Origin of the sequence: Haloplanus natans DSM 17983, from assembly GCF_000427685.1 — an archaeon.
Lineage (GTDB): Archaea > Halobacteriota > Halobacteria > Halobacteriales > Haloferacaceae > Haloplanus > Haloplanus natans.
Genome location: NZ_KE386573.1, coordinates 434332 through 658905 on the forward strand (window position 1 = coordinate 434332; position 224574 = coordinate 658905).

General features: G+C 66.7%; 232 protein-coding genes, 3 tRNA genes, 1 pseudogene and 1 CRISPR repeat array (2 of these 237 cut by a window edge). Of the genes and pseudogenes, 115 read left to right on the top strand and 121 right to left on the bottom strand.

Annotated features, from left to right (window positions below; genetic code table 11):
* Together HALNA_RS04625 and HALNA_RS04630 are read left to right on the top strand one after the other, a co-directional pair.
* Positions 1-1265 carry the 3' portion of a type IV secretory system conjugative DNA transfer family protein gene (locus tag HALNA_RS04625; protein ID WP_049935217.1) on the top strand. Its footprint begins 2401 nt before the window's first position, so 1265 of the gene's 3666 nt are visible here — the last part of the coding sequence; its start codon lies off the left edge, out of view; the stop codon is at positions 1263-1265.
* A gap of 688 nt (positions 1266-1953) precedes the next feature.
* A complete protein-coding gene (locus HALNA_RS04630) occupies positions 1954-3150 on the top strand; it encodes a Hint domain-containing protein (protein WP_049935218.1) in 1197 nt (398 codons plus the stop codon).
* A 150-nt stretch (positions 3151-3300) separates the two neighbouring features.
* Here HALNA_RS04630 and HALNA_RS04635 read toward each other — a convergent pair whose 3' ends face one another.
* From HALNA_RS04635 to HALNA_RS04670, 8 genes are all read right to left on the bottom strand, one after another.
* On the bottom strand, positions 3301-3546 hold the full coding sequence (locus HALNA_RS04635; RefSeq protein WP_157573448.1) for a hypothetical protein: 246 nt from the start codon (positions 3544-3546) through the stop codon (positions 3301-3303).
* Positions 3547-3802: 256 nt separating this feature from the next.
* Positions 3803-4804, bottom strand: a complete 1002-nt coding sequence (locus HALNA_RS04640; RefSeq protein ID WP_049935221.1) for a lysylphosphatidylglycerol synthase domain-containing protein — start codon at positions 4802-4804, stop codon at positions 3803-3805.
* A 245-nt stretch (positions 4805-5049) separates the two neighbouring features.
* Positions 5050-5259 carry a hypothetical protein gene (locus tag HALNA_RS04645; protein WP_049935222.1) on the bottom strand — a complete coding sequence of 70 codons (210 nt, stop codon included), beginning with the start codon at positions 5257-5259 and terminating at the stop codon, positions 5050-5052.
* A gap of 83 nt (positions 5260-5342) precedes the next feature.
* A complete protein-coding gene (locus HALNA_RS04650; RefSeq protein WP_049935223.1) occupies positions 5343-5612 on the bottom strand; it encodes a hypothetical protein in 270 nt (89 codons plus the stop codon).
* Between the two features lie 284 nt (positions 5613-5896).
* Positions 5897-7189 carry an MFS transporter gene (locus HALNA_RS04655; RefSeq protein WP_049935224.1) on the bottom strand — a complete coding sequence of 431 codons (1293 nt, stop codon included), beginning with the start codon at positions 7187-7189 and terminating at the stop codon, positions 5897-5899.
* Positions 7190-7349: 160 nt separating this feature from the next.
* Positions 7350-7937 (bottom strand): VWA domain-containing protein, encoded by a 588-nt coding sequence (locus HALNA_RS21070; RefSeq protein WP_049935225.1) that lies wholly within the window; start codon positions 7935-7937, stop codon positions 7350-7352.
* Between the two features lie 371 nt (positions 7938-8308).
* On the bottom strand, positions 8309-9472 hold the full coding sequence (locus HALNA_RS04665) for an ATP-binding protein (protein ID WP_049935227.1): 1164 nt from the start codon (positions 9470-9472) through the stop codon (positions 8309-8311).
* A 74-nt stretch (positions 9473-9546) separates the two neighbouring features.
* On the bottom strand, positions 9547-10755 hold the full coding sequence (locus HALNA_RS04670) for a sensor histidine kinase (RefSeq protein ID WP_049935228.1): 1209 nt from the start codon (positions 10753-10755) through the stop codon (positions 9547-9549).
* Positions 10756-10860: 105 nt separating this feature from the next.
* On the opposite strand from HALNA_RS04670, the gene HALNA_RS04675 reads away from it, so the two are divergent.
* Together HALNA_RS04675 and HALNA_RS04680 are read left to right on the top strand one after the other, a co-directional pair.
* A complete protein-coding gene (locus HALNA_RS04675; RefSeq protein WP_049935229.1) occupies positions 10861-11412 on the top strand; it encodes a DUF1684 domain-containing protein in 552 nt (183 codons plus the stop codon).
* Positions 11413-11443: 31 nt separating this feature from the next.
* Positions 11444-11830, top strand: a complete 387-nt coding sequence (locus HALNA_RS04680; RefSeq protein WP_049935230.1) for a cupin domain-containing protein — start codon at positions 11444-11446, stop codon at positions 11828-11830.
* A 44-nt stretch (positions 11831-11874) separates the two neighbouring features.
* Here the strand turns inward: HALNA_RS04680 and HALNA_RS04685 are convergent, their stop codons facing one another.
* The gene (locus tag HALNA_RS04685) at positions 11875-13395 is read right to left on the bottom strand and encodes a DUF4397 domain-containing protein (protein WP_084509902.1); all 1521 of its coding nucleotides are present in this window, start codon (positions 13393-13395) and stop codon (positions 11875-11877) included.
* A gap of 342 nt (positions 13396-13737) precedes the next feature.
* On the opposite strand from HALNA_RS04685, the gene HALNA_RS04690 reads away from it, so the two are divergent.
* The 4 genes from HALNA_RS04690 (at position 13738) to HALNA_RS04705 (ending at position 17089) form a co-directional block, all read left to right on the top strand.
* On the top strand, positions 13738-14016 hold the full coding sequence (locus HALNA_RS04690) for an ArsR/SmtB family transcription factor (protein ID WP_049935231.1): 279 nt from the start codon (positions 13738-13740) through the stop codon (positions 14014-14016).
* Between the two features lie 40 nt (positions 14017-14056).
* Complete coding sequence (locus tag HALNA_RS04695) at positions 14057-14338, top strand: hypothetical protein (protein ID WP_049937962.1); 282 nt, start codon at positions 14057-14059, stop codon at positions 14336-14338.
* 173 nt (positions 14339-14511) lie between these two features.
* Positions 14512-16038, top strand: a complete 1527-nt coding sequence (locus HALNA_RS04700; protein ID WP_049935232.1) for an amidase — start codon at positions 14512-14514, stop codon at positions 16036-16038.
* Positions 16039-16132: 94 nt separating this feature from the next.
* Positions 16133-17089 carry a dienelactone hydrolase family protein gene (locus HALNA_RS04705; protein WP_049935233.1) on the top strand — a complete coding sequence of 319 codons (957 nt, stop codon included), beginning with the start codon at positions 16133-16135 and terminating at the stop codon, positions 17087-17089.
* Here the strand turns inward: HALNA_RS04705 and HALNA_RS04710 are convergent.
* The 3 genes from HALNA_RS04710 to HALNA_RS04720 all read right to left on the bottom strand — a co-directional run bounded on the left by HALNA_RS04710 (position 17086) and on the right by HALNA_RS04720 (position 21859).
* On the bottom strand, positions 17086-17724 hold the full coding sequence (locus HALNA_RS04710) for an alpha/beta hydrolase (protein ID WP_394324592.1): 639 nt from the start codon (positions 17722-17724) through the stop codon (positions 17086-17088). The genes HALNA_RS04705 and HALNA_RS04710 overlap by 4 nt on opposite strands.
* Before the next feature lie 103 nt (positions 17725-17827).
* A complete protein-coding gene (locus HALNA_RS04715; RefSeq protein ID WP_049935234.1) occupies positions 17828-20131 on the bottom strand; it encodes a PAS domain S-box protein in 2304 nt (767 codons plus the stop codon).
* A 60-nt stretch (positions 20132-20191) separates the two neighbouring features.
* A complete protein-coding gene (locus tag HALNA_RS04720) occupies positions 20192-21859 on the bottom strand; it encodes a potassium channel family protein (RefSeq protein WP_049935235.1) in 1668 nt (555 codons plus the stop codon).
* Between the two features lie 112 nt (positions 21860-21971).
* Between HALNA_RS04720 and HALNA_RS04725 the strand changes: the two genes are divergently transcribed.
* A complete protein-coding gene (locus HALNA_RS04725; protein ID WP_049935236.1) occupies positions 21972-22466 on the top strand; it encodes a hypothetical protein in 495 nt (164 codons plus the stop codon).
* On the opposite strand, the gene HALNA_RS04730 is transcribed toward HALNA_RS04725, so the two are convergent.
* Positions 22463-23518, bottom strand: a complete 1056-nt coding sequence (locus HALNA_RS04730; RefSeq protein WP_049935237.1) for an isocitrate/isopropylmalate dehydrogenase family protein — start codon at positions 23516-23518, stop codon at positions 22463-22465. The genes HALNA_RS04725 and HALNA_RS04730 overlap by 4 nt on opposite strands.
* Before the next feature lie 74 nt (positions 23519-23592).
* Positions 23593-24732 (bottom strand): MBL fold metallo-hydrolase, encoded by a 1140-nt coding sequence (locus HALNA_RS04735; protein WP_049935238.1) that lies wholly within the window; start codon positions 24730-24732, stop codon positions 23593-23595.
* Between the two features lie 93 nt (positions 24733-24825).
* Between HALNA_RS04735 and HALNA_RS04740 the strand changes: the two genes are divergently transcribed.
* A complete protein-coding gene (locus tag HALNA_RS04740; RefSeq protein ID WP_049935239.1) occupies positions 24826-25461 on the top strand; it encodes a hypothetical protein in 636 nt (211 codons plus the stop codon).
* Here the strand turns inward: HALNA_RS04740 and HALNA_RS04745 are convergent.
* Positions 25458-25961: an MOSC domain-containing protein gene (locus HALNA_RS04745; protein ID WP_049935240.1), complete on the bottom strand. Its 504-nt coding sequence runs from the start codon at positions 25959-25961 to the stop codon at positions 25458-25460. The two genes, HALNA_RS04740 and HALNA_RS04745, sit on opposite strands and share 4 nt — an antisense overlap.
* A 142-nt stretch (positions 25962-26103) precedes the next feature.
* Between HALNA_RS04745 and HALNA_RS04750 the strand changes: the two genes are divergently transcribed.
* Positions 26104-27204 (top strand): NADH dehydrogenase, encoded by a 1101-nt coding sequence (locus HALNA_RS04750; RefSeq protein WP_049935241.1) that lies wholly within the window; start codon positions 26104-26106, stop codon positions 27202-27204.
* A 10-nt stretch (positions 27205-27214) separates the two neighbouring features.
* On the opposite strand, the gene HALNA_RS04755 is transcribed toward HALNA_RS04750, so the two are convergent.
* On the bottom strand, positions 27215-28078 hold the full coding sequence (locus tag HALNA_RS04755; protein ID WP_084509903.1) for an aldo/keto reductase: 864 nt from the start codon (positions 28076-28078) through the stop codon (positions 27215-27217).
* A 79-nt stretch (positions 28079-28157) separates the two neighbouring features.
* On the opposite strand from HALNA_RS04755, the gene HALNA_RS04760 reads away from it, so the two are divergent.
* The 7 genes from HALNA_RS04760 to HALNA_RS04790 all read left to right on the top strand — a co-directional run bounded on the left by HALNA_RS04760 (position 28158) and on the right by HALNA_RS04790 (position 34594).
* Complete coding sequence (locus tag HALNA_RS04760) at positions 28158-29576, top strand: carotenoid oxygenase family protein (RefSeq protein ID WP_049935242.1); 1419 nt, start codon at positions 28158-28160, stop codon at positions 29574-29576.
* Between the two features lie 57 nt (positions 29577-29633).
* Complete coding sequence (locus tag HALNA_RS04765) at positions 29634-31127, top strand: FAD-binding domain-containing protein (protein WP_049935243.1); 1494 nt, start codon at positions 29634-29636, stop codon at positions 31125-31127.
* Between the two features lie 43 nt (positions 31128-31170).
* Positions 31171-31461 carry a hypothetical protein gene (locus HALNA_RS04770; RefSeq protein ID WP_211225992.1) on the top strand — a complete coding sequence of 97 codons (291 nt, stop codon included), beginning with the start codon at positions 31171-31173 and terminating at the stop codon, positions 31459-31461.
* A 42-nt stretch (positions 31462-31503) separates the two neighbouring features.
* Positions 31504-32910 (top strand): cryptochrome/photolyase family protein, encoded by a 1407-nt coding sequence (locus HALNA_RS04775; protein ID WP_049935244.1) that lies wholly within the window; start codon positions 31504-31506, stop codon positions 32908-32910.
* Between the two features lie 45 nt (positions 32911-32955).
* Positions 32956-33180, top strand: a complete 225-nt coding sequence (locus HALNA_RS04780) for a hypothetical protein (RefSeq protein WP_049935245.1) — start codon at positions 32956-32958, stop codon at positions 33178-33180.
* A gap of 166 nt (positions 33181-33346) precedes the next feature.
* Positions 33347-33883 carry a halocyanin domain-containing protein gene (locus tag HALNA_RS04785; RefSeq protein ID WP_049937966.1) on the top strand — a complete coding sequence of 179 codons (537 nt, stop codon included), beginning with the start codon at positions 33347-33349 and terminating at the stop codon, positions 33881-33883.
* A gap of 75 nt (positions 33884-33958) precedes the next feature.
* On the top strand, positions 33959-34594 hold the full coding sequence (locus HALNA_RS04790) for a DsbA family oxidoreductase (RefSeq protein WP_049935246.1): 636 nt from the start codon (positions 33959-33961) through the stop codon (positions 34592-34594).
* Between the two features lie 180 nt (positions 34595-34774).
* Here the strand turns inward: HALNA_RS04790 and HALNA_RS04795 are convergent, their stop codons facing one another.
* A complete protein-coding gene (locus HALNA_RS04795) occupies positions 34775-35077 on the bottom strand; it encodes a metallophosphoesterase family protein (protein ID WP_049935247.1) in 303 nt (100 codons plus the stop codon).
* A gap of 91 nt (positions 35078-35168) precedes the next feature.
* Here HALNA_RS04795 and HALNA_RS04800 point away from each other — a divergent pair, with 91 nt between their 5' ends.
* Both HALNA_RS04800 and HALNA_RS04805 read left to right on the top strand, forming a co-directional pair.
* Positions 35169-36245: a S1C family serine protease gene (locus HALNA_RS04800; RefSeq protein ID WP_049935248.1), complete on the top strand. Its 1077-nt coding sequence runs from the start codon at positions 35169-35171 to the stop codon at positions 36243-36245.
* 102 nt (positions 36246-36347) lie between these two features.
* Positions 36348-37970 (top strand): hypothetical protein, encoded by a 1623-nt coding sequence (locus HALNA_RS04805; RefSeq protein ID WP_049935249.1) that lies wholly within the window; start codon positions 36348-36350, stop codon positions 37968-37970.
* Positions 37971-37974: 4 nt separating this feature from the next.
* Here HALNA_RS04805 and HALNA_RS04810 read toward each other — a convergent pair whose 3' ends face one another.
* Entirely contained in the window at positions 37975-38139 is a 165-nt protein-coding gene (locus HALNA_RS04810; RefSeq protein ID WP_245575996.1) for a hypothetical protein, read from the bottom strand.
* An 81-nt stretch (positions 38140-38220) separates the two neighbouring features.
* Positions 38221-38448, bottom strand: a complete 228-nt coding sequence (locus tag HALNA_RS04815; protein WP_049935251.1) for a DUF2249 domain-containing protein — start codon at positions 38446-38448, stop codon at positions 38221-38223.
* A 104-nt stretch (positions 38449-38552) separates the two neighbouring features.
* On the opposite strand from HALNA_RS04815, the gene HALNA_RS04820 reads away from it, so the two are divergent.
* The 3 genes from HALNA_RS04820 to HALNA_RS04830 all read left to right on the top strand — a co-directional run bounded on the left by HALNA_RS04820 (position 38553) and on the right by HALNA_RS04830 (position 40328).
* A complete protein-coding gene (locus HALNA_RS04820; RefSeq protein ID WP_049935252.1) occupies positions 38553-39032 on the top strand; it encodes a molybdopterin-dependent oxidoreductase in 480 nt (159 codons plus the stop codon).
* 68 nt (positions 39033-39100) lie between these two features.
* Entirely contained in the window at positions 39101-39355 is a 255-nt protein-coding gene (locus tag HALNA_RS04825) for a zinc ribbon domain-containing protein (protein ID WP_049935253.1), read from the top strand.
* A 64-nt stretch (positions 39356-39419) separates the two neighbouring features.
* Positions 39420-40328, top strand: coding sequence for a DUF7504 family protein (locus tag HALNA_RS04830; RefSeq protein WP_049935254.1), 909 nt, complete (start codon positions 39420-39422; stop codon positions 40326-40328).
* A 6-nt stretch (positions 40329-40334) separates the two neighbouring features.
* Here the strand turns inward: HALNA_RS04830 and HALNA_RS04835 are convergent, their stop codons facing one another.
* From HALNA_RS04835 to HALNA_RS20485, 4 genes are all read right to left on the bottom strand, one after another.
* Positions 40335-40655, bottom strand: coding sequence for a HalOD1 output domain-containing protein (locus HALNA_RS04835; protein ID WP_049935255.1), 321 nt, complete (start codon positions 40653-40655; stop codon positions 40335-40337).
* Between the two features lie 331 nt (positions 40656-40986).
* Positions 40987-41523, bottom strand: coding sequence for a hypothetical protein (locus HALNA_RS04840; RefSeq protein ID WP_049935257.1), 537 nt, complete (start codon positions 41521-41523; stop codon positions 40987-40989).
* Complete coding sequence (locus tag HALNA_RS04845) at positions 41520-42293, bottom strand: nucleotide-binding protein (protein WP_049935258.1); 774 nt, start codon at positions 42291-42293, stop codon at positions 41520-41522. The genes HALNA_RS04840 and HALNA_RS04845 overlap by 4 nt, the downstream gene beginning before the upstream one ends.
* Before the next feature lie 378 nt (positions 42294-42671).
* Positions 42672-43106, bottom strand: a complete 435-nt coding sequence (locus HALNA_RS20485) for a hypothetical protein (RefSeq protein WP_049935259.1) — start codon at positions 43104-43106, stop codon at positions 42672-42674.
* Between HALNA_RS20485 and HALNA_RS04855 the strand changes: the two genes are divergently transcribed.
* A complete protein-coding gene (locus HALNA_RS04855; protein ID WP_049935261.1) occupies positions 43094-43795 on the top strand; it encodes a hypothetical protein in 702 nt (233 codons plus the stop codon). The two genes, HALNA_RS20485 and HALNA_RS04855, sit on opposite strands and share 13 nt — an antisense overlap.
* On the opposite strand, the gene HALNA_RS04860 is transcribed toward HALNA_RS04855, so the two are convergent.
* The 10 genes from HALNA_RS04860 to HALNA_RS04905 form a co-directional block, all read right to left on the bottom strand.
* On the bottom strand, positions 43785-45149 hold the full coding sequence (locus HALNA_RS04860; protein ID WP_049935262.1) for a hypothetical protein: 1365 nt from the start codon (positions 45147-45149) through the stop codon (positions 43785-43787). The two genes, HALNA_RS04855 and HALNA_RS04860, sit on opposite strands and share 11 nt — an antisense overlap.
* A 43-nt stretch (positions 45150-45192) precedes the next feature.
* Positions 45193-46524, bottom strand: coding sequence for a hypothetical protein (locus HALNA_RS04865; protein WP_049935264.1), 1332 nt, complete (start codon positions 46522-46524; stop codon positions 45193-45195).
* 72 nt (positions 46525-46596) lie between these two features.
* The gene (locus HALNA_RS04870; protein ID WP_049935265.1) at positions 46597-47262 is read right to left on the bottom strand and encodes a cob(I)yrinic acid a,c-diamide adenosyltransferase; all 666 of its coding nucleotides are present in this window, start codon (positions 47260-47262) and stop codon (positions 46597-46599) included.
* A 26-nt stretch (positions 47263-47288) separates the two neighbouring features.
* Entirely contained in the window at positions 47289-47975 is a 687-nt protein-coding gene (locus HALNA_RS04875; protein ID WP_049937967.1) for an adenosylcobinamide amidohydrolase, read from the bottom strand.
* Positions 47976-47980: 5 nt separating this feature from the next.
* Positions 47981-48985, bottom strand: a complete 1005-nt coding sequence (locus tag HALNA_RS04880; protein ID WP_049935266.1) for a threonine-phosphate decarboxylase — start codon at positions 48983-48985, stop codon at positions 47981-47983.
* Complete coding sequence (locus HALNA_RS04885) at positions 48975-50006, bottom strand: nicotinate-nucleotide--dimethylbenzimidazole phosphoribosyltransferase (protein WP_049935268.1); 1032 nt, start codon at positions 50004-50006, stop codon at positions 48975-48977. Before HALNA_RS04885 ends, HALNA_RS04880 begins: the two co-directional genes overlap by 11 nt.
* Positions 50003-50542, bottom strand: a complete 540-nt coding sequence (locus HALNA_RS04890; protein WP_049937968.1) for an NTP transferase domain-containing protein — start codon at positions 50540-50542, stop codon at positions 50003-50005. Before HALNA_RS04890 ends, HALNA_RS04885 begins: the two co-directional genes overlap by 4 nt.
* Positions 50542-51288, bottom strand: coding sequence for an adenosylcobinamide-GDP ribazoletransferase (cobS, locus tag HALNA_RS04895; protein WP_049935269.1), 747 nt, complete (start codon positions 51286-51288; stop codon positions 50542-50544). The genes HALNA_RS04890 and cobS overlap by 1 nt, the downstream gene beginning before the upstream one ends.
* Complete coding sequence (locus HALNA_RS04900) at positions 51282-52271, bottom strand: CobD/CbiB family cobalamin biosynthesis protein (protein WP_049935270.1); 990 nt, start codon at positions 52269-52271, stop codon at positions 51282-51284. The genes cobS and HALNA_RS04900 overlap by 7 nt, the downstream gene beginning before the upstream one ends.
* Positions 52262-52888, bottom strand: a complete 627-nt coding sequence (locus HALNA_RS04905; RefSeq protein WP_049935272.1) for an HAD family hydrolase — start codon at positions 52886-52888, stop codon at positions 52262-52264. The genes HALNA_RS04900 and HALNA_RS04905 overlap by 10 nt, the downstream gene beginning before the upstream one ends.
* 139 nt (positions 52889-53027) lie before the next feature.
* Here HALNA_RS04905 and HALNA_RS04910 point away from each other — a divergent pair, with 139 nt between their 5' ends.
* The 4 genes from HALNA_RS04910 (at position 53028) to ftsZ (ending at position 55920) form a co-directional block, all read left to right on the top strand.
* Positions 53028-53756 carry a hypothetical protein gene (locus HALNA_RS04910; RefSeq protein WP_245575997.1) on the top strand — a complete coding sequence of 243 codons (729 nt, stop codon included), beginning with the start codon at positions 53028-53030 and terminating at the stop codon, positions 53754-53756.
* Between the two features lie 92 nt (positions 53757-53848).
* Complete coding sequence (locus HALNA_RS04915) at positions 53849-54373, top strand: double zinc ribbon domain-containing protein (protein ID WP_049935274.1); 525 nt, start codon at positions 53849-53851, stop codon at positions 54371-54373.
* A gap of 192 nt (positions 54374-54565) precedes the next feature.
* Complete coding sequence (locus HALNA_RS04920) at positions 54566-54748, top strand: ribbon-helix-helix domain-containing protein (RefSeq protein ID WP_049935276.1); 183 nt, start codon at positions 54566-54568, stop codon at positions 54746-54748.
* Positions 54749-54750: 2 nt separating this feature from the next.
* Positions 54751-55920: a cell division protein FtsZ gene (gene ftsZ / locus HALNA_RS04925; protein ID WP_049935277.1), complete on the top strand. Its 1170-nt coding sequence runs from the start codon at positions 54751-54753 to the stop codon at positions 55918-55920.
* Between the two features lie 45 nt (positions 55921-55965).
* On the opposite strand, the gene ncsA is transcribed toward ftsZ, so the two are convergent.
* Positions 55966-56931, bottom strand: a complete 966-nt coding sequence (gene ncsA / locus HALNA_RS04930) for a tRNA 2-thiolation protein NcsA (protein ID WP_049935278.1) — start codon at positions 56929-56931, stop codon at positions 55966-55968.
* A 78-nt stretch (positions 56932-57009) separates the two neighbouring features.
* Here ncsA and HALNA_RS04935 point away from each other — a divergent pair, with 78 nt between their 5' ends.
* Complete coding sequence (locus HALNA_RS04935; protein ID WP_049935279.1) at positions 57010-57669, top strand: DUF7095 family protein; 660 nt, start codon at positions 57010-57012, stop codon at positions 57667-57669.
* A gap of 226 nt (positions 57670-57895) precedes the next feature.
* Here the strand turns inward: HALNA_RS04935 and HALNA_RS04940 are convergent, their stop codons facing one another.
* The 3 genes from HALNA_RS04940 to HALNA_RS04950 are packed head-to-tail and all read right to left on the bottom strand — an operon-like array spanning position 57896 to position 60867.
* Positions 57896-58711 (bottom strand): class I SAM-dependent methyltransferase, encoded by an 816-nt coding sequence (locus HALNA_RS04940; RefSeq protein ID WP_049935280.1) that lies wholly within the window; start codon positions 58709-58711, stop codon positions 57896-57898.
* 29 nt (positions 58712-58740) lie between these two features.
* Complete coding sequence (locus HALNA_RS04945) at positions 58741-59997, bottom strand: endonuclease/exonuclease/phosphatase family protein (protein ID WP_049935281.1); 1257 nt, start codon at positions 59995-59997, stop codon at positions 58741-58743.
* Positions 59998-60036: 39 nt separating this feature from the next.
* Positions 60037-60867, bottom strand: a complete 831-nt coding sequence (locus HALNA_RS04950; protein WP_049935282.1) for a deoxyribonuclease IV — start codon at positions 60865-60867, stop codon at positions 60037-60039.
* 137 nt (positions 60868-61004) lie between these two features.
* Between HALNA_RS04950 and HALNA_RS04955 the strand changes: the two genes are divergently transcribed.
* Positions 61005-61532 carry a redoxin domain-containing protein gene (locus HALNA_RS04955; RefSeq protein WP_049935283.1) on the top strand — a complete coding sequence of 176 codons (528 nt, stop codon included), beginning with the start codon at positions 61005-61007 and terminating at the stop codon, positions 61530-61532.
* On the opposite strand, the gene HALNA_RS04960 is transcribed toward HALNA_RS04955, so the two are convergent.
* Positions 61529-62362: a lipoate--protein ligase family protein gene (locus tag HALNA_RS04960; protein WP_049935285.1), complete on the bottom strand. Its 834-nt coding sequence runs from the start codon at positions 62360-62362 to the stop codon at positions 61529-61531. The genes HALNA_RS04955 and HALNA_RS04960 overlap by 4 nt on opposite strands.
* 79 nt (positions 62363-62441) lie before the next feature.
* On the opposite strand from HALNA_RS04960, the gene HALNA_RS04965 reads away from it, so the two are divergent.
* Positions 62442-63680, top strand: coding sequence for a Zn-dependent hydrolase (locus HALNA_RS04965; protein ID WP_049935286.1), 1239 nt, complete (start codon positions 62442-62444; stop codon positions 63678-63680).
* A 98-nt stretch (positions 63681-63778) separates the two neighbouring features.
* On the opposite strand, the gene HALNA_RS04970 is transcribed toward HALNA_RS04965, so the two are convergent.
* Positions 63779-64747: a hypothetical protein gene (locus HALNA_RS04970; RefSeq protein ID WP_049935287.1), complete on the bottom strand. Its 969-nt coding sequence runs from the start codon at positions 64745-64747 to the stop codon at positions 63779-63781.
* A gap of 158 nt (positions 64748-64905) precedes the next feature.
* Between HALNA_RS04970 and HALNA_RS04975 the strand changes: the two genes are divergently transcribed.
* From HALNA_RS04975 to HALNA_RS05000, 6 genes are all read left to right on the top strand, one after another.
* The gene (locus tag HALNA_RS04975) at positions 64906-66135 is read left to right on the top strand and encodes a substrate-binding domain-containing protein (protein ID WP_049935288.1); all 1230 of its coding nucleotides are present in this window, start codon (positions 64906-64908) and stop codon (positions 66133-66135) included.
* 91 nt (positions 66136-66226) lie between these two features.
* Positions 66227-67354, top strand: coding sequence for a phosphate ABC transporter permease subunit PstC (pstC, locus tag HALNA_RS04980; RefSeq protein ID WP_049935289.1), 1128 nt, complete (start codon positions 66227-66229; stop codon positions 67352-67354).
* Complete coding sequence (gene pstA, locus HALNA_RS04985) at positions 67354-68967, top strand: phosphate ABC transporter permease PstA (RefSeq protein WP_049935290.1); 1614 nt, start codon at positions 67354-67356, stop codon at positions 68965-68967. Before pstC ends, pstA begins: the two co-directional genes overlap by 1 nt.
* 2 nt (positions 68968-68969) lie before the next feature.
* Positions 68970-69899 (top strand): phosphate ABC transporter ATP-binding protein PstB, encoded by a 930-nt coding sequence (pstB, locus tag HALNA_RS04990; RefSeq protein WP_049935292.1) that lies wholly within the window; start codon positions 68970-68972, stop codon positions 69897-69899.
* A gap of 2 nt (positions 69900-69901) precedes the next feature.
* Entirely contained in the window at positions 69902-70576 is a 675-nt protein-coding gene (gene phoU, locus HALNA_RS04995; RefSeq protein WP_049935293.1) for a phosphate signaling complex protein PhoU, read from the top strand.
* Between the two features lies 1 nt (position 70577).
* Positions 70578-71612: a phosphate signaling complex PhoU family protein gene (locus tag HALNA_RS05000; protein WP_049935294.1), complete on the top strand. Its 1035-nt coding sequence runs from the start codon at positions 70578-70580 to the stop codon at positions 71610-71612.
* A 95-nt stretch (positions 71613-71707) separates the two neighbouring features.
* On the opposite strand, the gene HALNA_RS05005 is transcribed toward HALNA_RS05000, so the two are convergent.
* Entirely contained in the window at positions 71708-72124 is a 417-nt protein-coding gene (locus HALNA_RS05005; RefSeq protein WP_049935295.1) for a CBS domain-containing protein, read from the bottom strand.
* A gap of 79 nt (positions 72125-72203) precedes the next feature.
* Here HALNA_RS05005 and HALNA_RS05010 point away from each other — a divergent pair, with 79 nt between their 5' ends.
* A complete protein-coding gene (locus tag HALNA_RS05010; protein ID WP_049935296.1) occupies positions 72204-72935 on the top strand; it encodes an NAD(P)/FAD-dependent oxidoreductase in 732 nt (243 codons plus the stop codon).
* Positions 72936-73174: 239 nt separating this feature from the next.
* Here HALNA_RS05010 and HALNA_RS05015 read toward each other — a convergent pair whose 3' ends face one another.
* From HALNA_RS05015 to brz, 3 genes are all read right to left on the bottom strand, one after another.
* Positions 73175-73423 (bottom strand): hypothetical protein, encoded by a 249-nt coding sequence (locus tag HALNA_RS05015; protein ID WP_049935297.1) that lies wholly within the window; start codon positions 73421-73423, stop codon positions 73175-73177.
* Between the two features lie 86 nt (positions 73424-73509).
* The gene (locus tag HALNA_RS05020; protein WP_157573449.1) at positions 73510-74280 is read right to left on the bottom strand and encodes a bacteriorhodopsin; all 771 of its coding nucleotides are present in this window, start codon (positions 74278-74280) and stop codon (positions 73510-73512) included.
* Positions 74281-74493: 213 nt separating this feature from the next.
* Positions 74494-74676 carry a transcriptional regulator Brz gene (gene brz, locus HALNA_RS21585; protein ID WP_084509905.1) on the bottom strand — a complete coding sequence of 61 codons (183 nt, stop codon included), beginning with the start codon at positions 74674-74676 and terminating at the stop codon, positions 74494-74496.
* Between the two features lie 223 nt (positions 74677-74899).
* Between brz and HALNA_RS05025 the strand changes: the two genes are divergently transcribed.
* The gene (locus tag HALNA_RS05025; protein WP_049937971.1) at positions 74900-76936 is read left to right on the top strand and encodes a bacterio-opsin activator domain-containing protein; all 2037 of its coding nucleotides are present in this window, start codon (positions 74900-74902) and stop codon (positions 76934-76936) included.
* Positions 76937-77039: 103 nt separating this feature from the next.
* On the opposite strand, the gene HALNA_RS05030 is transcribed toward HALNA_RS05025, so the two are convergent.
* On the bottom strand, positions 77040-77468 hold the full coding sequence (locus HALNA_RS05030) for an SRPBCC family protein (RefSeq protein WP_049935298.1): 429 nt from the start codon (positions 77466-77468) through the stop codon (positions 77040-77042).
* A 162-nt stretch (positions 77469-77630) separates the two neighbouring features.
* Between HALNA_RS05030 and HALNA_RS05035 the strand changes: the two genes are divergently transcribed.
* The 9 genes from HALNA_RS05035 (at position 77631) to HALNA_RS05065 (ending at position 86376) form a co-directional block, all read left to right on the top strand.
* Positions 77631-79676, top strand: a complete 2046-nt coding sequence (locus HALNA_RS05035) for an AAA family ATPase (RefSeq protein ID WP_049937972.1) — start codon at positions 77631-77633, stop codon at positions 79674-79676.
* A 48-nt stretch (positions 79677-79724) separates the two neighbouring features.
* Entirely contained in the window at positions 79725-79892 is a 168-nt protein-coding gene (locus tag HALNA_RS20495; RefSeq protein ID WP_169719011.1) for a hypothetical protein, read from the top strand.
* 54 nt (positions 79893-79946) lie between these two features.
* Positions 79947-80102, top strand: coding sequence for a hypothetical protein (locus tag HALNA_RS20500; RefSeq protein ID WP_169719012.1), 156 nt, complete (start codon positions 79947-79949; stop codon positions 80100-80102).
* 42 nt (positions 80103-80144) lie between these two features.
* Positions 80145-80477: a hypothetical protein gene (locus tag HALNA_RS05040; protein WP_049935299.1), complete on the top strand. Its 333-nt coding sequence runs from the start codon at positions 80145-80147 to the stop codon at positions 80475-80477.
* Positions 80478-80579: 102 nt separating this feature from the next.
* Entirely contained in the window at positions 80580-81539 is a 960-nt protein-coding gene (locus HALNA_RS05045; protein ID WP_049935301.1) for a phytoene/squalene synthase family protein, read from the top strand.
* Between the two features lie 209 nt (positions 81540-81748).
* On the top strand, positions 81749-84070 hold the full coding sequence (locus HALNA_RS05050) for a heavy metal translocating P-type ATPase (protein WP_049935302.1): 2322 nt from the start codon (positions 81749-81751) through the stop codon (positions 84068-84070).
* 71 nt (positions 84071-84141) lie between these two features.
* Entirely contained in the window at positions 84142-85056 is a 915-nt protein-coding gene (locus HALNA_RS05055) for a serine/threonine-protein kinase RIO2 (RefSeq protein WP_049935303.1), read from the top strand.
* A 126-nt stretch (positions 85057-85182) separates the two neighbouring features.
* On the top strand, positions 85183-85773 hold the full coding sequence (locus HALNA_RS05060; RefSeq protein WP_049935304.1) for a 50S ribosomal protein L15e: 591 nt from the start codon (positions 85183-85185) through the stop codon (positions 85771-85773).
* A 231-nt stretch (positions 85774-86004) separates the two neighbouring features.
* Positions 86005-86376, top strand: a complete 372-nt coding sequence (locus HALNA_RS05065) for a MarR family transcriptional regulator (protein ID WP_049935305.1) — start codon at positions 86005-86007, stop codon at positions 86374-86376.
* Positions 86377-86580: 204 nt separating this feature from the next.
* On the opposite strand, the gene HALNA_RS05070 is transcribed toward HALNA_RS05065, so the two are convergent.
* A complete protein-coding gene (locus HALNA_RS05070) occupies positions 86581-87573 on the bottom strand; it encodes a hypothetical protein (protein ID WP_049935306.1) in 993 nt (330 codons plus the stop codon).
* A gap of 339 nt (positions 87574-87912) precedes the next feature.
* Between HALNA_RS05070 and HALNA_RS05075 the strand changes: the two genes are divergently transcribed.
* A complete protein-coding gene (locus tag HALNA_RS05075; RefSeq protein WP_049935307.1) occupies positions 87913-89346 on the top strand; it encodes an MAC/perforin domain-containing protein in 1434 nt (477 codons plus the stop codon).
* A 263-nt stretch (positions 89347-89609) separates the two neighbouring features.
* Here HALNA_RS05075 and HALNA_RS05080 read toward each other — a convergent pair whose 3' ends face one another.
* Genes HALNA_RS05080 through nrdR form a run of 3 tightly spaced genes read right to left on the bottom strand, consistent with a single transcriptional unit; the run spans position 89610 to position 93574 of the window.
* Positions 89610-90602, bottom strand: coding sequence for a ribonucleotide-diphosphate reductase subunit beta (locus HALNA_RS05080; RefSeq protein ID WP_049935308.1), 993 nt, complete (start codon positions 90600-90602; stop codon positions 89610-89612).
* Between the two features lie 33 nt (positions 90603-90635).
* Positions 90636-93074: a ribonucleoside-diphosphate reductase subunit alpha gene (locus HALNA_RS05085; RefSeq protein ID WP_049935309.1), complete on the bottom strand. Its 2439-nt coding sequence runs from the start codon at positions 93072-93074 to the stop codon at positions 90636-90638.
* An 11-nt stretch (positions 93075-93085) separates the two neighbouring features.
* Positions 93086-93574, bottom strand: a complete 489-nt coding sequence (gene nrdR, locus HALNA_RS05090; RefSeq protein WP_049935310.1) for a transcriptional regulator NrdR — start codon at positions 93572-93574, stop codon at positions 93086-93088.
* Between the two features lie 458 nt (positions 93575-94032).
* Between nrdR and HALNA_RS05095 the strand changes: the two genes are divergently transcribed.
* From HALNA_RS05095 to HALNA_RS05110, 4 genes are read left to right on the top strand one after another with little or no spacing between them, the layout of a single operon-like run.
* Positions 94033-94347: a hypothetical protein gene (locus tag HALNA_RS05095; protein ID WP_049935311.1), complete on the top strand. Its 315-nt coding sequence runs from the start codon at positions 94033-94035 to the stop codon at positions 94345-94347.
* 5 nt (positions 94348-94352) lie between these two features.
* Positions 94353-95222, top strand: a complete 870-nt coding sequence (locus HALNA_RS05100; RefSeq protein ID WP_049937973.1) for an FAD:protein FMN transferase — start codon at positions 94353-94355, stop codon at positions 95220-95222.
* A gap of 16 nt (positions 95223-95238) precedes the next feature.
* A complete protein-coding gene (locus tag HALNA_RS05105; RefSeq protein WP_245575998.1) occupies positions 95239-95493 on the top strand; it encodes a hypothetical protein in 255 nt (84 codons plus the stop codon).
* The gene (locus HALNA_RS05110) at positions 95493-96044 is read left to right on the top strand and encodes a hypothetical protein (protein ID WP_049935313.1); all 552 of its coding nucleotides are present in this window, start codon (positions 95493-95495) and stop codon (positions 96042-96044) included. Before HALNA_RS05105 ends, HALNA_RS05110 begins: the two co-directional genes overlap by 1 nt.
* 70 nt (positions 96045-96114) lie before the next feature.
* On the opposite strand, the gene HALNA_RS05115 is transcribed toward HALNA_RS05110, so the two are convergent.
* The 3 genes from HALNA_RS05115 to HALNA_RS05125 all read right to left on the bottom strand — a co-directional run bounded on the left by HALNA_RS05115 (position 96115) and on the right by HALNA_RS05125 (position 97354).
* Positions 96115-96636, bottom strand: a complete 522-nt coding sequence (locus tag HALNA_RS05115; protein ID WP_049935314.1) for a winged helix-turn-helix transcriptional regulator — start codon at positions 96634-96636, stop codon at positions 96115-96117.
* Positions 96637-96639: 3 nt separating this feature from the next.
* Positions 96640-96927 carry a hypothetical protein gene (locus HALNA_RS05120; RefSeq protein ID WP_049935315.1) on the bottom strand — a complete coding sequence of 96 codons (288 nt, stop codon included), beginning with the start codon at positions 96925-96927 and terminating at the stop codon, positions 96640-96642.
* 241 nt (positions 96928-97168) lie between these two features.
* Positions 97169-97354, bottom strand: coding sequence for a DUF7333 family protein (locus tag HALNA_RS05125; protein WP_049935317.1), 186 nt, complete (start codon positions 97352-97354; stop codon positions 97169-97171).
* A gap of 431 nt (positions 97355-97785) precedes the next feature.
* On the opposite strand from HALNA_RS05125, the gene HALNA_RS05130 reads away from it, so the two are divergent.
* A complete protein-coding gene (locus HALNA_RS05130) occupies positions 97786-99648 on the top strand; it encodes an aldehyde ferredoxin oxidoreductase family protein (RefSeq protein WP_049935318.1) in 1863 nt (620 codons plus the stop codon).
* A 192-nt stretch (positions 99649-99840) separates the two neighbouring features.
* Here HALNA_RS05130 and HALNA_RS05135 read toward each other — a convergent pair whose 3' ends face one another.
* On the bottom strand, positions 99841-100626 hold the full coding sequence (locus tag HALNA_RS05135; protein WP_394324587.1) for a TrmB family transcriptional regulator: 786 nt from the start codon (positions 100624-100626) through the stop codon (positions 99841-99843).
* A gap of 405 nt (positions 100627-101031) precedes the next feature.
* Here HALNA_RS05135 and HALNA_RS05140 point away from each other — a divergent pair, with 405 nt between their 5' ends.
* Positions 101032-101829 (top strand): TrmB family transcriptional regulator, encoded by a 798-nt coding sequence (locus tag HALNA_RS05140; RefSeq protein WP_049935319.1) that lies wholly within the window; start codon positions 101032-101034, stop codon positions 101827-101829.
* Between the two features lie 44 nt (positions 101830-101873).
* Here the strand turns inward: HALNA_RS05140 and HALNA_RS05145 are convergent, their stop codons facing one another.
* The 3 genes from HALNA_RS05145 to HALNA_RS05155 all read right to left on the bottom strand — a co-directional run bounded on the left by HALNA_RS05145 (position 101874) and on the right by HALNA_RS05155 (position 104080).
* Complete coding sequence (locus HALNA_RS05145; protein ID WP_049935320.1) at positions 101874-102209, bottom strand: DUF7344 domain-containing protein; 336 nt, start codon at positions 102207-102209, stop codon at positions 101874-101876.
* Positions 102210-102701: 492 nt separating this feature from the next.
* Positions 102702-102977 (bottom strand): hypothetical protein, encoded by a 276-nt coding sequence (locus tag HALNA_RS05150; RefSeq protein ID WP_049935321.1) that lies wholly within the window; start codon positions 102975-102977, stop codon positions 102702-102704.
* A 2-nt stretch (positions 102978-102979) separates the two neighbouring features.
* Positions 102980-104080: an SPFH domain-containing protein gene (locus HALNA_RS05155; RefSeq protein ID WP_049935322.1), complete on the bottom strand. Its 1101-nt coding sequence runs from the start codon at positions 104078-104080 to the stop codon at positions 102980-102982.
* A 308-nt stretch (positions 104081-104388) separates the two neighbouring features.
* Between HALNA_RS05155 and HALNA_RS05160 the strand changes: the two genes are divergently transcribed.
* Entirely contained in the window at positions 104389-104862 is a 474-nt protein-coding gene (locus tag HALNA_RS05160; RefSeq protein WP_049935324.1) for a hypothetical protein, read from the top strand.
* A 242-nt stretch (positions 104863-105104) separates the two neighbouring features.
* On the opposite strand, the gene HALNA_RS05165 is transcribed toward HALNA_RS05160, so the two are convergent.
* From HALNA_RS05165 to HALNA_RS05190, 6 genes are all read right to left on the bottom strand, one after another.
* Entirely contained in the window at positions 105105-105545 is a 441-nt protein-coding gene (locus tag HALNA_RS05165) for a hypothetical protein (RefSeq protein WP_049935325.1), read from the bottom strand.
* Between the two features lie 39 nt (positions 105546-105584).
* Entirely contained in the window at positions 105585-106355 is a 771-nt protein-coding gene (locus HALNA_RS05170) for a hypothetical protein (RefSeq protein WP_049935326.1), read from the bottom strand.
* Between the two features lie 56 nt (positions 106356-106411).
* On the bottom strand, positions 106412-109114 hold the full coding sequence (locus tag HALNA_RS05175) for an alkaline phosphatase PhoX (protein WP_049935327.1): 2703 nt from the start codon (positions 109112-109114) through the stop codon (positions 106412-106414).
* 232 nt (positions 109115-109346) lie between these two features.
* Complete coding sequence (locus HALNA_RS05180; protein WP_049935328.1) at positions 109347-109802, bottom strand: arsenate reductase/protein-tyrosine-phosphatase family protein; 456 nt, start codon at positions 109800-109802, stop codon at positions 109347-109349.
* Positions 109803-109863: 61 nt separating this feature from the next.
* The gene (arsB, locus tag HALNA_RS05185) at positions 109864-111027 is read right to left on the bottom strand and encodes an ACR3 family arsenite efflux transporter (RefSeq protein WP_049935329.1); all 1164 of its coding nucleotides are present in this window, start codon (positions 111025-111027) and stop codon (positions 109864-109866) included.
* Complete coding sequence (locus HALNA_RS05190) at positions 111020-111421, bottom strand: ArsR/SmtB family transcription factor (RefSeq protein ID WP_049935330.1); 402 nt, start codon at positions 111419-111421, stop codon at positions 111020-111022. The genes arsB and HALNA_RS05190 overlap by 8 nt, the downstream gene beginning before the upstream one ends.
* A 362-nt stretch (positions 111422-111783) precedes the next feature.
* On the opposite strand from HALNA_RS05190, the gene ubaA reads away from it, so the two are divergent.
* Positions 111784-112596, top strand: coding sequence for an SAMP-activating enzyme E1 (gene ubaA, locus HALNA_RS05195; protein ID WP_049935331.1), 813 nt, complete (start codon positions 111784-111786; stop codon positions 112594-112596).
* A 41-nt stretch (positions 112597-112637) separates the two neighbouring features.
* Positions 112638-112710 (top strand) — tRNA-Pro (locus HALNA_RS05200).
* Between the two features lie 112 nt (positions 112711-112822).
* On the opposite strand, the gene HALNA_RS19820 is transcribed toward HALNA_RS05200, so the two are convergent.
* Complete coding sequence (locus HALNA_RS19820; RefSeq protein WP_157573450.1) at positions 112823-113149, bottom strand: hypothetical protein; 327 nt, start codon at positions 113147-113149, stop codon at positions 112823-112825.
* 29 nt (positions 113150-113178) lie between these two features.
* Here HALNA_RS19820 and HALNA_RS05205 point away from each other — a divergent pair, with 29 nt between their 5' ends.
* From HALNA_RS05205 to HALNA_RS05215, 4 genes are all read left to right on the top strand, one after another.
* On the top strand, positions 113179-113439 hold the full coding sequence (locus HALNA_RS05205; RefSeq protein ID WP_049935333.1) for a hypothetical protein: 261 nt from the start codon (positions 113179-113181) through the stop codon (positions 113437-113439).
* Between the two features lie 339 nt (positions 113440-113778).
* Entirely contained in the window at positions 113779-114219 is a 441-nt protein-coding gene (locus tag HALNA_RS05210; RefSeq protein ID WP_049935334.1) for a hypothetical protein, read from the top strand.
* Complete coding sequence (locus HALNA_RS19825) at positions 114216-114473, top strand: hypothetical protein (protein WP_157573451.1); 258 nt, start codon at positions 114216-114218, stop codon at positions 114471-114473. Before HALNA_RS05210 ends, HALNA_RS19825 begins: the two co-directional genes overlap by 4 nt.
* Complete coding sequence (locus HALNA_RS05215; RefSeq protein WP_049935335.1) at positions 114470-116161, top strand: DUF7845 domain-containing protein; 1692 nt, start codon at positions 114470-114472, stop codon at positions 116159-116161. The genes HALNA_RS19825 and HALNA_RS05215 overlap by 4 nt, the downstream gene beginning before the upstream one ends.
* A 511-nt stretch (positions 116162-116672) precedes the next feature.
* Here the strand turns inward: HALNA_RS05215 and HALNA_RS05225 are convergent.
* From HALNA_RS05225 to HALNA_RS05280, 12 genes are all read right to left on the bottom strand, one after another.
* Positions 116673-117125: a hypothetical protein gene (locus HALNA_RS05225; protein WP_169719013.1), complete on the bottom strand. Its 453-nt coding sequence runs from the start codon at positions 117123-117125 to the stop codon at positions 116673-116675.
* Positions 117116-117385, bottom strand: coding sequence for a hypothetical protein (locus HALNA_RS05230; protein WP_157573452.1), 270 nt, complete (start codon positions 117383-117385; stop codon positions 117116-117118). The genes HALNA_RS05225 and HALNA_RS05230 overlap by 10 nt, the downstream gene beginning before the upstream one ends.
* 26 nt (positions 117386-117411) lie before the next feature.
* On the bottom strand, positions 117412-120048 hold the full coding sequence (locus HALNA_RS05235) for a serine-rich family protein (protein WP_049935339.1): 2637 nt from the start codon (positions 120046-120048) through the stop codon (positions 117412-117414).
* A gap of 175 nt (positions 120049-120223) precedes the next feature.
* Positions 120224-121555 (bottom strand): hypothetical protein, encoded by a 1332-nt coding sequence (locus HALNA_RS05240; protein WP_049935340.1) that lies wholly within the window; start codon positions 121553-121555, stop codon positions 120224-120226.
* A complete protein-coding gene (locus tag HALNA_RS05245; protein WP_157573453.1) occupies positions 121552-122484 on the bottom strand; it encodes a hypothetical protein in 933 nt (310 codons plus the stop codon). Before HALNA_RS05245 ends, HALNA_RS05240 begins: the two co-directional genes overlap by 4 nt.
* A complete protein-coding gene (locus HALNA_RS05250) occupies positions 122471-124255 on the bottom strand; it encodes a hypothetical protein (protein ID WP_157573454.1) in 1785 nt (594 codons plus the stop codon). The genes HALNA_RS05245 and HALNA_RS05250 overlap by 14 nt, the downstream gene beginning before the upstream one ends.
* The gene (locus HALNA_RS05255) at positions 124252-124683 is read right to left on the bottom strand and encodes a hypothetical protein (RefSeq protein ID WP_049935342.1); all 432 of its coding nucleotides are present in this window, start codon (positions 124681-124683) and stop codon (positions 124252-124254) included. The genes HALNA_RS05250 and HALNA_RS05255 overlap by 4 nt, the downstream gene beginning before the upstream one ends.
* Before the next feature lie 21 nt (positions 124684-124704).
* A complete protein-coding gene (locus tag HALNA_RS05260; protein WP_049935343.1) occupies positions 124705-124929 on the bottom strand; it encodes a hypothetical protein in 225 nt (74 codons plus the stop codon).
* 29 nt (positions 124930-124958) lie between these two features.
* Positions 124959-125423, bottom strand: coding sequence for a hypothetical protein (locus HALNA_RS05265; protein ID WP_049935344.1), 465 nt, complete (start codon positions 125421-125423; stop codon positions 124959-124961).
* The gene (locus tag HALNA_RS05270) at positions 125423-125821 is read right to left on the bottom strand and encodes a hypothetical protein (protein WP_049935345.1); all 399 of its coding nucleotides are present in this window, start codon (positions 125819-125821) and stop codon (positions 125423-125425) included. The genes HALNA_RS05265 and HALNA_RS05270 overlap by 1 nt, the downstream gene beginning before the upstream one ends.
* A 1-nt stretch (position 125822) precedes the next feature.
* Positions 125823-126260 (bottom strand): hypothetical protein, encoded by a 438-nt coding sequence (locus tag HALNA_RS05275; RefSeq protein ID WP_049935346.1) that lies wholly within the window; start codon positions 126258-126260, stop codon positions 125823-125825.
* 3 nt (positions 126261-126263) lie between these two features.
* Entirely contained in the window at positions 126264-127730 is a 1467-nt protein-coding gene (locus HALNA_RS05280) for a hypothetical protein (protein WP_157573455.1), read from the bottom strand.
* 269 nt (positions 127731-127999) lie between these two features.
* Here HALNA_RS05280 and HALNA_RS05285 point away from each other — a divergent pair, with 269 nt between their 5' ends.
* Positions 128000-128203 carry a hypothetical protein gene (locus HALNA_RS05285; protein WP_049935348.1) on the top strand — a complete coding sequence of 68 codons (204 nt, stop codon included), beginning with the start codon at positions 128000-128002 and terminating at the stop codon, positions 128201-128203.
* Positions 128204-128809: 606 nt separating this feature from the next.
* Here HALNA_RS05285 and csg read toward each other — a convergent pair.
* Together csg and HALNA_RS21590 are read right to left on the bottom strand one after the other, a co-directional pair.
* The gene (gene csg / locus HALNA_RS05290) at positions 128810-131287 is read right to left on the bottom strand and encodes an HVO_2072 family ArtA-dependent S-layer glycoprotein (RefSeq protein ID WP_049935349.1); all 2478 of its coding nucleotides are present in this window, start codon (positions 131285-131287) and stop codon (positions 128810-128812) included.
* 375 nt (positions 131288-131662) lie between these two features.
* Positions 131663-131758, bottom strand: a pseudogene (locus HALNA_RS21590) (surface glycoprotein); the annotation flags it as partial.
* Between the two features lie 390 nt (positions 131759-132148).
* On the opposite strand from HALNA_RS21590, the gene HALNA_RS19830 reads away from it, so the two are divergent.
* Entirely contained in the window at positions 132149-133555 is a 1407-nt protein-coding gene (locus tag HALNA_RS19830) for a hypothetical protein (protein ID WP_157573456.1), read from the top strand.
* A gap of 25 nt (positions 133556-133580) precedes the next feature.
* Here HALNA_RS19830 and HALNA_RS05295 read toward each other — a convergent pair whose 3' ends face one another.
* Positions 133581-133919: a hypothetical protein gene (locus HALNA_RS05295; protein WP_049935350.1), complete on the bottom strand. Its 339-nt coding sequence runs from the start codon at positions 133917-133919 to the stop codon at positions 133581-133583.
* 1 nt (position 133920) lies between these two features.
* Positions 133921-134190, bottom strand: a complete 270-nt coding sequence (locus HALNA_RS05300; protein ID WP_245575999.1) for a type IV toxin-antitoxin system AbiEi family antitoxin domain-containing protein — start codon at positions 134188-134190, stop codon at positions 133921-133923.
* Positions 134191-134604: 414 nt separating this feature from the next.
* Here HALNA_RS05300 and HALNA_RS05305 point away from each other — a divergent pair, with 414 nt between their 5' ends.
* From HALNA_RS05305 to HALNA_RS05330, 6 genes are all read left to right on the top strand, one after another.
* Complete coding sequence (locus HALNA_RS05305; protein WP_049935352.1) at positions 134605-134928, top strand: hypothetical protein; 324 nt, start codon at positions 134605-134607, stop codon at positions 134926-134928.
* Positions 134925-135113: a hypothetical protein gene (locus HALNA_RS05310; protein WP_049935353.1), complete on the top strand. Its 189-nt coding sequence runs from the start codon at positions 134925-134927 to the stop codon at positions 135111-135113. The genes HALNA_RS05305 and HALNA_RS05310 overlap by 4 nt, the downstream gene beginning before the upstream one ends.
* A complete protein-coding gene (locus tag HALNA_RS05315; protein WP_049935354.1) occupies positions 135110-136168 on the top strand; it encodes a tyrosine-type recombinase/integrase in 1059 nt (352 codons plus the stop codon). The genes HALNA_RS05310 and HALNA_RS05315 overlap by 4 nt, the downstream gene beginning before the upstream one ends.
* A 572-nt stretch (positions 136169-136740) precedes the next feature.
* A CRISPR array of direct repeats spans positions 136741-138210; the repeat unit is 30 nt; unit sequence GTTACAGACGGACCCTTGTGGGGTTGAAGC.
* A 115-nt stretch (positions 138211-138325) separates the two neighbouring features.
* Positions 138326-138517, top strand: a complete 192-nt coding sequence (locus HALNA_RS05320) for a hypothetical protein (RefSeq protein ID WP_157573457.1) — start codon at positions 138326-138328, stop codon at positions 138515-138517.
* A gap of 40 nt (positions 138518-138557) precedes the next feature.
* Positions 138558-139118 (top strand): hypothetical protein, encoded by a 561-nt coding sequence (locus HALNA_RS05325; protein WP_049935357.1) that lies wholly within the window; start codon positions 138558-138560, stop codon positions 139116-139118.
* A gap of 33 nt (positions 139119-139151) precedes the next feature.
* The gene (locus tag HALNA_RS05330; protein WP_049935358.1) at positions 139152-139964 is read left to right on the top strand and encodes an alpha/beta fold hydrolase; all 813 of its coding nucleotides are present in this window, start codon (positions 139152-139154) and stop codon (positions 139962-139964) included.
* Here the strand turns inward: HALNA_RS05330 and HALNA_RS05335 are convergent, their stop codons facing one another.
* On the bottom strand, positions 139965-140600 hold the full coding sequence (locus tag HALNA_RS05335; RefSeq protein WP_157573458.1) for a hypothetical protein: 636 nt from the start codon (positions 140598-140600) through the stop codon (positions 139965-139967).
* Positions 140601-140699: 99 nt separating this feature from the next.
* On the opposite strand from HALNA_RS05335, the gene HALNA_RS05340 reads away from it, so the two are divergent.
* The 3 genes from HALNA_RS05340 to HALNA_RS05350 all read left to right on the top strand — a co-directional run bounded on the left by HALNA_RS05340 (position 140700) and on the right by HALNA_RS05350 (position 143997).
* A complete protein-coding gene (locus tag HALNA_RS05340) occupies positions 140700-141725 on the top strand; it encodes a phosphotransferase family protein (protein ID WP_049935361.1) in 1026 nt (341 codons plus the stop codon).
* Complete coding sequence (eno, locus tag HALNA_RS05345) at positions 141722-143008, top strand: phosphopyruvate hydratase (RefSeq protein WP_049935362.1); 1287 nt, start codon at positions 141722-141724, stop codon at positions 143006-143008. Before HALNA_RS05340 ends, eno begins: the two co-directional genes overlap by 4 nt.
* 215 nt (positions 143009-143223) lie before the next feature.
* A complete protein-coding gene (locus HALNA_RS05350; protein WP_049935364.1) occupies positions 143224-143997 on the top strand; it encodes an HFX_2341 family transcriptional regulator domain-containing protein in 774 nt (257 codons plus the stop codon).
* On the opposite strand, the gene HALNA_RS05355 is transcribed toward HALNA_RS05350, so the two are convergent.
* Positions 143994-144341, bottom strand: a complete 348-nt coding sequence (locus tag HALNA_RS05355; protein ID WP_049935365.1) for a hypothetical protein — start codon at positions 144339-144341, stop codon at positions 143994-143996. The two genes, HALNA_RS05350 and HALNA_RS05355, sit on opposite strands and share 4 nt — an antisense overlap.
* Positions 144342-144364: 23 nt before the next feature.
* Positions 144365-146029, bottom strand: coding sequence for a histidine kinase N-terminal 7TM domain-containing protein (locus HALNA_RS05360; protein ID WP_049935366.1), 1665 nt, complete (start codon positions 146027-146029; stop codon positions 144365-144367).
* A 156-nt stretch (positions 146030-146185) separates the two neighbouring features.
* Here HALNA_RS05360 and HALNA_RS05365 point away from each other — a divergent pair, with 156 nt between their 5' ends.
* From HALNA_RS05365 to HALNA_RS05385, 4 genes are all read left to right on the top strand, one after another.
* Positions 146186-146380 carry a cold-shock protein gene (locus HALNA_RS05365; RefSeq protein ID WP_049935367.1) on the top strand — a complete coding sequence of 65 codons (195 nt, stop codon included), beginning with the start codon at positions 146186-146188 and terminating at the stop codon, positions 146378-146380.
* 139 nt (positions 146381-146519) lie between these two features.
* Positions 146520-148088, top strand: a complete 1569-nt coding sequence (locus HALNA_RS05370) for a hypothetical protein (RefSeq protein WP_049935369.1) — start codon at positions 146520-146522, stop codon at positions 148086-148088.
* Positions 148089-148178: 90 nt separating this feature from the next.
* Positions 148179-148712: a DUF7504 family protein gene (locus HALNA_RS21760; protein WP_449404878.1), complete on the top strand. Its 534-nt coding sequence runs from the start codon at positions 148179-148181 to the stop codon at positions 148710-148712.
* A 61-nt stretch (positions 148713-148773) separates the two neighbouring features.
* Positions 148774-149532, top strand: coding sequence for an SDR family NAD(P)-dependent oxidoreductase (locus tag HALNA_RS05385; protein WP_049935373.1), 759 nt, complete (start codon positions 148774-148776; stop codon positions 149530-149532).
* Positions 149533-149580: 48 nt separating this feature from the next.
* Here HALNA_RS05385 and HALNA_RS05390 read toward each other — a convergent pair whose 3' ends face one another.
* Both HALNA_RS05390 and HALNA_RS05395 read right to left on the bottom strand, forming a co-directional pair.
* Positions 149581-149820, bottom strand: a complete 240-nt coding sequence (locus HALNA_RS05390; protein WP_049935374.1) for a hypothetical protein — start codon at positions 149818-149820, stop codon at positions 149581-149583.
* Positions 149817-150644, bottom strand: a complete 828-nt coding sequence (locus HALNA_RS05395) for a M48 family metallopeptidase (protein WP_049935375.1) — start codon at positions 150642-150644, stop codon at positions 149817-149819. Before HALNA_RS05395 ends, HALNA_RS05390 begins: the two co-directional genes overlap by 4 nt.
* 92 nt (positions 150645-150736) lie before the next feature.
* Between HALNA_RS05395 and HALNA_RS05400 the strand changes: the two genes are divergently transcribed.
* From HALNA_RS05400 to HALNA_RS05410, 3 genes are read left to right on the top strand one after another with little or no spacing between them, the layout of a single operon-like run.
* Positions 150737-151036: a DUF7518 family protein gene (locus tag HALNA_RS05400; protein ID WP_049935376.1), complete on the top strand. Its 300-nt coding sequence runs from the start codon at positions 150737-150739 to the stop codon at positions 151034-151036.
* A gap of 18 nt (positions 151037-151054) precedes the next feature.
* The gene (smc, locus tag HALNA_RS05405) at positions 151055-154630 is read left to right on the top strand and encodes a chromosome segregation protein SMC (RefSeq protein ID WP_049935377.1); all 3576 of its coding nucleotides are present in this window, start codon (positions 151055-151057) and stop codon (positions 154628-154630) included.
* Positions 154623-155456 carry a segregation and condensation protein A gene (locus HALNA_RS05410; protein WP_084509913.1) on the top strand — a complete coding sequence of 278 codons (834 nt, stop codon included), beginning with the start codon at positions 154623-154625 and terminating at the stop codon, positions 155454-155456. Before smc ends, HALNA_RS05410 begins: the two co-directional genes overlap by 8 nt.
* Positions 155457-155514: 58 nt before the next feature.
* Here HALNA_RS05410 and HALNA_RS05415 read toward each other — a convergent pair whose 3' ends face one another.
* The 3 genes from HALNA_RS05415 to HALNA_RS05425 all read right to left on the bottom strand — a co-directional run bounded on the left by HALNA_RS05415 (position 155515) and on the right by HALNA_RS05425 (position 157800).
* Positions 155515-155751, bottom strand: a complete 237-nt coding sequence (locus HALNA_RS05415) for a hypothetical protein (protein WP_049935378.1) — start codon at positions 155749-155751, stop codon at positions 155515-155517.
* Positions 155752-156093: 342 nt separating this feature from the next.
* Positions 156094-157053 (bottom strand): AEC family transporter, encoded by a 960-nt coding sequence (locus HALNA_RS05420; RefSeq protein WP_049935379.1) that lies wholly within the window; start codon positions 157051-157053, stop codon positions 156094-156096.
* A 54-nt stretch (positions 157054-157107) separates the two neighbouring features.
* Positions 157108-157800: a phosphoribosyltransferase gene (locus tag HALNA_RS05425; RefSeq protein ID WP_049935380.1), complete on the bottom strand. Its 693-nt coding sequence runs from the start codon at positions 157798-157800 to the stop codon at positions 157108-157110.
* A gap of 88 nt (positions 157801-157888) precedes the next feature.
* Between HALNA_RS05425 and HALNA_RS05430 the strand changes: the two genes are divergently transcribed.
* The 4 genes from HALNA_RS05430 to HALNA_RS05445 all read left to right on the top strand — a co-directional run bounded on the left by HALNA_RS05430 (position 157889) and on the right by HALNA_RS05445 (position 162900).
* Complete coding sequence (locus HALNA_RS05430) at positions 157889-158791, top strand: PhzF family phenazine biosynthesis protein (protein WP_049935381.1); 903 nt, start codon at positions 157889-157891, stop codon at positions 158789-158791.
* A 136-nt stretch (positions 158792-158927) separates the two neighbouring features.
* Positions 158928-161204, top strand: a complete 2277-nt coding sequence (gene ppsA / locus HALNA_RS05435; RefSeq protein WP_049935382.1) for a phosphoenolpyruvate synthase — start codon at positions 158928-158930, stop codon at positions 161202-161204.
* Between the two features lie 44 nt (positions 161205-161248).
* Positions 161249-162304: a tyrosine decarboxylase MfnA gene (gene mfnA, locus HALNA_RS05440; protein ID WP_049935383.1), complete on the top strand. Its 1056-nt coding sequence runs from the start codon at positions 161249-161251 to the stop codon at positions 162302-162304.
* 53 nt (positions 162305-162357) lie between these two features.
* Positions 162358-162900: a YqaA family protein gene (locus tag HALNA_RS05445; RefSeq protein ID WP_245576051.1), complete on the top strand. Its 543-nt coding sequence runs from the start codon at positions 162358-162360 to the stop codon at positions 162898-162900.
* Here the strand turns inward: HALNA_RS05445 and HALNA_RS05450 are convergent.
* Positions 162886-163860: a glutathione S-transferase family protein gene (locus HALNA_RS05450; RefSeq protein ID WP_049935385.1), complete on the bottom strand. Its 975-nt coding sequence runs from the start codon at positions 163858-163860 to the stop codon at positions 162886-162888. The two genes, HALNA_RS05445 and HALNA_RS05450, sit on opposite strands and share 15 nt — an antisense overlap.
* 108 nt (positions 163861-163968) lie before the next feature.
* Between HALNA_RS05450 and HALNA_RS05455 the strand changes: the two genes are divergently transcribed.
* Both HALNA_RS05455 and HALNA_RS05460 read left to right on the top strand, forming a co-directional pair.
* Positions 163969-164895, top strand: a complete 927-nt coding sequence (locus HALNA_RS05455) for a sulfide-dependent adenosine diphosphate thiazole synthase (RefSeq protein ID WP_049935386.1) — start codon at positions 163969-163971, stop codon at positions 164893-164895.
* 6 nt (positions 164896-164901) lie between these two features.
* Positions 164902-165663, top strand: a complete 762-nt coding sequence (locus HALNA_RS05460) for a DUF7001 family protein (RefSeq protein ID WP_049935387.1) — start codon at positions 164902-164904, stop codon at positions 165661-165663.
* A 21-nt stretch (positions 165664-165684) separates the two neighbouring features.
* On the opposite strand, the gene HALNA_RS05465 is transcribed toward HALNA_RS05460, so the two are convergent.
* The 3 genes from HALNA_RS05465 to dcd are packed head-to-tail and all read right to left on the bottom strand — an operon-like array spanning position 165685 to position 167866.
* A complete protein-coding gene (locus HALNA_RS05465) occupies positions 165685-166365 on the bottom strand; it encodes a class I SAM-dependent methyltransferase (RefSeq protein ID WP_049935388.1) in 681 nt (226 codons plus the stop codon).
* On the bottom strand, positions 166362-167288 hold the full coding sequence (locus HALNA_RS05470; RefSeq protein ID WP_049935389.1) for a thiamine-phosphate synthase family protein: 927 nt from the start codon (positions 167286-167288) through the stop codon (positions 166362-166364). Before HALNA_RS05470 ends, HALNA_RS05465 begins: the two co-directional genes overlap by 4 nt.
* Entirely contained in the window at positions 167285-167866 is a 582-nt protein-coding gene (dcd, locus tag HALNA_RS05475; protein ID WP_049935391.1) for a dCTP deaminase, read from the bottom strand. Before dcd ends, HALNA_RS05470 begins: the two co-directional genes overlap by 4 nt.
* Positions 167867-168016: 150 nt before the next feature.
* Here dcd and citZ point away from each other — a divergent pair, with 150 nt between their 5' ends.
* The 6 genes from citZ (at position 168017) to HALNA_RS05505 (ending at position 171918) form a co-directional block, all read left to right on the top strand.
* Positions 168017-169150, top strand: a complete 1134-nt coding sequence (gene citZ / locus HALNA_RS05480) for a citrate synthase (RefSeq protein WP_049935392.1) — start codon at positions 168017-168019, stop codon at positions 169148-169150.
* A 14-nt stretch (positions 169151-169164) separates the two neighbouring features.
* Entirely contained in the window at positions 169165-169557 is a 393-nt protein-coding gene (locus HALNA_RS05485; RefSeq protein WP_049935393.1) for a gamma-glutamylcyclotransferase family protein, read from the top strand.
* Positions 169558-169798: 241 nt separating this feature from the next.
* Complete coding sequence (ilvA, locus tag HALNA_RS05490; protein WP_049935394.1) at positions 169799-171028, top strand: threonine ammonia-lyase; 1230 nt, start codon at positions 169799-169801, stop codon at positions 171026-171028.
* A gap of 131 nt (positions 171029-171159) precedes the next feature.
* The gene (locus HALNA_RS05495) at positions 171160-171540 is read left to right on the top strand and encodes a Rid family detoxifying hydrolase (protein WP_049935396.1); all 381 of its coding nucleotides are present in this window, start codon (positions 171160-171162) and stop codon (positions 171538-171540) included.
* 70 nt (positions 171541-171610) lie between these two features.
* Entirely contained in the window at positions 171611-171811 is a 201-nt protein-coding gene (locus HALNA_RS05500; protein ID WP_049935397.1) for a hypothetical protein, read from the top strand.
* Between the two features lie 26 nt (positions 171812-171837).
* Positions 171838-171918, top strand: a tRNA-Ser gene (locus tag HALNA_RS05505).
* Between the two features lie 33 nt (positions 171919-171951).
* On the opposite strand, the gene HALNA_RS05510 is transcribed toward HALNA_RS05505, so the two are convergent.
* On the bottom strand, positions 171952-172152 hold the full coding sequence (locus tag HALNA_RS05510) for a hypothetical protein (RefSeq protein ID WP_049935399.1): 201 nt from the start codon (positions 172150-172152) through the stop codon (positions 171952-171954).
* A gap of 195 nt (positions 172153-172347) precedes the next feature.
* Between HALNA_RS05510 and HALNA_RS20505 the strand changes: the two genes are divergently transcribed.
* The 5 genes from HALNA_RS20505 to HALNA_RS05530 all read left to right on the top strand — a co-directional run bounded on the left by HALNA_RS20505 (position 172348) and on the right by HALNA_RS05530 (position 176986).
* Positions 172348-172485 (top strand): hypothetical protein, encoded by a 138-nt coding sequence (locus HALNA_RS20505; RefSeq protein WP_169719015.1) that lies wholly within the window; start codon positions 172348-172350, stop codon positions 172483-172485.
* A gap of 103 nt (positions 172486-172588) precedes the next feature.
* Complete coding sequence (locus tag HALNA_RS05515; protein WP_049935401.1) at positions 172589-172984, top strand: DUF7383 domain-containing protein; 396 nt, start codon at positions 172589-172591, stop codon at positions 172982-172984.
* A gap of 329 nt (positions 172985-173313) precedes the next feature.
* On the top strand, positions 173314-174945 hold the full coding sequence (gene thsB / locus HALNA_RS05520) for a thermosome subunit beta (RefSeq protein ID WP_049935402.1): 1632 nt from the start codon (positions 173314-173316) through the stop codon (positions 174943-174945).
* 80 nt (positions 174946-175025) lie between these two features.
* Positions 175026-175955 (top strand): hypothetical protein, encoded by a 930-nt coding sequence (locus HALNA_RS05525; RefSeq protein ID WP_157573460.1) that lies wholly within the window; start codon positions 175026-175028, stop codon positions 175953-175955.
* 44 nt (positions 175956-175999) lie between these two features.
* Entirely contained in the window at positions 176000-176986 is a 987-nt protein-coding gene (locus HALNA_RS05530; protein ID WP_049935405.1) for an ornithine cyclodeaminase family protein, read from the top strand.
* Here the strand turns inward: HALNA_RS05530 and HALNA_RS05535 are convergent.
* The 3 genes from HALNA_RS05535 to leuS all read right to left on the bottom strand — a co-directional run bounded on the left by HALNA_RS05535 (position 176972) and on the right by leuS (position 181315).
* Positions 176972-178066: an alpha/beta hydrolase family protein gene (locus tag HALNA_RS05535; protein WP_049935406.1), complete on the bottom strand. Its 1095-nt coding sequence runs from the start codon at positions 178064-178066 to the stop codon at positions 176972-176974. The two genes, HALNA_RS05530 and HALNA_RS05535, sit on opposite strands and share 15 nt — an antisense overlap.
* A gap of 99 nt (positions 178067-178165) precedes the next feature.
* Entirely contained in the window at positions 178166-178393 is a 228-nt protein-coding gene (locus HALNA_RS05540; protein ID WP_049935407.1) for a DUF7535 family protein, read from the bottom strand.
* 45 nt (positions 178394-178438) lie between these two features.
* On the bottom strand, positions 178439-181315 hold the full coding sequence (leuS, locus tag HALNA_RS05545) for a leucine--tRNA ligase (protein WP_049935408.1): 2877 nt from the start codon (positions 181313-181315) through the stop codon (positions 178439-178441).
* Positions 181316-181488: 173 nt separating this feature from the next.
* On the opposite strand from leuS, the gene HALNA_RS05550 reads away from it, so the two are divergent.
* Entirely contained in the window at positions 181489-182931 is a 1443-nt protein-coding gene (locus HALNA_RS05550) for an ATP-binding protein (RefSeq protein WP_049935409.1), read from the top strand.
* A gap of 7 nt (positions 182932-182938) precedes the next feature.
* Here the strand turns inward: HALNA_RS05550 and HALNA_RS05555 are convergent, their stop codons facing one another.
* The 4 genes from HALNA_RS05555 to hisH all read right to left on the bottom strand — a co-directional run bounded on the left by HALNA_RS05555 (position 182939) and on the right by hisH (position 186657).
* Complete coding sequence (locus tag HALNA_RS05555; protein WP_049935410.1) at positions 182939-183370, bottom strand: Hsp20/alpha crystallin family protein; 432 nt, start codon at positions 183368-183370, stop codon at positions 182939-182941.
* 186 nt (positions 183371-183556) lie between these two features.
* Positions 183557-184366 (bottom strand): prephenate dehydratase, encoded by an 810-nt coding sequence (pheA, locus tag HALNA_RS05560; RefSeq protein ID WP_049935411.1) that lies wholly within the window; start codon positions 184364-184366, stop codon positions 183557-183559.
* 116 nt (positions 184367-184482) lie between these two features.
* Entirely contained in the window at positions 184483-185904 is a 1422-nt protein-coding gene (locus tag HALNA_RS05565) for a sensor histidine kinase (RefSeq protein WP_049935412.1), read from the bottom strand.
* A gap of 45 nt (positions 185905-185949) precedes the next feature.
* Positions 185950-186657, bottom strand: a complete 708-nt coding sequence (gene hisH / locus HALNA_RS05570) for an imidazole glycerol phosphate synthase subunit HisH (RefSeq protein ID WP_049935413.1) — start codon at positions 186655-186657, stop codon at positions 185950-185952.
* Between the two features lie 214 nt (positions 186658-186871).
* Between hisH and HALNA_RS05575 the strand changes: the two genes are divergently transcribed.
* A complete protein-coding gene (locus tag HALNA_RS05575; protein ID WP_049935414.1) occupies positions 186872-188731 on the top strand; it encodes a PAS domain-containing protein in 1860 nt (619 codons plus the stop codon).
* Between the two features lie 257 nt (positions 188732-188988).
* On the opposite strand, the gene HALNA_RS05580 is transcribed toward HALNA_RS05575, so the two are convergent.
* The 3 genes from HALNA_RS05580 to HALNA_RS05590 are packed head-to-tail and all read right to left on the bottom strand — an operon-like array spanning position 188989 to position 190417.
* Positions 188989-189588, bottom strand: a complete 600-nt coding sequence (locus HALNA_RS05580; RefSeq protein ID WP_049935415.1) for a uracil-DNA glycosylase — start codon at positions 189586-189588, stop codon at positions 188989-188991.
* 24 nt (positions 189589-189612) lie between these two features.
* The gene (locus HALNA_RS05585) at positions 189613-190191 is read right to left on the bottom strand and encodes an endonuclease dU (RefSeq protein WP_049935416.1); all 579 of its coding nucleotides are present in this window, start codon (positions 190189-190191) and stop codon (positions 189613-189615) included.
* Positions 190192-190240: 49 nt separating this feature from the next.
* On the bottom strand, positions 190241-190417 hold the full coding sequence (locus HALNA_RS05590) for a DUF5786 family protein (protein ID WP_049935418.1): 177 nt from the start codon (positions 190415-190417) through the stop codon (positions 190241-190243).
* Between the two features lie 142 nt (positions 190418-190559).
* Between HALNA_RS05590 and HALNA_RS05595 the strand changes: the two genes are divergently transcribed.
* Positions 190560-191177 carry an MBL fold metallo-hydrolase gene (locus tag HALNA_RS05595; protein WP_049935420.1) on the top strand — a complete coding sequence of 206 codons (618 nt, stop codon included), beginning with the start codon at positions 190560-190562 and terminating at the stop codon, positions 191175-191177.
* Between the two features lie 3 nt (positions 191178-191180).
* Here the strand turns inward: HALNA_RS05595 and HALNA_RS05600 are convergent, their stop codons facing one another.
* A complete protein-coding gene (locus HALNA_RS05600) occupies positions 191181-191330 on the bottom strand; it encodes a 50S ribosomal protein L40e (RefSeq protein WP_049935421.1) in 150 nt (49 codons plus the stop codon).
* Positions 191331-191421: 91 nt separating this feature from the next.
* Between HALNA_RS05600 and HALNA_RS05605 the strand changes: the two genes are divergently transcribed.
* Both HALNA_RS05605 and HALNA_RS05610 read left to right on the top strand, forming a co-directional pair.
* Positions 191422-191877 (top strand): TRAM domain-containing protein, encoded by a 456-nt coding sequence (locus HALNA_RS05605; protein ID WP_049935422.1) that lies wholly within the window; start codon positions 191422-191424, stop codon positions 191875-191877.
* A 78-nt stretch (positions 191878-191955) separates the two neighbouring features.
* Positions 191956-192420, top strand: a complete 465-nt coding sequence (locus tag HALNA_RS05610) for a Tfx family DNA-binding protein (RefSeq protein ID WP_049935424.1) — start codon at positions 191956-191958, stop codon at positions 192418-192420.
* Here HALNA_RS05610 and HALNA_RS05615 read toward each other — a convergent pair whose 3' ends face one another.
* Together HALNA_RS05615 and HALNA_RS05620 are read right to left on the bottom strand one after the other, a co-directional pair.
* Entirely contained in the window at positions 192421-193428 is a 1008-nt protein-coding gene (locus tag HALNA_RS05615; protein ID WP_049935425.1) for a mannose-1-phosphate guanylyltransferase, read from the bottom strand. It abuts the gene before it with no gap.
* 118 nt (positions 193429-193546) lie between these two features.
* Positions 193547-193819, bottom strand: a complete 273-nt coding sequence (locus HALNA_RS05620; protein ID WP_049935426.1) for a DUF7091 family protein — start codon at positions 193817-193819, stop codon at positions 193547-193549.
* A gap of 154 nt (positions 193820-193973) precedes the next feature.
* Here HALNA_RS05620 and HALNA_RS05625 point away from each other — a divergent pair, with 154 nt between their 5' ends.
* From HALNA_RS05625 to HALNA_RS05635, 3 genes are all read left to right on the top strand, one after another.
* The gene (locus tag HALNA_RS05625) at positions 193974-194903 is read left to right on the top strand and encodes a replication factor A (RefSeq protein ID WP_049937976.1); all 930 of its coding nucleotides are present in this window, start codon (positions 193974-193976) and stop codon (positions 194901-194903) included.
* A gap of 1 nt (position 194904) precedes the next feature.
* Positions 194905-195537, top strand: a complete 633-nt coding sequence (locus tag HALNA_RS05630) for an RPA family protein (protein ID WP_049935429.1) — start codon at positions 194905-194907, stop codon at positions 195535-195537.
* 63 nt (positions 195538-195600) lie between these two features.
* Positions 195601-195999: a ribbon-helix-helix protein, CopG family gene (locus tag HALNA_RS05635; RefSeq protein ID WP_049935430.1), complete on the top strand. Its 399-nt coding sequence runs from the start codon at positions 195601-195603 to the stop codon at positions 195997-195999.
* Positions 196000-196032: 33 nt separating this feature from the next.
* Here the strand turns inward: HALNA_RS05635 and HALNA_RS05640 are convergent, their stop codons facing one another.
* The gene (locus HALNA_RS05640; protein WP_049935431.1) at positions 196033-196488 is read right to left on the bottom strand and encodes a DUF5814 domain-containing protein; all 456 of its coding nucleotides are present in this window, start codon (positions 196486-196488) and stop codon (positions 196033-196035) included.
* A gap of 111 nt (positions 196489-196599) precedes the next feature.
* Here HALNA_RS05640 and HALNA_RS05645 point away from each other — a divergent pair.
* Positions 196600-196671: transfer RNA gene (locus tag HALNA_RS05645), tRNA-His, on the top strand.
* A gap of 177 nt (positions 196672-196848) precedes the next feature.
* Positions 196849-197928: an AI-2E family transporter gene (locus HALNA_RS05650; RefSeq protein WP_049935432.1), complete on the top strand. Its 1080-nt coding sequence runs from the start codon at positions 196849-196851 to the stop codon at positions 197926-197928.
* A 14-nt stretch (positions 197929-197942) separates the two neighbouring features.
* Here HALNA_RS05650 and HALNA_RS20830 read toward each other — a convergent pair whose 3' ends face one another.
* From HALNA_RS20830 to HALNA_RS05670, 4 genes are all read right to left on the bottom strand, one after another.
* Positions 197943-200594 carry a PAS domain S-box protein gene (locus HALNA_RS20830; RefSeq protein WP_049935433.1) on the bottom strand — a complete coding sequence of 884 codons (2652 nt, stop codon included), beginning with the start codon at positions 200592-200594 and terminating at the stop codon, positions 197943-197945.
* Positions 200595-200689: 95 nt separating this feature from the next.
* Positions 200690-201877, bottom strand: coding sequence for a M50 family metallopeptidase (locus HALNA_RS05660; protein ID WP_049935434.1), 1188 nt, complete (start codon positions 201875-201877; stop codon positions 200690-200692).
* 75 nt (positions 201878-201952) lie between these two features.
* Entirely contained in the window at positions 201953-203635 is a 1683-nt protein-coding gene (locus HALNA_RS05665; RefSeq protein WP_049935435.1) for a choice-of-anchor I family protein, read from the bottom strand.
* Positions 203636-203760: 125 nt separating this feature from the next.
* Entirely contained in the window at positions 203761-204174 is a 414-nt protein-coding gene (locus HALNA_RS05670) for a VOC family protein (protein WP_049935436.1), read from the bottom strand.
* 100 nt (positions 204175-204274) lie between these two features.
* On the opposite strand from HALNA_RS05670, the gene HALNA_RS05675 reads away from it, so the two are divergent.
* Together HALNA_RS05675 and HALNA_RS05680 are read left to right on the top strand one after the other, a co-directional pair.
* Positions 204275-204652 (top strand): cupin domain-containing protein, encoded by a 378-nt coding sequence (locus tag HALNA_RS05675; protein WP_049935437.1) that lies wholly within the window; start codon positions 204275-204277, stop codon positions 204650-204652.
* Between the two features lie 58 nt (positions 204653-204710).
* Complete coding sequence (locus HALNA_RS05680; RefSeq protein WP_049935439.1) at positions 204711-206765, top strand: DEAD/DEAH box helicase; 2055 nt, start codon at positions 204711-204713, stop codon at positions 206763-206765.
* Positions 206766-206793: 28 nt separating this feature from the next.
* Here the strand turns inward: HALNA_RS05680 and HALNA_RS05685 are convergent, their stop codons facing one another.
* A complete protein-coding gene (locus tag HALNA_RS05685; protein WP_049935441.1) occupies positions 206794-207198 on the bottom strand; it encodes an acyl-CoA thioesterase in 405 nt (134 codons plus the stop codon).
* Positions 207199-207228: 30 nt separating this feature from the next.
* Positions 207229-207795, bottom strand: a complete 567-nt coding sequence (locus tag HALNA_RS05690) for an SIMPL domain-containing protein (protein ID WP_049935442.1) — start codon at positions 207793-207795, stop codon at positions 207229-207231.
* Between the two features lie 107 nt (positions 207796-207902).
* On the opposite strand from HALNA_RS05690, the gene HALNA_RS05695 reads away from it, so the two are divergent.
* Positions 207903-208844, top strand: coding sequence for a 3-hydroxyacyl-CoA dehydrogenase family protein (locus HALNA_RS05695; RefSeq protein ID WP_049935443.1), 942 nt, complete (start codon positions 207903-207905; stop codon positions 208842-208844).
* Here HALNA_RS05695 and HALNA_RS05700 read toward each other — a convergent pair.
* The 6 genes from HALNA_RS05700 to HALNA_RS05725 all read right to left on the bottom strand — a co-directional run bounded on the left by HALNA_RS05700 (position 208841) and on the right by HALNA_RS05725 (position 215127).
* Positions 208841-209059 carry a DUF7511 domain-containing protein gene (locus tag HALNA_RS05700; protein WP_211225994.1) on the bottom strand — a complete coding sequence of 73 codons (219 nt, stop codon included), beginning with the start codon at positions 209057-209059 and terminating at the stop codon, positions 208841-208843. The two genes, HALNA_RS05695 and HALNA_RS05700, sit on opposite strands and share 4 nt — an antisense overlap.
* A gap of 131 nt (positions 209060-209190) precedes the next feature.
* Positions 209191-209631, bottom strand: coding sequence for a MaoC family dehydratase (locus HALNA_RS05705; protein ID WP_049935444.1), 441 nt, complete (start codon positions 209629-209631; stop codon positions 209191-209193).
* Between the two features lie 39 nt (positions 209632-209670).
* Positions 209671-210852 carry an MFS transporter gene (locus HALNA_RS05710; protein ID WP_049935445.1) on the bottom strand — a complete coding sequence of 394 codons (1182 nt, stop codon included), beginning with the start codon at positions 210850-210852 and terminating at the stop codon, positions 209671-209673.
* A gap of 109 nt (positions 210853-210961) precedes the next feature.
* On the bottom strand, positions 210962-212710 hold the full coding sequence (locus HALNA_RS05715; protein ID WP_049935446.1) for an acyl-CoA carboxylase subunit beta: 1749 nt from the start codon (positions 212708-212710) through the stop codon (positions 210962-210964).
* Positions 212710-213876, bottom strand: a complete 1167-nt coding sequence (locus HALNA_RS05720) for an acyl-CoA dehydrogenase family protein (RefSeq protein WP_049935448.1) — start codon at positions 213874-213876, stop codon at positions 212710-212712. The genes HALNA_RS05715 and HALNA_RS05720 overlap by 1 nt, the downstream gene beginning before the upstream one ends.
* 207 nt (positions 213877-214083) lie before the next feature.
* A complete protein-coding gene (locus HALNA_RS05725) occupies positions 214084-215127 on the bottom strand; it encodes a pentapeptide repeat-containing protein (RefSeq protein ID WP_049935449.1) in 1044 nt (347 codons plus the stop codon).
* Positions 215128-216013: 886 nt separating this feature from the next.
* On the opposite strand from HALNA_RS05725, the gene HALNA_RS05730 reads away from it, so the two are divergent.
* Together HALNA_RS05730 and HALNA_RS05735 are read left to right on the top strand one after the other, a co-directional pair.
* Complete coding sequence (locus HALNA_RS05730; RefSeq protein ID WP_245576001.1) at positions 216014-216970, top strand: ABC transporter permease; 957 nt, start codon at positions 216014-216016, stop codon at positions 216968-216970.
* Positions 216967-217776: an ABC transporter permease gene (locus tag HALNA_RS05735; protein WP_084509914.1), complete on the top strand. Its 810-nt coding sequence runs from the start codon at positions 216967-216969 to the stop codon at positions 217774-217776. Before HALNA_RS05730 ends, HALNA_RS05735 begins: the two co-directional genes overlap by 4 nt.
* 158 nt (positions 217777-217934) lie before the next feature.
* Here HALNA_RS05735 and HALNA_RS05740 read toward each other — a convergent pair whose 3' ends face one another.
* From HALNA_RS05740 to HALNA_RS05755, 4 genes are read right to left on the bottom strand one after another with little or no spacing between them, the layout of a single operon-like run.
* On the bottom strand, positions 217935-218834 hold the full coding sequence (locus tag HALNA_RS05740; protein WP_049935450.1) for a carbohydrate kinase family protein: 900 nt from the start codon (positions 218832-218834) through the stop codon (positions 217935-217937).
* Positions 218835-218892: 58 nt separating this feature from the next.
* Positions 218893-221100 carry an LUD domain-containing protein gene (locus tag HALNA_RS05745; protein WP_049935452.1) on the bottom strand — a complete coding sequence of 736 codons (2208 nt, stop codon included), beginning with the start codon at positions 221098-221100 and terminating at the stop codon, positions 218893-218895.
* On the bottom strand, positions 221097-221606 hold the full coding sequence (locus tag HALNA_RS05750) for an LUD domain-containing protein (protein ID WP_049935453.1): 510 nt from the start codon (positions 221604-221606) through the stop codon (positions 221097-221099). Before HALNA_RS05750 ends, HALNA_RS05745 begins: the two co-directional genes overlap by 4 nt.
* Positions 221607-221640: 34 nt before the next feature.
* Positions 221641-221892, bottom strand: a complete 252-nt coding sequence (locus HALNA_RS05755) for a hypothetical protein (RefSeq protein WP_049935455.1) — start codon at positions 221890-221892, stop codon at positions 221641-221643.
* Positions 221893-221984: 92 nt separating this feature from the next.
* Here HALNA_RS05755 and HALNA_RS05760 point away from each other — a divergent pair, with 92 nt between their 5' ends.
* The 3 genes from HALNA_RS05760 to HALNA_RS05770 form a co-directional block, all read left to right on the top strand.
* The gene (locus HALNA_RS05760; protein WP_049935457.1) at positions 221985-223232 is read left to right on the top strand and encodes a M20 family metallo-hydrolase; all 1248 of its coding nucleotides are present in this window, start codon (positions 221985-221987) and stop codon (positions 223230-223232) included.
* Between the two features lie 62 nt (positions 223233-223294).
* Positions 223295-223738 (top strand): RidA family protein, encoded by a 444-nt coding sequence (locus tag HALNA_RS05765; protein WP_049935458.1) that lies wholly within the window; start codon positions 223295-223297, stop codon positions 223736-223738.
* A 142-nt stretch (positions 223739-223880) separates the two neighbouring features.
* Positions 223881-224574: the 5' portion of a pyridoxal phosphate-dependent aminotransferase gene (locus tag HALNA_RS05770; RefSeq protein ID WP_049935459.1), read on the top strand. The gene runs 467 nt beyond the window's last position; the window shows 694 of its 1161 coding nt (coding positions 1-694); it begins with the start codon at positions 223881-223883; its stop codon lies beyond the right edge, outside the window.

Here is a 224574-nt window from a genome sequence, read left to right on the forward strand (position 1 = left end):
CCGAGCGTATGGCGACCGACGAGCTGCCGGCCCAGGACGTGGCGAATCGCCTTCGGGGTCTGCAGCGTGGCCAGTGGCTTGCGAGTCTTCCCGCGGCGTTCGATGCACCGGCGCCCGCTCCGTTCCAACTGCAGTCCGCGCGGCCGCCTGCGGGGCATCCGGCTGCCGAGGCGTCCGTCAAGCCGGCCGTCACCGACGTCATTGCCGACGTGGAACGCCGGACGCGTGAGCGGGCGGGCGTCACACTGGTTGACCCCGAACCCGCCGCCGACGCTGACGGTGACGCGGCGACCGATCCCGACCGCCGTGTCGACTCCGCCCTCCCCCACACGATGCGGCTCCCGTCGTGGGTGGAGTACGACGGCGACATCCACGCCCTCCGCTGTGAGACCTGTGACAATCGCTACGATCCCACGAGCGAGGGGATGGCGCGAGCGATTGCCTGCTGTCACGATCCCGATGCCGTCAACCGTGACGATATCCCTATCTGCGAGTTGAATCTGAAGCTCACGCCCGAGGAGCGCGCGGACAGCGAGTGGTCCGACGCGCAGCTCATGTTCCTGCAGGCGGTGTACAACGCGCAGCAGTTACGGTACGAGCCCCCAGGCTACGATCTGCTGCGTGACTCGATGCTTCGCTTGCAGGAGTACGTCGGTATCGATCGCGACGCAGTCGACGAACTCCTCGAGACGGACCTCCTGCGCCACGATACGGATCACCCGCACCGCCTCTATTCGGTCTCGCCCGCGGGCCGCGACGTCATCGGCGAGCACTACCGGCAGGGCGTCGATTACGGCCATGGGCAGGGCGATTTGGAGGAGTCGAGTCAGCACGTCTTCGCTGTCGAGGTGGGGCGGCGCTGGCTCGAACAGGCGTACGTGGACGATCCCGAGTCACCCGTCGTCGAGGTGGTGCCGTACTACGATCTGGATGGGAATCACCGCCTCGATATTGCGGGGGTCGACGAGGCGGGCGAGATTCGGGTGGCTGTGGAGGCCGAGCGCGTGAATCACGATCTTCGGGAGGCGGTGCCGGCCGATTACGATAAGATCGCGGCCTGTGATGTGGATGCGGCGATCTGGATCGTGATGACCCAGCGTGCGGGCCACGACGTGCTCCAGGCGCTCAACGACCCGCCGGATGGCGAGCCGCGTGTCGCGAAGACGTACGCGGAGACGACGCCGCCCCAGCAGTTCCGCATCGACACGCCGGGGGTGACGGCGATGTATCCGGCTGAGTGGTTGCGGGAGCGACTCGGGGAGTGATGTGCTGTGGGGTGGCGGCGCGCGAGGGGCGTGGTTCGCGGGGTCGTGGCACGGTCGCCGTGGAACTGGTTTGCGGTGGGGCCCGGTTCGGTATCGTGTTCATAATCGGGGGGACTGGGTCAGCGGGGTGGAGACGGTCGTTCGGTGGGCCAGCGGTCGTCGCGGAATGGTCATAATTGGCCTGTACGCCCGCAAGAGATGGGTGTCCCTGGGCTCTCCGGCTGTCACGTTTGGAGGCCCCCGTTGGTGCGCCGATTTCCTCACTCCACGCTCCAACCGCGCTCTCAGTCGCGTTCGGCCGCGTCGTGATCGCTCGTAGGGCCAACTCCACGGGGACGTGCCCCTCATTCACCAGCTAACCGCCAGACGGCTTCCGATTATGACGATTCCAATAGCCCATCGATCGGGCCCCGCGCTGTCGCTATCTTCTCCCCTTGTGTCGCATTGGCCCCGTATTCGGGCCGTACGCAGACGATTTGCACCGGTGGTTCGCTCGGGCCTCTGGACCCTAGTTCGTTCGTTGTCGGTGGGACTCGTTGTCCTTGCGGGCGGCGAGACCAATTATGACGATATCCCTCCCCCCGAATTCCCGTTCATAACCAGGCTAAGACGCTCAAATCCGATTATGAAGACGTGATCTGTCCTAACCGAATCTTCATACCCGAAACCGGGGCCACAGTGCGTAGCCATGCGCCACGACCGAGCTGCATCTGCAACCCGCGGCCTCACTGGCGAGACTGAGGTCATGACTACCGATGGCCTTGCTCGTGTTGCGACACTCGCTCCCGGTACTGACGTTTACACGCTGGATCTCGACACGGGACTGGCGACGACGACGGCCATCCGCTCAGTTGAACGACGGGTCGTCGACACCCTCGTTGCGATTGAGACGCGACGGGCCGACCTTCGAGTCGCAGCCAGCCACCCGATCCCGTTCACCACGCGCGATATGTCTCGCCCGCGTCTCGTCCGTGCCGGGGCAGTGGACGGTCGGGCGGCGTACCTATTCGTCAACGACTGGCGACGCCCGCCGCTCCCGGAACCGGCCCAGGTCGACATCACCGACTGGCTCACCGAGTACGAACTGTGCGCGACGTTTGAGGCGCACGGTCACACAGTTCGGGCGGCGTTGCCGGCAGGGTGTAACCCCATCCGTCGAAATGGGACCGTCGGCTACTGCTTCGATCCACCCACGTTCAAGCGGTATCAGGCGACTATCGAGCGGCTCGCCGACCACGTCGCGATTCACGCTGGGCCGAATCATCATCGCCGCCCGTACCGCTTCGCTGCTGACGACTTTCTCCGATTGCTCGGGTGGTACATCACCGAAGGCAGTGTGTACTGGCCCGAGACGAGCCAGACAGCGCAGGTGGCGATTGCGCAAGAAACGCCGTCGCATCGACGGGCAATCGCGTCCCTGTTCGAGCGACTGGGGATCACCGTCAATCAGAACGACCAACGGTTCGCGTTCGGGTCGGTCGTCTTCGGCCGACTCTTGGAGCGGCTCTGTGGAGGGACCAGCCACACCAAACGGCTCCCGCCGTTCATCTGGGAGTGGTCACAGGCCTCCCAACGGCTCCTCCTCGACGTGCTCCTCAAGGGAGACGGCGATGCCCGTGGCACCTACTACACGGCGAGTCCGCAGTTGGCACACGATCTGCTCCGCCTCTGTATTGAGTGCGGAGTCAAACCTCGGTATACACGTCGGGGGGAGATGTGGCGAGTGTACGTCCGGAATGTGAACGACGGGTTTCGCCCGGAGCAACATGTGCGTCGGTTCCACCGTCCGTGGACCGTCTACGAGCTCACGCTCGAGGATGGCGCTGTCGTGATGGCGGGGCGCAACGGCCGATTGCAGTGGGTTGGTACTGGCGGCGCCTGGTAAGTCGCCGCTCAAACTATGCCGGCTGAGGCGGCTATCGTGACGGTCGTGATCCGCGGAGTTCGTGGCGCGGTGGCGGACGACGCCACCACTGCGCCGCGCTCACCGTGACCGTATCCGCGCCATCGTCGACGCCGGAGCAAGCCGGGCTCCCTACTCGAGTTCGGGGTCGTCTACGCCGTTCGCGTCCCCCGCTACCGCGTCCATGACGAGACTGGCGATCCCGGAGGCAGCGAGGCCGATGCCGACCGCCCGGAGCTGTCGGAGATACGCCGGCTTCGCCCGGAGTTCACTCGCGTTCTCGAAGTTCGTGCCGAGCAGCAGTTTGAACAGCGTCACGCCGAGTTGCGGGACGAGTGCGGGACGAGTGCGGTGAGCAGTCCCTGCGCGATGGCCCACAGTGCACCGATCTTGCGGCAGTTCTCGCCGTCCATAGTGTGTGGATTCGACCCGAGTACCGTTGGGCCTTGCTCCCTACATGTCGGGGTCATCAAGCGGCGGCGTGATCTCGCAGCGACCGACGCGGGGTCGAGAGCGTGTCTGACGGCGAGGGCCGATGCCCTTCGTCAGACGGGTCGGTGTGAGCCAGTGCCGGTGGCTCGTCAGGACGGGTCGGCGAACCACGAGTAACTGCGGCCCCGCGTGGCCGACCCCGCTACGCCCCCGGCCGCCAGCCGCGGAGCAACGCGGCACACAGCCCGCCGACCGCGAGGCCGAACGACAGGCTCGCGGTCCGGAACAGCAGGACGGCGGTGGCCACCGAAACGCTCGGCGCGCCCGTCGTGACGACGAGTGCGCCGCCGAGGAGGAGGTCGTACGCCCCGAGGCTCGCCGGAACGGGGACGACCGTCGCGGCCTGCGGGAGCGGGACGACGACGAGGATCGGGAGGACGGCGACGGAGGCGCCGAGTGCGGTCAGGAGCGTCCACAGCGCGATGGCGACGAGGAGCTGTTCGACGACGCCGCCGAGGACGATCAGGACGACGAGTGTCGGTCGACCCCCGAACTCCGCGACCCGCGTCCGGAACCGATCGACGGCGGCGACGACCCGCTCGCGATCGGCCGTGATCGACGGCACGACCGTGGAGACGGCGGCGGCGAGGGGTGTCAGCGCCGCGACCGACAGGCGGGCGAGGGAGTTGCCGAGGACGACGGCGATAACGCCGACGCCGACCACCACGACGACGGCGGCGACGAGTGTCCGCAGGACGCCCCCGGCGTCGCCACGGAGCACGGCGATGCCGACGGTGCTCGACAGCAGGATCTGCCCGGCCGCCTTCACGTACTTCGCCACGCCGCGAACGCCGAGTGCCTCGCTGTACGCGGTGTCGGTCGCGACGCCGATGAACCGCGCCATGATCGGCTCGGAGCTCGCGGCGCCCGCCGGGCTCACGATGTCGAAGAAGTCGCCGGCGAGGGCGAACTGGACGCTCCGGAGCGAGTCGAGTCCGGTCCCGAGAGGGCGCACGGACGCCCAGACGCCGATGCCGTCGGCCACGCCCTCGGCGACCACGAGGAGCGCCAGTACGCCGAGAACTCCCGGTGCAACGGTCCGCGCCCGGCCGACGATGTCGCCGACGCCCGCGTACCACGCGTACAGGAGCACGGCGCCCCCACCGAGCGCGACGCCGAGGAGGAACCGCAGCCGCGTGTGCATGTGGCGAAGACGAGGTGAAACCGGAATGAATCTACCGTCTCGCGGATACGCGAGGCGGTTCACCGATCGGTGGCTCCGACCGTCGGCGCTCCCCGTTCGAGGCGCTGGCCACTCGGATACCGGGGGACCCGTCCCGTCGGCATCGCCCCGGCGTCGACGGGCCGGACGAGGTCGCCGTGGAGGCGGTTCGGGAGTCCGGTGGCCGTACGTCGAAATGGGTGAGCCCCCGACCTCGCGACGGGCGATCACCGTGGGGGTGGCGTCGGCGTGTCCGTCGCCGTTTTCGGCCCGCCGGTCGTCGCCCCGTGTTCCCCCTGACCCTTCTCGTTGCCCAGCGCGGCTGCCACGGCGTGGAGGCCCATCGCTCCCACCACGGCGCCCGCCCCGGCGACGAACATCCGTCGGCGGAGGCTGACCGCCCCCGCTTCGTGTGACTCGCCAGTCGCGTCGGACATACAACTAGTCTCGCGACCGACCGCGACGTGAGCGTTTATATTACGTGTCCATAGCGACCGGTAGGGGTACCACGGGAACGTACTCACGCCGTCGGTCTCACGATCCGTGGCGACCGGTCGGCCGGTCCCGGGACGCGTACCGCGCTGACTCGATCGGATATGTGCGAACTGTCGCCACGGATACTCCAAAGGGCGGGCCTTCGGGTGGAGATGCGCTGGCTCTCCAGGTCCGATCCCGCGGTTGCCGACCCCTCGCCCGGTCGAACGGCGGGGAGTTGCGCCAGCGCTTCGACGGGGACGGATCGCTCACTGCCGTCGATGGCGAGTTGGAGCCCCATCGTGGCGGTGACCACGCGATATCGTCGGCCCGTTCGGCGTAGACTGATAGGGATTATCGGAAGTCATCAGAGATTCTCGCCGGGACGGTCCGGCGAGAATCTATGGACAGTTACGATAACCCCTATGATACACAGCTGTCGGCTCCATCCCACGGATGACGCCGTGGGCGTTCGCCTCGACACCCCGTCACTGGTCTCCGGCCGGTATCGCCCGTCTCGTAGTGTTTATTGTAAGTCACTACCGGTGGGTAGCCAAGACGGTCCAGCGATCCACCGGTAACCAGTTACAGTAAACACTATCAGTCGGTCGTCGCCGCGGCCGGCGTAGAGGCGGCCGATGGCTCGTGGACCTGCGTGTACACCAGGAACAGCCCGACCACGCCGGCGGCCGTCGCCACGACGAAGGGGACGGCGAAGCCGAACCCGACGAGAATCCCGGAGAGGAGCGTCCCGAAGGCGATGCCGAGTCCGAAGCCCATCGTCAGCAGGGAGAGGGTGGAGCCGGACTGCCCCTCAGTCGCGAGGTCGCCCGCCAGCGCGAGCGACGGGGCGAAGACGGCGGCGACGGCGGCCCCCTGCAGGAATCGGAGGGCGATCATCGACAGCGAAGTGGTCACGAACCCCTGAAGCAGCGTCGCCGGGAGCAGGAGGACAAAGCCCCCGAGCAGGAACGGCCGGCGACCGAAGCGGTCGCTAAGCCGGCCGATCGGGAGCTGAAAGAGGACGTTCGCCAGGACCGCGGCGCCGAACTGCACGGAAAAGAGGAGGTCGCCCTGGCCGAGTCGTTCGTTGATCGTGTTGGCCAGCGGGGCGAAGATGGCGAAGCTCATCGCCATCACGACGGTCACGAGCGCGAGCGCAAACACCGGATCGAGGCCAGGGCCGTCGCGGTTTCGGACGGCTACCGACAGGTCGTCGCCCGCCTGTGCCGCGAGTTGCTCGGGGTCGTCGATGAGCAGCGTCACTAGCCCGAAACTGACGGCGGCGGCCACGACGGCCACCAGAAAGGCGGCGTCGAACCCCGAGAGCGTCACGCCGCGGAGGGCGTAGGGTCCGAACTCGACGATCACGCCGGCGACGAGGGGGCCGGTCCCGAACCCGAGCAGTCGGAACGTGTTGAACAGCCCGAAGTTCCCCCCGCGTTCCCCCTCCGCGGAGTACTCGTTGACCAGCGCGACGGTCATGGGAACGGTGAAGGCGGCGCCGACACCCTGGAGTCCTCGCAACACGAGTACCGAGACGTAATCCGCCAGGAACAGGAACCCGAGGCTGCCGAGGGCCACGAGCGCCAGGCCAAAGAGGAGATACACCTTCCGTCTGCCGGTCCGGTCGGAGAGCCGGCCCGTGAACGGCTGGCCGAGACTGTTCAGGAAGCCGAACAGGGAGAGCACCACCCCGATCAGGAGGGCTTCGGTCAACCGGAAGGAGACGGGACCGACGGCGACGGCGCTCCCGATGAACCCCGGCAGCGCGACGGCCCGCCCGATATACAGGGGGAGCACGACGACCAGAAACGAGTTGGCGACCGAGTCGACCATCCGCGCCAACGCCAGGGTTACCACCCGCGAATCCAGGTCGAGAGCCAACGCCATCGATCATACGACAGGACGGGACGGAGTTATGCTTCGCGTTTTCGACGCTCCTTCCCTCGTATCCGAACGCTCTCGATACTGTGAGAACTATACTCGTGGGGCCGACAAAGGGCACGGTTTCGGGTGGAGAGCCACCCACTCGGGATACGCCGGAGCGACCCTACCGCACCGACTCGATCACCCGCGCGACGGTCCGGGTTCGGTCCGCCGGCCGTATCTCGGCCATCGACACGTACTCGCCGTCCGCTTCGGCGGCCATCGACCGACACACGTCGGTGCCGGTGGTGCCGCGGTCGAGGTCCAGGACGACGAGGTCGATCCCCGACGCGCCGAGCCGTCGGGCGAGGCGGTTGGTTTCGACGACCGGATCGTCCTCGATCCCCACCGTCGGCCGGCCGTCGGTGAGGACGACGACGACGGCCGGCAGGTCGGGAATCGCCGTCCGCTCGCGGTCGACGAGTCGACGGGCGGCGAGCAACCCGGCCGGGAGTGGCGTCCGGTTGCCGACCGGGACATCCTCGAGCCGGCGGGCCGCCACGTCGGGATCGTCCGTCGGCGGCACGACCACGTCGGCCCGCTCGTCGTGGAACGCGACGACTGCGACGTAGTCGTCGTGGCGGTTCGCCCGCCGGAGCACGCCCGTCGCGAGCGCCGTCGCCCTCCGGATGTCGCCGTGGGCGCGCATGCTCATCGACGAGTCGACGACGAAGGTGACGAGTGCCGGCGCCTCGCCGCTCCGGCGCTTCACCCGAAGGTCGCGCTCGGTGATGTCGGTCCCCCCGCGGCCGACCGTCGATCGAAGCGTCGCGTCGACGGCGATGTCGGCCGGGCGGTCGGTCGACTGCGCGCGCCGCGAGCCGACGTACCGCCCCGCCGATGGCCCGTCCGAGCCGATCGTCTCGGTGCCGATGCGGGCCGTCCCGCCGTCGAGTGGGGCGACGACGGGATCCGAGTCGGCCCCGTCGATGGTCGCCGTCCCGGCCGTCGCGTCGCCGATGGGGTCGAGTCGCGGGCGCTCGGGCGCACGGCCGTCACCCGTCGTCCCGTCCTCGCGTCCGCGACCCGGATCGTTCCCGCCGGTGCCGTCGCTCTCCGCGTCCGGCTCCCCGCCGCCGGCCGTCAGAAAAAATCCCGGAGCCTCCGGATCGCCCGGTCGATCGCGTCGTCGTCGCGCCGGTCCTCGCTCCCGCCACGTCGGCCACGCTCGGGCGCTGCTTCGGAGTCGCCCGTGGCCGGGTCGTCGTTCGAGCGGTCGTCGGTCACGCTGTCGGCCGTCGACGTGTCGTCGAGGTGGTCGGCGGCGAGTCGATCCACCGACACCTCGTCGTCGAAGGGGTCGCTGGGGATGCGGTGGGGGAGCGCAAACGCCGCCGCCCGCCGCACGTCCGCGTCCTCGACCGCGGTCCGGCCGTCGAGTGCGGCTATCGCTCGCGCACACCGTGCGGTCGTGATGTCGCCGCGATTTCCTTCGACGCCGGCCGCGATGCAGAGTTCGGCGATGGTTCGACGGCGCTCGTCGTCCAGCGTGATGTCGTCGTAGCGGTCGCGGGCCGTCACGATCCGCTCCCCGAGTCGGCGTTCCGCGTCCCGATACCGTTCGCGAACCGCGTCCGGGTCGCGTTCGAACGCCTCGGCCACCTCGACGATCGACGCCCGCGTCTCGGGATCGGTCGGCGCCTCCGCGTCCACCTGGAGGCCGAAGCGGTCCAGAAACTGGGGCCGGAGCCGCCCCTCCTCGGGGTTCATCGTTCCCACGAGGACGAACTCGGCCGGGTGCGTGATCGTGAGCCCCTCGCGTTCGATCCGGTTGACGCCGCTCGCGGCCGCATCCAGCAACAGGTCGACGAGGTGGTCATCGAGAAGGTTCACCTCGTCGACGTAGAGCACCCCGCGGTTCGCCCGGGCGAGCAACCCCGGATCGAGCGCGCTGACTCCTTCGTTCAGCGCCTGCTCGAAGTCGAGCGAGCCGAGGAGGCGATCCTCGGTCGCGCCGAGTGGCAGGTCGACGACGGGCGTCGGTACCCGCTCCGTTTCGGTCGCCGTCCGCTCGCGACACGCCGCGCACTGCCGTGCCGGGTCGTCCGGCGGGCAATTGAAGCGACAGTCCGCGACGACACGAATCTCCGGGAGCACGCGTTCGAGCCCCCGAACCGCGGAGCTCTTGCCGGTGCCCCGTTCGCCCCGGATCAGGACACCGCCGATGTCACGGTTGACCGCGTTCAACAGCAACGCCGATTTCAGGTCCTCCTGCCCGACGATTGCGGGGAAGGGGAGTCGGTCCATGTGTCACGATACCTCGACTCGTCCGCAGGAGTGCGTGCGTATATCGGTTCGGGTCGCCGCGAGTGCCGCCCGTCTCACCGTGACGGCGCGAGTTCCCCGTTCTCCGCGGCCGATGGCGTCGACTCGGGGACCGAGGCGCCCGTGGGCGGCTCATCCGCCCGCGGCAGGGTTACGGTCACGACGGCGCCGCCGTCGTCGGCGTTCCCGATGTCGACTCGCCCGTCGTAGGCGTCGACGATCCACCGGACGAGCCAGAGGCCGACGCCGTCGCTGTGCTGGAGTGCCGTCTCGGTCGCCCGGGCGTCGGCGTGAACCGCGAGTTCGGCGTCGGTAAAGCCCGGCCCGTCGTCCTCGATTCGGAGCCGGACGGCGTCGCCGCCATCGGTCGGCTGGACCGTCACCCGAAGCCAGGGACCGCCGTCGGCTTCCGACTCACTGCCAGTGGACCCGTGCTCGACGGCGTCACCGGTCCCCGTCCGGTTGCTCGTCGAGCCGTGCTCGACGGCGTTCCTGAGCAGGTTGTCGACGACCGACGAGAGGAGTTCGTTCGCCGCCACGTGCGTCTCGTCGATATCGGTTTCGACGGTCACCGAGTCGGTCGACTGTCGAAGTTCGTCGATCCGGTCACGAACGAGCGCGCCGAAATTCACGGGCACCGTCTCGACCATCGATTCGAGGTCGTCGAGCCGTTTCGCCGCGTCGCTCAGGCGCTCGATGTGCGCGAGGTGATCGCGGATCACGTCGGCGGACTGGAGCGGCGTCGACCCGTCCGTCACGACGAGTTTGAGGTGGCCGCGAATGAGGTTGAGGCTGGTCCGGATGTCGTGGCGGAACAGCCGGAGGAAGACGGTGTTGCGCTGGTTGAGCGTCCGAGTCCGCTCGTGTTCGGCCCGAAGTTCGAGAAGGGACCCGACCAGGACGCCGACGACGCCACCGGCGGCGATGTCGACGATGACGACGCTCCGCCAGCCGATCCCGCGGAGCAGCGACGGCGCGAGTAACACGACGACGACGGCGAGAAGGGTCGGGACGCCGAGTCCGAGTGTCGACCACCCGGCGACGCGCCAGACCCGTTCGTCGTCGAGTGTGCTCCGTGCCAGGCCGACGCCGGTGACGAGGAAGCTCCCGGCGATCATGATCCCCATGCTGAGGCCGAGCAGTGACCGCGACTCCATCGCGGTCCCGGAGCCGAACGGCCGGAGCACCCCCACGCTGAAGACGCCGAACAGCACGACACCGACGGCGACGAGGTAACTCACGCCGAGGTCACCCTTCGAGACCATTCCACCATCCTCGTCGACCGTTCACATAAACGGATTGATTGGATTATCAGCCGTGATTCTCCCCGGGATCGTCGGACTGAAATCGTTCGCCGCCGTAGCCGTCCCGTGACCGAGACGCCCCCCGACTACGCCGAGCGGTTGCGCGAGAATCGCGCCGAGAAGGACCGGCTGTTCGCCGAGGAGCGTGGTTCGCCCGTGCCGCCCGAGCGACGCGAGGAGTTCGACGGGCTCGACTACTTCGACCCCGATCCGGACTACCGCGTCACGGCGACCGTGACCGTCCACGACGACCCCGAACCGGTCGACATGGACACCAGCGACGACCGGACCGTCCGCTACCTGCGGGTCGTCACGTTCTCGTTCGATCTCGGCGGCGAGGCGCACACCCTCCGGGGCTACCGACAGGAAGGTGGCGACGACGCCGTCTTCGTTCCGTTCCGCGACAAGACGACGGGGCAGCAAACCTACCGTGGCGGCCGCTACATGGAGCTCACACCCGACCGCGAACTCGCGGACGGCGACCGCGTCACGCTCGATTTCAACCTGGCGTACACGCCGTTCTGTGCCTTCAGCGACGCCTTCTCCTGTCCGCTCCCGCCCGAGGAGAACTGGCTGGAGACGACGGTGCCGGCGGGGGAGCGGGTGCCCGGCCTGTAGGATTATATGGCTCGGCCGGCGAAACGGATGCATGAGCGACACACGGCAGTCCCCCGAGCCGACCCTGAAACGCGCCGCCGACGCCAACTACGAGGAGCTATCGAAAGCGGACGGCGTGCGCAAGGCGGTCATCCTCGACGAGTCCGACGGCGCGCCCACCTTCCGGATGCGTCGCTACCGTCTCGACCCCGGCGCCGAGGTGCCCAAACACACCAACGCGGTCGAACACGAGGTCCACACCGTCGACGGCGAGTACGTCGTCGGCATCGAAGACGAGGAGCACACGGTCCGCGAGGGCGACTCCCTGCTCATCCCCGCCGGCACCGTCCACTGGTTCAGAAACGAGAGCGAGTCGGAGAGCTCGTTCGTCTGTATGGTGCCGAACGGCGACGCGGGGATCGACCTCGTCGACGAGTGAGACGATAAACCGTACGAGCGGGGCCGTCGGACACCGAACGAGGGTTAGCGGCCGAGCAGTCCCCCGCTCGGGGCGCCCATCGACATCCCGTTACCGCCCGACCCGTCCATCGACCCGCCGGTGTCCTGGCTCACCAGCAGGTCGAAGGCGGTGTCGGCCGGTTCGTCGTCGGGCGAGAGATAGCCCGCGGCGAAGGCGGTGTAGACGCCGCCACCGGTCAGGCTCACGTCGAACTCGGCGACCACGTCACCGTCGTTCGAGTCGGTGTCGCCCCGGACTTGGAGGGTGTAGTCGCCGGCGGGGACGGTTACGTAGCCAGATTCGCCGAAGGCGACGCCGTCGAACAGCGCGTCGCCGTTCGACGCTAGCGTCACGTCGACGGCGGGGGCGTCGGGCGAGGCGTGGACCAGACGCACGCGGGCCATGTCGTCGCCCGGATCGCTGTTGTCGTCCGTCAACACGAGTGGTTCGAAGGGCTGATCGGCCATGTCGCCCACTTCGCCGACGGCGGCGACGGTGTAGGCCGTCCCGCTTTCGACGGGGACGGCGCCCTCGAAGACGGTCGTTCCCGACTGGCCGGCCGGGGTGATGCGAACCTGTCGCTCGCCGGCGGGCACCTCCAGATAGTCGCTGACGGCGCCGAAGGCCACGTCTTCGAGGACGGCGCTGCCGTCGGCGTAGATGTCGACGTTCGGGGCGTTCGGGGACATATGCGCCACCCGGAGGCTGGCCGGGTCCGGGCTCTCCATCATCCCGCCCCCGGTGTCGTTGGCGACGATGAGGTCGAAGGCGGTGTCGGCCGGTTCGTCGTCGGGCGAGAGATAGCCCGCGGCGAAGCCGGTGTACACCTGCCCGCCGTCGAGGCTCACGTCGAACTCGGCGACCACGTCGCCGTCGTTCGAGTCGGTGTCGCCCCGGATTTGGAGGGTGTAGTCGCCGGCGGGGACGGTTACGTAGCCAGATTCGCCGAAGGCAACGCCGTCGAAGAGTACGTCGCCGTTCGACGCTAGCGTCACGTCGACGGCGGGGGCGTCGGGCGAGGCGTGGACCAGACGCACCCGGGCCATGTCACCGCCCGGATCGCTGTTGTCGTCTTCCAGAACCAGGGGCTCGAACGGTTGGTCGGCCATGTCGCCCACTTCGCCGACGGCGGCGACGGTGTAGGCCGTCCCGCTTTCGACGGGGACGGCGCCCTCGAAGACGGTCGTTCCGGACTGGCCGGCCGGCGTGATGCGGAGTTGGCGCTCGCCGGCGGGCACCTCCAGATAGTCGCTGACGGCGCCGAAGGCCACGTCTTCGAGGACGGCGCTGCCGTCGGCGTAGACGTCGACGTTCGGGGCGTTCGGGGACATATGCGCCACCCGGAGGCTGGCCGATCCGCTCGGCGTCTCGGTTGCGGTTTCGGTCGGCGTCTCGGTCGGCGTCGCCGTCTCGGTGGCCGTCGCCGTCGGCGTGGACGTGGCGTCGCCGCCACCCTGCCCACCACAGCCGGCGAGGCCGGCGGTCGCGGCGGTTCCGAGTCCGAGAAGTACGCGGCGTCGTGTCGTGTCGGCGGTATCCGTCATCGTACGGTTTGGTTGCGGTGTGACGGACAGTTAACTACTTTCGCAACTCGGACTAGAATCTCTCGTCACTCCGTTGTAAGTCGACTCGACGACTCGATACATTCCGTCGCAGTCGCCCGATCACACCACACTCCTTTCAGCATCCATACCGGTTGAATTTGCAGTTAACGGTACACAATGATTAAACGGTTCATGGCCGAATAGGTCGGTGTGAGCCAAGACGCCCGGTCGATCGAGGCCGCCCCGCGGCGCAGTCGGTCGCGACATCGTCGCGATCCCCCCTCGTCGGGCGTCGATGGAGACCGGTGCGTTATTTGTGGCTGCCACGGAATCCTCGGAGGTATGGAGGTGGTGCTCTGGCAGGTCCTCGCGGCGACCCGTGGGGGGCCGAACCGCGCCCGTATCCTCCGCGAACTCGACGAACGCCCCCGCAACGCCAACCGCCTCGCCGACGACCTCGACTTGGCGTACAACACCGTCCGTCACCACCTCGATGTCCTCGAAGAACACGACATCGTCACGAGTGGCGACGAGAACTACGGCACCGTCTACCTGCCGAGCGAGCGAACTCGGAACCACTGGGAGACCGTCGAAGACATCTTCACCAAACTCCAAGGATGATTCGTGAACCCACCGACCCGCCGACCGCCGAGGGGTGCCGATGAGCCTGATGGTCGACGCGGCCCGCGTCGCCGCCAGTATCAACATCGTCCTGTTGCTCGGCCTGCTGAGCATCTGGATCCGTAACTACCGGGAGGTTCCGGGATCGGTCCTGCGTGGGCTCATCCTCTTTGCCGTCTTGCTCCTGGCGGAGAACGCCGTCGCCCTCGCGTTCTACCTCAACGCGCCGGCGATGCCACCCCTCGCCGTCGAGGTCATGATGATGCTTCAGGTGCTGGAGACGGTGGGTATCGCCGTCCTGTTCTACACGAACTGGCAGTGACGGCCGAGGGGGCAGCGCCGGCCCCGCCCGTCCGCGTTCGCCGCCCGGTGGGTTGACGAACCGGTATTTCGAGGTCAAAACATTGGCCGATAGTTTGCACGTAGCCGATACGAGTGCTTGTTTTTCCGCTACAAGTGGCCTTTTGTGTGTTATACGTCCTATATTTGGCCGATATGTCGAACGTCCCACCGAACGTGCGGGCACCGACGCCGGACGAGATCCGCGAGAAGGCGGCGAAACACCACATGACCCTCTCCGACGAGGAGGTGGCCGACTTCTCGGCGGTGATCGCGGAGACGATGGCGGGGTACGAACGCCTGGACGAACTGCCGGAACCGACGCCCGAGCGGGCGTACTCCGACCGGGACCCGGGCTACCGACCGACGTCGGCGGAGGACCCGTTGAACGCGTTCGTTCGGCGGTGCGAGGTGCAGGGAGCGGACGCCGGCCCGTTGTCCGGGTACGAGGTCGGCCTCAAGGACAACGTCGCCCTCGCCGGCGTCGAGATGACCTGTGGCTCGAAACTCTTCGAGGGGTACGTTCCGGAGACCGACGCGACGATCGTCACGCGACTGCTCGACGCCGGCGCGACGATCACCGGGAAGACGAATATGGAGGATATGGCCTTCTCGGGAAGCGGCGAACTGTCCGCGACGGGGCCCGTCCACAACCCGTACGACCCCGAGTACATCGCCGGCGGCTCGTCGAGCGGGTCCGTCGCCGCCGTCGTCGACGGCGACGTCGACGTCGCCATCGGCGGCGACCAGGGTGGTTCGATCCGCATTCCGGCCGCCTGGAGCGGCGGCGTCGGTCACAAGCCCACGCACAGCCTCGTTCCGTACACCGGGATCGCTGGCCTCGGCCGGTCGTTCGACCACGTCGGCCCGATGGCGACGAGCGTCGCCGACTGCGCCCGCGTGCTCGACGTGATCGCCGGGGCCGACGGTCTCGATCCGCGACAGGGAGCGGTGCCGACCGAACCGTATCTCGACGCTCTCGACGAATCGCCGGAGGTGACCGTCGGCGTCCTCGAAGAGGGGTTCGAGCACGATGCCAGCGAAGCGGCAGTCGACTCGACTGTCCGGGACGCACTCGACGCCTTCGCCGAGGCCGGTGCCGAAGTGACGACAGTCTCGGTACCGATGCATCTCGACGGTATGCCGATCTGGAACGGTATCGCCACCGAGGCGACCGCGGCAACGGTCGACGCCGACGGCATCGGCCACTACGGCAACGGCCGGTACGACACGCAGTTCATGGACGCGTTCGGCCGTGCACGCCGCGCTGCCGCCGACGACTACCTCACGACGCTGAAACTGACGCTCGTGCTCGGACAGTATCTCGCCGACGAATACCGGGGTCACTACTACGCGAAGGCACAGAACCTGAGCCGGGAACTCGCCGACAGATACGACGAGGTGCTGTCGGAGGTCGACGTACTGGCGATGCCGACGACGCCCCAGACCGCACACGAACACCGCACCGATCTCGATCGGGTGGCCGTGATCGAGCGCGCTCTCTGTATGCTGGCGAATACGGCGCCGTTCGACGTGACCGGCCATCCCGCGCTCTCGGTTCCGGCGGGCACGGCCGACGGACTGCCGGTCGGCCTCATGCTCGTCGGCGAGCGATTCGACGACGCGACGGTGTTGCGCGCGGGCCACGCGTTCGAGCAGCATCACGACTGGGAGGCGTTCTGACGGCGCCGGCCGGGTCGCCACGTCGACGCGCCGTCCGCGCCACGACGCGTCACAGCGAAACGGTTTTCTCCGCCCATTTCCTTCCGAACACGAAATGTCACTCACGCGACTCGGTCCCGTCCTCGTCGCCGCGCTGGTGCTCCTGAGCGGTTGCTCGGGGGTCCTCGGCGGCGACACCGCGACGCCGACGGCGGCGCCGACAGAGACGCCGACGCCCGCACCGACGGGGACGGGGACTCCGACCGCCGAAGCCTCGTACACACAGACCGAGCACATGGGCTGTCAGCCCGGCGCCATCGAGAAGAACGGCACCTGCGAACCCGTCACGACCGGCGGCAACGCCGACATCTTCGGCGCCGAGAACCTCGCGCCCATCACGGCCGAGCGGACGACGATCAACGGCACGCCGGGCTATCTCGCTCGCCCGGCCGCCGAGGGCGAGTACCCATCGGTCGTCATGATCCACGAGTGGTGGGGGCTCAACGGCAACATCGAGCACATGGCGGAGATCCTCGCCGGGCACGGCTACGTCGTCTTCGCGGTCGACCTCTACGACGGCGAGGTGGCGGCGAACTCCTCGGAGGCCGCGCGCCTCTCCGGACAGGTCCGCGAGAACCCCGACGTGGCCGTCTCGAAGATGAGCCGCGCCGTCTCGGGGCTTCGTGACCGCGCCGACACCACGGACCGGGTCGCGAGCCTCGGCTGGTGTTTCGGCGGCGGTCAGAGCCTCCAGTTGAGTCTCAGTGACGCCGACCTGAACGCGACGGTCATCTACTACGGGACGCTCACGACCAACGCGTCGACGCTCCAGCGTATCGACGCACCCGTCCTCGGCGTCTTCGGCTCCGAGGACCAGGTCGTCGGCATCGAGAACGTCCGCGAGTTCAACCGGACGCTCGGCGAACTCGGCGTCGAACGCGAAATCCACGTCTACGAAGGCGCGGGCCACGCCTTCGCCAACCCGAGCGGCGAGAGTTTCCGCCCGGACGCCACGCGTGACGCGTGGTCGAAAACGCTGCGCTTCCTCGACGAGAACCTGAAAGAAGACTAGTCGAGCAGGTTGGCAACCATCGCCGACACGCGCTCCCGTTCGTCCTCGTTGATGGTGTGTCCCATTCCCGGGTAGAGCCGTGTCGTCACGTCGGCGTTCAGCCGCTCGAACACCGTGGCGGACACCTGCACGCGCCCCTCGGGGATGTGTGGATCGATGTCGCTACAGCCGAAAAAGACCGGCGTGTGGTCGAGGTCACCGTCGTAGTCGTCGGGATCGATCGTCTCGCCGATCAGGCCACCCGAGAGGACCACCAGTCCGCCGTACCGACGGGGGTCGCGGGCGACGAACTCGCTTCCGAGACACGCCCCCTGCGAGAAGCCCAGGAGCATGACGCGGTCGGTCGGAATCCCTGCGTCGGTCGCCCGCTCGATGGCGTCCGCGATGGCCTGTAGCCCCGACGTGCGGCCCGGTTCGTTCGCCTCGACCGGCGCGGTGAACGGGCTGGGATACCACGTGTTGTTGCTCGCCTGCGGTGCCAGATAGGCGACGCCGGGATGGTGAAACGACTCCGCCATCCGGACGATGCTCCGCGCCGTCGCGCCGCGGCCGTGAACGAGGACGACGGCCGCCTCGGCCTCGTCGAGGGGCGTCCCCGCCGTCACGAGCGGCTGCCCCTGGTGTGGTCCGTTCACGTGGTGCCTCTCGGTGTCGATAGATGAATCGTCCACGCTCGACCCGAGGGGCGCGACGAATATATATTTTTCATGACACGAGTGTCGCCTGGTTGCACCGGTGTTACCGCTCGTCCGATCGGTCGACGACGGGGAGTTCCACGACGAACACCGACCCCTCGGGCTCGTTGTCCTCGATCCGAACGTCGCCGCCGTAGCGGTCGACCAGCGTCTCGACGAGATAGAGCCCGAGGCCGGTCCCCTCGCTGTCGAGGCCTTTCTCGCCGTCCTCGAAGATGGCGTCTTTGCGGTCGTCGGGGATGCCGGGGCCGTTGTCGGCGATCCGAACGGCTACGGTGTCGTCGGCGACGGCCGCCGAGACGGTCACCTCCCGGACCGGGCCGTCGTTGTGGACGACGGCGTTCGTGAGGAGGTTCTTGAACACCGAACCCAGCATGTCGTCGGCGGGGACCGACACGTCGGGAATCGTCCCCTCGGTCGTCAGGATTGCGTCCGTGTACGCGGCGTCGACTTCGTCGATCCGGTTGGTGACGGCGTGTCTGAGCCCGACCGGCTTCGTCTCCGCCGTGGCGCTGAGCATCACCTTGGCAACCTCGCCGGCCGTCTTGGTGGTCTCGACGGCGTCGCGGCCACTCGACACCACGCGTTCGACGTAGTCACGCCCCTCACCGTCGACGAACTCGCGGAGGATCGTGGCGTAACCGACGACGACCTGCAGGTCGTTGCGGATGTCGTGGCGCACCACCTGATTGAGGATTTCGAGGTTGTCGCGCTGTCCTTCCAGCCGCCGTTCGTACTGTTTGCGTTCGGTGATATCGCGCACGACACAGATGTAGCCGCCGTCGGAGATCGGGGTGAGCGAGAGGTCCTGCGGGAAGGCACTCCCGTCGGCACAGCGGCCCCGCGCCTCCCCCCGCCACTCCTCTCCTCTCTCGATAGCCGGCACGACTTCGGACTCGAACCGGGCGCGCTCGTCGTCGCCGTAGAGCATCCGCCACGTGTTGCCGACGAACGCGTCCGGGTCGTCGTAGCCGTAGATGTCCGCGTGTGCCTGGTTGGCGTAGACGAACTCGCCGTCCTCGTCGAGGATGCCGATGCCGTCGATGGACGCCTCCATCGCCTCGACCTGGTCGAGCACTTTCCGCGCCCGCTTGCGCTCCGTCAGATCGACGTAGAGTGCGTTCGTCCCCACGATGTCGCCCGCCGCGTTCCGCCGCGGCGTCGCCTGCAACAGCGTCTCCAGTCGGTCGCCCTCCAGTGTGCGGAGCGCCCGCTCGGTCGTGACGAACTCGCCGGCCAGTGCCCGCCGGTAGCCATCCCCGTCGAGGAGTTCCCGCGCCGCTTCCTCGGTGTAGACGTCCGTCAGCGGTCGCTCGCGAAGGTCCTCGCGGGACGCGCCCAGCTTGGCCGCGAACTGTCGGTTGCAGTCCTCGATGACCGGGCCGTCGTCCGTATCGCGCGTCAGCGCGACCATCACCGGTGCCTCCTCGAACAGTTGTCGATACTGCGACTCGTACAGTTCCTGTATCCGGACGCGGTGGTGCGCGTGCCCGATGGTCTGACCGAGGTCGGCCAGCAACTCCCGTTCCGGTGCGTCGAACACCCCCGTTCGGTCGGCGTAGACGTTCAACACGCCGTAGAGCGTGTCGTCGTGAACGAGCGGTATCGCGGCGCTGGAGCGATACGACCGTTCGAGGGCCTCCGCCCGCCACGGCTCGTACGCCGGCGCGTCCGGGATGTCCTGGACCACCTCGACGGCGTGGCTGTCGATCGACCGGCCCGTCGGTCCTCGACTCACCCGACTGCCGTCGGCCGCCACGTCGATCGTTTCGAGATAGCCCGCTTCGAACCCGGCGGACGCCCGAGGTGTCACCTGTCCGTCGGTCTCGTCGTACTCGCCGATCCAGGCGAAGGCGTAGGGCTCGGTGTCGACGATGGCCTCACACACCACGTCGTCGATTTCGCCGGCCGTCCGCGCCCGGACGAGCGCCGACTGGATCGTCCTGACGAGGTGGACGACCCGTTCGGCCGGACGGGTCGGCTCCGCGGCGATGGCGTTCGTGACGGCCTCGACCAGCCGATCCCCGTTCTCGCCCGACCGCGGCACGTAATCGGTAGCGCCGGCGCCGATCGCCTCGCTCGCGAGCGCCTCCGACCCGTCCGCCGGATGGAAGACGACGGGCAGGCGCGGGTGGGTCGCCCGCACGCGCCCCAGGAGGTCGAGTCCGTCCCCGTCGGCCAGTGGCGGCGACGCGACGACGCAGTCGACCGACGCCGTCGCTAGCCGATCGAGCGCGCCCGCTACCGTCGCCGTCGTGTGGACCTCGAAGTCGGCCGTCTCGAGGTGGGTCGGCGGCGTTTCGTCCCCACCGCCGTCGACGTACAGTACGTGCCGCCGCCTCGACATGCCTCCCTTTCGAGGCTTTCGTGACTTAAATCATCTCCCCCGACTGCGCGGTCGCCCCGCTCAGACTCCGAACGTCCGCTCGAACTCGGTGGTGGCTTCGTCGGTGCCGGCGATGATCACCTCGTCGCCCGCCTCGAAGGTGAACCCCTCGGGATCGAAGTCGGTGATCGTCTCGTCGTCCCTGACGGCGGCGACGACGGTACAGCCGGTTTCGGTCCGCACCCCCTCGTTGACGATGGTGCTTCCGACCAGCGACCCCGCCGGGAGGCGGACGACGTTGATCTGCTTGTCGTACGCGAGCACCTCCTCGTCCTCGAAGACGGTGGAGGCGAGCATCCGACCGCTGACCGTCGCCAGCGACTGCACGTAGTCGCCGCCGGCGCGGTACAGCTTCTGGACGTCGACCTCCTCGTTCGCCCGGACGACGATGTAGAGGTCCGGGTTCACCTCGCGGGCGATGAGCGTCACGAAGATGGCCGTCGTGTCGTCGGCGACGGTGACGATCAGCGCCGACGCGTCCGCGATGCCCGCGGCGGCGAGCGTCTCGGGGTCGCGGGCGTCCCCGACCACGTCGGCGTCGGCATCCGCCTCGGCGTCGAGGACGGTCACCTCGGCGCGCGAGTCGGCGAGAGCGTCGGCCGCCGCGCGCCCGGAGTCGCCGAACCCCGCGATGACGATTCGCTGTGGGCCGAACTGACGGACGGTCGAGGCCGTCGCCTCCTGTAACGCCTCGACCTGAGCCGACTCGCCGGCGACGAGGAGGCGCGTCCGCGCCGCTAGCCGTTCGCCCATCCCGATCGGCGTCTGGAAGTCCCCGTCGAACCACGCCCCGATCACGTTCACGCCGAACCGCTCGCGCAGGTGCGCCTCGCCGAACGTCGTCCCGTGAAGGGCGCTGTTTTCGGCCACGGTGAGTTCGACGAGTTCGAAGTCGTTGCCGTTCGGCAGGGGGATCGCCGACCCGTCCGCACCCCCGACGCAGGACACCACGTCCGTCGTCACCGTCGTCGGGACCTGGCGCGCCAGACTCGATCCCAGGAGCTGTCGGGGCGAGAGCACCTCGTCAGCCCCCGCGGCCCGGTGGTAGCGGGCGAGCGACGCGTCCTCGACCAGCGTGATCACGCGTACGTCCGGCCGGGCGTCCCGCGCCGAGAGCACGATGCTCGCGTTCGTGTCGTCGGCGGCGTCGGCGACGACGGCCCGCGCCGACTCGATGCCCGCCGCCCGGAGCGTGTCCGTCGACTCGGGGTCGCCGTGGACGACGCGATAGCCGTCCTCGTGGAGGCGTCCCGCCCGCTCCTCGTCCGCCTCGACGAGGACGTACGCCCGCCCCCGGGCGTCGAGTTCCGTGACGAACGCCTCCGTCCGCGGGGTGTGCTCGCAGATGATGACGTGATTTCGCAGGTCGTCGGCCGACTCCGGCGCACTCGGCGTGAGCGCGTCGCGGAGCCACGGCACCGCGAACACGTCGACGGCGGTGAGGATGAGGCCGATGCCGGTGAGTTGCATCGTGATCGCCAGCAGGTTCATCTGGGGCGTCCGCCACGGCGCGTCCTGGCCGTAGCCGGTGGTGGTGAAACTCTGGATCACGATTTCGAGCGACCGATACAGGGGCTGTGGCCGGCCCTCCCAGACCGCCATGCCGACGTTGTAGACGAGCGTGAACAGCAGGGTCGTCGCCACGACCAGCGCGAGATAGTAGACGGTCCGGCGGGTGCGCAACGCCATACGCGGGCTTCGCTCCCTCGACATTTATATTCGGCCGGCTTCGTTGCCGGGGCGACCCTGCCATCACCCTTGGCTCACGGGACTTTTTCACTGCCGCCGCCCATTCGCCGTCATGCTCCGCCGGCTTCGCGAAAACGGCCCCGTCGTCCTCGTCCCCCTCGCCTGGTCGTTCGTCGCCGCCGCCCACTTCGGGTTCGTCGCCCGCCGGACGCTCCTCGTCGCCCACGTCGTGATGGCGACGCTTCTCCTCGCCTTTGCCGTCCTCTCGTGGACCGACATGCGCGCCGGCGCACTGCTCGTCTGGCGGCGGATCATCGTCGCCGGATTCGCCTTCACCGTCGCCGGCGCCGTCGGCCTCGTGTTGTCGTCGACGCCGTTGCTGTGGGTCGCCGCCGTCGGGTGGATGCTTCTCCCCGCCGCGGGGCTGTGGGACACCGGCCGGCGCGGCGCACGCCCCGCCCGCGCCTACTACGCCGGCGGCGCAGTCTCGGCACTCGGCGCCGTCGCCTACGTCGTCGGCCCGAACGGATCGATGGCGACGCTCGCCGGCCTCGCCCTCGTCGGCGTCGGCCAGACGGCGGGCATCGTCGCCGCCGTCATCTATTAGACGAGGCGGTCGCGCAGGTCGTCGGTCACGGCTACCGTCGCCGCCGCCCCGCCGATATCGGCCGTTCGGGGCGCGCCGGCGTCGGCCAACTGTGCCGCGACGCCGTCCCACAGCGCCTCGGCGGCGGCGTCTTCGCCGAGGTGTTCGAACATGAGCGACCCCGAGAGTACGGTCGCGAGGGGGTTGGCGACGCCCTCGCCCATGATATCGAAGGCGCTGCCGTGGACGGGTTCGAACATCGACGGGTAGGTGCCGTCCGGGTCGATGTTCGTCGAGGGAGCGAGGCCGAGACTCCCCATGATGCCGCCGCCGATGTCGGTGAGAATGTCCCCGAAGAGGTTCGACGCCACCAGCACGTCGAACTCGTCCGGCCGGCGAACCATGTCCATGCTCGCGGCGTCGACGAGGAGGCGTTCCACCTCCACGTCGGGGTACTCCTCGCTCACTTCCGCGACCATGTCGTCCCAGAACACCATGCCGTGGGCCTGCGCGTTCGACTTGGTGACGTTCGTCAGGTGGCCCGAGCGCTCGGTCGCCGCCTCGAACGCCGGGCGCAGGAGCTTCTCGGTCCCCTCGCGGGTGAACACCGACGCCTGGACTGCCAGTTCGTTGTCGAAGCCCTGGTGTTCGCGCCCGCCCACGTCGGCGTACTCGCCTTCCGTGTTCTGCCGATAGACCACGAAGTCGATATCGCCGCCCTCGTACCCTCGCAGGGGGCTTTCGACCCCCTCGAAGAGGTACGCGGGGCGCTTACAGACGTGTTGCTGGAACCCTTTGGTGATCGGGAGTCGGAGGCCGCGCAGGGTGACGTGGTCCGGCACCTCGGGGTGGCCAACGGCGCCGAGGAGGATGGCGTCGAACCCCTCCAGCCGGTCCAGGCCGTCGTCGGGCATGAGCGCCCCCTCGTCGAGGTAGCGCTGGCTCCCCCAGTCGAACCACGTCGTCCCCACGTCGACGCCGTAGGCGTCGGCCACGTCGACCAGCAGAGGTTCGACCGCCTCCACCACTTCGTTCCCGATCCCGTCGCCCGGAATCACCGCAACGTCGTACATGGGCGTGGGTGTCGGGGACCGATCATAAAGGGTGCGGCCCACAGAAGGGTCGAAAGACGCCTCGGCGGATCGGTTCACCCACCCGCCGCGCAGTTGTTCGGCCCCAACTCCAGTTCGAACGCCGCGTCGTCGTCGACGGCCTCTCGCCCGCAGTTGATGGCGACGATACGGTCGGCGTTGGCCGGTTCGGCGCCCACGCGGGTCACGCGGTCGACGAACGCCGTGTCGTCCATCCCGAAGACCGGCAGTCGCTCTCGGAGGTCACCGAGGCGGGCCACCTCGGGACCCGTCTCGACGCCCGCGTCGGTGTGTCCCGGCGCGATCAGGGTGTCGTCGGGGAACTCGCGCAGTCCCTCGGTCAGCGTCGCGTACAGCGTCCGCGCCTGCGCGGCGGGGTCGGCGTCTTCTTGCAGATCGGGACGGGCAACGCCGTCGAGAAAGAGGCTGTCGCCCGTGAGGAGCGTCCCGTTCACTTGAATGCCCGTCATCTCCGTCGTGTGACCGGGGAGTGCAACGGCCGAGAGCGTCGCCGTTCCGACCGCGAGTCCGTCGCCGTCGGCTATCGTCTCGAAGTCGTCCCCGTCGGCCACGCCGCGGTCGGTCACCGCCGCCGCCGGAAGGATCGGCGTCGCGCCCGACTCCGCGAGCGCCCGCACGCCGCTCACGTGGTCGGCGTGGACGTGCGTATCGATCGCGTCGGTGAGCGTCGCGCCGGACTCGGCGGCGTCCTCGCGGTAGCGGTCGGCGAACGCCCGTAACGGGTCGATCACCGCCATCTCCCCGTCGGACACGACGGCGTAGCCGAGACAGCCGCTCGCGGGGCGGCGGTACTGGAAGACGGTGGCGCCGTCGACCGTCCCGATCTCGACCCGGTCGTACAGCCGCGCCCACGCCTCCATCCCGCCGGCGAGGTTCCGGGCGTCGACCCCGGCGTCGACGAGTTGAGCGGCCACCTCGGCGCTCGCTTCGCCGCGGGGGCAGACGACGATCACGGGTTCCGCCACGTCGTCGGGCAGGAGGTCGGCCACGTCGCCGGTGACGCCCGCCGCGACGAACTTCACGTAGGGAACGTGGACGGTGGACGGCGCCTCGATCCGCCAGCGCTCCACCTCGGTCCGGTCGCGCACGTCGAGGAGTGTCAGCGGGTCACCGTCGGCGAGGCGGCGCCGGAGGGCGGCCGGAGTGACGCTCCCGGTGTCGGTGTCGGTCGCCATACGATCGCTACGCTCGCGTCGGCGTTAAGGGTAGGGTCGCACAGGGACGGCTACGGCCGGCAGTATAACGACCGCCCCGATCCAAGACGACGTATGGACGGCGACACGCTCGTCGAGACGGTTCGGAATCGAACGGCGACGGAACTCGACCGCCTCGGCTCGGAGAAGGCGCTCGTGGCGACGACCGAGGCGCGACTCGACCGCGAGCGGGTGCTGGCGGCGACGCTCGCCGCCGAACGCCGCGCCGCGGCGACGTTCGTGGCGTGGGCCGACGACGAGGACGACGCCGACGCCCGTGCGGCGTTCGAGCGGGTGGCGGCCCTGGAACGCGACCACGCCGACCGCGTGGCGGCGCTACTGGACGACCCCGACGCCGTCGACGCCGACCCGGACGCCCTGCACGCCCACCTCCGTGATCTGGAGGGGACGCCGGAACGCGTCGCCGCGGGACTGGTCGCCCGTCCCCTAGTGAGTTCGCGTTCGCTCCTTCAGGTGATCAACTTCTTCGTCAACGAGGCCGAGGAGTCGGCCGCGGACACGATCCGCGGGTTCCGATCGGAGACGGACGCCCTCGTCGACGACGGGGCGGCCCTCCTCGACGACTGCTGTGCGGACGGGGACGACTGGGACCGCGCCGTCGACGCCGCGGTCGAGGCGATTACCGTCGCGTACGACGAGTACGCCGATCGGCTCCGCGGGATGGGCGTCGATCCGGCGCCGGTCTGTTAATCCTCCGATCGCAGCCGCGCCACGATTTCGTCGGTCCGGTCGGTCGACCCCAGATCCACCACTTCGTCGCCCACCGCCACGTCGCCAGGGGTGGTCACGGCCGCACAGATGCCGCCCCGACCGTCGCCGAGGGCGCGGGCGACCCCCTGCTGCTCGGCGAGTTCCTCGACGTGGGCACACGGCGGGCGCGGGCGGGTGCCGTTCAACGTCGCCTCGCCGACTCGGAAGCGGTGATCGAGCAAGTCGTGGAGGTCGACGCCCTCGGTGACGAGGTTGCGGCGGTGCTGGCCGGCCGCGAGCGAGAGGCCGAGTTCGTCGTCGATGTGCGCGATATCCTCGCTCGCGATCAGCGTCACTTCGCAGACGTCGAAGGGCGTGTAGTGCCCCCGTCCCTCGCAGTACCGGTCGCCGCGGAGGCCGCCCTCGACGGCCCGGACGCGGTCGACCGACCGCATCGGCTCCGATCCGGCGTCCGCGACGAAGATGTCAGTCACTCCCATGGGATCGCTGAGGTGGCGGCGGACATAACCGTTCGGTCCCCCCGGACGCCGGCGGCGATCGATGTGGCCATTCGTCGAACGACGAACTACAAATCGACAATCTGATATAGTAGCTTGGTAACATAACACACGGTAGTGGCCCATGTCACTCGCACAACTCGGTCGGCTGTCGACTCCGGAGTTCGCCACGACGATTCGGGACGCTGGCGTTGCGGGCGCTGGCGGGGCCGGCTTCCCGACACACGCGAAGTGGCGGCGTCTCGACGATGTCGATCACTTGCTCGTCAACCACCAGGAGAGCGAACCGATCTACTACATGGATCGATGGCTGGGGCGGGAGCGCGCGGGCGCCTTCGCCGCCCTGTTCGAGGCGTTGCTCGATTCGGCGGTCGAGACGGTCGTCGTGGCGCCGAAGCTGAAGGATCGCGACTGGACGCGGCCGCTGGAGGCGGTGACGGACGCGACGGTCTATCTGCCCGATGACCTCCCGGTCGACGCCGACGACGAGTCCGGCGTCGTGTTCGCCTACACCGAGGATCGGTACAAGTACGGCATGGAGAGCGTCCTCCTGAACGTCGTGACGGGGACGGTCGTCGGGGGCGACGACCTCCCGATGGACCGCGGCTGGATCGTCCAGAACACCGAGACGCTCCGAAACGTCTATCGGGCGCTCGACCGGGGGGAGCCGACGACGCGCACGCTCGTCCACGTCGCCGGCAACGTCCCCCGACACCGGTTTCTCGACGTGCCGATCGGCACGCCCGCCGCCGACCTCCTCGACGCGGCCGGCCGACCCCTCGGATCGCTCTCGGACGCCGAGGTGCTCCTGCACGGCGGTCCGGGGTGGTCGTTCCGAACCGACGGCACGCCCGCCGAGTTCCGGGTGTCGAAGCGGACGAACGCCCTCATGGTACTCGACGCGGAGACGGTCGCGGCCAACACTTACGGCGGCGGTCGGATCGACGTGCTCGACGCGTGTGACTGGGCCGGCGACGACCACGAGACGACGCCGACGACGCTCGATCCGGACGGGGTCGGCGTCCCCCTCGTCTCCAACCCGTCGATCGGCCCCGTTTCGCCGGGCGAACCGCTGGTGTCACCCGGCGACCGCGTTCGGCGCCGGGAGCAGGTCGCGGCGCCCGGCGACGGCATCAGCAACGCCCACCACGCCCCCATCGACGGCGTCGTCACCGACGTACACGAGGCGCGGATCGACATCCGATTCGACGTGTGTCCGGTGTAGGCGTCGGTCCTCATACGTCGAACGGGAGGCGCGACCGCGCGAAGCCGGCGAGCGTCCGGAGTTTCGACGGCCGCCGAATCCGCTCCATCTCCGCCTCGGTGAGTTCGAAGTCGAACACGTCGATGTTCGCGGCGAGGTGGCCCCGACTCGTCGCCTTCGGGATGGCACAGACCCCCTCGTGCTGGATCGCCCAGCGAATCGCCACCTGCGCGGGCGTCTTGTCGTAGCGCCGGCCGATCCGACCCAGCATGTCGTCGTCGAGGACACCCCCGTGACACAGGGGGCTGTACGCCGTCAGGAGCACGTCGTTGCGCCGGCAGTACGAGAGCAGGCGGCGCTGGTCCCAGTACGGATGGAACTGCACTTGGTTCGTGAAGATGGGTGCGTCCGACAGCCGCCGGGCTGCGTCCAGCAGGCGAACGTCGAAATTCGAGACGCCGATATTGCGGACCAACCCCGCCTCGACCAGTTCGTTCATCGCGTCGAGCGTCTCCGCGAGCGGCGGCCCGCCGGGCAGTCGCACCGGTGAGAACGGCGGCTTGTCGTTCGGCCAGTGGATGAGCAGACAGTCGAGGTAGTCGGTCCCGAGGCGGTCGAGGCTCTTCCGGACCGACCGACCCACCGCGTCGTGGCGTCGGGCGCTCCCGTCGAGTTTCGTCGTGAGAAAGAGGTCGTCGCGCTCGACCGCGCTCGATTCGATGGCCGCGCCAACCTGCCGTTCGTTGCCGTAGGCCTGTGCGGTGTCGACGTGTCGATACCCCAGGCCGAGCGCCGTCTCGACCGCCCGCCGACAGTCGTCGCCGCGGAGACGCCACGTCCCCAGACCGACCGCGGGCACGTCGACGCCGCCGACGGACACGGACTCCGCCATCATACCGGCACACGGGGCGCGGTCGGCCTAAGGGTGACGGGCCGAATCGAGGATTCATACGCCCCGCCGCCCAACGGCCGCCGTGCCGAAGCCGAACGCGTACGAACTGGGGTTCCGGTCGGTCGAGCGCGAGTTCGACGACCACCCGCTCCCCGTCGAGGGGGCCATCCCCGACTGGCTCTCGGGTCGCCTGCTCCGCAACGGCCCCGGCCGGTTCGAGGTCGGCGGCGAGCGGGCGACCCACTGGTTCGACGGCCTCGCGATGCTCCGTCGCTACGGCTTTGCCGACGGCGCGGTGCGCTATACGAACCGCTTTCTCCGGACCGAGGCGTACGAGGCGGCGACCCGCGGCGAGCGAACGAGCGAGTTCGCCGGTGGCCCAGGGCCGCTCCGCGAGGTCCTCCGGTGGCTCCGGGCGCTCGGCCCGCCCGAATCGACCGACAACGCCAACGTCCACGTCGCCCGCTTCGGCGACCACTCCGTCGCCCAGACCGAGGCGCCCCGCTGGGTCGCGTTCGACCCCGACACGCTCGCGACCCGCGGCGAGTTCCGCTGGACCGACGACCTCACCCTCCACCTGACGACGGCGCATACGTCCGTCGACCCCCGGACCGGCGAGACGGTCGGGTTCGGCCTCGAGTTCGGGCGCCCGCACCGCTATCACGTCTACGCCGTCGACCCCGAGACGGCGGCGCGACGGCGGATCGGCTCGGTTCGTGCCGAGGGGCCGGGCTACGTCCACGACTGCGCGCTCACCCGCGACTACGTCGTCCTCGTCGAGACGCCGCTCCGCATCGACGTGTGGCGGGCGCTCGTGCCCTGGGGCGACGGCCTCCTCGATATGCTTCGCTACGACGACGACCGGGGGACACGACTGATCGTCGTCGACCGTGAGTCCGGGACCCTCGTCGCCGACCCGACCGTTGCCCCCTTTTTCACCTTCCACCACGTCAACGCGTTCCAGCGCGACGACCGACTCGTGATGGACCTCGTCGCCTTCGAGGACGCGAGCATCGTCGACGCGCTCTCCTTCGAGACGCTGGCCGAGGACGCGTTCGCGGCGGCGCCGGAGGGGAGACTCGACCGCTTCCGGTTCGATCCGACGGCGGCCGACCCCGACGTGACGCGGACCCGCCGCTACGACGGCGGCCTCGAACTCCCGACGGTACCGCGGGCGGTCCGCACGCGCCCGTACCGCTACGCCTACGCGCAGGCGACGGACCGGCGGGGCGCGAACGGCCTCGTGAAAGTCGACCTCGATCGGGGGACGGCGACCGAATGGTGGGGACAGGGGGTGTACGTCGAGGAGCCACGGATGGTCGGGCGGCCGGGCGCCGACGCCGAGGACGACGGCGTCGTCCTCGCGCCCGCCCTCGACACCGGCGCCGAGCGGTCCGTCCTCCTCGTCTTCGACGCCGAGACGCTGTCGTTGCTGGCGCGGGCGCCGCTTCCCCACGCCGTCCCCTTCGGGTTCCACGGGCGCTTTTTCGCCGATGGATGAGTGCCCCGTCACGCACCCACCGACGCGGTTTTGTCGATTCCGCCCCGAGCGACGCCGATGGTCGACTCGCCGACGATTGCCGTCTGGCACCGCGACGACCTCCGCCTCCGGGACAACGCCGCCCTCGACGCGGCCGCCGCGGACGGTCACCCCGCACCCGTCTTCGTCGTCGATCCGACCTTCTACCGGAGCGGGATGGCCGCCGACGCCCGTCTGCGCTTCCTCCACGAGTCGCTGACGGCGCTCGACGACCGCTACGCGTCGCTGGGGAGCGGCCTCGTTTTCCGCCACGGCGACCCGGCGGCGGTCCTCGACGCCCTGCCGGTCGACCGGATCTACGTCAACCGGAGCGTCACTGCCCGCTACGGCCGGGAGCGGGACGCGGCGCTGTTCGGCCGCGACGACGTGACGACGTTCGCCGTCGACGGCCTCGACCGGACCGACCGCGGGCGCGACGAGTACGACTGGCAGGCGGGGGCCGAATCGTACTTCGAGTCCGAACCCATCCCCGCGCCGGATGCGCTTCCCCCGAACCCCCTCGCCGACGGGCCGACGGTCGACGACGTGGAGCGGCGCTACGGCGTCTCCCCGACCAAGCGAGCGGTACCGACCGGCGGGCGCGACGCGGCGTGGGAGCGCCTACGCGCGTTCGCCGACCGACTGGATCGCTACCCCGGCGGTATCGCCGACCCCGCGGCGGCCGAGGAGCGGACGAGTCACCTCTCGCCGTATTTCCAGTTCGGCTGTCTCTCGGTCCGGAGCGCGAAACGGTACGTCGACCGCGAGGGGACGGACCCGCGGGGGATACGTCTGTTCGCGAAACGGTGTTACTGGAACCGCCACTACAGCCAGAAACTGGTCGACTGGCCGGGCTGGACCGAGCGCGCGGTCAACCCCGTCTTTCGGGGCCTCTTTCGCGACAGCCACGACCCCGATCTGGTGGCGGCGTGGAAAGCCGGCGAGACGGGGTTCCCGCTGGTCGACGCGAGCATGCGCGCCCTCCGCGAGACGGGGTGGCTGAACTTCCGGATGCGAGCCATGTGTGCCTCCTTTTTCACCTACGTCCTCCAGTGCTGGTGGAAGCCCGGCGCCGACCACTTCTACCGCCACCTGATCGACGGCGATGCAGCCATCAACTACACGCAGTGGCAGTCACAGTCCAACCTCACCGGCGTCCATCCGGTGCGGATCTACGACCCGCGAAAGCAGGTTCGGGAGCACGACCCCGACGGCGAGTTCGTACGCCGGTACGTGCCCGAACTTCGGGACCTGCCGACCGAACACCTCGACCGCCCGGAGCGGACGCCGCTCGCGGTTCAGGCGTCCTCGGGCGTCCGGATCGGCGAGGACTACCCACACCCGGTCGTCGAGTTCGAAGCGCGGCGCGAGGCGGCCAGGCGGCGCTTCGCGCGACTCGCCGACCGCGCCCGCGAGGCGCTGTCCGATCCGGAGATTCGTCGCCGAGCCAGCCTGTCTCGGCGACACGGTCGAAAGACGGCCGACGATAGCGAGACGGACGCGCCGGGACAGCGCCGACTCGACGACTTTTGAGCCGACCGACGGCGTCTTGAGACGCCACGCCGTACGGCACGACGTGCACGGCGAGTTCTCCGGCGACGTGATGGACGTCCTCGAACAGTTGTTCGAGGCGGGGGCGCGGGCGCTCGACGGCGACGCGGCGTCGGACGGAGCGTCGCGAGCCGACACCGCCCGGCAGATACTCACGAGCGCCGAGACGGTGGCGACGAACAAGCTTCCCGAAGGCGAGTTCCGGTCGCGCTTGCTTCACGGCTGTGACCGGGCGCTGTCGACCCTCGACGCCGACCCGGTCGTCGCCGCCGAGCACTGTCGGGCGATGGCCCGCGAAGTCGACGCCCGTCGATAGGGCGGATCGAGCATTTATATCGCCCCGTTCCTACCGCCCCGTATGCGCCTCCACTGGCACCGGACGGACCTCCGGCCGTCGGACAATCTGGCCCTCGTGGCCCCCGACGACGACCCGATCCTCCCGGTGTACGCCTTCGATCCCCGGATTCTCTCCCACGCCGCGCCGCCGCGGGTGGCGTTCGTCATCGACAGCCTCGCCGCGCTCCGTGACTGGTACCGCCAGCGCGAGAGCGACTTGGTCGTCGTCCGCGGCCGCGCGCCAGACGAACTCGCCCGTCTCGCCGAAGCGTCCGACGCCGACAGCGTCTCGTGGGCGCAGGCGTACTCCGGACTCGGCCGCCGGCGCGACGACCGGGTTCGCGAGTGCCTCGACGGGATGGGCGTCGACACCCACGTCGTCCACGACCACCTCCACCACGAACCGGGGTCGATCACGACGAATCAGGGCGACCCCTACTCCGTCTACAGCTACTTCTGGAAGAAGTGGAAGGACCGCGAGAAGCGGGGGTCGGTTCAGGCGCCGGGCGCCGACCGCCTCGCCACGCCGCGGTCGGACACCTCCATCCCGACACTCGAGGACCTTGGCTTCGACCGGCCGGAGGCGGAGATTCCGCCCGGCGGCTACACGGCGGCCCGGCACCGCCTCAACGACTTCTGCTCCGGACCGATCTACGACTACGGTGACGCCCGCGACGACCCGGCGGCCGACGCCACCTCTCGCCTCTCGGCGCATCTGACTCACGGCACGGTCGGGGTGCGGACGCTCCACGACCGGGTGGTGCGTGCCCGCGAGACGGCACCCGACGACGAAGCCCGCGAGGCAGTCGAAACGTTCCGCGGCGAACTCGCGTGGCGGGAGTTCTACCACCACGTCCTCTATTTCAACCCCGAGGTGGTGACGGAGAACTACCGCGACTACGAGAACCCGATCGAGTGGCGCGACGACCCCGAGGCCCTGCAGGCGTGGCGGGACGGCGAGACGGGCTACCCCATCGTCGACGCGGGCATGCGCCAGTTGCGCGCGGAGGCGTACATGCACAACCGCGTGCGGATGATCGTCGCCTCCTTTCTCACGAAGGACCTCCTGCTCGACTGGCGCGAGGGGTACGACTGGTTCCGGCGGAAACTCGTCGACCACAACCCCGCGAACGACAACGGCGGCTGGCAGTGGGCGGCGTCGACGGGCACCGACGCCCAGCCTTACTTCCGCATCTTCAACCCGATGACACAGGGGGAGCGCCACGACCCCGACGCGACCTACATCAAGCGGTACGTCCCCGAACTCAGTGACGTAGCGCCCGACCTGATCCACGACTGGCACGAACTCTCGCCGACCCAGCGGCGACGGACGGCGCCGGAGTACCCCGCACCGATCGTCGACCACGCCGAGCGACGGGAGCAGGCGCTGGCCATGTTCGAGCGGGCACGGGGGGAGGCCGACGACTGACCGACCACCGAGCCTTTTATACGGTGGTGTGTGCGTTGCACACCAATGACCAGCGACGACGAGCCCACCGTCCCGATCGTCTGTACGGCCTGTGACACGACGACGCGGGTCCCCTTGGCGGACGTGGCCGACGCGGTCGACCGGCACAACGAGAACGTCCACGACGGGGAGGATGTCGCCGAAATCGACCCGGCCATCGTCGAGAGCCTCGCCGATCTCGTCGTCGAGGATATGGGTCTCCTCGACGACGACGGCGGGACCTACGACTGATACCGATCATCGGAGGTCGTCACCTGTGGGTCGCCAGAACGGGTCGACGACCCACCGGCACACAGTTACAACTATGACGTGGACGCGTTTCCGGCATCCGGCGACCGACCCGAACACGTTCGAACGAACGCTCCTTTCGGGCCGGTCCGAAGATCGGTGTGGGAAGATGTTCGAATCGAACGAAATCACACGTCGGTCGGTCGTCCTGTCGACGAGCACACTGGCTCTCACGGCACTCGCCGGTTGTAGTGGTGACAGCGGCGGCGAGAACGACGGCAGTGAGAGCCGGAGCGACGGTGGCACGGCCACGGAGACGGAAAGGGACGACGGAAACGGCGGCAGTGGTGGCGGCGGCACCGCCAGTTTCGACGGCTGGATGGAGAACGTCGGCAACTACGACGGCGTCGCCGACGAGACGGGGAGCGGAGCGGTGACCGTCGCCGTCGGCGCGCAGGGCAACGGCGGCGCGTTCGCGTTCGACCCGCCGGCCATCCGGGTGTCGACCGGGACGACCGTCGTCTGGGAGTGGACCGGCGAGGGCGCCCAGCACAACGTCGCCGCGGAGGGTGGTGGCTTCGAGAGCGACCTGTCCTCGGAGGAAGGATACACCTTCGAGCACACGTTCGCCGAGGCGGGGACGTACGAGTACGTCTGCACGCCCCACCGCACCCTCGGAATGAAAGGCGTCGTCGTCGTGGAGTGACGACCGGCGCGGTCGTGCGCTCACACGCCACGGCCGAGTCGGACTCTTTTAGCCCGGCGCGGTACTACACCCGTCATGAGCGAAGTCCAAGCCGGCGAGCGACTCACCGTCTACTCCGACTACGTCTGCCCGTTCTGTTATCTCGGGCGCCAGGCCCTCGACCGATATCAGGGCGAACGCGACGAGCCGTTGGAAATCGACTGGCACCCGTTCGACCTCCGGGCGGGGAAACGGGGTCCGGACGGCGACATCGACCACTCGGTCGACGACGGAAAAGACGAGAACTACTACGCACAGGCCCGCGAGAACGTCCGCCGCCTCCGCGATCGGTACGACGCCGAGATGGCACAGGAGATCGCGACGGACGTGGACTCGCGGCCGGCGCAGGTGATCTCCCTGTACGTGAACGAGACGGAGCCGTACGCCACGTGGCTGGCGTTCGACGAGGCGGTCTTCGAGGCGCTGTGGGTCGAGGGCGACGACATCGGGGACCCCGAAGTCCTCGCCGACTGTGCCGAGGCGGCGGGGCTCGATCCGGGTGTCGTCGACGCGGCCCTCGACGACGAGGCGCTGCACGCCCGAATCGACGACCTGTTCGACACGGCGCGGCGCGATGGCGTCACCGGCGTTCCGACGTTCGCGTACGACGGCCACGCGGCACGAGGTGCAGTGCCGCCGGCACAGTTGCGGCGGCTGGTCGAGGGGGTCTGATACTGTTTATCGTAACTGTGTATCGGTGGTTCGCCAGAACGGGCCGGCGAACCATCGGCGGCGACTTAGGATACTCACTGTGATAGGGGTTATCGGAAGTCATCAGAGATCCTGTCGGGACGGTCCGGCGAGAATCTATGGACAGTTACGATAATCCCTATGAGACGGCGATGCCGTGACTCAGCGCCGTTCGCGCAGGTAGTCGACCGTCTCGCCGACGACGGCTGCCATCCGATACGGCGGATCGAGTTCGACGACGATCGGCCCGCGGTAGCCTCGGTAATACTCGACCGTCTCCCGCCCGTCCTGCATGTCCATCGCCACGTCGCCGGGATGGACGAGGACATCTTCGGTGGTCACCGTCTCGTAGTACCGGTCGAGCAGCGCCGTGTTCATCTCCCCGACGCTACTGAACGGCCGGTCGCAGTAGTCGATGATGTTCGCGTGGCCGAAATGGTGATCCGAGGTGACGTATCGGCCCATACGCTCGGGGCGGTCGGTCGCCCGAAAAGTATTCGCGTGTCGATTCGACGCCACCCCAACCTATTCCCCGCCGCGACCCTCACCTCCGTCGATGACCGATCAGGGACCAAGCCGACGGGGCTTGCTTCGCGCCGGTGCGCTCGCGCTGACGGCGGGACTCGCGGGCTGTGGATCGGCGGCGCCGACTGCCGGCGGGGCGGATACGTCGGCGGCGGACGCGACGACGGCTGGGCCGAGCCCGTACACCCGCGTCTACACGGAGGCCATCGACTCCGTGATGCTCGTCCGAACCGACCAGGGGAGCGGCACGGGATGGGTGTACGACGACACGTTCGTGGTGACCAACGCTCACGTCGTCGGCTCGGCGACGACCGTCGACCTCCGAACCCGCGACGGCCGATGGTACACCGGTGAGGTGGTGGGAACCGACCGCAACAGCGATCTGGCGGTGATCGAAGCCGCCGACCTGCCGGACGCGGCGACCCCGCTCCCGCTCTCGGGGTCGCCGGCGACCATCGGCCAGGAAGTCGTCGCCATCGGCAACCCGTTCGACCTCGACGGCTCGGTCACGACGGGCATCGTCAGCGGGACGGATCGCTCCATCCCGGCACCGACGGGGTTCAGCATCCCCGACGCCATCCAGACGGACGCGGCGGTCAACCCCGGCAACAGCGGCGGGCCGCTGATGGACCTCGGCGGATCGGTGCTCGCCGTCATCAACTCCGGCGGCGGCGACAACATCGCCTTCGGCATCTCCGCGGCGCTGGCCCGCCGGGTGCTCCCCGAACTGATCGAGTCCGGATCGTACGAGCACTCGTTCATGGGTGTCGCCATCGAACCGGTGACGCCGACCGTCGCCGAGGCGAACGGCCTCGACGAGCCACGGGGGCTGCTCGTGACCGATCTGGCGCCGAACGGCCCGGCCGCCGACGTGTTGCAACCGTCCGACGGCGCGGAGACGGTCGACGGCGAGAGCGTCCCCGTCGGCGGCGACGTGTTGCTCGCTATCGAGGGGACGCCGACGGACACGACGGAGGCGCTGGGAAGCTATCTCGCCCTGGAGACACGGCCCGGGGATACGGTGTCGCTGACGATTCTGCGCGACGGGAGCGAGCGGACGGTCGAGTTGGAACTCGGCACGCGACCGACGCGGCCGTCGCCGTCGTAGCCCGACCGTCTGCCGGCCCGACCCACGGCGCGCCGCCGCGTCGCTACGCTCGCTGATAATCGGGCCGGATAACTGATAAGTCGCCCTGCCATCCCCCGATTCATGGACGACCCTGTCGTCGCCATCGCCGTCGCGGTGCTTGTCGCGTGGGCCGGCGCCGCGCCGCCGGTCACCGCGCAGTCGGCCGACGCGCCGACGATCACCGTCGGCGTCGACGCCGAACCGCTCGACAGCGGCGACACGTACCACACGCCGACCGATCCGCTCGTCCGGGTGCAGGTGTCGGCCGATGCGCCCGTCTCGCTGATCGAGGTGCGGATCGACGGCACCACCCGACGGAGCTTCGAGCCGTCGAGCGACGCCGTCGACCGGAGCGTCTTTCTCGACCTGGAGACGGGACCCCACCGGCTCACGGTCGTCGCGGAGGCCAACGGCGTCGCCACGTACGCGGCGACGATAATCAAAGACGACGCGGCGCCGACGGTGACCTACACGGCGCCGTTCGCCCCCGGCGCATCGAGCGACGACCCCGGACGCCCGCCGGCGACCGAACTGACGGTAAACCGGGGCAACGTCTCCGTCGACGGCCGTCTCGACGACCTCTCGTTGGTCGACGCCGTCCGGGTCACCCACACCTACGACTACGAGTTGCCAAACGGCACGGAGCGGCAGGGCCGGCGGTCGTATCTCCTCCCCACGCCCGGCGTCGATTTCCGTCAGTCGCTCTACCTCGTCCCCGGATCGAATCGGATCACGGTGGCCGCCGAAGACGCGGTCGAGAACCGCCGCACCCACGAGTTCACGGTCGCCGTCGACGACGGGACGGCGCCGGATCTGACGGTCACCGACGTGGAGTGGGTGTCGCCGACCCGCCTACACGTCGAGGGACGGGTGACCGACCGCGTGCAGGTGCAGTCCGTCTGGCTGGCGTCCGGGAGCACGTCCGACGAGGCCGTGACCACGGAGAACGGGGTCCCCGGTCGCCACCCGCTCGTCTTCCCGAAATCGACCGCTCCGGACGCCGACCGGCGGTCGGTTCGTCTCGATACGACCGTCTATCACCCGCGGGGCGACGACTACGTCGTCCTCGGCGCGAACGACACCGCCGGCAACGAGCGGACGTGGAACTACTCGCTCTCGACGTTTCTCGCCCCGAACGTCACCGTCGCGGACGGACGGACCGGCTACGTCGACGCCCGGACCGTCGCCGTCGGCGGCCGCGTCGTCGGCGGCCAGGTCCGCGAGGTCAGCGTCGAGACGGTCGACCCCGTGACCGGCCGCATCGTCGACATCCGGCCGGTCGATCTCGGGCCGAACGGCGCCTTCGACACCCGCCTCGGGGGCGCCACCGACGAGACGCTGCTCAGGGTGCGCGTCCGCGACGCCAGCGGCGCCGAACATCTGACGAACGTCACCGTCGCCGCTCCGCTCGAACCGACCGCGACGCCCGCGTCTGACGACGGCGGTAGTACGGAGGGGGGACGCGAGGACTCGACCGGAGTGGGCGCCGACCCGGCGACCGAGGACGCGGAGTCGGCGAGCGACGGCGGCCTCCGGATTCCGGTCGTCGGCGTTGTCGTGCCGACCCCTGACGTGGGCGGCGTGCTCTCGGCGAGCGTCTCCCTCCCGGTTCCGTTCGTCGGGCCGATCGAAATCCCGATGCTGGCCGTGGGCGTGTCGCTCGCCGTCGTCGCCGCCCTCGTCGTGCGGCGACGGGTCGGATGAGACGCTACCGTGGATACCGAATCAGGCCGACGGCGAGCAGACCGGCCGCGAACGAAGCGCCGACCCCGGCCGCCAGTTCCATCGGTGCGGACGAGGCGACGCCCACCGCGACGCCCCCGAACAGCGCGAGTCCCATCGCCCCGAGCAGGTAGTCGACGCGCCGTGGCATCTCTGGCGTCGAACGAACGCGCGAATCGGTCATCGTGGTAATTACATCTAATTAGAAACCGGTGTATCTTTCGGCACGTCGTCACTTCTTGGGGAGCGTTGCCACGAACTCTTCGGGGCCGCGTCGTTCGACCTCGTACCCGTCCTCGTCGAAGGCGTCGCGTTCGGCCCGGAACTCGTAGAAGAGGGGTTGTGGATCGTGGTCGTTGACGATGATCAGTTCCTCGCCGGCATCGAGTTCGTCGAAGGCGTCGTGGATGGTCGTGTGACGCTGGCTCGGCGGCAGGTCGCGGATATCGAGTCGGTCCATAGCCGTACGGGGTGTCCCCACCCGGGAGTCGGTTGGGCCGAACACGTTCGCCTCGAACGTGCTCGGGCGAAGGGTTTTGACCGTTCGCCGCCCGTCTGTCGTGTATGGCCCATTCGACCCCGCCGGCCGACCCCGATCCGGCCCGCTGGACGGTGACGCTCACCGGCGCCGTCGCCAACCCACGGACGGTGCGCGCGAGCGACCTCGCGGCGCTGGAGACGGTGTCCGTCGAGGTGGCGACCGGCTGTGAGGGGGAGACGACCGCCCCCGACCGATGGCGCGGCGTCCGCGTCGGGACGGTCATCGACCGGGCGCGCCCCCGCGCCGACGCCTCGCACGCGCTGGTGCGCTCGGCCGACCCCGAGTTCGCCTGTGGGTTCACCCTCGACCGCCTTCGGGACGCCCTGCTCGCCGTCTCACTCGGTGGCGACCCGATCCCGACCGAGCGAGGCGGTCCCGTTCGCCTCCTCGTCGACGACGCGGACTGCTGGGAGCGCGTGAAGTGGGTCTCACGGATCGACGTGCTCGACGAACCGCCGGGCGACGCCGACACCGCCCGCGAGCAGGTGCCGGCCGACGGCTAGTCCGCCCCCGGCCCGACGACTTGGACCCCGACCACCACACACTTGTCACCGACGTGCCAACGCCGCACATGGTCGGATCGCGGACGGCCACGGCCGTCGCCGGACTCCTCGCGAGCCTCCTGATTAGCGTCGCCGCGTGGTACTACTTCGACACCGTGCTGGTGTTTCTCCTGCTCCCGTTTCTCCCACTTCTGTGGCGATCGAATCGGGAGACGCAGTCGGTTCGGGAGTGCCCGACCTGTGGATTCAGCACACGCGATCCCGGGTTCGACTACTGTCCGCGTGACGGCACGCCGCTCGATCGCCACCGTGACCGATCGTGACCCGACGGTACCGTCCACCGTATCTTTATATCGGCGCCGTGACAACGGGTGAGTAGTAGCCAGCATGGGGGGAGCGAACAGCGGCGAGCCGAGTGAGAGTAGCGACGATAGCCGACCGACTGCGACGCTGCTGTTGGGCGGCGAGACGGCCGAGGTTCTCGACGTGCCCCCCGAGTCGACGAACCTCCTCGTCGTCTCGGCGGCGCGGTCGATGCGGGATGTCGTCGAGGAGTGGCGTCGGCGCACCGGCGCCCTTCCCGACGCGTTCGGGCTGGTCACGTACGCCGAGTTCGAGCGGTCGGCGTCGGCCAGTGCGACCGGCCAGCCGTCGCGCAAACCGCTCCCCGGCGGGAATCTGACGGTTACGTCGATGTCCGATCCGGGCGACCTGCGCCGACTCGGGACGGCCGTCACGCTCTATCTCGACGACTGGGTCGACACCGACCGCGAGACGCTCGTCTACGTCGACGCTCTCGGGCCGTTTATCGACGCGAACGACGCCGAATCGACGTTCCAGTTCCTCCACCTTCTGGTACAGAGCGCCGTCCAGTTGGACGCCAACGTGGTCGTCGGCGTCGATCCGTCGACGACCCCCGACCGCACGCTCAACACGTTCCGGCCCCTGTTCGACCGGGTGGTCGACGCCACGGCAACGGCCGAATTCGACGACGACGAACTCCGTGACCTGCTCGGCAACCGCCGGCGACGGTTCGTCCTCCGGTTGCTCCTCGAACGGTCGACGGTCGAACTCGACCAGCTAGCGGTGCGACTCGCCCGTTGGGAGAACGATACCGACGAACCGACCCGATCCGAGCGTGACCGGGCGTACACCGCCTTGGCGTCCATCCACGTCCCGCGGTTGGCCGAGGCGGGGCTCGTGACGTTCGACCGGACCGCCGAACGGGTGTGCCTCACCGACGACCGGTCGGCCGACCGCCTCCAGCAGTATCTGCCCACCTCCGACGACGAGTGACGGCGATTACTCCGGTGTCGGATCGACGCGAACCTCGCCGCTCCCGTGGATGGTCACCCGACAGCCGGCGAGTTCGAACTCGAGGATTCCGCCTTCGCGGGGCGTGCCGTCGCGTTTGGGGGTGAAGATGCGGTTCAGCGCATCCGGCTGCACGACCGCATTGAGGTTCACCTCCGTCGGCTCCTTGCCCGTCACTTCGAGAACCGCGTGCACGACGGTGACACTCAGTTCGATATCGCTGGTCTCGTAGTAGTTGACGACGTATACGTCGTCTTCGGACCCGCCGTTCGTCGCGTGACGATCCGAATCTGTATGTGAGTTTTGCATATTGGTGCGACTGTGGCTACCCCATCATTCATTTCAACCAATATTAAATATGGGTGTGTTTCGCCCCTCCGGGAACCTGGACAGGAGTATTGATAGAATGACAATATGGGCTCGTGTGGGTCGTCGCGGCGGGGCACCGGCCGTCGCGAACGTGGCCGAGGACCGGTACCGACGGCCACCGATCCGTCTCGTACCGTCCGTCGTCGCTGTTCTCCGGTCGGTCGCATCGGTTCGGAAACCCGGCACCGGCTCGCAACGACCCGTCTCATACTGATTATCGTACGTCGTCATCGGTGGTTCGCCAGAACGGGCCGGCGAACCACCGGTACAATCAGTCGTCGAGCGCGTCCGTCAGTCCCCACTCCTCGGCGCGGGCGCGGGCCTCTTGGCGTGCCTGTTCGCGGATGGCTTCGATCTGTGACTCGTCGGCCAGAAACGCCTCGACGGCGTCGGTGTCGTCGGCACCCAGTCGGTCGTCGGGCGCCGCGTCGCGGGTGCGCGTCACCAGCCCCCTGTCGGCCGAGAGACGCTCCGCCGGCAGGCCGGGCAACACCCGTAGGTCGTCGGCCTCGTGAGCCTCCGCCAACGCCCCCCGGTCGAGTTCGTACAGTTCGGCGCTGTAGGGTCCCGGTCCCGCCACGTCGGCGAGGGCATCGGCGCCGCCCCGGTCGGTGTCTGTGCAGTACGCGAGCACCGGCACTCCGTCCTCGAAGGTGACGACACCGCGCGTCTCGTCGCCGAGCAAAACGGCGTCCTGGGGCTCGAAGACGGCGTAGCCCGTCAGCCCCCGATCGAGGGCGGTCGACAGCGTCTCCCCGGGGTCGTCGACGACGCGTGATCGGACCAGATCGCCGCGTGGGATTCTCATACTTCGTCCGGCACGACCGCGCTCCGGAAGCGGTCGGCCACGTCCCCGCTCGCCCCGTCGCGCACGTCGAGTCGTCTCGCCGCCTCGCGGAACGCCTCGGACGCGGGTGCGTCCGGGGCGTGTGCGAGCAACGGTTCGCCCGCCTGTCTGGCCGCGCGTGCGCTGTTGCTCTCCGGGATCACGCCCAGCGTCTCGCCGCCGAAGTAGCGGTCCGCCTGCTCGGCGATGCGGTCGATCCCCTCGTCGTCACGGACGCGGTTGAACAGCGTTCCCGCCGTCTCCGTCCCGTACGATCGGGCGTACTCCTGGACCTTGAGGCCGTCCGAGAGCGCCGGTATCGTCGGCTGGAGGACGATCACCGTCCGATCCGCGAGCACGACGGGGAGGACCGCGCTTTTCGACCCCAGCGCCGCCGGCGAGTCCAGCAAGAGCACGTCCGTGTCGGCGGCGAGTTCGGCCACCACGTCCCGCAGCCGTTCGGGGTCGGCGGCCCGAAACGCCGCTAGACTCGTCCCGCAGGGGACGACCTTCATCCCGAAGCGGTCGTAGACGGCGTCGGAGACGGCGGCGTCGGCCCCGTCGACCAACAGGTCGTGGAGCGTTACCGCCGCGTCGTCGAGGCCGGCGTGAAAGAGCAGGTTAGCCATCCCGGTGTCGGCGTCGACGACCGTCACGTCGTGTTCCTCGGCGAGCGCCATGCCAAGCGCGAGCGTACTCGTCGTCTTCCCCGTCCCACCCTTGCCGCTCGCCACGGCGAACGCCTCGACCATCGGTGTCCGATTTTGCGGCCCCGGAATTAAACGTTCGGTCCGGCCAAAGCGTTTTGCCGATCTGCCTCCTTCGACGGGTATGCCACCCACTCCCGCGGCGTTTCGGGACCTGCTGCTGTCGCTCGACGCCGCGGCGCTGACGGAGTTCGTCGCGGCGGTGTACGGGGCCCGTGGGTGGGAACTCGACCGGGACGGCGACGACCTGCGGGTTCGGCCCGCAGGGACGCGGGACTGGCGCCGACTCGTCGTCGCGCCCGTCGACCGACCGCCGACCGACGCCGACGGCGTGGTCGTGCCGACGCTCGTCATCGACGCCGACGGAGCCGGTACCGGGGAGCCGACCGTCGTCGACGCCGCCGCCCTCCTGGAACTGCTGCGCTACGCCGTCGACGACGCGGCCCGTACGCGCCTGTTCCGGGACTTCTTCGACTGCGAGCCGGACGCCTTCGAGGGGCCGGCGGCCGTCGACGCCGTCGAGACGGGGACGGCCGAGCCACAGACCGACGCGCCGCCCGAGTCGACGGCCGATCCACGGGCTGATGCCTCGGTCGCCAGCGACCCCTCGCTCCGATTCGGGCGCCGACTCGTCGTCGCCGTCGCTATCCTGTCCGTGGTCGGCATCGTCGCCGTCGTGGTCGGACCGACGCTCGCGCCGACCGGTGAGGACGCCGTGGCCGGCGCGGACGCGACGACCGACACCCCCGACGACGCGGGGTCCGAGGCGCCGGCCACCGACCGCGCCGTCCCGTCGACACACGCCGGCGTGGTGGCGGTCGACGGCCCGTTGCCGCCCGGCGTCGATGCGACGGGCATCACGAATCACGAACGCCTCGGCGCTGGCCGACGCCCACGAAGCGGCGCTCGACGGGCGTTCGTACCGGCTCTCGGTCGTCGCCCGCGAGTTCGTCGGCGGGCGGCCGACCGCATTCGCGTGGGAGCGGGCGGTCGTCGAGGGGCCGACCCGGTATCGCTCGGACGTGTCCGTGATCGGGACGTTCCGGCAGCAGCCGCGGGCCATCGGCACCACCTCGGCGTACGCCGACGGCACGATGCGGTTCGTCCGGCTGACTACCGCCACCGAGGCCGACGGGACGATCAGGTTCACCGAGCGCGGCCCCGAGTCCGGAACGGCGGATGGTCCGGGCTGGCGAAGCGTCGCCGTCGACCCCGCGGTCGATCCGTTCGCGAACCGCACCGCGACGCATCTCCGGGGCGTGCTCGACGTCGACGACGCGGCCGTCGTCGGCTCGTTCGAACGCGAGGGGACGACCTACGTCTGGATCGACCTCCGCCGCCGGCCGCCGGGGGGCACCGACGCGATAGACAGCATCCTCGTCGACGAGCGCGGCCTCGTCCACGAGATTCGTCACGAGTACGCCTACCTCCCGCCCGAAGCGTCGACGGTCCGCACCGTCGTCACGGTCCGGATCGAACCCACGAACGTGACCGCGTCGCCGCCGCCGTGGCTCGACGCGGGGGAGTCCCCGCCGGTCAGGAGGTGACGCGGGCCGGCGCCCGCCCGTCGGCGGTGGTGTTCGTCGCCGCCATCCACGCCGGCCGCGTCACGGTCACGGGGCCGGGGACGATCCGAATCGTCACCTCGATCCGGACGCCCGGCTCTATCGCGGGCGTGTACGACCGGTGGAGTTCGCGCACCAGCCCCGTCTCGTCGACGCGCGCCCATCCCGTCACGTTCCGTGATTCGGGCCACGGGTCGCCCTCGAAGGCGACGCGGTACGTCGTCGTCTCGTTGCGTTCCGTCCGCCCGACGATCCGGGTCTCGTTGGCGCTGAGATACCACTGGATGGTTCGTTCGGTCCGGTCGACGAAGCTCACGGCCTCGGCCGACGAGCCGAGGGTCGACCGAACCGCCATCCGCCTCCGCACGCCGTTGCCCGTCCGGATGTAGCCAACCGAGCCGTTCGCGTACATCGACCCCGACGCGACGACGGTCTCCTCGTGGCCGAGCGAGCCGAGGCGCCGCACGCGCGACCGGTAGCGATCCGGCGACGCGACGAGCGCTCGCTCGTGGGCGACGCCCCGCAGTTCACCGTCCTCGAACTCCCGGTACGTGACCGTGAGGCGGTACGATCGGTTCGACAGCGTGGCCTCGTGGGCGTTCGCGAGCGCCGCCGCGTTCGTGACGCCCGTCTCGTCGATGCCCCGCGGGAACGCGGCCGCCGACTCGTCGGTCGCCGTTTCGGTCCCGTTCCCCCCGAAGAGGGCCGCCGGCGAACCGATGTCGACGCCGCTCGATCCCGTCGCGGTCACGACGCCGCCGAGGGCGAGCGAGAGCGCCAGGCCGACCACCGCGACGCGGCCGAGCCACTCCGACCGATCGCCGTCCGGCCCCGACTTCCCCACTCCGTCGTCGCTCGCCGGCGCGACCGGCCGGGGCGACGCCCCGTCCCGCCCCTCCGCTGCGCCCGAGTCGTCGTTTCGGTCCTCGTCGAGTCCGTCCGTGTTCGCCGCCCTCCGCCCCGTCGTGTCCGGGCCGTCGCCTCCACACTCCTCGGCGGCCCCGAACGATCCCGGATCGCGGTCGAAAACGTCCCGGCAGAGGCGCGTCCGCTCGGTCGTCGGGAGGGCGTACGCCACCAACTCGTGGAGCGTCGCGGCGTCGACGAGGCGGTCCGCGTCCGACGGGGCCGTCGTCCCGTCCCCACCGACCCGGACGACGAGGCGTCGCGGCCGGTCGGCGCCGGGTGGCGTCGCCAGCAGATCGGCGGTGTCGTCGGCATCGCGTTCGACCGTCCACCCGCGCGCGTCGTACACCGCCGCGGTGAACGCTATCGCCGTCTCGCGATCCAGCGTCGCGAGGTGGGCCCGGAACGCCGTCCCCGGCACCGAAGTCATACCCGTTCCTACGCCTTGACGCGCAAAACGTTTCTGCCGCGGCTCACGGCGCGTCGTCGAGCCACGGCGGCGGCGACGCGGAGACGTTTCCGGGCGCGAGACGCATCGTGACGACGACCCGAACCGGCGGGCCGTCGGACGGTCGGTAGACGTACTCGTGGTGGAGTTCGTGGACGAGTCCGTGCTCGTCGACGAGGAGGCTCCCGGTCGTCTCGGCGCCCGCACTCTCGTCGCGGCTGACGGCGATCCAGAAACGCGTCGTGCCGTTGCGCTCGAAGGCGCCGACGACCCTCGTGTCGCTTCCCCTCAACACTCCCCGGAGATATCGCTCGCTCCGACTGGCGACCCGGTCTTCCGGCCGGAGTTCGGTTTCGACCGCCGTCCCCGCCTCGCCGGCCAGACGGACGTACCGCACCTGCCCGTTGGCGAACGCCGAGGTGTTGCCGACGGCCCGCGGGTCCTGCCGGACGGTCCCGACCCACCGCAGGTCCGTGCGGTAGCGGGTGGCGTTCTCGACGACCGTCCGCTCCGCGACGAAGCCAGTCGGCGCGCCGTCGACGAACTCGCGGTGGTGGACGGTCAGGCGGTACGAGCGCCCGTCGAGCGCCGCTTCGTGGGCGTCGGCCAGCGCCGAGGCGTTCGCGATACCCACGGCGGTGACGCCCGGTGGCCGCGGCTCGGGTGCCGACGACACCGCGATCACGCCCGGGCGAGCGGGCTCGTCGTCGTCTGTCGCGTTCCATCCGGTGTCGAGACGACGCGTCGCCGCTTCCGCGGCCGAGTAGTCGCTGGGCGTGCTGTTCGTGTCGTCCGCACCGTCCACCTCGCTCCCGTCCATCCCCGACGACGTGAGCGCCGGGCCGGTCGCGGCGACGATGGCGACGACGAGGACGATTGCCAGTCCGGCGGCGAACGCGCGGCGCGCCGGGACCCCGCCCTCGTCGTTTCCCGACTCCCTCTCCGGCGGGTCGTCGGCCGTCCGCGTCGCTTCCCCGTCGGCGCCGGCGTCGCTCGATGCGTCCGCCGTCGACGGCGGGTCGAAGTCGTCGGGGTCGGCGCCGAGGAAATCCCGGAACAGCCGCTCCCGGGCCGTCGAGTCGAGGGCGTACCACGCCATCCGGCCGACGTCGTCGGCATCGAGGCTCGTCACCTCGCCTTCGTGCCTGACGGCGACGGCGACGGCGTCGTCGCAACTGACCGCGAGCCGTCGCGGCCGGTCGGCCCCGGGCGGCGTGGCCAGCAGGTCGGCGGCGTCGCCCTCGCGCTCGACCGTCCACCCGCGAGCCGCGTACACCGCCGCGACGAACTCCGTCAGCGCCGCGGCGTCGAGGCCGGAGAGGCAGTCACGGACCGTCTCGCCGGGGGTGTGCGTCATACTCGGCGCTAGGGAGCAGTCGGCAAAACCCTTGGCCCGACCGGCCGTTGGCCCGCGAGTGTCGGGACGGTGTCAGAACTCGGTCCCCTTCCGCGCCCGCTGTCCCGCGTCGATCGGATGTCGCTCCTTTCGGACCTCGCTCACCAGGTCGGCACGGTCGGCGAGGTAGTCCGGGTGGTCGTGGCCACCGGTACAGACGAGTTCCAGCCCCTCGGGTTTCGACTCCACGAGCCCGACCACGTCGTCGGGGTCGACGAGCCCGCGGTTGGCGGCGTACAGGATTTCGTCGAGGATCAACATGTGGACGCCGTTCGCGGGGTCGCCGTCGAGGGGAAGCGGTGCCGAGAGGTCCACGTCCCGTGCCCCGTCGATCAGGTCGCGGGCGCGTTCCAGGCCGCCCCGGGCCTTCGCCGCGTGGTCGGCGTCGTCGCTCCCGTCGGCGAAGCCGTGCCAGCCGTAGTGGCCGCTGTGTTCGTAGCTGAAGCCGTCGACCTGCGTGATGGCCGCGTACTCGCCGCGCACGTCTTCGACGCTCGCCGCGCCGCCTTTCATAAACTGCAGGCAGTGCACCCGGTAGCCGTGGCCGGCGGCGCGAAAGCCCATGCCGAGGGCGGCAGTGGTCTTGCCCTTCCCGTCCCCCCACCACACCTGTACGCGGCCGAACTCGGCCGGTGCCTGCGGGGCGGGCGCCCCGTCGTCGTCGACCGGGGATCGTCGCGGCTCGCTATCCTCGCTCATACCCCTGCTTCGGCCCGGCGCGGGCTTCAAGGGTCCGATGTGGGAAGCCGTGTCACCGCCGCTCGTTCGTCGGTGACGACGCCCGCCTCGGCGGCGTACTCGCCGTCGGGGTGTCGCGAGCGGAGGCTGGCGGCGACGGCGTCGCGGACGCAGGCGCGGGCGGCCCCGCCGACGGCCGTCGCGCTCCCCGAAAAGCGGGCGGGGTCGCCCGCGGGGTCACAGGCGGCGACGACGGCGTCCGTCGTCGTCCCGGGGATGCCGGCGAGTTCGAGCAGGGTCGCCGCCTTCGCCTCGGCCGCGACGGTCAGGAGGTTCGGGAGCGCTCCGGGCGCGAGCGAGCGGGTGGTGCCCACGACGACGTTGACGGTGCCGGCGTGATGCCCGCCGTCCGTCCGCGCCGCCGCGTCGACCGGGAGGGCGGCGGGATTCGACACGCCAGCCGTGGCGACGGCTTCGACGGGGCCGAGTCGCGCCCGGCGGGCGTGCCGCTGGGCGACGCCGGTCAGGAGCGCGGGGCCGTCGGCGGAAAAACCCGCGGCGTCGAGCCGTTCGGCGACGTAGGCGTCGAGGTCGGTCCGCGTCCAGCCCTCGGGGACGGTGCAGTTGTAGGCCGCGGGGGCGCGACCGTCGCCGCCCGCGTACCCGGTCGAGAGCCAGCGCGTGCCGGTGCGGGCGAGGCGACAGACGCCGTCCCTGACCGTCGCGTCGAACACGGCGGTCACAGCAGGGCGTCGAGCAGCCGGTCGTTCTCGTGACGGCGACGGATGGCGACGCGGATGTGGGCGTCGAGGGAGCGGAACGTCGTCGCGTCGCGGACGACGATGCCGTCGCGTCGGGCTTCGTCGATCACGTCGCTCACCGACCGATCGTGGACGCCGAGGAGGAGAAACGGTGCCTCGGAGGGGTACACCTCGAACGAGTCGCGCAGGCGGTCGGCGACGCGGGCGCGTTCCGTGCGCACCCGGTCGCGCGTCTCGGCGACGAACTTCGTCTGCCGCAGACAGTAGGCGCCCACGTCGGCCGCGGGCGTCGAGAGTCCCCACGCCGGCCGGGCGACTTCGAGGCGTTCGTGCAGACCGCCCGTCGCGACGGCCAGTCCCATCCGAAGACCCGGCAGCCCGAACACCTTGGTCAGCGACCGCACGACGACGACGCCGGGTTCGCCCGCGAGCGTTCGGTAGTCGGTGAAATCGAGGAACGCCTCGTCGACGATCAGGGTCGTTTCGGCGCGTCGGCACTCCTGGGCGTAGGCCACGAGGTCCGCGCGGCGATAGCCGACTCCGGTCGGGTTGTTCGGGTTGCAGACGACGACGACGTCGTACGGCGCCGGGTCGGTTTCCAGGATGCGGTCGTGGGCGACGAAGTTCGGCGTGGCGCCCTGTAGCCGTACCTCGCGGTCGTACTCGCCGAACCCCGGTTCGGGGAGGAGGGCGTCGTCGCCGGTGTCGAGCGTCACGCCGAAGGCGAGTCGGAGCGCCTCGATGCCGCCGGCCGTGGGTACGACGTTCAGCGGTTCACAGCCCAGATACTCCCCCGCCGCGGTCCGATACTCGCAGTAGTCGTCCTCCGGATACCGCGTCGCGGCGGCGTACGCCGATTCGTAGACGCTCACCACCCCCTGCGGTCGTTCCGGATTGGTGTTGGCGCTGAAGTCCAACAGGGTTGCGTCCGACGCCCCCCCATGTGGCACGCGTGTCACGTCGGCCACGGCGTCAGGGTCCATACGAATCGTTCACACGCTCCACAACCTCAAGCGTTCCGTCCGCGACGGCGCCGAGCGACCCCGACCGATCCGCCAGATAGAGCGCGCCGCCCATGCCCGCCCCCTCCTTCGCCTCGCCCGCCGCGTAGCGGGCGAGGGGGTCGTCCCGCCCCGCAAAGCCGGGATCGGTGACGACGAGTTCGCAGTCGAGGCCGGCCGCGGCCGCCCTCAGATCGGTTTCGGCGGCGACGTACGTCGTCGTGGCGACGGTCAACGGGTCCGCGACACCCGCGTGTCGGACCAGCGCGGCGGCGGCGAGCATCTGCGTCCCGCCGCCGAGGACCACGTCGGTCCCCGACTCCAGCGCCCCGGCGACGAGGCCGGCGACGACGGCGAGTGTCGGGTCACCGAGAAAGCGCACGGCGAGTTTCGGGCGGTAGGCGGCGTCGCCCGGGTCGAGGTCGCTCGCCGCGAACCCGTCGTCGACCACCCGCCGTTTCAGGTCGCGCGGGTTCTCCGGGAGCGACGAGGAGACGGGAACGGTGACGGCGTCGCCGTCTTCCCGAGGCGCCCGTGGCGCCTCGCCGACCCCGAGCGCCCGGCAGACGCCGAGTGCCGTCGTAGTGCCGCCGGGAATCGTCTCCCCGATCACGAGTTCGTCGTCGGGGAGCGCGTGTCCCAGTTCGCGGGCGGCGACCCAGGCACCCGGCGCGGTCGGCACCGGATCGGCTTCCCGTACGTCCCGGCCGGGCTTTGCGCCCACGTCGACGGTCGGCGCGCCGGTCGGTTCGGCGAGGCCGGCGTCGACGACGAGCGTCTCGAACCCCACCTGCTCGCGGACGGCGCGCGTGACGGCCGCGGGCGTCGGACAGCCCGTCGGGCTCACGGGGACGGCGGGCGCGCGAACGAGGTGGCCGTACTCGATCAGTTCGGCGTCGGCGCTCGGGGTGTGTGCCACCAGGGCGGGGTCGGCGCCCGCGGCGCTGATCCCCTCGATCCGCGCCGTCTCCGTCGTCCCCGCGACGAGGACGAACCTGGTCACGACAGCGCCTCCGCAACCCACAGATCCCGCGGTCGGTTCACGTTCACGGCGAGTCGCGTGTCGTCGCTGACGTATATGTCGTCGTCGGTTCCGGCGACGACGTTGACGCCGGTGGGGGCGAGCGAGCCGTCCCCGACGGTCGAATCGACGCTCGCGCCCAGTCTGCGCTTTAGGGCGACGGGGACGGCGACGGTGAGCGATCCCTCGGCGTCGGCCGCCGCGTCGAGGACGCGGTTCACGGTGCCGGGCGTGAGCAGGGGGAGGTCGGCGGCGACGGTCAGCGCCGGACGGCCGACCCGCTCCAGCGCCGCGGTCAGGTCGGCCACGTACCCCTCCCCGGGCGTCTCGAAGACGGTCACGGCCGACGGGTCGAGGTGCGCGCGCGTCCTCGGTGTATGCGGCGAGACGGCGGCGTAGACGTCGTCGCCGCGGCTCGCGAGGAGGGCCTCACACACCCGGTCGACCATCGCCGTCCCGGTCACCTCGACCAGCGGCTTTTCGCTCCGTCCCAGCCGCGTCCCCCGCCCGCCACACATCACCAGAGCGTCCACGCGACCACCCCCGCGTGGAGCGCGACGACGCGGGCGAGTTCGTTCGCGGCGCCGAGCGCGTCGCCGGTGACGCCGCCGAGGTGGGCCGTCGCCCAGCGGCCGACGGGGAGCGCGACGGCCGGGCCGGCCAGGAGCGTGACGACGAGCGCCGGCGTGGCCCCGGCCGGCGCGAGGAGCGCGGCGGGGGCGGCGGCGACGACGACTGGCAGGAGGGCGGCGCCGTTGGACTCGCCGACGACGGCCGAGCCGAGGCCCTCGTGGCCCGGCGTCCCGAGGGCGGCGAGCGTCGCCATGCCGACTTTGGCGCTCACCTCGCTCGCGAGGATCAGTCGGGCGGCGATCCGGGGGCCGGCGCCGGCGACGCCGAGGGCGCCGAACGCGAGAGCGAGGAGGGCGAGGCCGACCACCAGGAGGCCGCCGACGCCGATCCGGGAGTCCTTCAGGGCCGAGCGCCGGTCGTCGGCCCCGTGGGCCGCCGCGGCGTCACCACAGTCCGCGAGGCCGTCGACGTGGGTGACGCCGGTGACGAGATAGAGCGTCGCGAGATACAGGGCCGCCGCCGTCGAGACGGGGACGGGAAGGAGGAGGGGGAGCGCGGCGAGGCCGCCGACGACGTAGCCGGCGACGACGAACGCGGCGGGCGTCCGACGGAAGGCGTCCCAGCCCGCCTCGCCGCCGCCGACGGGCAGGCGCGTCAGGAAGGCGAGGGCGCCGCGGACGGCGGTCAACACAGGGCGATCACTCCCGCCAGCCCGAACGCGAGCCACCCGGCCCGCGAGACGACGGCGACACCCCGCGTCGCGTCGGCGGGCGTCGGCAGGGCGGGGCCGGCGTCGTCGGACTCCGTCAGACTGTCACCGGCTTCGTCGGTTACCCGAGGCGTCTCCGACGCCTCGCCGTCCGAGGACCGTCGGTCCTCGCTCAGGTCGTACGCGTCGGGTTTCGTCAGCCGAACGTCCAACGCGACGGCGAGTGTCGCCATCGGCCACCCGGCGTTGGGCGAGGCGGGGCGGCGGGCGAGCGGCCGCGCGCGCCGGAGCGCACCGGGACGGCCGGCGACGACGGAGAGTAAGACGGCGCTTGCGCGTGCGGGGAGGAACATGACGGCGTCGTCGAGGCGGGCGGGCGCCCAGCCCATCGGCACCGAGCGGTAGCCGAAGGTCGAATCCAGGGTGTTGACCGCCTTGACCCACGCGGCGGCACCCGCGGCCGCGGGCAGCGAGAACGGCGCGAGAAGGGCGAAGCCGGCCAGCGGTGCCACGAGGCCGTCGCTCAGGTTCTCGGCGGCGCTCTCGACGGCGGCGCTCCGCACCTCGCCGGCGGAGAGGGGCGCCGCGTCGCGCCCGGCCAGCGAGCGCAGGCGCGTCCGCGCCGCCGGGAGGTCCGACTCGCTCGCCGCGACGACGGCGCGCGCCTCGGCGACGAGCATCCGCCGGCTGGTCGAGACGAAGAGTACGAGGCCGGCGAGGGCGCCGCCGGCGAGCGGGTCGAGTCGGCTCCCGACCGCGACGACGCCTGCGACGGCGCCCGCGGCGAGGAGGGGGACGAGCAGCGCCGTCGCGACGCCCGCCAGCCGGGGACGGCGCCACGGCCGGTCGAGCGGCCCGAGCGCACGGCCGAGCCACGCGACGGGGTGGTAGCGAGCGGGCGGTTCGGCGACGAGTCGGTCGCCGAGCGCCGCGAGGGCGACGCTTCCCGCCGCGATCAGCGGCACGGTTCGCCTCCCAGCACGTCGTCGAGAGCCGACAAGGGAGTCTCACGCACGTCGACGAACCGCCCGCCGAGGGCCTTGATCCCGCCGTCGGCGTCGGGGTCGTCGCCGACGTGGATGAGGGCCGCGGAGTCGACGCCCAGTTCGGTCGCGAGCGTCTCGAACGGACGCGGGTGGGGTTTGCGGAAGCCGCAGGCGGCGCTGGTGACGACGGCGTCGAACGCGCCCCGGAGGTCGGCGCGGACGAGCGTCCGCGGGACGAGTTCGGGGACGCTACAGTTCGAACAGAGACCGACTGGGCCGCGTCGACGGGCAGCGTCGAGGGCGGCGTCGACGCCCGGTCGGCGGGACACGTCGGGGTCGAAGGCGGCGATCACGGCGCGTCTGACGGCGGTGTCTACCGCCTCGACGCCCCGGCTCCGGAGCGCGGCGGCGACGTGGGCGGGGAGGGGAATCTCGGCGGCCTCGGGAACGTCGAGGTGAGGGGTCCGGTAGGCGGACGCCCAGTCGTCGGGGACGGCGACACCCCGGTCGCGAAGCTCGGCGGCGACGGCGGCGGCCGGATCGTCGGGCATCGACGCCGTCACGAGCGTCCCGAAGAGGTCGAACGACACGGGCACGGTCTGCCGAAACCTCGGTGTCGAGCCACTTTAACTATCGCTGTCGCGGTCGCTGGCGCCGACGAACGACGACGTTTCCGACTCGCGGTCGGGGCCGGGGACGGGGAAGAGTTACGTCGCCGCCGGCAAACGTTCGGCCGTGACTGTCGTCCGGCTCCGTACGATGCGAACGCCCGCCGACGCCGCCGACTGGTATCTGGCCGGACGGGCGTACACCCGTCGCGTGGCCGACGGGATGGACTTCCCGGGCGCCGGCCGGATCGACGGCGAGGCGGTGGCGACGACGCTTCGCACCGATCCGGCGACGCTGTCGCGGCGCGAGGCCGAGTCGGTCGTCGGCGTCTTTCTCGGCGACGCCGTCTACTCCGAGCCGTTCTGTGAGTGGATGCCGCCGTGGTACGAACTGGCGGTGGTGCCGCTGGCCCGGGTCCTCGAACGGCGCCTCGGACGGCTCGCCCGCGAGGTAGCGACGGCGACGGGACTGACGACGACGGCGCCCCGGTTCCCGCGCCCGCGTGATACGTTCGTCGCGGGGGCGTCGCCACTCACCGGCGTCTCGGGCTTTCGCGAGCGGTTCGTCCTCGCCGCGGCGGTGACACACGTCGAGTGGTTCCGGCACGCGGCGACGGCCGACGGCGTCGACGTGCCCACGGGCTTCCTCGACCGGGCGCTCCGTGAGACGCTGTCGTACTACGCTGGCTCACGGCCGTCGCTCTCGCCCCGCGTCCGGCGGTTCCAGGCCCTCTGTTTCTCCGACGAGACGTGGGTTCGGGACGTGGACGCGGCGTACGGGCTGGATAGCTGGCTGTTCGCGCTGTGGGCGCGACTGCTCGGCGCGGAGCGCCGACGGCTGGCGTCGGCTGCGTAGCCACCACCACTCACCGCCGCGTCGGCCGTCCGACAGACAGGCGTCAGACACTCGCGAAGGTTTCAAATAACCGGCCTGCGTGTCTGTGAACGATGAGCAAGATCACGTTCCGCGCCGACGACGACCTCGTCGAGCGGTTAGAGGCGTTCGACGCCTCGAAAAGCGAGGTGATGCGCGAGGCGTTGCGCACCTACCTCGACGACGCGGAGCGTGAGGAGTCGCCGGGCGGCGGGTCGGACCGGCTCGAAGCGTTGCTCGCGGAGTACGCGTTTGCACCGCGCGAGCCGCCGGCGATCAACGTCAACGTCACGCTGGACGGCGATTCGACGGCCCAACCCGACGTGTCCGTCGACCGTGAGACCGACCCGGCGGCGCGTAAGACGGATCGTGAAACGCCGGACGACGCGTCGGACTCGCGGAACGCGGCCGGGCAGCGAAACGCGTGTTCCCAGTGTGGCGAGGAGATGTCTGCTGGCCACGTCTACTGCCCGAACTGCGGCGAGAAGTCCGCTCACCGGGTGTTTTGCGACTGTGGCGACGAACTCCGATCCGACTGGGCGTTCTGTCCGAGTTGTGGGCGACGGACACCCGCTGCCGACGTGCTCGACCGGCCGTAAGCGGTGTAAACGCCGTTTGTCTTACAACGGCCGTTAATTTTATAAGGTATTGGTCTCTTGGTACGTTCGCGTAAGACGGTCGTCTTACAGGGCCGCCGGCCGCGGGGTCGAACCCCCGTCGTCGTCCGGTTGACCCGTGTAAGACAGCACATCGGGGCGTCGCCCCATCCGTCTTACCGGGGGAATGCAACAATGGAGCGTGTGACACTACGAATTCCGAAGCAGCAGATCGAGGAGGTCGAACAGATGGTCGAGACGGGAGAGTTCCCGAACCGAAGCGAGGCCATCCGCTCGGCAGTCCGCGAGATGCTCAACGAACAGAGCGAGTCCCGTGACGACAACCGCAAGCGCAACCGCAGCTGGGCGAAGGTGTAACGATGCAGGGATTCGTCCAAGACGCCATCGAGCGTGAAGAGGCCGAACAGCGCGACGCCGACGACGACGACTCGTTCGGCGACCCGCGCATCGTCATCGTCGGCGCCGGCGGCGCCGGTAACAACACCGTCAACCGCCTGTACAACATTGGCGTCGACGGTGCCGAGACGGTCGCGATCAACACCGACAAACAGCACCTGAAGATGATCGAAGCCGACACGAAGATCCTCGTCGGCAAGTCGCTCACGCAGGGGCTCGGCGCCGGTGGCGACCCCTCGATGGGCGAGCGTGCGACCGAGATGGCCCAGGGGACGATCAAGGAAGTCCTCGGCGAGGCCGACCTCGTTTTCGTGACCGCCGGGATGGGCGGCGGTACCGGGACCGGTGCCGCGCCCGTCGTCTCCAAGATCGCCAAAGAGCAGGGCGCCATCGTCGTCGGCATGGTGTCGACGCCGTTCAACGTCGAGCGCGCCCGTACCGTCAAGGCCGAGGAAGGGCTCGAAAAGCTCCGCGGCGAAGCGGACTCGATCATCGTCCTCGACAACAACCGCCTGCTCGACTACGTGCCCAACCTGCCGATCGGCAAGGCGTTCTCCGTGATGGACCAGATCATCGCAGAGACCGTCAAGGGCATCAGTGAGACCATCACCCAGCCCTCGCTCATCAATCTGGACTACGCGGACATGTCCACGATCATGAACCAGGGCGGCGTCGCGGTGATGCTCGTCGGCGAGACTCAGGACAAAAACAAGTCCCAGGAGGTGGTGAGCGACGCGATGAACCACCCGCTCTTGGACGTGGACTACCGTGGGGCCTCCGGCGGGCTCGTCCACATCACGGGCGGCCCGGACCTCACGCTGAAAGAGGCCGAGGGTATCGCCAACAACATCACCGAACGACTGGAGGCAAGCGCCAACGTCATCTGGGGCGCGCGCATCCAGGAGGAGTACAAGGGCAAGGTGCGGGTCATGGCCATCATGACCGGCGTTCAGAGCGCACAGGTCCTCGGCCCGTCGACGCAGCGGCAAGCCGAAAAATCTCGTCGGAGCCTCAACGGCGAGGACGTTTCGGAATTCGAAGCCACCGACAACGTCGGGCAGGATCAGGCGTCCTGGTCCGACGGCGGCCGCGAACAGGTCGAGAAGCGTAACGGCATCGACGTGATTCGGTAGGCCACGGACGGCTCTCAGAGCACCTATTTTCGGGCCGCGCGTGTCTTACACCGCCTCGATAGAGGCGACGAGTCGACACTTCCGGCAGATGCGCCCGCCCGTGCTCGATCCACAGCGGTCGCACTCGCCCAGATCGCTCGATCCATCCTCGCGGTACCGCTGTGCCGCGAGTTCGGCGAGTTCCTCGTAGCCCGCCATGATCGAGTGCCGGGTTCCCGGGTGGGCCTCCTCCATCCCGAGGAGGAGTTCCTGTATCTCCCCGCGGTAGGCCTCGCTCGCGTGTGGACACTCCGTGATGTGGGCCGGCAGGTCCGCGAGGTGGGCGTACAGCGCCACCTCCTTCTCCGGCACGTCGCGCAGGGGTTTGGCTCGTGGAACGAACTGCGAGCTCTCGGCCCGCCGGTCGAACGGCCCGAGGCTGGCGTCGAAATGCTTGGCGATCTGTTTCAGGTCGCCCTCGAAGAAGTTCATCAGCGCCGTCTGGGCCTCGTCGTCGAGATTGTGGCCCGTGAGGAGTTTGTCGGCGTCGAGTTCGTCGGCGTAGGATTCGAGCAGATCACGCCGGAACACGCCGCAGTACGCACAGGCCGCCATGTTTTCGGGATCTTTCTCGACCACGTCGTCCATCCGAACGCCGAGTTCGTCCGCGTACGACACCACCTCGTGTCGGAGGCCGCGGTCGGCGGTCAGCGCCCGAGAAGCGTCGAGGCTCTCGTCGCGGTAGCCCTCGATTCCCTCGTGGATCGAGAGGGCAACGAGGTCGACGCGGGGATCACGGCCGAACGTCTCGTCGAGGATGTGGGTGAGGACGACGCTGTCCTTGCCGCCCGAGAGGCCGATCACCCACGTCTGTGGGTTCTCGGGCGAGGCGTCCGCGGGCAGGAGACCGTCCTCGCGAACCCGGCGACGCACCCGCTTCTCGACCGACGCGCGGACGTGGTCGTCACAGAGGTGGGCGCCGGAGTAGGCGGCGTGCATCACCGCCTCGCGACCACATTTGTCGCAGTCCATCGGCGCCCCCTTGCCGGGCGGGCCGTATCACGGTTTCGTTGGACAACCGTTTTGCGCGCCGGCGCGTAAGGGCGGGTGATGGACAGAGCTGTCGCGCTGGACCGGGTCGCCGACATCGTCGATCTGGTCGATCGGGCCGCCACCGACGACGCCCTCCTCCCCGTCCCCGTCCGGGAGGTGTGGGTGTACGGCGACGTGGCCCTCGGACTCGATCCGATCGACCGCCTCGATGTGTACGTCACGAAGGATCTCCTCATGCGCGGTGACGACGACCGTTCGGCCGCGTTCGAGGAGCGCTACGGCGTCGCCGGCGTCGGCAAGACGGTCGACGCCGACTGGGCCGAGACCTATCCGGATAGCGTCCGCGCGAACGACAACGGCCACGCGGCGCCCGAACGCTGTCTCGCCGCTCATCTGATTGCCGACGACGAACCGATCCACCTCGAGGTGTGCAACGCCTCCTTCTCGGACAACGTCACCCAGCGGCTTCGGGGGGCGATGGCTCGCGACGCGTACGAGGAGATTCTCGACCCTCGCGGCGTCTGCCTCTACGCCGACGGCCGACGCGACGACGACGCGATGGCGAAACTCCGCGGCGGCGAACTCGCCTTCCCGACCCTCTCCGGTGCCTTGGAGATGCTGGGTCTCGACGAGGACGAGGCGGCCGAGGCGGCCGCGGTGATGCGCGAACGTCGCGCCGAGGCGACGGGCCGGACGGTCCGGGGCGACGTGGTTTGACATCCTCCCCGCGCTAAAGCCCAGGGCTCTCTCCTTGGACTTCGTAAGACGCTCCGCCGACGGTCACTGCTGGCGACTCGGCGGCCCGTCGTGACGACCCGTCGACAGTCGGGTTCGTCGACCCGTGCGGACGAACCGGTGACGCCGGGAACGCACACGAGGCGGTGGCTCGCACGGCCGCGACGCGCCCCGTGATGACGGTCAGACACGGGTGCTGGCCACGTTCCTACTCGAACTCCCGTTCCACTGGCACCCGTCCGACCGTCACGTCGAACGGTACCACCTCGGCCCGGCGATACGTCTCCGCCCGCATCGCTGCGACCACCTCGCGGCCCATCTCACGCCACGCGGCCCGCAGGTCGTCGTACTCCTCGCCCACCGCGCGACGGAGTTCGGTCTCGTGGTCGGCCAGCCCCGCCCCCGTTGCCTTCCGGGTCGCGTCCTGCAGGTCGGCCTCGTCGTACGGCGGTTCGATCACCTTCCGGTGGTAGTGCCGCCGTGTCCGCACGTCGACGAGGCCGGCGGCCTCGAACGCCTCGACGACGCGGTCGCCCATCGCCACGTCGGTGTTCACGCCGTCGAGATACGCCTCGCGAACCCGGCGTTCGAGGGCGACTTCGCGCTCCACCGTCGACTCGACGGCCACGTCGCCGTTGTCGGGTTCGACGGCGGCGACGGCGTCGCTCGCGACGCGGCGAAACTCCCGGAGCGCCGCGACCGGATCGGGCAGGTTCACCAAGAGCGCCTGACACGTCACGAGGTCGACGCCGCCGTCGCGGACGGGCAGTCCCAGCGCGTCGCTCGCGACGACCGGCCGCCCCGTTTCCTCGCGGGCGACCCGCAGGAGCGACGGGTCGGCGTCGACGCCGACCACCTCGCAGTCGCCGGCCTCCGCGGCGAGCACCCGCGTCAACTCGCCCGTCCCACAGCCCACGTCGAGGATGCGCTCCCGGGACGGCAAGTCGAGGTCGTCGAGCGCCTCGCGTGACGACCACAGGCCCGCCCGCGTCCGCCGGAGGTAGTCGGCCGAGAAGTTGCGCACGGGAGTCGTACCGCGCCGGGCATCAAAAATCAGTCGTCCTCGACCAGTCGCCGGGCGGCGAGGGCGACTGTGACGACCGAGGCGACGCCGGCGCCGACGCCGAAGCCGGGTACCCGGACGCTGGTGTCGTCGTCGACGCGGACCGACACGCCGTCGGACGCGGTGGGCGACGGCTCGGGCGTTCCCGTCGGTGTCGGCGTCGCCGTTTCGGTCGCCGTTTGCGTCGCCGTTTCGGCCGCTCCCGGCGTCAGCGTCGCCACCACGCCCGCGTGGTCCGACGGCCAGAGTCGGTCGTCGTCGACCGCGATGCGATCTTCCGATTCGGCGCCGACCCGCGTCGCGTCCGTCGTCCCCAGGCCGCCACGGACGAGGACGTGGTCGATCCGCGCCGTGAGCGACGGGGCGTCGTTCCGGAGCCCCGCCGCGTGACAGCAGGTGTTGCCGACGCCCGTCGCGGCGTCGCGAAAAGGGCCCGTGAGGTGGTCGTAGGCGCCCCGCGAACCGCCGGGGCCGCTGTTGAGGTCGCCGACGAGGGCGACCGGGTCGGCGCGCCCGCTCAGGAGGGTCTCGATTTCCCGTGCTTGCGCCAGACGCGTCCCGGCCGAGACGGATTCGAGGTGTGTATTACAGACGGTCAGGCGCGTCCCGCCGACCGACGCGTCCGAGACGAGGTAGCCGCGCTCGACCGCAATCGAGCGGTCGCCGTCCGAGAGCGAGACGGCGGCGTCGAACCGCCCCGTCGCCACCTCGCTCGTCGCCACCGACTCGTGGGCGAGCAACAGGTCGCGGTCGGTCAGGCGGACGGCGCGGCGCTCGCCGTCGACCGTCGCCGGCAGTTGGATGTCGGTGGTCGTCACCGCGTCGACGACGCGATAGGGGAGGCCGCGCTCGTCGAGTGCCGCCGTCAGCGTCTCCCGGAAGTCGTATCGAATCTCCGTGGCGGTTGGCGTCGTCCCGGCCGTCGGCTCGCCGGTCCGGATCAGCGCCACCTCCTGCAGTCCGATCAGGTCGGGGTCCGTCCGTTCGATTTCGGCCGCGATGGCGCCGAGGCGTTCGGGGACGTGACTCCGGTCGACCGTCCGGAGGAGGTCGCCCACGGCGGTGTCCACCGCCTCACTGCCCTCCGTCGCGGCGACGAGGAGTCGAAAGAGGTTCGCGCCGAGATAGCAGTTGCGCGTCGCGACGGTCACCGAGTCCGCCGCCTGCCCGTGCGCCCGGCCGGCACCGAGGCCGGCGCCGACGGTTCCCGCCCCGGCCGCGAGCACGTCGCGTCTCGTGAGTTGCATTCGTCGTTCGTACGGGGGGTCGCCCGAAAAGCGCCGTGGCTACTCCGCCGCCAGTTCGTGCACGCGGTCGATGTTCCACGCGAAGCTCTTGGCGTTTTCGGTCGGCGTCTCGAGGACGAACGGCCGGTCGCGCAGATCCGGGTGGGTGACGATCCGGCGCATGCCGTCGACGCCGATTTCGCCCTCGCCAATGTGGGCGTGTTCGTCCTTGTTCGTCCCACAGGCGTGTTTCGAGTCGTTGAGGTGGAGACAGTGGAGGTTGTCGAGGCCGATCACGTCGTCGAACTCGTCGACCGTCTCGTCGACGCCCGCGGCCGTCGAGAGGTCGTAGCCGGCCGCGAAGACGTGGGCGGTGTCGAGACAGACGCCGAGGTCGTGGGCCGATTCGGAAAGCACCGTCGCGAGGTGTTCGAAGTCGCCGCCGAGTTTCGTCCCGCTCCCCGCGTCGCTCTCGACGAGGACGGTCACGTCGTCGGGCACGTCGAGTTCGTCGAGGGCGCTCACGGCGTTGTCGAGGCCGCCGTCGACGCCGGCGCCCGTGTGTGCGCCGAGGTGGACGTTCACGTACTCGATGCCGAGTGTCGCCGCCGCGTCAACCTCGCGTTGCATACTGTCGACCGACTTCTCGCGCAGGTCCGCCTTCGGCGTACAGAGGTTGACGAGATACGAGGAGTGGATGACCCACGGGCCGTCCAGATGTTCGGCGGTGCCCTCGCGGAACGCCGCGGCCTCGTCGTCGCCGACGTTCGGGTCCTGCCACACCTGGGGGGAGTGGGTGAAGATCTGTCCGCAGTTGCCGCCGACCTCGCGCTGGTTGCCGACCGCGTTGTCGACGCCGCCAGCGACGGATACGTGTGCTCCAACTCGCATAGGGAGTGGTGGTGGTGAGCGTGGAAAGGCGTATCGAATCGGCGGGTGGATTGGATGCCGGGAGGGGTGTACGACCGCGTATCGAATACGATAGTCATAGGCTAACCGTTTTATCACCGCCGGCTAAAGGCCAGCATATGGACGGCCCGATAGCTCTCGGCGAGACGGTCCCGGCCGTGGACGCCACGCTCGTCCGCCCGGACGGGACGGCCGAGACCGTGGCACTCGGCGACTTGGTCGCGGATCGACCGGTGTTGCTCAGCTTCTATACGCTGGATTTCAGCCCCGACTGTATCGACGAGTGGTGTTCGTTCCGCGATTTCGACTGGTTTTCCAGCGGCGACCACGTCCAGGTCGTCGGCTGTAGCAAGTCGAGCGCCGGCCTCCACCGCCGGTTCATCGACTACCTCGGTCTGAACTTTCCCCTCTATGCCGACCCCGACCTCGACGTGTCCGACGCCTTCGGCGTCACCTACCGCACGCTCGGAATCACGCGTCGCTCGCGCCGGTCGTGTTTCCTGATCGACGGGGATCTGACCGTCCGCTACCGGTGGCTCGGCGAACACTGGCTCGACCCCACGCGAGACACGCCGCCGGTCCACGAGATTCACGAGGCTATCGTCGACGAACTCGACGTGGCCGGTCCGGATACGTTCGGCTTCTAACGGTCGTTCGGGTCGCGTCGCGTCCACTCGTCGGTCGCGTACGTCTCCGCCGCCCGGTCGCGTGCGCGGGTGAGTTCGTCGGCGGTCCACGTCCCCGCCTCGGCGTCGGCCCAGTCGGCGAGCGCCGCCTCCAGGTGCTCGACTGCCGTCTCACGGCCGATGTCGGCGTGATCCGCGATGCCCGTCACGCGATCCCGAAACGTCGCCGGCGTCACGTCGTCCGCGTCGGCGAAGACGGCGAGGTGGCGCTCCGGCCGGGTCGCGTACGTGAGCGACCCGTGCTGGACGACGGCGTCGGCCCGGCGGTGCTGGGCGTTGCCGCTCACCTTGCGCTCCGTCCCCCCGGACGCCACGACCACGTCGTGTGCCGGGTGGAGTTCCCGCAGGTAGCAGGCGGGCTGGTGGCGGGCGGGACGCCCCGTCTCGGCGAATCGCGCCGGCACACCCATCCGTTCGAAGGCGTCGAGGATCGGGGCACAGAGCCGGTGATACGACTCGACGAGGTCGCCGGGGAGTTCCTCCGCGGGCGCGACGACGGTGTAGGAGATGTCGCCGTGGGCGTCGTGGTAGATGCCGCCGCCGCCGGTCGGGCGCCGCGTGACGCCGACTTCCTCGCGCTCGCAGTGCTCCCAGTCGACGGTCGTGGGGTCCTGGTGGTAGCCCAGCGAGAGCGTGCTCGGCTCCCAGCGGTACACCCGGAGGGTCCGTGGCCCGCCCGCGGCGGCCGTCTCGGCCGCGATCTCGTCGAGCGCCATGTTCATCGGCCCCGACCACGACTCCTCGCGGATCAGCCGCCACTCGCGGTCGGCGAGCGGGTCGTCCCCGTCCATACCGACCGGTCGTCGCCCGACGGCAAATGGGTTTCGCGGGCGTCTGCATATTTAACCCCACCACCACTGATACGCACGCATGACGATCGATATCGACCGCGACCGACTCGTCGAAACGATGGAGGAACAGGCGGCCATCGGGGGCACGGCGGGCGGCGGGCTCGACCGTCTCACGCTCTCGGACGCCGACCGCGAGGCCCGCGACTGGTTCGTCGACTGCGCGGCCGACGCCGGCCTCGACGTGCGGGTCGACGCCTTCGGCAACACCTTCGCCCGCCGCGAGGGCACCGACCCCGACGCCGAACCGGTGCTCGTCGGCTCCCACCTCGACTCCCAGCCGTACGGCGGCATCTACGACGGGGCGCTCGGCGTCGTCGCCGCCCTCGAGTTCGTCCGCACGCTGAACGATCGGGGTATCGAGACGCGCCGCCCGGTCGAGGTGGTCAACTGGACCAACGAGGAAGGGTCGCGGTTCCAGCCGGCGATGCAGGGAAGCGGCGTCTGGGCCGGCGCCCACGACATCGAGACGGAGTACGAGAAGACGGACGCCGACGGGGTTCGCCTGCTCGACGAACTCGAACGCATCGGCTACCGGGGGTCGGAGCCGGCCGAGCCACGGGAGCCGTACCACGCCTACCTCGAACTCCACCCCGAACAGGGGCCGCGGCTAGAAGAGACGGGCGCGGACGTGGGCATCGTCACCGGTATCGTCGGTCTCCGGTGGGCGGAGGTGACGTTCGAGGGGCAGGCCAACCACTCGGGGACGACGCCGATGCACTACCGGGACGACGCGCTCGTCGCCGCCGCGGACGCCGTGACCGCGCTCCGTCGCCTCCCCGGAACCCTCGGCGAGGCGAGCGTCGCCACCGTCGGCTCGCTGACCGTCGAGCCGAACTCGGTCAACATCGTCCCCGAGACGGTGCGGTTCACGACGGACGTGCGCGACCCCGACGAGGCGACCCTCGACCGCGGCGTCGAGCGGATGGAAGCGGAGGTGGCCGCGGCGGCCGAGCGCGAGGGCGTCGACTACGGGGTCGAGCACACGATGCGGGCGTCGAGCGTCGACTTCGCCGACCGCCCGGTCGAGGCCGTCGCCGACGCGGTCGATGCGCTCGGGTACGACGGCCGTCGGCTGGTGAGCGGCGCCGGCCACGACGCCACCCACGCCGCCGCAGTCTGCGATACGGCGATGGTCTTTGCCGTCAGCGAGGACGGCAAGAGTCACACCGAAGACGAATTCACGAGCTGGCCCGACTGTTATCGGTCGGCGACCGTGCTGGCGAACGCGGCGCTGGATCTGGCCGAACGGGCCGACTGATAGTGTTTATCGTAACTGTTCACCGGGGGTTCGCCGATCCGTTCCGGCGAATCACCAGTACTGACTCACGATAAACCGCATGAGGGAGTCGACCCCGATCAGGCCGACTCCACGTCGTCCGTCTCCGGGCGGTACTCGTCGAGCAGCGACTCGACCGTCCCCCAGTCGACCGGCGGGGCGTGTTCGGCAAGTGCCGCCTCGAAGTCGGCCAGACGGTCAGCGTAGCGGTCCCGCCACCCGGTTCCCGTGTGGTCGTTGAGGCGGTCGGCGAGCGACTGTCGCCGCTCCTCGAGGGCCGCAAGGCGGTCGTCGAGGGCAACGAGGCCGTCGGCGTCGACGGCGCCGTGGGTGTCGTCCGGACCGGGCTCGGGCCAGGCGTGCAGGTCGTCGACCTCGGCCCGAAGGTCGTCGAGCAGTAGTCCGGACACCCGGTGTCTGAGGGCGGCGTCGAACCGGGCGGCGGCAGGGGCAGCGTCCACGTCCCCGGCTTCGAGCGCGTCGAGGGTCGCTGCCACGCCGTCGACGAAGTCCGCCACCGCGTCGGCATCGGCGTCGAGGGCGTCCAGCCGGCGGTCGGGATTCCGCACCCACGCGGTCAACTCCTCCGCGTCGACGCCGAGTTCGTCGGCGGTGTGCTGGGCCGAGTTGGCCGCCGCGTGGAGCCGGCGAATCTCGACCGCAGTCTCGTAGATGGCGTCGGGGTCGTCCGCGAGGGCGATGACGGACTGGAGACGGTCGCCGAGGTCGTCGACGCGGGACGCGACCGCCGCGTGTCGATCCTCGAAGTCGTCGAGTCGGGCGGCCACGCTGTCGAGATGATCGACCGCGTCGGCGGCCTCGTGAGCGTCGTCGATCAGCATGCGGGCGTTCTCCACCCGGGTTTCGGGGGTCGACACTACTTTGGAGACGTGGGCGAGTGCGTCGTCGACCATCTCGCGGCGCACTTCTCCCTCTTCGGTCACCCGTTTCAGCGCTACCCGAACCGTGTCGGGGTCGTCGCCGGTCCGGGCGACGACCGCGTCCACGGCCGCGTCCAGTGACAGCCCGTCGAGTGCGTGGTCGGTCACACGCATCGGTTTCGCCGAATCGGCGTTATACCTTCCGTCTCGGACGTAACAACAGCTATTGGCACATATGTAGCGGTATGTTTGTCACGGTGTCACATGGGGTCAGCAACTACCCCTCATATAAACCGTCTTTACCGGACGTACGGCTTCTCTAATTGATGTCTGACGACTCAGACCGAAACGGTCGCGTTTCACGGCGGACGTTCATCGCAACTACTGGTACCGTCGGTATCGCCGGGCTGGCCGGCTGCGGCGGGCAGTCGAGTGGGGGCGGCGGCGAGGGCGAGTCCACTCCCGAATCCACTACCGAAACCGAGTCCGACATGGGCGGCGGGAGTACGGAGACGGAATCCAGCAGCGGCAGTATGAGCACCTCGCTGCTCTCCGCCGAGGGCTCCTCGACCGTCTACCCCATCTCGAACACCGGCAGTGCCTACTGGAACTCCAACGCGCCGCCGAGCGACGGCGAGTACTGGGGGTCGAACTCGGAGAGCACGGTGCCGGGCTGGGAACAGCTCGGCCAGCCGGATATGCTCCTCGCCGATTACTTCGCCCAGAAGTTCGGCTTCGAGCCGACCGAGACGCGCTCCAACCCGCCGTTCCCGACGACGGTCGGCCTGAGCCACTCGGGGACCGGCTGTGAGGCCGTCACCGAGGGGCTTGTCGACATCGGCAACTCCTCGGGGCCGATCACGGCCGAACTCGGCTGGAGCGAGCAGAAGGCACAGAACACGGTCGTCGACAACGTCGTCGGCCGCGACGGCCAGCCGGTCGTCGTCAGCAAGGACATCTACGACGCCGGCATCACCCAGTTGACCGGCGAAGAGATCCGGCAGATCTACCAAGACGAGGTCACCAACTGGAGCGAACTCGGCGGCCCGGACAAGGAGATTTACGCCATCGGCCGCGCCGAGGGCTCCGGGACGGACACCTCGTTCCGCCTGAACATGCTCGGCGGCGCGGACGCGCCGATGCCGGGGGTCGACACCCGCTTCGGTCAGAACCAGCAGGTCGCCCAGGCCGTCGCCCAGAACGAGGGCGCCATCGCGTACATGGCGCTTGCGTTCACGGGGCCACAGGTCCGTCCGATCGCCATCAACTTCGAGGGGACGGTCTACAAGCCCAACAAGGACGCTGAGAACACCATCTACGACAGCGACTACCCGCTCAACCGCGACCTCCACATGTACACGCTGATCCAGGAGGGCAACCCCAACGGCGGAGGGTACGACGCACGGGAGGCCGCGTTCATCAACATGTTCCTCAACGAGTTCGGGCAGACCGTCTTCGTCGAAGGGAACAACTACATCCCGCTCCCGACCAAGGACCTGCGATCGATGAAAGAGAAGGTGTCGGCGCTCGCCACCGAAGACCTGATCATGCCCTAACGTCCCGGGACGATCCGGCCGGTCGACGCCCGCGACGACGGACCTCCGGTTTTTGTATACCACAAATGATACGACACGAGACACACGACACATGGCATCGGTAACGGGGAGCGAACGGCTCGGCGCGGCGGCCGGGCGACGGGTCCAGCGCGTGCGCGAGTTCGTCGACGACACCGACCCCGCGGCACTGCTCACCATCGCGGTGATCGCCGGGTCGCTGTTGACGGCCTTTGTCGGCTTTCTCGCGGTGTCGAACCTCACCGTCATTCCGTTCCTCGTGTTCGTCGCGGCGACGGGATACGGCTGGGTCCGCTACCAGGAGGAGACGGCGCTGATCCTGACGCTGACGATGACCGTCTCGACGCTGTTGATACTCGGGCTCATCATCGTCTTCATCTTCCGGGAGTCCATCCCGGTCCTTCGATACGAGACCGCCACCCTGTACGGGGTCGAGGTGCCGGGCCTGCGGATGTTCATCCAGACCAACTGGGACGCGGTGTCGCCGCCGATCCGGTATTCGATGGTACCGATGATCCACGGTACGCTACTGGTGACGGTCATCGCGACGGCGGTGGCCGGGCCGCTCGGCGTCGCTGCCGCGCTCTTCCTCTCGGAGATCGCGCCCGATGTCGTCCGCGAGTTCGTCAAGCCGGGCGTCGAAATCCTCGCCGGCATCCCCTCCATCGTCTACGGCTTCATCGGCTTCACCATCCTCAGCCCGTGGGCGTCCGACCAGTTCCGGACCGTCGGCCAAGGGAGTTACCTGTTCGTCGGCATCGTCGTCGGCCTGATGGCGCTCCCGACGGTCGTCTCCGTCGCCGAAGACGCCCTGAGTAGCGTCCCCGAATCGATGAAAAGCGGGTCGCTCGCGGTCGGAACGACCGACTGGCAGACCATGACCTCGATCACGCTGCCGGCGGCGTTCTCGGGCGTCTCCGCCGCGGTCCTCCTCGGTGTCGGGCGTGCCATCGGCGAGACGATGGCCGCGACGGTCATGCTTCGTGGCGTCCCGCAGCTCACCGACCCGCTGGTGAACGTCTTCTACGGACAGGAGACGCTCACCTCGCTCATCGCCCGCAACTACGGCGAGGCGGACGGTCTCCAGATGGACGCCCTGTTCGTCGCGGGCGTGATCCTCTTTATTACCGTGCTCGTCATCTCGATCGGCGCACAGTACATCGAGTGGCGGATGCGGAGCAAGCTTGGGGGTGAAGCCTGATGGCGGGGGCGACCCGGTCGCAACTCGTCGAGGGCGACACGACGGCGACCGACGCGGTTGCCGGCGCGACGGTCGGCCTCTCGGCGATCCTGTTCATCCTCGCAGTGGCGGCACTGTTCGAGCGGGTGAGCCTCACGGGCACCCTCGCCGGCCTACAGACGGTGACGTTACTTGGCGGGCTGTTGATCGCTCTCGGCGCCGCCGTTACGATCTTCGGCATCGGGTCGCGGCTCGGCTACGTGGAGACCGACCCCGACGCGAGCGCCGGCCTGATCGCGGGATTCGGCGCCGCAGTCCCGTGGTTCGTCATCGGCGGCGGTGTCGTCTCCGAGACGCTCGGTTTCGGCTTCGCCGGCGGCACCGCCGGCGCCGTCGTCGCCGGCGGTGCGGCCTTCGTTGCGACCGCCGTCCCCCGCGAGGACATCGGCTCGACGGTGCCCCTCGGCGCCCTGTTGGCCTTCGTCGGGCTAGTCTTGCTCAGCGGAACGATCGGTCCGGAGTGGCTGTGGAAACTCGACTGGGAACAGCAGGCGTCGATCACCGCCGAGTTCCTCGTTCCGGTCGCGACGCTGTTCTGTGCCCTCTACGGCGGGTGGGCCGCGGCGAAGGCCTACGGCCGGTTCGGGGCGCGCGGTCGACACATGGGCGCGTACGTGCTCGTCTACCTGAACGCGCTCTCGATCATCGCCTTCCTGTTCATCCTGATCGCGTTCGTCGCCGTCCAGGGACTGCCCGGCCTGCTCACCGGCGTCGAGGTTGGCCTCGGCGTCGGACCGCAGGTGTTGGGCCTGTTCGAACTGCCGGTGTCCGTCCCCTTGGTGATGAACGGCGTCGCGCTCCTGAACGACTTCCAGGGCGTTCTTCCGGCCATCGTGGGGACGTTCTGGTTGGTCATCGGCGCGGTGGTGTTCGCGGTGCCGCTCGGCGTCGGTGCGGCGGTCTTCCTCACCGAGTACGCCGAGCGCGGCCGGTTCACACAGGCCGTCGAGGTGGCGACCAACGGTCTCTGGAGCACGCCGAGCATCGTCTTCGGCCTCTTCGGGTTCGCCTTCCTAGTGCCCCGCTTAGGCAACCGGAAGTCGCTACTCGCCGGGATGCTCACGCTCGGGTTCATGCTCCTGCCGCTGGTGCTCATCACGAGCCGCGAGGCGATGCTCTCGGTCCCCGACGAGTACCGCGACGCGAGTGCGGCGCTCGGCGTGTCGAAATGGCAGACGATTCGGAGCGTCGTTCTCCCGGCCGCACTCCCGGGCGTCGTCACGGGGGTCATCCTCGGCGTCGGCCGCATCGCTGGCGAGACGGCACCTATCCTGCTGACGATGGCCGGCGGCACGTTCATCCCCGGCGGACAGACGGTGGACGTCATCGGCGGCTTCGAGTTCACCGGATCGCCGCCCTTCGTCGCCAATCCCGAACTCCTGCAAGCGACCTCGGCGCTCCCGTACCAGCTGTACGCCCTCATCACGGCGGGCGTCGGCTTGGGGAGCAACGTCTCCGATCCGGATGGCTTCCGGTGGGCGACTGCGCTCGTTTTGCTGCTCGTCGTCCTCTCGTTTTACGCCATCGGCATCGGCGCGCGGTACTACTTCCAACAGCGACTCAGACACGAATAACGATGAGCGATTCACAACAGACCCAAAGTCAGAACCGGACACAGACTAGGACGACGGGCAGCGACCAGCCCCTCGAAACCACCAGTGGCGAGACGGTCGAGGAAACCCGCGAGGAGTGGACTGACTACGACTTCCGCGGTGAGGCGAAACTGGTCGCCGAGGACCTCGATGTCTACTACGGCGACGACCACGCGCTGAAGGGCGTTTCGATGGAGATTCCCGAACGGAGCGTGACGGCACTCATCGGCCCCTCGGGCTGTGGCAAGTCGACGTACCTGCGCTGTCTCAACCGGATGAACGACCGGATCAACGCCGCCCGAGTCGACGGATCGGTCCGCCTCGACGGGAACGAAATCTACCAGGACGGCGTCAACCTGGTCGAGTTACGAAAGCGGGTCGGCATGGTGTTTCAGTCGCCGAACCCGTTCCCGAAATCCATTCGGGACAACATCTCGTACGGGCCGCGCAAGCACGGGGACATCGAAACGGGGCTGTTGGCGCGGATGCTCGGCCGTGACGACCGCGAGGCGGAGCGCGAACTCGTCGAACGGTCGCTCAAGCAGGCCGCCCTCTGGGACGAGGTCCACGACCGACTCGGCGACAACGCCCTCGGCCTCTCCGGCGGCCAGCAACAGCGGCTCTGCATCGCCCGCTGTCTGTCCGTCGACCCCGAAGTCATCCTGATGGACGAGCCCGCCTCCGCGTTGGACCCCATCGCCACCGCGAAAATCGAGGATCTCATCGACGACCTCGCCGAGGAATACACGGTTGTCATCGTCACACACAACATGCAGCAGGCGGCCCGCATCTCGGATCAGACGGCCGTGTTTCTCACCGGCGGCAAACTCGTCGAGTACGACGAGACGGACAAGATATTCGAGAACCCCGAAAGCCAGCGTGTCGAAGATTACATCACCGGCAAGTTCGGCTGAGCATGACCAGAGACGAGTTCCAGGAGTCGCTCGCCGACCTTCGCGCCGACGTCCTCGCGATGGGCACGCTCGTCGCGGACCGTCTCGACCGCGCGCTGACGGCACTCGAGACGGTCGACGAGGCGGCCGCCCGCGAGGTGGCTGGCGCCGACGACGCGGTCGACAGACGGTATCTCGACATCGAATCCACGTGTATCCAGTTGTTCGCCCAGGAACAGCCCGTCGCGGGTGATCTCCGTTTCGTCGCCTCCTCGTTCAAGATCGTCACCGACCTCGAACGTGTCGGCGATCTGGCCGTGAACCTCGCGCAGTACACGCTCGCGGCCGACCGCAAGCGGTTCGAGACGGTCGATCTCTCCTCGATCGGCGACCTCGCCTGCGATATGCTCGACGACGCGATGGCCGCCTACCGCACCGACGACGCGGCCCTGTGTCGCGACATTGCGGCACGCGACGACGAACTCGACACGCTGTGTCAGCGCGCGAGCGAGCGAGTCGTCCGCGAGCTGATCGAACGCGAAGTCGACGAAGGCGACTCGTGGGCCGTCGAGGAGCTGATGGACGACGTGTCACGACTCCTCCTCATCATCCGTGACCTCGAACGCGTCGGCGACCACGCGGTCAACATCGCAGCTCGGAGCCTGTATATGGTCGAAAGCGACCCGGAACTCGTCTAATATGGAAACGCGAAAACTCCAGAAGATCGGCGGCTCGACGTACTCGGTTTCGCTTCCCAAGGAGTGGGCTACGGAACACCGTCTCGAAGCGGGTATGCCCATCCACCTCTACCCGCATACGGATGGTTCGATCGTGGTCAGAAGCGCGGCCCGCGACGGCGGACCGCTTTCGTCGACGACCATCACTCTGCCGGCGGCGGACGGCGACGTGATCGAACGGGCACTCCGTGCCGCCTACGCCGTCGGGTACGACACTATCTCGCTCGTCGCGCCCGAGGGCGAGGAACTGACGGCCGACGTGCGGCGGGCCGTCCGACGGTGCGTTCGGACGATGGTCGGCCTGTCGGTCACCGAGGAGACGGCCGAACGCGTCGCCGTCGAGAACCTGCTCGCCACCTCGGAGGTGTCGATCCGACAGTCGGTGACTCAGCTCCAGTTCACGGCGCTCTCGATGCACCGCACCGCCATCGAGCGCGTGACACGACGTGTTGCGGGCGATTCCGTCGAGTCGGCGCCCACCCTCGACGACCGCGACGACGAGGTCGACCGTCTGTTCGAGATGCTCACTCGCCATTTCAACCGCTCGCTCACCGACTTCGAAGAGGTGGACGATCTCGACGTGAACCGCTCGGAACTGTTCGATTACTACCTCGTCGGGCGCCAGATCGAGCGGATCGCGGACCACGCCGTCCGGATCGGGGCGCTCGCCGACGCCGTGGAGCCACGCTCGACGCGCGGTCGGACGGCGTCCGACGACGCCCTCGCGGAACTCACCGCCCTCGCCGAGGCCACCTGCGAGGTGGTCGAGATGGCGACAGCGGCCACCCTCGACGCGTGCGACGACCGGGCCTACGAGGCCCTAGAGCGGTGCGACCGGGTCGTCGATGACGTGCGGGCGCTGGATCGGACGCTCTTCGAGCGGGCGCCCCCCGGCGCGTACGCCCTTTCACGGGTGCTCGCCAGCCTCATCCGCACCGCCGAATGCGGGGGCAACGTCGCCCGCGTCGCGCTCCGGGCGGGCCTCCGCCCCGAGTGATAGTGTTTATGATAACTGGTTACCGGTGGATCGATCGACCGTCTTTGCCCCCCATCGGTACTGACTTACAGTAAACACTATGAGACGGGTCGGTGTCAGCGGTCCGGCGGACTCGGCGACCGGACGGTCGAGACGTACGCCGTCAGATCGCGGCTCGTAATCATCCCGATCACGACGTTCTCGCCGTCGACGACCGGGAGATGGTAGTGGCCGGCGTCGATCATCAGATCCGCCGCCGACTCGACGGTGTCCGTGGGCGCCGCCGTCACCACGTCCGTGCTCATCGCCTGCTCGACGTTCGTCGCCGGATCGTAGTCGTACGCCCCGTCCGCGACGACGCGGACGAAGTCGGTCGTGGTGAGGATACCGTCGAGTCGTCCCTCGTCGTCCACGACGACCACGGACCCGATGTCGTGATCGAGCAAGAGCGCCGCCGCCGTTCGGAGCGTGGCGTCGACACCGATCGTGTGTACCGGCGACGACATGAGGCTCCCGACGAACACGTCTTCCATCCAGTGTGGTACGTGTTCACATCCAATAACGCTGTCGCGGACGCGGGAGTACAAATACGATCCGCCCCCTGTGTCGGGTATGCGCTCCGATGTCCTGATCGTCGGCGGCGGCGTCGCCGGTCTGTCCGCCGCGACTTTCACCGCCCGTGCCGGCTTCGAGACGCTCGTCGTCGATTCGGACGACTCCATCCTCCGCCGAAACGCGCACGTGGAGAACTACCCCGGCTTCCCCGCCGGCGTCAACGCCCGGCAGTTGCTCGATCTGATCGCCGAGGGCGCGGCGCGGGCGGGCTGTGAACGCCGCGTGGGCGAGGTAGTCCGCCTCGAACGGGCCGCCGACGGCTTCGTCGCCGAGACGGCGACCGGTGACCGTCACCGCGCCGACCGCGTGGTCGCCGCCACGAAGAACGCGGTCGACTACCTGCCCGACGCCGTCGAAATCGTGGACCGCGGCAAGCCGTTCGTCGCCGTCGACGGTCGCGGCCGGACGGCCATCGAAGGGCTGTACGCTGCCGGTCGCCTCGCCGGCAAGCCCCATCAGGCGATCGTGAGCGCCGGCCACGGCGCCGAGGTGGCCGTGACGCTCCTGGAGGACGCCGACGCCCCGTTCTACCACGACTGGGTCGCCCCCGCGGGCTACTTTACCGATCGGGGTCGTGACCTGCCCCCGGGCTGTGAGGAGATCGACGACGACGAGCGTCGCCGCCGGGAGGACGCCGCCCGCGAGGTGATGTGCGATCGGTTCGCCGACCCCCACCCGTCGGCACAGCCGACCCATCCGAGCCTGACCGACGCGCCGTCGGAGGAGTGACACGCACCACTGTTAGTAGTCGAGTTAACGACCGTCGCCCGACTCCGGTCCACCGACGACCCCCGCCGAGATGGACGACCGGGACGGTGGAGACGGACCTGCGTCGAAGGCGTGACGGGGTACGGGACGCAGCCGACGACCGAGTCGGCGTCACCGGGGTGATGTGGCTCCCGCGGGTGCGGCCGGACAGGGACGACTGGCCGATAGTTGGGACACAGTGTCCCGTGGTTGCGATAGGCTCAGTCGACGCTATCTTGCTCGTCGTGAACGGTGTCGAAGCGCATCGCTGCGGCGCCGGCCACCAGCGCGGAGCCGAACTCGAGGACGCCGACGACGAGGAACGCTTGATTGATCGAGAGCCCCATCGACCGGAGCGTCGGGAAGACAAACAGCGTAGCCATCGCTACGAGACCCGCGACGACGAACACGACGACTGCGAGTTGATTCAGTGACGCAGGTAGTTCCGGTTCGGGGGTTCCGTCAGACATCGCTATCGGGTCCTCCTCGGTGTTCGTGAGGCATCCGAAAAATACGGTCGACGGTCGGCCGAACGGTACACTCCGGCTGTCGGCCCTCAGTCGTCCGTCGTGGCCGCGCCCTCGGTGGCGGACGGCTCGGGGGCCGACGTCTCACCGAAGATGGCGCGACTGCGGAGCAAGAGGAGACCGAAGCCGACCTTCGCGCTCACGTCGAGCACCATGAACATGAGCGTCTCGACGCTGAGCGGGACGATGCGGGCGCCCTCGCTCCCGATCAGCCACACGATCGGGTAGGCAGACCAGAGGATGATGGTCAGGTTCCGCAGGATCATGAACGTCGAGGCCACCTCCTCGTCCATCCCGCTCGCCTTCTTCGTGAAGCCGAAGAACAGGACGTACAGGATGTACAGCAGTGCGGCCGTGCTGACCGCCCACCAGACGAAGCGGAACTGGTACACCTGCGTCAGGGCACCGATGAGGCCCGTGCCGATCATGATGCCGTCGGCGCCGATCAGCGCGAGGATGGTCCCCCGGTCGGCGTCAACTAGCAGGGCGAGGTCGAGCAACAGGAGCGGCGTCGTGAACAGCCAGTCGGCGTACCGCGCCCAGTAGATCGGGTTCTCTTCGCCCGCGAACGGCACCATCGTCACCCCGTACCCCAGCAGCATCGACAGGTACATCGTAAATGCGATGGCTGGGATCAGCGTCGTAATCGCGTAGAACTTCTTCGCTTCCGGGTCTTCGACGCCCATCCCCTGCACCATGAAATACAGGGTGCCGAGACCCATCAGCGCGGTCCCGATGGCGAGCCAGATCCACTCCGGCCGGGACGTGATCTGTCCGACTTGTAGTATCGCGTTCGACATCGCCGGTATTGCTGCCACCATACACACACAACTACTGGGTTGGTGAGTGTAATACTGAGACCAAATTAGTACGGTACGGTTTATGCACCCGTGCCGACGGCCGACCGATCACCGCCGCGTCGATGGCTCCGCTCCCGAGCATCTGGGGTACCCCTGTCACGGGCGTCGCCGGTCGGGGTGGCAACTACCGGCAGCATCGGCGGTGGGGCACCGCTACCACTCGAACATCACATAAAACTCGTGACCGTTCCCGCAGCAGAGTGACCGAACCTTCAGGCTCTCGGCCGCCGGTTCGGGCCGCTCCGTCGTACTGATCGATTTCACCGTCGCACTCCTCGGCAGCCCAATCTTGACGTTGGCGCCACACCGAGGGCACTGGAGTTCCGTGATCGGCACTGATCGAACCAACGCGAAGCCGTCTGTTAAGCGTTCCTTCCACCATCCCCTGGGCCTAATCAGTTTGGCCGGATATTCACAACCGGTTCGGCCATACCTTTGGTCTGATCGTGGCGAAGTCGCTCATCTCCCACGGCGCAGCCGTCGAGCGGGACTTATTTGCCTCCGGATGGCGGCGCCTCTCCCCGGCCGACGACCTCGTCCCGAGTCCGAACCCGAACTCATGACTACACGGACCACATCACGCGACCCCGGCCCCGACGCGACGACCATCGAGGTGCTCTTCGCGGGCGAGGTGCCGCGGGGAGCACCGACGCCGAACGATCTGGCCGCGGTCGACGACCGGTTCGTCGTCTCACAGTCGACCGACTTCGTCGGGGCGCGTAACAGCGTCGACGCGGGCGCGCCCGACTGCGTCGTCGCGGTGCACCGCTCCGACGGCTTCGACGGACTCGCCTTCCTCGAGTCGATTCGGGTCGAACACCCCGCTCTCCCCGTGGTGCTCGTCCCCGCGGAAGTCGACGGCGAGGTGGCTCGTCGGGCAGTCGCGGCCGACGTGACCGTGCTCGTGCCCGCGACGGATTCGGACGCGCTCGACTCACTCGTCGACGCCATCGACGAACACGCCGAGGCGTCGCGAAACGACGACCCGGTGCGGATGCCCATATCGGATCTCACCGTGGAGTCCGAACACCGGCTGAAAGAGCGCGCACTCGACGAGGCCCCGATCGGCATCACCATCTCCGACGCGACGCGTTCCGACCAGCCGATCATCTACGTGAACGATAGCTTCGAGGACATGACCGGCTACTCCCCGAAGGAGGTCGTCGGCGCCAACCACCGCTTCCTCCAGGGACCGAAAACCGACCCCGATCAGGTAGCGAAACTCGCCGACGGAATCGAAACGGACCAAGACACCCGGGTCGTCCTCCGGAACTACACCCGTGACGGGGCGATGTTCTGGAACCAGGTGGATATCAGCCCCATCTTCGACGACGACGGCGAGGTGACTCACTACGTCGGCTTCCAGATGGACGTCACCGAGCGCAAGGCAGCGAGAGAACAGTTGGAAGCCGAGCGCGAGACGCTGGACCGGCTGCTCGACCGCGTGAACGGGCTGCTCAACGATGTCACGGAGTCGCTCGTGCGCGCGGAGAGCCGCACCGACATCGAGCGACTCCTCACGGAGCGCATTGGCGGCGGCGACGAGTACGCGGGTGCGTGGCTCGGCCGCTACAACCCGACGGAGAAGGACGTAACCGTCTCCCACCGCGCGGGCGACGTGGACGTGGCCGACGGGACGACGTTCGATGTCGACGGCGACGCGGACGCCGCCGGCGTCCGCACGCTCGGCGAGGCGGTAAGGGCACAGGAGACGCGAATCGTCGACGATACCGCCGGCCTTCCGACCGCCGGTGTCGGAGCCGGAGACGCCTACCTCCTCGTCCCGTTGGCCTACCGCGGGACGACCTACGGCGTGCTGGCGGTCATCGACGACGCCGGCCTCGCCGACGGGCGCGAGCGGGTGGTGCTCGAAGCGCTCGGCCGGAGCGTCGGCACGTCGATCAACGACGCCCTGACCAGACGGACGATCACGGCCGACACCGTGCTCAAGATCGGCGTCGAACTCGTTGACGACGACATCGTCCTGGTCGACCTCGCGTCGACCCTCGACACCCGCTTCGAGCACGAAGCGACCATCCCGGAACCCGACAATGACGAGATACTCAGCATCGTCAGCACGACCCACGACGACATCTCCGAGGTGACCGAAACGGCCGCGGACCACCCGGACGTGCTCGATACGGAGACGCTCGTCAGGGCCGAGGACGAGAGCGTGGTGCAGTTCCGGCTCGCGAATTCGCCGGTGATCGACGCCCTGTCGGGACTCGGGAGCCGTATCACCGACATGTCGGCCGACACGACTACGCTCACGCTCGACTTCCGCGTCGGGACCGAACGTGCGGCGAGCCGAGCCCTCGACGTGCTTCGGGGGAACTACGACCGGGTCGAACTCGTCGCCTATCGGGAGGATACGCCTAACCGGACGCCGCACGCGTTCCGCGAGGAGCTTCGGAACGACCTCACGGAGCGCCAGTACGTCGCCCTCAAGAAGGCGTACGTCAGCGGCTACTTCGAGTGGCCGCGACGCGTCGAGGGCGAACAGCTCGCGGACTCGATGGGTATCGTGGCCTCGACGTACCACCAGCACCTGCAGGCGGCAAAGCGGAAACTCGTCGAGGCGTTCTTCGACGAGTGATACGGAGCGATGCAACTGTGTCCCGGTGGTTTGCCAGCCCGTCGTGGCGACCCACCGGCACTGATTTACACCAAACGCGTGCGACGATCCGGAGCGGGGTCGCTCAGCTCTCCAGAAACGCCTTCAGGTTCTCGACGGTCGCCTCGGCCTCACGCTCGTTGTACGCCTTCGCTACTGGTGCGAGTACGGTGTCGACGACGGTGTCGGGCAGTCGGTACTCGGCCTCGTAGTGGACGACTGTGCCCCCGTTCTGTCGGAGGTCGTAACTGATCGTCCCGTCGATGGCGCCCGAGAGGTCCTGCACCAGCCGCTTCCCCGGCGACCGGTCCACGTCCTCAACTCGGCCGACGAGTTCGACGCCGGCGAGTTTGTACCGATACTTCGCGCGCTTGCCGCCGTTCGAGAGCGTTTCGATGTCGCTCACCTGGATCAGACTCGGGGTTATCTTGACGTGGTTCCGCGGGTCGTCGAGGAACGAAAACACCTCTCCTGGTGGGGACTCGATCTCGATGCTTTTTTCAACGCTAAACATGGTCGGCGCGACGCCCGTTCACACCGTGTGTCGCCTATCGAATAACTGTACCACCGAACTGAGTTGGCACGACGCCACTTCGTGATCCCGGCTCATATTGGGCGTGTTCATTTGTAGCTCCGTTTCGTGGTTCGGGGCGTGGCTACGGGCCACGACTCGATCATGACGACTCGACTCACGATCGCCGATACGACGGACGTAACTGCCACCTCAGCGCCCGACGCCGTTCGGTTCGCCCGGGCGACCCGCCGACGGATCGGCGTCGATGTCGGCGACGTCGTCCGTGTCGCCGGCGACGACGAAACCGTCGCGACCGTCGGCGACGACGCCCCCGACGTACCCGAAGACGCCCTCCTCGCCGGCGAGGCGGTCGAGCGAAACGCCGGTGCGAACCCGGGGTCGACCGTCTCCGTCGATCCCGTCGCGGTGCGGCGGGCGCGCACCGTCACGGTTAGCCCCGCCCGCTCGTTTTCGCTCGAAGGCGATCCCGACGCCCTGTCGCGCGTGCTCGCAGACCACCCGCTGACGGTCGGCGACCGGATCGACGCCGATCTGTTCGGCGGGAGCGTCGTCGTCTCGCTGGTCGTTCGCGACCTCGATCCGTCGGGACCGGTCGTCGCGACGCCGGAGACGACCGTCGTCGTACACGACGACGTGATCGACACCACGGTCCCGACGGTACCGGCCGACGACCTCGGCGGACTGGACGACGAACGGACACGGCTCCGCCGCCTCATCGCCGCACCACTCGCCGCACCGGAAGCGTACGACACCGTCGGTTCGCGGCCGCCCGCCGGAGTGCTCGTCCACGGGCCGTCCGGGACGGGGAAGACCCGACTCGTTCGGAGCGTCGCCGCCGAAGCCGACCTGCCCGTCCGGACGGTCGCGCCCGCCGACTGCGAACGCCGCCACACGCTCTCGGGCGTTCTCGACGATGCGGCCGACGCCGCGTCGGCGGTCGTGTTCGTCGAGGACCTCGCCGCCGCCGCCCCGACGGACGGCGGCGACGGCCGGCGGTCGAACTCGCAGCTGGGGTGGCTTCTCGACCGCGTCCGCGACCGCGACGACCTCGTGGTCGTGGGCGAGGCCACCCACGCCGACGACGTTGATCCGGCCCTTCGGCGCGGCGGCCGGTTCGACGCCGAGGTGCGTGTCGGCGTCCCCGATGCCGCGGGCCGACGGGAGATACTTGCGGCCCACGCCACCGACCTCCGGCTCGCCGCCGACGTCGACCTCGGCGCCGTCGCATCGCGCACGCACGGGTACACGGGTGCGGATCTGGAGGCCGTCCTCGTCGACGCCGCCACGCGGGCGGTCGCGCGGGCCGCCGACGGTGACGCGCCGGTCGTACGTGCCCGCGATGTCGAGGCCGCTCTCGACGCCGTGGGACCGACGACCCTCCGCGACGTGACGATCGAACGACCCTCGACCACTTACCGCGACATCGGCGGACTGGACGATGCGAAACGCGAGGTGATTCGGGCGATCGAGTGGCCGCTTCGGTATCCCGAACTGTTCGAGCGTCTGTCAGCCGACCCGCCCACCGGCGCCCTTCTATACGGACCGCCGGGCACGGGAAAGACGATGCTGGCGAAGGCGGTAGCGAACTCGACGGATGCGAACTTCCTCGCCGTCGACGGGCCGGAGCTGATGGATCGCTACGTCGGCGAGAGCGAGCGGGCGGTTCGGGAGATGTTCGAGCGCGCCCGCCGGACCGCGCCGTCGGTGGTCTTTCTCGACGAACTCGACGCTCTGGCACCCGCCCGCCGCGAGACGGACACCGGCGCAGCCGAGCGGGTCGTCTCCCAGTTGCTGACGGAGCTCGACGGCGTCTCCGACCGGGGCGAGGTGGTCGTGCTGGCGGCGACGAACCGCCGCGACGGGGTCGATCCGGCGCTGTTGCGCCCCGGCCGGATCGAGCGCCAAGTCGCCGTCCCGCTTCCAGACGAGGCGGCTCGGGCGTCGATCCTCTCGATTCACCTCGACGACGTGCCGACGCGCGGCGTCGACCTCGACGCGCTCGCGGCCGAGACGGAAGGCTACACCGGAAGCGACCTCGCCGGCGCCGTCCGTGAGGCGGCGTTACTCGCGATGGAAGGGCACCTCAGAGCCGAGCGCGACTCGCTCGACGCCCTCGCAGTCGAGGGAACGCACCTCCAACGGGCGCTCGAACGCATCCGGCCCTCGGTCGATCCGGACGACTGGTGACCATCGACTTGGGACGGTGTTCAAGGTCCGTCGCTCCCGAGTGGGTGTATGGAGAAAGAACAGCTCGTCCTCGGGGCTCACGGTGTTGTCGCGCTCGGAATGCTTGCGTTCGGTGCGTACCGCGTCTCGCGCGGGAACGTTGTTCCCGGCGCGATCAACGTGGCGATGGCGGCCGGGATCGTCGCCGTCGGCGTCTACATGACGCGTCTCGCCTGACCCGACCCGGTCCGATCCTCCGACCGGGTCGGCCGGGACGTCGCGTTCGGATCCGTGTCCCGACGCGACCGGACGGGACGAACCGGCGATGCTACCGAACTGATGCGTGTTCGTGGCGGCGGGAGGGGGTGTGTCGTCGCCTCCCGTTCGGTCTCGGCGGCGGTTTCGGCCGCCGGTGCCGCCCCCGCGGGCGGGGGCGGGGCGAACTAGCTTGGTTCGTGATTGAAGCCCCACCGGATACTACACCCCTCTATGACCGAAGACACCGATCAGGCGGTCGAGACCGACGTGGACGTCGAGGCCGAAGCGACCGGACAAGAGACTACCGAAGACGTGGTCGTCGACCTCGACTCCGCGGAGGCGTACGAACAGCGCGTCGACCAGTTACAGGAAACCGTCGAGGAACAGCAAGAGCGGATCGAGGAACTGGAGGACCTCCTTCTCGACCTGTCGGTCCGTGCTGCCGACGACCGCGGGATGGGGGTGTGTCCGGAGTGTCACGGTCCGGTCGAGAAGATACGCCGCTGGGTCCGGCCGACGACCATCGAATGCCGACGTTGCGGCGAGACGTTCCACGAGTACTGATATACATCCCGAACTGATTTGGTACACGGTTCATGCCTTCGGCGTCCACAGCGTTCACAGACGGGACGAATCGTCCACGAACCGAGCGGCACGTTTCACACCATGATTTCGTCCGATCAGATCCGTCGGAGTAAGGCCGTCCAGCGACACACCGGCCGGACGTTCCACGTGGCGACGCGGCTGTTGCCGGAGCGGGTCCGGTACCCCACCTACGTACTCTACGCGTTCTTCCGGACGGCCGACGAGGTCGTCGACGACGATGATCCCGGGCCGCCGGCCGAACGCCGTCGCGAACTCGAACGCATCCGTGCGGCGGTGCTCGGCGAACGCGAGGCGGACGATCCTGTGCTCGCGGCCGTTTCGGACCTCCGCGAGCGCCACGACATCCCCCACGAGGAGATCGACACCTTCGTCGACTCGATGCTGATGGACATCGAGACGGATCGCTACCGCACCCACGAGGAGCTCTCGACGTATCTGCGAGGCTCCTCGGCCGCCGTCGGTCACATGATGACCGAGGTGATGGACCCCCCACGAAAGGAGGCGGCACGTCCCCACGCGGCGGCGCTCGGCGAGGCGTTCCAACTCACGAACTTCCTTCGCGATGTCCGCGAGGACGTGCGCGACTACGACCGGATCTACCTTCCCGAACGGGTACTGGAAGCCCACGGAAGCTCTCACGCCGACGTCGAGTCGCTGACCCCAACGGAGGGGTTCAGAGCCGCGGTTCGCGACGAACTCCGCCGGACCGAGCGGCGCTACCACCACGGCGTCGCGGGCATCCGCTACCTGCCCGCGGGCTGTCGACTCCCGGTGTTGGTCGCGGCGGTGCTGTACGTCGACCAGCACCGACTGATCCGCGAGTTGAACTACGACGTGCTCTCGACGCGGCCGACGCTGACGATGCGCCGCCGTCTCTCGCTGGCCGCGCGGACGTGGCTCCGCTGGCGGTTCAGCGACGACCCCCTCGCGACCTTCTATCGCGTGACCGGCCTCGACGCCCCCGACGGCGTCGGCGACCGTCCCGCCGACGCGCCACGGATGCCGAACGCTCCCTCCTGATAGTGTTTATACTAACTGGTTACCGATGGGTCGCCGGACCGGCTTGGCGATCCACCGGTACTGACTTACAATAATCACTACGAGACGGGCGTGGAGACGTGGCACGGGCCGAATTGTTAACAAACGAGCCTATAATTATCAACTCTAACGGATAGTCGGCGTCAAATTAGCAGTCAGGTTAATAACCGTCGCCCGACTTCGATCCACCAATGAACCCCGCCGAGACGAACGGCCGGGACGGTGGCGCCGGCTCCGACCACGACGAGACGGGGGTCGCGACGGTACAGTTCTCCGTGCCGGACATGGACTGTGCCTCCTGTGCCGGGAAGGTGGAGACGGGCCTCGGGCGCGTGGGAGGTGTGACGGGGTACGAGACACAGCCGACGACCGGTCGCGTCGTCGTCTCTTATGACCCCGACGCGACGACCGAGACGGTCCTCGTCGCCGCCATCGAAGGGGCAGGCTACGAGGTGACCGAGCGGAGCGACGACGACACCGCCGACGGCGACGGCGGCGTCTGGCACGGCACCCGGGCGGTCAAGACGGCCGTCAGCGGCGTCGTCCTCGCCGTCGGTCTCCTCTTCGAGTTCGTCCTTCCCGGCCTGAACGCGCCGGTCGCACGGGTGCTCGGGGGCTCCCTGTTCGTCGCCGACGTGTGCTTTCTGCTCGCCGTCGCCGTCGGCGGGCAGGCCATCGTCCGGAACGGCTACTACTCGGCGCGCAGCCTGAACCTCGACATCGACTTCCTGATGACGGTCGCCATCGGCGGTGCGCTGGCGGCCAGTCTGGCGTTCGGGGAGGCGTTGTACTTCGAGGCCGCGATGCTGGCGACGCTGTTCAGCGTGGCCGAACTCCTCGAACGCGCGTCGATGGACCGCGCCCGCGACTCGCTCCGTGAACTGATGGATCTCTCGCCCGACGAGGCGACGGTCAAACGCGACGGCGGGACCGAGACGGTGCCCGTCGAGGCCGTCGAAGTTGGCGACGTGGTCGTCGTCAAACCGGGATCGAAGATACCGATGGACGGGGAGGTGGTCGACGGCGACAGCGCCGTCGATCAGTCGCCGATCACGGGCGAGAGCGTCCCGGTCGACAAGACGGTCGGCGACGAGGTGTACGCCGGCACGATCAACGAGGCGGGGTATCTCGAAGTCCGGGTGACCGCCGCCGCGGGCGACGACACCCTCTCGCGTGTCGTCGAGTTGATCGAAGACGCGGGGTCGAACCGGACCGAACGCGAGCAGTTCGTCGAGCGATTCGCGGCGTACTACACGCCCGTCGTCGTCGGCTTCGCCGTCCTCGTCACCGTCGCCACTCCCTCGGTCCTCGGGGTGACGTGGCCCGAGGCCGTGGTGTACGGACTGACGCTTCTCGTCCTCGCCTGTCCGTGTGCGTTCGTCATCTCGACCCCAGTGTCGGTGGTCTCCGGCGTCACCAGCGCCGCGAAAAACGGCGTCCTGATCAAAGGGGGTAACCACCTCGAAGCGATGGGATCGGTCGAGGCCATCGCCTTCGATAAGACGGGGACGCTGACGACGGGCGAACTCAGCGTGACCGACGTGGTGGCGCTCAACGGCAACACCGAGGCCGACGTGCTCCGCTGTGCGCGCGGGCTGGAGAAACGCAGCGAACACCCCATCGGCGAGGCCATCGTTCAGCGCGCGGAGGCGGCGTCCGTGTCCGACCGGGAGGTCGAAGCGTTCGAGAGCGTCACCGGAAAGGGCGTCCGGGCGGCCCTCGATGGGACGCCCCACTACGCCGGCAACCCCGCCTTCTTCGCCGAACTCGGATTCGACCTCTCGCACGTCCACGCGACGACCGACGGGGGCGTCGTCACGCGGACGAGCCAGCGGCTCTGTGAGCACCACGACTGTCTCGACCTGCTCTCCGACACCGTTCCGGCGCTCCAGTCGGAGGGCAAGACCGTCGTCCTCGTCGGCACCGACGAGGAACTCGAGGGGCTCATCGCCGTCGCCGACGGGGTTCGCCCCGAGGCGGCGCGGACTATCGAACGACTGCGGGCACTCGGGGCCGAACGGACGGTGATGCTCACCGGCGACAACGAACGGACCGCCCGCGCCATCGCCGAGTCGGTCGGCGTCGACGACTACCGCGCCGAACTCCTGCCCGACGAGAAGGCGGCGGCCGTCGAGGAACTCGTCGAGGAGTACGATGGCGGCGTGGCGATGGTCGGCGACGGCATCAACGACGCGCCGGCGATGGCGACGGCCACCGTCGGCGTCGCGATGGGCGCTGCCGGCACCGACACGGCGCTGGAGACGGCCGACGTGGCGCTGATGGGTGACGACCTCTCGAAACTCCCCTACCTTTACGAACTCGCTCGCGACGCCAATCGCGTCATCCAGCAGAACATCGGCGCTAGCCTCGCCGTCAAGGCCGGCCTCGCCCTCGCCGTCCCCTTCGGTTACGTCCCCATCTGGCTCGCGGTCCTCGCCGGCGACGCCGGGATGACCGTCGGCGTCACCGGCAACGCGATGCGGCTCTCGCGAGTGCGAGCGGACGAGGAGTAGATTCGATATCGCGATATGCGATTTACGGCCCGACGCGGGGGGCTTTTGTCCCTCGGTCGCGGAGTCGAGGTATGGTCAAAAACGTCGCCAGCGTGGTGGCCGACCTCGCGTCCGAGGATTTCTATCTGCTCTCGGGGGTCGAGCAGGGGATGCGGTTCAGCGAGTGGGTCAACCGGGAGAAACTGCCGGAGTACGCGAATCTGACGGCCGAGGAGGTCGACTACCGGCTGGATCGCTGCATGAAACGGGACCTGATTCAGCGCCGGACCATCCAGTACGAAGGCTATCAGCTCACCTTCGAGGGGTACGACGTGCTCGCGCTCCATACGTTCGCGGAGCGTGACTCCATCGAGGGCGTCGGTGCGCCTCTCGGCGTCGGCAAGGAAAGCGACGTGTACGAGGCCCAGTCCTACCGACCGCTGGCGCTGAAGTTCCACCGCGAAGGCTACACCAACTTCCGGGAAGTGAACAAGGAACGCGAGTACACCGCCGACCACAACCACGTCTCGTGGCTCTACACCGCGCGCAAGGCGGCCGAACGCGAACACGACGCCCTCGAAACCCTCTACCCCGACGTGTCGGTGCCCCGGCCGGTCGATCACAACCGCCACGCCATCCTGATGACGAAGTTCGAGGGAGTCGAACTCGCGCGCGCGAAACTCGAAGAGACACAGGCCGTCGGCGTCCTCGATTTGATCCTCGAGGAGGTGGCCGACGCCTACGCGGCGGGGATGGTCCACGCCGACCTCAGCGAGCACAACGTCGCCGTCGCGGAGTCGGGCATCACCATCTTCGACTGGCCGCAGTCGGTCCCGACGGATCACGCAAACGCCGTCGAACTCCTCGAACGCGACGTGGGCAATCTGATCGGCTTCTTCCGGCGGAAATACCCCACCGTCGTCCCCGACGTGGACGCGAGGCGGGTGGCCGACGCCATCGTCGCCGGCGACTTCGAGACGGTGCGCGCGGCGAGTCGAAGTTCTTAAACGGAGCCGGGCGGTAGACCGACCAACTCGCTGGCTGACGGGCCCCAGCGGGCACCCGACTCGTCGGGACGACATGTAGCCCGCCGACTTCGGCGGCGCCGAATCGCAAGCGCCCGTGGGTAACTCATGGCACGAAGCTTCTACTCCCACATCCGGGACGCGTGGCAGAACCCCGACGACGGGGCTCTCGCCGAACTGCAGTGGCAACGAAAACAGGAGTGGCGCGAGCAGGGCGCCATCGAGCGCATCGAGCGCCCGACCCGCCTCGATAAAGCGCGCAACCTCGGCTACAAGGCCAAACAGGGCATCGTCGTCGCGCGGACGTCGGTCCGCAAGGGCGGCGCCCGCAAACGCCGATTCAAGGCCGGTCGCCGCTCGAAGCGCCAGGGCGTCAACCGCATCGGTCGCCGCAAGAGCATCCAGCGCATCGCGGAAGAGCGCACCGCGCGCAAGTACCCCAACCTCCGCGTGCTCAACTCCTACTGGGTGGGCGAGGACGGCTCACAGAAGTGGCACGAGGTGATCCTCGTCGACCCCGAGCATCCCGCTATCCGGAACGACGACGACCTGAACTGGATCTGTGACGACAGTCACCGCGGCCGGGCGTTCCGTGGCAAGACCAGCGCCGGCAAGAAGGGCCGCGGCCAACGAACGCGCGGTAAAGGCACGGAACACACCCGACCCAGCGTCGGCGGCGACCGGCGACGCGGCAAGTAGCACGGCTCTCGACGGTTTTCACGTCCACTACCGCCGTAGCGACGGCGCCGGGCACTCGATAAATCCTATATCGCGATACGGAACCCCGGACGACCAATAGTTGAGACCGGTCGTCTCAATGCATATGGTTCTCGAAGTGCTTCGTGGTCGACAGGGCTCGTTCTTCGTCGGTGTTTACGTAGCTTTCACTCCTAACGCTCTTTACAGCGGATGACGTACCTCCTTTCAACGATGTCCATCGACCGAGATACATTCGAGAACACGAGCGAGGACGAGCTCGCGGATCTTTCGGTCCCTGATCAAGTCCTCGGATTTCTCGCCGCCAACGAGGATCGGGCGTTCAAGGCTCGCGAAATTGCCTCCCAGATCGGCGTCGACGAGGGAACGGTGAGCACTGCACTCTCACGATTGAAGGACCGAGGTCTGGTCAAACACAAGGCGACGTACTGGGCGGTGACCGACGACTCCGAGCGACTCGACGGATACAGCGGGTACGAACGCGCAACGGCTCTATTCAACGACCAACTTGGCACAGAGGACAAGGAGCCCTGGCGCAAACGCGCGCCCAGCGAGTCACACCCGAGCGTTGAGGACGAACAGTGACCAACGAAGAGACACCGATTTTCGAACGTGGCGACGCCGTCGCGTCAGCGGCTAACCGCTCTCGACGGCGACGTCACCGTGTCGATCCGTCGGAGCGCTCACCTAATCCGTCAGTCCAACCGCTTCGTCACAGGACTCGGACGTCAGAAACAGCTAGCTGAGGATGCTTTGTGAGGTACTGATTCTTGCTCTCTCATTCGGAAGTTACTGATTCGAGTTCTGCTCCGCAGTTTCGCTAGGTTCCGTTACCGACGCGACCGTTGCGACCACATTCGGAGCCATCCGCTCTGCGTACCCTGCCGCAAACCCGATGACAACCATCATCGGTGCGGTAATCACGTCGTCCGCGATGATCGCTCCATTCTGCAACAGGGGCGTCTGGAGGAAGAAGTAGAACAGGAGCGCGGAAATCCCTCCAATCACACCGCGAGCGCCTGTGACTGTGAGCTGATTGATCTGTTGAGGGATCTTCGTCGAGAGTGATCGGTTCCTGAGCGAACGCATACCGAACAGGGACGCACCCATCACACCGGCGATGATCATGAACACCGCGAACCCCGGAGTTGCAGTCGTTGGTTCTCCCCACGGCGTTTCGAGCAGAGATGCCACGCTGCCGGTGAGTCCCGACGTTCCGTTCCACACCCAGTCGAGCAGCGTGAGCGCGAGCAACGTCAGTCCGGAGAGCACACCCATCAGTACGAGTTGGTTGAACTGACGCTGTCGCTCGCTCCGGTTCAAGTAGACACTCTCGTACTGATCGTCGAGGATCCGGCTTGCCGCTCGGAGCTCCGGGCCGGTGATCTCGTCCTTGAGAGCTTCCGTCTCGTCACAGAGTAGATCGACCACCGCCTGCCTCGGCCAGTCGCCGAGCACATCGAGTGCCTCCCCCCGGATGACGGCAGCCCGGGTCCTGAGTTCCGAGCCACGGTCGTGGTCACCGTCCGTTCCCTCGAGCTTCTCGAGGCCGTAGACTTCGAGCCGTTTCGCGGTGTGGAGATGGCGCCATGCCTCGTCTAGGGCGCCCGAACGTAAGTCCGCTTCAGCCATCCCCAGCAGTTCGCGCCCGTACGCAACCCACGAATCGTCTTCCGAGCGGGTCCGCTCGGCCAAGAGCTCGAACTCCGGGCGAGCCGTGGCGAGTTCGGCATGAAGTCTCACATAGGCTGCTCTGTTGACGAATCCCCTGGCCAGGAACATTGGCCCCGTGAACCGGTCTCGTGCGTCGACGGTCGTGCCCGACCCCGCTGCAGAAAGAGGCCTTTCTTATATGGCGGATGCCTGATCGGGGGGACTCATAATTCCGATAGGTACGTCATCACACAGCATAACCGTATCGTTCGCGTTAGATACGCACGACCGCCACGAACTCCATACGCAACTCCGGCGCGATCACCCCTCCGCCGCTTGCGGCACCCCAGTAGGTTCTCGACCTCGCAGCCCGGTGTCGGGTGGATATCTCGTCCACTTTTTCCGACGGTAAGTTCATTTAGTAGTACGACATCTAGGTCTATTAACATGAGTGTGATAGCGTCCGGAGTGAGTTCCGAGTACGAACCGCCCGAGGACCTCGAGAGCTGGCGTGACGGGGTCAAGCTCCCGGGGACGGATCAGGTTGGACGCGGCTACAACGTCTTCGAGGGCGAGTACCTGCCGGACGCGAACGCGATGAGGGAACCCCTCTTCGACCTCGGAGAGTACGAGGAGGACTCGACGCTGACCGACCGGAAGTACTACAAGCGGGAGCGAGTGGACGTACTGCCCAGAGGCCTGGGAGAGTTCACGAATACTGAGGGACTAACCGTACAGGAATACCAGCGGAACCTTGCAGTGTCGGTCGGCATCGAGGGGGAGTCCGCGGTCGGGTTCGGGTTGTTGAGCGGGGCCATCAGCGCCCAGTTTGCGACATCGCACATGCAGCTCGCCTCGGCGTACTTCCTTTCGCGTCACAATAACATCCACAAGGCCACGTTACGCCTGCCCAGCGGATTCCGGAACCTGCTCACCGACGAGGCCAAGTCGGACTTGACCCGGATGCCCCCCATGGACCTGTTCGACAAGTACGGCACACACTTCCTCCGCAGTCTGATCATCGGGGCACAGGCCGAGTTCAGGGTCACGACCAACACGGCAGAGATACGCGACGACATGGATATCGACGTGGCAGCTAAAATGTCATACGAATACCTCACTGGGCGGGTGGAGGCCGAGGCGGCCGTCGAGTACCGCGAGCGCCATCGGGAATTGCAGCGTCACTCCCACCTCCTCCTGGTGACACGGGGCGGGAAGGAGGAGTACGGCGACGAGATCATCGAGAAGGGAACCTACAAGCAGTGGACCGAGAGCATCGAAGGGAACCTGGCCGTCGTCGCGCTCCCGCACACCAACGACCACCGCTCCTCGAACAGCAACCGTCCCCTCCAGCCGATCTGGGAGCTCCCTGACGACGACAAACGTCGGGAGGAACTCCACGCGGCGTTCGAGGAGTACGCGGAGCGGTTCGAGTCGCTGCCTGAACCGACCATCGCGCCGGTCTACGGGTACTCGACGAAGAAACCGAAGAACGGCTACTCGGTCACCGAGCCGAAACGCTGGTACTTCTCCCGGAGCCGATCCGAGATGGCCAGCGGGGGCTGGGGCCTGCTGACCGAACCGTTCTTCTACGTCTCCACAGAACCCGGCGAGGGGAGAGTGCCCGTCTACCGGCACTCCGCCCCGAAACCGATCCGGTACAAGCTCTCGGTTGAGCAGCGCCCAGGACACCGCTGGTCCAATGAGACTGAACCCGTCTGGTACGCCTACCCTCCCAAATCGGGCGATGCACCGGGACGGGTCGCGATATTCGGCCACACGAACCCGAACAAAGGCCACAAAGGCGTGTCGGGCTGGTATTACAACACCCGTGATCAAGCGCACGGGTGGGACAGGGAAGAGCTGACCTTCTACGCCGACGTGGTGAAATTCGGCGAGTAAACGGGTCGATACCGGCCCAAGCTCCGACAAGGAGGTGCTGAAGAAGGAAACTGGAATCGGATAGCAAAGACCTCTACCCGTGGTATACCGGCGTCTGAGTGGCTACGCTGTCGAAAGTCTCCGAAATTCGCGTATATGGTTGAATTTTCAACAGTATAGGCCGTTTGGAGAGCAATCCGAATCAGTTTCCGTTCCCCGATTCGGCCAAAACCATGCATTACAGGCCCGCTATACCCACTGTAGTCTCAACATCCCCCGGACGACTACCAGTCGAGGCTGCCCCCGCTCTGGTATTCGGTCACCTGCGTCTCGAAGAAGTTCTTCTCCTTGTTCAGATCGACCTGCTCGGACATCCACGGGAAGGGGTTGTCAGTCCCGTACTGTTCGGACAGATCGAGTTGTCCGAGTCGTCGGTCGGCGATATGTTCGACGTACTCGGCAAACTGTTCCGAACTCATCCCGAGGATGTCGTCCGGACACGCCTCGTGAGCGTAGATCTTCTCCAATTCGACGGCTTCGGTGATCAGGTCGACGACTTCGTCGCCAAACTGCTCGGTCCAGACGCCGGGATTCTCGGTTCGAATCTGGTTGATGAGGTCCACGCCGAACCCGAGGTGGAGCGACTCATCACGCATGATGTACTCGAACTGTTGGCCGACGCCGACCATCTTGTTCCGGCGTTTCAGGCCGAGCATCATCGCGAACCCAGCGTAGAAGAATACTCCCTCCATAATGACGTAGAAACCGACGAGATCACGAAGGAAGTTGCGGAGGTCTTCGTCCGTTTCGATGGTGAAGTCCTCCTTGTTGATTACCCGCGTCAAGTCGACCACGAACTCGTCTTTCTGTTTAATAGACGGGACACGGTCGTACATTCCATAGAGGTACTCGGGGTCGAATCCGAGCGAATCACAACAGTAGATGAACGTGTCCGTATGGATGGCTTCCTCGTAGGCTTGCCGGAGCAGGTACTGACGGCATTCGGGGGCCGTGACGTAGTCGTACATCGCCAAGACGATGTTGTTCGCGGTGAGGGACTCGGCCGTCGAGAAGAAGCCGAGATTCCACTCCACGAGCTGTCGTTCGCCGTCCGAGAGGGCGTCGCCGTTCCACTGGGTGATGTCGTCTTGCATCGGGATTTCGTCCGGCACCCAGTTGTTGTTCACACCGGCTTCGTAGTACTCGCGGGCCCAATCGTAGTCGATCGGGAGTATCTTATTCGGGTCGTGTTCGGCGTCGTTGTTTATGATGGGCATCGTTGTAGTGGTTGAGCGGAGGTCGTTCGACCGTTACTGACAAGCCTCGCAGGTAGGGTCCTCGACTCTACAGAGGTCGCCCTCGTCGGTTGGGTGACCACCATCGGATTCGAGGGCCTCGGACGAGGCGTCATCGCGACGCTGGGTCTTCCCGTACTCGGACATATCCAGCGTGGACTTCTCGATTTGGGACGCCCCGAGCGTTCGGAGGTAATAGGTCGTTTTCAGGCCCAGTTCCCACGCCGTCTCGTACACATCGGTGAGGAGGGACCCGTCGGTCGACGGGAAAAACACGTTGTGTGAGACGGACTGGTCGATCCACGTCTGTCGGTGTGCGGTCAGCTGAAGCTGATGACGCGGATCGATCTCGAAGGCCCCTCGGTACAGTCGCTTCAGCCCGTCCGGGATAGCATCGATCCGCTGAATCGACCCGTCGTGGTACTTGATGCGGTCGATCATCTCCTCGTCCCAGAGGCCCAGTTCTCGCAAGTCCTCGACGAGTTGGTCGTTGATGATCGTGAAATCACCCGACATATTCGACTTCACGTATAGATTGGAGTAGAGGGGCTCGATCGAGGGCGTCGTCCCGTTGATGGTCGAGACGGTCGCCGTCGGGGCGATGGCCATCGTGTTCGAGTTCCGCATTCCATGTTCTTCGATGTGTTCGCGAACGACGTACCAGTCGAGCGTCTCCTCCCGTTCGGTCGGAATCTCACGGCCACGTTCCTCCTCCAAGAGGTCGACGGTGTCTTGCGGGAGTAGGCCGCGGTCCCACTTCGACCCCTCGTACGAGGGGTACGGGCCGCGTTCCGCCGCGAGCTTCGAGGAATTGAGGAGCGCGTGGTAGGAGACGAACTCCTGCCAGCGATTGGCTTTTTCGACCGCCTCCTCGGAATCCATCGGAATCTCCAGTTGCATCAGGGCGTCGTGAAAGCCCATCGTCCCGAGGCCGATCGGCCGATGTTGCATATTCGAGCGCTCGGCTTCGTCGGTCGGGTAGAAACAGAGGTCGACGACGTTGTCGAGCATCCGCATTGCCGTCTCGATGGTCTCTACGAGGTACTCCCGGTCGAGTTCGCCGTTCCTGACGTGGGTCGCGAAGTTGAGGCTCCCCAGATTGCAGACGGCGTGCTCGTCTGCACTGGTGTTGAGCGTGATTTCCGTGCAGAGATTCGAAGAGTGGACCGTCCCGACGTGGTCCTGTGGAGAGCGAACGTTGCAGGGGTCTTTGAACGTCAGCCACGGGTGGCCCGTCTCGAACAGTCGCGTGAGAATCTTCCGCCAGAGATCCTCGGCATCGACGCGGTCGTACTGTCTGAGCTCCCCCTCGTCGGCCCGCCGTTCGTACTCGCGGTATCGCTTTTCGAACGCCTCACCGGAGCGGTCGTGCAGGTCCGGGACCTCGTCGGGGCTGAATAGCGTCCACTGCTCGCCGTTTTCGACGCGCTTCATGAAGAGGTCCGGTATCCACGCGGCCGTGTTCATATCCGGCGTGCGGCGACGCTCGTCCCCCGTGTTGCGCTTGAGATCGGTAAACGCAGGGAAATCGAGATGCCAGCAGGCGAGGTACGCACACGCAGCCCCGCGCCGTTTTCCGGATCGGTTGATCGCCGCAGTGACGTCGTTGCTGATACGGAGGAACGGCACGACTCCGGTCGACTCGACGCCAGTACTCTCGATGAGCGCACCGGCTGACCGAAGATTCGTCCAGTCGTTGCCGAGCCCGCCGCTCCACTTCGAAAGCTGTGCGTGGTGTTTGTACGAGTCGAAGATGTCTTCCAAATCGTCTTGGACCGTCGTCAGGTAACACGAAGAGAGCTGTGGATGGGTCGAGCCGCTGTGGAACAGTGTCGGCGTCGAGGGCGTGAACTCCAGTTTCGAGAGCACGTCGTAGAACTCCTTGGCCCGCGATTGGGGATCGCCCTCTTGGATCGCGAGCCCCATAGCGACCCGCATCCAGAACGCCTGCGGGAGTTCGAGGTGTTCCCCGTTCTGTTCGGTCTTGAGGAAGTACCGCTGGTACAGCGTCTCCATCGCCATATATTCGAACTTCCGGTCGCGATCGAGTTCGAGATATTCGGCGAGGTCATCCAGATCAAACCGTTCCGTGAGGCGCTCGTCAAGGAGGTCGAGGTCGACGGCACGTCGGAGGTTCGTGACGAAGGCTTCCCGATACGCGCGGTCGAGCTCGAATCCAGTGAGGTCGTCACCGAGTATCTCCCGGTAGTATCGCTGTCGGAAGACCGCGGCTGCGACGCGTTTGAGCCTCGGCTCGCGTTCCACTCGTGCAGTTAGGGCTTGAACGACGGCCTGATACACCTCGTCGGCGGGGGCATCGTCGTAGAGATTTCGTTCGATTTCGGCGACGAGGTCGTTCCAGTCTGCGGTGGTTAGGTTCGTTTCGAGATCTGTGCGTGCCCGATCGATGATCGATCGGATATCGGGTGTCGTCGCGGTGGATTGCTGACTCATATGTTGGGTGTTCAGTCGTCTCTCGTCGCTGGTTCGAAGTCGTCTACTTCCGCATCGAGGACCGCATCGAGTTCACGGAGGAACTCCTCCGGTTCGGAGAAGGCTTTGTAGACCGAGACGAATCGGATATACGCGACCTTGTCGATATCGCGTAATCTATCGGAGACGTGTTCGCCGACGAGACTCGACGAGACGATGCGCGTCTCTCTACCTTGGAGCGTGCTCTCGATGTCGTCGACGAGACTCGTCACGCGTGTCTCGGACACGTCGCGTTTCTCCACGGCACGTTCGATGCCCGCGCGAAGTTTCGCACGGTCGAAGGGCTCGATGGTACCGTCGCGTTTTTTCACCTGGAGGGAATCCCACTCCGGACGTTCGTAGGTGGTAAAGCGGAACGTACACTGTCGACACTCACGGCGGCGTCGGACGGACGCTCCGTCGGCACTGGGCTCGGTATCGACGACGCGTGTTCGGTCGGTCCCGCAGTCCGGGCAGTCCATAGTTGTCACTCGTTGACCCTCCAGCTCTATAACCCCATATGTGGGGTTCATTGCTTTCGACCGCAATATCTGGTGGCAGGGGCTATCACATAAATCCTTCCCAACAGAGTTGATGTAATACAAATAAACTTGATTAGGGGCGTGGACGATCGCGACACACACCGGGTGGCCCAGTCTCGACCGTCCGCGGGTCGGGACGACAATCAACGGCCGTTCCGGTGAACCGAGCACCTCCACACTGCTCACGGGCGAGCCTGCCGGTGCCGACTCCGTCGACGGCGGGGTCCGCCCGTGGTGAACGACTCCGCACGGAACCACGCCGATTCGATAGCTGTACGAAAATTCGAGGGTTGGACGCGAACGACTTACTACGGCGGTCGTCACCCACCAGTTGCAATGACAGAACGAAACGGCGGAAGCGTCGAAGACAGCGAGTCTAACCGGAGGAGTCACTGATCGTGCGCGTTCCGGTCCCCACCAACAAACTCGTCGCGTTCACGCTCGCAGGGGCCCTCCTCACGGTCGTCGTCGCCGGCGGCCTTGCCCTGCCCGGTGGCGGCCTCGCGCAGGCCGGGGCACAGTCCGACACACCGAGTCCGACCGCGTCGAACGCGTCACAACAGGTCGCCGCTGGTGCTCCGACGCCGAATCGGGACTTCACCCCGGCAGTCCAGACGCGGTCCGGCTACGAGGAGGAGGAACACGAAGAGGATGAGGAGTACGAGGAGGACGACGAAGACGACGAACACGACGAACACGAAGCGGACGAGTGACCGAGATGCTGGGATCGCCCGCCTCGGTCTACGAACGGCTCGGAGACACACGCCACGAGTTCGAGTGCTGTGATACGACGTTTCGGGTCCACGTGACGGGCGCCCGGGCCGACGCCGCGGCGACTGCGGCTCGAGAAACGGCCGAGTCACTCGAAGCGCAACTGGATGCCTTCGATGCGGCGAGTGCCGTCAGCCAGCTCGACCACGACGGCGAGGTGGCGAACGAACACGTCGCCCGTATCGTCCGCCGCGGACTCGAATACAACGACCGAACCGACGGGGCGTTCGATATCCATCAGGGCCGCGTCGAACGGAACCTCAAAACGTTCCTACGCGGTGAGTGTGACACACCTCCAACGGAGTTCGATACCGGAACCGTCCGAACCAGTGGGTCTCACGTCACTACCGACGTCGAACTCGACCTCAACGGTCTCGCGAAAGGGTACATCGTCGACCGAGCCAGCGAGGCACTCGCGGGTCTCGGTCGACGCGGGTTCGTCAGTGGTGGCGGCGATATGTCCCCACCGACGGGCCCGGTCGCCGTCGAAAGTCCGTACGGCGACGACACGCCGCTGAAGATCCTCGATACGGACTGGTACGTCGCAACGTCCGGCAGATATCGGCGCTCGCGAGACGGCACGGACCACATCTACGACTCGACCACCGAGTCGATCGGAGCGCGTCACGAGTCCGTTACGGTCGTCGCACGCCGAGACTGCATGGAGGCCGACGCCCTGGCGACGACGCTCGCTGCGCTTTCACTCGAAGACACGAAGGCCCTCGCGGCGGAGTGGGAGGGGCTGGAGGCACTCGTCGTCCACGACGGTGTCTTTCATACGACGGAGGGGTTCGACACGCATGTCCTGGACACGTAAGCAACGAATCACGGCCATGGCGATCGTCGTCCTGGTGGTGGCCGTCCCCGCCCTCTGGCAGATCGGAGACGTGCGTGCCGCCCAGGCGACCGAAGAGAAGCAAAGCGACCTCGCCGATCGGACCGTTTCGACGAGACAGGTCCCCACCGATTACGACGGGGACGGCATCGACGACTCCGACGACGGGTGTCCGACGCGACCGGAGACGACGAACGGGTTTCAGGACGCGGACGGCTGTCCCGATGTCGTCGAAACGACGGGTGCGACGTAATGTCGCAACTCGTCTGGCTCCTCGACCGCGGTGCCGCCCTCGTCACGTATTCGGGGTTGTATCTGGCGGTTCTCACGGGTATCCTCTACAATACGGAGTCGTTCGGCGTGTTCCACGACGCCGCTCGACGCATCCACATCGAACTATCCACGTTCGCGATGATCGTCACGCTGCTGCACGCGGGCCTGGGCGTCCTCGACGCGTGGTTCGTCGTCACCGGACAGGTTCCCGCACCGGAATACTCGATGCCGTACTTCCTCGGTGGCGTGGCCGTCGGCGTGGGCGCACTGCTGACGCTCGTCGTCGCGGTGCTCGGCTTTACCGACGCGAAACGCTTCGAGCGGCCGTGGGGGCCACGCGCCGTCCACTCGTTCGCGTACGTCGGGTTCGCGTTCGGGACGATCCATGCTGCAGCGATCGGCACCGACTTGACGGGACTGATCCGTCCCCTGCTGGGCCCCTCGGTGGCGTTTCTCGCCTACGTGCTCCTGTTGCGCTTGTTGGTGCTTCGAGGAGCGCCATTGGACGCGACGACGAGTCATACGGAGTAGTGTAACTGTTCACCGGCGGTTCGCCGAGACGGACCGGCGAACCGTCGGTGAAGACTCACACCAAACCGTCTCAGTAGCTGTCCCAGAGACCCAGAACGCGATCGACGACCGTGTCGGTGAACGAGCGGCGGTAAACCGTATAGAGGTACTCGACCCGATCGGGATCGCTGACCTCGTAGACGACGCTCCGGCCGTCGCGCTCTTTCGTGACGAGGTCGGCCTCGGCGAGTTTCGAGAGGTGCCAGGAGACGGTCGATTGCGCCTTGTCCAGACGGTCGCTCAATTCGGTCGTCGAGAGCGGGCCGTCCGCGAGGAGGTATGCGAGGATGCGGCGACTGTACTCCCGCCGCAGCGCGTTCATCACCGCCCGATCGGTTTTGCCGAACTCGGCGGCCGGGTAGTACCGCGTGTACTTGCCGTCGTCCGAGACTTCGACGATCCCTTCGTCGGCGAGCCACCGAAGGTGATACTGGAGCGTCCCCTGGGCGTACTCGAGTTCGTCGAGTAGCGCGCGAAAGTGAACTCCCGGCGTGTCGGCTATCCGCTGGTAGATGGCCCGCCGCGACGCCAGTTCGAGGTCCGGGTCCGACATTGGTCAGTCACGCGTCAACGCGACGAAGAAGGCCAGGAGGCCACCGAGAATGAGGACCGAACTCCCGTGTTCGACCAATTCCAGCGTCGCGTACGGGATATACGGGAGCAGCGGATACTCGAGAAACACGATCAGTCCGTAGACGGCGAACATCGCGTACCCGAGTGTGACGATTCTCATCCGGCCATCGCGTTCCCGCCGCCACGCGAGGAAGCTGAAGACGCTGAGCCCCGCAGCGAGGACGAAGATGCCGAGACTGACGTACTGTTCGAGTAGTCGAGCGAGTGGCATACCTATCCGTACACACGGCCGGCGCGACACATTCGACGACCGGTACGACTCGATGGAGTGGCGTGTCCGGGAAAACGATTGGCGTCCAACCGTCGAATCCAATCGACCGCGTCGATACGGGTCGTCATGGCTGTGTATCGGTGGGTCGCCGAGACGGTCCGGCGACCCACCAGTACCGACGGATAATAAATCGTACGAGGGGACCAGTCACGGCGGACGACGGGGATGACCGTGCGCGCCGTCACCGAACGGAACGGTACTCCCCATGTTTCATCCCGAGGGCGAACGCGACGACGGCGAAGGCGACCATCGAAGGCAACACCATCATGAAGACGGTTCCGGGCGCCATCACGTTGGTGAGGGCAATCGTGGCGACGGCGGTAATCGCGACCAGTACCCCGACCGACCGGAGGAAGTCGAACTCCATACCGACGGTGAGTTTCGGGCAGTGAAAAGGATTTCAGTGGTCAGCGTGGACGTGTGCCACGATCGGACCGTCGGTCGCCGAGGGTAGTGGGTACATATGGTCGAACTGACGATTCTGGCGGACAACCGCGTGGCTGCGTCGTCGCCCGCGACGAAGCGGAGATTCACGCGCCCGTCGACTGATTCGATGGCCGGCTGAACCGCTTCGACGCCGCCCACTGTACGGGGTCGACTGCCCGGCGAATCCTGGCCGACCGACTGCCCGACGCCTTCGACCCCGTCGGCATCGGGGTGATCGACCTGTCGCCGGTCGTCTCGTTGTGTCGTCGGCGACACGGGCAAACGATTTGTGCGCGGAGCGTCGTCTTCCCGCCATGCAACGTACGATCACCGTGCCCGTCCGGCGGCCCGGGTCGCCGGAGGGGGTGTAGCGTGTCGGCGTCCGACCTGCCCCCCGTCTACGGCGGCCGAGAGCTCCACGTCCACCTCGACGAGAACGACGACGATACCGAGGCCATCGATCCCGCCGACGCCCGGCGGTTCCTCGGTGGCAACGGCTTCGCGGCGAAGGCAGTCCACGATCACGTCCCCGCCGACGCCGACCCGTTCGACCCCGCGAACGTCGTCGCGTTCACCGTCGGGCCGATGAACGGCACACCCTTCCAGTCGACGAGTCGGGGCGTCGTCGGCTTCGTCAGCCCGCAGACGAACGGCTTCTTCGACAGCACGTTCGGCGGCACCTTCCCCCGCGCCCAGAAGACGACGGGCTTCGAGAGCATCGTCCTGCACGGCACCGCCGACGAACTCTCGTACGTCCACGTCGACGGCGAGGGGGCCGAAGTCGTCCCCGCGCCCGACCTCGCAGGACTCGGCACCTACGAGACCTGTGCCGAAGTCGAGTCGCTGGCGGCCGCGAACGCCGAGGACGACGTGCACGTCATCGCCGCCGGTCCCGCCGGCGAGAACCTCGTGCGCTTTGCCTGTCTGCTCCACGACTCCGAGATGCGCGAGGGGGTCGCGGGCCGTGGCGGCGCCGGCGCCGTCCTCGGATCGAAAAACGTCAAGGCCGTCGTGATCGAAGAGGGTGACTTCCGGCCCGAACCGGCTGCCGACGGCGACCTCCGGAGCCTCGTCGGGGATCGGATGGGGCCACTGATGGCGGAGACGGAGATGCTCCAGAACTACGGCACCGCCGGCCTCGTCAACCCGATAAACGAGATGGGGAAACTCGGGCGGCAGAACAACCGGGTCGAGCACTCGCCCCGCGAGGAGGCCGAGGCGATCAGCGGCGAACTGATCCGCGAGGAGTACGTCACCGAAGACACGACGTGTGCGAACTGCGCCGTCGCCTGCGGGAAACACGTCACCGTCGAGAGCGAGGGCGTCGTCGACGCCAAGATTCCGGAGTTCGAGAGCCTGTTCGGCACGGCGACGATGACCGACACCTTCGACATCGAGCGGGTGATCAAGGCCAACGACCTCTGTGACCGCCTCGGCATGGACACCATCTCGTGGGGCGTTAGCGTCGCGTTCGCCCGCGAGTGTTACGACGAGGGCCACCTCGACGACGACGACTCGCCGCATCTCGCCTTCGGCGATGCGGACGGCCTCGTGGAACTCGCACGCCGAACGGCTCGTCGGGAGGGGTTCGGCGACCGCCTCGCGGAGGGATCGTTCCGCCTCGCGGCCGACCTCGACGACGAGGCCGAGCGCTACCTCCACGGCGTGAAGGGCCTGGAGTTCGCCGCCCACTCGCCGCGTGGGCTGAAGGGCATGAGCATCGGCTACGCCACCTCGACCCGCGGCGGCTCCCACCACGACACCCGGCCGACGCCCCAGTACGACGGCGAACACGCCGAGACGACCGAGGGCACGCCGGCCTTCGCCGCCCGCACCCAGCATTTCACTGCGCTCGGCGACTCCCTCACCCAGTGTCGGTTCGTGAGCGAGGGTGGCTACGACAAGCGCGTCACCCACCGCTACCGCGACGCCATCAACGCGGCGACGGGCTGGGAACTCTCGACCGACGAGGTAGAGCGGATCGGCGAGCGGATTTACAACCTCGAACGCCTGATCAACGTCGAACGCGGCGTCGCGCGCCGGGAGACGGACACGCTCTCCCATCGCGTGATGCACGAGCCTATCCCCGACGGGCCGGCCGCGGGGATGTACTGCCCGCCGGAGGAACTCGCCGCGATGCTCGACGAGTACTACGCGTTCCGCGGGTGGGACGACGACGGGATTCCGGCCGCCGAGCGCCTCGACGCCCTCGACATGGCGGAACTGGCCGACTGATCGGCCGGGGAGTATATCTCCGTCGCTCCGAACACCCCGACGTGTCCCCATCCGGTCGGCCGTCCAGGCCACGCTGAACAGCATCCGCCTCCCCGCCGCCGGCGAGACGACCGACCGGATCGAACTGCGCGTCGACCACGGGTTCGCGGTCGGTACTCGACGTGGCTCAGGCGTCACGAGGGGGCCGCGAGATTACTGCCTCGGATCGCGGGCGGTCAACAATCCCTGTGCCATGAGACGCCGGGCGATGACGACCAGACCGTTCCCGAATCCGTCGCCGAATATGGCTTGTTCTTCCTTGGTGTCGGGCATGAGCGAACTCACGAGAATCGTCGAGCGGTCGACCAGAAGGAGCCGGCCGATCGCCGTCTCGTTTTCAGTAGCGTCCTCGCCATGTAGCCATTCGAGGCCAGAGACGAACGTCGTGGCGTCCGGTACGGCCGTTTGTATCTGGTCTTGAAGCGACTCCGTCAACGCGCCGACGAGAAGGTCGACCCCGCTATCGACGTCGTTGAGGGTGGCAACGAGATCGTCGGTCAGCAGTGACTCGTCGCCGACGACGAGAACGACCTCCTCGGATGCCTCCTCGATGAGTTGGTCCGTCCGATTTTCGATCGCGTCCCGCCCGGACATCGCCCATACCTGCTGGACGGGGGTCTCGTCCTCCTGCTCGACGATTTCGACCGTCTCTAGCGAATCGTAGAGGCGTTCGACGCGGTCTTCGTACTGGTCGCGCAGGGTCTCGGTCGCCTCGTCCAGCGGAACCACCCGGAACTGCTGCGGGCTCGAATGCTGGATCTCGACCAGACCTTGCGCTTCCAGCACTCGAATCGCATCGTACACCCTCGTTCGGGGCACCTCCGTCATCTCGCCCAATTGCTTTGCTGTTCCCGTGTCGAGACGGGACAGGCCGACGAAACATCGTGCCTCGTACTCTTTCAAGCCGAGTTGCTGGAGGACCTCGATTGCTTCCTCCAAATTATCCGTAGTGTCTATGTGTCCCAACCTCACGGGGCGTTCCCCAGTGATTGTCTGAACGTTTCGCGCCCGACACAAATAGCCATTGTCACTCCGCTCATGACGGCTAGTGCGTACGAGACGTGAGAAGAGCAGCACGACCGTCCGAATCCGCTGCTCGGGCGAGCGCCGAAACTTTGTTGTGATTTTTTTAGTGACAACAAATTTCCCGGGATTTCACCGGGCAGAAGCGCAAATAAACGATAATAAAAAGTAACTCATTTAATCACAAAAAGAATATATCGGATGAAAGCTAACCTTATATCGGCACGCAGTCCAGTCCCGTGTCCCAACCACCGTACTGTTGCGTGCCGGCCCGGCCACTCTCCGTGGCTGGGCTCACGATGATCCACGTCCACCTGATCGATGAGCAGTGATCCAGTCGAAGACCCACGGACCGCCGCGATCGAGCAACTCGAACGGTTCGGGTTGAGTGCCTACGCCGCACGGACGTTCGTCGCGCTTGCGAGCCTCGGCACGGGGACTGCCAGAGACATCAGCCAGGTGTCGGAGGTGCCACGCACTCGAGTGTACGACGCGATCGACGAGTTACACGACCGGGGGCTCGTCGATATCCTCCAATCGTCGCCCAAGCAGTTCTGGGCAATCTCCGCCGAAACCGCGAGTCGGACGTTCGAACACGAGCTCCAGAACCGCACGGAAATCCTCCGGACGGCGCTGAGTGAACTCGAACCCATCGAACGACGGACCGAGCAACGCGGCGTCTGGACGGTAGACGGACAGACTGCGGTCACGGAACGGGTTCTGGAGTTTTTTGCCAGCGCGGACGACGAAATCGTCTACATGACCGTCGAAGAACTCCTTACCGAGGACCTGATCGAAGGGTTGAGCGAAGCCACAGAACGGGGCGTTTCGGTCAAACTGGCTGGGGTGTCGACGGAGGTCCAGGAACGCATTCAGGACCGGATCCCCGGCGCGACGATGTTCGAGTCGCTATGGATCTGGTCGGACACGTCGGCGGGACGGCTCATGATGGTCGACGGGCGAAAAACCCTCGTGAGTGCGCTCGTCAACGGCGCGGACGCAAGTCCGTCCGATCCGCGGGCGGAGACCGCCATCTGGGGCGAGGGTGACACGAACAGTCTGGTCGTGGTGCTGAAGGCGATTTTCACCTGGCGACTCGACGCGAATCCTCCGGACTAACCGGACCCCATACTCGCGGTTCCCCAACCACCGGAGACACCAGATCAGGGATTCGGCGGCGACACTTCTTCAGGGAGCGAGTCGAGCACCGCCTCGACCTGTTCGTCGGGATGGTACCGGACGGCACCAGTCGTGTGCTCGAAGTCGACGACACCGTGGTCTGCTAACTGCGGCAGGTGGGTGTGGTGGAGTTGGATGGCGAGTGCTTCCCGGTCCTGCAGCGGGCCGTCTTTGGCGTCGGGGGATCGCCCGTGCATCCGATCGACGAGATCGTCGACCGTCGTGGCCCCGTTAGCCTCGTGGCGCAAGTGGTGGATGATCAGACGTCGGTGCCGGTCGGCGACCAGGCGAAGACACGCGTCGAGACCGTGATTCGTCATTGTGCGCCACTCTCTACCGAAATTCATCAATTGTATCTATTTTCACACTTGAGAGAATTTTGATTATATGAGTCACACTCGATGAGCGTCCCGGTCTGCAGTGGTACTACAGTAGTCGTTGTAGACTCTCGAAGCCCACGTCACCCGGCTAATCAAAAATCGACCGATTGTTAAAATCTCGTCAGTTGATGCCGTCGGAGAGCGTTGGTGCCGGTGCCCGCTCACCAGCGGAGGGATCATACATGACAACTACACATAACTCCGTCCCAGAAACAACGCTCTACGTGTGCCGTGATTGCGGAGACGGCATCGAAGATCCCAACACCAACAAATGTCCTCACTGTGGTGGATTGTTGATGAACAGTACTGTCCCACACGATTAGCAGCGCGATCCCACGACACGAAGAGGAGTTATTCCAGTGGAGCGCCAACCACGGGTACGTCCTGTTATTATCCGGCCCCAGTAAGACACCGTGAAACGCACGAACCTCGTCACGCGCTGGCGACGGAGTCGCTCATGAACGCGAACGCTATCCCCTTCGCCGTCTCCAAGTCGGCGGCGGTCCCGAGGTCACCGTCCCGCCCCGAGCGATGTACTATGTATTCCCAGACGTTGTCCCCATCGATGACCTCGTTGATGTACACTGCGCTTCTGGTGTCTTCCTGTCGATAGAGGACCGTCGTGTAGTCCCGGCCCATGAGTTCGTCGTGTGTCGTCCGCTCGGTCTCCAATACCCAGCCCGTTGGTGGATTTCGTTCGGAAGTCATCGTCAGTCGTTCGTCTCCTCCTCCACGTGGCCGGCACTCGCGGCGTTCGAAGCCCCGTCCTTGACCGCCTTGGCCTGTTGTTCTAGCTCTTCGACGTCCATCTCCGCGGCCCGGTCGATTTCGCCGAGTATCTCTTTGATGTCGTCGAGTCCGACGAGTTCCCGCGTCTCGGCGTCGAACTGGAGGCTGTCCAGTTGCTGACCGTCGGCCTCCACGTCGCTCCCCGTGAGGTGCTTGCCGTACCGGCCGACGAGCGAGGTGAGTTCCTGCGGGATGACGAACGTCGTCGATTCGCCCTGTCCGATCGCTTCGAGCGTGTCCATCCCCTTGTCGATGATCGCACGTTCCCCCATCGACTCCGCGGACTTCGCGCGCAGTACCGTCGAGATGGCGTCACCCTGCGCTTCGAGAATCTGGCTCTGTTTTTCGCCTTGCGCTCGAATGATGTTCGACTGCTTGTCCCCTTCGGCCTTCTCGACGGCACTCCGGCGTTCGCCCTGTGCTTCGAGGATCGTCGCCCGGCGTCTCCGCTCCGCACCGGTTTGCTGTTCCATCGCGTTCTGCACCTCCGGACTGGGATTGACCTCTCGGACCTCGACCGACTCGACGCGAACTCCCCATTCGTCGGTGGGTTCGTCCAGTTCCTTCCGGATGCGGGCGTTGATTTCCTGGCGCTTGTTCAGCGTCTCGTCGAGTTCCATGTCGCCGATGACTGCCCGGAGCGTGGTCTGGGCGAGGTTCGAGACCGCCGTCTTGTAGTCTTCGACCTCCAGAAACGCCTTTTTGGCATCCATCACGCGGAGATAGACGACGGCGTCCGCCGTCACGGGGGAGTTGTCCCGCGTGATAGCCTCCTGTCGGGGCACGTCCATCGTCTGTGTACGCATGTCGAACGGGTACGTGCGCGAGACGAAGGGCGGAACGAAGTTGATGCCCGGCTCGATCAAGCCGCGATACTCGCCGAAGACGGTGAGTGCCTCCTTGTCGTAGGCGTCGACGATCCGCACCATCTGCCAGACCGTTACGATTGCCAGCACCAGTACGAACAGGCCAACTATCGTTACCTCGAAAGTCGAAACCTGCAGCAGGACCGGGTCGTACATGTGTTGCGTATTCGCTCCGTGACTGCATCAAGCGACGATATTTTCACATTCTACAGATTTTTTATTATTAGAGTGACAGTATGCCGTTGTAGAATCGCGTTCGACGGTGTAGAAGTCAAAACGGCACGTGGTCGAGAGCTATGACCGCGTTTGGAACTGTTCGCACACCCGGTCGCGTGTTGTCTTGCGATCGGGTGTGCAATGACTTACAAAGGTTACTATAGTCCAGGAAGCCAACACGAGCGCAGAAGTCGGAGGCACTAAGAATCGTTACCGGCCTTTATTATATTGTCGGTTTAACATGTGGTATGGCACTCGACGTAGCGGTTCCGGACCCGCCAGACCTCTCGAACCGAGGGAAGCCACGCGAGTTCGAGTTGCAAGACGAGACGCTCGGCTCGGAGGACTTCTACCGGGAAGATATCGAAGACCTGCTCCAGGAGGGAGCGTGGAAGGAGGGATTCAACGAGTGGGCCGAGTACACGGACCTCGACGAAGCGCAGGTTCGAATCGTCAGCGACCTCGGCCTGTTCCAAGCGTTCGACTTCTACTGGGACCCCACCGACGACCGGCTCCGCTTCGACGTCCCGACGATACCGGACGACTGGCGGGAGCGAGACGCGACCGAGTCGCTCGATTCGAGCACGGTTTCGATGATCGACGCCGCGTTACAGGATCTCGGCCGAGCCGTCCACGAGACACTGGAGGACTACCTCGAGCGGAACGAGGAAGCCTCCGATTTTGGCTGGGGGAAAGAGACGTACGGCAGACGAGGCGAGTGACCCTCGTGTGAGTACTCGGATGGCTGCGTACCGTGGTGGGGCGTCGGCGTACGTCGTTCGAGGCGTCGTCGTAGCGGCGTGTTCCCGTTGCAGTATCTCCTCCCGAGCCACCGGCCGTAGCGCTGGTCCCGTTTGTCACTGTCGGGATGCTTCTTCGACTGCGTCGGTCTTTCCCGTGAGCAACGGGTGTTCGCCGCGAGACGGAGGTCCGGTCGCAATCACTGGAGCCCGGTGCGGTGGGACTACGCGCGCTCGATATCCCGTTCGACGATTCGTTCGCGAATCGACTCGGCGCGCTCCTCGAGTCGCTTGACGTACCGTCGGACTTTGTCCGGCTGTCGGCCGCTGAACGAGGCGACCCAGTGGATGTCCGTCGACGGCCACGTGAGGAAGTACGCCACGAGCGTGTCGCGGCCGGCCTGGACGATTTCGGGGGGGACTCCCCGCTCGCCGACGTCACGCTCGTCGAAGCCGTTGACGTCGAAGTAGACGTCGGCGTACAGTTCCGCCGCGTCGGGGTCGGCGAACTCCTTGCCCTCGTGGTTCGGGGCCTCGAATCGGTAGACCGTCTCCTCGTCGGTCGTCCGCTCGACGATACGCACGTCGAGGACGTAGTCGCGGTGAATGGTTTCCGTCTCGTCGGCGGGCGGTTCGTCGTGTCGCTGGTCCGTGGATCGTGACATTGTGATCTATGATAGACGGTGGAAAGCCAGTGCAGTCGGTTACCTTCGCCGACGGAGGCCGATGCCGGCCAGTACGGCGATGGCGACGAGCGAGAGCACCGCCGGCAGCGATCCGGATCCGGAGGTCTCTTCATCGCCGGAGCCGGTGCCGGTCCCGGACCCACCGTCGGTGCCGGTTGTCCCTTCGCCGTCACTGGTGGACGACGTGCCGGCGGTTCCGCCGTCACTGCCAGCCTCGTTCCCGGACTGCCCCCCCGTTTTCGTCCCGCCGTCGCCGCCGGACACCGTTACGGTTCCGGACTGCGTGGCGGGGCTGAACGCACTCCCGTCGTCGGCGTCGAACTGCCGCGGGTCGACGGAGAGCGTAACCTCACCCGGCGTGGCGCCAGCAATCGTCACCGTCGCGAGGGTTACATCGGTCGCACCGGGCTTGATAGCGTCTTCCATATCGGCGGCTTCGAGCGTAGCGGCAGTGCCGTCGGCGCTGATCTCCGGTTCGCTCGTCAGCCCGAACCGGTCGGGGTAGCTTGCGGACTCGATCCGTGCCGTCTCGGCGCTCCCGACGGTCAGGTCGAAGTAGTACCCCGAGAGCCCGTTCGGGGCACTCGTGAGGACGATACCGACGGTCGTGGTGCCGTCGGGGGCCGTCGTGCCGTCGGTGACGACGACGGTCGGTTGCTCGTTCTGTGCCACAGCCGTCCCTGCCGCCGCCACCGCCCCGAGGAGGGCGAGCGCCACCAGTGCGACCGCAAGCGCCGCACTGCGGCGGGGACCGGCGAGTATCGAAATCGGACGTGTCTTTCGTGTCATTGGTATGGTGATATGGGGTGGTGGGATGGGGCCTCCGGCGGGGCCGGTCGATGCCCTTAGTTGACCTCTTCGTAGAGACTCACGATGTCGTCGAAGTCGAGCCCACCGTTCTCGTTGAAGTCGTACGCCGACTTGTTCATCGTCACGCTGTCGCTGTCGAAGTTGCTGAACAGGAGCTGGATGTCCTCGTAGTCGAGGCGGCCGTTGCCGTTCACGTCCTCGTAGAGGCCGTCACCGTCGGGATCGGTCGGGGCACTGGCGCCCGTGACCGTCGGCGGGCCGGTGACGAGCACGCCGGAGCGGGCCTCGGCGTCGATTGCTTTCCCGGACTCGTCGTCCATCTGGTTGACCGAGACGTTCAGGTCGGTCGTCCCCGTACTGTCGCCACGCAGGGTGAGCGAGGCGACCGTGACGTTGTGACCGCCGGCTTGGACGTTCCGGTCGGTGTCGGCAAAGCGCAGCATGGCGGTGGAGCCGTCGTCGCTGATCGAACTCTCGGTGAGGCCGAGCGCGTCGGGGAACTCGACGCCCGTGATCGTCGCCACCTCGGGGTTCGAGACGGTGATCGTCACCTGCGCACCGGAGAAGCCGGCCGGCAGGGACTTGGCGTACACGTTTGCGGTGCCGGTGGCACCGTAGCCGACGGCCTTCGACTCGACGTCGACCATGACGCTCGGCTGGTAGACGTACAGGCAGTCGTTGGGGTACGATCGGCCGAGCTGGTCGGCGTCCTCACAGCACAGCACGCGGCCGTCGTCCATCACGTGGACGTTGTCGACGTTCAGCAGGGCGTCGTCGGAGATGGCCGCCGAATCCGTGCTGTCGGGACCGACGATGGCGGGTTCGAGCCGCGAGATGTCGTAGTTCGGGCCGAGTTCGCCGCGGTAGACGAGGCCGCCGTCGACGCGGTCGAGCTGCACGTCGCTCACGTCGTCGGCAAGCGAGTCGTTGAACTCGGAGATGCCGAAGTAGACGAAGTCGCCGGGCTGGGCGTCGTCGATGCTGTCGATCCCCTCGGCCTTGTTGAAGTCGGCGGACGCGCCGATCTCCTTGGCAGCCGCGTTGGTTTCGAGGAAGGGCACCCGGCGGAGTTCCTCGTCGACGCCGTCGGGGCCGCGCTCCTCGTACTGCGTCGCCCAGTCGGCGATCTCCTGGTCCGTGATGTAGTTCTGGTTGCCGTTCGCGATGACCTCCTTGTCGGCCTCCTCGATGGCCGCGTCGAGGTCCTCCTCCCAGTCGGTGTCGGCGTGGGTCTCCAGGTAGTCGACCTGCGTGATGTCGTCGTACTCCGCGATCCAGGACTCGATCTCGGCGTTGGTTGCGTTGCCGAGCGGCAGCCATTCGAGTTCGAGGTTCGTGTTCGCGGGGGAGTTCCGCTGCCCGGCGTCGGCGGCGCTCGCCGCGTCGTTGGTTACCTTGGCCGCGTAGAGCGTTCCCGACACCTGCATCGGATCGTCGTACTCGTCGAGGGGCTGATCGGCGACGAACTTGTAGATCGCCTTGTTGTCGCCGTCGGAGAGCTCGTAGACGGTTTGGTTGTCGGGCTGGAAGCTCGGCATCTCCCAGGCCGCACGGCCCATGACGTAGTGTTTGACCGGCGTCGGCGTCTCGGCGGCCGGGTCACGGATCTCGAGTTGGTAGCCGTAGCGGTACCGGTTGGGGTAGCCCTCGCCGATCGGGTCGCGGGTGTTCGTCTCGTCGACCTCGACGGCCGTACCGTTGGCGCGGGCGTCGATCCCGCTCGGCGTATCGACGTCCCACGTCGACTGGCCCGGCCCCTCTTGATCGATCGCGTCCGCGCCGAGGTAGTACGCGGCCAGTTCGACGCCCGAGAGTGCGAAGGCACCCTGGGGGTACCAGGTGACGTACTCCTTGCTCGGGATCTCGGCCGGGTTCGGCCGGTTCCAGAAGTGTGCGGCGCCGCGCTTTCCCTCACCGGAGCCGGCTTCGAGGGTGCCGCTCACGGTGCTGGCGTAGCTCGTTCGGGGGTGTGCGTACTCCTCCTCGGAGGAGACGTACGTGCCGTACGGCGTGCGGTTCCCACCGCAGTTGATTCGCGTCCCACCGAGGCTCCGGAGCCCGTCGGTGTTAGCGAGGTTGATTGCGTCGTCGAGGTTCGACTCCCACTCGCCGTCGTCCGTTTTCGAGATAGGGATCCGGGTGACGTTGCCCGGGCTGGTTTCGAAGTTGGTGAAGAGGTAGCCCTCGGTCGCGTCCTCGTTCGTGGGGATGAACTGGTTGCAGTCCGGCGTGTAGCCGGGTTCGGTGTATCGGCTGCCGGCGTACCGGTCGATCGGGTTGCCGTCCGGCGTCTCGGGGACGCCGAGTTGCTCGCTCCCACCGTCGATCGGGTCCTCCTGTCTGGCCAGGAAGACGTACTCTCCGTTACCGACGCGGACGCGGCTCTGCTCGTCGGCCGTCGTCGGCACCGACAGCTCCGAGAAGTCGTCGTTGCTGCCGTCGAGCGTGAAGTTGAACCCGCTCACGTAGCCGATTCCGCCCCGAGACCAGTTCTCCGGGTTGTCGCGGCTCGGGTGCTGGTGACTGAACAGCAGCGTGTTGTCGTTCTCGAAGACGAACGGTCCGGTGACCTCCGCCCCCAGCGATGTCGACGCGAACCGCTTGAGCTCTCCCCTGACGCTCGGTGCGCCGACCGTGTCCGTCTCCTCTACGTCCGCGCTCGCCACGCCGGACATCCCGGCGCCGACTGCGGCGGCTACTGACGTTGCCATCAAACTTCGTCGAGTCAAATCGACCATGCAAGTGAGGCCTTCGAGTCGATTAATATGATATCTTATATGTTCTCTCAATAGGCGGGCGGAGGCCTGTCCGGAGCCACTCCGTGAACCGATACCACAATATCGGGAATGCGAATATATTGTTTACATATCTCTCGATACACCATGTGAATTATAATTTCGGGACGGAACTACGGTGTCCCGTCGCGAGTCGGCCGACTCGGCTCCCACGAAATGTCACTCGGCCGGTCGCCTACGACGGTGGATTCTCGGCGTCTTCGAGTTCCTCGAACAGGCTACTCACTCGACGCTCGATTTCGTCGCGGATTTCACGCACTCGATCCGGATCCCGACCGTCAGGGTCGTCGAGTGCCCACTCTCGGATATCGACGCCCTCGCCGACATCACCGACATCGAGCGTCGAACACCCCATCGTGGCGACGTAGTCACAGGACTGCAGTTCGTCCAGCGTGATCTCTCGTGGCGCCCGGTCGGAGAGATCGAACCCCGCTTCGTCCATCGTCTCGACGACCTCGTCGTGTACGTGGTCGGCTGGATGGGTCCCGCCGGTGAGGATTTCGATGCGGTCTTCGAGCCCACGTCGCTCCCGTTCGCGCTCCGCGAAGGCCGTCGACATCTGGGAGCGGCCGGCGTTCTGGACGCACATGAAGGCGATGCGAATCGGATCGGTGTCGGTGTGTTCAGTCATTGTAGCCGGTGTGTGTTGGTTCGTCGTTTCGCTTCGTAGCGATCATTGTAAGTCAGCACCATCAATCGTCCTCGGGAGTCGGATCCGATCCAGTCGGTGTGAGCTGTCCCGTCGTGGCACCACTCCAGTCGAACTTTCGCTGGAAGTAGAGCGCGACGTTGACCAACGCGAGCAACACCGGAACCTCGATGAGTGGGCCGACGACGGTGGTGAACGCGACGCCGGAGCCGACGCCGAACACCGCAACGGCGACCGCAATCGCGAGTTCGAAGTTGTTCGACGCCGCCGTGAAGCCGATGGCCGTCGTCGTCGAGTAGTCCGCGCCGATGCCCTTGCCCATCCCGAAGCTCACGAGGAACATCACGACGAAGTAGATAGTGAGGGGTACGGCGATCAGAAGCACGTCACCCGGCGACGCGACGATGTTCTCGCCCTGCGTGGCGAACATCACGACGACGGTAAAGAGGAGCGCGACGAGCGTGAGCGGGTCGATCTTCGGGACGAACTCCTCGTCGTACCACTGCTGGCCCTTCGTTCGGGTGCCGACGTACCGCGTGAGGAATCCGCCGACGAAGGGAATCCCGAGGAAGATCACAATCGCCTGAAACACCTGCATCGGCGTCACGTCGAACGTCTGGATGCCGGCGACGAGACTCTCCATGCCGAGCAGCGGCGGGAGAAAGAGTCCGAAAAACCAGACGTACACTCCGTAGGTGACGATCTGAAAGAGGCTGTTGAACGCGACCAAGCCGGTCACGTACTCCGTCGAGCCCTCCGCGAGTTCGTTCCAGACGAGGACCATCGCGATGCAGCGGGCCATCCCGATGAACACCAGCCCGAGGAAGAACTCGGGACGGGCGGGGAGACCGGGAACGAGCCCGCTGAAGAAGATCACGGCGAGTCCGAACATCAGCGTCGGGCCGATGAGCCAGTTCTGGACGAGGCTCAATCCGAGCACCCGCCAGTTGCTGAAGACGGCTCGGAGCTGCGAGTAGTCGGCCTTCGCCAGCGGCGGATACATCATCAGAACCAGTCCGATCTCGACGAGATGGAGGTTCTGGATCGGTTGCGTGACTGACGGGGCGACGAATCCCAGGCCGACGCCGATCGCCATCGCGCCGAAGATCCAGACGGTGAGGTACTTATCGAGGAAATCCATCGATCGCGGGTCCCCACAGCTCTCGCAGCTACAGTTCGGGCCGTGCTGGTGTTCGACGTTACTCATCGATGGTCACGCTCCCTTCGAGGACGGTGACGAGCGCGACGGCGCGGTTGGTCGCCCGGTACTTCTTCCAGCGGCCGTCCTTCCGTCCCTCGACGAGGCCAGCTTCGACGAGTTGCGAGAGGGCGTGACTGAGACCACTCTCGCTCACGTCGACGACGCCGTTCAGTTCACAGACACAGAGCTCTTCTTCCGCTGCGACGAGTACCCGAACGAGCGTGTAGCGTGTCTCGCTGGCGAGCGCCGAGAGGACTTCCAGTTCGGCGTCCACCTGGTCGGTTCCGAGTGCCGCTTCGAGCGTCCCGAGTTCGTCGAGACGCCGCTCGACGTCCTCGCTGCGACACTCCTCGAGTTCGTCCTCGAGGTAGCGTCGAAGCCGTTCCGTTGCTTGTGGCATGGAATACGATTGAATATCTACTCAATTAATTATTCCGGTGTATACACCAAATATCCAGATTGTCCGGTCTAGATGGGATATGTGCGATCATCTGGCTGTAGTTGATTCACTGTTCGAACAAGTAAAACGGAAACGGCGGTCGGGCGGACCCTCCCGAGCCACGGACAACGGCTACCGCGCGTCGTTTCGTCGGTCACTGCTCGTCCTCGACGCTCCGATGTTCGAGACCCGTTTTATTGGAGCGGTCAGTCTCAATTTCCACGAAGACCACATTTCGTATGGCGACAGACGATTCATCTGGTCGGGGGTCCTCGGCGCACGGACAACACGGATTTATCCACGTCCGTCACGGAACGTAGGCTATGAGTGACCTCTCGCTGGACGCTACGCAGCTGGATCGCTACTCCCGGCACATCATCATGGACGAGGTGGGGCCGGACGGGCAGAAGCGCCTGCTGGATTCGAGCGCGCTCGTCGTCGGTGCTGGTGGCCTCGGCGCGCCCGTCATCCAGTATCTCGCGGCCGCGGGCGTGGGAACCCTCGGCGTCGTCGACGACGACGTGGTCGAACGATCGAACCTCCAACGACAGGTGATCCACGGCGACGACGATGTCGGGCGGCCGAAAGTCGATAGCGCGAAGGACTTCGTCGCGTCTCTCAATCCCGATGTGGACGTGACGACCCACGAGATGCGACTCGACCGGGCGAACGCCGACATCCTCACCGACTACGACATCGTCGTCGACGCCTCCGACAACTTCCCGACGCGCTATCTCGTCAACGATGTCTGTCGACTCGAAGGGATTCCCGTCTCCCACGGCGCCATCTACAAGTTCGAGGGACAGGTGACGACGCTTCACCCGGACGGCCCCTGTTACCGGTGTCTGTTCCGCGAGGCACCCGAACCCGGCACCGTCCCTGACTGTGCGACGACGGGTGTCCTCGGCGTCCTCCCCGGTACCGTCGGCTGTATCCAGGCGACCGAGGCGGTGAAAGTCCTCCTCGGTGCCGGCGACCCCCTGATCGGCCGCCTGCTCTTCTACGACGCGATGGACATGAGCTTCGAGACGGTGCCCTACGCCGAGGACCCCGACTGCCCCGTCTGTGGCGACGACCCCATCGACTCCATCGACTCCATCGAGTACGTCGACGGGTGTGTTATCGGCGCGGACTGAACGAAATCCTTTAGCGCCCGCGCGGAGGAGTGTCGAAACGCGGGACCGTGGGTTAGCCTGGTATACTTCGGGCCTTGGGTGCCCGTGACCCCGGTTCGAATCCGGGCGGTCCCATAGCGTTTATAAGTAAAGCGGCCGGTTTTGCCGCTACTTTCCACCCGATCAGCCGGAGGTGGTCGGCGTGACTTCGCCGGGCGGATCGGACCCCCGACCTGTCTGTGATAGTTTACTTCGCTCCGACCGGACGGAGTGGCGAAACCCCGAGCCACTCACCGAGGGATTGGCCGCGTTCTATCGTCCCTGCTCCGATTGTTGGAGTGAGCAGCCCGAACTTGGGACGATAATTCTCCGCTCTACGAGCAACCGAGCGAGCGTCTATCACAAGCCCTCGGTTTCGACTCCAGAGGAGTCCGCCGATCACTGCCTCGCTACCGACGGCGGTGAGCTCCGTGATCTCACTCCTGCCGACGGGATAGAGCGCCACCTCTCCGAGATCCTCGAAAAGAGTGGCTCCCTTCCCGCGCGGTACCACGCGCGAGAGGCGCTCCAGCACCTCTCTATCCTCGAGGAGCGTGACGGATCATGAGCGCCGAGCCCACGGTCTCAGGCCACGTCCGAAAGCGGTGGCTGGATCGCTCCGACGCTCCCCACCTCGAGCCCGCCGTCCTCTGGAGCCGCGGAGAGCGCGTCCCTCCTGGAGAGTTTGGTGCCGACGAAGCTCGGTACATCCCAACCGCCGACGTGATCGTGATCCGCCGAGGCGCGTCTCTCGCTACCGCTCTCGAGGCGGACTGTTTCGAGCAGCGCGCGGCCGCGGCCGCTCAGGAGCGTGATCGTGCATGAGCCGGATGGAAACCGTTTGCATCGGGTGCCTCACTCCCGTCGTCCCGGCCGACGGCCCCGGCCCGGCCACCGACGGAGGCGCTATCTGTCCGAAGTGCGGCCCCCGAGAGAGCCACCAGCTCGTCCGCCGGCCCGTCACGGAGGGAGCATGACCGCGTGCGATTCGTGCGGTACCCGACTCCAGTCCGGGAACGTCCGCGTGTTCGTCCCCGCCTCGGGAGAGGTGGCTATCGCTCTCTGCTCCCGCTGCTCTACGCGGAAGCCGAGCAGTAAGCTCTACCGTCCGACTGGAGTCCCCGATCGCTCTCGGACTGATCTAACGGAGCGTGGTCGGTCATGATGGGCGGACGTACGTCCGACCGGGAGCGATTCCCCGAGATTGCCGAGGAGATCGGAGAGGATCCCGCTCGGTGGCTGGATTGTGATCTCCTCGAGAGCACGCCCGGCGATAAAAGCGAGAAGTGGCGACTCCAGCGCCGGATAGACGGGATCGCCAGCCTGGACGTTGCCCGGAAGTGGGCCGAGGTGGAGCGAGAGCTCGAGCGCGGTCCGAGAGATCCCGTCCTGGACATGATCCGGGAGCGCGTGGCCTATCTCAACCGTCACGGTACCCTGGAGGAGCTCCTCGAGGAGACCGACATAGAGGCTCGTCGAGAATCCACGCCGTCGACTAGCTCGGAGACCGTGTGGACGGATCGCCCCGACGGAGAGCGGAACGTGAATCGGGCGGATCCGAACCGCTACCGAGCGACCGCTACCGACGGAGGTGAGCAGGAGTGACCGATCTCCCATCCACCGCCTCGGAGCTGAAAGACGCCATTTGGAGCGGCCGGTGCTTCGTTGCCGAGGGGAGCCGCGTTCGGATCTACCTGGATTTTGTGGAGACCGTCGGCACCGTCCGGACCGATACCGGCCCGGAGGGAGAGGATCCCCACACCACGAGCGCCTCTCACGAGGATCTAAAACTCGCTCTCCGTCTCGGTCTCCAGGAGATCAGCCGAGACGAGATCCCGACGGGCGGTGATCAGGAGTGAGCGACTCCGAGGAGATCGCCGGCCAGCTGCTCCCGCAAACACATGAGGTGGAGGGAGAGCTGATCTATTCGGAGAACGGACTTGATCCCTACTGGCTCCTGATCTCGCTCCTCGTGAACAAGTACGACGGCCACGCCGAGGATATTCCAATGGAGATCGGAGACGAGAGCTGGACGGTTGAGCTCTATTACCAAGAGGGAGGGATCTCGGCCGCGCCTTTCGATGCGGTCGGTGGAGACACCCTTTACGAGCCGCGGATCGCTATCGAAGGCCCCGACCGGCGGAACATCAATTTCCACGTTCGGCCACGCTACGCCGGCATGAAAGCGGAGTCCTCTGGAGAGGTGATCGAAACCCCGTTCAATAACGAGAATCGCCCCGACGAAGGGTACTCCGTCCGGATCTCGGGATCGAACGTAGATGTTCGACGGTACCCCGATCTATTCTGTCGGTCCGTCCACGCGCTCGCGGCTGGCGAGAACGTCTCCCGTCGGTACTTCCGTGAGCTCAGTCCCATGAGCAACATCCACGCCGTTGAGCTCTACGTCCGTATTCGGAGAGAGCTGGCGGAGTCGTTGCTTCAGGAGGATGGACCGCTCCAGCGTATGAGCACGCTCCTCTCCACGAAGCTCGGAGCCGAAGGTGCCTACTATTTCAGCAACTCCGGCCCGAACCGTGACGTGCTCGGATACCGGCACCGGCTCCTCCTAAACAAGTCCGATGCTGACGAGCTGCTCAACCGCCACCGTCACGGAAAGCAAATCAAAATCTACCATCCCGATAAGGTGCGTGATCAGGAGGATGATCCGCTCTACCATCCGAAGCTCGGTATCCTCTACCATTTCTCGAAAGAGCACCTCGGGAACGAGGGGAACTCCGTTCCGTGGAGCCGCCTCGAGGAGCTGCTCCGGGAGCTCCGAGAGACGCTCATGAACATCGTTTCGTGGTCCGGTCTCACCACGAAGCCCGATCCCACCACGTACGTCTCGGACGATGCTTTCGAGCTCCGGGAAGCCGAGGATCCGGTCCAGCTCGTGAAAGATCCGCTCCCTCGGGTGGAAGCGGATCAGGAGAGTCTCCTCCTGAAAACTCTCGGTGATCTCACGCCCTCAGACGAGCAGCTCCTCCAGGTGGTAGCGGACGGCGGAGAGGTGAGCGTCCACGAAGCCGCCGAGGAGACCGACCGGAGCCTCTCCACGATCTACCGCGCCCTGGACCGCCTCGGAGATCTCCTCCGTAACGACTCCGGCACGCTCTCGTTCATATCGGAGAAAATCCGAGAGGATCTCTCCGGAGTCCTTCGGGAGACCGAGACCGCCCTGGAGTCCGGCGTGCGCCGTCTCTGTGAGCTCCTCGATCTCGATCCACGCCAGCTGGAGCAGAAGGGAAGCGCGTGGCAAAAGTGGCTCGCTCGGTGGGGAGCCGAGGCGGTGGAGCACGGTGATCAGTCCGAGCGGATGCTGATCAAAATCTCTACCATGATGGACCGGCTCCGTGCGACCGACCGGCCGCTCGTTGACGAGATCGTGGCCGAGGCGTACGAGGCGTGGTGTAACTCCGGCGGTCCTCGAGGAGACTGGTGGGATGCACAGGTGCAGTGGACGAACGGAGCGGATCAGACCCACACCGTCTCCGTCTCCGCGCTCCTGGAGCCCGACGGCTCTCCGGTTCGATCAGCTCCCGGCTGATCGCCCGACTGGTGAGAGGCTTCACTATCCGCCGCTCTTTTCTCCGGTAATCGTTTCCGCTTCCGTCGGTGTTCGCCGTGATCGTGGCCGCCGGTCTTAACCAACATCCGAGCGCCCCGACCGATAGAAGTTGGTTAAGATCGGGCCGCGTTTCCGCCGGATGGGAAGATCCCCTTAGGAAATGCGCCTAAGGGCGCAGGTGAAACAAAATACACCGCCCCGCTCCGCACAGCACACTCCAGTTGATCCACGCGAAACGGAGGTTGCTCAGGTGCGACGAGAAACAGCACCGGCCGCCAGCCCGATCAGCGCGACCACGAAGATCACCAGCTCCCCGGCCGTGGCGATTCCCACGAGGTGCCGACCGAGACCGCCTAGGTTCGATACCGCATATTGACCGACCGGAGAGTTGTAGCACCCGATTCTCGAGCAACTCCGAAAGAGAAAGTGGAGAACGAACCACGCCACAAAAAGGAACGTCACCGTCCACCCCGCTACGTCCCGAGCAGAGTCAATCATCCAGGATCCGCTCCTCGGGAGTCGTCCCGCGGAGCTCCCGCCACTCCGCCAGCCACTCCCCGCCCTCCTGGAGCAGCGTAAACAGCGTCATGACGAGCGCCGGTAGCGCCGTCACCGTCCACACGGCACCGAGAGCAACACCGACCGGGTGGGCCGTGATCAGGTAGTGCGCCCCCACCTCGAGGAGAGAGCCCACGAACACCAGCGCCATGAGCACCGAAAACGCCAGCCCGATCAGCTCCACCGCGTACGGCTGGAGTCGCGGAGCGTCACCAGGGAGCAGCGTGATCCCGATCCACACGTACGCCGCGATTATCGCCACGTCCCTTGAGGGGAACACCGAGACCGCGGAGCTCCGGCTGATCCACTCTAGGAGCGCCAGCACCAGGAGCCCCACGTGGAACACTACCCGTCTCCGGGTGATCCGCGGAACGCTTAGAACCACGGGAGACCCTCCGTCGGGATCGCACGCACACCACTCTGGATGAGCTGCCGAGCGCGCTCTATGTCGGCGGAGATCACGCCCGCCAAGAGGAGCACGAGCATCACCACGGCCACCGCCCGAGCATAACTCCCCGCTCGTCCCGCTTTCCCGACAGCCACCGAGCCGTACCTGGAGGCCCGCCGCCCGTATATCCACACCCCGAGCAGCACGAGCACCGAAACCGCGGAGACTCCCTCCACGCCGAGGCGCTCGAGGAGCATCCGGACCATAGGGACGAGATCAGGGATCATTTTTTCCGATCACCGAGCGAAAACGTCACCTTCGTCTCGGGAGTTGCTGCGTCCTTCTTCCGGCTCTGCCACCACGAGACCACAGTGTACCCCACGATCACCACGGCCGCTATCCCCGCCAGCGGGAGCACCGACCCGAGACTCTCCCCGACGAAACGAGAGATCGATCCAGGGTTGAGCGACTCCAGGGAGAGCAGCCCGAGCGCCAGCGAGACACCGCCCACGAGCACCCACCGCTGACGCCCGCGGATCCCCGTGCGCCCGGTCGCCCACACGAGCCCGATCACGAGCGCGGCCAGCGTCCCCATCACGAGCACCGGCCGCCCGGTGCCGTAGTCAGCTGGAGTGGAAGCGTCTCCAAACATCCCACCGCCCCCGCCACCGGAGCTCGAGGTATTGATCATGAGCGACTCCGCGGAGTCGTCCTCTACGAACGAGACCACTCCCGCGTTCGCTTCCTCTTTCGCCACGATCCGATCCCTGCTCGTTGAGTAGAGCTGGTACGTCGTCCCGGTGGACGCCTCGAGGTACCGGATCGTAACGTCGTCCCCGTCGGTCGCTCCCGGCTCCAGCGAGATCGTGGGCTCGTCCGGATCAGCCACCGAGACCTTTGCCTCTCCGGTCTCCGGTGCCACGGTCAGCGGGATTAGCGTCACCCGTGCCGATCCGCCCTCCGGTGCGTTCGGGAATTTGAGCCGTTTCTCCCCGGAAGCCGTCACGATCATGTGAGAGTCCGGGTTGCTCCAGCTCTCTTGGTAGGTGTACCGCACGCCTGGCGTAGAGACTCCCGAGAGATCAACATAGAAGCCGCTGCTCTTACTATTGATTCGGAACTCCACGTCAGCATCCTCTCCGGGGAGAATCGGATCCGTCACCGTGATCGCTCCGTTGACTGGCCTAACGTGCCGTCCCGTCACCCGCACCGACATATTCGTACCCGCGTCTACGTTACCGTCTCCGTCACCGTCGTCCAGCTGGACAGAGAGCTGTGATCCGTCCAGAGAGTAGCGTGAGCTCGGGACTGAGCTCCAAGAACCGCCGTCGGTCCGCTCCTCGAGGCGCGTGATCTCCGTAATCGTCCCTTGGAACGGGAGAGTGACCGTCGGACTCTCCTGAGTAGAGGCAAAGGTGCGGCTCGCGTTGTACCGCTCCGTCCACCCGTCCGCGGAGTACGATAGCGCGATCTCGTCCGTTGCCTTGTGACGGTAGTTGAGCCCCACCTTTGGAGTCGGAGCGTCGGCCGAGAGCGTGCCGGTGCCGACTGAGACGTTGATGGTATTGGTGCCGCTTTGGACCCACGAGGTATTCGCGGAAAGCGATTGTGTAGATCCATCGGAGAGCACTCCGGAGTAACTCGTAGTTTTTCCATTCACTTCCACGGCCGGATCCACGGTCTTAGTCTGCTCTTTGAGAGCAATATCAACGTCCACCTTACCATCAGTAAACGAGGTTGTGAGAGTTGTATCGGTTGTCTGGATGTCGAGAGGGACCGACGCCGACGATGACAGCGTGCCGGTCGTCACCGTAGCCGAATCGCTCCCAGTGGAGACCGAAACGGATGACGGATAAAATGACTCTACCTCAAAAGATTCTATCTCGTGGTTTGCGGTGTTACTTGTGAGAGTTAAAACAATATTAGAGCTATCAGGTACGTCAGTATCTAGCGTTTCCGTAGCGGCCGCCGAATCGGGGAAAGCACTACCTCCTCCGTTGACCGTAATCGATCCAGTGGCGAGCGTCGATCCTCCCTCGACCGATATTGCATAATCGACACTTGTGGACGTACCAGTATCTGACGACTCAGACACGTAAAACGTGGTACTGTAAGCGGTATTAATCTGTCCTGTAGTTGAGGAATCTCCACCACTCGGCCCGGAAACGGATCGCCTCATTGGACTAACCGTAACGCGCGGCTCTCCGTCCGCGGGACCAGTCGGTTGCGCGTTGCCGGCTACGGAGAGGCTCGTCGACGAGCCGGGAGAGAGACCGGTCGCACTCTGGTTATCCCACTCTGTCGTTGCGTGTCCGGTGACGTTGATCGAATAATTAGAGACGCTATCCACGGATGAGAGATCATATGCCACGCTTGAGCCGTCGGAGAACGATCCGCTCACCGTTACCTCTCCGCTGAAAGTCACGGTGTTACTGGAGAAGTGCGGCACCTCGAAGATCAGGAGCCCCGACTGCGCGCGGACTTGGCTCGTCCACTCCGAGCCGTCCTCGTGCGTCCCGTGGACCGCCTCGGGGATCCGACCGATAGCGCCTTCCACCGCGTCTGCCGGGATCGCTACCTCTCGGCCCGCGTGGTTCGTGTCGTCCTGGATCACCAGCGCCAGCGATCCCCCGCCGACGCTCGTCCCGTTGTCCAGGTACCCCTCCGCTCGTTCCGAGGTTGTCACCACGATCTCGGTGGTACTGGCGTTGTCGCTCACCATGACTGAGCCCTCGAGATCCTCTTTCGAGATCGGGAGCGACTGATCCACCGGGAGATCCTCGTGAACGTTTGCGTCCGGAATCGTGACGAAGCCCGACGGTCCAGCCGCTTGAGCGTCACCTACCGGAGCGACCGGCGTGATCACGCCGCCCACCAGCACGACCACGAGGATCAGCGCCCGGATCCAGCGAGCTCTCACGCGGAGATCACCTCGTTTCCGCCAGCGGCACCGCCAGCGGTTCCGCCAGCGGAAACCCCGGGGGTTGGCACTACTTCCGTTGATATACGCGCGTGCGTGGTCGCTCTGAGCGCGCGTCTCGCGAGACCCGCGCGAATTGTCTGAGAATCGATCCGAGACCGCTTGAATCGGTTGCTCATGCTGATCTCACCTCTTGAACCTCGGGAAAACGGAGCTGGAGCTGACCGGGTACCTTCAACCACTCCGGCGTATCGCTCCAAGAGAACTGAGCGAATTGCTGTTTATTCCACGAGAGCGCCTCTCCGAGCTGAAGCCCGCCGGTATAGTTGCGCGGCATTGGAGCCTCTCCCATCCCGACGGTCTCGCCCGTCGGGTTATCCATCCCGTTGAGCGTGATCCGCCAGCGGATCTTTTTCCGGAGCAGGTGGTGGAGATCCTCGAGCTCGTGGCCGATCCCGTCCAGGCTGAAATTGTTACGCCGAGCGTCCACGTACTTGTTACGGAGCGCCGAGATCCGGCGGTGGTGGCCGTGGTATTCGTTGCTGGCGTGCTCCGGCATGAGGTTTCCCGCCTCGTCGCACAGCCACGTCACGAACATCGGCGGACCGTATTCGATTTTCGAGATTGCCCACGCGAACCACCAAAACTCCGTGGGCGTCGGCTCGAGATCGGGATCCTCGGCCGCGTCCCACGCCGAAACGTGCTCCAGCTCGGGGATCTCGTCCGCCCGCTCGGTCAGCTCCGAGCATCCTCGAAAGCGCGGATCCGGATAGACCACGTGAAAGCCGCCCTCCTCGAGCACCTCGTGGTTGAGCTGGATCGGATCCTCGTAACGCACGATCTCCCGGACCGACCGCTCGAGATCGATAGGGATCGGATCCATGTCGTCAGCTGGTGGATCCAGCCGTGCCTCGTACTCCAGCCCTTTCGGGAGCGCGACTGTTGCCCACGGAGCGAGCGGAAGCCACTCCGACCGCGCCGAGGAGCCTCTCCACACCACGGCCGTCGGGTTGATCTCGAGATCCCGAGCGACCATGCTGATCGCCATTGTGCTCTTTCCGCTCCCCTTCGGTCCGTACGCGAACCAGTCGGTCCCGCCGAGCCTCATATCCTGGACGATCTCCGGATGCTCCTGGAGCCACGAGAACACCGCCCGCCGCTCTCGGGAGAGCCCCTCGTGATCCCCGCTTTCGATCCGGATCTTATCCAGCGGAGAGAGCTTAATCAAGTGATCCAGGAACGCCCGCGGATGTTCGATCAGCGGATCCGAAGCCCCCTCAATTCCGGGATGATCAGCCGTCTCGAGATCCTGGATCACGTTACCCCATCGACGCATCCCGAGGTTCCGAACCATGTTCTCCCCGAGCGTGTGATTCCGGGGATCACCGGTCTCCTGCTCGGTGTGCTCCAGGTTGTCCGCCTCTCTACTCTCCAGTCGCTCCCGGAGGAGCTCGGGATCCCGAGCTTCCTCGAGCAGCGACCGGCCGCTCTCAGTTGTCTTACTCATGAGATTGAAGAACTCCCGCCGGATTGCTCCGGCACTTCTGCCGCCGTCACTTCGGCCGCGCGATCCGCCAGCGCGTCGGCCGCGCGATTGAACGCGGGGAGCAGGAACTCCGCCGCCCACGACCGCCGGACGAATCGCGCCCGCGCGTCCGCTTCCGTTCGTACGAGGTACTGGCGGAGTGGCCGCTCGAAATACGGTTCCGCCGCCGCGTGCGCCGAGATCTCCGCATACGTTGCACTCTGGAGTTGCTGACTCCACACGAGGAGCTCGTCCTCCGAATCGAATCCGTCCAGGAACGAGACGAGCGTCCGCTCCTGTTGCTCGGCCAGCTGACCGAGCTCGGGACGCATACCAGGATACTCCTGGCGATCCGGCGTGATCGGCTCGGGAGCGTCTCCGTCGTGCTCGTCGTCCAGGTGATCCACGCGCTCCACCGCCGTCCACCGGAACGCCTCGAGCGCTCCGTGGAACGCGGGGAGCAACGAGTTAGCCGCCAGCCCCCGCCGCGTCTCGCGTGCGACGTACGGCTCCGGAGCATCTGCCGGCCCCCACTCTCGGCCGAGGAGCCGGGAGATCGCGGCCGCGTTACACGAGATCTCCGCGTACCACTCGTCCTCGAGCTGACCGAGCGTGTGGATCACTACCCGTTGCTGCCACTCCAGGAGCTCCCGCCGATCTCCGAACCCCTCGAGGAGCTCTATCAGGAGATCTCCCTGATCCTGGACGAGCCGAGCCATAGCCGGCCGCACCAGTGGCTCCTCCTCCGCGTCGGGGATCGAATCCTCCAGCTGCCGACGGAGCCGAGCAGCGTCCACAGGTGGCTCCTCCGGCCGGATCTCTCCTCCTGGACGAGCGGCCGACCACATACCCGGCCACTCCCCGCGCTCGTCACCTCGTGGATCGGACCGATTCGGATCAGTCGTCTCCATGAGCCCCCTCCGTCTCTCCGTTGCTCATGCGTCCGACCGGCCCCTCTCCGGTAAACCGATCAAACAGCTGATCCAGTTGGCTCGTACTCTGCTCGTCTTGGAGCTCCGCCTTGTCCGCCTTGTTCTCCGCGCGCTCCTCCGCGAGATCACGGAATAGCGTATCCCACGCTTTCGCTTCGGAGAGCCCGTCCGCGTGCGTCAGCATCGTCGCCAGCGCCCGGTGGTAGTGGAGCGGAGCGAGATTCGCACGGAGCTCTCCCGAGATCGGCCGGGCGATCTTGACCGCCGTCAGCGCCCCGGCACCGATCAGGAGCCCGAGGATCGGAGACTGGACGAGCAGCTTCCCGATCCCCGCCGAGGCACCGAGCCACCCGAGCCCGAGCACGTACGGGCGTAGATGCACCCGCCTCCGGGTTGTGGTTCCCTCCTCGGTCTCCACCTCCTCGTGTTCGATCAGCTCGGGGAGCGTCATCTCGTGGTGTTCCGGCTCGTACTCCAGGGGCTCCTCGTCCTCCGGGTGGAGGAGATAGAGCTCCTCGTACGGGCCTTGGTCCACCTCAATTCGGGTTTGCATATTCCCGTCCGGGACAAAATCCGACCGAGCGCCCCGAGCCCGCGCCCACCATTGGCGGAGCCCGTCTCGGACCGCCGTCCGGATCCCGTCCTCTCCGCGTGCAAATGGGATCGGCACCGCGTCGGCCGAGAGCACGCCCGGAGCGTCTCCAGGCTTCCGAGGCCCTCCGGTTCCAAGAGCCGTCTCCCCACCGTCAGCGCGCGCGCTATCGGCTCCAGGAGCGTCTCCGACTGGATCCGGATCCCCGTCGGTGAGAGAGAACCGAAGGAATAGCGCGTTGTACGTCTCGGCCGAGAACCACTCCACGGCCATGATCCCGAGGATGATACCCGCTACCGCCGAGATCAGCCACGGAGCCGTAGCGAGCGTGTTACTGATCCAGTCCCATCCGACTATCAGGAGCAGCACCAGCACGATAGCACCGACCACGTACCAGATAGGCGAGATATTCGGCGGAGCTTTCGCTCTCTTGACCGCCAGCCGACCGCCGTAGAGCGTCACCGCCGCGACTCCGAAGAACGGGAGCACCAGCCACCCGTATCCCCACGCCAGTTGGCCGCCGAGGGAGTTGACTGGTGCCGCTTTCGAGGTGGCCGAGGTTCGATGCTCGAACCTCCAGCGCGTTTCCCCCGGCTCCTCGAGGCAATTCGGCTCCTCCGGCTCCTGTACGCACATCACCGCGTTGCGTTGCGTATCAAAATGGCTCCGGAGGTTGATCGTGAGATAGTCGTATCCCGGTCCGAGCGTTGCCTGAGTGGAGTGCGTGGAGACGTTTTGAGCGATAGTTTCCTCTCTCGACGAACCTTCGTCCGTCGTCACCGTCCGCGTCTCCGTCGTCCAGTAGGCTACCCGCACGATCACCTCTTTCTGCTCCGCGTTGTACCCGCGTTTGCTCCACAGCTGGAGCTTATCTCGGTTGACCGTCCGGCCTTTCTCCAGGTACCGCCAGCTCGGAGATTTCTCTCCCTCCTGGACGAGCAGCCCCGTAGGGAGCACTTTCACCGCGTACTCTGAGTACGAGCCCGCTGCTCGGACCGACGGCGGAGCGTTCGCTGGATGCTGACCGTTCGGCCGCAGCTGCTCCAGCGTGAGATCCGTCACACTCCCGCCGGACTGACCGGCCACCGGTCCGACCGCTCCGAGCCCGAGGCTCCCCGTCACGATCACGACCGCCAGGAGTGCGACGGAGCGCCTCACTCCTGGACCCTCCACGCGACTGCCAGGAGCAGCGCGAATAGCCCGATAAGGCTAAACTGCCACCAGAGTACCGTGATCTCCCCCGACAGCCCGATAGCACCGAGACCGATAGTCACGAGTCCGGCCGTGAACACCGGGAGATCCGGGACGAACTGGAGTAGCATCCCGACGCCCTTCGCGCCGGTCACACCCGCCGACGCCAGCCCACCGAGCGCACCGACGAGCGCCACGCCGAGCAGGTTAAACCAGCTCCCGAAGCCGCTTTTCGCGTTTTCTGCGAACCCCGAGACCGCCTCGGAGCGATCCTCCGCGTCCTCGTAGGCGTCGTACGCCCACGCCGTTGCTACCAGCCCGAGCACTCCCGTCAGCGAGAGCCCCGGATGATTGAAAGCCCACGTTGCGGCTCCAGAGAGCCACTCTATCGGCATGATCGGTACCTCCGTCTCTTGTTACGTTTCATCGTTCGTGTCTCCTAAATCGAGAGCTCGGCCGACCCCGTAGAGCAGGAACGCCAACAGGAATAACGGACCGAGCTTAGGGAACGCCGCGAACTTCGGCGCGATAAAGCGGTTGTACGCTCCGAGGAGCGGGAACCAGATTTGCTCCGTGGTGAGCGCCCACGAGCCGATCCCGCCGAGCGTCCCCACGATCCACGTTCCCGCCGCCGTGATCACCGCGCCGACTCCGCCAGCTCCCTTTTTTCCTAATTCAACCATGATCCTATTCCATCCCGTACGCCGTCCGCACCGGGAATCACCGAGATCCCCGCGTAGACGAGCACGTAGATCACTCCGACCGCGATTGATCCCGCTATCACGGCCGCGATTGCCGACGCTATCGGTGCTCCGAGACCGCCCGAGACTGCGATCTCATAGACCGGATCGTAGATCAACCCCGGCACCGTTCGGAGCGCCTCTCCGACTGGACCGAGCCCCTCGAGGAGACTGTCCACCGCCAGGGAGATCTGTCCCGTGACGATTGAAACCGCCTCAAGTACGAGACCGATCAGGTACCCCGCGAGATCGAACACCTCTCGCACCACGAACTCACCGAGGTTGTTACGAATCCACCGTTGCGGATTCGTTGCTATCGTGATGAGCGTGTTTACCAGTGGTACCAGCGGTCTAAGATCTAAGATCCAGTCCGGGATCGTCGGGCCGTCAGCCATTACGGAGTCACCCGATCCGAGAGCACCGAGAGGATTGCTACCACGGCCGCGATCTCCGCCCCGAGCAGTATCGGAGCAAAGACCGGAGACGCCTCGAGAGCAGCGCGGAACGCCGATCCCCACGCCAGTTGAGCCGCCTCTCCAGCTCCACCGATCAGTCCCGTGAGTAGATCCGATACGAGCCTCTCCAGCCACGAGAGCACGCGGACGTGCGCCTCTACGTAGGCGTTAAGTACGGCGGTGATCCCGCCCACGAGCGCCAGCCACGCCCCTCCCGCAAGCGTGCCGAGGAGCTTCCCCCACCGGATCCAGTTGTCACCAGTGCCGACGTACTGAGAGGGATTGAATACGCTCGTCCCCCCGGATCCGGATCGTTTGAAAGGGTCGCTCAGGCCCATCCTATTCCTCCTCGTTATCGTCCGCGTTGAGTCCGATCACCGGGATGTTGGTACCCGTGCCGAGGAAGTCCGAATCGCGTCGATCCAGGAACCACACGAGCATCCCCACGGTTCCGAGCACCGCGGCCGCGAATACCATGATCACGAACGGGCCGAGCGTATTCCACGGCTCGAGCCCGACCGCGGTTGCCGCGGTGTTCCACACGTCCTGGAGAGCTCGGCCGGGAGCTCGGAGAAACCCGAAGGTCAGCGCGATACTGGACTCCGTGAGAGCGTCCACGTTGCCCGTCACGAACCCCGCCAGCGCCTCACCGATCCCGATAAAGATGGCAAAGAACGCCAGCACGAGCCCACCGAGCCCGTTTATGAACACTTGGCCGAATCCACCCTGGGATTCCGCCTCGTTGATGTAGGTCAGCGCGTCGTCCAGCCGAGCCATAATCTACCCGCCTCGTTTGATCAGCCCGAGCGTAGTTAGGAGCCCCACGATACCGCCGACGGCCCAGTTGTAGGCGCTCGTGAACGGGTTGCTCCCGCCCGAGCTCCAGAAGCCACCGCCGCCGGTATTCTGGAGAGCGTCCACCTCCTCCTCAAGCAGCGTCGGTGTGATCTGGACGACATACGTCGTTCCGCTTTGGCCCGTTGCGTCCAGCGTGATCGTGTTTCCTTGCTCACCGAGATCGCTCGAGGCGTCTACCCACGAGCTATCAGCGATCTCGGAGGTGGCTGTCTCACCGACGCCCTCCACGTAGCGGAGTCGCTGGTACCGCTCACCAGCGAGAGCCTGCTCTGTGACGAGCTTCAGCTGGCCGTGCGTCAGCTCGTACGCCGTTTCCACGTTGATCCGTCCCTCGAGCACCAGTTTCGACGGGTACCCGCCGATGTTGTCCGCGTCCACGATCTCCGCGGAGTAATCGTCCGGCTGATCCTGGAGCCGGTAGCGAAGATCGTAGATCTTCATGCGGCTTATCGTAGCGTCGTCGAATGTTTGACCGAGCGAATCCGGAGACGTGACGTTGATTATCCCGCCAGTCGGCCGCTCCTCCACCGTTTCGCTCGTCCAGTCTCCGTCAGCATCCTGGTAGCGGTGCGTACCGAACGACCACATGGACTTTCGCTCCGCGTTGAGCGCGGTGATTGTCACCTGAGCGTCCGAACCCGACACCCGAACAATCACCATCTGGATCCCGTCGAAAGAGCCGTCACCGGATCCCTCCACAGCGAGATCCCCGATCCGATGCTGGTAGATCACGCCCGAGGCGGTCGCGTTTGCGATCACGTCTTTCGAGCTGGCGATCTGAGAGGAGTTGATAGACGGAGTGATCTCGTCACCGTCTCCGTCCTGGAGCACGATCTCCACCGTCGCACCAGCGTCCAGCTGCTCCACGTTTCCGATCAGCTGGAGCACTCGTTTGTTCGGATCCCTCGTCTCTGAGAGACCGGAATACGTTGCGGTGGCCGTCCCGGTGTTCGAGCTGGTGGAGAACGTCAGCGACTCCACGCCCTCTCCGGTAGAGCCGTCGGTCTCCGAGACCGACACGCCGGAAGTCGTCCAGTCCGAGGCGTTTGTCCAGCTGGCGGAGTTGTTACTCTCTGAGCTCGTCCGAGGGAATTGATTAAAATCCGATTCGGAGATCCGGTCCGCTCGGATCCCTACGTCGTTGCCGCTCTCAGTCCCGTTGTGACGAGCCTCGAGCTCCACCACGTTGCCCTCGTTATTTTCGTACTCCAGCGTCTCCATCGTCTCCATGTCGTGAGTGAGCTTCGTCAGCTCGTCTTCCTGGACGTACGTCGTGGGGTACTCCTCCGCGCTCGTGTTGACCGTCACCGCGGCCACCGCCGGCATTGCTACCGAGAGCACGAGCAGCGCCGCCAGCGCGAGAGCTCCCCCCCGCATCCGGGTATTCATTGTCTCACTCCAGAACCGCCCCGCGTTACACTCTGATACGATTCTCCTGGCTCGTTCGGCCTATTTCGGCCGATTTGAGTCCATTCCATTGCGATCTTACCCCATCGGCTTTACAGCCGACGGGGATCGGCCCGAGAAACGAGCCGATGATTCTCTATCTGCTAAGTAGAACCCTCAATGATCGGAATCTTAGAAGATTAGGGATGCTCTTACAAGATCATGTATGCGGTGACAAGTTTATGCGAGATCATGCATGAGGCTCTCTCGTAATGGCAGCCGAGAAAGAGGGGGAGAACCAGAACGGAGATCTCGTGAAGGTGCAGCACGATGAAAGCGCGGGCCGGTACCACGTCACTCTCCCCGTGGATTGGGTCCGTGAGAACGGAATTACCGAGGGAGAACAGCTTTACGTTGGAGATAGCGACTCCGAGGAGTCCACGGGAATCCTCGAGCGCGTCTCCAATCTCTTTTGATAACCGGTATCTATCACAATCCAGAGAGGTAGACGATGGATTCTCCCCCCGGATCCATCTTAAGCAAACTGGTAGTTTTTTCGAGACCGCATGACGGCGGTGGAGTCGTACGCGCGCGATTTAGCGCGTTTGGTACCACCCGCCCAAAATAGAGGGGTTATCTACAAATCCAGTACTACTGCGTTTTCAGCCTATCACCGGCTGCGCTCCCAAAGGCTGTATGCCGACGGTTCGGTGTTTGCACTCACAGAGCTGTCGGGCGTCATCTCGTTGATGTCCACGTCCGAGCTCTCAATTCGCCAGTCAACATAGTCGGCCGTCGCGTCAAGTTGACACTGCGGGTCTTGGTGCTCGATTGAGACACAATAATATCTGGCGATCTTATGCCCAGGGTTGAGTGTATATAAATGAAAAAGTAACACACAGGCTGTGCGTTCACTCCAGTCCACGCACAGGAACGGACTTCTCGTTTCCGACTTCCGTATTAAATCGTCACGCTGTAGGGATGACCGACCATCTTGAGCTGAAATAGCCGTCGCTAACTGGATTACGCCAATAAAAGAATCCGCACCGGGTGACCGCTTTCGGCGGTCAGTCGTGATTGGCTTAGTTGTCGCGCCGGGCGGCCAGCAGCGCAGCCGCGATGAGCGCGATGACCGCGACGAGGGCACCGAAGCCGGGACCGCCGCCCTCAGTGGGCGTCGGCGTGGCCGTTGCCGTGTCCGTCGGCTCCGGCGTCGCCGTCGGTTCCGGCGTCGGCTCCGGCGTCGGCTCCGGCGTCTCCGTCGGAGTCGGCTCCGGCGTCGCCGTCGGTTCCGGCGTCGCAGTCTGGCGGTTCTGGACGATCTCCACGGTCTCGGTGTCCGTGTTGTAGCTGTCGTCGGACTCGAGCGTGTACGTGCCCGTCTGCACGTCCTCGAGTGCCAGCGAGACCTGGTAGGTGCCGTCCATCGACCAACTGTCCGTAGTGGTCAGGGCGACGGAGTCACCCTCCTGGGTCAGCAGCTCCACGGTGATCGCGTTGTCGTCCGGCACGAGGTTCGTACTGCCCTCGACGACCATCGTGTCGTCGACGGCGATCGGGTTGACACCCGAGGCCTCGGCGCCTTCGGGGTAGACGTTCTGGATCGTCGTCTGCGCGTCAGCGTAGCGGAACTGCTGGGTCACCATCCGGTCGTCGCTCGCGACTTCCTCGGTCGTCTGATCGAGGATGCGCGCACGGATCTGGTCACCCGTCAGGCCCGCGTTGCTGAGGTTGGTCTCGACGAACGTCGAGAGGCTACCGCCCGGGATCGTGCCGTCACCGTAGTCGCCGTCACGGCCCGGGATCAGGACGTGCACGCTGACCTGACCCTCTTGGAGGCCCTGACCGCCGGAGACGCTGAGTTCGTCTTCCTCGAACGTGTTGTCGTCGTCCACCGAGATGGACTCGTAGTTCGCGTTCCCACGCTCGCCGACGAAGATCACGTCGACGTTCTGGTTACCCAGAGCCGTCCCGGTGACGTTCACTTCGTCGTCCTCGATGGCCACCTGGCCACCGACCGTCTGGACGGTTGCGCTCAGTTCGGTGTCGACCACACGGAGGGACTTCTGACTGCTCGTCCCCGTGTTGAACGCCGAGACGTTGAGCGACGAGTCGGGGTTACCCGTACCACCCGCGTCGGCCGTGTCGATCACGCCGATGCGGTAGCTGCCGGGCAGCGAGAGGATCTCGTTACCTCCGCCGTCACCCTCCGAGAGGATGACGTCTTCGACTTCGAACGTGTCGTCAGCGTCGACGCTGATCGACCCGTCGACCGGACCGCTGCTGGCACCGTCGTTACCGGTTTCGGTACCGTCGACGTCCAGAAGCTGGTAGTCGCCCTGGCGCCGGATGTAGAGCGAGACATCGTCGATGCCCTGACTCGCGGAACCATTGATGGTCACTTCACTGCCGACCACGTAGGTGTTGTCCGGAGTCTCGAGGGAGACCTCACCTTCTTCGACGGTGAGCGTCGGGTCGTCTTCGGGCTCCTGCCCGTTGACGATCTCCGTCGGATTCGTGCCCGACGCGTGGAGGTCAACATCGACGTCGGTCGTATCGAGGTACTGCGTCTCGATCTGACCGACACCGACGCCCGTGTCGTCGTCGATGGTGACGTTGGCGTAGGCGTACTCCACGGTGCCGACGGTGTCACCGTTGCTGATCTCCGTCCGGGTGAGCACGCTGTTGGAAGCGTTGATCAGGCCGACATCGTTCGTGTCACCGACCTGGCGGAAGATGCGCGCCGAGTCGAGGTTGCTGTTGGTGTCACGGAAGTCTTCGGCGTCGATGACCACGTAGTGGTTGTCACCAGCGTCCGACCCACGGAGCGTGAAGGTCACGTCCTCACCGCGCGTGGCCGTTTCCATGTCGAGGTCGTTGGTGATGTCGTCGTCACCGGTGACGGTGATTGTCGTCGACTCGGTCGCCGACCCGAAGTCGAGGTCGTCGCTCCCAGCGACGGTGACCGTGTAGGTCCCCGTCCCGAGGTCGGTCAGGTCGAGGTTCCAGGTGACGTCCTCACCGTCGGTGTTGGCGCCCTTGACCGCGGGGCCACCGTTCTGGGTGAGCGCGTCGCCGGTCACGTCGAGGCCGGTGTCGTCCTCGACGGTCAGTTCGATGTTCTCGGACTCCTCGTAGTTGTAGTCGGCCACGACGTCGAGGTCACCGGAACCGGTTCCGGTGGTGGGACCGCTAGGGCCACCCTCGCCCTCGCGGACGGAGCCGCCAGCGATGTCCTCGCCGTTCGTGTTGAGGATTTCGAGGTCCTCGATCTGGGGCTGCAGGACCGTCACGCCGTAGACGCTGTCCTGGAACTGGTCGGGACCGTTCTCGTCGTACTGGCCGGTCGCCTGGTCGTCGTCGATCGGGATCGTGAGGGTCTGGCCCTCGGCGCCACCGCTGACGCCGATCAGGGAGTCGACCTTGCTCCCGGTGGAGTCGACGAACGTGATGTCTTCCTCACCCTGGAAGACGGTGGAGCCATTGTAGACCTCACCGCCGCCCGAGCCCGGAGATTCCCGGGTTGGCTGGACAAGATCGAAGGTCGGCGAAGCCGACACCGATCCATTATTCGCTGCGGAGATCGGGACGCTGACACCGCTCTGAGCGGTGTTAAGGCCCGTGGTGTCGTGCGTCAGGGTGAGTTCAAGCGTATCACTATCATTTCCAACAGTGTTACCGCTCTCAGTGACCGGCACGGAAACCGTGCCGCCTGCGAGAGAGGCACTACCAGCGGATAGGTCGGTGCTTCCAGTGAAAGAAGCCCCACTGACCGTGGTCGAGACGCCACCTGGGACGTTCGACAGGTCAAATTCAATCGTGTCGCTTGTGCTGTTATTGAGCTCTACATCCACCGCAATCGTCTGCGACGCCGACGAACGCTGAAGTGTAACGTCATCGGCGGACGCACCGCTGAGGTTAGTTGCCTCAGCTGCAGCCGTTCCAGACAGCGCCACGGTGCCAGCGAAAACTGAGAACACCATAAGCGCGGCCAAAATGACTGCGCGGATTTTCTGATTATAGTCTGTCATGTTTTGCGTTGTTGTCTGCAGTGACAGTTCAGAGGTGGATCCTCTTCCGTGTCGAGTTTGTGGGCAGGCTGACCGCCAGCCCCCACGGGTAGGGGTATCATCGGATTTACCGAGGTAATATAAGTGCTTTGTGGATTCTAATTTATCGTCTGCCAACAAGAATCAGAGATCGAAATACACCTAAGCAATAACGTGATAGTGAGTATATCTGTGGTACGCCGCTTCATCTCAGAAAGAGAGTTGGCCGAAACGTACGGCCCGAATAAAGGATGGCAGACGGTTGAACAGTACCGAGAGGCACATCGACTTCGCAAGGAGAACCCGGATTTAGCCCGAGCCGAAATCGCTCGAAGAGTAGACCGTCCGGCAAGCGCAGTTCGTGGATGGTTGGTGGAAGACAAGACGCCGAAGCCGGTAAAGGCATTAAATGAAGCCCATCAGCGGGGATGGATTGATATAGAACCCACATCAGAACAATTCAGAGCAATTAATCAACTCGTAGCGTGGATCTTCTCGGGAGGAGGCGTTGCGGAACGCGCTTTTACACCTCACTTCTCCGTGGATGATTCACTCACGCTATCGACTGTTTCTCAACTTTTGCGATGGGTTGATCTAACATATCGAATCGATAGTGATCGGCCAGAACGTGGAACTGTTGTCATCCCGCGTCAAGCAGCATCGGTGTTTGGACGGGTACTGTATGTCCTTGGTGTACCGAGGGGAGTCAAAGCTCATAAACAGAAATTAGGATTACCGGAGTATTTGACCACGCTCGCTGAGGAACATCAGCGAGATTTCTTAAGAGTGTATGTACTGAACCGTGGACGAGACCTCCGCAAAAATAACATCACGGGAACGTACTTACACAGCCTCCGATCCGAAACGTTCTGTGAAGAAATCAAAAATTTAATCGAGTCTGTAACGGAAGGGACAGCGACTGTTGGAAGTAAGAAAGAGGTATGGATCTCAGCCAACTCAGTTCGTGACCTTGCTGGAGGCAGGCCAGTTCGTCCAGCAATAGCCACGGGGGTAGCCTTTGGTTCGCTCACTCCTCCGACTGAACGCGCTTTTGCTTCTACTTACAGAGTAGGCAAGAACCCTGGAGGCTATCGATATCTTCACTTGTATGAACAAGTGAGTGAAAGTGACGAGACCGGGTATAAATTAATGAAGCAAATCGATGATCTCAAACTGTCATCGATACAAAGCTGGGGTCAAGGTAGCCGACCGTATGTAAAAAATGGGACGGAGGCTGTACGCGAACTTGGATGGATTACTCCCACAGCAGAGGGAAAAACTGCGCTTGCACTCACCTCATTAGTTGCGTGGGTGTTCGCGCGCGGATCAATTCGTTCGGATAGTCATTACCCTGTGTTCAGCATTAACTCTTGTGACCACCGAACATCTTTTGAAGAAATTGCTGATACGCTGAATCTTTCATATGAGATTATCCGTGAGGATGACCCTGATCGTGCTGGTGAGGCTCGTCCAACTGACAATAGCTCCGTTCTTGGACGGCTACTCTCGGTTCTCGGAGCTCCATTAGGAAAAAAGAGTGAACTTACGCACTTTCCGCCAGCGTATCTATATTATTACCCCAGACACGCTCGCCGATTTGTCGAAACGTGGTGCATACACTATGCTAATAGAGATGGTAAATTAACAATAACTATCCCACCTCGGCTAGGGGAACGATTTGCAGATGGGCTTGAGATTCTTCTGACTGAACAGTTATGTTGGCAGACCACTCGAACAGGAAAACGTGAATTTGAGACGATTAGAGACGGTAACAACTAATCCTTTACCAATATACGTCTGTTATTTATCCGAATCCAGCCCACCAACCTGGTCGAACCTTATCCGGCGGTCTCGTCCTTGGAGCCGGCCGTCGCAACTCTGCGTTCACTTCGCCCTCCAGATACAACTCACCCCACGTCGTGATCTCGTAGTGATTGTCTAGCTCTCTCCGCTCGTACACATCAACGAAGCCAGCCTCAACGAGCATCCAGCACCGCCGTTCGATCCACCGTCGTTTGTTCCGCATCCCCGCCTCGAGCGCGATCTCCCACGCGCTCGCCTTGGAAACGTCGGCAAGAAATTCGAGTATCCGATCATCGGTGAACTGCATCCAGCACCCGCTCCGGCGAATCACGTCGCTCATGCTACGCCTGAGCCTTCCCGTTCCCGTTTTCGCTCTTGTCGGTGAGTTCCTCAGCGTTCAGCTCTTCATCCAGGTAGGCTTGACCCTCTTGTGTGATCGTATAGACTCCGTTCGGTAGACGGTTGAGGAGGCCGTGGTCGGCGAGTTTGGAAAGCCGGCGAGAAATCTGAGCGTTGCTAATATGCACGTAGCCACTGTCTTCGGCTGTTTTTGGAGATATATGCCCCTCCGAACGGGCGAGTTCCAATAGACGGTCATCCCATAGTACCATCCACGGAGCGGATTTCCTCATTGATATTGTGCTAACACACTCGCCTCTCTTTTTCCATTGATTACTGTATTAGAATTGCACTACTAATCTAATAATGCGTCGTTACATTTATGCAGAGAAAGTGTGCAAGTGTTGGTGCGGACCGACGCGAGACTCTGTTGGCACTTTGTGAATCAGTTGGTGACGCGGGCGGTGGAACCAGCACCACCCGCGCTACGGTTCCGCGATCAGAACGATGATCGGAACCTCTGCGGGATCTACCTCCCGCACGACCGACGAGGTAACGCATTCAAATAGTCCTGACGACGGCAGTTGCACGTTCTGCACTGCCGACGCCGAGGGGTACGACGCTCGGGCCGAGGCTCCCTCCTGTCGCCGGTGTGCGGCCGCCCACTCTGCCGGAGGTGCATCGGAGTGATCGACACCGACGAACTCTCCGAGGAAGAGATCAGCGCCGTCGTCAACACCCGGATGTTTCAGAAGGCCCTCGCCTACCGGCGGCTCGCCGATGGGATCGGTGTCCTCGAGGATGAAGACCAAGTGTTCGAATCGCTCGTCACGTCGATCACGAAACAGCACACCTCGGTGACGACCGAAGCCTCTACGCGGGAGTTCTTCCGGCTGTTCCGCGAGGAAGTCGAGACGTTCACCGAGGAGCTGGCGGACGAGGAGCAAAACGGCGGCGATGCTGGCGATTTGCGCGATCTCGTCACCGAAGACGGGAGGGGTTCGCGGTGATCGACGCCGAGCCCTTCGCCTCTTTCGACAACGGAGTGGCGTGGTACTACGAGTCCGACGACGCCGACTCGGTACGCTACGAGGGTACTGTGGAGCTATATTCGGGGTGGGTTCGGCTCGTCGATCCGCTCGGTATCTCGACGTGGGTTCCGCGCGAGCGCGTTGAGCAGGTGCACGAACGATGAGCGACGGACCGACCGACCTTTCGCCCCGTGAGGCGGCGAAGCGGTATCTGGACCGGCGCCGTCGGGAGCTCACCGACGAGTCCGTGGACTCGTACTACTATCGGCTGAAACTCTGGTGGGAATGGTGTGAGCGGGAGGGGATCACCTCCGTCCAGAATCTGACCGGCTGGACGTTCGAGCTGTACGAAGGCTACCGCTCCGGACTCGGTGTCGCTACGAGTACGCTCCACGGGGAAATGGAGACGCTCCAGCAGCTCGTGGAGTACCTCGAGCGGATCGGCGCCGTGGAGGAAGGGCTCGCCGAGAAGGTGAACGTTCCCGAGGTGCCGGAAGACGAGAAGTCACGGGATACGAAGCTCGAGACGGGCCGGGCAATCGGCCTGATCAAACACTACCGGGAGAGCTCGGAACTCTACGGAACGCGGTTCCACGCGCTCCTCGAGCTGGCGTGGCACACGGCCGCCCGCTTGGGCGCGCTTCGCGCGCTTGATCTACGCGATTACCATCCCGGTGAGGGATTTGTGGAGTTCGTCCACCGAGCAGAGACGAGTACGCCACTCAAAAACAAGCTGAAAGGCGAGCGGACTGTCGCTCTCCGGGAGCCGGTCTGTGAGACGCTGAACGCGTACATCCGGCACCACCGTCGGGACGCACACGACGACGCCGGTCGTGAACCGCTGTTCGCCTCGTTTCAGGGGAACCGCCCATCTACGGGTACGCTTCGGACGTGGATGTACCGGGCCACTCAGCCATGTATGCGCGGCTCCTGCCCTCACGGGATGAATCCGGCCACCTGCGACTATCGATCTCATAATCAAGCGAGCCAGTGCCCGTCCGTCCGAGCACCTCACCACGTCCGGACTGGCTCGCTGACGTGGCACCGAGATCGTGGTGTCCCGAAGGAAGTCACCGCCGAGCGAGCGAACGCGTCCACTCGCGTGATCGACCGATACTACGACAAAGCGACTCAGCGCGAGCGGATGGAACTGCGCCGACGACCGCACCTGGACAAACTATCACTTGACGATGATATCGATTCGGAAACGGATGAGTAGCGTACGTCAGATGGTCGGATTTGCCGCCTGTTGCATCCCGGGCGGTCCCATTCATTTATTACGGAATTAGCCCCTGAGGCGCGCGTTCGGGGCTCTCGTACCACGATCCGCGAGCGGTCGCTGGAGGTGGTCGGGATGAACCGTGTCCTCGAGCTCAATCCACCGACTTGCTCTCTCTGCCCTCTCGAAAGGGAACAAATAATGACTGGTTGCCATGTGGCCCGAGCCGGTGAGGTGGTGACAGGAGAGCAAGACCTGGGTTAGACACCCTTCGGGGTCGACTGAGCTCCCCGTCCTTCCGTCGAGAATTGCGGCTCAATCAGCCTGGGATGTCGGCAGGTCGAACAAAATTTCACACCCCACTAAGCGAGCGCATACATTTGGGCATGGACGCATCACTCACGGCTCCAGCCGGACCTGAATGCGACTACATCGAAATATACGAATCCGATCGCCAGATCTGTGTGCCCTATCAGTCGACCCCCCCGGGGGTTCGGAGGTTACTGGAGGTCGACGGAAATTACTTGAGCCAGGCAGCAGATATTGGGTCTGTGTGCCCGAAATTGGGCATGGTTACAGACGGACCCTTGTGGGGTTGAAGCATCTCAGCGTTACAGATGGCGTAGGCTCGCGACTCGGTTACAGACGGACCCTTGTGGGGTTGAAGCACCTAGCCTAATCAGTCTAATGCAATATGCACGTTCGTTACAGACGGACCCTTGTGGGGTTGAAGCTCGGTTCGAGATCGTGACGACAGCGCCCACGCGTGCGTTACAGACGGACCCTTGTGGGGTTGAAGCGACGAGTCCTGCGACGGCAAGGCGATCCCCGACAGCGTTACAGACGGACCCTTGTGGGGTTGAAGCTTTGGCGACAACACGACGGTGAGGCGGTCCGATGAGTTACAGACGGACCCTTGTGGGGTTGAAGCTTCTAACCAATCATCTACGTCGGCTTCCCGCCAAGTTACAGACGGACCCTTGTGGGGTTGAAGCGAGGTAAAGTCGACGGTGAAGGCGTACGAGGGAGAGTTACAGACGGACCCTTGTGGGGTTGAAGCGTCGAGGAGGTCGTCCGCTTCCTGCGGCAGTGGCACGGTTACAGACGGACCCTTGTGGGGTTGAAGCATCACGACATTGGCTGTGTAGACCGACGCGTCGGTTACAGACGGACCCTTGTGGGGTTGAAGCGCGACGGGCGCCACTATCGGATTCGCGTCCCGGAGGGGTTACAGACGGACCCTTGTGGGGTTGAAGCCGACCGCGAGTGGTGGGGGCAACTCCCGCGCTGGTGTTACAGACGGACCCTTGTGGGGTTGAAGCCGGTCACGTCGACCCTCCTCCGAGCGTCGACTGATTGTTACAGACGGACCCTTGTGGGGTTGAAGCCGCACGAAGTCGGGCGCGCCGATCTCCTCCCAGAGCGTTACAGACGGACCCTTGTGGGGTTGAAGCCGTCTTCGACTGGTGCTCGCGTAGGTTGAACTCCTCGTTACAGACGGACCCTTGTGGGGTTGAAGCAATCAGTTCGACGACGCGGTCCGCGTCGCCTTCGAGTTACAGACGGACCCTTGTGGGGTTGAAGCTCCGCGATGAGGATGTCCATGTCGTCGTACCCCTCGGTTACAGACGGACCCTTGTGGGGTTGAAGCGGTGTCGAGTCGTTGGGAGCCGTATCGTAGCCGTTGTTACAGACGGACCCTTGTGGGGTTGAAGCAGGACGCGATGAGCGATGGGGAACTCCCGTTTGACGTTACAGACGGACCCTTGTGGGGTTGAAGCACCCGGTTGTCGAGGTTTTCGAGGAACGCTCGAATCGTTACAGACGGACCCTTGTGGGGTTGAAGCGTCGGCACGAATCCCGAGTACGCGGATGTCCCAGCGTTACAGACGGACCCTTGTGGGGTTGAAGCGGCCTCGGCGCGCTGGCGGAGGTAGTCCTCGATATCGTTACAGACGGACCCTTGTGGGGTTGAAGCACGCTCGTCGAGCCACTCCATCACCTTCGCGCGGGTTACAGACGGACCCTTGTGGGGTTGAAGCAGCGTCTCGCCGAAGCCGATCACGAGATCAAGTCCGGTTGCAGATGGACCCCGTCTCGATCCGGGTGGTCGACGCGGAAGACAAGTGCTTTCTTCGCCTGCCCCGAGGTTGGGTCATGCGCCTCCGCTCGTTGCTCGAACGGATTCCGTGGTGGGGGTACGGCGCCGTCGGCGTTCTGTATCTTTCCCTCCTTGCCGTTCGGCTGTTCGAGGGGTCGTTGCTCTCTACACCCGGACTGATCGTTCGGCTCTTGCTCGGCTGGTGGCTCGTCCTCGTGGGCTACCTGAAATACTACGGCTACGTCTGATCGAAAACGATTATGTACCCGTCCGTCGAGTCGGGAACCGATGCCCTCCAGTCGATTGCCCACCCTCCTCGTGAGCGTCGTCGCCGCGTGTTCGCTCGCCGGCGTCGCCGCCGCACAGCCGGAGATGGGGTCCGAATTCGGTCTCGCCGCGCGTACCGCCCTCCGATTCGTCGTCGTCCTCGCGATCAACCTCGTTCTCGGCGGGGCGTTGCTCCTCCTCGCGCCGGCGTACGCCCGGCGGATGGTGGCCGCCATCCGCGAGGACACCGGCGGCGCCTTCCTCTGGGGCCTGCTCGTCGGCATCGCCGTCCCCATCGCGCTCGTGTTGATCGCCATCACGATCATCGGTCTGGTACTCACGATTCCGGGCCTGATCGTGCTGTTTTTTCTCGGCTTGATCGGTAACGCGGTCACCGTCTGCTGGGTCGGCGGACGCCTGACCGGGCGCGACGACCCCGATGGGGTCGCCGTCGGCACCGGCGCCGTGGCCCTCGCCGTGGTGGGTGCCGTCCCCATTCTGGGGAACCTCGTGACGACGCTGCTCGGCTTCTTCGGCCTCGGCGTCGTCGGGCGTGATCTCTACCGCTCCTGGCAGGACTAGGATGTTTTAGTCACCCGCCCACGACCCGGCCGTATGCGATCACGAACGGTCACCGGCGGCGGTGGGGTCGAGATTCACGTCGAGGAGCACGGGCCGCGGGACGCCCACCCGATCCTCCTGATCCACGGCTTCTCGCAGTCCCGTCTCGCGTGGACGCCCCAGTTCGAGTCGACACTCGCCGACGACTACCGCCTCGTCGCCATGGACTGTCGGGGCCACGGGTCGTCGGGGACGCCGGCCGACCCGGACGCCTACCGCGATTCGGCCCTCTGGGCCGACGACGTGCGCGCCGTCGTAGAGGGGTTGGACGCCCCCACCCTCGTCGGCTGGTCGTATGGCGGCCTCGTCGTCTCGGATTACCTCGCCACCCACGGCGACGACGCGGTTTCGGGCGTCGTCCTCGTCGACGGTATCACGGAGAAGGGGACCGCCGACGCCGATCGGTTCGCGGGCGAGCGGTTCGTCGCCCTCGATCCGGGCTTCCGGTCGACCGACGCCGCGGAGAGCGTCGCCGCCCTCGACGCCTTCGTCGACCTCTGTGTCGCGTGTGCTCTCGACGACGCGGATCGGTACCGGATGCTCGGCTACAACGTCGCCGTCCCGCCGTTCGTCCGCGCGGCGATGCAGGACCGGACGGTCGAACACGAGACGGCCCTGGCCGCAATCGAGACGACGGTCCTGTTGCTTCACGGCACGGCCGACGCTGTAGTCCGACCGGCCGCGGCACGAAAGCACGCCGACCTGTTCCCGAACGCGACGCTCGAACTGTACGATGGCGTCGGTCACTCGCCGTTTTTCGAGACACCGGATCGATTCGAGGCGGACCTGCGCGCGTTCGTCGAGTAGTCACTCCGTCGCCCGCAGGCCGGGGTGACCGTCGACGACGGCGGCACCCAGGTCCCGAGCGTCGGCGGGGTAGAACGACTCGAACGCGGCGACGAACTCACGGGCGCGTTCGCGGGGCGCCCCCCGCGGCACGGCTTCGAGGACCGACTCGCCGTCCACGAGCAGGCGGAGTCGTGGTTCGGGATCGGTCGGTGGCGTCGTCTCGACGCGCAGGTCGTCCTCGGTCCGGTCGAAGCCCGCCCCGGCCGTCGACGGGGTGTGTGTCCACGCGGACGGCAGATCGACGCCCGCACTCAGATCGGCCAGAAACGTCGCGAACACCTCCTCACAGCCCTGGCAGAGCGGGTACGTCCCCTGCGAGACGACGCGGTCGTCGACGACGCTCGCGAGGTCGACCCGTCCCGTCTCGTCGGCGGTTCGATCACAGAAACTACAGGCGTCGGCGTCCGGGTCCCGTGGCTGCCAGTGTCGAGTCAGGTCGACCACGTCCGGCCGACAGCCGTCACAGACGAACGTCGTGTCGGGGAGTGTCACGTCCGGATCGACCCGCTGGCGCATCCGAATCCGGCCGTGGCGACGGTCGGGCGACCGCCGAAAGTGGCTCCCGCAGGCGTGACAGCGTCTGATTGGACGCATACCCACGACTCGCGCTCTGACGAGCATAACCGTTTCCCGGCCCGTCGGACGGGCGTCGGACGGGAACCGTGAAGTAGGCGCGCGGAGTCGGGCGAGACGATGACCGAATCCACCTTCACACCGGAGGCGGCAATCGCCCACCTCCGGGCACGAGGTGTCGTCCCGCCCGACGCAGACGCGACCGCCCGATCGCTCGGCGGCGGCGTCTCGAATCACGTCCATCAGGTCACCTGGGACGACGACTGCCTCGTCGTGAAGCGTCCGCTCCCGAACCTCGCCGTCGACGACGACTGGCCGGCCGATGTGGACCGCGTCCACAACGAAGCCGCGGCCATCCGTACCTACGGCGCCGTCCTCGACGACGCGGGCGTCGCGGCGCGTGTCCCCCGAGTCGTCAGCGAGACGGGCGACCCGGACCACGTCGTCGCCATCGAGTGTGCACCCGACGGGGCGGGAATGTGGAAGGCCGAACTGCTCGACGGCCGCGTCGACGCCGGCGTTGCGGCCGTCGTCGGCGAGGTACTCGGTGTCGTCCACGACGCCACGGCGACCGACGACGCGGTCCGGGAGCGCTTCGCCAGCAAGCGCCCTTTCGACCAGTTGCGCGTCGACCCCTACCACCGAACGACTGCGGAGCGCAACCCGGACGTGGCCGACGCCATCCACGACGAAATCCGGCGTCTGCTGGACACCTCGCGGACGCTCGTCCACGGCGACTACAGTCCGAAGAACGTCCTCGTCGACCGGGCAAACGGCACGACGCCGTGGATTCTCGACTTCGAGGTGGCCCACTGGGGCGACCCGGCCTTCGACACCGCGTTCATGCTCAACCACCTGTATATCAAGTCCATCCACAACCACGCACAGCACGACGCCTACGCGGACGCCGCCGACCGGTTCTGGACGGCCTACGACGCCGCCGTCGGCTGGGACATCGAGCGCGAGACGGTCGCCGAACTCGCCGTCCTGATGCTCGCACGCGTCGACGGCAAGTCGCCCGTCGAGTACGTCGACGGGACGGTTGCGAACGCCCTCCGCCGCGTCGCCAAACGCACCCTCCGTGGCGACGCCGAGACCCTGGCCGCGTTCGCGGGCCTCGCCCGCGAGGAGGCCGCGGCGCTATGAGGATCGACGCCGTCGACGCTTGGGAAGTCCTGGACTCGCGGGGCGACCCCACGGTCCGGGTTCGCGTGGATGCGGGCGACGCGAGCGGCACGTTCACCGTCCCCGCCGGGGCCAGTACGGGCGCTCACGAGGCGGTCGAGCGCCGCGACGGCGGCGACCGCTACGGCGGGCGGGGCGTGCGCGACGCCTGTGTGGCCGTCCGAAACGACCTCGCGTCCGCTGTCGAGGGGCGGCCGGTGACCGATCAGGAAGGGATCGACGCGGCCCTCGTCGACCGCGACGGCACCGACGACCTCTCGACCCTCGGCGCCAACGCCGTCCTCGGGGTTTCGGGGGCTGTCGCTCACGCCGCCGCGGACGCGACGGGTCGCCCGCTCTACGAGGTGCTCGCGCCCGATTCGGGGTCGGGCGACCTGCCGATGCCCATGATCAACGTCCTGAGTGGCGGCCTCCACGCCGCGGCCGATCTGCCGATCCAGGACTTCCTCGCCGTGCCCGTCGGCGCCGGGACGTACCCCGACGCCCTCGAAACCGTGTGGGAGGTGCGGCGGGCGGCCGGCGCGCGCATCGGCGCGGAACGGCGTTCCGGGGGCGACCACCCGCCCGCCGTCGCCGACGAGGGAGGCTTCGTCCCGCCCGTCGCCGACGCGGACGCGGCCTTCGAGTTGCTGGTCGGCGCCATCCGCGACGCGGGCTACGACCCCGGCGACGAGGTCGCCATCGCCGTCGACGTGGCGGCGACCCATTTCTACGACGCCGACGCCGACGGGTACGCGCTCGCCGGCGAGACGCTCGACCGGGCGGCGATGATCGACCGCGTCGTCGGCTGGATCGACGACTACCCCGTCCGCTCGGTCGAGGACCCCCTCGCGGAGGACGACTGGGCGGGCTGGGAACGGCTGGCCGACCGCGTCGGCGACCGGGTGCAGTTGCTCGGCGACGATCTGCTGGCGACGAACGCCGACCGGCTGGACCGAGCCGTCGCGTCGGGCGCCGCCAACGCCGCCCTCGTCAAGCCGAATCAGGCGGGGACGATCACGCGTACGCGTCGCGTCCTCGAGGCGGCTCAGGACGCGGACTGGGCGCCCGTCGTCTCCGCGCGCTCCGGCGAGACCTGCGACTGGACCATCGCGGATCTGGCCGTCGCCCTCGACGCCGGACAGATCAAGATCGGCTCGCTCGCCCGGTCGGAACGCCTCGCGAAGTACAACCGCTTGCTCGGCATCGACCGCGCCTCAGACGGCGGGTTCGCCGGTGAGGCGGCGCTGGCGCCGCGCGAGTAACCCTCCGCGACGGCTTCCGGGGACGCCACGGCTCGACGCCCCCCAAGGGGTCGCGCCCGCGGACGCGACCGAGACACCCCGCCGTCGAGCCGCGGCGCCCGTGCCGTCCGCCGCGGACACCGTACACAGGCCCACGACCCGGTGGAAATTGAGTGCTTTGGCGTTACTCTCGTTACGACCAATACTTACACGTGGCCGCCGCGTGATCGGCGGCTATGAACGTCGCCGAGCGCGTCCACGTGATGCCGCTGGGGTTCGAGCACGACCGGATCGTCGAGCCGGCCGTCGAGTACCGCGCGGATCGGGTGATCCTCTTGGACTGGATCGCGGACGATATCGACCGCCCGTCGTACCACGACGACGTGTTCGCCGATCTGTCGGCGGCGGGCATCGACACGGAGCGGCGGGACTGCCGGCTGTTCGATCTCTATGACTCCATCGGGGTCATCGCCGACATCGTGACCGCGGAGGCGACGCCGGACGACGACGCCGACGTCGCCAACGAGGTGTACGTGAATCTCGCGACCGGGAGTAAGATCACCGCCATCGGCGGGATGATCGCCTGCATGGTGACCGGCGCCGCCAGCCCCTACTACGTCCGGGCCGAACGCTACGCGTCGGGGGCGGAGCCGGTCGGCTACGGGATGGAACTCGCCATCGATCTGCCGACGTATCCGATGGACTGCCCGGACCGCCAACAGGTCGCCGTTCTCGACCGGGTGGTCGAAGCCGGACCACAGTCGAAAAAGGGGCTGATCCGCTTCGGCGCCGACCGCGACCTTCCATTCATCCGCGACTGTGACCGTCCGTTCGACGCCGCGGGCAAGCCGACCAAGCAGTCCTACGCGCGGCTCCGCCGACACGTCGTCGATCCGCTCGCCGACCGCGGGTTCGTCGCCGTCGAGTCCGTCGGCACGACGCGCCAGGTTCGGGCGACCGAAGCCGGCCGGAACGCCCGTACGGCCTTCGCGTTCCTACTCGACGGCTAGAGCTCGTCGAGCAACGCGTCGAACCGGTCGTCGTCGTCGAGCGCCGTGACCAGCGTCGACGTGTCGAGTCCCGGTTCGTATTCGGGGCGCCCCTTTCCGACGGGGGAGTCGCTCCCGTCCGTCGCCATCCGCACCAGATCGTCGGCTTCGAGCTCGTTGAGCGCGCGCGTGGTCGCCGCTTCGGAGACGGACCCCACCACGTCGGCGTCGACGGCGTCGACGTGTCGGGAGCAGGCGCGGGCGATTTCGCCCGCGTGCGCGGGAGTGTTTCCGTCCGCCGCGAGCCGGGCGATGCTGATCAGCGCGAGTCGCTGTGTGAGCGTCGTCGAGTCGAGGTCGGCCATACGTGTCGTACGACCCCCGATCCTCAAAATCGTACCCCATTGTCCTCGACGGTGGGCGTCGCCCACGAGACGACGAGTCGGACCCCGTCCCGGTAGTCGGGATCGACCGTCGCGTGCCAGCCGTGGACCTGCGCGAGCGTCCTGACCATCGGGAGCGCCGTCCCGGTCGTCGTGTTCGCCACCGCGTCGCCGTAGTCGAAGTAGCGCTCGGGATCGCCCGTTATCGGGTCGCCGTCGCCCGTGATCGTGACGCCGCCGTCCCGGTGTTCGACGACCACCCGTGACGCCCCGTTGTCGAGGACGAATTCGAACGCGCGCGCGGACAGGAGTTCGAGCCGGGCGCCGTCGGCCTCGACCGTCCCGTCGCCGTCGACGGTGAGGGTGGCACCGCGGCCGTCGGCGTCGGCCGTGGGCCAGGCCGCCCACACCGTCTCGCGGACGCCCACGGGCTCGGTATCGGTCATCGTCCGCCCGTACTGTGCCAGCGTCGCGAAGTCGTTCATGAGGCGCGTGGTCCGGTCGGTCGTCTCGGTCGCCGTTCGGAGGGCGTCACGGGCGTCGGCCACGTTTCCATCCTCCAACTGCGCCATTGCCCACCGGACGTTGCCCCGGACGATCGTCACGGCGTTGCGGAGTTCGTGGCGCATCCCTTCGGAGAGGTCCTCGAGTTGCCGGTTGTGCCGTTCGAGTTCCCGGCGCTGGCGCTCGATCCGCGTCACGTCGGAGAAGACGACGATGCGCCCGAGCGAGCCCTGTCTGACGTCGAACGCCTTCTCGCTCACCACGTAGTGACGGCGTTCGCTCCCCCCGCCCGCGCCGTCGACATCGAGGCTGACCACGTCGCCCTCGGTGTCGAGCGCCGCGGCCAGCGCCGGCACCGCGTCGACCGGATCGCCGACCGCGCCGTCGAGGGCGGGAAAGAGGCGCCGCGCCGCGTGGTTGTACTCGCGAATCCGCCGGCCATCGTCGAGAAACACCGTCGGTCCCTGGACGCCATCGGTGAGTTGGACGGCGAAGAAGCGATCCTCGTAGACGAAAAGGACGCCGAGGGTAAAGGCCGCCACGCCGAGGGGAGCGTGGATCATATCGAGTAGGAGCGGCGTCGCGTAGCCGACGATGTCGAGCACGACCGGGAGGCCGGCGAGGCCCACTAGGCCCGCGAGGGGCGTCGCGTCGTACTCCGATTCGGCGAACGCCTCGAAGAGCGCGAACATCCCGATGCCGGCGAGCAGGTAGGAGATGCCGGTGACGATCCAGTGGAACAGCCCCTGCCGGATCGCCAGGTGTGGGAACGGCGCGGCGACGACGGCAGTGGTGAAATAGAGGTTGTGAAACGGGTTGGTGACCTTCACAGCGACGACGGCGAGATAGAGGACGACCGCGGCGCGCCGGTACGCGGGCCGTCGGTGGTACGTCCGCCCGGTGTACGCGGAGCAGAAGTAGAGCCAGGCGAAGACCGTGCTGAACCCGAGTATCAGCCCGCCGAGATACACCGCCGTCTTCAACTCGATCGAGGGGACGACTAGGAGGACGGCGTGGCTGATGGCCCAGCCTCCGCTCGTCGCGAGGAGCGCGATCAATCCGTTGCGGGTGTCGTCGTCCTCGATTCGACGGCCGTAGACGGCGCCAACGGTACAGACGGTGCCCGCGATCGCGAACAGGAGCCCGTACGCGATGGCGGGAGCCACTCCAACTACGAACACGTGTCCCCGGCCTATCCGGCGGGCACTAACTAATGCTTCGGTTGCTCCGGGCGCCCGGTTCGGCGTTCGTGGGTGCGAGTTGTCCGGGGCGAAAGCTATGACGGAAGCCTTATCCCTCGGCGGGGGCTCTATTCGATTGCAATGGCAACTGGTACGGTTGATTTCTTCAACGACACTGGCGGTTACGGCTTTATCGAGACTGAGGACGCGGACGACGACGTGTTCTTCCACATGGAAGACGTGGGCGGCCCGGACCTCGAAGAAGGACAGGAACTCGAATTCGAAATCGAGGACTCCCCCAAGGGTCCGCGCGCGACGAACGTCGTCCGCCTCTAAGGCGTCGACCGTTTCTCGTTCGTAATTCGATTTTTCCCGGACGCAACGTCCCCGAGCGACGGCGCCGCGTCGATTCTCACCGCTGAGAACGAAGCCCACACGTTGAAACCCTGTGACCCCGAAGAGTCGGCCACCGTTCATGGGATCGCTCGCCGTCCGTCTCGTCCTCTCGGCGCTGCTCGTCGCCACGGTGGTACCGACGGGTACCGCCGCGGCGTCGCCCTCGATTACTCTGACAGTCGAGGGCACGACGGTGGCCAACGGCGAGTCGACGCTGGTCGAAACCGACCCCGACGTTCGCGTGCGCGTCGACGCCGCCGACCCCATCCGGGTGGTCGCCGTCCGTCTCGACGGGACGACCGTCCACCGGGCCACGCCGAACACCACGTCGTTCGACGCCTCGCTCGACCTCACCGTGACGAGCGGCGACCACACCCTCACGGTCGTCGCCGAGACTGAGACGGTCACGACCCACGAGGTGACGGTGACGAAAGACGCCGAGCGGCCGTACGTCCGCTATACGGCGCCGTTCGAGACCGACCAGTACGCGCCGCCGCCGGAGACGGCGACGGTGAACCGCTCCCGGGTCGTCCTCCGGGGTAACTTCACCGACGTGACCGGCGTCACGCATCTCCGCATCAGACGCACGACGACGTACGATGTCGGCGGCCTGACCCGTAACGACACGGAGATTTACACTCAGGGGGAGCTCAACGGCTCGTTCGCCCAGCCCATCTTCCTCGGCCTCGGCCGGAACACGATCACGGCCCGGTACTACGACGGCCTGGGCCACCAGCGAGTGCACAACTTCTCGGTCGTCGTCGAGGACACCGCACCCCCGACGCTGTCGAACCTCTCGGCGGTCCGGCAGTCGCCCACGTCGCTTCGCATCGCTGGCGTCGCGACCGACAACGGACAACTCCGGAACGTCTCGATACGCCCCCGAAATCGGTCCCGAACCGGGAACCGCTCTAGCGTGGCGGTTCCGATCGCCCCGTGGAGCGAGAAGCCGGACCGTGACCGTCTACGACACCGGTTCGCCCGGAACCTGTCGCTGTACACCGGCGTGACGGCCGTCGTCGTCTCGGCGAGCGACACCGCCGGCAACACCGTCGAGCGGGTGGTGACCGTCCGGCGGACGGTCGCGCCCGACCTCCGTCTCGACCCCACGGGAACGCGCTTCGTGACCGAGGGGACGGTCGTCGTCCGGGGGCGCGCGACCGACGGCGAAATCGTCTCGGTGAGCGTCGAGACGGTCGATCCCGACACCGGCGAGGTGGTCGACATCGCCACCGTCCACGGCGGCGAGACGGTGACCGACCTCTCCTTCGAGCGCCGCCTCGACGCCCCCGACGGGCGGCACGCGACGATCCGCCTGCGCGTCGTCGACAGTGCGGGGACCGAACACGTCCGTACGGTCGACCGGCAGTTGACGGTCGAGACGGCGACGGCTACGCCGACGACGGCCCCGACCCCGACGGCGACGCCCGCGCCGACGGCGACGCCCGCGCCGACGGCGACGCCGGCCCCGGCCCCGGAGTCGGGGGGGCTGACGATCCCCATAATCGGGGTTACGGTGTCGATTCCGTCGGTTCTCGGCACTTCGATCCCGGTGCCAGTCCCCTTCGTCGGCCCGTTCGACGTGCCGGTCGTTCCGGTCGCGGGACTCGCCGTCGTCGGCCTCGGGGCCGTCGCCCGGGCGCGTTGACGTCGACCGCCACAGGGATTAATTGTCGCGATCGTATACGTTTGACGAGGTGATGACATCGCCACCGCCCGCCCCGTCAGCACGCTCTACCTGACAGACACGGCCACGACGGTCGACGCCGACCAGTGTGTCCGCGCCGCGCCGTCGCCGTCCGGGTCGGCGCCGCTCGTCGTCGCCTTCGAGGGGTCGCCCGCCCGGTGGCTGGACGCGTGGCGGACCGCCGTCGACGACCCCTCCCGAGCGACGTTTCTCGTCGCCGACGCCGCCGAGTGGCTCGCCGGCAACCCGAAAGAACGGATCGAGTCGATGGCCGCCCCCGACACCACCGTCCGGACTCCGGTCGTCGACTCGCCCGGCAACCTCACCGACCTCGGCGTCACCCTGCTGGACGCGCTGGAGGCACACGACGCGGCCGACGCGCGGACCATCCTCTGTTGCCAGTCGCTGACGGTCCTGTTGCAGTATTCGGCGACCGACGAGGTGTTCCAGTTCCTCCACACCCTCGACGGCCACCTCGACCGCTTCGACGCGACGGGTCATTTCCACCTCCACGCGGACGCCCACGACGCGGAGACGGTCGCCACGCTGTCGCCGCTGTTCGATCGGGTGCGCAACGACGACTGACCACGCCGCCGCGCATCGCTCCCGTCGACATCATTATTTTGCCGGCCTCTCTGCCTGTGCTATGGTATCGGATACCTCTCTCGACGGAACGGTGTCACTGGTCACTGGAGCGGGCGGCGCCATCGGCGGCGGCATCGCGAAACACCTCGCCGCCGCGGGAAGCGACGTGGTGTTGGCGGTCCACAACGACGAGGACGTCGCCGACGAGATCAGGGCTCTCGGCAGCCGAGCGCATACGGTTGCGGTCGACGTCAGCGACGCCGAGAGCGTCGACGCGCTGATCGAGGAGACGGTCGCGGAGTTCGGTCGGCTCGACGTGGTCGTGAACAACGCCGGCACCCTCACCGTCGGCTCCGTCAAGGATCTCGACGAGAGCGACTGGGACCGCGTCATGGACGTGAACGCGAAGGGGACCTTTCTGGTCTCACAGGCGGCCATCCCGCACCTCCGAGAGACGGCGGGGACGATCATCAACGTCTCCTCCATCTCGGGGATGATCGCCGCGCCGGAGCACAGCCACTACGGCGCGTCGAAACACGCCGTTAACGGACTCACGAAGTCGCTGGCGATCGAACTCGCATCCGACGACATCACGGTCAACGCGCTCTGTCCCGGCATCGTCCCCTCGAAGATGTGGACCGAGGTGCTGGCACCGCACAAGGAGGAGTCGTACGAGGAGACAGTCGAGCGACTGATCCCGCTCGGGCGGGACCAGAGCCCCGAGGACATGGGCGAGGCAGCCGTCTACCTGGCGACGAGCGACAACGTCACCGGCGAGGAACTCACCGTCGACGGCGGTATCGTTCGGGATATCGTGTAGGCTCCGCGCGGCCGCGCGTTCCGGACGGATCGGCGGCGCCGCCGTCGCTCACCCGAGCCCGAGCGCCGCGTAGCCGAAGTACCCTCCGGCTGCGACGAGGCCGACGCCGAGGGCCTGCACGAGTCGACGCCAGCGGTCGGGGACGGCGTCGGTGCCGTACTCGCCGTCGCGGCCGGGTGGTCGGCGACCGGCGGTCTGGACACGGACGACGGCCCCGGGGGCGGCGAGGCAGACGGCCCCGAGCAGGAGGCCGAGAACGGCGGCCAGCAGCGTCCGGGCGTCGGTCATCGACTCCGGAGGCGTTCGATCCGCTTCTCGACCGGCGGGTGTGTCGACAGGAGGCTGGCGAGCCCGCCACGGTTATCGAAGATACAGAGTGCAGCGGTCTGCGAGTCGATCCGGCCCTCCCGACCCTGGGCACCCCGGCTGATCTTCTCGAGTGCGCGGGCGAGGGGTTCGCCGCTCCCGATGGCCTCGGCGGCGTCGCCGTCGGCGACGTACTCGCGGTACCGCGAGATGGCGAAGACAAAGAGCATCACCAGCATCTGGGTGAGTTGGCCGACGACGATGGCGAGAAAGAAGTCGGCGATGTCGTTGTCACCGGTGAGGAGGACGGCCCACTGGGCGACGATGGCGACGATGGAGGCGACTCCCTGACCGAGCACCATCATCACCACGTCGCGGTTGCGGATGTGGGCGAGTTCGTGGGCCAGGACGCCCTCCACCTCGTCGGTGTCGAGTGTCCGCAGGAGCTCCTCGCTGACGACGACGGTTCCCGCGCCCTTGCGCCCGATGGCGAAGGCGTTGGGGACGCCCATGCTCGCGATCATGAGGCGGGGTTTGTCGATGCCCATGTCCCGCGAGAGCGATTCGACGCGGCGGTGTAGGTCGGGGGCGCGCTCCTCCAGGAGGTCCTCGGCGCCGACGCTTCGAAGCGCCATCCACTTGCCGAGTTTGTACTGGACGCCGACGAAGAGGACGCTCCCGACGATCACCAGCGGGAGCACGTCGGTTCCGAACATCCCCATGACGACGGCTGCGGCGACCGCGTAGAAGGCGAACAGGATCGATCCGACGACCGCCATCCGGGCTTTGAGTCCGAGGTGGCGCATGGGTGTGTCTCCGGCGTCGAGGCACTAATGGTCGGCGGTCGAGACCGAATGTCTGACGTAGCTTTATACGTCCGGGGCGACCCTGTTTGTCCATGAGCAACAGGGTGGAGGAGCTCGAATCCCAGGTCGCGGAGCTGCAGGCCGCCGTCGACGGCCTCACCGAGGAACTCGTCGAGACGCGGGAACGCCTCCGACAACTAGAGGAAGGGGAGGGCGTCGACAACTCGCGGACTCCCGGGCGCCGCGACTCGCCACACGCCGACGTCGAACACGCCGACTCGGAGCCCGCCCCCGAGACGGAGACGGCAGACGAGACGGAGGCGGAGACCGAGACCGAGGCGGAAGACGACGACGGCTCCGACTCCGACGGGAACGACATCATCGTCGCCTGATCGGGGTCACCGCCCCCCATGCACATCTCAGAGCTGGTACTCGACGACTTCAAGAGCTTCGGCCGGAAGACGCGAATCCCCTTCTACGAGGACTTCACCGTCATCACCGGCCCCAACGGCTCCGGGAAGAGCAACATCATCGACGGCGTGCTCTTCGCGCTCGGTCTGGCCCGCACCCGCGGCATCCGCGCCGAGAAGCTGACGGACCTCATCTACAACCCCGGCCACGAGGACGAGTCGGATCGCTCCGGCCCCCGCGAGGCCAGCGTGACCGTCGTCCTCGACAACGGCGACGGCACGCTCGACCGCTCGCAGGTGGTCAACGCCGCCGGCACCGAGGACGTGGGTGACGTGGACGAAATCGCCGTCAAGCGCCGCGTCAAGGAGACCGAGGAGAACTACTACTCCTACTACTACCTCAACGGCCGGTCGGTCAACCTCTCGGACATCCGCGACCTGCTGGCGCAGGCGGGCGTGACACCGGAGGGGTACAACGTCGTCATGCAGGGCGACGTGACCGAGATCATCAACATGTCGGCCGGGCAACGGCGCACCATTATCGACGAAATCGCGGGCGTCGCGGAGTTCGACGCCAAAAAGGAGGACGCCTACGAGGAGTTGGCAGTCGTCGAAGAGCGCATCGACGAGGCCGACCTCCGCATCGAGGAGAAGGAAGACCGCCTCGAGCAACTGGAAGACGAACGCGAGACGGCACTTGAGTACCAGTCGCTCCGTGAGGAGAAGGCGGAGTACGAGAGCTACCGGAAGGCCGCGGAACTGGAGGAAAAGCGGACGGCACTGGAGCGGACGGGCAAGCGCATCGAGGCGACGGAACAGGAACTCGCGGACCGGCAGGCGACCCTCGACGAGAAGGCCGCCGCCGTCTCGGCGCTGGAGGACGAACTCGACGACCTCACCCGCGAAATCGAGCGCAAAGGCGAGGACGAACAGCTCCGAATCAAAGGCGAAATCGAGGAGCTGAAAGGCGAGATCGGTCGGTTGGAGGCGACCATCGAGAACCAGGAGGAGAAAATCGAGGACGCCGAGGCGGAGCGTCGCGAGGCGTTCGTCTCCCTCGACGGCAAGACCGAAGAACTCGACGAGCTGGAAGAGGAGATCCGGTCGATCAAGGTCGAGAAGGCGTCGGTCAAAGGCGACATCGAGGCGAAGGAGTCGGAACTCGCGGAGGTCGAAGCGGAGATAGAGAGCGTCGACACCGCCTTCGACGAACTCAAAGACGAACTCGCCGAGCGCAAAACCGAGTTGGAGGAACGGAAGACCGAGCGCAACGACGCCCAGCGGGAGAAAGACCGCCTGCTCGACGAGGCGCGTCGGCGCTCGAACCGGATCAGCGAGGCGCAAGCGGAGTTGGAGGCGGCCCACGAACGGATTCCGGAGTTACAGGCCGACCTCTCCGATCTGCACGGCGAACTCGACCGGGCGGAAAAAAACCGCGAGAAGATCCAGTCGGCGATCGCCGACCTCCGCGAGGAGAAGGCCGAATTGAGCGATCGGCTCGACGAAATCGAGGACGACCTCCGCGCGAAACAGAACGAGTACGCGGAACTGGAGGCCCGCGCCAGCCGCGACGGCGACGATTCGTGGCCGCGGTCCGTGACGACAGTGCTGAACGCCGGCATCGACGGCGTCCACGGCGCAGTCGGCCAGTTGGGCAGTGTCGACGCCGAGTACGCCACCGCCTGCGAGACGGCGGCGGGCGGCCGGTTGGCGAACGTCGTCGTCGACGACGACGGCGTCGGCTCGGCCTGCATCGACTACCTCAAGTCCCGGTCGGCGGGCCGGGCGACCTTCCTCCCGATCACCGAGATGGATCGGCGGGGACTGCCACGGAAGCCGTCCGACCCGGGCGTCGTCGACTTCGCGCGCAACCTCGTCGACTACGACGACCGCTACGCCGGCGTCTTCTCTTATGTCCTCGGCTCGACGCTCGTCGTCGAGGACATGGCGACGGCGCGGGAGTTCATGGGGGACTATCGGATGGTGACACTCGACGGCGACCTGGTCGAGAAAAGCGGCGCGATGACCGGCGGCTCCGGCGGTGGATCGCGGTACTCCTTCACCAAAAGCGGGAAGGGGCGGCTCGAACGCCTCGCGGAGCAGATCAGTTCGCTGGAGGACGACCGCCGGCGCGTCCGCGAGGAGATCCGCGACGTGGAATCGCGACTGGACGACGCCCGCGACCGCAAGAGCGACGCGACCGACCGCGTCCGCGACCTCGAAGGCGACATCGAGGACGTGGACGGCGAGATCGAGACGACAGAGGGCGAAATCGAGTCGCTGGAGGCCGAACTCGACGACCTCCGAACCGAGCGCGACGAGGTGGACGCCGAGATGGGCGACCTCGAGGACCGCATCGCGACGCTCGACGGCGAGATCGAGGGCATCGAAGCCGATATCGAAGAGTTAGAGGCCGAGCTCGCGGACTCCCGCGTGCCCGAACTCACGGCCGAGAAGGAGGCCATCGAGAGCGACATCGACGAGCTGGACGGTCGGATGGACGACCTCGACGCCCGCCTCAACGAGAAACAGGTCGAGGTCGAGTACGCCGAGGAGGCGATCGACGACCTCGAAGCCACTATCGAGGCGGCCAAGGGCCGCAAGGCCGAGGCCGAGGAGCGGATCGAGGCGGTCGAGGCCGACATCGCGGAGCACGAGGCGACCCTCGAGGAGAAACGCGCCGCCATCGAGGATCTGGAGGACGAACTCGCGGATCTCAAGGAGGAGCGTCGCGACCTCCAGTCGGATCTGCGCGAGGCACGGGCGGAGCGCGACGAGGCCCGCGAGCGGGTGGCCGAGGTGGAGTCGGAGATCGACGACCTCGAAGAGGAGCGCGAGCGACTGGAGTGGGAGATCGACGAACTCGAAGGCGAGGTCGGCGACTACGACCCCGAGGAGATTCCGGACCACGACGAGGTGGCGGAGGCGATCGAACGGCTGCAGGCCGAGATGGACGCGCTGGAGCCGGTGAACATGCTCGCCATCGAGGAGTACGACGAGGTGGAGGCGGCCCTCGAGGACTTACAGGAGCGCCGCGACACCCTCGTCGACGAGCGCGACGGCATCGAGGAGCGGATCGAGGGGTACGAGGACCGGAAAAAGGAGACGTTCATGTCGGCGTTCGACGCCATCGACGCCCACTTTCAGGACATCTTCGAGCGGCTGTCGGCGGGGACGGGCGAGTTGCACCTGGAGAACGAGGCCGACCCCTTCGACGGTGGGCTGACGATGAAGGCCGAACCGGGCGATAAGCCGATCCAGCGGCTGGACGCCATGAGCGGCGGGGAGAAGTCGCTGACGGCGCTCGCCTTCATCTTCGCCATTCAGCGCCACAACCCCGCGCCCTTCTACGCGCTGGACGAGGTGGACGCCTTCCTCGACGCCGCCAACGCCGAGCGGGTAGGCGAGATGGTCGACGACCTGGCGGGCGACGCGCAGTTCGTCGTCGTCTCGCATCGCTCCGCGCTCCTGGATCGCTCCGAACGCGCCATCGGCGTGACGATGCAGGGCGACAACGTGAGCGCCGTGACCGGGATTCGGCTGGACGGCGAGGCGGAGGTGCCCGCGGATGACTGATCACGACTACGTCCCCGACGACGTGAGCCTCCCGGGCACGGACGACGACGAGGTCGAACCCGTCGAAATCCTCGTCCAGTTGGCCGAGGACGGCGAAATCGACCCGTGGGACGTCGACATCGTCGACGCCACCGACGCCTTCCTCGACCGACTGGACGAGACGGATCTCCGAACCTCGGGTCGGGCGCTCTTTTATGCGAGCGTCCTCCTGCGGATGAAAAGCGACGCCTTGCTGAACGACGGTCCCGAGGAGCCGGAGCCGGAGCCGTGGGAGGTGGCGATGGAGGGCGGCGACCCCGACGTCGACGGCCCGGACCCCATCGACGCCCTCGACGCCGAACTCGACCGTCGGCTGGACCGCAAGCACGCCCGCGGGTCGCCGGAGACGCTCGACGAACTCGTCCGGGAACTTCGCGAGGCCGAGCGCGACTCGTGGTGGAAGGAGTCGCGGTCGTACGACACCTCGGCGTCGCCACAGGGGTACGACCGCGGGACCCAGACCCTCGACTATCGCTCCGCGGACGACTTCCGCGAGGGGGGAGAGCCGACCGAGGGCGACGTAACCGGCACGACCCACACCGAGGACATCGAGTCGACCATCGACGACGTGCGGGAGACCGTGCGCACCCACTACGACGCCGGCCGCGCCGAAGTGCTGTTCGCGGAGGTGCGCGAGGCCGGCGGCGCGCCCGTCGACACCTTCCTCGCCTTGCTCTTTCTGGCACACCGCGGCGAGATCCGGCTGCGTCAGGACGACCTGTTCGGCGACCTGTGGATTCGCGATCCGGCGGCGCCGAGAGTCGGTGACGAAGCCGTGGCAGACTGAGGGTGACGCGCGACTGGTGAAGAGACCCACCGCTTCGAGCCGTGAGGCGACGACGCCGTCACTCCCGAACGGGAACGGTGTCGGTGACGACGAGGAGGATGGCGAGACCCAGGACCGCGAGCAGGAGGACGGCGACGCGAACGTCGAGCAACAGGTCGGCGGCGGCGGCGATGCCGGTCTCGTGGGCGAGTTCGACCGTCTCGCGCCTGGCGACCGCGTAGGGTGGGATGTGGACTGCGGCTAGAACCGCCACGACGACGACGAGCAGGTAGTCGAGTCCGTCTCTCTCTCGCATCGCTCGGCCGTCGGCGGCGCGGTGGCTTAAGCGTCGTGGCCCGATTATCAACTGTGGTCGCGGCGGGACGGCGGGCCGCTCAGAGTGTCGGCCGCTCGTCGAGGACGAGTCGAACCCCGAAGCCGACGAGGACGCTCCCGCTCAGATATCGGAACGCCCGGCGCGCCCGCGCCGACTCGAGGAGCGCGCCACGCCGGTGAGATAGCCGAGGCTCAGGCCGGCGGGGACGAAGGCGGCGAGGGTCGTGAGGTCCATCCGTTCATACGGATTATTGTAACTGTTTCCCGGTGGGTCGCCGAGACGATCCGCCGACCCACCGGTAACGACTCACAATAACCCGTATCAGACCAGCACCCCCGACTCCAACAGCGCGATGAGAAGGGTCAGGACGGGGACGCTCAACAGCGTGGTGACGAGCACCGTCGTGCTGACGTATTCGGCGACCGAGAGGCCGTTACCGGCTGACTCGCCCCCGAACTCGACGACGAGGAGGAGGGGCGTGATGGCCGCGGGCGTCGCACACTCGAGGACGAATGTGCGCGCGACGGTGGGGTCTCGAAAGCCAACGGCGAGGGCGATACCGACGCCGACGGCGGGGGCGACGGCCATCTTCAGGACGCTCGCGATGCCGACTTGCGAGAGCGCGGCGCCGTAGTCGGTGTCGGCGAGTTGGATGCCGAGGATCAGGAGCATGATGGGGATGGAGGCGTTGCCGACGAGCGCGAGCGTCGCCATCGCGGTGCTCTCGTCGGGGGGGACGACCCCGAGATAGCGCGCGAGGACGGCGGCGACGACGGCGTAGACCAGCGGAATCTTGAGCGCGCGTTTCATGCCGCCGATCCCGTGGGTGCCGCCGCTCCGCTGGGCGATGTAGACGCCGCCGGTGTAGAGCAGGATGGCCTGGGCGGTCAGGTAGACGACGGCCGTACTCCGGCCGGTGGCGCCGAAGGCGAACTCGGTGAGCGGGATGCCGTAGTTGCCGGAGTTGGGGAAGGCACTCACGAGGACGACCGCGCTCAGAATGGGTTCGTCGAGGCCGAACAGCCGGCCGACGGCCTCGGAGACGACGACCATCGCGACGAGATACACGGCGGTGGCGACGCCGATACGGGCGAGTGTCGCCCCCCCGAAGCTCGCGGTGGCGATGCTGTGGAAGATGAGCGCCGGGACGAGGACGTACACCGTGACGGTGTTGAGGGGGTCGATGTCGATATCGCGGAGGCGGCCGAGGACGACGCCGACGCCCGCGAGGGCGATGATGGGGAGGATGGCCGTCGCGAAGATGGAAAACAGCGACGTCACGCGGCGCTCACCCCGTCCGTCGCCGTCGTCCGCTGGCGTGATCTCCGGACCACGCTACGCCAGGCGCCAGCGGTCGTTTCCCGTGGGTTCGATCACGTCGCGGCGCTCCATCTCGGCGAGCACCTCGTCGAGTCGGTCGGGTTGGGCGATCTCCATCTCGATGCGCTGGACGTCGTGGTCGGCGGCCAGGCGCGTTCGGATCGCCGCCCGGTCGAACGTCTCCGCGTCCGTGCGTGCCATGACGCCCTCGATCAGATCGATCATGTCCTCGATGAAGTTCCAGGGGTAGACGATCCACGCCCACTCGTCGAGGCGTTCGCCGACGAAATCGGGGTCGAACTCGCTGGTCGAGAGCAGTTGCAGGGTGGCCGTCCGCACTTCGTCGGCGTCGCGGTCGGTGACGTACTCGTAGGCGTGACGCAGCGACTCGCCCGTGTCCGCGATGTCGTCGACGATCAACACGTCCTTACCCGCGACGCTCCCCTCGGGCATCGGATACCGCACCTCGGGGTCGGCGCCTTTCGACGCCGTGCCGACGTAATGTTCCATCTTGAGGCTGGTGAGGTCGTCGAGGCCGAGGAAGTCACAGCAACAGCGGCCGGCGAACCAGCCGCCACGGGCGAGGGCGACGATCACGTCGGGGTCGAACTCCGCGGTCCGCACCTCGTCGGCCACGTCCCGGCAGAGCCCGTAGATGTACTCCCAGTTGGTGATCGTGCAAGTGAAGTCGTCCGGGAGGTCGCTCATGGCGGCGAGTCCGACGGCCGACGGGTAAGGGTTTACGTTTCGCCGAACCGCCCAACGCCTTTTATCGCCCCCGCTCCACGTCGGTGGCATGGACACGCGCCGCACCCTGTTGATCGACGCGTTCGCGGCCGACCCGCTCGCGGGCAACCCGGCTGGCGTCGTCCCCGACGCCGACGGCCTCGACGCCGAACGGATGGGACAGGTCGCCCGCGAACTATCGGCGAGCGAGACGGCCTTTCTCACCGACGCCGCCGACGTGGACCGTCGCATCCGGTATTTCACGCCGACACAGGAGGTCGACCTCTGCGGGCACGCCACCATCGCCAGCCTCGTCCACCTCCACGACGAGGGGACACTCGACGCTGGCGAGGGGCGACTGCGGACGAACGCGGGGATCATCGACGTCGAGGTGACCGACGAGGGCGTGGCGTGGATGGGGACCGGCGAGCCGTCGGTCGAGGTGGTCGACCTCGATTACGAGCGGGTGGGCGCAGCACTCGGCATCGACCCCGCGGCGATGCAGGACGTGGGCGCGGACGTCCCGGCAGCGGTGGCGACGGTCGGGTTACCGTTCCTGATCGTGCCCGTCAACTTCCTCGAACGGCTGGGCGAGGCCGATCCGGATATGGACGCGGTCGAGAAACTGGCGGCCGAGTACGGCGCCACCGGCGTCTACGCGTTCACCTTCGACGCGCTGGACGCGGACTCGACGCTCCACGCGCGGATGTGGGCGCCGGGGGCGGGCGTGCCGGAGGACCCGGTGACGGGCACCGCGAGCGGTGCCTGCGGAGCCTACCTCCACGCGGTCGACGCCTTCGACGACCCGCCCGCCCAGATGCGGTTCGAACAGGGCCACTTCGTCGACCGACCGGGGCTGGTTCGGGTGGAAGTCGATGGCGATAGCGTCCGTGTGGGCGGGCGCGCGGTGACGGCACTCGACGGCTCCCTCGCCGTCCCGCCGGCCGACAGCGACGACATCCTCGAGGCGTAGGGCGTCCCGTCGCCGCCGACTCCGCGCATGCCGCCGGCACTCCCACCGAGACCCCGCGCCACGGCGTCACATGGATCGCCCTAAATGCGCGCTCCGAAACCTTCTTTATCGCGCTGGTGGGAGTCCTGCGTACGAAATGGCTGTAGCTTGGCTGGAGGACGTTCGGTCCACCGATCTGGGGACGGTCGGTGGCAAGGCGGCTTCGCTCGGCGAACTCACGGGGGCCGGTCTTCCCGTCCCACCGGGATTCGTCGTCACCGCCGGCACCTACCGTACCTTCATCGAGGACGCCGGTATCGACGAGGAACTGTTCTCGGCGGTCGACGTCGACTCCGAGGACTCGGCGGCGCTCGAAGCGGCCCACGAGCGCGCCCACGAACTCATCGTCGAGACGGAGGTACCCGAACACGTACGCGAGGAGATCGTCGAGGCGTACCGGTCGATGGGCGACGGGGAGACGTTCGTCGCCGTCCGGTCGTCGGCGACCGCGGAGGACCTGCCCGACGCCTCCTTCGCCGGCCAGCAGGAGACGTTCCTCAACGTCACCGAGGACGACCTGGTCGACCGGGTACAGGAGTGCTGGGCGTCGCTGTTCTCCCAGCGAGCCATCTACTACCGGAATCAGAAGGGGTTCCCACACGACGAGGTGGACATCGCCGTCGTCGTCCAGACGATGGTCGACGCCGAGAAAAGCGGCGTGATGTTCACGAGTCACCCCTCGACCGGCGACCCGCGGATCATCATCGAGGCGGCGTGGGGGCTGGGCGAGGCGGTCGTCGCCGGCGCCGTCTCGCCGGACAACTACGTCGTCGACCGCACGACGGGTGAGATAGAGACGATGACGGTCGCGACGAAGAAGGTGATGCACGTCAAGGACGACGAGACGGGCGAGACCGTCGAGCGTGAGGTCCCCGGGGACAAACGCGATCAGCAGGTGCTCACGCAGGCGGAGATCGACCGCCTGATCGAACTCGGCAAGAAAGTCGAGGACCACTACGGCGAACCACAGGACGTGGAGTGGGCGGTCGCCGGCGGCGAGGTGTATATGCTTCAGTCCCGTCCGATCACGACCATCGACGACGGGGCGAGCAGTACGGCCCAGGGCGAAAGCGAGGACGAGGCCGAGAGCGACGACGACCTCCTGCTCTCCGGCCTCGGCGCGAGTCCCGGCACGGCCGCCGGTGCCGTCCGAATCGTCACGAAACTCGACCATCTCGATCAGGTGAGCGAGGGTGACGTGATCGTCACCGAGATGACGATGCCCGACATGGTGCCGGCGATGAAGCGCGCGGCCGCCATCGTCACCGACGAGGGCGGGATGACCTCGCACGCGGCCATCGTCTCCCGCGAACTCGGCGTGCCGGCCGTCGTCGGCTGTGGCGGCGCGACCCGCACGCTGGAGGACGGACAGATGGTCACCGTCGACGGCGAGATGGGGACGGTCCGCAACGGGACGCTCGCTACCGACGACCCCGTCGTCGAACCCGGCAGTAACGACGACGACCCGGTCGGCACGCGGCCCAAACCCGTCACTGCGACGGAGGTGAAGGTGAACGTCTCCATCCCCGAGGCGGCGTCCCGCGCCGCCCAGACGGGTGCCGACGGCGTTGGCCTCCTCCGGATCGAACATCTCGTCCTCTCGCTGGGGAAGACTCCGGAACGCTACATCGCGGACGAGGGCTCCGAGGCGTACGTGACGGAACTGATGGACGGCGTCCGCACGGTGGCCGAGGAGTTCTACCCACGGCCGGTTCGGGTGCGCACCCTCGACGCCCCGACCGACGAGTTCCGACAACTGGAGGGCGGCGAGGACGAACCGGACGAACACAACCCGATGCTCGGCTACCGGGGCATCCGACGGAGCCTCGACCGGCCGGAGGTGTTCGAACACGAACTCGAGGCGTTCAAACGCCTCTACGAGATGGGCTACGACAACCTCGAGATCATGTTCCCGCTCGTCACCGACGGCGAGGACGTGGCCGCGGCCCGCGAGCACATGGCGTCGGTCGGTATCGACCCCACGAAGCGCGACTGGGGCGTCATGATCGAGACGCCGGCCAGCGCGATGGGCGTCGAGGACATCATCGACGAAGGCGTCGACTTCGTCTCATTCGGGACGAACGACCTCACGCAGTACGTCCTCGCGGTGGACCGCAACAACGAACACGTCTCGGACCGGTTCGACGAACTCCACCCCCAGGTGCTCGCCATCATGGGCGACACCATCGACGCCTGTCGCGCGGCGGGCGTCGACACCAGCATCTGCGGGCAGGCCGGCTCCCACCCCGAGATGGTCGACTTTCTGGTCCGCAAGGGGATCACCTCGATCAGCGCCAACATCGACGCCGTGGCCGACGTATTCGAGAAGGTCGACCGCGTCGAGGAGCAGCTCATCCTCGATTCGGTGCGGTAGGGCGGAACGCAACGGCTAAACGCCCCCGCTGGCTGTGTGGTAGCATGACGCAGGCGGTTCCGCAGACGTTCGACCGCGTCCTCTCCAGCATGTGTACCCGCCCGCACCCGGCGGCACGGGCGGCGGCCGAGCGGTTTCTCGAGACGAACCCCGGCGACCCCGAGACGTATCGCTCGGTCGCTCGGCTGGAGGCGGACGTGGTCGAGTGGTTGGGCGAGGTGACGGGCCTCGACCGGCCCCACGGCTACGTCGCCAGCGGGGGGACGGAAGCCAACGTACAGGCGGTGCGGGCGGCGCGCAACCGGGCCGACGCGGCCGACCCGAACGTCGTCGCGCCCGAGAGCATCCACTTCAGCTTTCAGAAGGCCGCGGAGGTGCTCGATGTCGACCTGCGGACCGCGCCGGTCGACACGGACCGGAGAGCGGACCCGGCGGCGATGGCCGACCTGGTCGACTCGGACACCGCGCTGATCGTCGGCGTCGCGGGGACGACGGAGTACGGACGCGTCGACCCGATTCCGGCGCTCGCGGACCTCGCGGCCGACGCCGACGCCTTCCTCCACGTCGATGCCGCGTGGGGCGGGTTCGCGCTCCCCTTCACCGACCACGAGTGGCACTTCGGCCACGCCGCCGTCGACACGATGACCATCGACCCGCACAAACTCGGACGGGCGGCCGTACCGGCGGGTGGCTTCCTCGCCCGCGAGGGGGCGACGATGGACGCGCTGGCGGTCGAGACGCCGTATCTGGAGTCCACGTCGCAGGCGACGCTCACGGGGACCCGGAGCGGCGCGGGGGTGGCAAGCGCCGCGGCGGCGCTGGCCGAACTCTGGCCCGACGGCTACCGCGACGCGTTCGACCGCGCACGGGCGAACGCCGAGTGGGTCGCGAGCGCTCTCGCCGACCGCGGCGTCGACGTGGTCGACCCCGTTCTCCCGCTGGTCGCGGCCGACCTCCCCGGCGACCTGTTCGACGCGCTGACCGAGCGCGGGTGGCGCCTCGCCCGGACCGCCCGCGGAGAACTCCGCATCGTGTGTATGCCACACGTCACTCGCGAGATGCTGATCGAGTTCGTCGACGACCTCGACGACTGCCGGTGAACGGAACCTGAAAGACTTACGTCGCCGCCGTTGGAGAGGGAGGTGTGGAGACACTGGTCCCCCTCCTCGCGTTCGACCTCCCCGGGTTCGAGTGGTTGACACGGCTCGTCGAGACGGCGACAGGATGGGGCGGGCTGGCGATCATCTTCGTCTACTCGTTTCTCATCGCCTTCGCACTTCCCGGCGTCAGCGAGGTGGTCCTCCTCGCGCCCCTCGATCTCGGCCTGTCGACCGAGCTACGGCTGGCGGTGATCATCCTCACCTCCGCCGCCGGCAAGGCGGTCGGGAGTGTCTTCGCCTTCCACATCGGCCAGGAGGCCAAGGAGGCCGGACCGATCATCAAGGCGCTCCGACGCTCCCGCTTCGACGTGATCGGCTGGTCCGAACGCCGGACCGTCGATGTCGCCCGCCGCTGGGGCTACGCCGGCCTCGCGCTTGCGCTCTCGGTTCCCTTCTTCCCAGACACGCTCTCCATCTACGCGTTCGCCGTGCTGGAGGAGGATTACTACCGTTTCGCCGCGGCGACGTTCGTCGGGAGCGTGGGTCGGCTGCTGGTGACGCTGGGGCTGAGCGCGGGCGTCTTAGCGATCCTGTAACGCCGCGGGCGGCCCACCCGGCAACCGATCCCGGTCGTGACCCTCGGTGAAGTCGATGTCGGGACCCGTCGCCACCAGCCGTTTCGGATTCAGATCGGCGTGGCTCACGTAGTAGTGGCGGACGATGTGGTCCATATTGACCGTTCGTTCGATGCCGGGCGTGGTGTAGAGGTCCTTCGTGTACTCCCAGAGGTTTCCGTACTCGTGGATGGCGCGGCGGTTACATTTGAAGTGGGTGTGGTAGACGTGATCGAAGCGCACCAAGGTAGCGAACATGGCGAGGTCGGCCTCCGTCAGCACATCGCCGGCCAGATACCGCTGGTCCGCTAGCAGGTCGTCGTACCGGTCGAGCGCATCGAACAGGTCGTCGACGGCGCGGTCGTACGCCTCCTGTGACCCCGCGAAGCCGGCGCGATAGACGCCGTTGTTGATGGGGTCGTAGATGTCGTCGATCAGGGAGTCGACCGCGTCGCGGTAGCCCGCGGGGTAGAGGTCCACGTCGCGGGTGCCGAGTTCGTGGCCGGCTACGTCGAGGGTCCGCATGATCTCCTCGGACTCGTTGTTGACGATGGTCCCCGTCTCCGTATCCCAGAGGACGGGCACGGTCGGCCGACCGGTGAACTCGGGGTCGGCGCGGACGTAGAGTTCCCGCAGGTAGTCGGCCCCGTAGAGAGGGTCCGGATGGGCGTCGGAGAACTCCCAGCCCTCGTCGTAGCGTTCCGGTTGGACGAGCGAGAGTGAGACGGCGTCGTCCTGTCCTTTCAGGCTACGCGTCATGGCGACGCGATGGGCCCACGGACACGCCCGCGAGATGTAGAGGTGGTAGCGCCCGGCCTCGACGGGGAACGCGTCGGTGCCGAGACGGTCGTGAAACGCCTGCTCCTGTCGCTTGAACTCCCCGTCGTCGTCGGTCTCGATGTCGGCATCGGCGACCCACTCGCCCTCGACGAGTCGGCTCACCGTTCGCTCACCTCGATATCCATACCTCACGCTCCGGTGCGGACGGACAAAAGGCTTCGTCGGCGCAGCGCAAGCTATTTTAACCACTTAGTAATACTACTAAGTGGTATGTCTTCGTACGAGCAGTTCAGTCAGGTCGGTGAAGCGGACGTAACGCGTGCGATCGGACAGGAGTGGACCGAGGAGTTCATGGATTTCTCGGATTCGGACGTGCTGATCGTCGGCGGCGGCCCGTCGGGGCTGATGGCGGCGAAGGAGCTCTCCGAGCGCGGTGTGAAGACGATGGTCGTCGAGAAGAACAACTACCTCGGCGGTGGCTTTTGGCTCGGCGGGTTCCTGATGAACAAGGTGACCGTCCGTGATCCCGCCCAGGACGTACTGGAGGACCTCGATGTCGACTACAAGTCCGCCCAGGACACGGAGGGGCTGTACGTCGCCAACGGGCCGGAGGCGTGTTCGGGCCTGATCAAGGCCGCGTGTGATGCGGGCGCGAAGATGCAGAACATGACGGAGTTCACCGACATCGTGATCCGCGAGGACCACCGCGTCGGCGGTATCGTCATGAACTGGACGCCGGTCCACGCCCTGCCCCGGGAGATCACCTGCGTCGACCCCATCGCCGTCGAGGCGGACCTCGTCATCGACGCGACGGGCCACGACGCCGTCGCCATCTCCAAACTCGACGAGCGCGGCGTCCTCGACGCGCCGGGCATCCAGCACGCCAAGGAGCACAACACGGGGATGGACCAGACGGGCGACGACTCCTACGGCGCGCCCGGTCACGACTCGCCCGGCCACGACTCGATGTGGGTCGGCGAGAGCGAGGACGCCGTCGTCGAACACACGGGCGTCGTCCACGACGGCCTGATCGCGACGGGGATGGCCGTCGCCACCACGTACGGCCTGCCGCGGATGGGGCCGACCTTCGGCGCCATGCTCGTCTCGGGCAAACGCGCCGCCCAGGCCGCCATCGACGAACTCGGCGTCGACGCCGCGGACGTGGAACTCACCTCGCGGGCGCCGGCGGACGACTGAGGGCCAGTGGTCGGGACCGTCACCCTCTACCGCGCGCCGACGACGCCCGCGGACGCCGACGCCATCGCCGATTGGCTTCGCGACCGGATCGACGGCGAGGTACGGGTGCGGGACCGGTTGCTGGGCTCCGTCAACGACAGCGACGCCCTCGCCGAGGACCTCGCCGCCGCCCGCGTCACCGACCCCTACGACCGCGAGACGGGGACGACGTTGGTCGGTATCGTCCGGTACGAGGAGCGGGCGCTGGCGAAGCCCGAACGCGCGGGCGGCGTCGTCTACGACGGCCGCGTGGTCGGACGGGCGCTGAACGCTCGTCTCCCCGACGACCAAGGGCTCGACCACCTCCACGTCCCCCTGCTCGACCGCGTCCTCGGGACGTGGGGCGGGCACGACGGCCGGTGGCACAAGCGGGTGGCCGTCTTCGGCCAACCGTCCCTCGTTTCCGTTCCCGGGCTGTACGAGGCGCCCGCGAAGCCCGAGGCGTACTACGAGGAAAAGAGCAAACACGCCATGCTGACGGGCGACGCGCCGCCGCGTGAGGTGCTGGAGGCCGACATCGAGGGCGACTTCCTCGTCGCCGACGATCCGCGGACGACCGAGGCGTTGAAGGGGTACGTCCTCGCCGCCGTTGACTTCGTGGAGACGGGATCGGCCTTCTGTGACGACGAGCGGTGTCGGCTGTACGACGCGCACCGACAACCCGGCGTGGTGCAGGCGCAACTGCGCGACCCCGAGTTCTGTGCGGCGCATGCCGAACGGTACGGGTAGCGACCGCGGTGGCCCGACGCCTCACCGACGCCCGGCGCTCAGGTAGACGAACCCGCCGAGTCGCGTCTCGTGGTTCGTCTCGGCACACGCTCCCAACATCGTTCGGTGCGCCGCCGCCACCCGCCGATCGAGCACCCCCGTCGGCGACTCGCCGTGGTGGGCCGCCGTGCCTGGCGGCGACGACGCGCGGACGGCGAGCCGAAAGAGCGGGTTGATGACGCGTCCGGGGAGCCGGTAGCTCCGCGCGAGGTCGAGGAGCGCGATCCGGTCGGGATCGAGCGTCGAGAGCCAGTTTTCGACCGCCGCCGCGGGGTCGGGGAGCATCCCCATCAGGAAGCTCGCGGCGACGGCGTCCGCGTCCCGAAGCGGGAGCCGCGTGCCGTCGCCCCGGCAGACTATCACGTTCTCCCAGCCGGCGCGGTCGATCCGGGCGCGAGCGCGGATGAGGGCGCCGGGCGCGAAGTCGACGCCGACGACGGTCCCCTCGCTGCCGACCCGGTCACGGAGATACGGCAGGGTCGCGCCGGTGCCACAGCCGATATCGACGACGGTGTCGCCGGGCGCGGGGTCGAGCACGTCGACGAGCGCGGTTCGGAGGCGGCGAACGCCCGGCGCGTGGGTCGCGAGGCGGTCGTAGCCGGGCGCCCACCGCGAGTAGAAGGCCTGCGCGGCGCTCGCCCGGTCCGGCTCGGGGGCAGTCATCCGGCGATATCGCGGACGACCCGCGCGGCGGCGGGCGCGTCGGCCGCGAGCACGTAGGTGATGGGTTCGATGCCGAAGCCGCCGGTCTGATAGAGGACGAAGGGGGCGTCGGGGCCGGCGTCGCGGACGGCGTCGACGACGGCCGGTCGGGTCGTCCCGCGGCCGCCCTCCCCGTCCCGCCCGGCCTCGAACTCGACGGTCGGGTAGCCCGCCGCCCGCAGGTCGTCGACGAGCGCCGGATCGTAGCGGACGTTCACGGCGCCGCGGACGGCCGCGCCGGCGGTGCGGGCCGAGAGGAGGATGGAAGCGACGTGTTCGCTGACGCCGAACTCGGGGTCGGAGGGAACTGTCGCCGTCCCGCGCACGTCGAAGATGCGCCCGGGGACACCCGCGACATCCTCCACGTCGGTCGCGTCGGGCAGGCATTCGACGAGGTTGGAGCCGACGTTGGGGACGAGCCCCGCGAACCCGGAGGCGTTGCGGAGGATGCGGAGGCCACGGCGCACCGAGGAACGGACCTGCTCGGTGGTGCGTGCCCCGCTCTCGGGGTCGTGGACGTCGAAGGAGGCGTCGTACTCGCGGAGTTCGGGCATCCGCTCGCGGTGGCGCTCGGCGAGCAGGTCGCCGTTCTCGAGTTGGCGGATCAGCACCTCGATTTCGATGAGCGCCTGCACGCGGCTCACGTCGCCGGTCGCCAGCCCGTCGCCGACCCGTTCGACGAGTGCCCGGACACGCTCGTCGTCGCTGATCGCGTCGCTGGTCGCTACGTCGCCGTGGGCGTACTTCGAGACGGCGGACTGGGAGATACCGAGGGCGTCGGCCACCTCGCGCTGGGTGAAGCCGCGCTCGCGGAGGTCGGCGGCGAGCATCGATCGGACCGTCGGGAGGAACTCCTCGACGACGATTTCCTCGACGAACTTCATGACTCGAACTCGGGGTCGTCCCCGATGCGGGAGGCCTGGGGGCCGCGCTGGTCCTGGTACTTCGAACCGCGCTCGCTCCCGTACGGCCGCTCGGCGGGCGAGGAGAGTTCGGTAAAAACGAGCTGTGAGACGCGCATGCCGGGTGTGAGCGCGACGGGAGCGGTGCCGAGATTGGAGAGTTCGAGCGTCACCTGCCCGCGGTAGCCGGGGTCGACGAAGCCGGCAGTGGCGTGGACGACGACGGCGAGGCGGCCCAGTGAGGAGCGTCCCTCGACGTTCGCGACGAGGTCTGCGGGCATCTCGACGCGCTCTTTCGTGGTGCCGAGGACGAAGTCCCCGGGATGGAGGATGAACTCGGCTCCGTCCTCGACGACCGTCTCCGAGATGTACTCGCCCACTTCCCCCTCGTCGGTCGGGTGGATACAGGAGATGTTCGTGCGCTGGAACTCCAGGAACTCCGAGCCGAGACGGAGGTCGACGCTGGCCGGCTGGACCTGCTGATCGATGTCGTCGAGGGGGTCGATCACGAGATCACCCTCGCGGAGACGGGCGAGGATGTCGGTGTCCGACAGGATCATACTTAGCCGGGCGGTGTCGAGGGGTAAAATCTCCCCGGTCGGCGTCGTGGGGGCACCTCCGTCGGCGTTCGGTGCCGTTCGAGGCAATTCCTGACGCGACCGTGAAGGAAAGGACAACGCTTTTTTGAGACGGTGCGAAATCGGTACGATATGTCTGATGAGGTCAAGCGGGGGCTGGAGGGTGTAGTCGTCTCCGAGTCCCGGCTGAGCTACATCGACGGCGACGCCGGCGAGTTGGGCTACCGCGGGTACGCCATCGAGGACTTCGCACGCGAAGCGACGTACGAGGAGGTGTTGTCACTGCTCTGGAACGGCGAGTGGCCGACCCGCGGCGAACACGACGAGTTCGCCGCCCGCTTGGCCGCCGAACGTGACCTCGATCCGGCCGTCTACGACCTCATCGAGGAACTCGCGGCGCGGGAGGAGAACCCGATGGCGATGATGCGGACGGTCACCTCCGCGCTCTCGGCGTACGACCCGGATGCCGACGCCGACCCGGACGACCGGGAGGCGAATCTGGCGAAGGGCTGTCGGATCACGGCCAAACTCCCGACGGCGCTCGCCGCTTTCGCCCGCCTTCGAGACGGCGACGACCCCGTTGCCCCCCGCGAGGACCTCGGCCACGCCGCGAACTTCCTCTACATGCTGAACGGTGAGGAGCCCGACGGGGTGGCCGCCGAGACGTTCGACACCGCGCTAGTGCTCCACGCCGACCACGGCCTCAACGCCTCGACGTTCTCGGCGATGGTGACCACGTCGACGATGTCGGACCTCCACAGCGGCGTCACGAGCGCCATCGGGACGCTCGCTGGCGGGCTCCACGGCGGCGCCAACCAGAACGTCATGCGGATGCTGAAAGAGATAGACGAGAGCGACGCGGACCCGGACGACTGGATCGAGGCGGCCGTCGAGGACGGCCGGCGCATCCCCGGCTTCGGCCACCGCGTCTACAACGTCCGCGACCCTCGTGCGGGCATTCTGGAGACGTACTCGGAGCGTCTGGGCGACGAGGCCGGTGACCGCAAGTGGTACGAGTACTCCGTCACCATCGAGGAGTACATGGACGGGAAAGGGCTCGCACCCAACGTCGACTTCTACTCCGCGTCGATGTACTACCAGATGGGGATTCCGATGGATCTCTACACGCCCATCTTCGCGCTGTCGCGGGTCGGCGGGTGGATCGCTCACATGCTCGAACAGTACGAGGACAACCGGCTCATCCGTCCACGCGCCCACTACGTCGGCGAGCGAGGGCGCGAGTTCGTCCCCCTCGACGAGCGGTAACTGACCCCCGTCGTATGGATATTTTCGTCTACGGCACCCTCACCGAACCCGAGCGAGTGGCGTCGGTTGTCGACGCCTTCGTCTTCGTCGGTGCTGCGGTACTGGAGGGTTGTCACCCCGTCGCCGGTCGGTATCCGACGCTCGCTCCCGGCGGCGAGACGGCCGGACGACTCCTGCGGACCGACGACGTGGGCGCCCTCGACGCCTACGAGGGCGTCGACGAGGGGCTCTACGTCCGCCTCTCGGCGCCCCGGACCGACGGCGGGGTTGCCGCCGTCTACGTCGGTGACCCCGACGCCCTCAACGTCGAGGACGCGGTCGACTGGCCCGGGACGGGCCCGTTCACCGAGCGCGTCCGGCGGTATTTCGAGGCCGAATCGGTGGTCGTCCGGCCGGAACACTCTTGATGGATGGGCGTGGGAACCGATATCATCCCGCCGCAGTCCTCTACTTTCACTTTCACCGCGCCTTCATGACGTTTATATCCCTCCACGACTATCAGTTAGTTGCACGTCACACGCGTGCATTCCCCCTCTTTACACCCGCGAGCCGCTGGACTCCGTCCCGCGGCAGTTGGACCCCGCCTCGACGGCGTCGTGTGTGACGGATACTATAAACCGTTAACAGCCACCGGCGGGTATGGGTGGTATGATCTCGTACGAGGACGTGCTCGACGCCCAGGAGCGGGTCGCGGGCGTCGCGCGTCACACACCGCTGGAATACTCGTTCGCCTTCTCGGATATGACCGGCGCCGACGTGCATCTCAAACTGGAGAACTTTCAGCGCACGGGCGCGTTCAAGATCCGGGGCGCGATCAACCGCATCGAAACGCTCTCGGACGAGGCGAAAGAGGCGGGCGTCGTCACCGCGAGCGCCGGCAACCACGCCCAGGGCGTCGCGCTCGCGGCGACGCGAGCGGGCGTCGACTCCAAGATCGTCATGCCCGAGCACGCGCCGGTGTCGAAGGTGAAAGCGACCGAGCGCTACGGCGGCGAGGCGATCCTCCACGGAGCGGACTACAGCGATGCACAGGCGGAGGCGCACCGAATCGAACGCGAGGAGGGCCGGACGTACGTCCACGCGTTCGACGACGAGATGGTGATGGCCGGGCAGGGAACCATCGGCCTCGAAATCGTCGAGGACTGCCCCGACGTGGAGACGGTGATCGTCCCCATCGGCGGCGGCGGCCTGATCTCCGGTATCGCGACGGCGGTGAAGGCCCACGACCCCGACATCCGCGTGATCGGCGTCCAGGCCGAAGGGGCCTCTAGCGCCGCCGAGTCGCTCCGGAAAGGGGAGATCTACGAGCGCGAGAGCGTCGACACCATCGCGGACGGCATCGCCACCCGCCGGATCGGCGACCGCACGTTCGAGGTGATCAAAGAGCGCGTCGACGAGGTGGTAACCGTCGACGACGAATCCGTCGCCATCGCGTTGACCTACCTGCTCGAACGCGAGAAGGCGCTGGCGGAGGGGGCGGGTGCCATCTCGCTTGCCGCCCTCCTCTCCGGCGCCATCGAGTACGAGGAAGGCGAGATCATCGTCCCGGCGCTCTGTGGCGGGAACATCGACCTCAACATGCTGACGACGGTGGTGATGCGAGGGCTGGTGGCGACGGGGCGGTATCTCCGGTTCCGCACCATCCTGAAAGACCAGCCGGGCGCGCTCGTCGACCTGGGGACGATCATCGCGGACCTCCGCGCGAACATCACGGCGTTTCACCACGACCGCACCTCGCGGGACGTGGCGATGAACGATGCACGAGTCGAACTCGAAGTCGAGACCCGCGGACCGGAACACGTCGACGAACTGCTCTCGACGCTGCGCGCCGAGGGCTACGAAGTGGAAATCGTCAACGGCTACCAGATGTCGGTGTGACCATCGGGATCATCGTAACTGTCCATGGGATTCTCGCCGGGGCGATCCGGCGAGAAGCATAATGACTACCGATGAACCCTATCCTGCCGGCGATACCTACTTTTAACAGACCGCCGCCCCACCGGACGGCCGTGAAACGAACCATCAGCACGGACGACGCCCCGGCGGCCGTGGGCGCGTACAGCCAGGCGACGACGAACGGCTCCCTCCTCTTTACCGCGGGTCAGCTTCCGCTGACGACCGAGGGGGAACTCCTCGACGACGAGTCGGTGGCCACCCAGACGGAGCAGTCTCTCGACAACGTGATGGCGATTCTCGCCGAAGAGGATGCCGACGCGAGCGACCTGCTGAAAGTGACCATCTTCCTCGACGACATCGAGGATTTCGACGAGATGAACGAGACGTACGGGACGTACTTCGACGCGGAGCCGCCGGCCCGGAGCGCGGTCGAAGTCGGGAACGTGCCGAAGGGCGCGGCCCTCGAAATCGAGGCCATCGCCGACGTAGAGTGAGACGTACAGCTGTCGGGCGGACCGCCCGCCCGTCGCAGCGACCGACCGGTATGGCCGCTCCCCTGCTCGGATGACGCCACAAACGAAATCCAGTCTGCTGTGGGGGCTGGTGGGCGCGCTCGCGTTCCTCGTGCTCGTCCAGGGCTACCGGCTCGTCGCCGGCTCCCTGCGGATCGGTCCCGTCGCCGTGGGAGGGCTCGCCCTCCTCGTCGGCGCCGCCGCGGCGGGGGTCACCTACGTCCTCGAACCGCGGCTAAACGGAAGGAGTTAAAAGGTCGAGCGGTTAGTCGTAACTGAGCCGGGATGGCCGAGTGGTAAGGCGCACGCCTGGAAAGCGTGTTCCCTCTGGGATCCAGGGTTCAAATCCCTGTCCCGGCGTTTTTCCACACGCCGACAACCTCGACCCGCGTGTCAGCCCGCTACTCCCCCCATCGCGTCCCGTGGCATGACGAGATGTCCGCCACAGGCCGGACAGCGGTCCAGCGACCCCGTCACGCCCGTCGTTGCCCGACGTTCGTCGTAGTCGCAATCGGTACAGATCCACTCCGCGACGTGTCGGCGTACCGGCGACGGCTCGACGGGGGCGTCCGTGCTGCCCTCTCTCAGTGACATGATAACGACTAACACGCATAAATACTTAACATATTCGGCTATCTGCCGAAATAATCGGCCAGCACGCTGACTGTTCGCCCAAGATACACACGAAACGTCCAACTTCTCGTCTCCGACTGAGGTGGGACGACCGATCCGCGGCCCTCGGAATCGGAGAAAGGTTCATGTGACGGGGGCGCGTGGGTTTGCGTGACAATGCCTGACACGAAAAGTGGCCGCGAGCGAAACGGGAAGAACAAGCGCGCACAGTTGCGCCAGCAACTGTACGAGGAAGAACTCGAATCGCTCGACGAGGAGGGGGACCTGCCGGAGTTCGGCGAGGACGAGGAGTAGTTCGCGGCCGACGACTAGCGGGTGGTCACGATTTTTCACGATTTCGTCGCGTTCACGCCGCGCCGTCGGCGCGCTTATAACGGCCCCGGCCGAATCAGTCCCCGTGCCACTCCGTGCGAACTACGCGACGATGTACGTCGGCGCGCAACTCGCGCCGGAGACACGGAAACTCGACCTCGACTGGGCCGACGACGTCGGTGACGAGACGGCCGCCCTCGAGTTCGAGGTGCCGACGGCCGAGGCGACTGACGGCTACGTCGGCATTCAGGCGTTCGACGTGGGTGAGTACGGCCACGAGATTCTGATCAACGGCGACCCGATGAGCGGCTTCGACATCCCGCCCAACGAGGGGTGGCAGTACTGGGTCGACACCTTCGGCGACGCCGTCTCCCTTTCCGAGGGGCACAACAGCGTCCGGATCGTTCGCGACGAGGAGACGACCGACGCCTTCGCCGTCGGCACCGTCACGGTCCACTGGAAGGAACCCGTCGGCGACTGATCCGGATTACTGTAACTGTGTCCCGGCGGTTCGCCGTAGTGGTCCGGCGAACCCACCGGTACTGACTTAGAATCCATTGTCGCCTCCGACCGGTTCGAGTCCTCGTCAGGGGATATTTAAAAACAGCCGAAAGCTATGTCATGCGTCGAACCGCGGTTCGTGATAACAGTTGCCAAGACGGCCAAAGGACCGGCTACGTCTCTCGATTAGTCGACTCCGTCGCTCCGGTAGCCCCGCCGCGTTCGACGCCGCCTATCAAATACTTTTATATAGAAGGACAAACAATCGTTCGATGAACTATGAGCCAGCGAATGCAGCAGGGTCAGCCGATGATCATCATGGGCGAGGACGCCCAGCGCGTCAAGGACAAGGACGCACAAGAGTACAACATCTCGGCGGCCCGCGCCGTTGCGGAGTCGGTACGCTCGACGCTCGGCCCGAAGGGGATGGACAAGATGCTCGTCGACTCGATGGGCACCGTCACCATCACCAACGACGGCGTGACCATCCTTCAGGAGATGGACATCGACAACCCGACGGCCGAGATGATCGTCGAGGTTGCCGAGACACAGGAGGACGAGGCCGGCGACGGCACGACCACCGCCGTCGCCATCGCGGGTGAGCTCCTGAAAGAGGCCGAGGACCTCCTCGATCAGGACATCCACCCGACGGCCATCATCAAGGGCTTCAACATGGCCTCGGAGAAGGCCCGCGAGGAAGTCGACGACATCGCCACCCGCGTCGACCCCTCCGACGAGGCCCTCCTCCGGAACGTCGCCGAGACGTCGATGACGGGCAAGAGCTCCGAACTCGACAAGGAACTCCTCGCCGAACTCGTCGTCGAGGCGGTTCAGGCGGTCACCGTCGAGGCCGACGACGGCTCCCACGTCGTCGACCTCGGCTTCGTCGAGATCGAAACCCAGACCGGCCGGTCAGCCTCGGAGTCCGAACTCCTCAACGGCGCGGTCATCGATAAGGACCCCGTCAACGACGATATGCCCGTCGAGTTCGACGCGGCGGATGTACTCCTGCTGAACGATCCGATCGAGGTCGAGGAGACGGACGCCGATACGTCGGTCAGTATCGACAGCCCCGACCAGCTCCAGCAGTTCCTCGACAGCGAGGAACGACAGCTTCGCGAGAAAGTCGATCAGATCGTCGCGACGGGCGCCGACGTCGTCTTCTGTCAGAAAGGCATCGACGACCTCGCCCAGTACCTCCTCGCGAAGGAGGGCATCCTCGCCGTGCGCCGGACGAAAAAATCCGACATGGGCTTCCTGCAGGAGATCCTCGGCGCCGAAATCGTCTCCGATCTCGACTCCGCGACGGACGCCCACCTCGGCCACGGTTCGATCTCGCGTGACGCCGACGCCGGCCTGTTCTACGTCGAGGGCGACGACGCCCACGGCGTGACGCTCCTCCTGCGTGGCTCCACCGAGCACGTCGTCGACGAACTCGAACGTGGCATCCAGGACGCCCTCGATGTCGTGTCGTCCACCGTCTCCGACGGCCGCGTGCTCGCCGGCGGCGGCGCCATCGAGGTCGAGGTTGCCGGTCGCCTCCGCGACTACAGCGACGACATCAGCGGGCGCGAGCAGCTCGCGGTCAACGCCTTCGCCGACGCGCTCGAGGTCGTCCCCCGCGTGCTCGCCGGCAACGCCGGCCTCGACAGCATCGACACGCTCGTCTCGCTCCGCGCAGCCCACGAAGACGGCGACGTTCACGCCGGCCTCGACGTCTTCTCCGGCGACGTGGTCGACACCTACGAGGCGGGCGTCGTCGAACCCGCCCACTCCAAGGAGCAGGCGCTCTCCTCGGCCACCGAGGCCGCGAACCTCGTCCTGAAAATCGACGACATCATCGCCGCGGGCGACCTCTCGACGTCCGGCGACGACGACGAGGGCGGCCCCGGCGGCGCCGGCGGCATGGGCGGTATGGGTGGCATGGGCGGCGCGATGTGACGTAAGCGCGCACCCTCACAGCCACGCTCCGAATCCGAACCGACACAAAACCCTTATTTTCGCCAGCGGTACGACGCGTTATGCCCTCCAGCAGACGCACCCTCTTGACCAGCCTCGGCGCCGCGCTGACCGGCCTCGCCGGCTGTCTCGATTTCGGCGGCGGACCGGACCGAACTGCGACGCCCACGCGGACCCCGGTGTCGACGCCTACGACCCCCGCTATCACCGATACGGCACTCGGCAACGCCGTCGCCCTCGACACCGACGGCGACGGGCGGGGCGACGGGATGGCCGTCGTCGTCTCCGACCTCGTTTCCGCTCACTCGATCCGGTATCTGACTGCACCGGACGCCTTCGGCGTCGTCGACGCCGGTCGAGGGCAGTTCGTCCTCGTCCGGGTCGCCGCCAGGGGCGAGGGCACTCCACCGGCCTCCGACGCGTTCTCGCTCGTCGCCGACGGAACGGCGTACGACGCCGGGATCGAGGCCGTCGGCCCCGCCCGCGTCGACGCTCCCGTGTCCGGTCGGCCCTACGGTGGGTCCGACCGGCGGGGCTACCTCGGTTTCCGGGTGCCTGCCCCCCTCGACGCGGACGCGGTGGCGATCCATCTCGCCGAGACGGGCCGGTGGACGGTTCCCGACTCGGCGGCCGACTCCCTCCGCTCCCCGCCGCCCGCCTTCGAGACGACCCTCACCGTCCCGGACGGCGTCGCCGCCGACGAGGCCATCCCCGTTCGCCTCGACGTGGCGAACGTGGGCGACGGCCTCGGCACGTTCCACGGCGCCGTCAACCACCAGGGGCCGCTCTACGCCGCCGACGGTTTCTCGTTTTCCCTCCCACCCGGCGAGTCGACGACCCACGAGGCGGCGGTCGGATACTACCGCGGGAGCGACTCTCCCCCCGACCGCGTCCAGTTCGCCGTCGTCGGCCCGGGACTCTCGGAATCCGTCTCGGTACGGATCGAGGGCGGCGGGACGCCGGAGCGAACGGCGACGGGAACTTCGAACTAGATCATTGCACAACTGATACGTTGGCCGCGCTGCTACGTCGTCGCATGGAGACCCTCCTGCTGAACGCCGACGCGGTGGACGACCACTCGCCGATGCCGGCCGTCGTCGACGCCGTGCGCGACGCCTTCGCGGCCCACGCCCGCGGCGACGCGGTCATGCCGCCGAAGTCGTACGTCGACCTCCCGCAGTACGGCGGCGACTTCCGGTCGATGCCGGCGTACCTGCAGACCGACGACTGGGACGCCGCGGGGCTGAAGTGGGTGAACTCCCACCCGGAGAATCCGCGCCGCCACGACCTGCCGACGGTCATGGCGACGATGTGTTACTCCGACCCCGAGACGGGATTTCCCCTCGCGATCATGGACGGGACGACGCTGACGACGAAACGGACGGGCGCGGCCGCCGCGGTGGCTACCGACCGTCTCGCCGTCCGGGACGCGTCGACGCTCGGTCTGGTGGGCGCGGGCGTTCAGGCGGGCGCCCAACTCGACGCCATCCTGACCGTGCGCCCCATCGAGACGGTGGTCGTCGCGGACGCCGACGCGGAACGGGCGCGGGCGTTCGTCGAGACGATCGGTGACCGCGTCGACGCCCGCGTCGGATCGACCCCCGAGGCCGTCGCCTGCGACGTGGTGTCGACGACGACGCCGGTCCGTGAGCCCATCGTCGACGCCGAGGCGGTCGGTGACCACACCCACGTCAACGCCGTCGGCGCCGACGCGCCGGGGAAACACGAACTCGCCGACTGCCTGCTGATGGCGGCGACACTCGTCGTCGACGACCGGGAGCAGTGTACGCACTCGGGCGAAATCAACGTCCCCTACGCCGCCGGCCGCCTCACCGACGACGACATTCACGCCGAACTCGGCGCGGTGGTGATCGGCGAGGCGACGGGTCGGACCGACGCCGACGGCGTCACCGTCTTCGACAGCACCGGCCTCGCGGTGCAGGACGTGGCGGCCGCCCACGTCGTCTACGAGAGGGCGTCGGCGGCCGGGGCGGGCGTCTCCTTCGACTTACTGGGACGTTAGGTGCCCGCGCATCCAGTCGGCCGCGTACGGACGGTACTGGGTGACCCGGTTCTTGCAGACGTGGTCGCCGTCGGGGTAGTAGAGTAGTTCGCCGTTGGGCGCCCGTTCGGCGATGCGTCTGGTCTGTTGTGGCGGCACGACCGTGTCGTTGCCGCCGGCGATCATGAGCGCCGGCGCGGTCAGATCATCGATGTCGCCACGGAGCGTCAGTTGCTCGGTCACCTCGTCGGCCTCGACGAACGAGTCGGTGTGGCAGGCGTGGAGGAAGCCGTCGCGCATCGAGACGGAACTGTAGAGGGAGGCGGGGCCGACGCTGAAGGGGCCGGCGAGGCCGACGCAGGCGTCGAACCGGTCGTCGTTCGCGGCCACGTATGGGGCGTAGAACCCGCCGATCGAGACACCGTAGATTCCCAGCCGTGAGGCGTCGACACCGTCGATTCCTTCCACGTGATCGACGACGGCCGAGATGGCCTCGTGGTAATCCGGCGTCATCGGCCGGGAGTACCACATCTCGCCCTGGCCGGGGCCGTCGACGGCGAGTGTCGCGACTCCCCGGGCGTGGAAATCCGAGGACCGGGTGTGTTGCTCCTCTTTCGTCGAGTCCAGCCCGGAGAGGACGATCACCAGCGGCGACTCGTCGAGCCCTTCGGGTGTCGTGTCGGGCACGCGCAGGTAGCCGGGGATGTCGGCCCCGCCCGGGAACGGCACCTCGATTCGCTCCGCTGGCGGGTCGAGATGCGGGGCGGCCTTCCCCCACAGTTCGACGCCGCGTCGGTGGGCCTCCTCGCGGCGGTCCTCGTCGGCGAACCACGCGAACGATCCGAAGTGGCAGTACATCGACGCCCGCAGGAACTGCTCGCCCGCCGTCGTCGAGTTGCCCGCCGCCTCTGCCTCCCGCCCGCGTTCCGCGTGCTCCTCGCCGACCGCCGCGAAGGCCCCACACCACTCGTCCCACGTCTCTATCTCCGCGCGCAGGTTCTGCAGGTCGTAGCGGTCGAGTTCCTTGGCGAGAAAGCGGGTCCACCAGCGGTCGAATTGGTTCGCGACGAACTCGCGGCCGCGTTCGTCGGTGTCGGTCATCTGTGCCGGCTCCCGTCTCCCGTCGGCGATGAATCGTACACGGTAGCCGCAAGGTCGGAGACGATTTTGATAAGAATTTCTACGGCACGTGTAAACGGATCACTCCGCGCTCGGCGTGATGGCATCGAGGACTTTCGTTATCAGCCAGACCAGAACGAGGAACGGTAACAGCGGCACGAGAAGGATCAACATCCCGAGAAATACGGTCCAGCCGATGGCGTCCATCTCAGCGTCGGCGCGGGCACGGAACGGTTCCCCGAGCGTTCGGTACACCGCTTTCACGGGTTCGAGCGTCGATTCGTCGGCCGCCGGTTCGGCGTCGCTCATACGACTGCAGTACGCCGCCGCCGCGGATAAATATTAGCGAGACGACTATTCGAGGTGGATGGCCGGACGGAAGGGTACTGCATTCCCCGCGCGTTCTCCGGGGTCCGGCGGATCGGCGTCCTCGGCGTACACCTCGACCGTGGCGTCGAACTCGTCTTCGAGGAACGGCACGGCCGCCTCGTAGACGGCCAGTTCGTCCATTCCCGCCAGCGTCTCGACCGTCTCGTCGTCGAGGTCACGCACGAGTTCCACCAAGTCGCCGACGAGGTCGTTGACGGCCTCGCCGCGTTCCCGGAGGGCCGGATCGCTCATCGCCTCGCTCATCGCGGCGCCCACGTCCGGGCCAGCCTCGCGGACGGCGTCGAACACCCCCCGCTTCCAGTCCGCGGCGACGTACACCCGGATCGTCTCCGGATCGGTGCCGGTCACGTCGACGATGTCCGTCACGTCCTCGGTGAGGCGTTCGATCCGTCGCTCCTGGACCTCGACGGCCGGCCGCTCCAGGTCGGGGTCGACTTCGGGCCACGGCGCGTCCTCGGCCGCCGTCCCCGTCAACTCCTCGTGGAGTTCGTTCGCGAGGAAGGGGACGAAGGGCGCGAGGAGACGCAGCCGTGTCTCCAAGGCGTGTCTGAGCGTCCACTGTGCGCCCGGGTGGCTCCGATCGGTCCGGCGGCGGTACCACCGAAGCGACTCCTCGAAGCCGTAGAAGGCGGTCTGACTCGCCGCCCGCGTCTCGGAGTTCTCCATCGCCGTGGTCACGTCACGGACGGTGCGCTGTAGCTTCGACAGCAGCCACCGGTCGATGTCCTGGAGGTCGGGCGCCTCGTCGTCGAACGTCGACGCCGGCGCGTCGGGCAGCAGTTCAGTCGCCCGATTCCAGAACCGTTCGAGCTGGTTGCGGACGCTTTCGACCTGGCCCGCCCGCCAGTCGTAGTCCTGCCACGGCTCCGCGGAGTTGAGCAGGAAAAAGCGCACCGTGTCGGCGCCGTACTCCTCGATGGCCTCCCCCGGCAGAACGACGTGACCTTTCGAGGACGACATCTTCTCGCCCTCCAGCAGCCCCATCCCCATGATGACGATGCCCGCCGGCCACTGCGGCTCCTCGAACAGCTCCGCGTGGTGAAACAGGTAGAACGTGAGGTGATTGGAGATGAGGTCGTTCGCGGAGAAGCGGTAGTCGACGGGGTACCAGTACAGCCACTCCTCGCGCAGGTCGAGCGCGCGTGGGTCGGGGTCCTCGACCGCCTCCGCCCCGTAAAAGAGGGCGTCGAAGAAGTCGCGGTCGAGGTCCTCGACCGGAATCTCGCGCAGGCCCGGCGCGACGGTGTAGTACGCCATGTAGATGGTCGAGTCCGACAGCGGCTCGATGACGAAGTCGTCGTCCCACGGCAGGCGCGTCCCCAGCCCGTAGTTGCGGATACAGGGCCACTCGTTCAGCCAGTCGATGGTGTGGTCGTACTCCCCTCTGGTGTTCTCGGGGATACACTCCATGTTCTCGACGACTCTCTTGGTTGCCGCCTTCCAGTCCTCGTCGTTGTACCGGAGGAACCAGGTGTCCTGTTCGGCCACCTCCACCTCGCCGCCACACCGACAGACGACCTCCTCGGAGAACTCGTACATCGTCCCGAAGTGGCCCGCGTCGACCCCCGCCTCGCGGTAGGCTTCGCGCACGTCCTCGATGATTTCGCCCGCGAACTCGCCGTAGTCGTCGTGGAGGCGGCCGGCGTGGAACTCGCGGTTGTACAGTTCTTTGGTCACGGCCTCCAGTTCGGGGTCGTTCGAGGACTCGATGCCGGCGCGTTCGACGGCATCTCTCGCCGGCACGTCGCCGTACCCCTCCACGTCGAGGATGGGGATCGGCTCGATGGCGTCGACGACCGCGGGGTCGACGCCGTAGCGCTCCATGCGCGTGTCGTCCGCTTTCGCCTCCTGTAAGGCGAGGTAGTCGTCCGGGGAGTGCGCCGGCACCGACATGACGACGCCGGTGGCGTTGTCGGGGTCGACGAACGCCGCCGGCAGAACCGGCACCTCGTCGCCGGTGACGGGGTTGGTGACCGACCGCCCGACGAGATCAGCGCCCGCGAACGTCTCCTCGACGGTCACGTCGTGGGCCTGCAGGCGGAGCTTCCGGGTCGCCGCCTCGCTCACGAGCCACGTCTCGCCGTCGACGGTCGCGCAGGCGTAGGTGCCCTCGGGGTCGACGTAGGCGTTTGTCACTCCGTGGACCGTTTCGGGCCGGAGCGTCGCCATCGGCACCACCGCATCGTCGAGGCCAAAGCGGATCAGGGTGTACTCCTGGTACTCCGCTTCCTCACCCTCCAGCAGGTCGTGGGTCGTGACTGGTTGCTGCTCGTTCGTGCAGTATTTGACCGGGTGGAGCCCCTTCTCCAGTCGGTTCCGGTCCCGCAGCGTCTCGTACTGCCAGGTGATGAACTTCGAGTAACGGTCGTCGTTCGTGGTGAACTCCCGGCGCCAGTCGATCGAGAGCCCGAGTGACTTCATCCCCTTCTTGTAATGTTCCTCGATGAAGTAGTGGGCGTAGCCCATCGGCGTCTCCAGATCCTGCAGGGTGGATTCGGGCACCTCGTAGGTGTCTCGGAGCACCGAAAGCTGTTTTTCCTCCCCTTTTTTCAGGCGTTCGACGGCGCCGATGATCGGCGTCCCCGTGACGTGCCAGGCGATCGGAAAGAGGACGTTGTCACCCCGTTGGCGCCGGTAGCGGGCGTACACGTCCGGCACGGTGTACGTCCGGGCGTGCCCGATGTGCATACCGCCGCTCGGGTACGGGTAGGGGACGGTGATGAACGTCACGTCCTCCTCGTTGCCCGAGGGTGGTGCCCCCTCGCTGTCCGCCTCGTACCGCCCCGTCTCCGCCCAGCGCTCCCGCCAGCGCTCCTCGATAGCCTGCGGGTCGTAGTCCATATTCCGCTCCAAGGTCCCCCGACCTAAAATAACTCCTATCCCGCCGGTCGCCCGACGGCCCCACGATTATCGCCGTTGATGCCCGCAACGCCCCGGAGTAAGCACCGATTATACTCGCGGTAAGGGACGATTATATAACCGTTATCACATCAACGTGGCGCCATGGGCACATCGTGAAGGTCCCGTCGCTCGGTCGACTGGTCGGTGCTGGCGTCGTTGCCGGCCTCGGCGTCGCGCTCGTCGCAGTCTGGGCCGTCGCGGTCGGCGGTCGTGCGTGGTGGGCGCCCACCGCCATCGCACCGCTCGGCCTCGCCGCCCTCCTCGTCGTCGCCGCCGGCTGGCTCTTCCGGAGTGACCTCGACGGCCGGATTGCCGTCCGGGTCCCACTGACGACCCTCGTCGGGACCCTCGTGTTCGGCTCCTTCGGCGTGTTCGTCGCGACCGGCCTCCTCCAGCCGATTCCGGGCGATCGGTCGGTGCTGGTCGTGTTGCACTTCGTCAGCGTCGGCGGCGCCGTCGGCGTCCTCGTCGGTCTCTTCGCCGCGAGACAGGCGACGACGATCGGGGCACTCCGGCGCTCCCGCGACGAGTATCACGACCTCTTCGACGGCGTCGGGGATACGGTGCTCGTCCACGACACCCGCGGCGTCGTCATCGCCGCCAACGAGACGGCGCTCGACCGACTCGGCTACGACGCCGAGACGCTCACCGGGCGGCCGATCGAAGCGGTGGAAGGCGGGCCGGTGGCTACGGATGCGGACACGGACGACCGCGACCGGACGCCACCCGACCGCATCGTCTACGAGACGGCCCACACGACCGCCGACGGCGAGACGATGCCGGTCGAGGTGAGCGCCACGCTCGTCCAGTACGGCGGGTCGCCGGCGGTGCTGTTGGTCGCACGTGATGTCGGCCGGCGCCGCGCCTCCGAGCGAGAACTCGCCCGCAAGCGCGATCAGCTTCGCGCGCTCAACCGCGTCCTCCGCCACGACATCCGCAACGATATGCAGATCGTGCTCGGCCTCGGGCGCCTCCTCGACGAACACGTCGACGAGGAGGGCGAGGAGTATCTCCGGACGATCCTCGACACCGGCGAACACGTCGTCGAACTCACCCGGAGCTCCCGGGACCTTGCCCGGACGGTCGCCGGCGAGGCCGAACTCCCGCTGGAGGCGGTCTCGCTCCCCGAGACGTTACAGGCCGAACTCGACCGTCGGCGCGAGGCGTTCGGCCACGCCACCATCTCGCTTCGGGGCGAGGTTCCGGACGTGGACGTGCGGGCGAACGACCTGCTGGCGTCGGTGTTCCGGAACCTGCTGAACAACGCCGTCCAGCACAGCGACCGGGACGAACCGGCGGTGGAGATCAGCGCCGACATCACCCGTGGCGACCACACGGCGATCGTCCGCGTCGCCGACAACGGGCCGGGCATCCCGCCCGGTCGGCAGGAGACGGTGTTCGGAAAAGGCGAGAAAGGAATCGAGAGCGAGGGCACGGGCCTCGGACTCTATCTCGTTCAGTCGCTGATCGAGCATTACGGGGGCGCCGTGTGGATCGAGGAGAACGAACCCCGGGGGACCGTCGTCGTCGTCGAACTTCCGGTCGTGGCGGAGTGACGGGGGACTACTCCACGTCGATGTGGCGCACATCCACGTCTGCCTCGACGGGGATCGTCACCGTCAGGACGCCGTTGCGGTAGGTCGCCGAGGCGCCCTCGCCGGAGACGTCGCTGGGGAGACGGATCGTGCGGCGCATCGCGTGGTGGTGACGCTCGCGGCGGACGTACGCGTCCTCGTCGATGCTGGACTCCGACTCGGCGTCGGCGCGGATCGTCAGGAGGTCGCCGTCGACCGATATGTCGAAGTTACCCTTCTCGAAGCCGGGTACGTCGGCCGTCACGACGAGTTCGTCGTCGTGGTGAGTGATGTCGACCGCGAAGTCGGCCTCGTCGGAGCGGTAGCCGGGTCGGTTGTATCGGCCGAGTGCGCCCCAGCGGTCGCCGGTCATGCGCTCGAAGAGGTCGTCGAAGTCACCGAAGTAGTCGTTTGGTTGCATTGGTAATCGCCAACCCGGTATACGCCCGGCGAGGGCATAAATACCGCTGGCTGGGAGATAGCTATACGCACGGCAGCGAGGCTGAAGGGACTTTTGAGGCCGTTTCATACTGTTTATGCTAACTGGTTACCGATGGGTCGCCAAGACGGTCCGGCGACCCACCGGTAATGACTCACATAAACACTATCAGACGACGTGGCGAGTGTCGTAGGAGCCGAGCCGACGCACCCAGCCGTTGGCGGCGATGTCCTCCACGTCCTCGACGGCCTCGCGGGCGTGGCGTTCGTAGAGACCGGCTTCGAAGTCGATGTGGAAGAGGTAGTCGCCGAGGCGGTCACCGGTGGGCCGTGACTCCACGCGCGAGAGGTTGATGTCGCGGTCCGCAAAGGCCTCCAGCAGTTCCAGAAGGAGCCCCGGATAGTTGGCGTTCGGATTGACGACGATCGTCGACTTCCCGCCGGCGTCGGAGCGCTCGTCGGCCGGCGAGATGGCGAAAAAGCGCGTGGCGTTGGAGTCGCGGTCCTGGATATCCGCCGCGAGCACCTGGAGGTCCTCCCCGGCGTTGTCGGGGTGGGCGATGGCGGCGACGCGGTCGTCATCGCGGGCGCGCTCGACGCCGCGGGCCGTGCTCGCGACCGCTTCGAGCGTCACGTCGGGATACTCGGCTTCGAGGAAGGATCGACACTGGGCGAGCGCCTGTGAGTGGCTGGCGACGACGTCGAACGATTCCGACGCCGCGATCAGGGCGTGCCGGATCGGCGTCACGATCTCCTCGACGACGCCCACGTCGTAGTTGGCGAGGGCGTCGAGTGTCTCCGTGACGCTCCCCTCGATGCTGTTCTCGATGGGGACGACACCGCGCCGGTACTCGCCTTTGGCGACCGCCTCGACGATGGCGGTGACGGACTCGGTGAACGTCACCTCGTTCTCGTCGGCGACCGCCCGCGCGGCCCGGTGGGAGTACGTCCCCGCGGGCCCGAGCGTGATGGCTTCCATGCCACGGCGTTGCGCGGAGAGGGGCAAAAGCGCGTCGGGTCCCCGGCGGACGGTTACTGTCGTCACGGCGACCCACCGGTAATCAGTTACAATAAACGCTATCAGCTCGGGGTCGATCAGGCGAGTTGGAGGCGGACGTTGAAGACGCTCCCACGCGGCTCGTTGTCCTCGATCCAGACCGCGCCCCCGTAGTGGTCGACGAGCGTGTACACCAGATAGAGCCCCAGCCCCGTGCCCTCGCTCTCGAGGCCCTTCTCGCCTTTTCCGAACACGGCTTCCCGACGGTCGGGATCGATCCCCGGCCCGTCGTCGGCGATTTGCACCAGCACCCACTCGTCGTCCACCTCGGCCGACACCTCCACCGTCGGCTCGTCGCCGTCGTGGTGCTGGACGGCGTTGTTCAGCAGGTTCCGGAACACCGACCGGAGCATGTCGTTCGCCGTCACCTCGACCAGCGGGACGTTGCCGCGGGTCCGGATCGTGGCGTTCGGGTAGCTTCCGCTGGCCTCCCGCACCTCGCGGTCGAGGACGAACGACAGGTTCGTGGGTTCGAGGTCGTCGCCGGACTCGGCCACGAGTGCGTCCATCAACTCCCCCATCAGATCGGTGAGCTCGATGACGTGCTCGGTTCGGGTCCGAATCGTCTCCAGATGTGGCTCCCCCGCCTCCGCGGAGATGTCGTCGAGCAGGTCGGCCATCCCCTGGACGAGCTGCATATCGTTGCGGATGTCGTGGCGGACGATCCGGTTGAGTAGTTCCAGCCGCTCGTTTTGCTCCTCGAGTACCTGCTGGTACTCCCGCGTCTCGGTCACGTCCTTGATGGCGCCGTCGATGTACGTCTCGCCCTCGGCGCTCCGGAACCGGCAGACGGTGACCAACCCCCAGAACCGGTCGCCGCTAAGGGTCCGGAGCTCCACCTTCTCGGTCACCACGTCCTGCTCGGCCAGCGCGTCGAAGAAGGCCCGGCAGTCGTCCTCGTCGTGGTACATCTCTTCTATGGGCGTCGACAGCAGGTCCACCTTCGACTCGGCGTCGAACAGGTCGACCATCGTCGGGTTGGCTTCGAGGAAGGTTCCCGCCGGATCGAACGTCGCCCGGAAGATGCCCGTCGGGACGTGTTCGACCAGTTCCTCGAACCGGCCGAGTTCGTCCCGGCGACGTTTGCGTTCGGTCACGTCGCGGACGGTGGTCAGCACGCACTCCTCGCCGTCCAGATCGGCCAGCGACGCGGAGCATTCGGCCCAGAACGGTCCCGCGTCGCGGCGCCGTAGCCGCCACTCGACGGTCTCACCGTCGCCGCCACGGGCCGCGGCCACCAGTTCCCTGACCGGATCGTCCGGTCCCCGGCCGGAGACGAGCAGGTCGTCGACCTCCCGCCCGGTCAGGTCGTCGCGCTCGATGCCGATCATGGACACGAACCGACCGTTGGCGTCGCGAACGACGCCCGTGTCCGGATCGACGACGAGCAGCCCGTCGGAGACGTGCTCGAAGAGCGCCCGGTATCCCGATCCGGGATCGGTCATCGGCGTCTTGTTCACGCCGGCTGTGAGGGAGAGATCGATATAAACCCGCTCCTCCGATTATCACTGCGTATAACAGATGTCGACGAAGTTCCGCAGGATCGTCAGCCCCGTCTCCCCGCTCTTTTCGGGGTGGAACTGGGTCCCGAAGACCGTTCCGTCCTCGTTCGCGATAACCGCGGGGAACGTGCGGCCGTGGTCGGTCGTCGCGACGACCGCCTTGTCGTCGTCCGGGACGGCGTAGTAGGAGTGGACGAAGTAGGCGTACTCGTCGTCGACGGAGCCGCCGCCCGGACCCTCCCGGTCGGGCGCGTCCGCCGGGTCGACGCCGGAGACGAGCGGGTGGTCGCGCTCCACCGACAGTTCGTTCCAGCCCATGTGGGGCACCGTCTGGCCCTCGGCGAAGCGGACGTTCCGCCCGGGGACGAAATCGAGGCCGACGACGTCGCCCTCGCCGGCGTGGTCGGCCTCCTCGCTCGACGTGAGGAGCATCTGCATCCCGAGACAGATACCGAAGACGGGCTGGCCGCGGGAAACGGCGTCGGCGAGGGCGTCGCGGTACGGCCCGGCGTTTTCCATCCCCTCGCGGAACGCGCCGACGCCCGGGAGGACGATGCCGTCGGCGGCGGCGAAGTCGTCCGGGTCGTCGGTGATGGTCACGGACGCGCCGGCGCGTTCGAGGCCGCGCGTGGCCGACCGGAGGTTGCCGAGGCCGTAGTCGACGATGACCACGTCCGCCAGCGCCTCGGATGGGGGTCGGGACAGGCTCATACGCCACGTCGGTCCGCGGGGGGGAAGTGGTTTTCCGTTGCGGTAGGGATTATCGGCTCTGCTGAAATCCTCGGCCGCTGATCTGCGGTCGATCCAGTTCTGCAGACGGGGTGCGTACGGTGTCGGGCCTGCGTCGCCGACGCTTCACACTGTCCGGGCCGAGGGAGTTGATGGATTGAGTGTTTAATACGGTCCCCTGCTATAACCGATCTACATGGAAGACACTCCGGGCACTGAGGCTATTGCTGACAGCGGTGGAGTGACCGCTGGCGAGTCGAGAGGCGTTTACGAAGCGATCTTCCGTGAAATGAGTGACGCAGTCTTTCTCATCGATGTTGCACGATCCGACCACGACTACACGTTCACTTACCTGCGAAACAATACCTCACACCAACGGCGGACCGGTCTTTCCGAAGACGAGTTACGCGGACAGACTCCACGGGAACTTCTCGGTGACGAACAGGGCACAGTTGTTGCTGAAAACTACCGCCAGTGCGTCGACAAACGAAGGACGATCGAGTACGAAGAGGAATTAGACCTACCGGGCGGGACGAGTCACTGGCAGACAAAGCTCACCCCGATTATTGATGCCGGAGACGTCACTCAAATCGTCGGCGTCGCACGGGACATAACGGAGCAAAAGGAGCAAGAACGGAAGCTAAAGCGCATCCATCGACGATTCGAAACCGTCATGGAAACCATGTCCGCAGCGGTATTTTTGAAGGACGCTGACGGCCAGTATCTCGTGATGAATCAGGCGTGCCGCGAACTGTTCGACGTCGAAGGTCAAGACATCGTCGGCTTGACCGATGACGACCTCTTCCCGTCGGATACCGCGAGGCAGGCCAGAACGGACGACCAATGGGTCGTCGAGAACGGCGAGATGATCGAGATAGAGGAAACGATTCCAACAACGGCAGGACACACCGTCCGGCTAACGCGGAAATCGCCGGTGTACGACGAAGATGGCGAGGTTGTTGCTCTCTGTGGGGTCTCCACCGACATCACCGAGCGCAAGGAACGCGAGCAGGAGCTTCAGATGGTCCGCGAGCGGTTCGAGCGATTTGCGGGTAACGTCCGAGATGGGTTTTTTTTGTTGCCGACCGACTACTCCGAAACCGAATACGTGAACCCGGCAGTGGAACGGATCTACGGAATCACGCCAGAGGAGGCCTACGACGACCCGACGGCCTGGCTCCGACACGTCCATCCCGACGACAAGGACGAGTTACTCGCAGATATGGAGGCCCAGCGGGACGGCACGATCCAGTGGCCGGTCGAACAGGAGTTCCGTATCGAACATCCTGACCGTGGAAGGCGGTGGGTGCGGGCCCACCTTGACGTGGTTCCCGACGAGAACGGCGACCCGACGTGGATCACCGGCATCTCGACTGACATCACCGAGCGAAAGGAACGCGAGAAAGAACTACAGCGACAGAACAGTCGCCTCAACGAGTTTGCAAGTGTGGTCTCTCATGACCTCCGCAACCCACTCAACGTCGCTCAAGCGCGGGCGACGATTCTGCAACAGCAAGCTGCCGACGAGTTGCAGGAGCACCTCGCTCCACTCCTCAACTCGCTGGAGCGGATGGAGAGCATTATCGAGGATACGCTGACGCTCGCTCGGCAGGGTGAGACCGTCGGCGATATGAGCTCGATATCGCTCGTCGACTTGGTGGGTAAATGTTGGGCCGGAGTAGAGACAGCCGAGGCGACGCTCGAAATCGACGAGGAGTTCACGATACATGGCGACCGCGACCGGCTCCGACACGTGTTCGAGAACCTGTTCCGTAACGCAGTGGAACATGGCGGCGAGGGCCTGACAGTCCGCGTTGGACGCGCTGGCGAGGACTGTCTCTACGTCGAAGATGATGGGCCGGGAATCCCGACGGATGACCGCGACGCAGTGTTTGAACCGGGCTACACGTCTGCAACTGGCGGAACGGGCTTCGGTCTCACGATCGTCAAGCGCATCGCAGAAGCTCACGGCTGGGACGTGACGATTACCGATGGACGAGACGGCGGTGCTCGGTTCGTGTTCGATGCTGTTGGGCTGAACGATAGTAACGCTTGACCGACTACTTCAGCAGTTCTGAGCCGACCGTGGGAGCGCTGTGCGGTATCCTCTTCGAACGAATCCCCCGTTGTTTCGGAGCGAGGTTTCGACGAAGGCGGACCGTCGGCAGTCATCGTCCGTTCTCGACAGGACGGCCCGACGAGAAGCGACAAACCGGTACGACGACCGCCCTCATACGGTTTAGTGTAAGTCATTACCGGTGGGTCGCCAGGACGGGTCGGCGACCCACCGGTGAACAGTTACACTAATCCGTATCAGTAGTCGCCCAACCGCGACTGCCCGCCGCCCCCGTCCGTCGAGACGCCGGCTAGGTCGGCCGCCTTCGCTATCGCCGCGTCGAACGCCTCCCGCTGGCTCCGGTCGTAGAGCGTCGCCGCCGGGTGGAGACAGACGAGGACGCGCCGCCCCGCTCCGCCGAGACGTGCGTCGACGACCGATCCGGTTTCGTTCGTCACCGCGACGGAGCGATCCAGCAGTCGCTCCCCGGGAACCTTCCCGAGCGTGACGATCAGGTCCGGGTCGACGTGGCTTATCTCCGCCGCCAGAAACTCGGTGCAGTTGTCGAGTTCCTCGACGTGGGGGTCACGGTTCTCCGGCGGCCGACACCGGACGCAGTTGGTGATCCGAACGTCCGCGCGGGCGAGGCCGGCGTCGCGGAGGGCGTCGTCGAGCACCGACCCCGACCGGCCGACGAAGGGTTCGCCCCGTTCGTCCTCGTTCACACCGGGTGCCTCGCCGACGAAGCAGAGGGCGGCGTCGTCGGGGCCGACGCCGTTGACGATGCGACTCCGGGACTCGACGAGCGCCGGACAGCGCTCGCAGACGGTCACGTCCGGCCCGTCGGTTTCGACCATACTGCATGGGTGGGGGCCGCCGGCTTAAACGTCCCCGTCCCGGTCGGTCGCCCGGAACCGACGCGCCGCGCGGGCGGCCAACCGAGCCACGCGGAGGGGCTCCGGCCGGCCGCCTTCGGGGGTGAACGCGCGGACGATCCGTTCGGCCCGGTCGGCGTCGACGCCGACGGCCCGGACCCACACGTCCGCGTCGTCGACGGCGAGTCGGTGGCGCGACGGCTGGGCGCGGTAGGTCCGCACGCGCGTCGCGAGCGCCCCGCCCGAGAACGCCTCGCGGAGCGCGGGTTCGAGGCCGGGGCTCGCTTCGAAGGAGACGGAGAGCACGGGCCGGGACACGGCGTCGGCGAGGGCGTGCAGGTCGACGACGTTGAACCACGCGGGCGCGATGCCCGCGAGCAAGAGATACTGGACGTCTTCGCGGTCCAGATCACCGTACATCGACTCCATGGCGGCGGTGGCGTCGGTGCCGCCGACCGCACACGATCCGAAGACGAACCCGTCGGCGGTCCGATCCGCTCGAACGACGGCACCGCAGAGAACGCTCCGCTCGTCACCGCCGGCGAACGACTCGGTGACGCCGAGCGCCCGAGAGCCGGGTTTCATCGCGGCGGTGGGTCGCGACCGGGACGAGCGCGGGTCACGACCGGCACCGTCACTCCTCTTTGATGTCTTTGAGCCGATCGAGTAGTTCGTCGTTCGACGCGCCGATTTCGAACTCCACCGATCCCTGGTGCTCGTTTTCGGAGGTTTCGACCCCCTCGTTGTCGTCGAGGTCGGCGTCTAACTCCTGATTCTCCTGTTCGGATTCGTCGTAGCTCCCGAAGCCCATACGTGTGACTATAGCACACCCACTATGAAAAAACATTTGCAGGCTCCGGCCGAGTCGATTCGGGCAGTTCTCGCACCTACTGTAAGCCGTCTCACACGAGTGAATGCGACGATATTTCCCGCTAGCCCCCGGTGGAACGGCTATGGACGTGCTCAACGTCACCGCGGACGCCGAGGAGTTCACCTGTAACGCGTATCTGGTCACCGGCGAGACGCCGACGCTCGTCGACGCGGGGACGATGCCCGGCGTCGAATCGGTCGTCGCGGCGGCCGTCGACGAACTCGACCGGGTGGTCCTCACCCACCAGCACCACGACCACGTCGGCGAACTCGACGCGGTGCTCGACGCGTTCGACGCCGACCTGTACGCCTACGGGGACCACCCGCGGCGGACCCACGGGCTCTCGGACGGCGACACCGTGGCGATGGGCGAGGAGTCCTTCGACGTGGTGTACACGCCGGGACACGCCGACGACCACGTCTCGCTCGTGAGCGAGCACACGCTGTTCAGCGGCGACGTCGTCGTCTACAACGACGGCGCGTTCGACGACGGGAGCTTCGGCCGGACCGACATGGCGGGGCAGTCACGCGAACGGCTCATAGGGAGTTTAGAGACGTTACTGGGGCGACTCCCCGACTCGGTGACGGCGATGTACGCCGGCCACGGTGACGCGTTCCACGCCGACGACGGGAGCGTCCGGGACGTGATCGAGCGGGCGCTCTCGCGGGCACGGCGTCGCGAGCCGAAGTATCCGGAGTGACGATCAGGCGCTACGGCGCTCTTTCGCCTTGGGACGGAGCTTCTTGTACCCGCACTTGCGACAGCGCGTGGCCCGCTGTGCGTTCCGTGCGTTACATCGCATGCAGATCTGTTTCTCGAGCATCCGCTTTTCCGCTTCCTCGAAGGTAGCCATACGCCAGATTTTCCGGGCGACCGGCATAACGCTTGCGAGTGCCCCCGAGGACAACGCAAGCGTTTAGACGGCCGGTGGAGTAGACGGAGGCATGGCGGACTGTCCACTCGCCGACGACTGCCCCAGTTTCTCGGAGCGCATCCAGGGCATGGGGTGTCAGCACTACGGCGACCGCGGGGGTGCCGAGTGGTGTAACCACTACGACATGCCCATCTCCGATCTGAAACAGCAGCCGGTGAAACCCGGCGAGGAACTCGTCGTCGAGGTGACCGACATCCACGAGAGTGGGGCGGGCGTCGGCCGCACCGAGGACGGCTTCATCGTCCTCGTCGACGGGACGCTCCCCCCGGCACGGGCGCGGGTCCGTATCCATCGGGTGAAAGCCAACCACGCGACTGCCGACGAAGTCGAGCGGCTACCGATGGACGACGGCGAGGAACACGCGGACGAAAACGCGGAGGAGACGACCACGGAGTCCGAAACCGGCGGCCGTGACTCGGGGCGGCCGGAACAGTTGGGCAGCCGGGACAACTTCTGGGGCGGGTAGGGGACACCGCGCGGGCCACGACGGCAGTGGACACACACGAAGTGTAGCTTTTAGGTGCCGAGGGCGTAAGCGCGACGTATGGAAGACGATCCGGACGCGGACGCGCTGCTCGAACGCGCCGGTTTCGACCCCGAGAAGAGCGTGCTGACACGCCGCCAGGCAGAGGTGCTCGCCCTCCGGGAGCGGAACGTACGGCAGTCGACGATCGCCGACCGTCTGGGCACCTCCCGTGCCAACGTCTCGAGCATCGAATCGAGCGCGCGGGACAACGTGGCGAAGGCACGGGAGACCGTCGCCTTCGCCGAGGCGCTGACCGCCCCCGTCCGGGTCGAAGTCGACGACGACACGGATCTCTACAACGTGCCCAAACTCGTCTACGACGCCTGCGACGCCGCGGGGGTCAAAGTGAACCACACGGCCCCCGACCTGATGAAACTCGTCAGCGACGAGGCGGGCGAGGCCGTGCAGGGTCGCGAGATTCAGGCACCGCTTCTGGTCGGCGTCACGACCGACGGTACCGTCCGCGTCCGGCAGTCGAAGTAGCTAGAACTCGTCCCGTTCTCTCAGTTCCGCCACCAGATCCCGTACTCGCTGGGCCCGTTCCGTCGGCACCACGAGCACCCGGTCGTCGTACGCGACGACCGCCAAGTCGTCGACGCCGACGAGCGACACGTGCACGCCGTCGCCCGCGACCACGTTGTGTTCGGCGTCGAGGCTCACCACTTCGGCGTCGCCGGCGACGACGGTGCCGTCCGCGTCCGCCGGCAGGACACGCCGGAGTGCGTCCCACGAGCCGAGGTCGTCCCACTCGACATCGAGGGGGACCGTCACGGCGTCGTCGTCGCGTTCGAACACCGCGTAATCGACGCTCACCGGATCGACAGCGTCGAATCCCGCGGTTGCATCGCCCGCGTCGAGGGCGTCGAGCAACGGCGCGAGCGGCGTGTGCCGCGCCGCCGCCCGGAACGCTGCCGGCGTCCACGCGAAGATGCCGGCGTTCCAATAGTAGCCCCGCTCGACGTACCGTCGTGCCCGCTCGGCGTCCGGTTTCTCGTGGAACGCGGCCACCTCGGCGTAGTCGCCGTGGTCCGGCCCCGGTTCGACGTAGCCGTACCCCGTCTCCGGTCCGGTCGGTTCGACGCCGAACGTGACGAGGGCGTCCGTCCCGGCGGCGACACGGGCGCCCCGGCGCGCCGGCGTCTCGAAGTCGCCGTCGACGTGGTGGTCGCTGGGCAGTGCGAGGACGACGGGGTCCGCGAATCGCTCCGCGATCCGGTGGGTGGCGTAGGCCAGCGCCGGGCCGGTGTCCTTGCCTTCGGGTTCGACGAGGACGGTGGTTTCGGGGACGGTTTCGCGAACGGCGTCGGCGAGGTCGGGGCGGGTGACGGTAACCACCGCGTCGGCGAAGTCGACGCGGGAGACGGTGCGTTCGAGGAGGGTGTCGTCGCCGCCGAGGGCCAGCAACTGCTTCGGCCGGTCGCGTCGACTCGCGGGGTAGAGCCGAGAGCCGGTCCCGCCGGCCAATACGGCGGCGACGAGTGGTCGCTCCATGCCTCACCTTGGACGATTCGGGACAAAAACACACCGCTCACACTGTCGGCTGTAACTGTTTCAAGATATTCGCCATCCCGGGATGGCGAATATCTTGATTGACTTACAGCCGGCAGTGTCACCACGTCTCGACGACACCCTCGCGGATGTCCTCGACACAGCCCTCGCAGTCGGGGTGGTCGGCCTCGTAACACTCGGGGCGCGCTCCGTCGTCGAGGGTGACGGTGCGGCGTTCGGCTTCCCGCCGGCAGACGATGCGGGCCCGGCCCTCCGCGTCCCGTGGCAGGGCGGGGGTCTCCCGCCCCTCGCGGTAGGCGTTCCGGGCCTCGGCGTAACGCCGGCCGGCCGAGCGGAACGTGGTCCGTACGAACCGTTCCAGCCGGTCGTCCATACCGCTCCTTGCGCCGCCGGCGTGAAAGGTTCGTCGGCGTCGAGCGGCCCTCTCGCCCGATTTCACTTTCGCCGTGCTCACGGAACTTTTTATATCGTCGCGCACCAATCGCCGTGTGCCTCCCAACGAGAACACCACGGAGGCGAGTGAGACCATGACCGATTTGCACACCCACGCGGAGGATATCGTAGCGCAGTTTTCGGACCACCTGGATCTGACCGTCGACGAGGTCGAGGAGCGACTCGAAAACCTCGTCAACGAGTACCGGGTCCCGGTTGACGAGGCGCGCCGGAGCGTCGTGAACAGTTACCTCGACGAGGCCGGCCTGGAGCGCGACGCTCTGGGCGGCGGCGGCAACGCCTCCGTCGGCCTCGCGGAGATCGACCAGGACGAACAGTGGCTGGACGTGACCGCCAAGGTCGTCGAACTGTGGGAGCCCCGGAGCGACTCGGTGGCTCAGGTCGGCCTGCTCGGCGACGAGACGGGGACGACCAAGTTCGTCGCCTTCGAGACTTCGGATCTCCCCGAACTGGACGAGGGGGCGGTCTACCGCCTGGAGAACCTCGTCACCGACGAGTACCAGGGTAACTTCTCGGTGAAGCTCAACCGGACGACGACCATCACCGAAGTCGACGAGGACATCGAGGTCGGCGACGACGCCGAAACCGTCGAGGGGGCGCTGGTCGACATCCAGAGCGGGAGCGGCCTGATCAAGCGCTGTCCCGAGGCGGACTGCACGCGCGTCCTCCAGAACGGTCGGTGTTCCGAACACGGCAGCGTCGAGGGCGAGTTCGACCTGCGGATCAAGGGCGTCCTCGACGACGGCGAGGCGGTTCACGAGGTGATCTTCGACCGCGAGAGCACGGAAGCGCTCACCGGAACCACGCTGGAGGAGGCGAAAGACATGGCGATGGACGCGCTCGATACGACCGTCGTCGCCGACGAGATGCGCACGGGGACGCTCGGCCGGTACTACCGGGTGAGCGGCCCGCAGTTCGGCCGGTACGTGCTGGTCGACGAGTTCGAACGGCTGAGCGATCCGGTCGACGCCGAAGCGGCCCTCATCGAAGCGAGGTCGATCTAACATGAGTCAGACACCTACCCGCGAAGTCGCGCGCCGCGTCTTCGCCCGCGAGTTCAACGACGCGAGTCACACGTTCAAAGAGTCCGAGGACGAACGGGCCCCGGTCTACCTCCTGCTTCCGACGGGCGAACGCGCCAACCGCGTGTTCCTCGTCGGCACCCTGACCGAGAAAGAGGACGTGGGCGAGGGCGACGAGTACTGGCGGGGTCGCATCGTCGACCCGACGGGGACATTTTTTGTCTACGCCGGGCAGTACCAACCCGAGGCGGCGTCGACGCTCCGTGATCTCGAACCGCCGGCGTACGTCGCCGTCGTCGGCAAGCCTCGCACCTACGAGACGGACGACGGGAGCGTCAACGTCTCCGTGCGGCCCGAATCGATCACCGCCGTCGACTCCGTCACCCGCGACCGCTGGGTCGTCGAGGCGGCCCAGCGAACCCTCGAACGCGTCGCCGCCTTCGAGGACGAGAGCAACGAGTACGCCCGCATGGCCCGCGAGGAGTACGATCTCTCGACCGACGAGTACCGGCGGATGGCCCTCGCCGCCCTCGAAGGGCTGGACGAGTCGGACGAACTCGGCTCGGACGGCGAGGCCGACGCCGACGGCGGCATCGACGCCCCGGCCGAGCACTGACCGCCCGACGCCTCGCCGTCTGACGAACGCTTAAGTGAGTCGGGCGTCGATATTGGGACCAGCATGGGCAACAAGAACAAGACCGTCTCCTTTCGCGTCAACGAGGACGCGTTCGAGACCCTGCGCGATATCGCCGAGGAGCGTGACATCTCGCTCTCCGAGGTGTTTCGCGACTACGTCGACATGCTCGTTGCCCACGACGGCCAGGTGGAAGTCGTCCCCGAACACGAACTCGCCCGCCGCTCCGACGACGAGCCCAGCTTCCCGCCCACCGTCGAGGTGCCGAAGACGTTCGTCCGCGAGCACGAACGCCTCGAACTCGAGGCCGACCACCTGCGGGACCAGCTAGACGAACACAAACGCTACATCGACCACCTGCGGGACCAGCTAGAGGCGGACGAGGAGATAATCCACCTCGACGACCTGGACGACGAGCGCGACGAGCCGTATCAGATCGGTTGAGACGGTCCGCGGCGGACTGATCGTCGGTGACGCCTATCCCGACAGCGCCCGCCGCGTTTCGGCGGCCCGCCGTTCCATCTCCGTGTTGCCTTCGACGGCCGCCAGCGACTCGACCGCTTCGAGTCGCCGCACCGCCTGATCGAGAAAGGACAGTACGTCGCCCGGGTAGGCGTACAGCATGTAGTCGTCGGTCATCACGTCGACGATGGCGTCCGGACCCAGACCCTGCGCCCGCAGTTCCAGCAGATAGCGGATGAACTGGCGTTCCGGGTAGCCGGTGTAGAGGTCGTCGGGGTCTTCGCAGTCGAGGAAGTCGGTGGCGAAATCGAGCAGTCGATCCCGGGTGGCGTCGTCGAGTTTGGTGAGGCCGTCGCCGCTGTAGAGCACCTCCATCGTCGCACCCTTGAACGCGCCCTTGGGGATGGACGTATCCAACTGGGAGACGATCCGGCGGTGGTTCTTCAGATACACTTTGTCGGTGATAGCCACTGGGGACCCCTACACGACGGCGCGTCTAAAGGCTCCCGGCTTTGTGTCGACGACCCACGGCGGCCCCGAGTCGTAACCTACTTTACTCACAGCGCGGTATCGTAAGCCGTGTCCGGGTTGGGGTAGTGGTTATCCTTCAGCCTTGTGGAGGCTGAGACGCGGGTTCGATTCTCGCACCCGGACTTTTTCCACGACGACCGAAGGGAGGAGTGGAAAGTCCGACAGAGAGCGGAGCGAGGCCGCGAGTGAGGTTCGATTCTCGCACTCGAACGGCGACGCGCTCCGGTGTCGGCCGTCGATGCCGACCCCCGCCGAGACGCGGCACCACGCTTTTTCAACCGCGCAGTCGATCCACTCAGTATGGACGAACGCCGTACCGTCGTTGCCCTCTTCGGCCTCCTCGTCGGCCTGGTCACCGCTTTCATCGCGTATCGGTTCATCGCCGCCCTCACCGTCGCCGTCTTCCTCTACTACTCTACGCGCCGCTTCTACAAGGCGCTCGGACGGCTCCACGTTCCCAGGCAGGTTCGTGCTCTCACCGTCCTCTCCTTGCTTGCGATACCGCTTCTCCTCCTGCTCAGTTACACGCTCGTCTTGCTGGTGACCGAGACACAGCGGTTTCTGGAGACCTATCCGGTCGTCGAGGCGGCGGGGACGAATTTCGCGTGGCTCGGCGCCACCGACGAGATTCCGGATCTCACCGTCGACGGCCTCGTCGATGCGTATCAGGCCGGGCAGTTCGAGGTGATCACGGACTTTCTGGTCGAACACGCCGCGGTACTGACGAACGCGATCACGGGCTTTTTCCTCAACCTGTTCATCGTGGTCATCGTCACGTACTATCTCCTGATCGACGGCCACCGGTTCCACGACTGGCTGCTCCGGTTCGACGACGACGCCATCGTCCGTGAGTATCTGGAGGCCGCCGACCGCGAACTCGAAGCCATCCTCTTTGGGAACCTGCTGAACGTCATCGCCATCGCGCTCATCGCCGTCGGCTCGTTCATGGGCTACAACGCCCTCGTCCCCGAGGCCGTCGAGGTGCCCTACCCCGCACTCGCGGGCGTCCTCACGGGTGTTGCGAGCCTGATCCCCGTCGTCGGGATGAAGGTGGTGTACGTCCCCCTCGCCGGCGCTATCGCCGCGCCGATGGTGATCTCGGGCGAGTATTCGCTGCTCGGCTACCTCGTTGCCTTCCTGTTCGTGGCCGTCGTGATCGTCGACACGATTCCGGATCTGATCCTCCGGCCGTATCTCAGCGGCGAGCGGACCCACGTCGGCCTGTTGATGCTTGCGTACATCTTCGGCCCCGTCGTGTTCGGGTTCTACGGGCTCTTTTTCGCGCCTATCGTCCTCGCGCTCGGTATCACCTTCGCCCACACGGCGCTTCCCCGACTCCTCGGTGCCGACGAAACGCCGGACGCGGCGCCGGGTCCGTAGCCGGCGCCGCGGCGCTACGCCACGTCGACGCCGGTGATCTCGAAGCGCGCACCGTCCGCCGATCCGGCCGTACAGTCGACGGTCCAGCCGTGGGCGCACGCGATGTCCCTGACGATGCGCAGGCCGAACCCCGTCCCGCCGTCGTCCGTCGAGTAGCCCGCCTCGAACACCTGCTCGCGTTCGTCGGGCGGAATACCGACGCCGTCGTCCTCGACGTAGAAGCCGCGCGCGTCGCCGTCCGGGCCGGTGACCGTCCCGACGGTGACGGTGAGGAACTCCTCGTCGGGGCGCGCGCCGTGCTCGACCGAATTCCGAAACAGGTTCTCGAGCACCTGCGCGAGCCGACTCTCGTCGGCCCGTATCGTGCGGTCGTCGACGCGGTCGAGGGTGGCGTCGCCGGTTTCGACGTTGGCCCAGCACCGCTCGGCGACCCGTGACAGGTCGACCGGTTCGGCCTCCTCGACGCTCTCTCCCTCCCGTGCGAGCGTGAGCACGTCGTCGATGAGCGTCTCCATACGCCCGAGCGCCCGGGTGGCCTCGTCGATATGGGGGCTGTCACACGTCTCGGTCGCCAGTTCCAGGTGACCGCCCGCGACGTTGAGCGGGTTCCGGAGGTCGTGGCTGACGAGGCTCGCGAACTCGTCGAGTCGCTGATTCTCGCGTTCGAGTTCGGCTTCGCGCTCCCGAAGCACCGCCTCGTGTGCGACGCGATCGATGGCCGCCGTGACGTTCTCACAGAGCAACTGGACGAGCCGGCGCTCGTTCTCGTCGAACGCGTCCGGTTCCGTCGACGCGACGAGGACGACCCCGTGGTCGCCGAGCGGTACGATGTACTCGCTTCGGAGCGGCGTCGACTCGTTGTGCAGGCTCTCGGCGTCGTCGAGGTCGGCGTAGTGTTTCGCCGCATTCGTCTCGAAGGCCTCCCAGGCGATGCTTCCCGGTCCCAGGTCCGGGGGCTCGCCGATCACGTCCTCGACCCTGCTCGTCCACGCCGCCGGGACGAGCGCCGACGCCTCTTCGTCGTGATAGTGGACGGCCGCGTGCCCGAGCGTCAGGATATCCGCGAGCGCATCGACGGTCATGTCCGCGACCGTCGCCGTCGAGTCGGCGCGCAGCAACTCCCGCGTCGTCCGGTGGAGTTCGTTCAGCGCCCGCTCGCGGTCCTTTCGCTCGGAGATGTCGCGAGCGATGCCGACGATCCGGTACGGCTCCCCGCCCTCGTCGGGTAGCGTCCAGCTACAGAACTCGTAGGTCCGGCCCTCCCCGCCCGCCGTCCGGAGACGGAGTTCGCGCTCGTCCGACCCGTGTTCGAGCGCGTGACGAACCCCGGCGACGACGCTCTCGCGGTCGGCCGCGTCGAACAGCTCCACCGGGTCCATCGCCTCGAGCTCCGCCCGTGTGTCGCCCGTCAACTCGGGTTCGTTCACGTAGACGGCGTTGCCCGCGGTGTCGAGCACGTAGAACACGTCGTCGAGGGCATCCCGAAGCACGCGCTCGTACACGGTGGTCGGGGTCGACTCGGTCTCGCACTCCCGACAGATCGCCACGAACCCGGGATGGCCGTCGTCGACGGCCACGACGGCGGTGTGTGCCCGTGTCAGATCGCCGTTCTCGCGAACGTGTGGGCCCTCGTCCTCGGCCGTGCCCGACGCCCTAGCCTCGTTCAGGAGCGTCGACAGGCGCTCGGCTTCGGACGCTGCCGGGTAGAGTCGCGACGCGTGGTCGCCCAGCACGCCGCGGTCGGCGTAGCCGAACAGCCGTTCGGCGCCGTCGTTCCACCCCGTGATGTAGCCGTCGTCGTCGAGCGTGAGAACGGCGTACTCGTCGAGGTCGTCGAGCGGACGGGCGAGTTGCGGTCGGTTCCGGTGGAGGCCACGGCCGTCGGCCCCCCCGTCGTCGGATGGCTCTTGTACCAGACAGATCATGGTTCCGTCGCCGGTGTACGCGAGCGCGTGGTTCGTCAGAATCCGGTCGCCGTCGGCGCGTTCGTACACCGTCTGCCCGCTCCACCGACCGTCACGGGGGACGGCCGGCAGGATCTCGTCGTACATCCGATCGACGTGGGCGTCGGGGTAGAGTAGCTCCCAGTGTGTCCCGATGAGTGCCGACCGATCGTAGCCCACGATGTCGGCGTAGGCCTGGTTGACGTACTGAAAGTAGCCGTCCTCATCGAGGAGGGCGATACCCTCGCGGGCGGTGTCCATCGCCCCGTAGGCACGCCTCACTAGCTGTTCGGCGTCGTGTCTCGACACCGCGTTCTCGATCCGGTTGGCGAGGACGGTGTACTGGTCGATCCCCGGTCCCTTCTGGAGATACTCCGTGACACCGGCGGAGATGGCCTCGCTCGCTATCTCCTCGCTGCCCTTGCCGGTAAAGAGGATGAACGGAACGGCAGGGTCACGCTCGCGGACGGCCCGGAGGAAGTCGAGGCCGTCCCGACCCGGCATCTCGTAGTCGCTGACGATGCAGTCGACCGCGTCGGTTTCGAGTCGATCGAGCGCGTCGTCGACGGTCGTCTCCGTCAGGACGCGAAACGCATCGTCCTGTCGTTCGAGAACGGTGGCGGCCAACTGGAGCAGATCGCCGTCGTCGTCGACGTGGAGGACGTTGATCGACCCCCGGCCGCGGACGACGCTGGGAATCTCCGCCGGGTCGTCGATACTCATGCAGGCACGTACGAATGCCAACGCAAGTATCCTTGGGCTCCGTCTATCACGACCGATACGGCGAGTCGTCCGTCGGCTCCGGGACGTTCTCCCCGTCAGCGCCGGGCGAACTCCGGCTCGCTCGACAGCCGGTCCAGTCCAGTCCCCGACTCGGCTCCCGATCCACGGGTACGGATGATGTTGAACGCGGTGACGAGGTCGGACCGGGAGATGAGGCCGACGAGATTCCCCGTCTCGTCGACGACTGGCAGTCGCCCCACCTTCTCGCGTTGCATCATCGAGATGGCGTCCATCGCGTCGGCGTCGGGCGTGATCGTCACCAGATCCGTCGCCATCACGTCCTCGACGCGGTAGGCGTCCCGTTCCACCTCGCGAACCTCCCGGGTGTCGTCGAGGGTGACCATGCCCACGAGGCTCCCGCCCCGAAGGACGGGGTAGCCGGTGTGGCGCTCCCGGAACATCCGGTCGGTGAGCGCCGTGACCGAGGTGTCGGCCGTGACGGTCTGCAGTTCCCCCGCTGGCGTCATGATGTCGCCGACGGTCACGTCCTGGAACGCCGCTTTCATCACCGTCTGCTGGGCCTCGCTGGAGGCGCCGATGTAGATGAAGAAAGCAAGCGCCACCAGAAACAGGTTGGCGAAGAGGCCGACGATGGCGAGGACGATGGCGAACAGTTTGCCGACTTCGGCGGCAATCTGGGTCGCGCGGGCGTGGGGTCGCCGTCGCGCCAACAGTGCCCGAAGGACGCGCCCGCCGTCCATCGGGAAGCCGGGGAGCATGTTGAACACCGCGAGCGCGACGTTCGTCAGGGCGAGATAGGCGAGGACGAACTGCACGGTCGGGAGCGCGCCGGGGACGACGCGGAAGGCGGCGTAGGAGACGACGCCGAGGGCGACGCTAACGATGGGGCCCGCGACGGCGATGGTGAACTCCTGTTTCCAGTCTTCCGGCATCTCGGTGAAGCGTGCGACGCCGCCGAACAGCCAGAGCGTGATCGACTCGATTTCGTAGCCGTACCGCATGGCGACCAGGGAGTGGCCGAACTCGTGGAGGAGGACACAGACGAAGAGGCCGGTCGCCGCCGCGGCGCCGAGGACCCATCGCGTCGATCCCGCGGTGAGCGCGTCGACGGGCATCGCCGACCCGAACGTGGCGTTGAGGACGGTGGCGAGGTTCCCCACGTCCGACCCGATCAGCCACGCGAACAGCGGGAGGACGAGCAGGAAGGTGAGATCGAGTCTGATCGGAATGCCGAACGCGCTTCCGATACGGATACCGCGCATACCGGACGTAGCGAGGGGACGGACTTATACTGTCGGTTGTGACTGGTCGCGGGATGGTGTCGTCCCGACGACCGATCAGTTCGCCCCCGTCACCGGCGTCACTTCGAAGACGCCGACGGTGCCGCTGATCTCGAAGCCGACACAGAGCAGGGGGTTGCGGATCGGGCTCTCCGACGCCGGAACGAAGTGGACGCCCTCGGGCGCGAAGTCGCCGGCTCGCGCCGGATCGTCGCCGTCCGGATTCTCCTCGGCCGCCGCGGCGAGGTCATCCTCGCTCACGCTGTAGTCGCGGTTGACCACCATCTGGGTGTACTCGGGGCTTTCGGGACTCGTCACGTCGTAGGTGGCGATACCGCTCCCTACTTCCTGTCCGACGAACGCGAACGTCCGGTCGCCGACGACGCCGAGTTCGGCGCTTTCGGTCTCCGGCCCGCTCTCGACGACGTTCAGGTGGCCCTCCGGGTACTGCTCGGCGAAGGTTCGCTCGAACCGGCTCCCGCTGTCGAACGCGAGTCGCAGGCCGTCGTCCTCGACCTGCCACACGGAGAACGACCGGCCGCCGATGGCGTAGATGTCGGTGTAGCCGTTCGGTCCGTCGGCGAACTCCGCCATCGCCGCCTCGTTGACCTCCATGTTGCCGAGATTCTCGGGCCGTTTGAGTTCCTCGACGCCGTCGACGTAGGGGTTCTCCGAGAGGTCGAACCCCGCAGGATCGAGGTCGAGGTTCTTCAGGACGCTCACCTCGAAATCCTTCGCGTCGCCCTCGTTGGCGGTGACGACGAACGTGTCGCCGCCGACCTCGTAGGCGTCGATGGCGTCGGGCTGGTACATCCCCCGGATCGGCCAGTTCTGGAGGCTGCTGGCATCGGCGTCGCTCGTGTCGAGTTCGCTTCCGGGGAGCGAGAAGTCCTTGAATCCGAGGCCGTCGATGCGTTCGACCGTCGCCGACGCGAGGTCGACGGTCGCGATGGCGTTGTTCTCCTGAATGCTGACGAACGCCCGCTCGCTGTCGGGCGCGACGGTGACGAACTCCGGTTCGATGACCGCCGAGGCGACGGCCTCGCCGTCGCCGGGCGAGACGAGGTGGACACCCTCCTCACGGAGCGCGGCCTCCTGTCCGTCGAAGGCCTCGAACGTCGCCGTCGAGACGTCGGCATTTCGCGCCCCGCGACTCACGTCGATCACGCTGACCGACCCCGCCGGATCGGTCGAGTCGCCCGGTTCGCCCTCGTTGGCGACGACGACGTAGTTCCCGTCGGGGCCGATGGTCACTTTATCGGGGAGCGGGCCGACCGACACGGCGTTGACGAACTCCAGCGACGACGGGTCGTAGAACGCGACGGCGCCGTCCTCGGTCGCCGGATCGGCCTCGATGGCGGCCGCGACGAGGGTCCCGTTCACGTCGACGCTGTTGGTGCCCCCGACCGACGAGACGACATCGCTCTCGGAGCCGACGAGGTCGCTCGCGTTCAACACGCCGGCTTGCGTCGGGGCGGTCGGGTCCGAGAGATCGAGCACCTCGACCTGCCCGGCGCCGGAATTGACGACGAACAGGCGGTTCCTCGGGGCGTGGAAGGCGACGATCTCCGCGCCGCCCAGCGCCTCGCCCGTCGCGTACCGCCCGATCCGACTCAGGCGAACGGTCTCGACATCGTTGCCGCCCCCGCCGAACTGCGCCGCGACACCCGAGGGGATCGCGGCCGCGGCGAACGCGCCAAGCACACTGCGCCGACTGAATCCGTGAGTGTTCAGGACCACACCGGAGTCGGTGGATGGCTGGTTGAAACGTCCTGCTAAGAGCCCTATATACGGGTTCGTATCGCTCCCGACGGTTCGTACGTCCGTCTGCCGGTGCGTCGCTCCCCCTCGGCGCCGACCGTCCCTCACGCTTCGTCGCCGTACGTCCCGACCTCGACCAGATTCCCGTCCGGGTCCCGGACGTACACCGACATGAGCGTCCCGACGGCGCCCGTCCGCTCGACCGGGCCGGCCACGATTTCGATACCGTGCTCGTCGAGGTGGTCGACTACCGCGTCGATCGGCGTCTGGACCACGACACAGAAGTCGCCGCTTCTCGGCGTCGGCGTCTCGGCGACGTGATCCGCGACCCGGTGATCGACGGGATGCAGGTTGACCTTCCGGTCGCCGAACTGGACGGCCCGGCGGTCGTCGCCGAACGTCACCACCTCGGCGCCCAGCGTCTCGTAGAATGCACAGGTCGCCGCGATATCCTCGACAGTGAGGACGAGGTGATCGATGCCGGTCGGCGTCACGCCCGTCGTCGGCTGGTCGGTCATCGACGCCCGTAGGTCGGCCCGGCACAATACGGTTTGGTGTAAAACGCGTTCGCGTCGCAGAGGCCAAACGCTTAGGCGCCGTCCCCGCGTACGACGAGCCATGAGCGAACACTCCCCAGCCCCGGTTATCAAGCGACGCGATGATATCGAGTACGAATCCGTCGACGCCGCCGACGGCCTCTCGAAGGGCGTCCTCCTCTCCGGGGCGGACGGCACACCCCACTTCGCGATGCGGCGGTTCACGATCGATCCGGGCGCCGAAGTGCCGAAACACACCAACGCGGTGGAACACGAACAGTACGTCCTCGAGGGCGAGTACGTCGTCGGCATCGACGGCGAGGAACGCACGGTGTCGGCGGGCGACGCCCTCCTCATTCCCGCGGGCGTCGTCCACTGGTACCGCAACGAGAGCGACGACCCCGGTGCGTTCATCTGTGCGGTGCCGAACGGCGACGACACGATCGAGTTAGCCGAGTAAACGCCGCCGACCGACTGGAGTCGAACGGCTGAAATACCCCGTTGCCGTAGCTGTATCCGTGTCACGGCAGGTCGGACGCGTCGAGACGCTCTTCTTTCACGAGCGCGACGGTGATTTCCTGGTCGCCGTCGTCCGCGACGGGGAGCGGGTGTTCCGGGCCGTTCTCGAACTGAAAGAGACGAGCGCCGGCCCTCGCCCCGGTCGCTTTCGAATCCAGCGCGGATCGAGCGAGGAACCGCGCGACCCGGACCAGTTCGTCGAACTCGCGCGCCGCGCCGAGCGTCTCCGCATCTCCCAGCAGACCTCCGCGGCCGGTCGCGAGCGAATCCAGGAGATGCTCGACGGCTATCAGCTTGACGCCCTCACCGTCCGCACCTGTCGCTACTGTGCCGCCGAAGGTCGGTACTCGCCGATCACGGAGGACACCGCGATCAAGGCCGACCGCGACCACATCTGCCCCGACTGCGCGAAACGCGAACTCGATACGGAACTCGCGTACGCGGGCGGATTGACCGGCGCCGCCGAGGACCGACTCGAGGAGTTGCTCTTGAAGGTTCAGGACCTCGACCGCATCACCAACCTCCTGCAGGGGAACCTCGACCCCGACCTGACGAAGTTCGACGAGATCGGGGCGACCGTCGAGGACGTCGACCCCGTCGAGACGTGTGATCTGGATCTCCACCCCGAGCTGAAAACCCAGCTCACGAACCGGTTCGACACCCTCCTGCCCGTCCAGAGCCTCTCGGTTCGGAACGGTCTGCTCGACGGCGACGACCAACTGGTCGTCAGCGCAACGGCGACAGGGAAGACGCTCGTCGGCGAGATTGCCGGTATCGATCGGGCCCTGAAGGGCGAAGGGAAGCTCCTCTTTCTCGTCCCGCTCGTCGCCCTCGCCAACCAGAAAGAGGAGAACTTCGAGGAGCGCTACGGCGACCTGGTGGACGTGACGATTCGGGTCGGTGGCAGCCGGGTCAGCGACAGCGGCGCCCGGTTCGACCCCTCGGCGGACGTGGTGGTCGGCACCTACGAGGGTATCGACCACGCGCTCCGGACGGGGAAGGACCTCGGCGACGTGGGAACCGTCGTCATCGACGAGATTCACACGCTGAAGGAGGGCGAACGCGGCCACCGCCTCGACGGGATGATCTCCCGACTCAAACACTACTGCGAGCGCCGGGCCGATGGCGGGGGCGAGTACGCGGGCGCCCAGTGGATCTACCTCTCGGCGACCGTCGGCAACCCCGAGTGGCTGGCAAAGAACCTCCGCGCGACGCTCATCGAGTTCGAGGAGCGGCCGGTGCCCATCGAGCGCCACCTCACATTCGCGGACGCCCGGGAGAAAACACGAATCGAGAACCGTCTGGTTCGCCGGGCCTTCGACAGCAAGTCCTCGAAGGGGTATCGCGGGCAGACGATCATCTTCACCAACTCGCGGCGACGGTGTCACGAAATCTCCCGCAAACTGGAGTACGATTCGGCGCCCTACCACGCCGGGCTCGATTACGGCCGGCGCAAGCGCGTCGAGCGTCAGTTCGGGAATCAGGACCTCGCGGCGGTCGTCACCACCGCCGCGCTCGCGGCTGGCGTCGACTTCCCCGCCTCACAGGTCGTCTTCGATACGCTCGCGATGGGCATCGAGTGGCTCTCGGTCCAGGAGTTCGAGCAGATGCTCGGCCGCGCGGGGCGTCCGGACTACCACGATCAGGGCGTCGTCTACCTGCTCGTGGAACCGGACTGCGCCTACCACAACACGATGGAGATGACCGAAGACGAGGTGGCGTTCAAGCTGTTGAAAGGGGAGATGGAGGACGTCCGCACCGTCTACGACCTCTCGGCGGCCGCGGAGGAGACGCTGGCGAACATCACCGTCGCCGGCAAGCGGGCCAAACGGCTCAACGACCGGATGCTCGGCGACGTGCCGACGACACAGGCGGTCGGTAAACTGCTGGAGTGGAACTTCATCGACGGCCTGAAGCCGACGCCGCTCGGCCGCGCCGTCACGCGGCACTTCCTCGCGCCCGACGACGCCTTCGCCATCCTCGACCGCATCCGCAAGGGGATGGACCCCTACGACCTCGTTGCGGAACTCGAACTGCGGGACGACGAGGGCTGACGGGCGGCGGTGCGGGCGCGGCCGGTCGTCAGCCGAGGCGCAACGACTCCATCGTCTCGACCCAATCCTCGGGGAGCGGCCGCGAGGTGCCCGCTTCGGGGTCGACGTACACCTGTGTCGTCTCGGCGGTGGCAGCCACCCGGTCACCTGCTCGGAGTTCGTAGCCGACGACGACACTCGACTCCCCGATGGAGCGGACGCCCATCTCGACTGTCACCGTCCCGTCGGCGAGGGTCACCTCGTGGCGGTAGTCGATTTCGAGGTTGACGAGGACGGTGTCGATGTCGTCGAGGCCGACGCCGAGTACGTCGGCGTAGTAGTCGACGCGCGCCTGTTCGAGATACGTCGCATAGACGGCGTTGTTGACGTGGCCCATCGCGTCCACGTCGCGAAAGCGGACCTGCAACTCGGTCTCGTACTCGAAGTCGGTCATAGGGGGTGGTGAACGACCGGGTAGTTGTGCCTACCGGAGGGAGCAACGTGCGGTCGACACACGCCGGTGTGAGTGTTCGTGTCGTTCCCATCCCGACCCACGGCTCCGACACGCCGCCCTCGCCGTCGTCTCGCATACGTCGCCCACGACCAGCCCCTCGACGGCCGCGATGCGTTCGGCCGTCTCCCGCGCGCGCTTCGTGGCCGCTTCGAGGGCCTCGTCCCGTAACTCCCGGCGGACCGCCTCGTGCAGGTGGAAATCGATCGATCCGACCTTGCCGCCGGCGTCGGTCGCCTCGACGAACACGTCGCCGACCGTCTCGGGCACGCAGTCGACGACGAGTCGCTCCGTCGCGCGGTACGGCGCGTCCGTCTCCGGTTCGAACAACTCGCTGGTGTCGTTGATGGAGCGCTCGACCGTCCGAATCCGGCCGTTCGACACCGATAGCGACTCCTCGACGGTCGCCGTGCGGTCTCGGGCTGTCTCGCGGGCGGCCGTCGCCGAGTCGCCGTCGCCGTTCACCGTCACTTCCACCACCGCCAGGTCCGGCATCGCCTCGCGCCGTCCGGTGCCGTCGGTCGTGACATGATGTGACATAACGTCACACGTTCGGCTCCCGTTCCATCAGTCCCCGTCAGACGCGCGACACACGGCGGGTCCGCACTGGCCGAGATTTATGTCACCGACCCTCTACCGTGTGGCCGATGCCTTCGGACACGCTACCCTCGACCGTCGCCGTCGTCGGCGCCGGGACGATGGGACACGGCCTCGCGCTCCAGTTCGCCCGCCACGGCGCGGGCGTGACGCTCGTCGATCACCGCGAGTCGAACCTCGACGACGCGCGCGCCGGCGTCGACGACGCCCTCGACTTCCTCGCGGCGGAGGGGTTGCTGGACGCCAATCCCGCCGCGGTCCGTGCCCACATCGACTACACGCTCGATACGTCGGCGGCCGTCGCGAGCGTGGACCTCGTCGTCGAAACCGTCTCCGAGGACCTGTCGGTGAAACAGCGGGTGTTCGCCGAACTCGCGGCGGCCGCCCCCGACGACGCCGTCCTCGCGACCAACACCTCGGGTATTCCGATCACCGACATCGCGGCGGCCGTCCCCGGAGCGGCCGACCGGGTCGTCGGCTGTCACTGGTGGAACCCGCCCTACCTCCTGCCGACCGTCGAGGTGGTTCGTGGCGAGACGACGAGCGACGAGACGGTCGACCGGACGGCGGCGTTCGTCGAGGCGGTGAACCGGGAGCCGATCCGCGTCGAACGCGACGTGCCCGGCTTCGTCTGGAATCGGATTCAGTTCGCCGTCCTCCGGGAGTGTACGCATCTGGTGAGCGAGGGTGTGGCGTCGCTCGCGGACGTGGAACGGGCGGTGCGGGACGGCTACGCGCTGCGAACCGCGGTCGTCGGCCCGTTCGAGACCGCCGACCTCGCCGGTCTCGACCTGTTTCGGACCATCGCGGCGGATCTCTATCCCCACCTGAGCGACGCGGACGAACCGGGACCGCTGTTCGACGAGCGACTGGCGGCGGGACGGGGCGGCGTCGAAGACGGCGCCGGCTTTCACGAGTACGACGCGTCGCCCGTGGACGTGATCCGGCGGCGCGACGAACGGGTGGCGGCGATTCGGCGGGCGCTGGACTAGCGCATCTCGTCGAGACGCCGGAACGCGTCTGCGTCGGCGGTCAGCCAATGCGTGAGCCGTTCGATTTCGGTTGCGTCGGCGGGGTAGAGCGTCTGTCGATCGGCGGAGCCCTCGTACGCGACAACGACGGAGTTGAGGCTGTCGTCGTCGCGGGCGAGGGTGGGGCCTGCGTCGGGGATGCCGGCGGCGTCGTCGGGAGTTGAGGTGTTCGACATGACCCATGCGCCGGTCCGTGGTGACGACGTTTAGAGCCTGCTATGTGGCGTACGGGACGGTCGGTGATCCGGGGTCGCCACACTATGTCATCGTTTAACAATGTAGTTCACCCTACCATTTCGACTGGAGATCACCGTTTCAGCGAGAGCACGGTCCGGTCGAACGAACAGACGAGTTCGTCGTCGACGAACGCCTCGACCTGCATGGTGACGACGCCCCGGTCGCCGTCGCTCGTCTCGCGTTTGTCCGTCACTGTGGTTCTCGCGCGGAGGGTGTCGCCGAGACGGACGGGCGCGGGATGTTCCACATCGTCGTACGCGAGGTTGGCGACGATGGTGCCGTCGGTGGTGTCGGGAACCGAGAGGCCAACGGCGAGGCTCATGGTGTAGAGACCGTTGACGATGCGCTCCCCGAACTCCGTCTCGGCCGCGAACTCGGCGTCGAGGTGGAGCGGTTGCTGGTTCATGGTCATGTCACAGAAGCGCTGGTTGTCGCTCTCGGTGATCGTCCGCCGCTTGTCGTGGTCGATGGTCTCTCCCACCTCGAACTCCCCGTAGTAGCGGCCGGTCATGGGGCTACGTCGCGGGCAGTCGACAAAGGGATTGGGCCGTCAGCGCAGTAGCCGCGCGCCCAACCCGATGACTCCGAGACCGGCACCGGCCGCCGCGACGCCGAAAACGGCCCGGACGCCCCACGCCCCCGCGACCGGTCCGAAGACCACGGGCGCGAGGAACTGCCCGACGTATCCGAACGTGGCGACGTAGGAACTGAACTGTCCCTGTCGGTCGGCCGGAACGAGGTCCTCGACCCACAGCAACACCGTAGGGAAGACGAGTCCCTGTCCGAGGCCGAAACAGACGACGGGAACGAGCGCGACGACCCGCGACGACGCGGCCGTCGCGACGGCGAATCCGACCGTCCAGAGGCCGAACGCGGCGAGTGTCAGTTGTCGATACGATAGACGGCGCGTGATCCGGTCGTAGTAGTAGGCGCTCACACCGCCGGCGGTGCCCATGGCGGAGAGATAGAGGCTGATCGTGAGCGACGAGTCGACGCCGACGGTGGAGAGAACGCCCGGGTAGTAGACGACGACGCCGTAGAGCAGGAGGTTCGTCCCGGAAAAGAGGGCGTAGACGAGGAGGAGCACCGGCGTCCCGCCGACCACGCGGTGGAGGGCGGCGAGACCACTCTCGTCGGCGTCGCGGGTGCTCCCGCGGGCCGGCTCCGGCACCGTCAAGAGGGCAACGAGACCGAGCGGGAGTGCGAGGAGGTAGACGCCGAACGGTCCCTGCCACGAGAGGGTGCCGAGGACGCCCCCGACGAGCGGCCACACCGCCGCGCCGAGGCTGTTGGCGCTCCCCCGGAGCCCCATCGCCCGGTCCTTGTGGGTCCCCTCGTAGAGCGAGTAGATCAGGACGGTGATCGAGGTGTAGACGAACGCGACGGCGACGCCGAGGACGGCCCGCGTGACGAGGAGGGCGGGAAACGTCTCGACGACGAGACCGGCGCCCCCGGCGATACCGTAGAGTACGAGGCCGAGGACGTACGGCCGGCGAGGACCGTAGCGGTCGATCGCCGTCCCCGCAATCGGGCTCGTGAGCACGATGAAGAGTCCGTGGGTCGTGATGACGAGGCCGGCGAGCGACTGGGAGACGCCCAGGCTCGTCCCGATCCGATTGACGACGGGACCGAGGACTGCCCCGGCCATCACGGTCAGCGTACCGGAGGCGACGAGGACCCACAGGGCGTGCTCGGGGGTTCGGCGTCCGACCGACAAATCACCGTTTACCATCGACTCGTCACCCGTTTGAGGGCGGCCCCGAAGAGCCTGCGGTCTCCGGCGACTTATGAGGAGTACCGAAGTGCAAGGGGAAAGCCCCGTGCTTTAGCGCGGGGGGATGTCACAGGATCGTCCCGTGTTTCTTTTCGGGTAGCTCCTTCTCGATGGACTCGTAGAACTCGAACCGCGAGACGAGTTCGTCCCGGAGCGTGCTCGGCGGGACGAGTTCGTCGATCACCACCTCGCTCGCCATGCGATGCACGTCGATGTCGCGGCGGTACTCCTCGCGGAGCCGTTCTTCCTCCCGGGTCCGCTCCTCGGGGTCGTCGATGGCGGCGAGTTTGCGGGCGTAGACGGCGTTGATCGCCGCTTCCGGCCCCATGATCGCTATTTCGCCGCCCGGCAGTGCGAGCGTCGACTCGGGAGCGTACGCCGGTCCCGACATGGCGTAGATTCCCGCGCCGTACGCCTTCCGCACGACGACACACTGTTTGGGCACCGTCGCCGACGCCGCCGCGTAGATCATCTTCTTCCCTTTCTCCAGAATCCCCTCCTTCTCGACCCCCGATCCGGCCATGAACCCCGGCGTATCACAGAGATAGAGCAGGGGAATCCCGTAGGCGTCGCAGGTCCAGACGAACTCGGCGGCCTTCTCGGCGGAGTCCGGGAAGATGGCGCCCGCCCGCGTGTCCGGCTGGTTGGCGACGATACCCACCGGCCGGCCGTCGAGGCGGGCGAACGCCGTGACTATCTCGGCGCCGTACGCCGGTTTCAGTTCGAGCACGGAGTCGGCGTCGGCGACCCGATCGATCAGGTCGCGCACGTCGTAGCCCTTTCGGGGCGCCTCGGGGACGACCGAATCGATACCGTCGGGCGACTTTGCGGGCGCGATACCCTCGGTCCGTGGTGGGTCCGCGTCGGCGTTGTCGGGGAGATAGGAGAGCAGGCGGGCGGTCAGTTCGCGGGCGTGTTCCTCGTCCCGGGCGACGAGATCGGCGCTTCCCGACTCGGCGGCGTGGACGGCGGGGCCACCGAGTTCGTCCAGACTGACCTCCTCACCGGTCACCATCTCGACCATCCGCGGCGAGGCGATGGCCATTGCCGATCCCTCGACCATGATCGTGAAGTCGGCGAAGATGGGGGTGTAGGCCGCGCCGGCGATACAGGGGCCGTAGAGGACACAGATCTGTGGCACCCGCCCGGAGAGCATCGAGTGGTTGTAGTACACCTTCCCGATGCCCTCGCGGTTGGCAAAGAAGCCGGTCTGCTGGTCGATCCGGCCGCCCGAGGAGTCCATCAGGTAGAGCGCGGGCTTGCCGTTTTGCAGCGCCCGTTCCTGCATCCGAAGCAGTTTCTCGACACCCCGGCGAGCCATCGACCCCGCCTTGACCGTGTAGTCGTTCGCCATGACGTGGACCGCCCGCCCCTCGAAGGTGGCGGCGCCGGTGACGAGGCCGTCGGCGGGGAGGCGGTCGGAATCACCGTCCTCGCTCTCGTCCACCGTGGACGAGTTCGGATGCCACGCGTCGAAGTTGGCGAACCGGCCGTCCTCGAAGGTCAACCCCTCGAACCACAGATCGAGGCGGTCGCGGACGAACAGTTTGCCCGTCTCGCGCTGTCGCTCGCGGTACTTTTCGGGGCCGCCCTGCAGGATATCCTCGATTTCGTCCCACAGACGCTCCTCGCGGTCTGTGGGGCCGGCGTCCTCGCTCGACCGTGCGCTCACGCCGCCCTCGGGCGGGTCGCCCTCGGCCAGTGGGTCGTCACCATCGTCGGCGAACACCCGAACGCGCTCCCCGAACCGGGTTGCGAGGGCACGGGCGATGGCCTCGGCTTCCTCGACCGTGGAGTCGGCGACGCGAACGTCCATCAGTACGACCTCGGGAACCCCATCTCCTGGCTGATGTGGTTGTACGCCATCTGCTGGGTGACGGGCGCGAGGCGGGTGAGGTTGATCTCGCGCCACCACCGCTCCACGTCGTACTCCGTGGCGTACCCCCACCCGCCGAACGCCTGCATGGCGTGATAGACGGCTTCGATGCCCGCCTCGACCGCCGCGGCCTTGGCGACGTTCGACTCGTAGCCACACTCCTCTCCCTGATCGAACAGCCACGCCGCCTTCTGACGCATCAGCCGCGCCGTCTCGACGTTCGTGTACGCCTGCGTGATGGGGAAGGAGACGCCCTGGTGGGTGCCGATGGGCGCGCCGAACACCTCGCGGTCGTTGGCGTAGTCGACCGCCTTCGACACCGCGAGTTCGGCGACGCCCGCCGCGCCCGCCGCGAAGCCGATCCGCTCGGGGTTCAGCGTCTCGACCAGGTGCCACCACCCTTCGTCTTCCCCGCCGAGGAGGGCCGATTCGGGGACACGCACGTCCTCGATAAACACCTCACAGGATTTCGAGTAGTTTAGGGCGTGTTTCTCGATGGGCGACACCTCGATGCCTGGGTCGTCCATGTCGACGAGAAAGAGGCTCAGTCCCTCCGTCGGTGTCTCGACTTCGTCTCTGGGCGTCGTGCGCGTGACGAGGATCAGGTCGTCTGCGCGGTCGGCGAAGGTGATCCACGCCTTCTTCCCGTTCAGGACGTACTCGTCGCCGTCGCGTTCGGCACGGGTGCCGACGTTCAGCGTGTTCGTCCCCGCGTCGGGTTCGGTGATGGCAAAGGAGAACATCCGGTCGCCGGTCGCCACGCCGGGCAGATACTCCTCCTTCTGGCCCTCCGTTCCGGACTCCCGGAGGGCAACGGCGGCCATGCCCGCGGTGACGACGAGATACCACGTGCCCGCCATCCCACAGCCTCCGGCACACAGCGTCTCCATCGCGAGTCCCATCTCCTGGAGACCCATGCCGGCGCCCTCGTACTCCTCGGGAACGAGGAGGCCGTGAAAGCCCGCCTCGCCGAGTTCGTCCCAGAAGTCGGTGGCGAACTCGCCTCGCTCCTCTTTCTCGCGCCAGTACTCCGGGCCGTACTCGGACGCGATGTCCGCGGCCGTCGACCGGATCAGCGCGTGTTCGGGTGGCGCGTCGAACTCCATACTTCCTCTCCGTGGCCCGGGCACCTATATTTGCGCGTCGGCTTTTTGGATCGTCGCTTCGATCCCTTCCCGTGAACCGAACGACCGAACTCGCGTTCGTCGTGAGCCTCCATTTCGCGCTCTTCGCCCTGCTCGTCAAACCCGTCGACGGCGGCAACGCCGCCGAGGCCGGATGGGAATCGTAGCGGCGTACCGGCGCCGTCGCAGTCACACCTGCTCGCGGGTCCCAAGAACGTAGCCGAGAAACACGATGGCTGCGGTGCCAGCGAACGTCTCGAAGCCCGCAACGGCCGTCGCGAATCCCGACGGCGGCGTATCCGGCGGTGACGTGGTGAATGTCACGATACTGTAATACAGGCTCCGTCTTGGAGCCATCCCGGAGTCCCAGTAGACCGCGGCGGACAGGAGCCACAGCACGACCATCATCGTGGCGATCCATCGCAACTGTATCCCGTACCCGGTGAACAATTGTGACCCGCACGACCAGAGATATGCGAGCCACCCGCGCCCACCTTCTGCTCTTGCCTCCCGGCGCCGAGCTTTGCGTTCCCGAACCCGAGCGGTTCGAGCCCGGCCCGTGAGCCCGTTCGCACTGTAGGCGACCCGAAGCTCGTGGTTCACACGGGCAATACGGTCGTACTGCTGCTGCTCGGATACGTCAGTATCGGTAAGGTCCCGCAGAAGTTGCTCGCTCGGGGCGTCGATCCGCGTGTTCCGGGCAAGTGTGGCGTCGGCAAGGGCAGTGTTATGTAGATACGCGCGGCGTAGGTCCGCAGCAGTGAGGTTTGCACCGGAGAGATCGGCGTCTTCAAGCGTCGCCCCGGAAAGATCGGTGTTTTCGAGATCGGCCCCGGAGAGATCGGCATCGGTGATGTTTCCGCCAGAGAGGTCGGCGTCGTCGAGGTCAGCCCTGGGAAGGTTGGCGTCTTCGAGATTCACACCGGAGAGATCAGCGGCAACGAGCCCCACGTCCTCGGGAAACGAAATCGACGTTAGATCGCTCCTGCGCGCCACCGCACCGTGTAGATCGCCGTTTTCAATCGTTTTCACGAGCTCCGTTTTCGGTTTGTCCGTGGTATCGGCATGCCAGACGCACCGCTCAAACTCCGCTGTCTCCGACTCCCATACCGGGCGAGAACAGCGCCACGATTCGAGATCGAAATCCTTGATAGCAGCCCTACTGATTGGAAGATCACCGCTCGTGACGGTACACGTCTTCACGCTGCGGTCGGTGGGGGAGTCTCCTAGCATGCAGACCCATTCGATCGCCGATTGGAATGTTTTGTCGGTGACGAGAACCTACGTGGAGTCGGACTCTCGACGATCCGCGGCGTAGTTTGCAGTGGCCTCCCGATCGGCATCGATGTACGGTGAGATTCCTCCCCCTGCGTGCACGACAGTATGAGTTACTACGAGTAGTTCTCGCCGCATCGCCGCTGGAAGGGCCCCTTCGGACGGGGTGTCGTTGTGGCGGACTGGAGCCGTGCCCCGCCCCATCCCGAGAAGTCCCGTGCCGTTCCACGATCCCGAGCGTTGATTGTCGTCGGCCGGCTCCGGCGCAGGTTTCAGTATTGAGCGGCCTCCGTCAGGTCCGGACTTGAACCGAAATCCCGATGTTTCGTAGTGTTTACAACAACCACTATCGGGATTCCATCCAGATCGTTTCTATACTACAGTTCGGGCAGTCGCGTACCGTCTTCAGTGGGCCGTTGTCGGACTGTACACCCTCGGGGACGGTTGCGCTTGCGGTCTCACCACAGACGATACATTCGAACTCGACCTGCACGGATCACCCTATGCCAATTAGGATTCATATAGTTGACTGGCTCTGCTGGAGGCCTCACTATAGTAGCGTTTGGAATCGTTCGCACACCTGATCGCGTGCGGTAATTGCTACGAGTCGTCTTCATACTCGTGTGACACGATCGCCACGCCGGCCTCGGTAGTGTGTTCGCCGGCTCCTTCGCGATCTCCACCCCGGCGACGCGTGGTCACGTTTTATATAATTTAAAACCACCTCCGCATGGTGGACATCTATGTATCAGCGGGGTAGATATACGCTAACCAGAATGAGGGGTACGAATCGACCGGCAAGCGAGTTCTCGCCAGCGTATCGTGACGGGAACGGGACTCGGCGATGAGTATTCGAGACGAGTTCCACAAAAGCAGTACGCGTCTGAAGTGGCGGGTGATAGACGCGCTGATAGACCTCAAAGAGCGCCTCCCGTTCGACTCGACGAGCGTGTCCGACCGGTTCGGCTACGTACTCATCTCGTCGGGCATCCTGCTCGTCAGCTTCCTGGCCGTCGGGATGGCGTTACTCCTGGAATATAGCTTCCTGACGTACGACTCGATCGAGATCGTCGTCTACGAGTACACCCTGAACAACTGGCTCCGTCTCGTCGAGACGACAGCGTTCCACACGGTGTTCGTCAGGACGCTGCTCTACTCGGCGGTCGTCACTATCGGGAGCGTCGGTCTCGGCATCCCCTACGCGTACCTCGTGGTGCGGACGGAGCGCCCGCTCTTCCGGTACTTCCTGCTTTTCGGCCTGTTCGTTCCGTTCTTCACGGGCGTCATCATCCGAGCCTACGGCTGGCTCATCATCCTCGGGAAGACCGGACTCGTGAACTGGCTGCTGAAAACGGTGGGTATCGGCACTGTGGGAATCATCGGAACGCCCATCGCCATCGTCCTCGGTCTCCTGCAGTATCTGCTTCCGTTCACGGTGCTGATGCTGACGCCGGCGATCGCGAGCATCGACCCGGACCTAGAGCGGGCGGCGAAAAACTGCGGGGCGAACCAGTTGGAGACGTTCCGCCACGTCGTGTTGCCGCTTGCGCGTCCCGGCATCACCGCGGCGACCATCGTCGCGTTCACCCTGTCGATGGCGAACTACTCCATCCCCGACCTGCTCGGTGGGACGAACAGTTTCGTGGCGAACTTCATCTACAACAAGATATTCGGCACGTTGAACTACCCCTTCGCGGCGGTCCTCTGTCTCGTCCTCGTCGTCGTCGCGTCGGTGTTCGTCTTCGGCGTGTTCAAGCTGTACGGAACTGGGACACTCGGCGTGGAGGTGGATGACGAATGAGCGGTCTCCTCCGGCGCATCGGCGGCGACCACCCGTATCTGACCGCGTTCGCCCTCTTCGAATTCGTCTTCCTCGTGTTGCCGTCGGTCATCATCCTCATCGCCTCCTTCGGATCGGACCAGATCATCTCGTTCCCGCCCACCGACCTGAGTCTCAAGTGGTACGCGTCGCTCCTCGAAGAACAGGATTACATCCAGCCGTTCCTCCACAGCGTCATCGCCGCGACATTCTGTACCGCCATCTCGATTCCCATCGGCGTGATGACGGCCCTCGGCCTGAACCGATACGACATCCGGTTCGAACACGGCATCCAGATTTATCTGCTGTTGCCGTTCACCGTCCCCCTCGTGGTGTCGGGGTTCATACTGCTGTTGCTCTTCGGCCGCCTCGGCTGGATCGGTGACCTGTGGGCAGTCGGGTTGGCGCTGACCATCATCAACATCCCGTTCATGATATGGAGCGTCGCATCGAGCGTCAACGCCTTCGACCCGACGCTCGAACACGCCGCACAGAGCCTCGGTGCCGAGGAGATTCAGACGTTCAGGTACGTGACGCTGCCGGCGCTGATGCCGGGCATCATCTCCGGGTCGCTACTCATGTTTATACTCGCGTTGAACGAGTTCGTCGTCAGCCTCATCATCACGACGACGGCGACGGAGACGCTTCCCGTCGCGATTTACGGCGCGATCCGTGGCAACATCAGCCCGCAGATCGCGGCCGTCGCGAGCATCTACGTCGTCATCGCTATCGTCGCCATCGTCGTCGCGGACCGCCTCGTCGGCCTCGAACGCTTCCTGCACTCCTGATACCCTCGGCCGTGACTGTACGGAACGATCCACACCCCGAGGAACCGGATCGTTCCACGGACGTACAGCCGTCAGTCCGAGCGCGACCCCGAGTCGAGTCGAGTCGAGTCGCTCCCGGTGTCGTGTCGGGGAGGCGTCCCCGCTCTCGTCCGGGGCGTCTACCCCGACACGCCTGCCAGGGCGTCGAGTTTCTCCCGGAGGTCGAAGCGCGTGATCGCCGCCCGAGCACAGCGATTGCCAGAGTCGGCGGCCGCCCGCCGGTCGCCGCCGTCGAGCATCGCGCGGACGAACCCGGCGTTGAAGAAGTCGCCCGCGCCGCAGTCGTCGACGGCGGTGACCGGGTCGGTCCCGACCCACTCGGCGTCGTCTTCGACGAGGAGACACCCGCGTTCGCCGGCCTTGATGGCGCACGCCGACGCGCCGTCGGCGACGAGGGTCGATCCGGCAGTCGCGAGGTCGTCGCAGCCGGCGAGGCGCCGGGCTTCCTCGTCGTTCACGAGGAGCGTATCGACGAACGAGAGCATCTCGAAGAACGTCTCGTGCCACCCGCCGGGCGACCAGTTCGTGTCGAGAAACACGGGGCGGTCGTCGGCCGCGAACTCGCGGGCGACGGCGACGATGTCTTCGCTCCAGAGATACGGGGCTTGCGAGAAGCCGGTGACGAAAAGCGCGTCGTGCTCGTCGGCGGCGGTCACGGGCGGAAGGGTCCCGGACTCGCTGGCACCGCGGTGCGTGACGAACGAGCGATCGGTCTCGAACAGGAATCCCGCCGCAACGCTAATCCGTGTGTCCGACTGCTGGAAGACGCCACTCGTGTCGACGCCCCACTCGTCGAGAAACGAGAGCCAGTGGGTCGAGAGGACGTCGTCACCGACGTTCGCGACGATGTCGGTGGGCGTCCCGAGTGCGGCGAGGCCGAGCGACGAGTAGCCGGCGGAGCCACCCGCCCGAAGGTCGTAGCCGGGGGCGACGACTTCTTCACCCCGGTCCGGATACCGGTCGAGCCCGGCGAAGACGACGTCGACGATGGCGTCACCGATGACGAGAACGGAGGTCACAGTGAACCTGTTTCAGCCACGGTCATAATGGTTGGTCCAGGGCGGGGAGCGCGAGCCGTCAGCGCCCGTCCGGGGCGACGAGTTCGACCGGATGGGTAACGTCGCGAACGAAGAGGTCGGCCATCTGCTCCGTACAGGAGGTGCCGCTCGCGACGAGCGTCCGGTCGGACTCGTCGGCGAACTGGTCGTGGAGGTCCTCGCCGACGTCCAGCGAGAGTTCGTAGTACTCGGATTTGTAGCCGAAACTGCCGGCCATGCCACAGCACTCGACGTCGGAGGTGACGATGTCGAAGCCGAGGTCTTCGAGGACGGCCTCGGTGTAGGCGTCGACGCCCAGCGTTCGCTGCTGGCAGTGGCTGTGGTAGGCGACGGGGACGGTGGCGCCCGCGAGGGCGTCCGCGTCCGCGCCGTTCGACAGCAGGCCGTAGACGTACTCCATGATCTCGTAGCTGTTCTCCGAGAGTCGCGCGTGGGAGTCGGCGTCGAGGAGTTTCTCGTACTCGCGGCGCATCATGGCGAGGTCGGACGGTTCGACGACGACGACGTCGAACCCGGCGTCGAGATAGGGGTCGAGGTCGGCCGCCACCGCCTCGGCGTGGTCGGTGGCCGTCCGTACCATCCCCTGTGAGAGGGGGGCCCGTCCACTCTCGATGGGCGAGCCGAGTTCGACGTGAACGCCGAGAGCCTCCAGCGTCCGGACCGCTGCCTTGCCCCGGTCGGTGAGGACGTAGTTCGTGTAGGCGTCCGGGTAGAGAACGACCGCTCGGTCGGCGGTGGCGTTCGGCGCACGCGGGCGGCGGGATTCGAACCAGTCGACGAGCGTCTCGCGTTCGAACTGCGGCAGGTCCCGGTCGGGGGCGACGCCGAGATAGCGGTCCATCAGGGTTCGGACGGGGCCGAGTTGCGCCACCCAGTTCGACACCGGTGCGGTCGCACTGCCGAGTTTTGCGAGCGTTCCGAAGTTCCCGAAGAACCGCTTCTGCGGACTGACCGTCCCTTCGGCGTCCGGCGTGAGACCCTCGACGAGGAACTCGAACTCCGAGGGGGGCGTCTCGCCGTTGATCCTGTCGCGAACGACGGTGTTTATCCACGGGATGTCTATCTTCACCGGACAGGCGTTCACGCACCGCGAACACCCCGTACAGAGGTCGTTGAACTCGCTTGTGGTCTCCAGCCCTTCGATTCCGGCCTCCCACCCGGTGGCGATGCCGCCAGTGTACGTCTCGCCGCCGAAAGCGTGGCCGCCGACGTGCTGGAAGTTGCCACAGGAGTTCGCACACGCTCCACACCGAATACAGTACAGCGTCTCGCGCAGGTGGTCGTCCTCGCGCATCTCGGTCCGCCCGTTGTCGATGAGGACGAGGTGAAAGTCGCGTTCGCCGTCACCGCTCCCGAGGGGTTCGTCGGGGTTCTCGAAGTCGATAGTGGGCGAATCGACTGGTGGCGTGAGCATCGAGACGTACTGGGAGATGTCCTGTCCCGTCGCCGTCTTCGAGATGAGTTCGACGAAGGGCTGGAGTGTCTCGGCGTTCGGGATGATCTTCTCGATGCCCGCGACGGCGACGTGGGTGTCCGGCGTTACCGCCGACTTCCGGGCGTTGCCCTCGTTCGTCACGAGCGTGATGGTCCCCGACTCCGCGAGGACGAAGTTCGCCCCCGTCATCCCGACGTCCGCGTCCCGGATTCGTTCTCCGAGGTAGTCCCGGGCGAACTCGGTGAGTTCCTCGGCCGTCTCGAAGGGTTCCTCGGGGTCGAACACACGGTTGAACAGTTCCGCGACGGCCTCCCTGGACTTGTGCAGAGACGGCCCGATGAGATGCGACGGAGCCTCGTCCGCGACCTGGATGACGAACTCCCCGAGGTCCGTCTCGAAGACGTCGACGCCCATCGCCTCGAGTGCCTCGTTGACCTCGATCTCCTCCGTCGTCATCGATTTCGACTTCACGAGGGTCTCGGCGTCTTTCGACCCGACGACATCCGTGATGTAGCGGTTCGCGTCGTCGGCGTCGTCGGCGACGTAGAGGGTGCCGCCGTTGGACTCGACGCTCTCGCGGAGAGTGTCGATCAGGTCCGGGAGGTTCTCGATGGCGTCTTCTTTGATCCGCCGGGCCTGCGTCCGGAGGTCCTCGAACTCGTCGAATCGCTCGATGGCCTCGTAACGCCCCTCGTTCAGGTGCGTGACGTTCTCGTGGACGGCGTCCCCCTCGGTTTCGAGGAGGTGCCGAATCCGTTCCGCCTTGCGTCGGCGCTTGCGTTGTGCGCTCATCGGTCGGTGATGAGGACGACTTCGACGTGTTTCGGGCCGTGGACGCCCTCGACGAGGGCGCCCATGTCGCCGGTCGAACTCACGCCCGTGGCGAAGACAGACGACCCGCCGGCGGCAAAGCGGCCGTCGAGGTAGTCGGTGGCCGCTTCGACATCCGGGAGGACGTCGCTCTCGCGGACGACGGCGACGTGTGTCGGTGGATAGAGGCTGACTGGCTCGGTCCCGACCGGGTCGCTATCCACGACGAGCGTTCCGTACTCGGCGACGGCCTTGCCGACGGGTGTGACGCCAACCTCGGCCGCCTTCAGCAATCGAGGGGTCGGTGGCGTCTCGACGACGGTGTCGGCGAGAGAGAGGCCGTCGTGCGCCTCGAAGGGGACGCCGACGGCCGGTTCGGTGACGAGTGAATCTATCGTCGCGGCGAACTCGTCGGCCTCGGTGCGCGTCAGCGACACGCCCAGGTCGGAGAGCGACGACTCGAATCGTCGTGTGTCAGCGGCACTCATGTATCCCGATTCTTGAAGAGCCACTAAGATGTATCTACTCCATATGGCGGCCACCCTCACGCGGCGCGAGCGTCGACCGCGGGACGCCGCTCTGAGAACGGCGGTCGACCCCCGAGATTCGGGATCGGTCGGTCGACCCCTCGCCGCCGTCGGGGGTGTTCGGTGCCCGTCCTGGGAACCAGTCACCGCCGTTGGCGGTGACGTAGTCGCGGCCATGGGGGTCGAACGCGATACCGACAGCTCGGGACGACCACGCCGTGCTCGTCGCGCGATAACTCGAAATCATCCGACTCACGGTGCGGTTTCTCGCCACGGAGCCGGGCCGAGAGCACTGTCCGGAGCGTGCGGGTTTATCAGCGACGCCCCGCAGTGTGGCGCATGGACATCGACGCAGCGCGACTCCGAGACGACGTGGAGACGAACGCGACGTTCGGCGCGGTGGACGCCGAGGACGGACGGGGCCGAACCGTTCTCACGGGGAGCGCCGCCGACAGACGCGCCCGCGAGTACTTGCTCGGGCGACTCGAAGACGCCGGCCTCGACGTTCGTGTGGACGCCGTCGGCAACGTCGTCGGGCGGTGGACGCCGCCTGGGTGTGACCCCGAGGCCGCCCCCGTCGCCTTCGGGAGCCACCTCGACTCCGTCCCGCGCGGTGGCATCTTCGACGGGCCACTCGGGGTCTACGGCGCACTGGAGGGCGTCCGCGCGATGCAAGGGAGCGACGTCTCCCCCGCCCGCCCCGTCGATGTCGTCTGTTTCACCGAAGAGGAGGGGGCCCGATTCGGCGTCGGAACCCTCGGGTCCTCGGTGGCGACGGGCCACCGCGGGACGGCGGACGCACTCGCCCTCGAAGACGACGACGGCGTCACCCTGCGTGAACGCCTCGAAGGGATCGGGTTCGACGGCGACGACGAGGTTGACGCCAGCGAGTGGGACGCGTGGATGGAACTGCACATCGAACAGGGGACGCGACTGACGGCCGCCGGCGCGAGCGTCGGCGTCGTCGAGTCGATCACCGGCATCACGAACTGCGAGGTGACGGTGAGGGGCGAGGCGGACCACGCCGGATCGACGCCGATGTACGAACGCGCGGACGCACTGACGGCCGCCTCGGAGTTCGTCCTCGACCTCGAACGCGCGGCGGAGGAACTCGCGACGACGAGCGAGGCAGCCGTCGGCACCGCCGGCAAGGGATCGATAGCGCCGAACGCGCGAAACATCGTTCCCGAGAGAGTGCAGTACCAACTCGACATCCGTGACGTCGACCGGGGGAAAATGGACCGACTCGTCGAGCGCTGTCGGACGAGTCTCGCACGCATCGAGCGAACTCGGGGCGTCGGAACGTCGCTCACGCGGTACCGGGACAGCCCGCCGAGTCGGATGGCAGAGCGGTGTCTCACGGCCGCGGACGACGCGGCGACGGCGCGGGGCGTCGAGTCGATTCGCCTGTACTCGGCGGCGATGCACGACACGGCGAATCTCGCGGACGTGACCGACGCCGGCCTCCTGTTTGCACCCTCGGTCGACGGGGTCTCACACTCGCCGCGGGAGTGGACCGACTGGGACGACTGCGCGACGGCGAGCGGCGTCCTCGCGGAGGCCGTTCGGGCCCTCGCGTCGACCTGACCCGTCCACGACCCACCATCCGGAGGGTGGCCTTTTTTCTTGGGGTTCGCGGACTGTTGGCTGTGACCCGGTACGCAATCAACCCCCCTCGACTCAAGGACGCCCGCGGAATCGGCTACAACCACGCGATAGTCGACGGCGGAACGTTCTACATGGCCGGACAGGTGGCGATGGACGAACACTCGAACGTCGTCGGCGACGACATCGAGACACAGGCCCGGAAGGCCTACGAGAACGTCGGCATCTTGCTGGGGACCATCGGCAAGACGTACGCCGACATCGCCAAGGTGACCACCCACATTGTCGACCCGAAGGAACACTACTACGACGGCTACAAGGAGGTCTACTGGGAGACGTTCGAGGAACCCTACCCCTGCCACACGGTTCTCGGACACGAGCAGTTGGCCAACGAGGATTACCTCGTCGAAATCGAAGTCGAGGTGCCACTGACGGACGCGGACGTCGACGGCATCGAACCGGACGGCGACGTGATCCGCGAGGTCTGATAGTGATCATCGTAAGTCAGTACTGGTGGGTCGCCGACCCGTTCCGGCGACCCACCGGTAAACAGTTACAATGAACAGTACGACTCGCCGCCCGCCATACGGAGGGGCCGGCGTTTATTATGCAAGCCACGCATCCTCGGGCATGACGAAGGGACCCGAACTCTCGGGACTCGTGACGCGAATGCCGCGGTCGGGAATTCGAGAGGTGTTCGACGCGGCACAGGCGTACGACGACCTCGCGGATCTGAGCATCGGCGAACCCGACTTCGCCACGCCCGCCCCCGTAGCGACTGCCGTCTCCGAGGCCGTCGGGACGGGCGTAAGCAGTTACACCGAGACGGTCGGCCGCGCCGACCTCCGGGAGTCGATCGCGACGAAACTCGCCGACGCGAACGACATCGACGCGGCAGCCGAATCGGAGGTGATCGTCACGCCCGGCGCGATGGGCGCGCTCTTCGCCGCGGTGCACGTCCTCTGTGATCCCGGCGAGGAGGTCCTCGTCCCGGAACCGTACTGGCCGAACTACCACGGGCACGTCGCCAGCGCGGACGCCCGGTTGGTCGCCCTGCCGACGGACGGGACGTTCGTCCCGGCCCCCGAGAGCGTCACGGCGGCGGTGACCGAAGACACGACGGCCATCCTCCTGAACACGCCGGGGAATCCGACGGGGGCGGTCGTCCCACCGGACCGACTGCGGGCCCTCGGCGAGGTGGCGGCCGAACACGACCTGTGGATACTCGCGGACGAGACGTACGAAGACCTGGTGTACGACGGTGCGACCCACCACTCGCTTGCGAGCGACGGGGAGCGGTTCGCACACACGGTGACGGTTCACA

Coding starts and splice junctions, on each gene's coding strand:
- HALNA_RS05500 (WP_049935397.1), top strand. CDS start 171,611: ATGACGCCACAAACGAAATCCAGTCTGCTGTGGGGGCTGGTGGGCGCG.
- HALNA_RS05470 (WP_049935389.1), bottom strand. CDS start 167,288: ATGAAGTTCGTCGAGGAAATCGTCGTCGAGGAGTTCCTCCCGACGGTC.
- HALNA_RS05735 (WP_084509914.1), top strand. CDS start 216,967: ATGAGCGGTCTCCTCCGGCGCATCGGCGGCGACCACCCGTATCTGACC.
- HALNA_RS04705 (WP_049935233.1), top strand. CDS start 16,133: ATGTCACTCACGCGACTCGGTCCCGTCCTCGTCGCCGCGCTGGTGCTC.
- HALNA_RS04935 (WP_049935279.1), top strand. CDS start 57,010: ATGGACAGAGCTGTCGCGCTGGACCGGGTCGCCGACATCGTCGATCTG.
- HALNA_RS05670 (WP_049935436.1), bottom strand. CDS start 204,174: ATGACCGACCAGCCGACGACGGGCGTGACGCCGACCGGCATCGATCAC.
- HALNA_RS05430 (WP_049935381.1), top strand. CDS start 157,889: ATGGACACGCGCCGCACCCTGTTGATCGACGCGTTCGCGGCCGACCCG.
- smc (WP_049935377.1), top strand. CDS start 151,055: ATGCACATCTCAGAGCTGGTACTCGACGACTTCAAGAGCTTCGGCCGG.
- HALNA_RS05555 (WP_049935410.1), bottom strand. CDS start 183,370: ATGCAACCAAACGACTACTTCGGTGACTTCGACGACCTCTTCGAGCGC.
- HALNA_RS05210 (WP_049935334.1), top strand. CDS start 113,779: ATGGGCGGACGTACGTCCGACCGGGAGCGATTCCCCGAGATTGCCGAG.
- HALNA_RS05165 (WP_049935325.1), bottom strand. CDS start 105,545: ATGTCACGATCCACGGACCAGCGACACGACGAACCGCCCGCCGACGAG.
- HALNA_RS05720 (WP_049935448.1), bottom strand. CDS start 213,876: ATGGAGTTCGACGCGCCACCCGAACACGCGCTGATCCGGTCGACGGCC.
- HALNA_RS05330 (WP_049935358.1), top strand. CDS start 139,152: ATGCGATCACGAACGGTCACCGGCGGCGGTGGGGTCGAGATTCACGTC.
- HALNA_RS05055 (WP_049935303.1), top strand. CDS start 84,142: ATGGTCAAAAACGTCGCCAGCGTGGTGGCCGACCTCGCGTCCGAGGAT.
- HALNA_RS05630 (WP_049935429.1), top strand. CDS start 194,905: ATGAGTCAGACACCTACCCGCGAAGTCGCGCGCCGCGTCTTCGCCCGC.
- HALNA_RS05320 (WP_157573457.1), top strand. CDS start 138,326: ATGCGCCTCCGCTCGTTGCTCGAACGGATTCCGTGGTGGGGGTACGGC.
- HALNA_RS05005 (WP_049935295.1), bottom strand. CDS start 72,124: ATGGAAGACGTGTTCGTCGGGAGCCTCATGTCGTCGCCGGTACACACG.
- HALNA_RS04830 (WP_049935254.1), top strand. CDS start 39,420: ATGGGGGGAGCGAACAGCGGCGAGCCGAGTGAGAGTAGCGACGATAGC.
- leuS (WP_049935408.1), bottom strand. CDS start 181,315: ATGGACTACGACCCGCAGGCTATCGAGGAGCGCTGGCGGGAGCGCTGG.
- thsB (WP_049935402.1), top strand. CDS start 173,314: ATGATCATCATGGGCGAGGACGCCCAGCGCGTCAAGGACAAGGACGCA.
- HALNA_RS05355 (WP_049935365.1), bottom strand. CDS start 144,341: ATGGCCGACCTCGACTCGACGACGCTCACACAGCGACTCGCGCTGATC.
- hisH (WP_049935413.1), bottom strand. CDS start 186,657: ATGAGCCTGTCCCGACCCCCATCCGAGGCGCTGGCGGACGTGGTCATC.
- HALNA_RS05180 (WP_049935328.1), bottom strand. CDS start 109,802: ATGACTGAACACACCGACACCGATCCGATTCGCATCGCCTTCATGTGC.
- HALNA_RS04640 (WP_049935221.1), bottom strand. CDS start 4,804: ATGCACACGCGGCTGCGGTTCCTCCTCGGCGTCGCGCTCGGTGGGGGC.
- HALNA_RS04645 (WP_049935222.1), bottom strand. CDS start 5,259: ATGTCCGACGCGACTGGCGAGTCACACGAAGCGGGGGCGGTCAGCCTC.
- HALNA_RS05635 (WP_049935430.1), top strand. CDS start 195,601: ATGGGCAACAAGAACAAGACCGTCTCCTTTCGCGTCAACGAGGACGCG.
- HALNA_RS05030 (WP_049935298.1), bottom strand. CDS start 77,468: ATGTTTAGCGTTGAAAAAAGCATCGAGATCGAGTCCCCACCAGGAGAG.
- HALNA_RS04815 (WP_049935251.1), bottom strand. CDS start 38,448: ATGGACCGACTCGATATCCGCGACCTGCCGCCGAGCCAGCGTCACACG.
- HALNA_RS05660 (WP_049935434.1), bottom strand. CDS start 201,877: ATGCGCGGTATCCGTATCGGAAGCGCGTTCGGCATTCCGATCAGACTC.
- HALNA_RS04950 (WP_049935282.1), bottom strand. CDS start 60,867: ATGCGAGTTGGAGCACACGTATCCGTCGCTGGCGGCGTCGACAACGCG.
- HALNA_RS05280 (WP_157573455.1), bottom strand. CDS start 127,730: ATGAATACCCGGATGCGGGGGGGAGCTCTCGCGCTGGCGGCGCTGCTC.
- HALNA_RS05755 (WP_049935455.1), bottom strand. CDS start 221,892: ATGATTTCGAGTTATCGCGCGACGAGCACGGCGTGGTCGTCCCGAGCT.
- HALNA_RS05600 (WP_049935421.1), bottom strand. CDS start 191,330: ATGGCTACCTTCGAGGAAGCGGAAAAGCGGATGCTCGAGAAACAGATC.
- HALNA_RS05610 (WP_049935424.1), top strand. CDS start 191,956: ATGGAAGACGATCCGGACGCGGACGCGCTGCTCGAACGCGCCGGTTTC.
- HALNA_RS05685 (WP_049935441.1), bottom strand. CDS start 207,198: ATGACCGACTTCGAGTACGAGACCGAGTTGCAGGTCCGCTTTCGCGAC.
- HALNA_RS05410 (WP_084509913.1), top strand. CDS start 154,623: ATGACTGATCACGACTACGTCCCCGACGACGTGAGCCTCCCGGGCACG.
- HALNA_RS05120 (WP_049935315.1), bottom strand. CDS start 96,927: ATGCCACTCGCTCGACTACTCGAACAGTACGTCAGTCTCGGCATCTTC.
- nrdR (WP_049935310.1), bottom strand. CDS start 93,574: ATGGACTGCCCGGACTGCGGGACCGACCGAACACGCGTCGTCGATACC.
- HALNA_RS05620 (WP_049935426.1), bottom strand. CDS start 193,819: ATGGACGACCGGCTGGAACGGTTCGTACGGACCACGTTCCGCTCGGCC.
- HALNA_RS04865 (WP_049935264.1), bottom strand. CDS start 46,524: ATGACGCACACCCCCGGCGAGACGGTCCGTGACTGCCTCTCCGGCCTC.
- HALNA_RS04805 (WP_049935249.1), top strand. CDS start 36,348: ATGGACGACCCTGTCGTCGCCATCGCCGTCGCGGTGCTTGTCGCGTGG.
- eno (WP_049935362.1), top strand. CDS start 141,722: ATGAGGATCGACGCCGTCGACGCTTGGGAAGTCCTGGACTCGCGGGGC.
- HALNA_RS05625 (WP_049937976.1), top strand. CDS start 193,974: ATGACCGATTTGCACACCCACGCGGAGGATATCGTAGCGCAGTTTTCG.
- HALNA_RS05385 (WP_049935373.1), top strand. CDS start 148,774: ATGGTATCGGATACCTCTCTCGACGGAACGGTGTCACTGGTCACTGGA.
- HALNA_RS04810 (WP_245575996.1), bottom strand. CDS start 38,139: ATGCCACGGCGCGTCGACTACCTGCTCGGGGCGATGGGACTCGCGCTG.
- HALNA_RS05370 (WP_049935369.1), top strand. CDS start 146,520: ATGGGATCGCTCGCCGTCCGTCTCGTCCTCTCGGCGCTGCTCGTCGCC.
- HALNA_RS04845 (WP_049935258.1), bottom strand. CDS start 42,293: ATGGTCGAGGCGTTCGCCGTGGCGAGCGGCAAGGGTGGGACGGGGAAG.
- HALNA_RS05760 (WP_049935457.1), top strand. CDS start 221,985: ATGGACATCGACGCAGCGCGACTCCGAGACGACGTGGAGACGAACGCG.
- HALNA_RS05725 (WP_049935449.1), bottom strand. CDS start 215,127: ATGCTAGGAGACTCCCCCACCGACCGCAGCGTGAAGACGTGTACCGTC.
- HALNA_RS05595 (WP_049935420.1), top strand. CDS start 190,560: ATGGACGTGCTCAACGTCACCGCGGACGCCGAGGAGTTCACCTGTAAC.
- HALNA_RS04755 (WP_084509903.1), bottom strand. CDS start 28,078: ATGATGGCGGAGTCCGTGTCCGTCGGCGGCGTCGACGTGCCCGCGGTC.
- HALNA_RS05730 (WP_245576001.1), top strand. CDS start 216,014: ATGAGTATTCGAGACGAGTTCCACAAAAGCAGTACGCGTCTGAAGTGG.
- HALNA_RS20505 (WP_169719015.1), top strand. CDS start 172,348: ATGCCTGACACGAAAAGTGGCCGCGAGCGAAACGGGAAGAACAAGCGC.
- HALNA_RS05080 (WP_049935308.1), bottom strand. CDS start 90,602: ATGCCCATCATAAACAACGACGCCGAACACGACCCGAATAAGATACTC.
- HALNA_RS05575 (WP_049935414.1), top strand. CDS start 186,872: ATGGAAGACACTCCGGGCACTGAGGCTATTGCTGACAGCGGTGGAGTG.
- HALNA_RS04655 (WP_049935224.1), bottom strand. CDS start 7,189: ATGGCGTTGGCTCTCGACCTGGATTCGCGGGTGGTAACCCTGGCGTTG.
- HALNA_RS05065 (WP_049935305.1), top strand. CDS start 86,005: ATGTCCATCGACCGAGATACATTCGAGAACACGAGCGAGGACGAGCTC.
- HALNA_RS04740 (WP_049935239.1), top strand. CDS start 24,826: ATGGACGGCGACACGCTCGTCGAGACGGTTCGGAATCGAACGGCGACG.
- HALNA_RS05580 (WP_049935415.1), bottom strand. CDS start 189,588: ATGGTCGAAACCGACGGGCCGGACGTGACCGTCTGCGAGCGCTGTCCG.
- phoU (WP_049935293.1), top strand. CDS start 69,902: ATGACCAGAGACGAGTTCCAGGAGTCGCTCGCCGACCTTCGCGCCGAC.
- HALNA_RS04795 (WP_049935247.1), bottom strand. CDS start 35,077: ATGGGCCGATACGTCACCTCGGATCACCATTTCGGCCACGCGAACATC.
- HALNA_RS04840 (WP_049935257.1), bottom strand. CDS start 41,523: ATGAGAATCCCACGCGGCGATCTGGTCCGATCACGCGTCGTCGACGAC.
- HALNA_RS05715 (WP_049935446.1), bottom strand. CDS start 212,710: ATGGACGTTCGCGTCGCCGACTCCACGGTCGAGGAAGCCGAGGCCATC.
- HALNA_RS05170 (WP_049935326.1), bottom strand. CDS start 106,355: ATGACACGAAAGACACGTCCGATTTCGATACTCGCCGGTCCCCGCCGC.
- HALNA_RS05190 (WP_049935330.1), bottom strand. CDS start 111,421: ATGCCACAAGCAACGGAACGGCTTCGACGCTACCTCGAGGACGAACTC.
- HALNA_RS05110 (WP_049935313.1), top strand. CDS start 95,493: ATGTCGCAACTCGTCTGGCTCCTCGACCGCGGTGCCGCCCTCGTCACG.
- HALNA_RS04735 (WP_049935238.1), bottom strand. CDS start 24,732: ATGGCGACCGACACCGACACCGGGAGCGTCACTCCGGCCGCCCTCCGG.
- HALNA_RS05240 (WP_049935340.1), bottom strand. CDS start 121,555: ATGAGTAAGACAACTGAGAGCGGCCGGTCGCTGCTCGAGGAAGCTCGG.
- HALNA_RS05365 (WP_049935367.1), top strand. CDS start 146,186: ATGGCAACTGGTACGGTTGATTTCTTCAACGACACTGGCGGTTACGGC.
- HALNA_RS04860 (WP_049935262.1), bottom strand. CDS start 45,149: ATGACTTCGGTGCCGGGGACGGCGTTCCGGGCCCACCTCGCGACGCTG.
- HALNA_RS05115 (WP_049935314.1), bottom strand. CDS start 96,636: ATGTCGGACCCGGACCTCGAACTGGCGTCGCGGCGGGCCATCTACCAG.
- HALNA_RS04715 (WP_049935234.1), bottom strand. CDS start 20,131: ATGTCGAGGCGGCGGCACGTACTGTACGTCGACGGCGGTGGGGACGAA.
- HALNA_RS05300 (WP_245575999.1), bottom strand. CDS start 134,190: ATGGTACTATGGGATGACCGTCTATTGGAACTCGCCCGTTCGGAGGGG.
- HALNA_RS05295 (WP_049935350.1), bottom strand. CDS start 133,919: ATGAGCGACGTGATTCGCCGGAGCGGGTGCTGGATGCAGTTCACCGAT.
- HALNA_RS04920 (WP_049935276.1), top strand. CDS start 54,566: ATGGAGCGTGTGACACTACGAATTCCGAAGCAGCAGATCGAGGAGGTC.
- HALNA_RS04880 (WP_049935266.1), bottom strand. CDS start 48,985: ATGGACCCTGACGCCGTGGCCGACGTGACACGCGTGCCACATGGGGGG.
- HALNA_RS05400 (WP_049935376.1), top strand. CDS start 150,737: ATGAGCAACAGGGTGGAGGAGCTCGAATCCCAGGTCGCGGAGCTGCAG.
- HALNA_RS05175 (WP_049935327.1), bottom strand. CDS start 109,114: ATGGTCGATTTGACTCGACGAAGTTTGATGGCAACGTCAGTAGCCGCC.
- pstA (WP_049935290.1), top strand. CDS start 67,354: ATGGCGGGGGCGACCCGGTCGCAACTCGTCGAGGGCGACACGACGGCG.
- HALNA_RS04685 (WP_084509902.1), bottom strand. CDS start 13,395: ATGACGGATACCGCCGACACGACACGACGCCGCGTACTTCTCGGACTC.
- HALNA_RS04965 (WP_049935286.1), top strand. CDS start 62,442: ATGACGATCGATATCGACCGCGACCGACTCGTCGAAACGATGGAGGAA.
- HALNA_RS04720 (WP_049935235.1), bottom strand. CDS start 21,859: ATGGCGTTGCGCACCCGCCGGACCGTCTACTATCTCGCGCTGGTCGTG.
- HALNA_RS04665 (WP_049935227.1), bottom strand. CDS start 9,472: ATGGACCGACTCCCCTTCCCCGCAATCGTCGGGCAGGAGGACCTGAAA.
- HALNA_RS05605 (WP_049935422.1), top strand. CDS start 191,422: ATGGCGGACTGTCCACTCGCCGACGACTGCCCCAGTTTCTCGGAGCGC.
- HALNA_RS04945 (WP_049935281.1), bottom strand. CDS start 59,997: ATGCAACTCACGAGACGCGACGTGCTCGCGGCCGGGGCGGGAACCGTC.
- HALNA_RS05350 (WP_049935364.1), top strand. CDS start 143,224: ATGAACGTCGCCGAGCGCGTCCACGTGATGCCGCTGGGGTTCGAGCAC.
- HALNA_RS04630 (WP_049935218.1), top strand. CDS start 1,954: ATGCGCCACGACCGAGCTGCATCTGCAACCCGCGGCCTCACTGGCGAG.
- citZ (WP_049935392.1), top strand. CDS start 168,017: ATGTCTGATGAGGTCAAGCGGGGGCTGGAGGGTGTAGTCGTCTCCGAG.
- HALNA_RS05050 (WP_049935302.1), top strand. CDS start 81,749: ATGAACCCCGCCGAGACGAACGGCCGGGACGGTGGCGCCGGCTCCGAC.
- pstC (WP_049935289.1), top strand. CDS start 66,227: ATGGCATCGGTAACGGGGAGCGAACGGCTCGGCGCGGCGGCCGGGCGA.
- HALNA_RS05045 (WP_049935301.1), top strand. CDS start 80,580: ATGATTTCGTCCGATCAGATCCGTCGGAGTAAGGCCGTCCAGCGACAC.
- HALNA_RS05650 (WP_049935432.1), top strand. CDS start 196,849: ATGGACGAACGCCGTACCGTCGTTGCCCTCTTCGGCCTCCTCGTCGGC.
- HALNA_RS05020 (WP_157573449.1), bottom strand. CDS start 74,280: ATGTCGAACGCGATACTACAAGTCGGACAGATCACGTCCCGGCCGGAG.
- HALNA_RS05255 (WP_049935342.1), bottom strand. CDS start 124,683: ATGCCGATAGAGTGGCTCTCTGGAGCCGCAACGTGGGCTTTCAATCAT.
- HALNA_RS04745 (WP_049935240.1), bottom strand. CDS start 25,961: ATGGGAGTGACTGACATCTTCGTCGCGGACGCCGGATCGGAGCCGATG.
- HALNA_RS05035 (WP_049937972.1), top strand. CDS start 77,631: ATGACGACTCGACTCACGATCGCCGATACGACGGACGTAACTGCCACC.
- HALNA_RS05465 (WP_049935388.1), bottom strand. CDS start 166,365: ATGACTGCCCCCGAGCCGGACCGGGCGAGCGCCGCGCAGGCCTTCTAC.
- HALNA_RS05000 (WP_049935294.1), top strand. CDS start 70,578: ATGGAAACGCGAAAACTCCAGAAGATCGGCGGCTCGACGTACTCGGTT.
- HALNA_RS05335 (WP_157573458.1), bottom strand. CDS start 140,600: ATGCGTCCAATCAGACGCTGTCACGCCTGCGGGAGCCACTTTCGGCGG.
- HALNA_RS05690 (WP_049935442.1), bottom strand. CDS start 207,795: ATGTCACATCATGTCACGACCGACGGCACCGGACGGCGCGAGGCGATG.
- ncsA (WP_049935278.1), bottom strand. CDS start 56,931: ATGGACTGCGACAAATGTGGTCGCGAGGCGGTGATGCACGCCGCCTAC.
- HALNA_RS05425 (WP_049935380.1), bottom strand. CDS start 157,800: ATGAGCGACCTCCCGGACGACTTCACTTGCACGATCACCAACTGGGAG.
- HALNA_RS05315 (WP_049935354.1), top strand. CDS start 135,110: ATGAGCGACGGACCGACCGACCTTTCGCCCCGTGAGGCGGCGAAGCGG.
- HALNA_RS05085 (WP_049935309.1), bottom strand. CDS start 93,074: ATGAGTCAGCAATCCACCGCGACGACACCCGATATCCGATCGATCATC.
- HALNA_RS04825 (WP_049935253.1), top strand. CDS start 39,101: ATGGTCGGATCGCGGACGGCCACGGCCGTCGCCGGACTCCTCGCGAGC.
- arsB (WP_049935329.1), bottom strand. CDS start 111,027: ATGAGTAACGTCGAACACCAGCACGGCCCGAACTGTAGCTGCGAGAGC.
- HALNA_RS05205 (WP_049935333.1), top strand. CDS start 113,179: ATGAGCGCCGAGCCCACGGTCTCAGGCCACGTCCGAAAGCGGTGGCTG.
- HALNA_RS05155 (WP_049935322.1), bottom strand. CDS start 104,080: ATGTACGACCCGGTCCTGCTGCAGGTTTCGACTTTCGAGGTAACGATA.
- ftsZ (WP_049935277.1), top strand. CDS start 54,751: ATGCAGGGATTCGTCCAAGACGCCATCGAGCGTGAAGAGGCCGAACAG.
- HALNA_RS05750 (WP_049935453.1), bottom strand. CDS start 221,606: ATGAGTGCCGCTGACACACGACGATTCGAGTCGTCGCTCTCCGACCTG.
- HALNA_RS05325 (WP_049935357.1), top strand. CDS start 138,558: ATGCCCTCCAGTCGATTGCCCACCCTCCTCGTGAGCGTCGTCGCCGCG.
- HALNA_RS04765 (WP_049935243.1), top strand. CDS start 29,634: ATGGTCGACTCGCCGACGATTGCCGTCTGGCACCGCGACGACCTCCGC.
- HALNA_RS05275 (WP_049935346.1), bottom strand. CDS start 126,260: ATGGCTCGGCTGGACGACGCGCTGACCTACATCAACGAGGCGGAATCC.
- HALNA_RS05395 (WP_049935375.1), bottom strand. CDS start 150,644: ATGCGCCACCTCGGACTCAAAGCCCGGATGGCGGTCGTCGGATCGATC.
- HALNA_RS05070 (WP_049935306.1), bottom strand. CDS start 87,573: ATGTTCCTGGCCAGGGGATTCGTCAACAGAGCAGCCTATGTGAGACTT.
- HALNA_RS04700 (WP_049935232.1), top strand. CDS start 14,512: ATGTCGAACGTCCCACCGAACGTGCGGGCACCGACGCCGGACGAGATC.
- HALNA_RS04800 (WP_049935248.1), top strand. CDS start 35,169: ATGACCGATCAGGGACCAAGCCGACGGGGCTTGCTTCGCGCCGGTGCG.
- HALNA_RS04960 (WP_049935285.1), bottom strand. CDS start 62,362: ATGGACGGGGACGACCCGCTCGCCGACCGCGAGTGGCGGCTGATCCGC.
- HALNA_RS04785 (WP_049937966.1), top strand. CDS start 33,347: ATGTTCGAATCGAACGAAATCACACGTCGGTCGGTCGTCCTGTCGACG.
- pstB (WP_049935292.1), top strand. CDS start 68,970: ATGAGCGATTCACAACAGACCCAAAGTCAGAACCGGACACAGACTAGG.
- HALNA_RS05015 (WP_049935297.1), bottom strand. CDS start 73,423: ATGTCTGACGGAACCCCCGAACCGGAACTACCTGCGTCACTGAATCAA.
- HALNA_RS04670 (WP_049935228.1), bottom strand. CDS start 10,755: ATGGTCTCGAAGGGTGACCTCGGCGTGAGTTACCTCGTCGCCGTCGGT.
- HALNA_RS05540 (WP_049935407.1), bottom strand. CDS start 178,393: ATGAGCGACGCCGAACCGGCGGCCGACGAATCGACGCTCGAACCCGTG.
- HALNA_RS05525 (WP_157573460.1), top strand. CDS start 175,026: ATGCCCTCCAGCAGACGCACCCTCTTGACCAGCCTCGGCGCCGCGCTG.
- HALNA_RS04730 (WP_049935237.1), bottom strand. CDS start 23,518: ATGTACGACGTTGCGGTGATTCCGGGCGACGGGATCGGGAACGAAGTG.
- HALNA_RS04820 (WP_049935252.1), top strand. CDS start 38,553: ATGGCCCATTCGACCCCGCCGGCCGACCCCGATCCGGCCCGCTGGACG.
- HALNA_RS04695 (WP_049937962.1), top strand. CDS start 14,057: ATGAGCCTGATGGTCGACGCGGCCCGCGTCGCCGCCAGTATCAACATC.
- mfnA (WP_049935383.1), top strand. CDS start 161,249: ATGACGCAGGCGGTTCCGCAGACGTTCGACCGCGTCCTCTCCAGCATG.
- HALNA_RS05125 (WP_049935317.1), bottom strand. CDS start 97,354: ATGGAGTTCGACTTCCTCCGGTCGGTCGGGGTACTGGTCGCGATTACC.
- HALNA_RS05230 (WP_157573452.1), bottom strand. CDS start 117,385: ATGCTCCTCGAGCGCCTCGGCGTGGAGGGAGTCTCCGCGGTTTCGGTG.
- HALNA_RS05105 (WP_245575998.1), top strand. CDS start 95,239: ATGGCGATCGTCGTCCTGGTGGTGGCCGTCCCCGCCCTCTGGCAGATC.
- HALNA_RS04790 (WP_049935246.1), top strand. CDS start 33,959: ATGAGCGAAGTCCAAGCCGGCGAGCGACTCACCGTCTACTCCGACTAC.
- HALNA_RS05340 (WP_049935361.1), top strand. CDS start 140,700: ATGACCGAATCCACCTTCACACCGGAGGCGGCAATCGCCCACCTCCGG.
- HALNA_RS04775 (WP_049935244.1), top strand. CDS start 31,504: ATGCGCCTCCACTGGCACCGGACGGACCTCCGGCCGTCGGACAATCTG.
- HALNA_RS04750 (WP_049935241.1), top strand. CDS start 26,104: ATGTCACTCGCACAACTCGGTCGGCTGTCGACTCCGGAGTTCGCCACG.
- HALNA_RS05010 (WP_049935296.1), top strand. CDS start 72,204: ATGCGCTCCGATGTCCTGATCGTCGGCGGCGGCGTCGCCGGTCTGTCC.
- dcd (WP_049935391.1), bottom strand. CDS start 167,866: ATGATCCTGTCGGACACCGACATCCTCGCCCGTCTCCGCGAGGGTGAT.
- HALNA_RS05100 (WP_049937973.1), top strand. CDS start 94,353: ATGCTGGGATCGCCCGCCTCGGTCTACGAACGGCTCGGAGACACACGC.
- pheA (WP_049935411.1), bottom strand. CDS start 184,366: ATGGAAGCCATCACGCTCGGGCCCGCGGGGACGTACTCCCACCGGGCC.
- HALNA_RS05415 (WP_049935378.1), bottom strand. CDS start 155,751: ATGCGAGAGAGAGACGGACTCGACTACCTGCTCGTCGTCGTCGTGGCG.
- HALNA_RS05455 (WP_049935386.1), top strand. CDS start 163,969: ATGTCTTCGTACGAGCAGTTCAGTCAGGTCGGTGAAGCGGACGTAACG.
- HALNA_RS05145 (WP_049935320.1), bottom strand. CDS start 102,209: ATGACGAATCACGGTCTCGACGCGTGTCTTCGCCTGGTCGCCGACCGG.
- HALNA_RS04855 (WP_049935261.1), top strand. CDS start 43,094: ATGCGACGGGCATCACGAATCACGAACGCCTCGGCGCTGGCCGACGCC.
- HALNA_RS20485 (WP_049935259.1), bottom strand. CDS start 43,106: ATGCCCGTCGCATCGACGCCGGGCGGCAACGGGCCGTCGACCGCCACC.
- HALNA_RS05700 (WP_211225994.1), bottom strand. CDS start 209,059: ATGTCGAACACCTCAACTCCCGACGACGCCGCCGGCATCCCCGACGCA.
- HALNA_RS04870 (WP_049935265.1), bottom strand. CDS start 47,262: ATGAGCGAGGATAGCGAGCCGCGACGATCCCCGGTCGACGACGACGGG.
- HALNA_RS04915 (WP_049935274.1), top strand. CDS start 53,849: ATGAGCAAGATCACGTTCCGCGCCGACGACGACCTCGTCGAGCGGTTA.
- HALNA_RS05535 (WP_049935406.1), bottom strand. CDS start 178,066: ATGACCGACACCGACGAACGCGGCCGCGAGTTCGTCGCGAACCAATTC.
- HALNA_RS05530 (WP_049935405.1), top strand. CDS start 176,000: ATGGAGACCCTCCTGCTGAACGCCGACGCGGTGGACGACCACTCGCCG.
- HALNA_RS05585 (WP_049935416.1), bottom strand. CDS start 190,191: ATGAAACCCGGCTCTCGGGCGCTCGGCGTCACCGAGTCGTTCGCCGGC.
- HALNA_RS04975 (WP_049935288.1), top strand. CDS start 64,906: ATGTCTGACGACTCAGACCGAAACGGTCGCGTTTCACGGCGGACGTTC.
- HALNA_RS05140 (WP_049935319.1), top strand. CDS start 101,032: ATGAGCAGTGATCCAGTCGAAGACCCACGGACCGCCGCGATCGAGCAA.
- HALNA_RS04890 (WP_049937968.1), bottom strand. CDS start 50,542: ATGTGTGGCGGGCGGGGGACGCGGCTGGGACGGAGCGAAAAGCCGCTG.
- HALNA_RS04680 (WP_049935230.1), top strand. CDS start 11,444: ATGAGCGACACACGGCAGTCCCCCGAGCCGACCCTGAAACGCGCCGCC.
- HALNA_RS20830 (WP_049935433.1), bottom strand. CDS start 200,594: ATGAGTATCGACGACCCGGCGGAGATTCCCAGCGTCGTCCGCGGCCGG.
- ubaA (WP_049935331.1), top strand. CDS start 111,784: ATGAGTGACCTCTCGCTGGACGCTACGCAGCTGGATCGCTACTCCCGG.
- HALNA_RS05710 (WP_049935445.1), bottom strand. CDS start 210,852: ATGGTAAACGGTGATTTGTCGGTCGGACGCCGAACCCCCGAGCACGCC.
- ppsA (WP_049935382.1), top strand. CDS start 158,928: ATGGCTGTAGCTTGGCTGGAGGACGTTCGGTCCACCGATCTGGGGACG.
- HALNA_RS05160 (WP_049935324.1), top strand. CDS start 104,389: ATGGCACTCGACGTAGCGGTTCCGGACCCGCCAGACCTCTCGAACCGA.
- HALNA_RS05485 (WP_049935393.1), top strand. CDS start 169,165: ATGGATATTTTCGTCTACGGCACCCTCACCGAACCCGAGCGAGTGGCG.
- ilvA (WP_049935394.1), top strand. CDS start 169,799: ATGATCTCGTACGAGGACGTGCTCGACGCCCAGGAGCGGGTCGCGGGC.
- HALNA_RS05270 (WP_049935345.1), bottom strand. CDS start 125,821: ATGGGCCTGAGCGACCCTTTCAAACGATCCGGATCCGGGGGGACGAGC.
- HALNA_RS04835 (WP_049935255.1), bottom strand. CDS start 40,655: ATGCAAAACTCACATACAGATTCGGATCGTCACGCGACGAACGGCGGG.
- HALNA_RS04690 (WP_049935231.1), top strand. CDS start 13,738: ATGGAGGTGGTGCTCTGGCAGGTCCTCGCGGCGACCCGTGGGGGGCCG.
- HALNA_RS04955 (WP_049935283.1), top strand. CDS start 61,005: ATGGACGGCCCGATAGCTCTCGGCGAGACGGTCCCGGCCGTGGACGCC.
- HALNA_RS04725 (WP_049935236.1), top strand. CDS start 21,972: ATGCTCCGCCGGCTTCGCGAAAACGGCCCCGTCGTCCTCGTCCCCCTC.
- HALNA_RS20495 (WP_169719011.1), top strand. CDS start 79,725: ATGGAGAAAGAACAGCTCGTCCTCGGGGCTCACGGTGTTGTCGCGCTC.
- HALNA_RS05040 (WP_049935299.1), top strand. CDS start 80,145: ATGACCGAAGACACCGATCAGGCGGTCGAGACCGACGTGGACGTCGAG.
- HALNA_RS05615 (WP_049935425.1), bottom strand. CDS start 193,428: ATGGAGCGACCACTCGTCGCCGCCGTATTGGCCGGCGGGACCGGCTCT.
- HALNA_RS05590 (WP_049935418.1), bottom strand. CDS start 190,417: ATGGGCTTCGGGAGCTACGACGAATCCGAACAGGAGAATCAGGAGTTA.
- HALNA_RS05285 (WP_049935348.1), top strand. CDS start 128,000: ATGGCAGCCGAGAAAGAGGGGGAGAACCAGAACGGAGATCTCGTGAAG.
- HALNA_RS05060 (WP_049935304.1), top strand. CDS start 85,183: ATGGCACGAAGCTTCTACTCCCACATCCGGGACGCGTGGCAGAACCCC.
- HALNA_RS05510 (WP_049935399.1), bottom strand. CDS start 172,152: ATGTCACTGAGAGAGGGCAGCACGGACGCCCCCGTCGAGCCGTCGCCG.
- HALNA_RS05025 (WP_049937971.1), top strand. CDS start 74,900: ATGACTACACGGACCACATCACGCGACCCCGGCCCCGACGCGACGACC.
- HALNA_RS05150 (WP_049935321.1), bottom strand. CDS start 102,977: ATGACTTCCGAACGAAATCCACCAACGGGCTGGGTATTGGAGACCGAG.
- HALNA_RS04780 (WP_049935245.1), top strand. CDS start 32,956: ATGACCAGCGACGACGAGCCCACCGTCCCGATCGTCTGTACGGCCTGT.
- HALNA_RS05695 (WP_049935443.1), top strand. CDS start 207,903: ATGCCTTCGGACACGCTACCCTCGACCGTCGCCGTCGTCGGCGCCGGG.
- HALNA_RS05390 (WP_049935374.1), bottom strand. CDS start 149,820: ATGACCGACGCCCGGACGCTGCTGGCCGCCGTTCTCGGCCTCCTGCTC.
- HALNA_RS05705 (WP_049935444.1), bottom strand. CDS start 209,631: ATGACCGGCCGCTACTACGGGGAGTTCGAGGTGGGAGAGACCATCGAC.
- HALNA_RS05675 (WP_049935437.1), top strand. CDS start 204,275: ATGAGCGAACACTCCCCAGCCCCGGTTATCAAGCGACGCGATGATATC.
- HALNA_RS05745 (WP_049935452.1), bottom strand. CDS start 221,100: ATGAGCGCACAACGCAAGCGCCGACGCAAGGCGGAACGGATTCGGCAC.
- HALNA_RS05265 (WP_049935344.1), bottom strand. CDS start 125,423: ATGGCTGACGGCCCGACGATCCCGGACTGGATCTTAGATCTTAGACCG.
- HALNA_RS05245 (WP_157573453.1), bottom strand. CDS start 122,484: ATGGAGACGACTGATCCGAATCGGTCCGATCCACGAGGTGACGAGCGC.